This is a genomic window from Aquimarina intermedia (assembly GCF_008124785.1).
Taxonomy (GTDB): domain Bacteria; phylum Bacteroidota; class Bacteroidia; order Flavobacteriales; family Flavobacteriaceae; genus Aquimarina; species Aquimarina intermedia.
Map to the genome: position 1 here is coordinate 57,672 of NZ_VNHU01000003.1, position 230,686 is coordinate 288,357.

Genomic DNA, 230,686 nt, shown 5'->3' on the forward strand with positions numbered 1-230,686 from the left:
CAAAGTATTGAATAATATGGATAGCGCGTATTCTGATCTTAAAGCCTATCAGAAATATAAAGATCAATTATATACAAAGGAACAGCTTAAACAGATAGAAACGGCAAAGGTTGGCTTTGAAGTCGAGGAGTACGAACGAGAATTGGAGCAGACCAAAAAAGAGAAAGATTATCAAACACGTATTGCTAATAACAATAGAATGATCAACATAGTATCGGGGATATCACTGGTATTTTTATTGGGAGCAGTCTTCTTTTTTTACCGAGGCTATCACTCCAAGAAAAAGTTAAGTGACGTACTTAGTACTAAGAATAAAGAATTAATTGCCGCCAAAACGGAAGCAGAAGAACTTACTCGTGTTAAATCTCAATTTATATCAACTGTTAGCCATGAACTACGCACACCTTTATACGGAGTAGTCGGTATTACGTCACTGCTTTTAGAAGAAGAGGATATACATGAAAAACACAAAAAGTTGTTGAGTTCATTAAAATTTTCAGGAGATTATCTCCTTAACTTAATTAATAATGTGCTTCAAATTAGCAAAATAGAAGCAAAAAACATCAAGCTTACTAATACCCCGACAAATCTGTTTAAGCTTTCACAGAACCTTCTCAACTCTTTTGAATATCAGGCTAAAAGTAAGAATACCGAACTTATTTTGGATACCCCCAATGATCTTCCGGAAACCGTAGATGTTGATTCTTTACGCTTATCAGAGATTTTAATTAATTTAATAGGTAACGCTGCCAAATTTACTGAGAATGGTAAAATTTGGTTGAGAATTAGAATTATAGGTCAGAAGGATGATATAATTCATCTTCGCTTTGAGGTAGAAGATAACGGACCGGGAATACCAGAAGATAAGCAGGATTATGTTTTTGAAAAATTTTCTCAGGTCAATCGGGAATCAAATAAATTAGAAGGTACAGGTTTGGGGCTTTCAATAGTAAAAAACTTAGTCCAAATGATGGGGAGTACTATTCATTTGAATAGTAAGGAGAACAGAGGGACTCGCTTTTATTTTGATCTAAAACTACAGGTCATTCACGAAGATGCTCAAAAAAATCATTTCAATAATGATAATGGGGCGACAGAGGTGTATCGCCGAATTTTAATAGCAGAGGACAATAAGATTAATCAGATTGTGACAAAAAATTTATTAAATCTTATAGGATATGATTGTACTATAGTTGAAAATGGATTTAACGCGTTACAAATGGTCAAAAAAGAAGATTTTGATCTCGTATTAATGGATTTAAATATGCCATATTTAAATGGGATTGAAGCGTCCAAGCGGATACGGGAGTTTGATCAAACTACTCCCATCGTGGCACTCACAGCCTCAGAACTCGAAGAGGTACGACAAGAATGCATGGATGCCGGGATGAACGATATCATCAATAAACCCCTTAATAAAAACGATTTAAAAAATATTATCACCAAGAACTTACTTCCTTAAGAAGCTTTAACTCATTGTAAGTTAGCTATAAATTCACTCACTTTTTCTAGTACAAGATTCGGACATTCTTTATGTGGAGAGTGACCAATATTCGGAAGTATATACGCTTCGGCATGCTTACTAGAACTGTAGTCTATAATGGTCTCTACTTGTTTATTGGTGCCATATTCATCCTGATCACCCTGTATGATTAATGATGGACATTGGATATGTTTTAATTCTTTAGTTATGTCCCAGTCCTGAAACTCTTTGGATAACCAGGTTTCTGTCCACAGCGTAAAGACAGCTTCAGTTTTTGTACCATGATACCTTTCTAATTTTTGCTTCAAATTTGTTGTTTTATAGGCTTCCTTAGCTGTGAGGATACCTTGAAGCGTTTCATTCTCTACAAAAACGTGAGCCCCTTCAGTAATAATCGCCTTAAAAGTAGTTGAATAGAAAGAGGCTGCTAGTAAAGCAATGCTTCCGCCATCACTATGACCAAATAATATGCAGGATGTAAGTTTTAATGCTTTAAGTATTGTGTTCAAAATATGCGCTTCTTTAGCTAAATAATCACGGTCTCGATGCGCATTTGTAAACGGATCTGATTTGCCATATCCCTGTCGGTCATATATTACTACGTTACAGTTCGTTCTTTGAGCTAGTTGTATAGGAAAATCTCTCCAGAGTTCAACGCAGCCTAAAGAGTCATGCAAGAATACTAACGTTTGCTTATGACTGTCCAGAGGTAACGGTATGGCCACATTATAGGTGACCGAATCAAGGAGTAGTTTTTGCATAGATTCTAATATCGAATCCCAAAATTATATTAAAAATTAAACTAATCGATATTTTTCTCATCAAACCTGTAACACTCTTGGTAAAGCTTCGTCCAATATAATACAAGCATAACGCTAACCAACAATACAATTTTTTTTAAAATAAAAATTTCTTATTAAGACAGAATTCATGAAAAAAACATTGGCTACCGCGTCTCTGGCAATCTTATTGTATGGATGTGGAACAACTAAGCAAAATAACGATTTAGCAATTAATACACCTATTCAAACTTCAATTGATTTGGTGGATATACAAGAGGATAAAGCACCGGTTCAAATAAACCCCGGGCGTTTTACACAAGATACTGTAATGTACCGATTACCAAAAGTCGTCCAGGGGACGTATGCGGTAAGTGATTTTGGATCATTTATAGAGAACTTCAAAGCTTTTGACTATGCTGGTAAGGAAATTACTGCGGTAAAAGTTGATACAAATTCATGGCAAATTCCCAATGCACGTCAGTTAGATGTGATCCGGTACGAGGTGAATGATACGTATGATATTGAGCAAACTTCTAAAAAGACCCCTTTTTCGCCTTCAGGAACTAATATAGAGCCTGATAATTATGTCTTAAACTTACATGGTTTTATTGGGTATTTTGACAATTTGAAGTCGAATCAATATGCTTTAAGCGTGCATACGCCGTCTAATATGAAGAGAACTTCAGCATTATCGTTGGTCAGTTCGATAGCTAAGGATGATGCCACGGTGGTTGATAACTACATGGCTACCCGATATTTTGAAATCACGGATAATCCAATGATGTATGGAATGCTCGATGTAGAGGAATTCGAAGTTGGGGATATCAAGATTGTTTTGAGCGTTTATTCTCCAAACAAAACGCATACGGCTAAGGGTATAAAAGAAACTGTTTTCAAAATGATGAAGGCTCAAAAAGCATATTTGGGAGCTATCAACAGTACGCCACGGTATGATATTTACCTTTATTTGTCACCGGGCACAGAAACCGCTCCTACTGGTTTTGGTGCTTTAGAACATCACACTTCTACCGTAGTGGTTTTGCCTGAGCAAATGCCCGAGGATGCGTTAGCAAGTGCTATGATAGATGTGGTATCTCATGAATTTTTTCATATCGTGACTCCATTAAGTGTGCATTCAGAAGATGTACATTATTTTGATTATAATGCACCTACTTTTTCTAAGCATCTTTGGATGTATGAGGGAGTAACTGAATATTTTGCCACCTTATTTCAAGCAAATCAAGGATTGGTTGAAGAAAACGAGTTTTATGACAAAATTTTAGATAAAATAGTTGCCTCAAAAGGTTTTGATGATGAGATGAGTTTTACTGTAATGAGTGAAAACATTCTTGACGCTCCATATGCTGCAAATTATATTAATGTATATCAAAAAGGCGCACTAATAGGTATGTGTATCGATATTTTGATGCGTGAAGAGAGTAATGGAGAAAGAGGGATTTTGTCATTAATGAAAGAACTTTCCAATAAATATGGAAAGGAAAAACCATTTAAGGATGATAATCTGATAGCCGAAATTACAAAAATGACATATCCTTCAATTGGCGAATTCCTGAAAAATCATGTAGAGGGGACAACACCAATAGATTACGAAGACTTTTTTAATAAAGTCGGTTTAAAAATCACGTCAAGCAAAGTAGAAACAAATTATATTCAAAATGCAGGAGCTCTTATCGTAGCTGGAGACAAAGATAAAGGCGGTATTTATTTTAATGAATTGGTACTGGATAATAGTTTCTGGGCTGATAACGGCGTGTTACCTAAGGATTTTATAGTTTCTGTAAATGGGGAAGCACTTACTTTACAAAACGCTAATACGGTCTTGCGAGGTTCATTACAGTGGAAAGAAGGAGATCCTCTTAAAGTTGTACTAGATAGAGCAGGGGAAGAGGTTATCCTTGAAACGACCCTTAAGAAATCATACACGCAAGGCAAAACTATTTTGCCAGTAGAGAACGCAACAGAGCAACAGTTAGCATTGCGAAATGCGTGGGTAAAAGGGTAGTAGTATTCTTTTGCAAACAGTCCTAAAGGAGGATTGGCATTCAATTTAAAACAACAAGCTCGGGCAAATTTGCCCGAGCTTGTTGTTTTATACTATGTTTACTACCGTTTTACAGCGGGTCAGCAGTAACCTGATATTTCATTGCCGCGTTTATTTTAACCGTATTTGTCAGGGTTTCTTTTGTAACTACCTCTGTTCTCAAATTGTAAGAGGCACCTTTTACATAGACATCCAAAGCAGCATTCGTAGTTTCTAAATCCAATGTTTTTACGCCTTCCGGAATGGTATCAAGCGAAGCTAGTTCTATTTCATTCTCATCATTAGTATCGGATATAAAAATTCGAATGGATTTTAGAAAATTATAAGTTTGTCCTTCGGGAGAGGTGATGTTAAGTTTAAGAGATTTAAGCTTTATCTCTTTTACAAGGTCTACACGACTGTCATTTTGCTCAAACTCACTTTGTGAATTACTCTTTACCGGTGGTGTAGCGATATCAAAAGGAGTAGCAACCGGAATACCCGAGCCTATTTCAATGTCAGTATCATCAGAAATAGTAAACGTTAATAAATCATCAACTACATCACAAGCAACCACACTAAGTGCTACAGTGAAGAGCATCAGAAAAGATTTGGGAAATTTCTTCATCTTCATATATTTTTAAAATTAGTTTGTAAAGATATAAAAACAAATCTTATGCCATATGTTCGGCATAGGAGGACACCTTACCGATGTATAGCAAAATAATTTTTGTATGAATTGAAATAAGATGATCGTAAGATGAGTTATAAGGATAATAAACTGGTAATCAATTAATCAACAATATCAAATTTATATTTGTTAATTACTTTGTAATTGGCTAGTTTTAAATTTGTAGGTGAAGTCTTATCTTAGCGAGCATTCTACCCAAAATTTATGAGCAACGAAACGAAGTATACAGAAGATAACATACGATCTCTTGATTGGAAAGAACACATCCGTATGCGGCCGGGGATGTATATTGGTAAATTAGGTGATGGTTCTTCTGCCGATGACGGTATTTATATTTTATTAAAAGAAGTTTTAGACAACTCTATTGATGAATATGTGATGGGAGTTGGTAAAACCATTGACATCTCAATTCAGGGCGAAAAAGTTATTGTACGTGATTATGGCCGTGGCATCCCTTTAGGTAAAGTTGTGGATGTAGTTTCCAAAATGAATACCGGAGGTAAATACGACAGTAAAGCGTTTAAAAAATCGGTTGGATTAAATGGAGTAGGAACCAAGGCGGTTAATGCACTATCGTCATTTTTTAGAGTAGAGTCGACCCGAGATGGTAAATCAGCGTCTGCAGAGTTCGAAAAAGGAAATCTTACCAATCAGGATGGGCTGGAGGAGACCTCAAGACGACGCGGAACCAAAGTTTCCTTCATTCCTGATGATTCTATCTTTAAAAATTATAAGTACCGGACTGAATATGTAGCAAAAATGCTTAAGAACTATGTTTACTTAAACCCTGGTTTGACCATAGTTTTCAACGGTGAAAAATACTTTTCTGAAAATGGACTTAAAGATTTGTTATCAGAAAGTATAGGAGAAGAAGATCGATTATATGATATCATACACCTCAAAGGAGATGATATAGAAGTTGCGATCACACATAGCAAAACTCAATACAGTGAAGAATATCATTCTTTTGTGAATGGTCAAAATACCACACAGGGAGGAACGCACCAGGCAGCGTTTAGAGAGGCTGTAGTAAAAACGATACGGGAGTTTTATGGCAAAAATTATGAGGCAAGTGATATTCGAAAATCAATCGTTTCTGCAATTAGTATCAAGGTAACTGAACCGGTTTTTGAGAGTCAGACAAAAACGAAGCTAGGGTCTACTGATATGGGAGACGGGATGCCTACTGTAAGAACATATATTAACGATTTTCTTAAAACAAAACTAGATAATTACCTACACAAAAACTCTAATACAGCAGAACAGCTACAACGTAAGATCTTACAAGCCGAACGAGAACGCAAAGATCTTTCAGGTATCCGTAAGTTGGCTAAAGAACGTGCTAAAAAGGCCAGTTTACATAATAAGAAGTTGAGAGATTGCAGAGTGCATTTGACTGATAGTAAAAAGGATCGTAATTTAGAAAGTACCTTATTTATAACCGAGGGAGATTCGGCGAGCGGATCTATTACCAAGTCTAGAGATGTAAATACACAGGCAGTATTTAGCTTGAGAGGAAAGCCTCTTAACTGCTATAACATGAGCAAGAAAATTGTGTATGAAAATGAAGAATTCAATTTACTTCAGGCAGCGCTCAATATTGAGGAATCTATGGAGGATTTACGATATAATAATATTGTAATCGCTACCGATGCCGATGTTGATGGGATGCATATTAGACTACTATTGATCACATTTTTTTTGCAGTTCTTTCCTGAATTAATAAAAGAAGGTCATCTGTATATACTACAAACTCCATTATTTAGAGTTCGTAACAAAAAAGAGACAATATACTGTTACTCTGAACAAGAGAAACGTGATGCAATTCAAAAGTTATCCGGCAAACACGAGATTACTCGATTTAAGGGATTAGGTGAAATATCACCTGATGAGTTTGTTCATTTTATCGGAGAAGACATTCGACTAGACCCGGTAATGTTAGACAAAGAACAAACAATTGAAGAATTACTGTCCTTTTATATGGGTAAAAACACTCCTGATCGCCAGGAATTTATCATTGATAATCTCAAGGTAGAATTGGATACAGTTGAAGAGCAATAATTTTAAGAGAACCCCTAAATTTATATGAATACAGACAAGGAAAACGAATCTGATCCGTTAGAAAATATTCCGGCAGAAAACCAAGAACCGCAGCATGAGCCCCAGGAAGTTATCACCAAGGTCTCTGGTATGTACAAAGATTGGTTTCTGGATTATGCCTCCTATGTGATTTTAGAACGTGCCGTACCGGCAATTGAGGATGGTCTCAAACCTGTACAGCGACGTATATTGCATTCTATGAAGGATTTGGATGATGGACGCTATAATAAGGTGGCTAACATTGTCGGACATACGATGCAGTATCACCCGCATGGAGACGCAAGTATCTCGGATGCGATGGTACAAATTGGTCAAAAAGATCTGTTGATCGATATGCAGGGTAACTGGGGAAATATTCTGACAGGAGATCGTGCTGCAGCTGCAAGATATATTGAAGCGCGTTTATCCAAGTTTGCATTGGATGTAGTGTATAACGCCAAAATAACGGATTGGCAATTATCTTATGACGGACGTAAAAAGGAGCCTATAAATTTACCTATTAAGTTTCCTTTACTATTAGCTCAGGGAGCCGAGGGTATTGCGGTGGGGCTAAGCACCAAAGTACTTCCTCATAATTTTATTGAACTTATAGACGCTTCAATTAAACATCTACAAGGAAAAAAGTTTACAATTTTACCGGATTTTCCTACAGCGGGGATAGCAGATTTCACTAATTACAACGATGGACAGCGAGGTGGTAAAGTACGCGTGCGTGCTAAAATATCACAACTGGATAAGAACACGCTGGTAATAAACGAAATTCCATTTTCGACAACTACGAGTTCCTTAATCGATTCTATTTTAAAGGCGAATGAAAAAGGAAAGATTAAGGTTAAAAAAATAGAGGATAACACAGCAGCAACTGTAGAGATCCTTGTACACTTGCCCGGTGGGATATCTCCGGATAAGACCATTGATGCACTCTATGCATTTACTAATTGCGAAGTTTCTATTTCGCCCCTAGGCTGTATTATCGAAGATAATCGCCCTAATTTTATAGGAGTTTCAGAAATGTTACGTAGGTCTACAGATCATACTGTAGAATTATTAAAAAGTGAGTTGGAAATTCAACTCAACGAATTACAAGAACAATGGCATTTTGCGTCTTTAGAACGTATTTTTATTGAAAATAGAATCTATCGTGAAATCGAGGAGGAAGAAACCTGGGAAGGGGTAATTAGTGCCATAGACAAAGGACTACAACCACATATTAAACACCTAAAGCGAGCTGTTACCGAAGAGGATATTGTGCGATTAACCGAAATTCGTATTAAAAGAATATCAAAGTTTGATATCGATAAAGCACAACAGAAAATTGAAGCCCTTGAGGCAGATATCGCTCAAATTAAGCACCATCTTGATAATTTGGTAGCCTACGCGATAGATCACTTTAAACGCTTAAAAACAACCTATGGTAAGGACCGTAGTAGATTAACGGAAATCAAGATTTTTGATGACATTGAGGCTACCAAAGTTGTGATACGAAACACCAAACTTTACGTGAATCGGGCAGAAGGGTTTGTTGGTACCTCCTTACGTAAAGATGATTATGTAACCGACTGTTCTGATATTGATGATGTAATTTGTTTTACCGCTGAGGGTAAAATGATAGTAACACGAGTAGATGCCAAAACCTTTATTGGGAAGGATATTATTCATGTAGCGATCTTCAAGAAAAAGGATAAACGTACGATTTACAATGTAATTTACCAGGATGGGAAAGGAGGAGCGTCCTATGTTAAACGCTTTGCCGTAACCAGTGTTACACGAGATAAAGAGTATGATCTGACACAAGGAAAAAAGAACTCAAAGATCTCATATTTTTCGGCAAACCCGAATGGAGAAGCCGAAATCGTGACGATACATCTAAGACAGGCCGGGAGTATCAAGAAACTTAAATTTGATCTTGACTTTGCAGATCTTTTAATCAAAGGGCGTGGGGTCAAAGGAAATATTGTGACAAAGTACAATATCAAGAGAATCGAATTAAAGGAACAGGGTGTTTCTACTTTAAAACCTCGCAAAATATGGTTTGATGAAACTGTACAACGTCTTAATGTGGATGGGAGAGGGGAGCTTTTAGGAGAATTTAGAGGCGATGATCGTTTATTGATCATTAACCAACGGGGTGTTGCAAAAACAATTGTTCCTGAAATTACAGCGCATTTTGATTCCGATATGATTGTATTGGAGAAGTGGAAGCCAAAAAAACCAATATCTGCAATCTACTGGGACGGAGAAAAAGAACGCTATTTTGTCAAGCGTTTTTTAATCGAAAACCCTGAGAAAGAAGAGATTTTTGTCACCGAACACCCCAAAACGCAACTGGAAATTCTTTCCACAGATTATAAACCTCAGGTTGAAATAGTGTATAATAAAATAAGAGGTAAGGAGCAAAAACCAAGTGATCAAATTGAATTGGAAGAATTTATTTCAATAAAAGGAATCAAAGCGTTAGGGAATCAATTAACCACAGAAAAGGTGAAACAACTCAATATGTTAGATCCAATTCCGTTTGAAGAACCCGAGCCAATGAAACCTGAAGATATGGAGGTTAAAGATGAAGAGTCCGTAACGTCCGAAGCAAATAAAAAAGCTGTAGATTCCTCAAATAACGATGATGAGGATGCTGATGATAAAACACAAACCACATTGTTTTAAATTTAATGGAAAAGTTTTTACAAAAATATATCGATGTATCTACTGTAGAGGGAACGATTCTTTACAGTTTGGCAGTGCTCTTAATTTGTTGGGGGGTGTCATGGATACTAGGATTTATTTTAGGTAAATTTCTTTATTACAGACAAAACAGAGCTTTGCGAGGCGTCACGCAAATAAAATTCTTTAAGAATGCGCTTCGTTTGATGTTATTTCTTTTAGGTCTCTTCATTATAATTCTTACGGTGCCCGGATTACGAGAAAAAGCAGCGTATATTTTTTCGGGTGCAGGAATTTTAGCTGCGGTGATAGCCTTTGCCGCTCAAGCAGCGGTAGCCAATATTATCGCGGGTATATTTATCGTTATTTTTAAACCTTTTAGAGTTGGAGATTACATAAAATTGGACGAGGAGCGTTTGGGAATCGTTGAGGATATCAATCTTAGACAAACTGTGATTCGTACGTTTGAAAATAAATTGCTAATCATCCCTAACTCTGTAATCAGTAATGAATCGGTACTTAATCACAACATTCGAAACTCTAAAATTTTAAGTTTTAATAACTTTAAAATTGGATTATTCGCTGATATTGATAAAATAAGAGGCATTATACAAGAAGAAGCAAGAAAACTACCGCTTTATTTTGATAATAGAACCAATTATGAAAAAGAAAACGAGCTGCTTAGCGACGTCGAGGTTCGCGTAATTGATGTTTTTGATACCTACATTCATATTCGTGCTTATGTATGGATATCTGATCCTTTTATGGAGTTTAAAATGAAATGCGACCTCAAAGAAGCTGTTCAAAAACGTTTTATTATAGAAGGGGTGGAGATGCCGATACCATTGCGTAAGATTATTCAGTAGCCCCAACTTGTGATCAGTGGCTAGAACGCATAAGAAGCAAATTGAGACAAGCATCAAATAATAGAATCTATAAAGGGCTAGTACAGTTCACTATTTTGTTTTAGACCATTACAGTATCCATAAAGTTAGTTAAATACGTAGTGTCTACTAAGAGTAAATATCTTCAAATAATGAATATTTAAGTTGGGACTTCTATGCTTTATTTTATTGTTATAAGATACAGAAAAGAAATAGAGGTAAAATATCTCAATACCACCGCTGTTTTATCTATTTAAACTAGTAAATAACGGTAAAAACACTGTGTCACATCAACATGTTGTAAATCACATATTTTGCCAAACCCTTGCTATCACTGCTTGGAAAGTTGCCGCCCGAGTCCTGAAGATTTCCCGGAGGTGGGAAAACGTCCCGCCCGTGTCCCGAAGGTTTCCCGATGGTGGGAAAGTTGCCGCCCGAGTTCTGGAGCTTTCCCGGAGGTGGGAAATGTTGTCGCCCGTGTCCTGAAGGTTTCCCGGAGGTGGGAAAACATCCCGCGCTTGTCCTGAAGCTTTCCCGATGGTGGGAAAAGGATGAATTTTGAATACTGAATATAAAATATCGAATACTGAAGGACTAAATAATAAATGTAACATCATAAAGGCTACATGTGAAAGTATTTGCTTTAATGCTAGACTTTTACCGCCCGCCTTAAAGACTTGTCAGGCGGCTTGATTTATGTCATCCCGAGCGGAGCCGAGGGGTTGAGCGATGCAAAAAAGAATACATAGTAGTTGAATAACGAATATTTAAATAAAATCTGTAGTTTAGTCACAGTAAAATACAAATTCACACTCCACTTGGTAACTTTTTAAGTTGCCTTTTCATAATTAATGATATAAGGAATGTAGAGGGCATATGTTGTTTACGCAATTGTTAGCAGTAATGCTGAAAAACGAAACCAAAATTAAAATGATAGATAGATTTTTAAAAGCAAAACATTGGCAACTTTTCTCTCTAATGTTTGGAATTCCAATCATATTTCAAATAGTAATGATGGGAACAATGTTTTGGAATATTAATTCCGAAACAAATCCTGACCCAACAGAAATGTTTAATATGTTTAAATTTTTTCCAATAATAATGATACTCTATATGGGAGTTTTCTTTAGTTGGTTTTGGTCCATTGCAATTGGATTACAAAACAAAGTCCCAGAAAACGTAACAATGAAAACGAAGAAATTTAAAATATTCTTCTTTATTCCATTAGTTTATATACTCTGTATTTCTCTTTTTATTGTTGGAATATTCAGCGGAATAATGCAAAACGGAACTGAATCAAGTGGCGGACTTGTAGGCGTAATGGTTGGAATAATTCTACCACTTCATTTACTATCTATGTTTGGAATGTTTTATTCTATGTATTTTGTTGCAAAGACATTTAAGACCGTAGAGTTACAAAAAGAAGTGAGTTTTGGAGATTTTGCTGGAGAATTTTTTATGTTATGGTTTTATTTTATTGGCATTTGGATATTACAACCAAAAATTAATAAAATGTCCGCAAAACAAAAACCCGACTTATAATGCTTCCTGGTTCATTAATTGATAGAGCAAACGAAACGGAAAAAGCTATCGGAATTATGAAAAATGCTGGGTTATTATAGAAAATGAAAGTTTCAAAACTAATATATAACCCAAAATGGGCTGCGATTCTGATTATTGGAATTTGTTTGGCTGGAATGTTGATTGGAAACTATGTAGAAAGATATCGAATTTCCAATTATCGCTGGATTTATGAATATGGTAAACTAATTAACTTCATAATGGTTTTTGGTTCATTGGGTTGGTCATTTTTTCATCCTTTAGTAGTTTGGTCAAATAATAAGCACAAATGGAAAAAGCTTCTGATTTGGATTTTAATTGGTTCAATTCCGCTAATTTATTTTATAACAATGATGATAGTAGTTGAAATTTAATTTGGAAATAAATTAACGTTGTCTAACAAAAGTAACCGTTGCACAAGTCCTTAAAAAAGATAGAATCGGTATAACATCTAGGGTCTAAGCGCTGGTTTTTATTAAACGATATATTAATAACTACTGCAATACAAATTGCTCTAAACGCTTTATTTAAGGCTTTAAAAGGCATTCTAATCGAAAAATATGGATTAAAACACTCCCGCTTTGTCCGTTTCCCGATATATTTAGTAAGTAACCTAAAAACTGCTCCTTTCCCTAGATAGGGAAAGGTGGCCAAGCAACGCGCGGTCGGAAAGGGTAGAAAGCGAATAAAGAATTTTGACTGTAAAATTCTAATCATAATAGTTTCCTGTTTCCATCTATCCTGTTTCTTGTCTCCCTTCAATAAACTTTTGCCTTAAAGACTTGTCGGGCGGGTTGGTTTATGTCATCCCGAGCGGAGCCGAGGGGTTGGGCGATGCAAAAAAGAATAAATAGTATTTAAATATCGAATATCGAATGCATAATATCGAATACTGAAGGACTAAATAATAAATGTAAAATCGTAAAGGCTAAATGTAAAAGTGCCCTGTTTCTTGTCTCCCTTCTATCAACTTTTGCCTCGTGCCTCGTGCCTAAGATTAGCTTATCTAAAGTAAAATCTGTAGTTTAGTACAACTTAAAACCCACTACCAACCCCACTTCGTATCTTAAGGGTAGTGATTGTAAAAGAGAAATGTAGTTACGTTTGGTAATCATATAACATTGTTGAGGGTAATTAAAAAAACAAAAGAAATTGATAAAAAACATCCAGAAACCATTCATTATTGTATTCTTAATTATTTCAGCATTAAGTTGCAATCAAAATAAATCAGTCGAAAAGAAAAAAACTTCCGAAATCGTTGAGCGATATGCTAAGGAGTTTTTGGAGAATGATAAAATTCATTCAGTGTCAATAGCACTTTTTCAAAATAAACAAGAGTATACTTTTCACTTTGGAGAACAAAATCCAAACAAGAACAATCCACCAACGGATTCAACATTATACGAAATAGCTTCTGTAACAAAAACATTTTTGGGTACAATGGTTGCCAAGGCAGTAATCAATGAAAAAATATCGCTTGAAGATAATATTCGAGATTATTTACCACAGGAATATCCTAATTTCGAATACCAAGGAGAAGCAATCACTATAAAAGATATTATTACACATACAGGTGGTTTCCCAAATTTCCCACCTTCAATGGATACCAAAGAGGCCTTTTGGAATGGACTGCATCAGATAAAAATTAGTTCAAATCCAGGATCAGAATTTAGCTACTCGAATACTGCACCTGAAATAACTGCATATATTCTTGAAAAAGCTTATGACATTCCTTATCAGCAACTCGTTCAGAAATTTATCTTTGAACCTAACGGAATGACGCATACCAAATTTGAAATTAACCAAAAGGATAAAGCTTTATTGATACAGGGTTACAACGGAGATAGAGAACCACAAGAACATTTTCAAAACAACTTATGGGGCGGAATTGCAGGAATTCATTCAAACACAGCGGATTTAATAAAATACATAAAATATCACTTAAACGAATCAATACCTGAGGTCAAGGAATCTCATAAGAACTTTTTCAGTACTCAATATGACTTTGACATTGGATATCACTGGAATATCATTGAAACCAATAATGAAATTTGTTACCGACATCATGGCGGTATCTGGGGAATGCAGAATTGGATTATGATTTTTCCAGAAACTAACATAGGAATTGCTGTCTTGACAAACACAAGTTTTGAAGGTGGAGTTTTATCAGAAGGTATAGATGATATGCTTGAGAAGTTAGCTCTGAACATTAAAAAAGATATTGAATAACTGCATACAACAACAGTAACCGTTGCACAAGCCCTCGAAAAGATAAAATCGGTATAAAATCTTGGTCTAAGCGCTGGTTTTTTAAAACAATATACTAATAACTACTGCAATACAAATTGCTCTAGACGCTTTATTTCAGGTCTTAGGTGGCATTCTAATCGAAAAAGAAGTGTTAAAAACACTCCCGCTTTGTCGTTTCCCGATATATTTAGTGAGCAACCTAAAAAAAGCTGCTCCATTCCCTAGATAGGGAAAGGTGGCCAAGCAACGCGCGGTCGGAAAGGGTAGTGAATACCTAATACTTAAGGACTAAATAATAAATGTAAAATTGTAAAGGCTAAAAGTAACAGTATCTATTTTAAGACTAGACTTTTACCGCCCGCCTTAAAGACTTGTCAGGCGGCTTGATTTATGTCATCCCGAGCGGAGTCGAGGGGTTGGGCGATGCAAAAAAGATAGGTTCATACTGAATCCTAAATATCTAATGCATAATATTGAATACTGAAGGACTAAATAATAAATGTAAAATTGTAAAGGTTACATGTAAAAGTGTCCTGTTTTCTATCCTCCTGTTTCTTGCCTCCCTTCTATCAACTTTTGCCTTCTACCTCATGCCTTTAGTATGGTAATAGTTTATTTAAAATAAAATCTGTAGCTTAGTGACATTAAAACCCACTACGTATCTTGAGAGTAGTGATTATATAAAAGAAAGTAGTTACTAAAAGTAACTGTATAACATTGTTGCCTAACATTTGATAGAAAAGTACGAACTAAATAACAAACTATTAAAAGGACTGCTAAAAGATAATTTTTGGATGGTTATCTTTATGATAGTAGTAGGTCCTATATATTGGAAACTGAGGAACGGAACTGAATTTATTCTTGACGAACAATTATTATGGATTTTTATAGGAGTTATAGCAGTAATGAATATTCCATCGATTTTAATTTATCTTAATTATTATCTTCAAAATAGAAAAACAAAATTTACTTTAGATACAGAATTAAAAAGAATATCCATCACGCATAATGGAATCACAAAGCAGTATGGAAATGACGAAATTGAAAAGTCTACCTATCATCTAGCTATATATTATAAAAATGCAATAGACCGCGCAGGAAGAATGCCTATGATGATTTCAGATTTTGGGTACTGGGATTTACAGTTTAAGAATGGGGACAGATATTATATGACAAATATCTTGCACAATTTTATTCACGATACTCCCAAAGTTTACAATACTAAATATAGATTTCGATTCTTTCCATTCATTATTAAAGCTGACCCTAAAGAGGCTTTAAAATTAAAAGAACAAAGAGAGAAGACACAAACAGAAAAGTTTGTTAAACAGTTTAAAAATAAAACGGATACTCAACTAAATGAAATTTTAAAAAATGAAAGGAAATATCAAAGAGAAGCTGTTGAAGCGGCTCGAATATTGTTAGGCAAAAAAAACGTTGGGTAACATTAGTAACCGTTGCACAAGCCCTTTAAAAAGATAAAGTCGATATAAAATCTTGAGTCTTAACGCTAGTTTTCTAAAACAGTATACTAAATAACTACTGCAATACAAATTGCTTTAAACGCATTATTTCAGGCCTTAGAAGGTATTCTAATAGAAAATATAGATTAAAACACTCCCGCTTTGTCGTTTCCCGATATATTTAGTGAGCAACCTAAAAGCTGCTCCTTTCCCTAGACAGGGAAAGGTGGCCAAGCAACGCGCGGTCGGAAAGGGTAGAAAGCGAATAAAGAATTTTGACTGTTAAATTCTAAACATAATAGTTTCCTGTTTCCATCTATCCTGTTTCTTGTCTCCCTTCAATAAACTTTTGCCTCGTGCCTCGTGCCTAAGATTAGCTTATCTAAAATAAAATCTGTAGCTTAGTACCACTTAAAACCCACTACCAACCCCACTTCGTATCTTAAGGGTAGTGATTGTAAAAGAGAAATATAGTTGCCTTTGGTAATCATATAACATTGTTGTAGCAAATTAAATTAATCTCCTAAATGAGAAAATGGTTAATCAAACAAATGGAAAAGTTTGGTTTGGATGGTTCCAACCTGAAAACTAAAGCGGAATTAAATGGTCGAATTTTAGAATATGGAGAATCTGAGAAAATCCAATTTCCTATTAAATTGAACGAAGATCAAATGTGGACGGTAAAAAAATGGAATTTCAATACTGGACAAATAGTAGAACCTGGAGACATTATCGGAATTATTGAAAGTGAAAAACAGCGGTGGGAATTTGAAAGCTATTTGGGTGGAAAACTGGAATATACTTATCCAATTGGAAAAGAAATCATAAACGGAACTGTTTTAGCGGAGATAAAATGTGTGGAAAATAAATAAAAAACTTGCTACAAAAACTAAGCATTCATGTGGTTGGTACGATCGAGCACGAATACCTTGTTGACTCAACCGTTTGCTAGCCTTTCATATGGGACTTGGAAAGTTCTTTTTTAACAATGTATTTTTAGTTTTTTTTATGAGAGACATCTCAGAAATAAACAACAATCGACAAGGTTAGAAACTAATTTAGTGTAAACCCTATTATTTAACTTGTGTAAAGGATGTCCCTTAACGAACATTATATGAAATTAATAATTGATGTGAATGATGAGCCAAATGCTCCTGAATTGGAACTGGAATAAATTGTTAACTTTGATTAAACCAAAACAAATGCAACATGGGACTTGAACTCGACATCGAACGGATAGAGGGCATTGGGGAAGTATATGCTCAAGCCTTAAAAGAAAACTTCATTCATACGATAAGAGACTTGCTCTTCTATCAGCCTGCGGCAATCCAACGTATGGTTGGAAACAACGCGACCATAGATGAAGCGTCATCATGGCGCGCTATGGCAGTTCTGATCCAAGTGAATGAGCTTACTCCTCAGTACGCTGAAGCATTGGTAAGAAGGAACGTTTCTACAATTGAGAACGTATCAAATAAAAAATTGGGGGAGTTAGAAACACTTTTCAGCGAAGCAGAAAGCGAACGTCTCATTCCTGCCGTGCCAACCTCAGCTGAGATAACAGAGATGATAAGCGATGCTGTCAAGTTAGAACATACCGGGTCCTATTTTGGAATTCTATCAAATAGTGACCTTGAGCCTATTGAGAATGCTACCCTCCGACTTGGAAATCGATCGGCGATGACCGATAAGTACGGTCGGTTCATGATCAACAAAATTCCTTTAGGACATAACTCTTCTATTTACACGTTTCACGATGATTATGACAACTATGTGATTCAGAACCCTAGTTTGAAGCTAGATCAGGAAGTTTTCGCTGTTCATCAAGTAACGGTAGATGACTTGGAAGTCGCAAGAGAGCTGGACGAATACTATGGAGATGTGTTACCATATCAATCGCGCCCAGCTTTTACAACAAAACACCATACTCAAGAACAAATCAGAGCGTATGACATATTTTTTATTCAAGACTTTTACGATGACGGAGAGACTGTCAAGCTAGGGTCTGTTAATAAGGCCTTTATAGATGGAAAAATTGTAGTACGGACCTATAGAGTGGCTTTATCGGAAATTCCTGATGGCGTTGAACGGCTAGACTACCTGACTAGAAACAGCTCTACTTTTGCAGTTGCCCCGAAGGACTATTATGGATTATTGTCTGCTTGGAGATCGTTGATGAAGCAAGAAAAGGACGGTTTATCTCCTAGTTCGCCTGAAGAAGCAAAAGCCCAGTTCCTGAAACTCATCTCATAAAAACACTGCACTATGAAAAAATATAAATATGTAAGTACTGGTTCAGATGAACTATGCAACGGCATGGCCGGAACGTATGATTACGAACCACCTCGACCACATGGCAATTGTCATTGCACTATTGCTATGGTTGATAGTGATGATAACAAAAACGACCATCGCGATGGCGAATCCAATGATGAAGACTGCTTTTCAATTACTACTTCTCCCCCCTCCGAACCGAGCAGAGAGGAAGGTTATGATAGCGCATACAATATGGACTATCAGATAGATTGCTATGACCACAATGGCAATGTCGTCAATGGCACAAGTGGAACTAAGAGTTTTTCTTACAACTCTGAACCAGGAGGTGACGCTGTCGCTGAATTCTATGCTTGGAAGCAGGACATGTTAGATGAAATCAGACAAGAAGCAGAAGACCTTTGTGATGACTGCAATCCTCCAGAGGAGCAGCCACCGCGGGTTAGCTAAAAAAAATAGCTTCTATTTTCTAATAGCTCACCGAACTATTAATTAATGGATTCGCAGGAACATTTCATCTTTTACATTTATGATGATACAATTGAGTTTGTGGCAAGTAAATTTTTAATTGGGCTTAAATAAAAAATAAATAAAAACGGTACGCAATAACTTAAGTATATGGCGTGTCGACAGGCTAGCACTATATAATTTGTTGACTGATCCGGGGTTTGGTAATAAGAGTGAATTCGAGAGGTTTACTATATCCTTTATAAGCAAGAAAACTGTTATTATACCACTTGAGCACTTCTTTATGTCGTAAGCATACACTTCAAAAGAGGCCTTATAAAAACGTTTTCTGGAAAAAAGGGGTTAAGATACCAATATCGTTACGTAAGAGTATTTGGTAGAATTATTGTCTTATTATAGAATTGTTTCCGGGAAGACTAATTTTTGCAAAGTCTTATCATCGCTTAACATTTAGTTATATCATATTCTTGATAATTTTAGTTTTCTAAAAAATGATCACGAAATGGCAAAACCAGAAAAATTTCCGACACAATCTCAGACATTACCGGGACAGGAATCTAAGATGAAACCGCAACCTGAGATTATACGATCCAATTATAAAGGGAGTAACAAACTTGAGGATAAGGTAGCACTCATAACAGGAGGAGATAGTGGTATTGGACGAAGTATCGCAGTGCATTATGCAAGAGAAGGTGCCGATGTAGCTATTGTATACTTAGCTGAAGATAAAGATGCCTTGCAAACTAAGCAATTGGTTGAAAAAGAGGGTAGAAGATGCCTTATTATTTCCGGTGACCTGAAACAAGCATCTTTTTGCAAGGAAGTTATTGACAACTCTATCGCTACATTTGGTAAACTTAATATTATCGTAAATAATGCAGCTGTTCAGTTTCCTAAAGGTAAAGTTGAAGCTATAGAGTTTACGGATTTTAAGAAAACTTTTGAAACTAACATCTATCCTTACTTTAATATAGTTCAGGCAGGTTTACCTCATTTAAGCAAAGGAGATGTGATTATTAATACCAGTTCGGTTACCGCGTATAGAGGTAGTGAACATTTGTTAGATTATTCGTCCACAAAAGGTGCAATAGTAACTTTTACCAGATCATTGAGTAAAATGCTAGCAGAAAAAGATATACGAGTAAATGGGGTCGCTCCGGGACCTATTTGGACACCTTTAATACCCGCAACCTTTGATGATATTGAGGATTTTGGTCAGGATACTCCGTTAGGAAGAGCTGGACAGCCAAGTGAGGTAGGACCGGCGTACGTTTTCTTGGCAAGTGAGGACAGTAGCTATATTACAGGACAATTTATTCATGTCAATGGAGGTGAAGTAGTAGGAGCTTAAAATGCTCGTGTCAATGTTAATTGATACAAGTATTCTTTAAAAAACTAAAATAAGGAATGGAATTTTTAGATACTGATACACTTTTATTTGGAACCAAGGTTATTGTAGCCCTTTTTGCAGGTCTTTTAATTGGACTGGAGCGAGAGTATAAAGGAAAGAGTGCGGGATTAAAAACGAATATGTTGGTTGCTATAGGAGCAGCGGTCTTTGTAAGCACTTCGTTACAATTCAGATATGAGGATGGCGTGGACGTAACACGTGTTTTGGGTCAGGTAGTCGTAGGTATCGGTTTTTTGGGAGCTGGTGTAATTGTACAGAAAGGAGATAAAATAAAAGGTTTAACGACCGCAGCTACGATATGGTGTAGTGCAGCTGCAGGCTGTTTGGCTGGAACGGAAATGTATAGTGAGCTTCTTTTGTTAACGCTGCTGGTTGTTTTTATAAATATTGTTTTTGGTTATGTGGATGCTAGAATTGGTAAGGGGTAGGGCTAAAAGCTAAGATTGATGAGTAGGGACATTATTTATTTTAAGCTGATTGGTGTGAATAAAGGTGATTAATTCGCGTACATACTCATCCATTTCGAGTGTTGAAACTTTGAAAAATGCAGCAAATCGTTTCACGTCTTTTTCGACAAGATGCTCTTTTTCAAGAATATTAAGAAGTCCTATACAAGAGGTTAATGGCCCCCTTATTTTATGAGATAAACTAAATAACATGTCCTTAAGTGTTTTTAAATACAAAGTGCGTTCGAATTCGGCACGCTTCTTAGTTGTAATATCCTGACCGGTTCCATAAACTCTGATTACTTTTCCCGTATCATCTATATCAGATGCTCCTTGTCCCAACATCCAAAGATCCGTACCATCCTGCTTTATAATTCTGTATTCTACTGTATGATGTGATTTCTTTTGAAGCAAGTTTATCAAAAACTCATGCACCTTATTTAAATCTTCGGGATGTACATAGGATTGCCATTTATCCATTGATATTTTATTTGACGTAGGACTTTTCATTTCAAATAACCTGAATAACTGCGGAGACCAATACAATTGATCGTCCTGCAGATTCCAATCCCAACTTCCAATTTTTGCCGTTTCCTGAGCTTCAAGCAGTCTTGAAAGCGTAGTTTCAAAGCGTTCGTTTGCAAATTTGAGGGCTTTATGTTGCTTTACATTCTCCTTTCTTAACTCTAATAATTTCATGACCTTACTCGCCAAAATTTTTAGCATACGTTTTTTTTCATCACTAAACGTTCTAGGAACAGTGTCGATAACACATAGCGTTCCCAAAGCACATTTATTAGAAGTTATTAAAGGAGCACCGGCATAAAAACGCATGTTGGGGTCGTCTGTAACTAGCGGATTAGAAACAAACCGAGGATCTAACAAGGTATCGTTTACAACCATCACATCATCAGGATTCTGAATGGCATAATGGCAAAATGCATATTCTCGTTTTGTTTGATCCTTTGGGAGTCCATGTTTCGCTTTAAACCACTGTCGTTCAGAATCGAGCAGTGTAATTAATGAAATTTGGGTGTCAAATAATGCAGAGGCAAGCTCTACGATATCGTCATATTCCTGTTCAGGTAAGGTATCCAATATTTGATATTCCTCTAATGCTAAAAGTCTATCGTACTCAATCATATCTAATTAAATTTAAGAGTAGCATGCGTCGAGATTTTGTTATTTCTTCCATCTCGTAAGGGGTAACAAAAGGTAAGTCAATATTTCTTAAAATAATAAATTTTTCTGCGAAACTTTAAAAAATTAAGATTCTAACCGTCTCTAAAATAAGCTTTAATGTAAAAAGGAGCTAAAAAATCAGCTCCTCAAAAGATATACTATTGTTCAAATTTGTCAGTTCTCGGATTGTACTGTGTCCGTGTCTTTTCTATATTTCAGCAATCCAATTCCGGAGAAAAAGAAAATAATTCCAAGAATTAGTAATGCCCAAGGGCTTAAGCCCAAACTGATACTTCCAAACGCACCCAGAATGCCAATCACTAATGCAATCGCACCTCCTATAGTAAGAATAAAGCCTAGGATCTTAATCATAATATTGGTTTTTTAGTTATTTTGTTAAAATTACATTTTAAGCTAAACTAAATGATCCCTATTAACAGTATATTGATATAAATTTTAGAAATAATTATTGATATGCTACTTTTTAAGGTCGCTTAATTATTCTTTTTAACGAATTTTGTCAAGATAACTATGTGCTGACCACTCACGCGACCTTCTATCTGCTCAGCATTATCGTGAACCAGGGATATGTTGCGTACGGCCGTTCCTCTTTTAGCAGTAAAATTAGCTCCTTTAACATTTAAATCTTTGATCAAAACGACCGTATCTCCGGCGGTTAACACAGCACCATTTGCATCCAGATGTACGAGAGAATTATCATCATCATTGCCAATACCGGTTGCTTTGGCCCAAGTCAAAGTTTCTTCGTCTAGATAGAGCATATCTAGCAAATCCTGGGGCCATCCCTCGGCACGCAGTAAGGTTAGCATTCTCCAAGCCATCACTTGTACAGCAGGTACCTCGCTCCACATACTATCATTAAGACAACGCCAGTGGTTTGGATTGATGAGGGCTGGATCTTCAATTTGCGAACTACAGGTTGCGCAAATTAGAATGGTTTCATCTAAATTATCTCCGTTGGTAGGTTGTACCGGATATGCAGCTAAATTTTCCTTTTCCGCACAAAGTTCGCATTGAGAATTACTTCGCTTGTCTAATTCTTTCAGAATATTCATACTATTTGATGTGTCAACTATAGTTTGTTATTGAAAAATCACGACACAGGACTCGTAAGATTTCTAAATGAATAAAATTAATTTATTTGGATACCCGTTCTGCCTTATTTTTTTTACGGAGTTTAAAATTTAGAAACTCAATAAATAAAGAGAATGCGATTGTAAAATATAAATATCCCTTAGGTATAGTGCCTACAGTAGATTCAAAAATTTCCAAATGTGCAAGGTGGGCTGCTTCGGCAATCAACATAAAACCTATCAAGATCAAAAAGGATAATCCAAGGATTTGAACGGATGGATGCTTGTTAACAAAACGTCCTACTGGGGTAGCAAATATCATCATAATTAAAACAGAAATCACGACGGCTATTACCATTATTATTAAAGCATCATTGGGATTATCACTCAAACCATTTGTCATTCCCACTGCTGTAAGAATAGAATCAAATGAAAAGACTACATTGATCAAAGTAATTTGAACAATAGCATTTGATAAGGTGGAAGAGCTTTTGGCCTGAATATCCTTTTCTTCTTCACCCTTCTCATCAACTTTTTGGTGAATCTCATGAACACTTTTATAGAGCAAGAAAATTCCACCGCCAAATAAAATTATGGATTGTCCACTAATACCTGCTTCAACCCATGGGAGATTAATATGCCAGAATGGTGCCTCCATTGCAACTAATAATGAAATTCCAAACAGCAAAACTATTCTCATTAACATTGCCAGAAACAAACCAATATTGGTTGCTTTTTTTTGTTGTGCTTCCGGAAGCTTACTTGAAGCTAAAGAAATAAAAATTATATTGTCAATTCCTAAAACGATTTCTAAAAAAGTTAAAGTTAGTAACGCAACCCATGCGTCTGCAGAATAGAAGATTTCAAACATTAGTTAATTTTTTTGGCGGTTCCTTTTTGTTTTTCACTTGAGCCTACAAGTCCATATTCAAAAGTATAGGTATTGGAGGTAGTGGTTAATATTTTCATATGAATAGCTTTTTCTTCGGCTCTGTTTTTTGGGTGGATTTTTTTAACAATGTATTCGCACGCATTAATCCAACGAATCGAAGAAGTGTCTTGTTTTCCAAGAAAAGAATCTATTTCAATTGAATCATTACGAACAAATGTAGTTTTTGCCAATTCGCCATTGAGATAGGTTTCAAATTCAAATGTTCCAACATGAAAATTTTCGCAATCACGTTTTTGTTCAAAACACCCTGTTGCGATCAGTAATGCCAACCAAATAAAATAAACAGGTTTCATAAATAAAGACAGCTAATATATGCCAACGAAAATAATTGTATTTGGAGAAATAATATAACTTAAGCGCTAAAAGTTTTTTTTAATTTTCATAGGCGCTAAAAGAACCATCGCTATAAAAAATCACAATTCGTTCTATTTGTTTTTTATCTGATGTTTTAAAATTAGGTGATGCTGTGGTCGCTATTGGAGGTATCTTATCATTTTGTTCAATGGTTTCTTTTTGATTGAGGGCTGTTTCATTTTGAGTAAATAAATCAGTCTCATTTTCTACGTGCTGCTTCTCTTCAGGAATTGGCTTTTCTATCTTATTATTAGAAGAGGGAGCAGGAGCTAATTCTTCTTTTTTAGAATTTGGAAAACTACCTTCTCCATATAATAACCACCGTAATTGAGCTTCAGGATATGCCTCAGTGATTTTCATTACAAAATCTAAACTCGGTTTATTTCTTCCCGAGAGAATATGAGATATGGATGATCGACCAACACCCATAGCATCTGCAAAGGCAGAAGCAGAAACCTGGTAATGATCCATAATTCGTTGTATTCTTTTTCCAAACTTTTCACTGTTTACCATTGTAAAATCTATAGAGGATTATTTGATTATACAAATGTAAACATTCTATGCAACATATGCAATTTACAATTGTAACAAGAACTAAATACTATTTAATAACAGCTTTAGGTAAAGTCAACTAAAATACTGATAATTAATGAATTATTATTAATTATTTGAATGTTTCTGTTAATTTATTAAACTGTAAAAGCATATGTTTACTCCGGTAAACATTAACCTGCTAATATTCTGTACACATTTGTAAAACATCATCTGTTCCAAATGTAAACACGGTTCATTTTTACAGTTGTAAACCTTATAATAAATTGCTTTATTAGGAATCTATTTGTAACAATAGTAGTTTTGCATTTTAACTTTTATGAATATAACTGAGCTTAAAAATCTTTGGATACAATATCAAAACCAAACTGTATTTGGTAGATATTTACCTTCTCAAACCGTAGCGGAACAATTGCAGTTCTTAAAAATTCCTCACGATGTTGTTGGGTATTCTGAGTCCGAAACGCCTATTCACTTACTTAAATTCGGAGTTGGAAAACGTAAAATTTTGATGTGGTCTCAAATGCATGGAAATGAAAGTACGACCACTAAGGCCGTATTTGATTTAGTTACTATGTTGATGGATGCGTCATGTGAAGTCACGCAATCTATTTTAAGTAATTGTACGCTTTATATCATTCCAATGCTTAATCCGGATGGCGCTGATGCTTATACTAGAGTTAATGCAAATCAAGTAGATCTTAACAGAGATGCGCAGGAACGTACACAAAAAGAAAGCTTAGTTTTACGTTCGATTATTGACACAGTTAAGCCTGATTTTGCATTTAACCTTCATGATCAGCGTACAATTTTTAGTGCTGGACCTAATAATCATTCCGCAGTAGTCTCTTTCCTATCTCCCGCCGGCGATGCAGAACGATCCATAACCAAGAGTAGGGTTCAGTCAATGCAAGTGATTTCGGCTATGAATGAGTTATTACAACAACTCATTCCGAACCAAATAGGTCGTTATGATGATAGTTTTAATATAAATTGCATCGGGGATACCCTGGAGCATGAAGGTATTCCGACTATTCTCTTTGAAGCGGGACATTATAAGGAGGATTATGATAGAGAAAAGACGCGTAGTTTTATCTTTTATGCCTTAGTTAAAGGGTTAACAGCTATTTCCTCAAACACCTTTACTGCTAATGATCATAAGGAGTATCTGGCTATTCCTGAAAACGAGAAGCGCTTTTACGATATTATAATTCGCGAAGTCTCTTTAAAGGGACAAATTAAAGATATCGCGTTGCAGTTTACCGAAAAACTATCGGATACTACTATAATATTTGTTCCAAAGATTGCCGCAGTGGGAGATCTAAGTAATTTTTATGGACATCGAGAGATTAAAGGAGCAAAACGAGCAATACGTCACTATAACGATGTAGTAGAGGTAGTTCCAGAGGTTGAGATGTTAAAATTTTATCTAAACACTGAATTATTCTCAGTATAATCGGTAAAAATGTAAATTTATATACTTTTATACGGTATTTTTCTGTTATTTTTGCAATGTAAATAACCGGGAAATTATTAAATATACTATGGCAAAGTTTAAATTAGATGAAGTAGATCATCAAATACTGGATATGTTAATTGAAAATACACGTACTCCTTTTACAGATATCGCAAAAAAATTGTTGATTTCTGCAGGTACAGTGCATGTACGAGTAAAAAAAATGGAAGAGGCTGGAATCATAGAGGGTTCTTCTTTGACATTGGATTATACTAAATTAGGGTATGCTTTTATCGCATATGTTGGAATATATTTACAAAATACTTCACAAACCAAGTTTGTGTTAGAACGTATTGCTGAGATTCCTTATGTGACCGTTGCGCATATCACTACAGGTAAATTTAACATCTTCTGTAAGGTGAGAGCAAAAGACACAAACCATGCTAAGGAAATCATCTTTAAACTTGATGATATTGATGGAGTGTATCGTACAGAGACCATGATTTCATTAGAGGAAAGTATTAATGATAAGAAAAGGCTTATGCATTCAATCTTTCAGGATATGTAACTTATTCAAGAATACTATAAAACCCTCTGTACTTTTATTAGTATAGAGGGTTTTTGCTTTTTTGTATATATGATAAAGCTGTGTTAAACGTTATTTATAATATATTAGATGTATTAAATTTCTCATCTTATTAAAATAAACCTATGATTACCGAACTAGCCCAGAATGAATATAATCCTTATTACCTAAACTATATAAAGAAAGCGAAGCACGATGATATTGTTTTAGGTTTGCAACATAGTAAGGAAGAGTTTGCGTCTTTTGTAACTAATTTGCCAGAGGACAAATGGTTGTTTTCCTATGCTGATAGTAAATGGACTATAGCGGAGGTGATGCAGCATCTCATCGATACTGAACGCATATTTAGCTACCGTGCCCTTTGTTTTGCTCGCAATGATAAAAGCGCATTACCCGGATTTAATCAGGATGAATATGTACCGTATGCTAATGCAAATAAAACAACAAAGAAAGAAATGTTAGCGGACTTTTTAGCGGTTAGAGAAAGTACGATCTCACTCTTCAAACGATTAACGCCGGATATGAGTGCTCGTATCGGAGAGGCGAGTCAGAGTCCAATGAGTGCTAGAGCAGTTGGATATATTGTACCAGGACATCAACAGCATCATTTTGAAGTAATAAATGAAAGATATTTATGATTAAACTCCTTAGACATATAGGACGTTTATTAAAATACACCTATCTCAGTTGGGATAAAAATCAACCCTTTGCCAGAAGTGCTATAATCGCGTATTATACACTTTTTTCCCTTCCGTCTTTATTAATGATAGTTGTAAGTATCGCGGGATATTTCTTTGGTAAAGAGGCGGTGCAAGGCAGAATAACAAATCAAATAGCCGGTTTTATTGGTGAAGGAAGTGCTAAAGCGGTGGAGGGGATGGTTAAAAGTGCCGCGCTCAATGAGAGTAGTACCTTTACTGTTATATTTGGTTTTGGCGCCTTATTATTTGGTGCTACGGGAGCTTTTTTTCAACTAAAACATGCTATGAATACCATCTGGGGTGTGAAAGCAAAACAGCAAACTTTTCTAAGAACTATAAAAGATCGTGCAATATCATTCGGAATGGTATTGGTCATAGGAATGATGCTGCTGACCTCACTGACCATATCTGCCATGCTGAGTGCGTTTAGTGAATATGTTGAACGCTATTATCCCGATATGACCGCTATAGCTGTAGATCTTTTGGACTTTGTCTTCTCATTTGTGTTTATAACTTTATTGTTTGCGTCTATCTTTAGACTATTACCCGATATTGTAATACGATGGAAGATAACTTTCCTGGGAGCCGGTATAACAACGTTTTTGTTTTTAATAGGAGAGTATCTTATAGGTCTTTATTTTGGGAATGCAAACCCTGCCTCTGTATACGGAGGAGCCTCCTCGGTTGTTTTGATTTTACTTTGGGTATATTATACCTGTCTAATTTTATTCTTTGGAGCTGAGTTAACGGTTCAGTATGCAAAGTCCTACGGAGAAAATATACAGCCCAATAAACATGCCGATTTTATTGATAATAAAGAGTAAGAATTGGCATCCAGCCCAATTAACACAAGAGTGCTGTTTTTAAAGAATTTATAACAATTTTCAGTTCAAGTTTATTATTCCTTTATTACAGTTACGGGATTGATCTTTTTAATTTTATATCAAATAAAATGTATAATTAAAAAAGAAAATATTATGGCAAAGAGAATTGCAATTCTAGCAACAAACGGATTTGAAGAAGTTGAATTAACAAGTCCTAAAAGTGCATTAGAGAAGGAAGGATGGCAAGCCGATATTGTAAGCTTGGAAAGTGGAAAAATCAAAAGTTGGAAAGATGGTAACTGGGGAGGAGAATTTGATGTGAACTATACATTAGATGAGGTTTCTGCATCAGATTACAATGCTTTGGTTGTACCTGGAGGTGTTATTAATCCGGATAAATTAAGAAGAGAAGAAAAAGCGGTTAATTTCGTAAAAGATTTTTTTAAACAAGAAAAACCTGTTGCATCTATCTGCCACGGACCACAAGTGTTAATTGAAGCCGAAGTTGTTAAAGGAAGAAAAATGACCTCCTTTCCGTCAGTGAAGAAAGATCTAATAAATGCGGGAGCAAATTGGGTAGATGAAGAAGTGGTAGTAGATCACGGATTTGTAACAAGCCGCTCACCAGAGGATCTTGATGCTTTCAATCGCAAGCTGGTAGAAGAAGTACATGAAGGAAAGCATGATGAACAACATGCATAAGATACCATGCCGATAATATAGAATAAAAAAAATCATCTCCAACGAGATGATTTTTTTTATAATTAATCCGCTAGGGAGTTACATGCATTTCTAACAGAATCGAGATCTAATTCATGCCCTCCGGAATGCGTGTAAAAATTGATTTGTGGTAATATGTCAACAACTCTTTCCTTCTCGGCAATAACATTGTCTTTTTCAAAATATGGATCGTTCTCACCAACGATATGGCTGATTTTGGTTGATTCAGGCAAAAACTCAAAATCTTTATTGCTAAGCTCTTTTGGAAAAGCACCTGAGATTAGAATCAAATGATCACATTTGAATTTACGACGGGCAATATATCTACTTGCAATACTTACACCTTGAGAATATCCAAGCATAATGAGCTGAACATCGTTGGGTAAATTTTCAGACAGTATCACTGCGTCAATATAACGTAATACATTTTCGATTTCTGTCTCAGTATTTTCTTTAGTCAACCAACTGGAGCCTACGCGACGGTACCCGTCATCTTTATAATATTTTGATGGAGCTTGCGGAGCAATAATATAGTTCTCATTTTTATCCAGATCCTCAAAAAAGCGAATAAAATACTTACTCAAATATCCAATCCCATGAAAAACGATCCAGATATTTTTTGTAGTGGTGGATATTGTATTTAAGGTGTCGTAGGTATTAATAGAAGTATAGTCGACTTGTTTTTTACTCATAAGGTTATATTTATTCACCAATAAGGGTCACAATATATTTGGATTTTATTGGATTTGAAACTCATTTAAGATTTTCTTTTTACTTTCTGTGAATTATTAGATATGCGCAAATAGATTTATATGGATAGTATCAAAATATTATTATAGAATTCAGGATTATTTAGAGCCCTCGCTACTAAATCACTTCATAATCCATATTTTTGTTAAAAATAGAGAGAATGCTGGATAAAGATAACATACTTACACAATGCAATACGATGTGTAAAGATACGCTGATGGAAACTTTGGATATCACATTTTGCGATGTGAGTGAAAGTTTTTTAATAGCAAAAATGCCCGTTACTCCAAAAGTTCATCAGCCTGATGGTGTTTTGCACGGAGGAGCTATGGTAGCTTTAGCTGAGAGTGTGGGTAGTGCGGCTACCTATATTTTTTTAAATTCAAAAGACTTTTACATTCGCGGTATTGAAATTTCAGCAAATCACGTCAAAAGTATACGAGAAGGTTTTGTGTATGCAAAAGCTGTAATTGTGCACAAGGGTAGAACAACGCAGCTTTGGGACATCAAAATTACTGACGAAGAGAATCAACTAATATCTGTAGTTAAATTAACTACCATAGCCTTACCAAAAAAGAAATAAATTGAAGTCTCCTTCCTTATATAGTCGAGCTCACAAACAAATCAACGAGGTCAAACCTTTCGTTTTATTTCGAAGACCTGATAGTGAAATTCTGGAGAGTTATTATCAAACTGATAATAGCTTAAACTATACAGAGGATCTAACCGATCAGGGTTTTGTAATGGCTCCTTTTGATACCCAACAAAAATCTATACTTTTTCCACTATCAAAATCTATCAAGGAATCCGAGCGAATTATCTCGAGGGATACTGAGGGATATGATCAGATTAAAAGTAAATCAATAGACCCTACTTCAGATAAACATATCGCACTTGTTGCTCAAGGTATTCAAAAAATAAAAGAAGGTCTTTTTGATAAGGTAGTGCTTTCAAGAGAAGAATGCCTGACTGTGGACAAAAAAGATTGGATCAAGGTTTTTGATAAATTATTACATTTTTATCCTACTGCCTTTGTTTATATATGGTTTCATCCCAAAGTGGGTCTGTGGATGGGAGCTACTCCGGAAACCTTACTGTCAATTAATAAAAATAAGCTTTCGACAATGGCCTTGGCTGCGACTCAGCTGTATACGAAAACAAAGCGAGTAGATTGGGATCCAAAGGAAAAAAAAGAACAACAACTAGTTACTGACTATATTCGCGAAGCTTTGGAGCCTTTGGGAGATCATTTAAAAATCTCTGAACCCTATACACATCGCGCCGGAAATCTAGTCCATTTGAGATCTGATATAAACGCCGAAATAGATTTTAAGCTCATCACCTTACAAGAGATTGTGCAAAAACTACATCCCACGCCGGCAGTTTGTGGTTTGCCCAAGGCAACAGCTTTGCAGTTTATAAAAAAACATGAAAGTTATAATCGCGCTTTTTATACTGGTTATTTGGGTGAGATTGTAAAAGATGATACATCAAAGATTGATGCAGATCTGTACGTGAATTTAAGATGTATGCAAATTTTTGATGAAGAAGTGAAAATCTATGTAGGAGGAGGAATCACAAAAGATTCAGTTCCCGAAAAAGAATGGGAAGAAACGGTAAGAAAAACACAAACAATGAAAAAAGTTTTGTGGTAAATATTCCTTTATTTTCTAGGATAGCATGGACTGAATATTGTAATTTTACAGGAAGTAAGAGTAAATAAAAAAATGGGTCTCATTTCAAAACTTAGTTGGGTGTGGGTCGATAATACTAAAATTTTAAACGTGTGAATGAACGTTTATATTCCAAAATTCCCTTATCGCAAACGATCGTACATCTTTGTGATATAAAAGGGATTCATCATATAGTCATATCACCAGGATCACGTAACGCTCCGTTAACAATCGGTTTTAGTGAACATCCCGGATTACAATGTTATAGTATAGTTGATGAGCGTTGTGCGGCTTTCTTTGCGTTAGGATTAGCGCAACAACTTCAGCAACCTGTAGCGCTTGTTTGCACTTCAGGCAGTGCATTACTTAATTATTATCCTGCGATTGCAGAGGCATATTATAGCGATATTCCGTTAGTTGTTTTAAGTGCAGATCGCCCTATAGAACGTATAGACATAGGTGATGGTCAAACCATTCGTCAAAGAAATGTCTTTGAAAATCATATTTTATATTCAGCCAATTTATATTCAGAGCTTATTGCAGCCGAACAAATTACTGACAAACGAATTCTACAGAAACAAAAAGAGGCTCAAAAGCATAATGAGCGTGAGATTAATTTAGCCCTTAATACTTCAATTGAACAACAGGGTCCGGTGCATATCAATGTTCCATTTTATGAACCGCTGTACGATAAAATTAAGGCCTCTACGGTGAATCCTCAGGTTTTACCTATAGAGAATCATACGTATTCCTTACAAGATTTTGCTCAGGATGATATTATTGAGCAATGGAACAACGCTGAAAAAAAGCTTATTTTGATCGGAACAAATACGCCGGATTCCATTGACAGTAAATATTTTGATTTGTTGGCAAAGGACCCTTCTGTACTTGTGTTGACAGAAACTACTTCTAATATTTACCATCATACGCATATAGATAGCATCGATCAATTAATAACCTCACTTAATCCAGAGGAATTTTTGGACTTACAACCTGATATTCTCGTGACTATCGGAGGTATGGTGGTGTCTAAAAGGATTAAAGCGTTCTTACGTAATTTTTCGCCGGGTACTCACTGGCACATCGATGTGAAGAAGGCTTTTGATACGTATTTTTGTTTGGATTATCACGTTAAAATGAATCCAGAGGCATTTTTATCAGAAGTATTGTCTTTAACAAAAATGGTAACTTCGAAGTATAAAGAGCAATGGCTCGCCGTTCGTGATCTTCGCAGAGAACAGCATAAAAAATACCTGCTAGATATTCCGTTTAGCGATTTAAGAGTGTTTGAAGTTTTGATAAGTAACATGCCAAAAATTCAACAGTTACAACTAAGTAATAGTTCTACCATTCGCTATGCACAACTTTTTACACTCTCTCCCGGGTTACAAGTATTTTGTAACCGAGGAACCAGTGGTATTGATGGGAGTACATCAACGGCTATCGGAGCAGCAATAGCATCTGAGCTTCCGACGACGCTTATTACAGGAGATTTGAGTTTTTTTTATGATAGTAATGCACTTTGGAATGATTATTTGCCAAATAGTTTCAGGATTATCGTGATTAATAACGCAGGAGGAGGTATTTTTAGAATTTTACCCGGTAAGTCAGATGATTATAATTTTAATACCTATTTTGAAACGACTCATAGTTTAAGTGCTGATCATTTGTGCAAGATGTATGGTATTGAGTACCATCAGGCAAAATCATTATCCGATACGAACAAGGTTTTGAATTCTTTCTATAAATCATCTGATCAACCTAAGTTATTGGAGGTTTTTACGCCTAGATTAGTTAATGATGAGGTTTTAATCGATTATTTTAAGCATTTGGTCTAATTTTTTGTAGTAAATGTTTTGACTTTTTGTTCAATTCGTAGAGATTTATACTATATTTGGTAGTATAATCAATTAACTAATTATAAAGTAATTACCCTTATGAGCAAAAGAGACGAATTAATTACAAAATACGCGGCAGATATTAAAGAGAAAATTGGCGAGAATCCTGATATGGATCTTCTTACCAAAGTTACTATCGGTTGTGGACCTTCAATTTACAACAGTGATGCTGCTACAGTATCAGGAAGTGATGCAAAGGAATTAGAAACTGTTAAGAAAAATTTCTTAATGAAGAAATTAGGTTTATCTGATGGGCCAAAGTTAGATGAAGCTATTAATGCAGTTATTGAAAAATACGGTAAATCAAACAGAAATAAGTATAGAGCCGTGATCTACTATATGCTTACAAAGCATTTTGGTAAAGAAGCGATCTACAAATAAAAGTATATCATTTATAGATGTTAAAAAGGTGGCTCAAACGGGTCACCTTTTTTTATTAAATATATTTCATAGCAGCTATAAAGAAGTATCTTTGCACAAACTTTTTATAGCATGTTAAATTTAGGAACATATAATACTTTAGAGATATTAAGAGAACGAAGCCCGGGAATATACTTAGGTGATGATGAGGGGAATGAAGTCTTAGTACCAAATAAATATGTGCCCGAAAATTTTGAGATTGGTGATAAGTTACGTGTTTTTGTATACTTAGATAATGAAGAGCGCGTAATAGCAACAACTCAAGAGCCTTTTATTACCTTAAATTCCTTTGCCTATCTAAAATGTACCAGTGTATCTGATATTGGAGCTTTTATAGATTGGGGCCCGGATAAAGAGTTATTCGTGCCTTTCAAAGAACAGGCTACACAGATGAGAGCAGGTAGTTGGTACCTGATTTATTTGTATCTCGATAAAGAATCAAATCGATTGACCGGTTCTAGTAAAACCAATCGATTCCTTGATAATAGTCTGGTGTTGCTTTCGCCATTTGAAGAAGTAGACCTTATTGCGAGCCATCCTTCCCCTATTGGCTGGAACATGATTGTTAATCAAAAACATTTAGGCTTAGTGTATACCGACGAAATTTTTCAAAAAATAACCGTGGGAGATGTGCTTAAAGGATTCGTTAAGAAAGTAAGACCGGATGGTAAAATAGATTTAGTGCTTCAAAAACATGGCTATCGGGGTATTGAGCCAAATGCTCAACAAATTCTGGAAGAACTTGAGCGAAGCGGAGGATTTATTGATTTGAATGATAAATCAAATCCTGACGCTATCCAGCAAGTTTTTCAAATGAGTAAAAAGAGTTTCAAAAAAGCCATTGGCAGCTTATATAAAGCTAGAGAAATTAGTATTGAAAAGGACGGTATCCGACTCCTCGAAAAAGAATAATTTATACAGGAAGTTTTTATTGCTAATTTAGTCTAAAGCATTTATTGTCTGTAATAGAAAACATTAGGCCGTGCGTAATAGATACGACTGTATCTGGACATGTCCTGATAAGCAGAATTTTTGATGTTAGCAGAATTCACATCATTAAGAGTTGATCCACTACCTGTAACTTTGAGAGAAGATGGTTTAGGTTTTGTAGCGATCGAAAAATTATATTTTCTCACGGGTGCGGGTCGTTTTTCAACTAAAAGGATCGACCTGCCTTTTTGTAATTCTTGTCTTCTAAGATCCTCATCAAGATTAACCTCAAGTAATTCAAATATCGAGGATTCAATAGCAGAGTTTAGTATCGAAAGAGAAGGTGTCTCTATTTCCCATTCTATACTATAATTAATAGTTTCCTGAGCATATGACAGGGAACTTATAATACATAGAATAACTAAACTTACTAGTTTCATGAGGCTAAGATAAGATAATGGTATCGAGATAAAAAATGTAGACCCTACTACTACATAATTTCATAGCTATAGATCTTAAAAATCATTGAGATTACTCCGATTTAAAAGCTTATTTTTGAATATAAAATGAATTATAATGAATACTATAGATTGGAAAACAGTTAAAGAATATCAAGATATAACGTATAAAAAATTTGAAGGGGTAGCTAGGATAGCTTTCAATCGCCCCGATGTGAGAAATGCCTTTAGACCAAAAACAGTTGGGGAGCTTTTTGAAGCCTTGTTAAATGCAAGGGAAGATACCTCGATTGGGGTAGTTCTGCTATCAGCCGAAGGGCCTTCCTCAAAAGATGGGGTATATTCATTCTGTAGTGGCGGAGATCAAAACGCTCGCGGTCACCAAGGATATGTAGATGACGATGGTATGCCGCGTCTTAATATTTTAGAAGTTCAACGTTTAATTCGGTTTATGCCAAAAGTTGTGATCGCTGTTGTGCCTGGTTGGGCAGTAGGGGGTGGTCATAGTTTACATACGGTCTGTGACCTTACGTTGGCTAGTAAAGAGCATGCAATATTTAAGCAAACAGATGCGGATGTTACAAGTTTTGATGGCGGGTATGGATCAGCATATTTGGCAAAAATGGTTGGACAGAAACGTGCAAGAGAGATTTTCTTTTTAGGAAGAAATTATTCTGCTCAAGAGGCTTTTGAAATGGGAATGGTAAACGCAGCAATTCCTCATGATGAATTGGAACATACTGCGTTTGAATGGGCTCAGGAAATTTTAGCTAAATCTCCAACATCCATCAAAATGCTAAAATTTGCTTTCAACGCTACAGATGATGGTATGGTAGGTCAGCAAGTTTTTGCCGGTGAAGCGACACGTCTTGCTTACATGACAGACGAAGCGAAAGAAGGAAGAAATGCTTTCTTAGAGAAGCGTAAACCAGACTTTAGGAATATTAAATGGATACCATAACATACTAAAAACAGATCATTAGTGTCAATAGATATCGCTAATGGTCTGTTTTAACTATAAGCTAGTGAAGAATTTGAATAGTGTATCTCTTATTTAACGCAGTATTCGATGGAAAAGAAAGAAGAGGAATTATTAGGAATCAATTATAGGCTTGAGAAGGCTACTGTCAAACTTCAAAATTTTGAAAGAGAATTCTCATCGATTGCTAAAAACCTTAAAAAAGCTAGACGGCACCGTTTTTTTCTTACCGTGTTTTTTATTTTACTGTTGTTATCAGCGGTCACCTATCTTTTTGTAAGTGAAACTCTTTTTTTGGAAAGCGATAAAAGTGATGATTTACAGGTCTTACAATGGCAAAATGATTCGCTGAAAGAAGTGGTTGAAAAGCTAAAAGATAAAGTTTCGGAAAAGGAGCAAAATACTAGTATTCCAAATACCAACGAGAATAACACCACTTATAGCAGTGATGACTCTATTCTAACGGAAGAAGAAAACGTTGCGATTCTCGACTTAATCGAGGAAGACATAAGATACGATCGAAAGTATGCTTATGTCAAAAATGTGAGACAAAGAAATAATGTGAATTTTATAGAAGTTGATTTTATTGAATTTTATGAAGGAAAGAAGGCGGTTTTAAAAGCAACTGAAATGGAGGAGGCAGAGTATGAAATTGATAAAAATAACGATACATTGTTCTTTTTATTTAAAAATTACTATATTCATAATCCTGAATTGAACACTGTTATTTTAGAATTATCTGAAAATGTGCGAGTTAACATGATGAATCAGAGTAAAAATGGTTTTTCTATAAGAGCCTTTCAGGAGATTATAAAAGATAATCCGGTGATGATCCTAACGGTCAGTAACGGTATTGTATATGCTATTAAAAAACAAGATATGCCGTAAAAATTAAACGTAAAACCTAAACCCCAACATTCTTATGCCTATTATTAAAGAAGAAGACTTGCTCTCTCTTCACGATCAAATTGAGCAAGCAGAAAAAAAACAAAAAACCTTAGAACAGCTTTTAGATAAAAAAACAGAGACGTTACAAAAAACTTCGGTTTCTAAACGGAAATGGAAAATGGCGAGCTCTACGTTATTAATGACCACCTTACTTTTGTTTGGTTATTATCTATATGTTGATGTCACCAATTCACGCATCGATTTCATTTCAGATGGTTCTTCAGTAAAAATGAAAGATTCGACGAATATCACTAGCATTGATAAGTCAACTTTATACCAAAAGGTAAATTTAAAGAATTCATCGTATGAATCTGATCTTTATGAGAGTAGAGAGCTAATTAGTAAAGGTGTGGTGTACTCTGTTCAAATTGCAGCGTTTATACCTGAAGATCATACAGAGTTTTCAGCAGATCATATTAACGGATTAAGTTATAAAGATCCCTCTTACAATAAATTGAGTCTGGGGATTTTTCCTAGTTTGGAAGCGGCACAGGATTTTAGAAAGATATTAATAGCCTCCGGTTTTAGTAAGAATATTTTTGTAATTTCTTACCAAAACGGAGAACGATTAGCTATTGAGGATTATAAATAAATTTATAATCTGATTTTATCTTAATTGTGGATATTGTGATGGATTTACTTCATGCATGATATCATATACCTTTTCAAAAATGTCTTCTGCTGATGGTTTACTAAAATAGTCACCATCTGTACCAAACGCAGGTCGGTGTGGTTTAGCGCTTAATGTTTGTGGCTTACTATCTAAGTTTTTATAAATATTTTGGTCATCAATAAGCTTGTGCAATATGTAACCAGAAGCACCACCTGGTACATCTTCATCTATAATTAAAAGGCGATTTGTCTTAGCAATACTTTTTGCAATATCATGTGTTAAATCAAAAGGTAACAGGGATTGAATGTCAATAATTTCAGCATTGATTCCTGTACTTAATAGTTCTTTTGCTGCTTGTTCTACAAGTCGCAATGTTGATCCATACGAAACCAGTGTGATATCAGTACCTTGCTTAATGGTTTCAACAACTCCGATCGGTGTTCTGATATCAGATAGGTTGGCAGGCATCTTTTCTTTTAGACGATAACCATTAAGACATTCTACCACAATTGCTGGTTCGTCGCTTGCTAACAAGGTGTTATAAAACCCTGCAGCTTTAGTCATATTACGGGGAACTAATAAGTGGATTCCTCTCAGTAAATGTATCATGCCTCCCATTTGTGAACCAGAGTGCCAGATCCCTTCTAGGCGATGTCCTCGTGTTCTAACAATTAAAGGAGCCTTTTGGGTTCCAAACGTACGATAACGTAAGGTAGCAAGATCATCACTCAACCCTTGTATACAGTATAAAATATAGTCTAAGTATTGGATCTCAGCTATGGGCCTTAATCCTCTCATCGCCATACCAATTCCTTGTCCTAAGATAGTGGCTTCTCGTATACCTGCATCAGAAACGCGCGTTTCACCAAATTTATCTTGAAGTCCCTCTAAACCTTGATTCACATCACCGATTTTCCCACTGTCTTCTCCAAAAATTAAAGCTTCTGGGATCGTGTCAAAAATATTATCAAAATTATCTCTCAGTATAACCCTTGCATCTACCTCCTTCGAATTTTCGTCATATACCGGTGCAACTTCTTCTATTTGCGTAACTCCGGTTTCAGTTTCGTTATAAAGATGCTTACTATACTTTGGTTGAATTTTTTCAATGTAATTTGTGACCCATTGTTGTAGTGTAGCTTTTTCGGTAAAATTCTCTTTCGTCAAGTAACGAAGGGTTTTACGGGTAGCTTCTAAGATATCTTTACGGATCGGCTCATCTTTTTCTGCTAATTTATTTACCAGAGGCGTGATAAAATTTTTATTCTCGCTTTTAGCTTCTACAGTTCTTAGAAGTGCAATAGCTTCTTGCTGCTCGTCAACAATCTCAGTCAAATATTCTTTCCAAGCGTTCGTTTTGCTTTGACGTACTTGCTTTTTCGCATCTTTATCGATGGCAATCAATTCCTCATCTGTAGCGATGTTGTGATCGATTATCCATTCCTTAAATTTTTTAAGACAATCATGCTCACGTTCCCATTCCAATCGCGCTTCATCTTTGTAACGCTCATGAGAGCCGGATGTTGAATGTCCTTGTGGCTGTGTTAATTCTTTAACGTGAATTAAAACAGGAATGTGCTTCTCACGAGCTAAGCGGTCAGCAGTTTCATAGGCATCGATTAAAGAAGGGTAATCCCATCCTTTTACCTTTATAATTTCGTAACCGTCATGTTTTTCGTCTCTTTTGAAACCTTCTAGTAAAAGAGAAATATTTTCTTTAGTAGTTTGGTGTTTTGCATGCACAGAAATTCCATACTCATCATCCCACACACTAATTACCATTGGGACCTGTAATACGCCTCCCGCATTAATGGTTTCCCAAAACAGTCCTTCACTTGTACTTGCGTTTCCTATAGTTCCCCAAGCTACCTCATTTCCTTTAATCGAAAAATCAGTATGGTCGTGCAAGTCTTTCTCTGTTCGATAAACTTTTGATGCTTGTGCTAAACCAAGCAGTCTAGGCATTTGCCCAGCTGTAGGAGAAATATCTGAACTCGAATTTTTTTGTGCAGTTAATTTTTTCCAGCTGCCGTCTTCGTTAAGACTGTGTGTGGAAAAGTGTCCACCCATTTGTCTTCCTGCAGCAAATGGCTCTCTTTTAATATCTGTATGCGCATACAATCCAGAAAAAAATTGCTCTGGCGATAACGCATCAATAGCCATCATAAAAGTTTGATCACGGTAATATCCAGATCTAAAATCTCCGTTCTTAAAAACTTTGGCCATGGCGAGTTGTGGTAATTCTTTACCGTCACCAAAAATTCCAAATTTTGACTTACCTGTAAGTACCTCTCTACGACCTAAAAGACTACATTCTCTACTTAATAAAGCAGTTTTATAATCATTAAGTATTTGATTTCTATATTCTTCAAATGAAATATTAGATGTAGAAAGTGTTTCAGGCTGCATGTGAACGAGTTTTAATGTTTGCAAATGTAGCTAAAATTAGAGGTATCTGCAAGTGTAAAATTCTTAAATGTTTTGTCATATCTTTATCGATACAAGCTTTTTATTGAAAGATAAACTTAAAATGGATGTTTTTTGAAGATTTGTTAACAAATCTTCAAAAATTTCACAAATGATAGAACGCTGATTTCAACGGTTAGTACCATTCGCGAGTAAAGAGTTTTATAAGCGTTTGAGGACTTAAGGTAACAATAAAACGTATTTTCTCTGAATAATTTGGTTGAGAAATTTCCCATCCGTTATTAGAAACTATGGGAAAGAAAAGTTCAAAATAGTCTGCCACGAGACTTAATCGTACCCCGGCATCATAAACAAATTTTGGCGAGACATTTTTACTTTTTACAAAACCTGCATCTCCATAAACAAAAATCCAATTCCATATATTCGTATCAGCATTTATGGTGGTCATCCATTGGTTGGCAAATTGATATGCTAGTTTGGATTTAAATCCGCCTTCTGCCAAAATGATTTGTTGGCTTACCAACCCAGTTTCTTCACTACGTCCCAAATAGCTATAATCAAATAAGTAATCCGTAGGACGATCTAAGGCAAAACTGAAAAAATTCCCATCTTTTTCTGTATCATTGAATAAAAAAGCGCCGGCAAACAATCTTACATTTATCTGTCGATTGTTTAAAAACATCTTTCGATAGTTGAACGTACCTGATATCTTACTAAAGTTTTGAGCTAATTGATAATCAAAGGAATAGTTAGTTAGATGTAATAGATTAGGGTTTGAATAGGTGTAACGTGCATTGAAAACGCTATAGTTAGGAGTCTCAACCGGGTTATTCTTATCTAAGTCTCTATAGACATTAACGCTTCGTAAAGCAAGGCGTTGTCTCTCATTTGATCTTCTATTCTTAGTCCTATAGTAAAAACTGACTGATGGAGATAGTCGATAATACAATAGATCTTCGGCGTAACTAAATACATTCCCACTAAGCCCATATTGTATTACGTATAGCCCATCTTCGGCTACGTTATCACGGTAGGAAAAGCCTGCGGAACCTAATAATGTTTTAGATTCTGTGCCAAAAGTCGGAGTTATTTTATATTCGAAAGGTTTTCGTATAAAAGTTTTGTTGTAAAATTTTGAGCCAATCGTGAGACCATCATATACATTAAAATCAAACTCTGGCATAAAAAAGATTTGATTGTATTTTGGATCTTCAAAGTCCTGCAGTAATCGAAACTGAATTGGTTTGTTAAATATCCATTTTAGATTACGATAATTATTACGTTGATTAATTTCCGGTATTTTCTGATCATAATCCAATACGAGCTTGGTAATATCATCATTATTTATTTTGACTTTCTTTTTACCTTGAATATCTTCTATCCACGTTTTTGAAACAAAATCTTTGCCTCTCAGTGCTATGAGAGAAACCGGCATTCCGCTGTTCCTCTTATCAACAACTGTTACGGTTAACGAATCCTTGCCTCTTCTTACACCTTTTATTTTAAAATCTATTTTTGTATCAGTAGCTACAAATTTGTCAAAAAACCAGTCAATGTTTTTTTGTGAATGGCGTGTTAGTATATTTTTGAATGATTCTGGAGTAGTAGGTTGTAAAACATTCTCTGAATAAAACTCCTTTATGCTTTTGGCTACAATATTATCGTCTTCCAGGTAATCTTCTAAATATTTTAAGCCAATACCGGCTTTATAGGCATTCGCTATATTTTGATTAAATTTTATCAGACTGTCCTGAGGTGTGTTTAATGATTGATCTAAAAAAAGACGAATCATATTTTTGTAACCTATAAAATATTGATCGTTAAAATCCAAATCAGCGGCGTGAAACCAACGCAAGCCAATGACCTTGCTCAGATTACCAATCAACTTCATTTCAGGGTAATATTGATCCGTATACCCCATCATCAAATAAATATGAAAGGCGTCCTTGATCCAGGCATCATGTCTGGGATCAATAACAAGGGTACGCTCGAGATAATCCTCTGTAATTGTTTTTAGCTGTTTTATTTCATATTGAAATCCATCTGGAAAGGGGCGTAAAATATCGGGAAGTTGATTAAGACCGTATACAGGATTGCTTTTATAATCACTCTCAGAAACCACAATTTTATTAAATGGATAGGGGCCTAGTTTATTTTTTAAGTAAGAAAATATTTTATTGATAGCAACCGATTTCATCTCGGGCATCAAATCATTATCTTCAATATTACTTACAAATTGAACACCATTGGAAGCAAATGTATAGAAGGAACTTTGGGTTTCAATAAACAAATTTACTTTGTTTCTGTTTTGTCCTTCCAATAGTACTGTTTTGGAATTCTGCGCTTCGTTAAATGATATGTTATTTTCATTTAGCGAAGTAGTTAGTTGATATGCTTGTGGTAGTGTAAAATTTATGGTGTAATCAATCAAAGGTGCGTATAAATCATCAATATCCTTATTACTATATACTTGCCAGTCAGAAGTGTACATAGCAGGAATGATATGCCAATAACGAATGCTAAAGTTCTGATTATCATGATAGCCGAAACGGGTAAATTTATCACTGGGAATTTTTACTTTATAATGAAAAATTACAGTATACGATGTTCCGGGCGCTATGGGCGCGCTCGGTGTTAATTCGATAATATCCGCTATATTTTTATACCGCCGCCATACCAGAGGTTTATTTGTGTGCTCCACAACACTTTCAATAGTCGTATGTCCTCTTTCTTCGTCTTTAGCGTAATAAAATCGTTTCAAATACTCCTCTGAGAAACGCTTACCTAAAGGAGTAGTTTTACTTGAAAAACTATTTGCCCAGTCATGAAATAATAATTGATACAATGTATCATTAGAAGTATTTTGATAGGTTATTTCTTGTTTTATCGAAAGTGTTTTTTGATCTGTATCCAATCCAACATCCATGGTGATTAGGTGCTGACTCTGGATTTGACAGGACAGAGCAAACAGGAATATACAAGAAATGAGTTTTAAGCTTTTCAATGTTTTATGGATTAGGTACTTGTCTCGATACTATTGATTTTAAATCTTTTAACGAATTAAGTAGCGTAAGGTAATTAAGAGGGTAGAATTTAAAATAAAGGGAACCATAATCTGAACTAGGATGATTCCCTTTATCTTTTAGATCTTTAAAAATTAGGACTTAAATTGTATTCCCCATAGAATTTATTGAGGATATCCAATACTTCATCAGGAGTGTCAACCACGTGCACTAGATCAAGATCTCCCGGACTTATATTTGTAAAACGATCCAGCAAGGTGCTTTGTACCCAATCCATCAAACCACCCCAAAATTCAGTGCTCACCAATATAATCGGAAATTTAGCAATTTTCTTTGTTTGAATTAGGGTGATAGCTTCGAATAGTTCATCCAGGGTTCCAAAACCACCCGGCATTACGACAAACCCTTGAGAGTACTTGACAAACATTACTTTTCTGACAAAAAAGTAATCAAAGTCAAGGCTTTTATCGCTATCAATATATGGATTATCATGTTGCTCAAATGGTAGCTCTATATTTAGTCCAACAGAGGTACCTCCTCCCAAATGTGCTCCTTTGTTTCCTGCCTCCATGATTCCCGGGCCACCACCGGTAATTACGCCATAACCATGGTCTACAATTTTTTTTGCGACATCTACGGCTAATTTATAATATTTGTCATCTGTTTTGGTTCTGGCAGAACCGAAAATGGAAACGCAGGGTCCGATTTTACTCATCTTTTCAAAACCATTAACAAATTCTCCCATGATTTTAAAAATAGCCCATGAATCATTTGTTTTTATCTCGTTCCATCCTTTATGACGTTGTTCTTTTCTCATATTTGATATGCTTGATTATTTGATTAGTTGGTTGATAGTGTTTTAATCTCAAATTCCTTTTTCAAAAATTTTGCGGTATAGCTTTTTTTGTCTTTTATAATTTGTTCAGGTGTACCTTTGGCAACAACTTCGCCGCCATTTTTACCTCCTTCATATCCGATATCAATGATGTAATCTGCTGTTTTTACTACATCAAGATTATGTTCTATAATTAGTACTGTGTTCCCCTTGTCTACCAGTTTATTAAGTACGTCCATGAGGACACGGATATCCTCAAAATGTAGTCCGGTTGTAGGCTCATCAAGAATATAAAAAGTATTACCTGTATCACGTTTTGAAAGCTCTGAAGCTAATTTAATTCGCTGTGCCTCTCCACCGGATAGTGTGGTTGATTGCTGCCCCAAGGTAATATATCCTAAGCCAACATTCTGTATAGTTTTTAGTTTTCTGAATATTTTTGGAATATGTTCGAAGAAATGACAAGCTTCGTTGATAGTCATTCCCAACACATCTGCTATTGATTTACCCTTATAACGAATCTCTAAAGTTTCTCTGTTAAAGCGTTTACCCTGACAGGTTTCACATTCTACATAAACATCTGGCAGAAAATTCATTTCAATGACCCGTAAGCCACCTCCTTTACACGTTTCGCATCTTCCGCCCGTAACATTGAAGCTAAACCTACCGGGTTTGTACCCTCGAATCATTGCTTCGGGGGTTTTTGCAAATAAGGAACGTATTTCTGAAAAGACGCCTGTATACGTTGCAGGGTTGGAGCGCGGTGTTCTTCCAATTGGGGATTGGTTGATATCAATGACCTTATCCAGATTTTTTAATCCTGTGATGCTTTTATACGGCATAGGTTCCTTAACACCGTTAAAATAGTAAGCATTAAGAATAGGATAGAGGGTTTCATTAATTAGTGTGGACTTACCACTTCCTGAAACACCTGTCACTGCAATCATTTTACCCAGAGGTATTTCGATAGAAACATTCTTCAAATTATTGCCCGTAGCTCCTTTCAGGGAGATTTTCTTACCATTTCCTTTTCTTCGTTTCTGCGGAATGGCGATTTCCTTTTTACCGCTTAGGTAATCAGCGGTAAGGGTGTCATGTGTTAGCAACTCCGCAGGAGTACCTTCACTTATGATTTCTCCTCCATGTTTACCTGCTCTTGGGCCGATATCAATCACGTGATCTGCGCGCTCGATCATATCCTTATCGTGTTCGACAACGATCACCGAATTTCCAATATCTCTTAATTGTATTAATGAGTTTATCAGCTTTTCGTTATCTCTTTGATGCAATCCAATACTTGGCTCATCAAGAATGTAAAGTACACCGACAAGCTGTGATCCTATTTGTGTTGCTAATCTTATACGTTGTGCTTCACCACCAGATAATGACTTACTACTTCTATTAAGAGAAAGGTAGGTAAGTCCAACATCAATTAAGAATTGTAATCTCGCGTTTATTTCTTTTAAGATTTCTTCAGCAATGGTAGCTTGCTTATTACTTAGATGTTTTGGAAGCGAGCTAAACCAATCAGCAAGCTCAATGATGTCCATATGTGCAAGCTGCGCGATGTTTTTTTTATTAACTTTAAAATATAATGATTCTTTGCGTAGGCGTGTGCCTTCACATTCAGGACATTTTATATTGTCCATATACTCCTTTGCCCAGCGCTTTAACGATGTTGAATCATTAGCGTTATAGGTGTTTTCAATAAATGTTGCAACACCTTCAAAATCTATTTTATAAGCTCTCGATACTCCCAGGGTACTGCTGTCTACTGTGAATGAATCTTTACCTCCATAAAGAATCATTTGCAAAGCATCGTCGGGAATATTAGCTATTGGATCTGAAAGTTTAAAATCAAATCGCTTAGCTATTAAATCCAATTGCTTAAATATCCAATTATTTTTTTGTGGTCCATGAGGACTTAGTCCACCACTTTTAATTGATTTTGAGTTATCGGGAATAATTTTTTTAATATTCACTTCGTATAAGCTACCGATACCGTTACATTTTGGACAAGCGCCTTTTGGTGAATTAAATGAAAAGTTGTTAGGCTCAGGATTTGGATATGATATTCCAGATGTGGGACACATTAAACTACGACTAAAATAACGAGCTTCATCAGATCCTTCTTCTATCACCATGAGCACATCATCTCCATGATACATGGCTGTATTGATGGTTTCCATTAAACGTTTAGAATTGTCCTGTTGGTCAGTAATTTTTAAACGATCTATGACAATCTCTATATCATGAACTTTGTAGCGATCAAGTTTTAACCCTTTTGTAATATCAACAATCTCACCATCCGTTCTCACTTTTACAAAACCCTGCTTACCTATTTGTTCAAATAGTTCGCGATAATGCCCTTTACGAGATCGTATGACCGGGGCCAAAATGTTTATTTTTTTTCCTTCAAAATCCTGTATGATCAAATCTCGTATCTGCTCATCGCTGTAGCTTACCATTTTTTCGCCCGTGTTGTAACTGTAAGCATCGCTTGCACGAGAGAATAACAATCGTAAAAAATCGTAGATTTCGGTAATGGTTCCCACAGTACTACGCGGACTTTTACTAGTCGTTTTTTGCTCAATGGCGATAACAGGTGAGAGGCCATCGATTTTGTCTACATCAGGACGCTCCAAACCGCCAAGAAACTGACGGGCATAGGCCGAGAAAGTCTCGATATAGCGTCTTTGACCCTCGGCATAAATTGTGTCAAAAGCTAATGAAGATTTACCGGATCCCGATAACCCCGTGATCACTACTAGCTTTTCTCGAGGTATTGATACGTCGATATTTTTTAAATTATGCACACGAGCACCAAGTACTTCTATATTATCTTCTGAAACCACCATAAATTTTAAACCAAGATTGCAAATGTAGGTATTTGTTGTGTTATTGTAAAATACCCGAAGTTTGTGTTGTGTTAAAGCGGTGTTATAATTAGTTTTAGCATGGTTAAGCGTATTTTAAATTTTTATAATACTCAAAAGCTTCTTTAAGTAACGCTTCATCCACCGTGCAGTTAAAAGCTGCTTTTCCAATAGCTTCTAAAAGCACGAAATATACGGTATCGTTTTCATTTTTTTTATCATGAATTAATAAAGAAAGGATAGCATCATGATGAGATGAATCTATGGATATTTTAGGGAAGGTTGTAAGTATAATTTTAGAAATCTCTTCCAGAGCAGTGGAGGATAAAGTTAAACATTTTGTAGATAAATATGCCTCCATAATCATGCCTATGGCAATAGCTTCTCCATGTAACAGCGTTTCTTTTTGAGGATGTGTAAGATAAAAGGATTCAATCGCATGGCCTAAGGTGTGCCCGTAGTTTAGATATTTACGAATACCTTGTTCGGTAGGATCTTGGATTACGATGTTATTTTTAATCACGACAGACTCGTATATTAGATTCTCTAGATCATTAGACGAGAGTTGCGATAAATCCGACAGCTTTTGCCAATAGCCTAGATCCTGTATAAGACCATGCTTCAACATTTCTGCCAACCCGCTACGCATTTGATTTGCAGGAAGTGTTTGTAAATAGTTGCTATCTATCACTACCATTTCTGACTCACTAATAACACCTACCATATTCTTTAGATTGCCTAAATCCACACCGGTTTTGCCACCTACAGAGGCATCCACCATAGCGAGTAGTGTGGTAGGTACATTAATGAAAGAGATTCCCCTTTTGTACGTGCAGGCAACAAAACCGCCCAGATCTGTAACAACCCCACCTCCAAGATTTATTAGTAAACTCTTTCGGTCAGCCCCCAATTCGGACAAAGCGTTCCAAACGCCCGTGCAGGTATCAATCGTTTTATTGATTTCACCAGCTTCAATTTCGATAACCTCAATTGATAGTTCTGTTTGTAGAAAAGTTAAAAAGGTTGCCAAGCAGAATTCCTGCGAATTGGTATCAACTAATATAAAAATTTTGGAAGGCTTGTTTTTGTTTAGATATTGATTTATTGCATCGTATCCTGAGGTGTTAAAATAGACGACGGAATCTTTGGAAACTATGGGTGTCATAAAAAGAATTATTTATGTAACGAAATTAAGGAGAAATAATAATAATTATTTTGATTTAGAATATATTTGCACGAATTGTAATAACCATTTATAAAAAGTGTTTTAATTTGGTTATTCATAAAAAATTACTATTTATTTTTAGAATTTTCTATTGTAATGAAGAATATCACTACACTTTTTGAGAATACCAAAGTTGCTTTTGCACTAAAAAGTGATTCAGAACTTGAGCGAGCTTACTTTTTATTCAAGATGATCGCTAACGAACCTTTGGTGCGTATTGGAACAGCCATGACAAATTTTGCGTTGAAGGCACACTTGCCCGTAAAAAAGTTGATTAGAGCAACTGTTTTTGATCATTTTTGCGGAGGCGTTAATGAAGAAGATTGTGTGAACGTTATCGATAGTATGTATGAAAAAGGAGTGGCATCGGTATTGGATTATTCTGTGGAGGGAAAAGAAGAAGAAAAGCATTTTGATGCTACCTTAGATAAGATTCTCAAAATCATTGATTTTGCTGATGAGAAAGATGCCGTTCCCTTTGCTGTATTTAAACCTACTGGATTTGGAAGATTTTTGATTTGGCAAAAAAAGACAGAAGGTACGGCATTAACCGAAAAGGAAGAGCAGGAGTGGGAGAGGATCGTTGCTCGATTTGAAAAAGTTTGTCAGAAGGCATACGATTGCGATATCGCACTGCTGATTGATGGAGAGGAAAGTTGGATGCAAGATGCTGCAGATGAGCTTGTAGGGGTGATGATGCGAAAATTTAATAAAGAAAAAGCTATTGTATATAACACCTTACAATTATATCGCCATGATCGTTTTGAATACTTATTAAAGTTACATGAAGAGTCAAAAGCTTACGGATTTAAAATAGGGATGAAGATCGTGCGCGGGGCATATATGGAAAAAGAAATTGAACGTGCCGAAGAAAAAGGATATTCATCGCCAATTTGCGAGAGTAAAGAAGCGACAGATACAAACTTCAACTTAGCGTTGCAATACATATTGGAACACAATGAGGACATAGCGGTTTTCATAGGAACACACAATGAAAGAAGTAGTTACCTGGCTTTGAGTATTATGGAAAATTTGGGAATAGATAAAAATGATCCAAAAGTGTGGTTAGGACAACTTTATGGGATGAGTGATCATATTAGCTTTAATTTGGCTAACGAAGGTTATAACGTGGCAAAGTACCTTCCATTTGGACCAGTGCGTGATGTAATGCCATATTTAATACGTAGAGCAGAAGAGAATACATCGGTTGCAGGTCAAACCAGTAGAGAACTAAACTTGCTGTCTCAAGAAAGGAAAAGAAGAAAATTGTAAAAAGAAGGTATTTTGATTATAGATCAATTATTTGAAAATAAAGATTATTCTGCTTCAAAATTAGAAAGCAAAGAATACGATTCCTGTGTCTTCAAGAATTGTAATTTTACTGAAGTCGATTTTGCCGGAGTTTCTTTTTTGAGCTGTGAATTTGTGACTTGTAATTTTACTTCAGTTCAGCTAAAACAAACCTCGTTTCAAGAAGCTTCTTTTAACGAATGTAAGATGTTGGGATTTTCATTTGATAAATGCAATTCGTTTTTATTCTCAGCAACTTTTGAGTCCTGTCAGTTGGATTATTCTAATTTTTCAAATTATAGCATCAAAACTACAATTTTTAAGGACTGTAGCTTACTCGGGAGTGTTTTTACAAATGCCAATATCTCTCAAGTAGTTTTTGATGCTTGTGATTTGAAAAATGCAATTTTTGAGAATACCGTTGCAAAAAAAACTGATTTTACAACAGCTCGCAATTATATTATTGACCCAGAAAATAATGTGTTGACTAAAGCAAAGTTTATAACAGATGGATTACCGGGATTACTTGTAAAGTATAACTTGGATCTTAAAAGATAAAAACAAGTAAGCTAGTTTATTTAGATACGTTCTGTATCGTAGCAATGCTATCGCAATTTTTTACTTTTATTACGATTTCTTGTGCTTTTGTTTCTCCTTGTATGTTATAAATATTACAGGAATCAAGTTTTGTAGTACTTGACGAAAAATCCACATTTCCCTCGACCAAAATGGTCGAAATATCTGAAGTATCAAGGCGCATCACCTGCATTTGTTTTATAGCTTCTTGAGAAAAAACACGATCTTTGATTCTTATATTTTTGAGCACTCGGGCATTTGGACTATAATCACAAGAAGTACGTTTACCTCCCAAAAAAAAGGCTAACAAAATCAAACCAATAGTAAAACCCCCTAAATAATACCCAATCCGATGGACTAACTTCATTTTTCAAAATAAATAATTGAGGTCAAAAGTAGGGAAAGTTTTTAAGGTGCTAAAGAATTAACAAGACGATCTTTTATTGAAATTTAGTATTGGATCTAATTACAATATTAGTAAATTAATGTCTCTGTAAGAGAGATCAAACCATTCGGCAACGGGTTTGCTGGTTAAAATTCCATGATAAAAATATAGTCCATTTTTGAGTCCCCTGTCAAATCTTACTGCGTTTTCGATGCCTCCTGCATCACCGATTTGTAGTAAATACGGGGTGAATATGTTACTAATGGAGAGCGAAGATGTTTTAGCAAACCGCGAAGGAATGTTTGGTACACAATAGTGGGTTACACCATGTTTTTCAAAGGTTGGATGATCATGAGAAGTAACCTCGCTGGTTTCAAAACACCCGCCCATGTCTATACTCACATCAATCACAACTGCGCCGGTTTTCATGCGTTCTACCATTTCTTCGGTAACAATTATTGGAGAGCGGTTTTTACCTCGCACGGCACCAATTACGACATCACAACGACGTAAAGCTTTCATTAAATTTTTTGGTTGAATAGTCGAGGTGTATAAAGGACGGCCTATATGTGTTTGCAGACACCGTAATTTTGTAATGGAGTTATCAAAAACCTTAACATTGGCTCCAAGACCAATAGCAGAACGCGCTGCAAATTCTCCAACGGTACCTGCTCCAATGATCACAACCTCTACAGGAGGAACACCACTAATATTGCCCATCATGAGTCCACTTCCCTTTATGGCACTACTCATTAATTCTGACGCGATGAGTACGGCAGATGTTCCTGCAATTTCGCTAAGCGCTCTCACGGCCGGATATGCTCCGTCAGCATCTCTAATAAACTCAAATCCTATTGCGGTTATTCTCTTTTTTGCCAGTTCTTGAAAATATTCTTTGCACTGTGTTTTAAGTTGTAAGGCCGATATAAGTACGGTTTGAGGATTAAAATGTTTAAGTTCTTCAGAGGATGGTGGTTCTACCTTCAATACGATAGGGCATCCAAAAACTTTACTTTTATCATTAGTTATTTCGGCACCGGCTTCACTGTATTCCTTATCTGTAAAGCTGGCACTTAATCCTGCGTTTGCTTCGATAAGTACACGATGACCATGTGCTGTTAATGCGGCGACTGCATCTGGAGTAAGACAGACTCTTTTCTCTTGATAGTGTGTTTCCTTGGGAATTCCGATAAATAATTTACCTTGTTTTCGCTCTACCTCGATCATTTCTTCCTGTGGAATCAACTGTTCTCGAGTGAAAGGGGATGTGGGTCTGCTCATTTGTGTGATGTTGTATGCTTCAAATTAAGAATAAAAAAGGAAATAAAGCAAATATCATTGCAGAGATTATTGGTAGATAGGCAGTAAAACTTTTTTACAAAATTTATTTATCTGAATTTATTCCACCAGCGCTTCCGGTCACGAGGCAATAAGGAATCCATTTCACTAATGTCAATATTATGGATTTTGTCGAAGACTTTAACTCGAATAGCATATAGCAATGCTAATATTATAATGATAAAGGGAGCAATATAAAATATTTCAACCTCATCAACATTTGATATATCGTCCCTAATTACAGAAATAAGTTGTAAAATGTACATGCTAAGGGGAATGAGGATTACAAGATACCACCAGTGTCTGCATGTAAAAAACCAGATAAGTAAAAGGATTATGGGTATAAACTTACCCATAATCATCCAGCCAAAAACGCCTACATTTTGATAGTATGGACTTTTGTAAGTAAATAAAAACGTTTCCCATACATCTCCATCCGGCAAACTTTGGTACAGATAGAAAATGTATGGAGTAAACGAGATGAGAATGACCGCGATACTACCCGTTAGTAGGTATCTTGATTTTTGATTTCTCAACTGATTGGATGGTTCTTTGCTGGTTGGAATCATTTTGTGTGGGGTTGGGATTGTCAATACGATCACCTATAGTATAAAATGTATAGGCGCTAGCAGCAAAAAATAAACTAAAAATAATTGTTGTAATCTTCATCTCTTAGGTTTTAAAAATTATTACACAAACGTATAAGAAATGATATTATCAAGCTTTGAGAATTTTTAAGTATCTTTGCGCCCGTTTTAAAAGTATATTTTTCTACTAAAAAACGTTAATTTTAACAGGAAGTTCTGTTAAAACAATGTTTTATTTCGTTAAAATACAAGTAAAAAGGGTTTTTAAAGATATAAGTTTTATCACGTAGGAAAAAACATATATTAGTTAAATTTTGATATCACTATATTTTTAACTTTATCTTAACTAATTTTTAATACTCTAAGTCCGTTTTTTTGTATTTCTACCCTCAAATTGTGGTAATTATTTGGTAAAAACTCTTGCATTTTTTCCGGCCACTCGATAAAAACAAAAGCATCCTCATATAGGTAGTCATCTAAGCCAGAATCTAAAATTTCATTTGTATTCTCAAGACGATATAAATCAAAATGATAAATTTTGCCCTGCGTTCCCTGATATTCATTTACGAGAGAATAGGTTGGGCTAGAGATGGTATCTTTGACACCAAGTTGTTTACATAATTCCTTAATTAATGTTGTTTTACCCGCGCCCATAGGCGCATCGAACAAGAAAATTTTTGAAGAAGCATTGTTCAAAATTTGATGTGCTACTTCGTCAATAGTGTCTAAGGTATATTCAAAGGTCATAAACGATCACATTAACTAGTTACTTATCTCGGCTTAAGAACTACAAAAGGAATAATCATTTCTTCCAGTGAAACTCCCCCATGTTGATAGGTGTTCCTGTAGTAACCTACATAGTGATTATAGTTGTTTGGATATGCGAAAAAATAATCTCCTTTTGCAAAAATAAATGAGCTACTCATATTAATTGCAGGTAAATGTATTTTTTTTGGGTCCGTAGCTGCTAGCACTTCTTTATCTTCATAGGTTAGGCTTTTTCCTGTTTTGTATCGTAGGTTTAAGCTAGTATTTTTATCTCCGATCACTTTGGAGGGGTTCTTTACATTAATTGTTCCGTGATCAGTGGTTATCAATAATTTAAATCCAAGTTGCTGAGCTTGTTGAATCATTTCCAAAAGCGGAGAGTTTTTGAACCAGCTTTGAGTTAGGGACCTATATGATTTATCGTTAGAAGCTAGTTCTTTGATCACCTCAAGTTCGGTTTTACTGTGCGAGAGCATATCCACAAAGTTGTAAACAACTACAGTAAGATCGTTGTCCTTTAATCCTTTAAAATTTTCGGCTAGCGTCCTTCCAGATTTCTCGTTTGTAATTTTATAATACTCGTGTTTGATAGTGAGGCCTAATCTTTTTAGTTGACGTTCTAAAAATTCATTCTCATTCATATTTTTCCCTCCCTCATCCGTATCATTGAGCCATAAGTCAGGGTGTAGCTTTTCCATATCTGATGGCATAAGTCCTGAGAATATAGCGTTTCGAGCATATTGAGTGGCTGTAGGTAATATGCTATAGTAAGAGCTTTCTTGCTCTTTTTTATAATAGTTGTTTACTATAGGCTCAAAGGATTTCCATTGATCAAACCGTAAATTATCAATTACTATCAATAAAGTAGGTTGCTCCTTGCTAAGCTCAGGGACTACTTTTTCTTTGAAAAGCGTATGAGACATTATAGGAGCTTGGTTACTACCATCAAACCATTCTGGATAATTTTTATCTACAAATTTGCAGAATTGAGAATTGGCTTCCGTCTTTTGAGACTCTAAGATTTCAAACATGCCGGTGTCCTCAATGTTTTCTAGTTGCAACTCCCAATAGAGTAGTCGTTGATATAATTCTGCCCATCCTTCATAGCTATTGACCATAGCCATATCCATTGCAATTTTTCTAAATTCCTGTTGGTAATTGGAAGTGGTTTTTTCTGAAATTAGCCGGGAATGGTCCAAGTTCTTTTTGAGACTTAACAGAATTTGATTAGGGTTAACAGGCTTAATAAGATAATCTGCAATTTTGCTTCCGATCGCCTCTTCCATAATGTATTCTTCCTCACTTTTGGTAATCATTACCACAGGCAAGCTATCGTTTTTTTCTTTAATCTCGGCGAGGGTTTCTATACCTGAAAGACCAGGCATGTTCTCGTCCAAAAAGACAATGTCAAACTGACTGTCATCTAAGATTTCGAGTGCTTCGGTTCCACTTTGACATTTGGTAACTTCATAGTTCTTTTTCTCCAAAAAAAGGATATGTGGTTTTAACAAGTCAATTTCATCATCTACCCAAAGTATTTTAATTGTATTCATTGTGTGTCTTTTTTTTATTTAAATAGCTCTCATTCTTCTTTTCTCAATCCTAAAATACAAACCTCATGTATAGCTCGTTACTTTGAAGCTAATCAGTATATTTGTCATCCACAAAAGATATGGAATTTGAAGAAGAGAAATAAGCTTAAAATATTAAACGATCCAATTTACGGATTTATTACGCTCCCAAATGAACTAATTTTTGATTTAATAGAGCATAAGTTTTTTCAAAGATTACGAAGGATTTCACAAATGGGACTATCCTATCTTGTGTATCCCGGGGCACATCATACAAGATTGCATCATGCCCTAGGGTGCATGTTTCTAATGCAAAAAGCAGTGCGAGTACTTCGTTTTAAAGGAGTTGCTATTTCTGACGAAGAGGAACAAGCATTGTATATCGCAATTTTATTACATGATATTGGACATGGTCCATTCTCTCATGCAATGGAGCATAGCATCGTAAATGGTATCAGTCATGAGGCTATTTCTCTTAAATTCATGGAAGAAATTAATTCAGAATTTAACGGGAGTTTAACGTTGGCAATCCGAATTTTTAAGGGAGAATATCATCGTAACTTTTTGCATCAGTTAATCTCGGGTCAATTAGATATGGATCGCCTGGATTATTTAAAGCGAGATAGTTTTTATACAGGTGTTTCGGAAGGGAATATTAATAGTGAACGCATAATCACCATGTTGACGGTTGTCGAGGATGAACTCGTGGTTGAGGAAAAAGGTATTTATTCTGTTGAAAAATTTCTACTTTCTCGAAGATTAATGTACTGGCAGGTATATTTGCATAAAACCAGTCTGGTAGCAGAAAATTTATTAATCAGGGTACTTAAGCGGGCCAACGAGTTAGTTGAAGAAGGTTGTACGTTGCCGGCTAGTAATGCACTAACTTTTTTCCTGCAACACACAATAAAAGAAGAAAATTTTACGAGTGAGGTGTTGAGCTTATTTGCAAAGTTAGACGATTATGATATCGTAGCAGCAATGAAAGCATGGACCACTTGCGATGATTTTGTGTTGTCAAAGTTATCGACTATGTTGCTAAATCGCGATCTATTAAAAATAAAAATTAAGAAAAAACCGTTTAAATTAGAGAAAATTGAAAAATTAACCACCAATATTGAACAAAAGTTTGGGATATCTGAAAAAGAAGCACAATATTTTGTCTTTACCGGAAAAATTTCTAATCAAGCGTATAATCAAAATAAACAGAATATTAATATTTTGTTAAAAACAGGTAAGATAGTTGATATAGTGAAGGCTACGGATCAATTTAATCTAAAGGCACTATCAAAACCGGTGGACAAATATTTTATATGTTACCCAAAAGGTCAGAATTAACACATTTTTTATACTTTTGCTAGAATGATTTTTACAGCAACACAAATTGCAGGAATTCTAAACGGTGAAATCGAAGGCGATGAAACTGTAGAGGTATCCAAACTTGCCAAAATTGAAGAAGGTACGAAGGGGTCGTTGACTTTTTTGTCCAATCCAAAATATACTCAATATATTTATTCTACAGATGCATCCATAACAATTGTAGATAAAAATTTTGAAGCAGAGTCTGAGATTTCTACAACTCTTATACGGGTAGAGGACGCTTATAAGGCTTTCTCGCAACTTTTGGAGTATTATAATATGGTAAAGATGAATAAGGTTGGTGTAGAACAACCGGTCTTTATTTCTGGAACTGCCAAGTATGGAGAGAATATTTATTTAGGTGCTTTTGCATATTTGGGAGAGAATGTTGTTATTGGTAAAAATGCTAAGATCTATCCAAATGTATACATTGGAGATAATGTTACTTTGGGAGATAATGTCGTTGTTTTTGCAGGAGCCAAAATATATTCAGAGACAAAAATAGGAACGAACTGTGTAATTCATAGTGGAGTTATTATTGGTGCTGATGGCTTTGGTTTTGTGCCCAATGAGAAGGGGGAGTATAGTAAAGTCCCTCAAACAGGAAATGTTATCATAGAAGATAACGTAGATGTTGGAGCAGGAACTTCGATTGATAGAGCAACATTAGGATCTACTATTATACGTAGAGGGGTTAAAATGGATAATCAAATTCAAATAGCGCATAATGTTGAAATTGGAGAGCATACCGCAATAGCTGCTCAAACCGGAATTGCTGGATCCACCAAAATTGGCAAATTTTGTCTTATTGGCGGACAAGTGGGAATTGCTGGTCATCTTACTATTGGAGATAATGTTAGAATACAAGCGCAATCAGGAATTGGTAGAAATATAAAAGAAGGTGAAGTAATACAAGGTTCACCGGCGTTGGCATATGGGGATTTTAATAAATCCTATGTACATTTTAAAAATTTGCCAAAGATTGTTGATAGAATTTACGAACTAGAGAAAAAGACAGATAGCAATGAGTAATGCCGTTGTAAGTAAACAAAGAACTATAGAAAAGGAAGTGGAGCTTACAGGAGTGGGTCTTCATACCGGTAAAGAAGTTAAACTAACCTTCAAACCAGCACCAGCTAATCACGGCTATGCTTTTTGTCGTGTCGACCTTGAGGGGAGCCCGATTATAGAAGCCGATGCCAATTATGTGGTGAACACGCAACGAGGGACTAACCTTGAAAAAAACGGAGTAAGTATACAAACCTCAGAGCATGTATTGGCAGCATGCGTAGGGCTTGAGATCGATAACTTGTTGATAGAGCTCAATGCATCTGAACCTCCAATAATGGATGGATCAAGTAAATATTTTATCGAAGCTCTCGAAAAAGCCGGTATTATAGAGCTTGAAGCACCCCGTGATGAATATATAGTAAAAGACGTTATTTCTTATACGGATGAGGAGTCTGGAAGCGAAATAATTGTAATGCCATCAGATGAGTATCAGATTACTACGATGGTGGATTTTGGAACAAAGGTACTTGGAACCCAAAATGCTTCGCTGAAACATCTGTCAGAATTTAAAACTGAGATAGCTGATGCAAGAACTTTCAGTTTTCTTCACGAATTGGAAATGTTATTAGAACATGGGTTAATTAAAGGTGGGGATCTTAACAATGCTATCGTGTATGTAGATAAAGAATTGAAACCGGATACGATGGAAAAGCTAAAAGTAGCTTTCGGCAAAGATTCTATAGCTATCAAACCAAATGGTATTCTTGATAACTTGACTTTACATTATCCTAACGAAGCAGCACGTCATAAATTACTCGATGTAATAGGTGATCTAGCATTGATAGGAACCCGTATTCGTGGAAAAATAATCGCAAACAAACCGGGTCATTATGTCAATACTCAGTTTGCAAAAAAAATGGCTAAAATTATTAAAATTGAAAAGCGTAATAAAGTTCCGCATTTCGATCTTACTAAAGAGCCTCTGATGAATATCAATAAAATTATGGAAATGCTTCCGCACAGACCTCCATTTTTATTGATAGACAGAATTCTTGAAATGTCAGATAAGCATGTCGTCGGACTAAAGAATGTTACAATGAACGAACCGTTTTTTGTAGGTCATTTTCCGGGAGCACCTGTGATGCCCGGAGTTCTGCAAGTAGAAGCGATGGCTCAAACAGGTGGTATATTAGCGTTGAGTACTGTACCTGATCCAGAAAATTATCTCACTTACTTTATGAAAATTGATAAGGTTAAGTTTAAACAACAAGTTTTACCAGGAGATACTTTAATATTTAAATTAGAATTGATTACGCCAATACGAAGAGGTATTTGTCATATGCAAGCATTTGCCTATGCAAATGATAAACTTGTAACCGAAGCAGAATTGATGGCGCAAATCGTAAAATCCAAATAATAAATAAATGAATCAACCTTTAGCATATGTTCATCCCGGAGCAAAAATAGCAAAGAATGTTGTTATCGAGCCATTTACAACTATTCATGGCAACGTAGTCATTGGAGAAGGAACTTGGATCGGCTCTAATGTAACCATTATGGAAGGTGCACGTATCGGGAAGAATTGTAGTATTTTTCCTGGAGCTGTAATTTCCGCTATTCCACAGGATAAAAAATTCAATGATGAAGATACAGTAACCGAAATTGGTGATAATACAACCATTAGAGAGTGTGTGACTATCAACAGAGGAACTACTGATAGGATGAAAACTAAAATCGGTAAGAATTGTTGGATTATGGCTTATTGTCATATTGCACACGATTGTATCATTGGAGATAACTGTATTTTCTCCAATAACAGTACCCTTGCCGGTCATATTAATGTAGGCAACGATGTGGTGTTAGCAGGCATGGCTGCTGTTCAGCAGTTTTGTAGTATAGGAAATCATGCATTTGTAACCGGTGGTTCTTTAGTTCGTAAAGATGTGCCACCATACGTAAAAGCAGGTAGGGAGCCCTTGTCGTATGTTGGAATCAACAGTATCGGTTTACGTCGCAGAGGATTTTCAACCGAAAAGATTAGAGAAATTCAGAACATATACCGAATTTTATATCAACGTAACTATAATAATACGCAAGCGGTAGCAATAATTGAAGCAGAGATGGAAGCTACACCAGAACGTGATGAGGTATTAGAATTTATTAAGAATTCTCAAAGAGGAATAATGAAAGGTTATTTTTCGAACTAAGTAATAGAAAAAATTATAATTTAGAAGACAAGCAGCATGGCAAGTACAAGTGATATAAGAAATGGATTATGTATCAAATATAATCATGATATTTATAAAGTAATAGAGTTTTTACATGTGAAGCCGGGAAAAGGTCCTGCGTTTGTAAGGACTAAGCTCAAAAGTGTTACGTCTGGAAAAGTAATAGATAATACATTTTCTGCTGGACACAAAATTGATGATGTACGAGTTGAAACTCACAAATTTCAATTTTTATATGCCGAGGGAGATACGTATCACTTTATGAATACAGAGGATTACAATCAAATTACTCTGCAAAAGTCTACGTTGGATGCTCCTGACCTTTTGAAAGAGGGAGAAGTAGTAACCGTGATTATCAATTCTGAAGATCAAATGCCTTTATCTGTAGATATGCCGGCAAGTGTAATTCTGGAAGTCGCAAGTACAGAGCCGGGAGTTAAAGGTAATACGGCTACCAACGCTACAAAACCAGCTGTAGTAGAGACTGGTGCAGAAGTTATGGTGCCACTTTTTATCAATGAAGGGGATAAGATTCGAGTAGAAACCGAAAAAGGCTCTTACAAAGAAAGAATTAAAGAATAATTCGCTCATATGAAATTCTCTCAGGCGCATACACTACAGCAAATCTCGATGCTACTATCTTGTGAATACGTAGGAGATGCCGATTTTCCTGTTTTAGGAATGAATGAAATTCACGTGGTGACCGAAGGTGACATAGTTTTCGTGGATCATCCTAAATATTATGATAAAGCTTTAGAGAGTGCGGCAACCATCATTCTGATTAATAAAAAGGTAACATGCCCCGTAGGCAAAGCACTATTAATTTCGGATGATCCATTTAGAGATTTTAATAAACTCACGCAATATTTTAAACCCTTTGAAAAGGCTTCGGCTTTAGTGGCAAAAAGCGCGATTATAGGAAAAAACACGATTGTACAACCTGGTGCTTTTGTTGGTAACAATGTGCGAATTGGTGCTAATTGCATGATTCATGCAAATGTGACCCTTTACGATAATGTACGTATTGGTGATCATGTAACTATTCATGCCGGCAGCGTCTTAGGATCAGATGCCTTTTATTACAAAAACAGACCTTCTGGCTTTGATAAACTCAAGTCAGGCGGGAGTATACTTGTGGATGATCATGTAGATATTGGTTCACTTTGTACAATAGACCGAGGTGTAAGTGGTGATACTACTATTGGAGCCGGTACCAAAATTGATAATCAGGTACACATTGGTCATGATACGGTTATAGGAAAAAAATGCTTAATAGCATCACAGGTGGGTATTGCAGGCTGTGTTATTATTGAAGATGAAGTGACAATCTGGGGTCAAGTTGGTGTTACTAGTGGTATTACCATTGGTCATAAAGCTATTATCTCAGCGCAGTCCGGGATCAGTAAGTCTCTAGAGGGACATAAGAGTTATTTTGGAACTCCGGCAGACGATTTTAGAAAAAAATATAAAGAGATTGCTGCTATTAGAATGATACCAGAAATTATGGAAAAATTGAAGAAAGATGAGTAAAACAGAGAAGGAAATCGTAAAATCATTTTACGAAACAGATTTGATTCGCAATTTTGACTCGTTATCAGAGTTTCTACATCCAGAAATTGAATTATACTGGAATAGTAGTTTTGGTTTTAATAAAAAGGATTTCAAAGGTATACAAACAATGTTCAAAGAAATGTCGGCATCGTTTGAGAATTTTAGATGTGAAATTAGCCATTTGCTTTCCGAAGGAAATTCTGTTACTATACGATATACGTATTTTGCGAATATAATTGAGCAACCTGATAAAGAAGAAGCGATAGCGCATTTTATAGCGATATGGGAACTTAAGGATATGAAATTGTATCGAGGATATCAAATAAGTCAACAAGGAGACAATACACCTGAAAGTATGCGGTCATTTCTTTCAAAATAATTAAATTTTCATTTTAACTATCGTTTTCAAAAGCTTACTTTTGGGAACTTCAAATAAAAACAAAAATCATAACGCAATGAGTGTTTTAGTAAATAAAGATTCAAAAATTATTGTTCAAGGATTTACGGGAAGCGAAGGTACGTTTCACGCCGGTCAAATGATTGAATACGGCACAAATGTAGTTGGAGGTGTAACCCCTGGAAAAGGTGGTCAAAAACATCTTGATCGTCCAGTGTTTAATACCGTTAAGGAAGCGGTAGAGGAAGCTGGGGCAGATACCACTATTATTTTTGTACCACCTGCTTTTGCCGCCGATGCAATTATGGAAGCAGCCGACGCAGGTATAAAAGTGATCATTACTATTACTGAAGGTATCCCTGTTGCGGATATGATTAAAGCAGCAGAATATATTAAGGATAAAGGTTGTCGTTTGATAGGACCAAACTGTCCGGGTGTTATTACTCCGGGTGAAGCGAAAGTGGGTATTATGCCAGGTTTTGTCTTTAAAAAGGGAAACGTTGGTATTGTTTCAAAATCAGGAACGCTTACGTATGAAGCAGCTGATCAGGTTGTGAAGCAGGGATTAGGTATTACTACAGCTATTGGTATTGGTGGTGATCCAATTATCGGAACAACAACTAAAGAAGCTGTAGAATTGCTTATCAACGATCCGGAGACTGAATGTGTTGTTATGATTGGAGAAATTGGGGGTCAGTTAGAAGCTGAAGCTGCACAATGGATCAAAGATAGCGGTACGAAGAAACCTGTTGTAGGATTTATCGCTGGTGAAACTGCACCTGCCGGAAGAACTATGGGGCATGCTGGTGCTATTGTAGGAGGTAGTGAAGATACTGCCGCTGCAAAAAAAGCTATTATGCGAGAATGTGGGATCCATGTAGTTGATTCTCCAGCAGAAATTGGTAAAAAAGTAGCAGAGGTATTAGGATAATACTTTCTAAGATTTAAAATACATAAACCCTGTGAGAAATCACAGGGTTTATTATTGGTAGAGAACTGGTAATTCTTATATTTGATAAACATAAATTAACAACGCCAAAACATAGAGCACATGAATCTCTTACAAGGTAAAACAGCTATAATCACAGGTGCAAGCCGTGGGATAGGTAAAGGAATAGCAAGAATTTTTGCACAAAATGGTGCAAACGTAGTATTTACATATAGCTCCTCTGTAGAAGCTGCAAATGAGTTAGAAAAGGAACTTACTGATTTAGGAGTAAAAGCTAAAGGCTATCAGAGCAATGCAGCTAATTTTGAAGAAGCTCAAGAATTAATTAAAAATGTTCTGGAAAACTTCGACAGTATCGATATTCTAATCAATAATGCGGGAATTACTAAGGATAATCTTTTGATGCGTATGAGCGAAGAGGATTTTGATAAAGTAATCGAAGTAAATTTAAAGAGTGTTTTTAACATGACTAAAGCTGTTCAAAAAACCATGTTGAAGCAGCGTAAGGGGAGTATAATTAACATGAGTTCTGTAGTGGGAGTAAAAGGAAATGCCGGTCAGGCAAACTACGCAGCCTCAAAAGCGGGAATTATAGGGTTTTCAAAATCGGTGGCCTTAGAACTTGGATCACGTAACATTAGAAGTAATGTGGTCGCTCCAGGATTTATTGAAACTGAAATGACAGGAAAGCTCGATGAGAAAGTTGTCGAAGGATGGAGAAATGCCATTCCATTAAAAAGAGGAGGAACTCCAGAAGATATCGCAAATGCCTGTTTATTTTTGGCCAGTGATTTGAGCACATATGTTACAGGGCAAGTTCTTAATGTCGACGGAGGAATGCTCACCTAAGGTATTAACTAACTAATTATAATATGTAGCGAAGCGTGTAACAAAGATTTTTTTTATGTACTGCTTCTTGATATGCAAACAGAAACTATATTATTAATTGTAGTCGCATTCATAATTGCAATTGTTGTTGCGATGTTTCAGTATATCTATAAGTCAAAGCAAAGAACACGATTAACCGTGTTCTTTGCTTTTTTGCGCTTTATAACTATTTTTTCTATTCTAATTCTTTTAATAAATCCCAGTATAAAAAGTCGTACTTTCTACACTGTGCGTCCTACGTTGTTAGTTGTTGCAGACAACTCTTCGTCCATAGAGAATTTGGGATATCAGGAGCTGGCAAAAGAAACCTTACAACGATTCGAAGAAAGTTCGGCGTTACGTCAACGTTTTGAAATATCTCATTTTAACTTTTCAAACAGTGTTCATGATAGTTTACTTCTGAATTTCTCAGGTAACCAATCTAATATAGATCATGCGCTTACCGAACTTAATCAAGTATATCGTAATAGCAGGGCACCCATAATACTTTTGACCGATGGTAACCAAACCTTTGGGAATGCGTATCATTATCCCAACGCGAATTATAAACAGCAAGTATTTCCCATAGTATTAGGTGATTCCTCAAAGATTAAAGACGTTCGTATTAAGCAGCTCAATGTTAATCGATATGCTTATCTCAAGAATGATTTTCCGATAGAAGTTTTGGTAACATACAATGGGGATGCTCCCGTGAGTACAACTTTAGAAATCAGATCTAAGGATCGTGTTTTAAAAAGTAAGAAAGTCAACTTTAGCAAACAAAACAAGTCGATACGAATTCCCTTTAATCTTTCTGCAAATACGGTGGGGGTCACTACTTATTCTGCTACCATACTTCCGTTAAATAAGGAAAAAAATACAATTAATAATCAAAAGATTTTTGCAGTAGAAGTTATAGATCAAAAGACAAATATCTTAGTGGTAAGCGATATTATTCATCCTGATCTGGGAGCAATTAAAAAAAGTGTCGAAAGTAATGAGCGAAGTAGTATCACGATAAAAAAACCTGGTCAAGTAAGCAATTTGGATGGTTATGCAATGGTGATTCTGTATCAACCTACTTCTCAGTTTAAAAAAGTTTTACGGTTACTCGATGATACAAAAATTAATCGATTTACCATCGCTGGACGTCATACCGACTGGAATTTTTTGAATGCTGTTCAATCACGTTACAAGCATGACTATTCGAGACAAACGGAGTATTTTATACCTGAGTTTAATAGTGACTACAGAACTTTTTTAAGTGAAGACATAGGATTTGATAACTACCCTCCTTTATTAGGTAGATTTGGAGAATTGAAGATAAATGCGAAGTATGATGCATTATTGTACAAGGTAATTGGTTCAGTTCTTACATCTTCGCCATTATTAGCAACCATTGAAGAGCAAAATTCTCGAGAAACTATCCTTTTAGGAGAAGGACTTTGGAAATGGAGAATGTATTCGTTCAAAAATGATAAAAGCTTTGAAACGTTTGATGATTTCTTCAGCAATCTGATACAATACCTTTCTTCTTCTCAAAAAAGAAGTCGTTTAATGATTTTTGCAGAATCATTTTACTATAGCAATGCTCAGATAGTTATTAATGCAGAATATTTTACGAAAAATTACGAATTTGATGATAGAGCTAGTTTAGCTATTAATCTCAAAAAGGAAGAAACAGGTCAAGAGCTTACGTTCCCGATGATTCTTTCTAAAAATGCGTATCAAGTAGATCTGAGTAGTCTGAGTCCGGGTACCTACCAGTACACAGTAACTGTGAAGGGAGAAAGTTTACGTAAATCAGGAATTTTTAAGATTTTAGAATACGATGTTGAAAAGCAGTTTTTAAATGCTGATTTTTCAAAGCTACAAGCCTTGGCCGAGAATACAGATGGAAAACTATACACTGCCACAGCGTTTGATAGCTTACAGAACGACCTTTTAACAGATCCTCGATATCAGCCGATACAAAAGAGCAAAGAAAATATCGTATCTTTAATCGATTGGAAATATTTGTTACTTATCATGCTTTTCAGTCTCTCGATAGAATGGTTTCTAAGAAAATATTACGGAAAAATTTAAATCAAATTTATATATAGTGTTATGGAAAAATTACCCAAAATAGGAATTCCTATTCTAATATTAATAGTTGTACTCATCATTTTTATCTCCAAATCTACCGAGACTATAGGTTCTGGAGAAGCTGGGGTTTTATATAAAACCTTTGGTGGGGGAGTGGTAACTGATCAACCTCCACTGGGAGAAGGTTTTCATATTGTAGCTCCATGGAATAAAGTAATTACTTATGAAGTTAGACAACAAGAAGTATTTGAAAAGATGCAGGTACTATCTTCAAACGGTCTGGAGATTAAACTAGATGCTTCGGCATGGTTTCAGCCTAAATACGAGAAGCTTGGTTTGTTGCACCAGCAAAAAGGAGAAAATTATGTGGCAAGAGTTTTATTACCTACTATTAGATCCGCAGCAAGGAGTGTCGTAGGTAGATATACTCCAGAGCAATTATACTCAAGTAAGCGTGATGCAATTCAAAAAGAAATTTTTGAAGAAACTAAAAAAATTGTTGATGATCAGTTTATTCAACTTAATGAGATTTTAGTACGTGATGTTACGTTACCACCAACTATTAAAGATGCAATTGAACGTAAATTAAAGCAAGAGCAAGAATCTCTTGAATATGAATTTAGATTGACTAAGGCGGCAAAAGAAGCAGAGCGTCAAAAAATTGATGCCGAAGGTAAAGCTGAAGCCAACAGAATATTAAGTGCTTCTTTAACTGATAAGATTCTGCAAGAAAAAGGAATTCAGGCTACCGTAGAACTAGCCAAATCAAGTAATAGTAAAGTAGTAGTTATTGGTTCGGGTAAAGATGGAATGCCATTAATTCTAGGGAATCAATAAAAATTAAAGAAATTTATCTTGTTAATAAAAACACCCTGCTAGCGTCACGTTAGCAGGGTTTGTTTTATACTAGTTTTTTAAATCAATAGCTTGTTGTTTCCAATTGTCCCTTTCAATCCGTCCCGGAAAAAATTGAATCAATTGAGTGACTGCGTCAATATCCTCCTTGCTAAATTTGCTAATCTGATCGAAGGTGTAAATTCCGATACTATTGAGTTTTCCTTCTATAAACGGACCCACTCCACTTATGAGTTTCAGGTTGTCTTTTTGTGAAGGATCTGCCTTGCCAAAATTGTCAAAGTTTAAGGTTGGTTTTTTCGCCTCTGCCGGCACACCATTTCTATCTCGGGTTTTTACAGCTTTAATGTTAGAGGCAGGAGCCTCTGAGTTTACGGGACTTTTAGAAGTGAAGGTTGTATTTGCGATAGGTGTCTGCACACGCAGTACCTCCTTTTGGCGTTCGGTTCTTTTATATTCGCTGTTATTAACCCATTTTGAAAGGAACCAGCCCAAAACAAAAGCAAATAATAAGAGTGCAAAAAGACACCACCAATTGGACTCATTTGAAAAATCAAGCATAGTTGTAAAGTTTAGTTGATAATGATTTCTATTCTTCTATTTTTAGCTCTATTAGCTTCGGTATCATTTGGGACGATGGGGTTTGTTTCTCCTTTACTTTGAATTATAATTTTTTCTTCGGGTACGCCTTGGGAGATCAAATAATTCCTTACATTTTTTGCACGCTGTTTACCAAACCATACATTGTCTTCGTTGTTTCCTGCTGCATCGGTATGGCCTATAACTGTTATACTCTTAGTTGAATATTTCTTGAGATATATTAAAAGCTCTTTGGTGTACGCTATAAGTGCAGTGTCTGGTTTAAAATTATGAGCTCTAAATTTTGAATAGAGTATTTTTGTACGGATACTGTTTTCGTAAACTTTTAAACGAGCAGTGTCCATTTTTACTAACCTAATATCCAACAACTGGTTTTGATTAAGAGGATTAGTAGTGATAAAGATACGCTTATCGTTGATTTGATTTTCTACGAAGTACTTTTTTAAGCGCATTCCGCGTTTATTTTTCAAAATTGAATCCTTAGTAGATTCCGCAGCAGCACTATTAGATGCTATTTGAATCGTGGTGGCTGGATTTTTTTTAAGATATGCCTTTAAATCTTTCACCACAGTATTGAACGCAAGTGGTAGCACAATACTATCCGTATGAGGAATGATTTTGATGCCTGCGGGATAGGTTAAAATAGTGTCAGATGCATGGTTGAGAACTATTAATTTGTTAGAAAATTTACCAGTTGGGGGAATGAAACTGTCAGTGGCTTTGTCAAAGTATACAGTTTCGGAGGTTTCCTGATTAGTAGTGTAGCACCAATTGCAATTGTAATATGCCCACAAGGCAACAACCGAATATAGCAGAAAAACTAGGCAAGCGAATAAAGTCTTCATAATATAGTAGATAAATGGCACTTAAATGTAGGAATTTTTTTTCAATTTATCAATTGTAAAAATTTAGATATCATAAGGTTATGAGTGGTGTTTGATGTTTTTGCAAAAAAAACAAGAAGAATATTCTGTTTATATTTCTAATTTTTTATACTTTCGCAGAGTATTACAATAATAATGATAAAGAACAACGTACATCATCATCATCTTAACTATCTCGCTCCTGCGTGTTAGCTATGATTTTGTGTATGTAACAATCATATTTTATAACCCGTTTGAGCTAATCAAACGGGTTTTATTTTTTTAATTCGTTTTGTGTTTGCTCAACTAAACAAAGAAAAATGTCAAAAATTAAGATTGCTATTCAAAAAAGTGGACGCCTCAATGAAGATTCTGTCCAAATTCTCAAGGATTGTGGTATTTCTATAGATAACGGAAAGGATCAATTAAAAGCAGATACACGTAATTTTCCGATGGAGGTAATGTTTCTGCGTAATGGAGATATACCGCAGTACTTAAGAGATGGAGTAGTTGATATCGCGATTATCGGTGAAAATGTTCTAATTGAGAAAGGACAGGATATTACTGTAGCCGAGCGTCTTAACTTCTCAAAATGTAAAGTATCTCTGGCAGTTCCCAAAGATTTTGATTATAAAACTATCAAGGACCTTCAAGGCAAACGAATTGCCACTTCTTACCCCAATACGGTTAACACATATTTGAAGGAAAAGGGAATAACTGCCGATTTACACCAAATTTCAGGATCTGTTGAAATCGCTCCTAATATTGGCTTGGCAGATGCTATTTGCGATATAGTCTCCAGTGGTAGTACGCTATTTAAAAACAACCTGAAAGAGGTAGAAGTGATGTTGACTTCTGAAGCTGTTCTTGCAGTTTCACCAACTATCTCGGATGCTAATAAAGAACTTTTAAAGAAACTTCAGTTTAGAATACAAGCAGTGCTTAAAGCAAGAGCTTCAAAATATGTTTTGCTAAATGCGCCGAATGAAAAAATTGAAAAGATTGTAGCCATATTGCCTGGTATGCGCAGTCCAACAGTATTACCACTAGCCGAAGAAGGTTGGAGCTCTATTCATACGGTTGTGGATAAACACAAGTTTTGGGATATTCTCGACGAATTAAAAAATGAAGGTGCAGAAGGAATACTGGTGTGTCCAATTGAAAAAATGGTTTTATAAATACAAAAACATGAAGACAATTTATAATCCATCCAAAGACACATGGTCAGAAATTTTAGAGCGGCCTACGCAAACTTTTGAAGCGATTGAAGATACTGTAAAAAATGTTTTCAAAGCCATTAAAAGTGAGGGCGATGTTGCGATAAAGAAGTATACCAAGCAATTTGACAGGGTTGAGCTTGACAAATTACAGCTTACAGATAATGAGATTAGTGAGGCTCAACATTTGGTCAGTGAAGAACTAAAAGAAGCGATACAGTTAGCCAAGGCTAACATCGAAAAATTTCACGCTGCTCAAAAGACCGATCCGGTACAGGTAGAAACCACTGCAGGAGTAGTGTGTTGGCAAGAGAAAAAACCAATTCAAAAAGTAGGGTTGTATATTCCGGGAGGTACAGCACCACTTTTTTCAACGATATTAATGTTGGCTATCCCTGCTAACATAGCAGGCTGCAAAGAAATAGTACTTTGCTCCCCTCCAAATACTGAAGGAAAGATACACCCGGCAATAGTGTATACAGGCAACTTATGCGGAGTAACCAAGATTTTTAAAGTCGGCGGAATTCAAGCAATAGCAGGAATGACTTTTGGCACAGAAAGTATACCGCAAGTGTATAAAATATTTGGTCCCGGTAATCAATTTGTAACAGTGGCTAAGCAAGTAGCAACGCAATACAATGTCGCTATCGATATGCCTGCAGGTCCCAGTGAACTTTTGGTCGTTGCAGATGATAGTGCTGATGCTGCTTTTGTTGCTTCAGATTTGTTAAGTCAGGCAGAGCACGGTAAGGATAGTCAGGTTATTCTGGTGACCACATCCAAAAAACTAGCAACGGATGTAGCAAAAGAAATTGAATCACAACTAGCGGTGTTGCCAAGACGGGACATAGCTAAAGAAGCCATAAAAAATTCAAAGTTAATTTATGTGGATAGTGATACAGAAGCATTGGCATTAATCAACGAATATGGACCTGAACACTTTATTGTGTGTGTCGAAGACGAAGATTTCTATGTATCAAATATTGAAAACGCAGGTTCGGTTTTTATTGGTAATTATACGCCGGAGAGTGCAGGAGATTATGCCTCGGGGACGAATCATACCCTACCAACTAATGGCTATGCAAAGCAATATAGCGGAGTACACTTGGATAGTTTTTACAAAGCAATGACCTTTCAAAAAATATCAAAATCCGGTATTCAGGCTATAGGAAATGCAATTGAATTGATGGCAGCGGCAGAAGGCTTAGAAGCACATAAAAATGCTGTTACCTTACGACTCAAAAGTTTAAAAAATAATTGATATGGCGAATTTTAAACTAGATAAGATTCTACGGGAAAATATAAAAGGGTTAAAGGCATACGCTTCGGCCAGAGATGAATATGTAAGTGATGGTTCGACGATGGTTTTTCTTGACGCTAATGAGAATCCTTATGAAAACGGAGTAAATCGGTATCCTGATCCGCAGCAACGGGGAGTGAAATCGATTTTATCGAGTCAGAAAAATGTACCGGCTACCAGTATTCTTTTAGGAAATGGTAGTGATGAAGTATTAGATTTAATATTTCGTGCCTTCTGTGAGCCTACTCAGGATAATATCATTACGTTGCCTCCTACGTATGGAATGTATAAGGTATTAGCTGATATCAATGCGATCGAAAATCGCGAAGTACTTCTCGATCAGAGTTTTGAACCGGATGTTAATGAAATATTAAAAATCGTTGATAAGCACACCAAGATTATATTTTTGTGTTCTCCCAACAATCCAACCGGCAATACTTTTTCTGAAGAACGAATGCTAAAAATTCTGAAGGAATTTAATGGAATTGTCGTTATGGATGAGGCTTATATTGATTTTGCATCAAGAGCAAGTTGGATGCAAAGGATAGAGGATTTTCCGAACTTAGTAGTTACACAAACCTTATCAAAAGCTTACGGAATGGCGGGTATTCGATTGGGTATCTGTTATGCATCTCCAGAGATCATAACTGTGCTTAATAAAATAAAACCTCCGTATAATGTAAATGAACTGACACAACAACGCGCGATATCCAGATTGTCTTCCAGAGACGAAGTGTCTTTGGAAATTGAAAATATTTTGCAGGAAAGAACAAAACTAGAAACCTCATTGGCGGCTATCGATTTTGTGAAAGAAGTCTATCCCAGTGAAGCTAATTTTATTTTAGCAAAGGTAGATGATGCAAATATACGATATGATCAATTACTAAAGAGAGGAATCGTAGTACGTAACCGTTCCTCGCAACCTCTGTGTAACAATACGCTGCGGTTTTCTGTTGGGACACCAGATGAAAATAGCGTATTAATAAAAGCGTTGGAAAATCTTATGCTAACACCTGTAAAATAAAATGCCAACAAAGAACTCAACAAGTATAATGAAAAAGAAAGTATTATTTATAGATCGTGACGGAACGATAATAAAGGAAACGGTTGATGAACAAATCGATGCCTTTGAGAAAATGATATTTTATCCTAAAGCCTTCACTTATTTAGGTAAAATAGCGCAAGAATTGGATTACGAATTGGTTATGATAACCAACCAAGATGGATTAGGTACTGATTCCTTTCCCGAAGACACTTTTTGGCCGGTTCATAATTTTGTTTTGAAAGCCTTTGAAAACGAAGGTGTTGTGTTCGATAAAATATTTTTGGATCGTACTTTTCCGCATGAAAATGCACCTACCCGAAAACCGGGTACAGCTTTACTGACCGAATATTTTACAGAAGCATATGATTTAGAAAACTCCTATGTGATCGGAGATCGATTGACGGATATCGAATTGGCAAAAAACTTAGGGGCCAAAGGAATTTTTATAAACGACAATACAAATTTGGGTACAGCTGAGATTAATGTTTCTCAAAAAGAGCTGGATTCGGTTATAGCAATAGAAACGAACGATTGGCAGAAAATTTATGAATTTTTGAAACTTAAGGAACGTTCTGCCGAGATTATTCGTGAAACTAATGAAACAGACATTGAAATTCAGTTAAATTTAGACGGAACCGGAAAAAGTGAAATTAGTACCGGGTTAGCCTTTTTTGACCATATGCTGGATCAGATAGCTCGACATGGGCAAATGGATTTAAAGATCAATGTAAAAGGAGACTTAGAGGTTGATGAGCACCACACTATAGAGGATACGGCAATCGCACTAGGCGAAGTTTTTGCAAAGGCATTGGGTAATAAACTGGGTATTGAACGCTATGGTTTTTGTTTACCTATGGATGATTGTCTGGCGCAAGCTGCTATTGATTTTGGAGGTCGTAATTGGCTGGTATGGGAAGCAGAGTTTACTAGAGAAATGATTGGTAAGATGCCTACCGAAATGTTTTATCACTTTTTTAAATCCTTTACCGACGGCGCCAAGGCAAACTTAAATATAAAAGCCGAAGGAAATAATGAGCACCATAAAATTGAAGCTATTTTTAAAGCTTTCGCGAAAGCAATAAAAGTAGCCGTAAAACGTGATCCCGAAAAGATGATTTTACCTAGTACTAAAGGAATGCTTTAGAAGTACAATTTAGGTTTTGAACAGTTTACAAATAATCAGCTAACATATTATCAAAGTAAAAAAATGAAGATTGTTATAATCGATTATGGCGCAGGGAATATCCAATCCATAAAATTTGCTATTCAGCGGTTGGGGTATCAAGCAGTGCTAAGTAAAGATCCAGAGAAGATAAAAGCGGCTGACAAAGTTATATTTCCAGGTGTAGGCGAAGCTGGCAGCGCCATGCGTAAACTCAAAGAGTCTGGTTTGGATAAAATTATTCCGCAATTGAAACAACCCGTACTTGGTATATGTCTGGGCATGCAACTAATGTGTGCGCATACTGAAGAAGGAGATACCACAGGTCTGGGTGTTTTTGATATTAATATTGTGAAGTTTACAACACCAGTTAAAGTTCCGCAGATTGGATGGAACCAGATAACCGATTTAAAATCTTCCTTGTTCTCCTCTGTAGCCGAAAATGAGCATGTGTATTTAGTACATAGTTATTATGCACCTGTAACGTCGCAAACAATTTCTAAAACAAATTATGGAGGTGAGTATAGTACGGCAGTACAAAAAGATAATTTTTATGGCGTACAATTTCACCCCGAAAAAAGTAGTGTGCTCGGAGAACAGATTTTGAGAAATTTCCTTAGTCTCTAACTAAAAACGTACTTTTTAAAGTTAACTTTAATTAAAAAATATACAATGAGAATCATTCCGGCAATTGATATCATAGATGGTAAATGTGTTCGCCTGTCTAAGGGAGACTATGCGACACAAAAAATATATAATGAACATCCTTTAGAGGTAGCTAAAATGTTCGAAGCACATGGCATAGAATATTTACATTTGGTTGACCTTGATGGTGCAAAATCCAAACATATTGTAAATCATAAAGTGCTTGAGAGTATTGCTTCTAATACACGTTTGAAAATCGATTTCGGTGGCGGACTTAAAACTGAGCAAGATTTAAAAATAGCCTTTAATAGTGGAGCTGCACAGATAACAGGAGGTAGTATCGCTGTCAAGGACCCCGAGGTTTTTACAAGCTGGATAGAACGGTTCGGAGCTGAAAAAATAATCTTAGGTGCTGATGCTACTAATGAAAAAATAGCTGTCGCCGGTTGGTTAGAAGAAAGTGATCAGGAAGTGATGCCGTTTATAAAAGCATATCAAGATAAGGGTATATCCTACGTAATCTGTACAGATATTAGTAAGGATGGAATGTTACAAGGTCCTTCTTTTGATCTTTACCGAAAAATTTTAGAAAATAATACTGAAATTAAATTAATAGCCTCTGGCGGTATTTCTAACTTTGATGAACTCCCTCAATTAGAAGCTTTGGGTTGCGAAGGAACGATCATAGGAAAAGCTATCTATGAAAATAGAATCAGCCTCAAACAATTGGAAAATTATATTTTAGGAAAGTAAAGCGCTATGTTAACAAAAAGAATTATCCCTTGTCTGGATATCAAAAATGGTCGCACCGTTAAAGGAGTCAATTTTGTGGATTTACGTGATGCAGGAGATCCTGTAGAATTGGCAAAATTATATTCTGAGGCAGGCGCTGATGAGTTAGTTTTTCTTGATATTTCTGCAACCGAAGAGCGACGTAAAACGCTTGCTGATTTAGTATTGAGAGTTGCAGAGCATGTTAATATTCCATTTACGGTGGGTGGCGGAATTTCATCAATAGCCGATGTAGATATTTTATTAAAAAATGGCGCCGATAAAGTTTCGATTAACTCCTCGGCGGTTAAGAATCCGGATTTAATTAATGAATTAGCAGGAAAATTTGGCAGTCAGTGTATCACCGTCGCTATTGACGCAAAGCAGATTAATGGCGAATGGATTGTTCATTTGGTAGGAGGTAAGGTACCTACTACGCTCAATTTGTTTGATTGGGCAAAAGAAGTAGAGCAAAGAGGTGCTGGCGAAATACTATTTACTTCTATGGATAATGATGGTACCAAGGATGGATTCGCTAACGACGCTTTGGCTAAGTTATCCGAAAATTTGAACATACCTATTATCGCATCTGGAGGTGCCGGGTGTATACAAGATTTTACAGATACGTTTAAAATAGGAAAATCTGATGCTGCCTTAGCGGCCAGCGTATTTCATTTTAAACAAATCGATATACAAGAATTGAAATCAGCCCTTGATGCCGAGGATATTCCCGTTAGGAGATAATTTTAAGCAGCAAAAGCTGTAAATAATATATAAAGACACAAAAAACACAACAATGAAAATAGATTTCACAAAAAGTAGTGATGGATTAATTCCTGCAATCATACAAGATTCGATTACTAAACATGTTCTGATGTTGGGATACATGAATGAAGAAGCTTTACAGGAAACCAATAAATCGAAGAAGGTTACTTTTTTTAGCAGAAGTAAACAACGCTTATGGACAAAAGGAGAAGAAAGTGGGAATTATTTGGAAGTAGTGTCCATCAAAAATGATTGTGATCAAGATACACTTTTGATTCAGGTACAACCGGTTGGTCCCACATGTCATACAGGCGCTGATACTTGTTGGGATGAGAAAAATGAGGAAACCTTCGGTTTTATTTCTACATTGGAAAATATTATTGAGGAGCGCAAGAATGATTTGGATAATCAAGAATCATATGTGGCTTCACTGTTTACTAAAGGAATCAATAAAATTGCTCAAAAGGTAGGAGAAGAAGCAGTTGAGGTGGTAATTGAAGCTAAAGACAGCGATGATAATTTATTCTTAAATGAAAGCGCAGATCTGTTATTTCACTATCTCATTCTCTTGCAGGCTAAAGGATTTACGATGAAAGATATTACTAAAACGTTACGCCAACGTCACCAATGAAAGGTAAAACCTTAACATTTAATACGTTCTTACCTTTTTTTTAAGCTTTTTTTATACTTTAGCAGCATAAACCTAACCACCTGTGAAACAACTTTACTATCTGCTAATCAGCAGCTTTCTCTTATTATCCTTTTCAAAACTTCAAGCTCAGTGTAACCAACCACTTCGTACCTTAGAATTCTGTGCTATGCAATCTATAGATTACGATGGTGATATGATAGCTGATGGTATTATAAATCTATATGATGAGATGGGGTTTGTCCCCGCTGATGGAACATGGAAAATTCATCCAAAATATGCTACAGCATTAGACGAGGCTACCGGTAATCTTTCATTATGGAATTTACCGAATTCTACACTTGGTAATACGCTGGATGAATACAGTTTTCAATTAATTAGTCCAAGCTGCGGAACTGATCCGGTTATAGAAGGCCGCATCGTCTTAGGACCTTTTTCGGGCGTTGCCTTACCGCGATCGCCAGAATTTAATGTGAATGCTCAAGCATGTGATTCTGGAGGTTTTGATTTGTTCTCAGCATTCGTATATGACAATAGAAACCCTCCTCCACATCTTAATGGAACTTGGGTGTACAATGGTTCAAGCTCTAGTTTTGTAAGTCTTGACGGATCCATTTTTAAAGCAGAAATTCCGTATCAAAAGGGAGATCCCATTCCAGATCAGGAAGTATTTGAGTTCACCTATACTGTATCAGGGATAGGGCCTTGTGCTCCGACAATGGAAACGACGATCCGTATAGCTATGGTTAGACAAGTTGATCCAGGTATTGCTAAGCCTACAGCTATTTGTGAAGATGACATGATTGCCGGTCTCTATGATGCAGATATCAACCTGAGAGATGATATCTATCTTGAGGATGAAGATAGTGATAACAGTATTTGGCTAGCAGGGACTGATACAACAGGGCAAATTGAAAATGAACAGGATTCAATTATCAATTTGAGAACGATATATAATGATTTTGTTGTTCAAAATGGAGCTGATGTTCGTTTTGGATGTAAAACATTTGATTTTACATACTTTGTGAATCAACGCTCAGGGGTATGTAGCGATAAATCTAGTGTCATTTCGTTTACCTTTTATGAGCAATTACGACCCTTTTCACAGCAAGTTCCTATTCCGCAGATCTGTGCAAATGAATCTCCGGGAAATTTGGATTTGTTTGACTTCCTGATATTTACTCAGGCAGATGGTCATGACTTCACCTATGCTTCAAATAATGCAACTAATTGGAGGATGATTTCTGGGGCTTCTAATTTGGGAATTAAAAATTTTTATGATTCGGATTATACCTATAGAGGTACGGTGAATACATTGAATGCGACACCTGGTACTTATATATTTGAGTATGGTGTAAGTCCCGCAATTAATTGTGGTGGTGGATGCGATCCTTTTTCATCTGAATCATGTAATAGCCCTTGTGATGCGTTAACTGCAACAGTAACTATTGAAATCTTACCTTTTGAGTATCCTGGTGAAAACACAACTGATGTATATATCTGTGAGTCTCTTGGTCAGGTGGATTTAAGGAGCTTACTTGCTACCAATGGTGTTGATACCGTTTCACCTACAGGAATTTGGACAAATAGTGCAGGAACAAGTATTCCAAACACCTTTATTTTTCCGGAAATCACGACGAATCAAATATTTACGTTTACACATAATACTGCAAGCGCTGAAGGGTGCTTGGATAGCGCAGAACTTACTTTTACCATTTTTAAAGAAGCAAATGCGGGTATAGATGGATCCGTTCAGTTATGTACAAATGATCTTACGGTAACTTTATTTGATCAATTAGGTGGAACTCCGGACACGACAGGAATTTGGAATGGACCGTTTGGTTACGAATCAACAAATCATTTGGGAGTTTTTGATACAGCTGATGTAATGTTGCCGATTCTTGGTCCCGGGACTTATATTTATACAGTGCCTGGCAACGATGGTTGTCCCGATATTGATCAGGCGTCAGTCACGATAACGATAGTTGAACCTATAGCTATCGGAAATGATCGGAGTGATACCTTTTGTAAATTAGATGGAAGTGTAAATCTTTACTCGTTATTAGTTCGGGATACGCCAAGAATTGGTGTTTTTACAGATACGGATAATACCAAGGCTCTAAGTGCAGAGGGAGTTTTAGATTTTGAAACGCTTACCAATCAGATCTATAATTTTGAATACAACATACCCAATACAGCGCCTTGTGATAACTCCACGTTAATGGTTTCCGTTCAGATTGTGGATTTGCCGATACCTGTAGTACCAGAGCAGGAATTTTGTATTCTTGATGCAAAGCGATTGGATGATGTTGAGGTAGATGTTCTCAATTATAATTAGTATGCAACACTAGATAGTGATACGCCGATTGTTGACAATCCGCTGCTATACGATAATCAGGTGTTTTATATCGCAAATGTTGACACTGATAATTGTGAGTCAGGACGATTAGCGGTTCCAATTGTTATTCATAATACAGGAGAGCGTTTTTCTAATGGAGAATTATGCACCTTAGAGTTTCAAGATGGTGTTTCTCCTAATGGAGATATTCAAAATGACAGTTTTGCTTTATTTATCGAAGAGGTTTATAACATTCCTATTGCATTCCCGGATTTTGATCTTAAAATTTACAACCGTTATGGAAGCCTTGTTTTTGATGGAAATCGCAATACCGAAGAGTTTCGTGGAGAAAGTAACGTGTCTATCCGACTAGGAGATGACTTGCCTTCAGGAACTTATTTCTACATCTTCAATCCTAACTTTGATAATAACTTGCCGATACAAGGTAGTTTTTACTTAAGCAGATAATTCACACATGAAAAAATATATACTTTTAAGTATAACATGGGCATGTTATACGATTGTTTTTGCACAGCAAGACCCTCAATATTCTCAATATATGTACAATATGAGTACCGTGAATCCGGGGTATGTAACAAATATGTCAGGAGTGATTTCTACAGGTTTGTTGTTTCGAAAGCAATGGACAGGCGTAGAGGGTTCTCCACAAACAGGAAATCTCTTTGCTCATGTTCCTATTCGTGAAAATATAGAGCTTAGTGTAAATTACGTTAATGATAGAATTGGAGATGCTATCCCGGTTGAAACTCATTTATTTAATATCGATTTTGCATATATAACGAGCATTTCTGATGATTTTAAGTTGTCTTATGGACTTAAGACTGGACTCAGTAGTTTCAAAATTGATCCCTCTGGTTCCAATGTAGCAGATGATCCTGCTTTTGCCAATACCAGTGCTCAATTAGAACTAACCATAGGAGCAGGATTGTTTCTGTTTTCCAGTAATTTTTATGTGGGAATTTCGTCACCAAATCTTTTACCTAATAATGTAGAATTAGGAGACGTAAGTGTTTCAGAAAGCAAAACTCATTTATATGGTATTGCCGGTTACGTTTTTGATTTTGTAGACGATGTCAAACTAAAACCTTCTGTAGTTATCAAACAAGTGGTAGATTCTCCACTAACTTTTGATATCTCGTTAAACTCGTTAATTTATGATCGTTTTGAACTCGGAGTTTCTTATCGATATCAAGATGCGTTAGTCGCTTTGGCAGGATTTCAGATTACTCCCAATTTAAAAGTGGGATATGCCTATGATTTTAGTATCAGCGAATTGAGTGGGTACAATAATGGAAGCCATGAGGTAATTTTGTTATATAATTTTGATTTATTAAAATTCACAAAAAAATACGCTTCCCCAAGATTTTTCTAATAATTATCAGAAGATTCCCGGTAAAATGTGCTGTTTATAAAATATACAAGAACTGACTGCCAGGAATAAAATAAACGTATATCGATGAAAAAAATAGTAGTTTTTATAGTCTTGCTTTTTGGAATTTTTACAGTAAGCGGACAGAAAAAAAGCAGAGCTGATCGTTTTTTTGAAAAAGGTGATTTCCTTAATGCAGCAGTTGAGTATGAAGAAATTCTAAATGAAAATGGATACTCAAAACCTGTTCTCTTACATATATCAGAGTCCTATTATAATACATTTCAGTTTAAACAGGCTTATCGATATTTGAGAATTCTTACCGAAGGAAAATTTTATGCAAGGGATAAAACATATGATAACAAATTTAATTTTATGATGTACCAAGTCCTTTCAGCACTTGGCGATTATGATAAAGCTGTCACGTACTTGACAGAATATAATAAAAATAACAATGCGTCAAATTTTAGCGTTCAAGATGCCATCAGTACCATAGAAGCTTTTAAACTTAAAGAAGATGATTACCAGATTAAAGAAGGAGCGTTCAATTCGGATGCTTCAGAATTTGGAGCGGTAAGGATGGATAGTTTAATTTATTTTGCATCTGATAAATATCCAAATGGATTGACCGATAAGCAATATCGATGGACCCATCGTCCATTTTTAGATATTAGGAAGATAAAGGTGGATGACAAGAATGTGCCAATAGGGGATAGTGAAGAAATTGAAGGAAAGATTAACGGAAAGCTGCATGAAGGTAATTTCTGTTTTAGTAAAGACGGTAACACGCTATATCTCTCTAGAAGTAATTATGATAAAGGGAAAAAGAAGTTTGATAGTTTGCAGCAAAATGCGATTCAGTTATATAAATCAGAGAAAATTAAAGGGGAGTGGTCGATTCCGCAGAAGTTGGCTTTTAATGATGTTTCGTTTAGCATAGAGCATCCGACATTAAATGCTGATGGCTCCAAATTATTTTTCTCATCTAATATGCCGGGAGGGTATGGTGATTTTGATCTGTATTATGTTGAAATTGATGCGGCAGGCATATTTGGTGATCCTGTTAATTTGGGAGCAATGATTAATACTGTCAATAGAGAGCAATTTCCATTTGTATCGGATGATAATCATTTGTTTTTTGCGTCTAACGGACATTTAGGATTGGGCATGTTGGATCTTTTTGTTTCAGAATATACTGATAAGGGATTCAAAGCTCCTGTTAATTTAGGAGCACCCATCAATTCTCGATATGATGATTTTTCGATAAGTTATTATAGCGATACGGATGACTTCTTTGCATCAAACCGTAAAAAAGAGGGTGATGATATTTATGAGTTCAACCAAATAGGAGAGATTTTTACCCGCGAATATGTAACCCAATTCGAAGTACGTGATTTTGCGACCGAAAGATATATTGAAAATGCAGAAGTTAGTATTAAAGATGGACAAATGAATCAATTGTATAGTAACACATTTGATTCGATCGCATCTTTTAGTTTGACTACGCTTCCCGGAAACTTTGAGTTTACAGCAAAAGCATCGGGATATAATGAACGGTCAAAACCTATAAAAATATTAGAAAAAGAAGATCAGCTAATTGTGTTGTATCTGGAGAAAAGTTTGGTGACTGATTCCTTAACCAGAACTAAAAAGAATGAAGACACTTTAGCGCTTGAAGATTCAGATACAAACACCAATCCACCTAAAGTAACATCTGCACAACTCAAGGAACAGTTATTAAGAGATACAGAAGGCCCTCCAGTGGTTGAGAAGAATGGAAAATTATTTTTTGAACTTCCCCCAATCTATTTTGATTATGATAAATGGAATATTCGAGCAGATTCAAAAAAAGTATTGGACGAGTTTGCAAAAAAGTTGGAAAAATATAAATCTGTATATATAAAGATCAGTTCACACACAGATAGTAGAGGGACCGATACATATAACCAAGTCTTGTCTGAGAAGCGAGCCGAATCAACGAGAAATTATTTGGCACTTGTAGGTTATGTGAATGCAAGACGTATGAAATTTCAAGGATTCGGAGAGTCGCAACCTTTAATTAATTGTAAGGACAAAATTTGCAATGAAGAGGAACACCAAACGAATCGACGTAGTGAATTTGAAATAATTAAATATTAATGCAAGGTATTATGTGCAATTGCTTGTGAAATAATATTTTATAATGTAATTTTGCACTCCTTTTTAACGAGTGAGAGAATAAAAAAGGGTTCATTTATTTCAACTAACGCTTCTGTAAACGTTTTCGTTTTGATTCTCAAATAGATACAGAATACAAATTTTATCTTCAATGTCTGAAGAAACAAAAAAAACAGATGTTCAGGAAGTAGAAGCTCCTAAAGCAGCTAAGACTACTTCTCCACAACAAGAGAATCCTGAGCAATTTTTACAAGAATTTAACTGGCACAACTACGAAGAAGGAATTGATCCTATTGAGGATTCAAAACTGGAAGAGTTTGAAAAGCTGGTTGCAGACAACTTCGTTGATACATTAAATGATGAAGTAGTAATGGGAACTGTAATTAACCTTACAGATCGTGATGCTATCATCGATATTAATGCAAAAAGTGAAGGTGTAATCTCATTAAACGAATTTCGTTACAATCCTGACCTTAAAGAAGGTGATAAGGTTGAGGTTTTAATTGATGTTAGAGAAGATGCTACAGGTCAATTAATTCTATCTCACCGTAAAGCTAGAGTAATCAAGGCTTGGGATCGCGTTAATAATGCACACGATACAGGTGAGATCGTTAATGGTTTTGTTAAATGCAGAACTAAAGGAGGAATGATCGTTGATGTTTTTGGTATTGAAGCTTTCTTACCAGGATCTCAAATTGATGTGAAGCCAATCCGTGATTACGATGCATACGTTGGTAAAACGATGGAATTTAAAGTTGTGAAAATTAATCACGAATTTAAGAACGTTGTAGTATCGCATAAAGCACTTATCGAAGCTGATATTGAAGAGCAGAAGAAAGAAATTATCGGTCAATTAGAAAAAGGTCAAGTATTAGAAGGTACTGTTAAGAATGTTACTTCTTATGGTGTATTTGTTGATCTTGGTGGAGTTGACGGACTTATTCACATTACAGACCTTTCTTGGTCAAGAATTAATCACCCGAATGAGATGGTGGATCTTGATCAGAAATTGAATGTTGTAATTTTAGACTTTGATGAGGCTAAAACACGTATTCAATTAGGTCTTAAGCAATTAAAACCACATCCGTGGGAAGCGCTTGATAAAGAAGTTAAGGTTGGAGACAAAGTTAAAGGTAAGGTTGTTGTAATCGCTGATTACGGTGCATTTATCGAAGTTGAAGAAGGTGTTGAAGGTTTAATTCACGTTTCTGAAATGTCTTGGTCTACACACTTACGATCTGCACAGGATTTTGTTAAAGTTGGTGACGAAGTAGAAGCGGTAATCCTTACACTTGATAGAGAAGAAAGAAAAATGTCTCTTGGTATTAAGCAATTAACGCCAGATCCATGGACTGATATTACTACCAAATACCCAGTAGGTTCTAAACACACAGGTATTGTACGTAACTTTACTAACTTCGGTGTGTTTGTTGAATTAGAAGAAGGTATCGACGGTTTAATTTATATCTCTGATCTTTCATGGACTAAGAAAATCAAACATCCTTCTGACTTTACAAACGTTGGAGATAAGCTTGATGTTGTAGTACTTGAATTAGATGTTGAAGGCCGTAAACTTAGTTTAGGTCATAAACAAACTGAAGATAATCCTTGGGATAAGTATGAAGGTGATTTTGCTGTAGGTACAAAACATACTGCAACTATTGCTGATATTGTTGACAAGGGTGCTACTATCGAATTTAACGAAGATATCGTTGCTTTTGTTCCTTCTCGTCATTTAGAGAAAGAAGATGGAAGTAAACTACAAAAAGGTGAGGAAGCACAATTCCAAATCATTGAGTTCAATAAAGAATTCAAAAGAGTAGTTGCCTCTCATACTGCAATGTTTAGAGAAGAAGAAGCTAAGATTGTGAAGCAAGCAGCTAAGAAAGCAGCTTCTACAGGATCTGCAGAAAAGACTACCCTTGGTGATCTTGATGCCTTAGCTGATCTTAAAGCTAAAATGGAAAAAGGGAAATAATTCTTATTTTCTATAAATATTAAAAATCCTCCTGTTTATCAGGGGGATTTTTTGTTTTAGGTTGTTATATAACTGTAGAATATACCTTTTGTCCTAAAAAACATACGTTTTAACTGTTCTTGGCATGCTTTTAGCACATTATAAAGTGTTTTATGTCTTTTAATTTTGTAAAGACAGAAATAATTTTTAAGTTAAATAAAAATAACTATATGAGAGAATGTAAATGGAGTATTGTTTTAATGTTAGTAACGGTTTTAAGCCTTAAGGTCGGACATAGTCAGACTGCACTTCCAATAACTATAGAAGAAGAGGTTAAGCCAATTGACGATTTGTATGACGATAACTTACAATATTTACTGGAGGCAGAAGTGCTCAATAATAAAAAATGGAAAAGATTAGTTGACAGCAAAAAAATGTCTATTGGTATTGTAGATTTGAGCGATGCTGATCATATTCGCTATGCCGGCCTTAATGATAATAATATGATGTACGCGGCTAGTTTACCAAAGATTGCAATTTTGCTGGCTGCTATGGATGCACTCGAAAAAGGAGAGTTAGAAGAAACCCCCGAGATTACAAAGGATTTGCGCTTAATGATAAGTAAATCTAATAATCAGGCTTCTACGCGTATGATAGATCGTCTGGGATACGAAAAAATTGAAGCGGTACTAAGAGGGCCAAAACATAAGTTTTATGATGAAGAAGTTGGGGGAGGACTCTGGGTTGGTAAACGCTATGCAGCCGGCGGGCGTCGCCATCCTGAACCTTTAAAGGGGCTTAGTCATGCTGCTACAACACGTCAGGTATGTAGTTTTTATTATCAATTGGCTATGGGTAATTTGATTAGCACAGAACGTTCTGAGCAAATGTTGGATATCATGAAAGATCCTGCCTTACATCATAAATTTGTAAATACGTTAGATCGTATTGCTCCTAAAGCTGACCTTTTTAGAAAATCAGGCTCTTGGAGAAATTATCACTCAGATTCAATTTTAGTTTGGGGTCCTAATCGTAAATATATTCTGGTTGCTTTATTAGAAGACTCATTAGGGGAGCAAATTATTAGAAGTTTAGTAGTTCCTTTAGAAAAAGTTTTAAAAAAATCCCGTTCTTTAGCTAGTAAGTAATACGAACTAGATAGCGTAAAATGATTCGGTCTGCATTTAAGAAGATTTTTGATATAAGAGATGGTGAAATATACATCTCTTTTTTAATGCAGTTTTATATCTTCCTGGTAATTACAGTACTATTAATCGTGAAGCCAACGATTAATGCACTATTTTTATCAACGTTGGGAGCTGACCAACTTCCATATGGATATATATTAGTAGCAGTTACAGCTATAGTAAGTTCCTATTTCTACAATCGTGCGATTCAACTTTTTTCCATAAAACGAATTGTTATAAGCACCTTATTAGTTTTTAGTACATTTTTTTTAGTACTAAGTTTTTTACTTCATCTGGCAATTCTCAATATCTGGATATTATATTTTTATTATTTGAGCGTGTCCTTATTTGCGGTTCTTGTAACTTCACAATTTTGGATTTTAGCCAATATGGTTTTTAATGCTCGCGAAGCGAAACGGCTGTTTGGTTTTATTGGATCGGGCGCAATCGCCGGCGGAATTTTTGGCGGATACCTTACCACAATTATCGCCTCAACGTATGGGAATAAAATCGCCATAGCTGTGGCGGGAATCCTCATATTATGTTGTATTCCCATTCTTAATTCAGTTTGGAGATTTAGAATTAAGCGACTTAATTTTTATCAACGTAAACAGCGTAAAACAAGGGAGTACGAGAACTATACTTCTTCTTTCCGAATAATTCTGAGTTCAGACCATTTAAAATACCTAGCTTTAATTACAGGAGTTGGGGTTATCGTTGCAAAACTGGTAGATTTTCAGTTTAGTGATTTTGCAAATAGTGCAATTCCTGATTCTGATGACCTGGCATCTTTTTTTGGATTTTGGTTTTCAACTTTTAACGTAATTGCCTTATTAATCCAATTGTTTTTAACTAATCGACTGTTGTCTTTCTTTGGTGTCACCTCTACCTTGTTAATTTTGCCACTTGGTATAGCATTAGGATGCTTGCTATTTTTAACATTTCCTGAGTTGTGGGTACTTATAATAATTAAGGGGATGGATGGAAGTTTCAAACAATCAATAAACAAAGCTTCTTTAGAACTTTCGATTTTGCCGATACCGTATCAGATAAAAAATCAAGCTAAATCCTATATTGATGTGGTAGTGGATAGCTTAGCTACCGGTATTTCAGGATTTCTATTAATTTTTCTAATTCGCAGACTAAATCTGCCAACAAGTTACATAACCATTATTATTTTACTTTTTTTGTTTGTGTGGATCCTTTTGATTTACAAATTGAGAGAGGCATATTTCAATTCTTTTAGATCTAATATTCAGAATTCCCTATCTGGAGATGACACTAAAAAAAGAGAATTAAAGAAAGAATCTACAGTAAGCACGGCTATACGGATTTTGAGAAGCGAAAACGAAAAAGATATTCTCAATCTATTGGACCGTATTAATGATATTCGTTTAAAATCATTGAAGATTCATATTATTCAATTGCTAAAGCATCCGTCAGAAGCTGTAGTATCTGCAGCTATATCACAGTTGTATTCTTATGATCGAGGTACAGCGGTGGCACAAGTGCGTAGTTTAATTACTAGTAAGAATGACGAAATTGTTTTTGCTGCAATGCAATATCTTTTACTGCATACAGATTTAACCGGTGATAAGATTTTTCATAGTTATTTGGATCATCCAAGCGATTACATTGCTAATGCAGCTTTGTTATGTTTAGCAAAGGAGGCAGTGGACAATCCGAAAATAGCAGAAAAGTACCAATTGACACATAGGGTAGAGGTAAAGGTAAATGAATTGAGTTTACCTGAAAGTGATCATAGAAAACAAGAGATTGCAGAGATCTTGATAACCATTGGATATACAGGTCTACCCAAATATTATTCTTTTATTTCTGCACATCTCTATAATGTAGACCCCTACATAACCAGACATGCAATTAGAGCAGCTGGCTTAACTCAAGATGAACGATTTGTTACTAGTTTGATGGATTTTCTGTCAGAAGATGACTTTAATGAAGTCGCCATCGAAGCATTAAAAAATTATGGAGGTGAAATTACCAAAACTATTTTAAGATTAGATCAGAGTGAAGGGCTCAAGGATAATGTTCGCCAATACATCCCAAAGGTAGTGCAATCTTTTAAAACCAGATCTTCAATAAAGGTTTTACTGCGACTGTTAGGAAGCAAGGATATTTTGATTCGTTTAGAAGCTACTAAATCTTTGAACCGACTGCAACAGGATCCAAATCGTTTGCGACTTGATCAAAAGAAAATTACGCGTTTTATTTTAAAAGAAAGTAAGTATTACAAAAATACAATACGGGCGATTGCGACGCTTCAAAATGCTATAGGTAAGGAGGACACCTCTAGAGATTATGACAGCCTAACAGAGTTAAATATTGCAAGAGAAAATTTGGTAGAGATTCTTCAAGTTCAATTAGATCAAGGGTTACAATGTATTTTTAAATTGCTAAGCTTAAAATATGATCATTCTGATATCGAAGTGGCGTATTACGGATTAATAAGTGATCACAAAGAAGCAAAGGTAAACGCGGTTGAATTTTTAGATAATTTACTCCATGCTAAACTCAAAAATGCAATGCTCTCATTAATCGAATACCACGTGATTGAGAGTGACCAATACCTTCATACGAGCAGCGGGACTCATATTATTTCAGAATCTACCTGCATAAGTAATCTCATGAAAAATCGGGGTAAAAAAGTGAAATTAGCTGTATTGTATTTGATAAGGCAATTACAAGAGCCACGCTATATTACCTATCTGAAACCCTATCGAAAACAAAAAAACAGAGAGGTGCAAAAGGCGCTGGACGCTACTATTGCATACCTCTCAACTTTATAATTCTTACTCATCTTCGTTGATTACTTTATCTATCTTACTCGCCAAATACATATGGGCTCCTGCCGAATTTTTATTAAGCACATTAGTCATTAGACACACCATATATTTTTTATTATTGGGCTGCTCAACAATGATCACGGAATTCATATAATTAAAAACATTGCCTGCATAATCTCCACAATTTGGATCTTTTTCACGATCACATTTATAGAAACTGCCTGATTTAAAATACACCGCAGCGCTATCAAGTCGGGAGGAATGTGCATATCTGATTCTTCGATCAGTTAAGTAGAGTAGACGTTTCATTTCTAAACTTGATTCTTCATCTACAACCTTACCTTGTTCAAGTTGAACAAGAAATTTCATTAGGCCAACCGGTGTCCCGATACTACCTCCCTTACGACCAATGTACTTGCCGGCTGGTCGGGTAAATAAACTTCCTAATCTCCACTCATCTTCGGTGATCCCCAGGTCTCGTAAGGGATCGTTTACTAAATTTATGGCCATGGTAGTTAATGAATCTCTAGGTATTTCTTTAAAGTAATTTTCGGCTTCGTCATCTTGCAGCGTTGCATATTTATCACCAAAAGCAGACATCAATAAAGCTTCTCTCCAAACAATACTTGCTGCGCCGTTATTACTTACTGATATCATATGGTCAATCCACTCATATAGTGAGAATTCATCACTTGAACGAACAGTTCTTCTTGTAAGCTTATCATTTTCTATGTCATAAACAGGAATGGTATGGTGATCACCTGTACCCCAATATCTCGCGGTAACTCTTTTATTTTTTAATAATGCTGTTCGTGCGTCCCAAGAATCCGGGCAGAGCTTTCCCAACTCAGTAAATAGTGCGTTTAGCACTGCCAGTTTTCCAACACTTCCTGGTTGATAGCCAATATTTTCTCGATAGGCAGCATATTTTAAGCTATCCGGATTTGACATGTCTAAAACCGTTGCAGAATATCCACTACCCGGAAATAGGCGATTGATATTTTTTTCAAACTCAGCATCCGGGTATAATAAGGCTTGTGTACTATCGGTTTTACGACTCAAAAGATTGAGTTTGATATCCGCTAGGTTTTTATAAGCACCAACAGGAATTCTCCTATTTTCGACGCTATCAAGTAGTTGCTTATGTAAGCGGTAGAGTCTTGCTATCCCGGTATTTTTATATCCATCTATCGGATAGTGTCTGGAGAAGCTTAAAGAAATTAAGATTCCTGAAAGTATCAAGAGTTGAAATAAACGTGTCATTTGATTATATTTTGGTGGTTAACGCTAGTTTGCGAGAATAATCTATTTCCGGTGTGATAGATTGTAAATATGCTGAGCTAAGTGCTCGTTTGTTTTCTACGAAAGGTCGGATTTGAAACAGCCATAATTTATCATCCTTAAATCCAAGTTCTACATCATATGCACCCTTATAATCTGAAGCTGTTTCCTCAGGAATAGTTTTTTTAATAATGGATGCTATTTTTCTAAGTTCTTCAATATTCTTTGTGTTTAATATAGGCGTTTCAAAGGTCGTATGATATTTCTTAGTGCCTCCTGATGATGGTAATCTGATATAGTGAGTTTCTCTGGAGGGAGCAAGTAATTTATCATCAGACTTTGTGATTAAACGTGTTTCTGCCGCTTGTCCATCAACTGCGCCTCCTGCACCTTTGCTAAATGCCACGGTTAGATCATTGTGATTACCCGAGTTAATCCCTTTGGTAATCATAACACCGGAGTACTCTACATCTACACTGGGGATAATTAGGATAGAAGGATAAACATTCTCCGGATTGGATAAATACTTCTGTCGCCATTTAAAACTCCTTTCGGTGTATGGTGAAGCCCACACTTTTTTAATTCCTTCAATAATATTATTTTCGGATATAATGTTGAATAAGGTGAGATTAAGACCTGCTCCGGTAAACTCTTTTAGATCTTCCATGTTGGTATCACTTCGTAAAAAGACCGGAACGGAACCCATGGAACCTCCAAATATTGTCGTAAATTGATTTTTTAGTTGATCGGTAAACTCTTTACTAAGAGGCATTTTTATGATCGCTTCTCTTAGTGTTTTCAATTGTTGAAGTTGATATTCTTCTATCAATTTTTCATCTTTAGCATTGCTACGCATTGTGGATGCCTCTGCGAACATAGTGTTCAGAAATTCCCAAAAAGATCCTTCGGTATTTGGCATCTTTTGATCCATATGAGTTCTAAAAATACCAAAAGGTATAACCAGTCCTTCGACTACATGATCAGGAAACATCTGCTTTAATTGACCTAAGTTGGCTGCTTTAGGACCGCAGAGCTTCCCCGAATCCTTTGCATTTACATTCCTCATACTAAGTACAGAAGTATTTTTCAACTGAATTTGATCTACAGGAACTTCAATCAAGTCCGTATTTCTTTGCTCTTTCTCAAAAAGTGCCAATTCTTGCGGACTCATATTTTTTTCCAATTTTAAAATGACATTTCCTTTATTTGAAACAGCATAAAATACCTTTTGACCACTGTAGGCTTCTAATTCCTGTAAGTTAATGTCAGATAATGCTGCATTAGGTATACCTAAGTTTCTTGCCAGTAATTGTACATGTGATACCAGATTTCCTTCGGCGACCGTCATAATACCTGCCACAGGTTTGAGATCTGAAGGAGGCTTCTGAAAGACGTAAATTTTATCTGAGTTTACCTCAACCTCTTCGGTACCCTCAACCACTACTAACTCCCCATAAGCATAACCCGGATTAAGCCCCCTAAAACTACTCTGATTTGATAGGGTAAGAACGGCATTTGTCAATGATGTCTTTTCTGCTAATAAGATACCAAGTCTACTTATGCTCTCTCCCATACTTAAGGCAATAGAGGATCGAATTCTATCGTCTATAAAACCATACGCTTTAGGTTCAAAGCTTCCATATGTGTTTACGTCATGCTCATATTTGGATTTAACCATAGCGGTACTCCACTCCAGAATACTCCTTGAAGTTTCCAGAAAATCAGTAAGATCACCAATAGATAATTTGTTTTGAGAGGTGTAATTTTCTAGTAAGGAATTTATAGAGGTGCACTCCCATAGCTCTACGAGTCCGGTTCCCGCTGCTGCATAGGTGAGTGCTTGTATTTTATCAAGAAGCCCTTGTAATTCATCGGGTTTCCACTCCTGAGATTTACGTAACAAAATATTTTCCAGTTCATTCGAAAAATCCAGAAGAATCAATCGATTTGCACCGCCTTTAAAATCTATGCTGTGTTCTCTAATAGCATACAGAAGATCAGCGATTACCGGAACCATATTTTCTGGTCTTTCTTCGTTTTTATATTCCTCAAGAAACGTTAGAATTTTTTGCTTTGTTGGAGTATCTGTAGTAATCTTGTTGATCTGTCTTTTTAAGCGATCAAAATCAACCGGTGCATAAAAATCCAGTAAAGTTTTTTCCAGTTTTTCAAATTCTTGGTTTAGCTCCGGAGTTAATTTGGTTGCGTATTGTTGTCTAAAATTTTGTACCAGAGCTATATCTTCTCTACCCGGTTGGCCATGAATTTTTACTCTTAGATCCATAAAATCGGGAAACTCATCAGCGATAACTTTTGATTCACTACGCATCTGTTGTGCCAGATTGTTGTCTCCGTCATGCGGAATATCTCGAAGCGATTGACGTATAACATAGTAGTTGTTGATTATACGTTCGTTATCAGTCAATAACCATTTGTAAAAATCGATACCCCAGGCTTCTTCATCTTCTGATTGTACGGAACCTCTGTAGTATCTTCCTTTGCGTAAAATCCAACCATCATCTACACTTGATAAGTACCTTGCTAACTGATATTGTTTTAATCTGCTATGGGCATTTTTCTCATCCCAAAAACTAGAGGGATCGGTAAAGGCTAAAATATCACCAAAAAATAGATGATGTTCTTTGGCGTTTTTTTCTATAATATCCTTATAACTTGCGTGTTGTATACCACCACCAATACTATCGGGACAAGGATCTCTAGGTTCTCTTATGGAACCGTCCTTACAAAACCATTTTATTCTATGGTACGGACCTCTACGGTCTTTTTTTAAATCTTCAACGAGCTGACTTATTTTATTAGTCGGTAGATCCTGAGATTGAAGTAGTGATGGAAAATAGATAAGAAGTACAGATAGCGTAATTAAAATCTGTTTATTGATCATTATAATCGTTTTAAAATATTGTATATTATGGTTATAAGTAATAAGGTAAGCGACAGGAAAATAAAAAACCTGAAAAGATATTCGAATTCACCTGCAAAACCAGTAAAAGCTAGAGCAGAAAATACTATGGCTAACAATCCAAACGCAAAACAACGCATGCGATACGATGTAAATTTGAAATTAAAAAGTGACATTCTCTTTGTCATAGAATTCAAACAATACGCTTAGGTTAAAATGATACTTTATGAAGAAAAATTTGATCTTTTTTCCCGTTTTAGGTGTTTTAAAATGCTGTTTAACTTTATAAGAAACTTATTGAAGTTAAAAGTATCAAATGTTAAAACTCAGCGGCTTTTGATTAACTAATTTTAACGATACAGCGTTAAACTTCTGTTACAGCAGAAATGGCTTGATAATAATTTATAATATTTATACAAGCAATCTTTAACAACCACATAAAAATGAAACTAAATACCTATACCACCAGGGCACTTGTAGGCGGAGTTTTTGCAACTTTTGTTACCGGTTTCGGTTCTTTTCTCTTAGGTAATCTGAGTGGCTACGAAGCAAAATCTCTTATTGAATCATCTTTGCCGGGAATAAACACGCTTTTTAATACCGTAATATTAGCATCTGCTACTATTTTAGCTTTGATGTTAACTTTGCTAAGTGTCAGCGTAGGCTCCAATTCTAAACTTAAGAATGCACATTATTCCTATGTCTTACAAATTGCTAAACTGGACACGGCTGTTTTTATTAGCTCCATGATTTCTTTTTTGCTTTTAAATCTGCCAATTACTGAGTCAGATAATGTTCCTTCAAATTGGTTTAACATCATCTATTATATATCTTTGGGAGTGGCATCAATCCATTGTGGTGCAATCATTTCGGTAGTATTAATGTTATATAATACGATAAGTAATATTATTAATATAATCGGTTTAGGAAACAGCGAACATCCATTGGTTATGTCTGATGATGATGAGGATAATGAGGATGATGAAAATGAGGTGTGATAACTAAAAGTAGTACCTTGAATAATTAATTTTTAATTTTGAATTTTAGCACATAAAAAGTATGGGATAGCCGAAGCAAAATCCATTTTTTGCTTACTTTTGTTAACCAAATCCATAGTTGGAAAGCTTATGAGTCAGAAATTACTACTTGGTGCTAAAGAAATTGAAATTATATTGCATCGTTTGACTTGTCAATTAATCGAGAATCATGATGATTTTAAAAATACAGTGCTCGTTGGGATACAGCCAAGAGGGATTTTTGTAGCCAATCGTATAGCTAAACTCTTAGAGGATGCCTATGCCATTCCGAACGTATCGGTAGGACAATTGGATATAACATTTTATAGAGATGATTTTAGAAGAGGTCAAAAACCGTTAGAAGCGAATAAAACAAATATTAATTTTATAGTTGAAGATAGACAAGTAGTTTTTATTGATGACGTACTGTATACAGGGAGAAGTATCAGAGCTGCTTTAACAGCTATTCAATCCTTTGGACGCCCATCGAATATCGAGCTTTTGACATTAATAGATCGAAGATTTAGTCGTCACTTGCCCATACAACCAAATTATAGAGGTCGTCAGGTGGATGCAATAAATCAGGAGAAGGTGAAGGTGTACTGGAAAGAGAATGAAGGAGAAGACGCAATTTATTTGATCAGCGAGTAACAATTCATAATATAACGACATAGTCAAGGAGTACCATAGTTTTAAACATAAAAAGAAAGCGAATGCGCGAACTGAGTGTAAATCACTTGTTGGGGATTAAATATCTAAATCAAGGAGATATCGATTTGATTTTTGAAACAGCGGATCATTTTAAAGAAGTAATCAATCGTCCTATAAAGAAGGTGCCTTCATTACGTGATATTACCATCGCAAATTTGTTTTTCGAAAATAGTACGCGAACTCGACTATCTTTTGAATTAGCAGAAAAAAGGTTGTCAGCAGATGTTATCAATTTTTCTGCAGCTTCCTCCAGTGTTAAAAAGGGGGAAACTCTCATTGATACCGTGAATAATATTTTGTCAATGAAGGTTGATATGGTAGTCATGCGACATCCTAATCCCGGAGCTGGTATTTTCTTGTCAAATCATGTAAAAGCAAGTATTGTAAATGCGGGTGATGGTGCTCATGAACATCCTACACAAGCTTTATTGGATACGTACTCGATCAGAGAGCGATTAGGAGAAGTAGCCGGCAAGAATGTAGTGATAGTAGGAGATATATTGCACTCCCGTGTGGCGCTGTCAAATATATTTGCTTTAAAACTTCAAGGAGCCAATGTAAAGGTATGTGGCCCAAAAACCTTGCTGCCCAAATATATTGAGCGTTTAGGAGTTTCGGTAGAAACTGATTTGCGAAAAGCGTTGCAATGGTGTGATGTAGCAAATATGCTACGCGTTCAAAATGAACGTATGGAGATTAGTTACTTTCCTTCAACCAGAGAGTATACACAGCAGTACGGTTTAAATAAAGAAATTTTAGATAGTTTAGATAAAGAGATTGTAGTAATGCATCCCGGACCAATTAATCGAGGCGTAGAAATTACCAGTGATATTGCCGATTCAGATCAAGCCATTATCTTGGATCAGGTTCAAAACGGGGTAGCAGTGAGAATGGCTGTAATATATCTTTTAGCATCCAAAATAAAACAGTAGAATATGATATTTGACACAAATGGAACAACGACCATCATAACGCAAGAAAAGGCAACGATTACAGAATTTGTAAAAGGAGTAGAGGAAGCTTATGAAAATTTAAAGAATAACAATTTGATAGTTAATCTTTTTTCGATGAAGGGGATTACAGCTTCAGATATCAACGAATTCTTACGCGTTTCTAAAAAGCATAAAGCCGCAAAACATTCTTTTGTAATAGTTACTGATAGTATCTCCTATACAGATGTGCCTAACGAACTTACACTGGTGCCATCTTTGAGAGAAGCTCATGATCTTATTGAAATGGAAGAAATTGAACGTGATCTGGATTTACAAGAATAGATGGGAATCAGTAATTATACCTATTGCTTTAATTTTCGTTTTATTTAGCTTTTTGCCAAGGAAATTTTCCTTCCAATTCAACTTGTAACGAAAAACTTAATAGGGTTCTTATGAGAATAATTATACCAAGTGTCAGCACTTTATCCATTGAGGGTTCTGTGATAACAGTGGCAATAATATCGGCGCCTACAAGGATCTCTAAACCAAGGAGAATTGATTTTCCAATATCCTGACGTAGCGTATCAAAATTACGAGTTTTTTGATCTTTCAATTTGAAGATATATTTTAATAAAGCATAACATATGCCGACGGTAATAAGCAAAACACCTAAAAATTCAAGAATACGAGCTATAAGGTCTATGTAAGAATGCATTTGATCTTTATTTTATTTGGATTAAGTTACAAAAGTTTTTTTGCTTGATAACAGGCGTACTTTGTATCTATAAATTAAATTTTAATCCATGGATCATGTCTTTTTTATAAAAAGCTGAAAATTCTAAAATTCTTCGGTAAGAATTTTTATTTTACAGCGTCCTTAAAGAATAAACAATTTTGAAGCTTACAATACTTGGCTGCTATGCGGCTACTCCCAGAACGCTAACCAACCCCACTTCTCAAGTACTCGAGATCAACTCTCATGTTTTTCTGATTGATTGCGGAGAGGGTACGCAAGTTGAATTACGACGTAAAAAAATAAAGTTTTCACGCATTCGACATATTTTTATATCCCATCTTCACGGAGATCACGTTTTTGGACTTATTGGGTTAGTTTCTACCTTTAAAATGTTGGGTCGCGAAGCACCCTTAAATATATATGGGCCTAAAGGAATTAAAGAGTTTATAACACTCCAGTTAAAACTCTCTAACTCATGGACAGATTATCCACTTCATTTCCACGAGTTAACATCTAAAAATTCTGAGATGGTCTTTGAAGATGAAAAGATATCTGTTCGTACCATCCCTTTACAACATCGGGTATACTGCAACGGTTACTTATTTGAAGAAAAGCCGGGTGAAAGAAAGCTTATTCTTAGCAAGGTAATGAATTATAATATTGATGTAGCGTATTATCGCTCAATTAAAAAGGGCAAAGATGTACTGCTAGATGATGGAACACTTATTAAGAATGAAACAATAACCGCCCCCCCAAAACCTACCAAAAGCTATGCGTTTTGTAGCGATACCAGATATGACGAGGCAAAAATAAGTTTACTACAAAACGTAACGGTGTTGTATCATGAGGCTACTTTTCTCGAAAGCCACAAACATCTAGCGGCGACGACGGGACATAGTACCGCTATTGAAGCAGGTATGATTGCTAAAAAAAGTAATGTAGACACACTCATTTTAGGTCATTTTTCTACCCGATACAAAGATATTAGTTTATTTAAAGAAGAAGCTGAAACCGTATTTGATGCTGTAATGGTGGCTGATGATGGTAAAGTTTTTGACTTCTAAAAATAGTTTATTTTTATAGTAAATTAGAACTGGCAGTAGTAAATTGCATTAAAATCACTAGTTATGAATCGAGACCTCACAGATTATCGAAAATCTTATAATAAAGGCTATTTAAATGAAGACGAGATTTCAGACGCTCCTTTGTCTATATTTTCAGATTGGTTTAAGGTGGCAGAAGAAGATGAAGCTATTGATGAGGCAAATGCTATGACCTTGGGAACTATTGGGTTGGATGGCTTTCCTAAAACAAGAATTGTATTATTAAAGCATTATGATGACAAGGGATTCGTTTTCTACACAAACTATACATCTGAAAAAGGAGAAGCTATTTCACATAACGGTAGAGTTTGTATATCGTTCTTTTGGCCAAGTTTGGAACGACAGGTTATCATACAAGGAATAGCTGAAAAAATATCCGATGAACAAAGTACAGCATATTACAAATTACGTCCAAGAGGTAGTCAGTTAGGTGCTTGGGTATCCGATCAAAGTGCGGTGATTGACTCACGAGCGGTATTAGAAGAAAAACTACAAATTTTAGAAACGAGATATCAAGGCAAATCAATTCCTAAACCGGATTTTTGGGGAGGATTTAGAGTTAAGCCTGTGTCGTTTGAATTTTGGCAAGGTCGCGAGAATCGTTTACATGATAGAATACGTTATACGCCGACTTCAGATTCGTCTTGGAAAATAGATCGATTATCTCCTTAAGTTTTGGGAAGTAGCAGTTGTAGTTGTTAGTGGCGGCATAATTATAAAGTTTGATCTTCTATTGATCTTATACTCATCCTCAGAGCAATCCTTACCATCACCACAGTTGTTTAATGGTTTGCTTTCGCCAAATCCTGTATATGAAAGAATGCGATTTGCAGTAATTTGGTTGCTTATCAAATAGTTGTATATTGATTCAGCCCTTTTCTTTGATAGGTTTAAGTTATATTTATAATCGCCTCTGCTATCAGAATGTGTTTCTATTTTGATAACCATGTTGGGATAACTGTTGATCATCAGATCAACAATTTTATTTAATTCTTCTTCTGCACGCGTTGTTATATTCCATTTATCAAACTCAAAATAAATCTCATCAAGAGCAATTAAATCACGAAGTGTTTTAGATAACTCTGTTGTAGATTGTATCGAGGCGATGGGAGCAGGGATTGATGGTTTTATGTCAATAGGGTTAAGACCCGTTGCCTGTGTTTGCTCAGATCCCTTATCATCACGTAAATCTTTCGGTGTAAAGGCTATATTTTTCATGGCTTGTTGCGAAGCTTTAAACACTAAACTTTCTGTGTTGGGGCATTTTAGATCCGTAATATCCAAGGCCAATTTAAAAGAATAAAAGTCAGGTAGCTTACATTGATTTATATAATTGTAGCCTTGTGATAACTTAATATCTTCATTCAGCGAGCCGGTAAATTCGGCAATTACAGGCTGATCTTCTATGAATAAATCTTCAATTTCATTAATTGTGGTACAGGATGCGTTAACCTTAACTTTGTACCTTATGGTAAAAGGCTCACTTTCCATGGTGACAAGTTTATCCGGAACCTTGAAATTTAGAGTATTGGTTGCAGGATCAAAAGATTTTTTAATTTTTCTCGGAGCTTCAATTGAATTTTCCACCAGAGAAACATTACTTGGAAGTTGATCTTTTATAAGTGTATGTTGAGCATCGTCATTACCATCATTAAAAATGGTTAAACTATAGGCAATTTCCTGATCGGGAGATACGGCATCATTAGGATAAACAAATGAATTATCAGCATAGCGGGACCGTTTGATCATGTGGATAGCAGGTTCATATATTTCAACACTAAAAGCTACGGCGGTAACCGAATAACCATCACTCTCTGTTAAGAGCCTGAAATTTGCTTGGGTCTGATTATTTCCGATAAAACTATTGCGTGTATTTTTAATGTCAAAAACATCAGCATCATATCCCAATGTATTGGAACTGGCAGGCTTACGTGTTCTTACATTCTTTCCATTTTCAGTAATATTAGCGTTAAAGAAGTTGTTCATCGGATTGCTACCATCAGTAATTCCTTTGAAACTATGGGACTCATTCGATTGCATTTGCAAACGATCTCCTTTTATTCCTTTATCTCCTTCAAAAGCTATGATACCTAATTTTCCATGAACAGCACCTTTTGGAATAGTTTGGAAATTATCAAAAGTAAATTCAACGGGAGCTGCCTTCGTGTCAATATTTACAAAACCATCGTAGACATAAAAACGTTTTCGGGTAGCTTTATCATCTTCATAAATCACAATCATCGTCCATCCACCAGCTAAACCATTACCTAAATTCTCATCGCTGTTAGATGCGGTAGTAGAAGCAGGTATATTGGCGACTGTATAGGTTCCTTGAGGGTTTGAAAGAGAAGTTACATAAGTCGTAATATCTTTGTAACACGAATATTGTTTGAATTCTGACCTTTCATTGGTATAATAATCATGTATTACCGTAGCGTTATCTAAAGATGTATAGGTTTGTGCATTTGGAAATTTTATTTTTACTGCGGTGATATCATTTTCACGAGTAGCATCAGCATAGGCAGCAGTCCAGTAGAGTCCAACATGTTTTATCGTAGCGCAAGGGTTTAGCAAGGTAAGATCTGCACTGCTAGAGTTGAATGTATCGGGATCATTATCAATATCGATAAATCCCATTTGGAATTGGTTATTTAACCCACCATCGTTATAATCCATCGTAGGATCAAAGGGTTGGGTGCCATCGTCATGATTGACCTTTCCAAGTATAGTATTAGAAACAAATTTAAAATCTCCTTTTAGCGTGAACTCAGAACGTTTACTTAATGGTACTTCAACTTGTCCAAAATGAAAGGTATAACAAACTATAGACACCAAAAGTGTTAAGTAAAAGTTTTTATTAGTATGTATCAGAGTTCTGGAGTTCATACCTATAGTATAGTATTCATATTCTAAGTATTGTTGTTTTAATATCTAACCAACAGTAACAACCTTTTTTATTATTGAATATTGTAAGTTAGCTGAGAGTAAAATTAGATTTTAACAATTAATTTTATAAGAAAAAAATCGCTTTTTCGACATAAAAGCGATTTTTATCGTTTAACGGTTTGTTAGTAGTCACTTCATTGTCAGATATTTAATAGGTATTAACAGGAATGTTTTATAAGTAGGTGTAAAGCCATCCGAATGTTATTTATTTGCCTAAATAATTATTTTTATTGCTTATTATTTAGAAGTGTGCTATCGAATTCTTAAACTTGTGTATCCAAAGTACAGTAGATTAAATTAGAAGCTGTTTTATGAAAAAACTCATCCTTATTCGTCATGCTAAGTCGTCATGGAAGTTTGATGTAACTGATCATCAAAGACCCTTAAAAAAGCGAGGTAAAAATGACGCTAAGCTTATTGGTAAACGTTTGCGTAAGCTTGGTATAACGGCGGATAAGATTATTTGTAGTGATGCAAAGCGAACGCAAATGACTGCATCGATCATTCTAGATGAATTAGAGATGAAGAATACGGATTTTTCATTAGATCATGCTTTATATGATTTTGAAGGCACTCATGTATTCGAGTCTATAAGAGCAACAAATGTTGAAATTGATACCTTGATGGTTTTTGGTCATAATTACGCATTAACTGCTTTGGCTAATACCTTAGGAGATCAGGTAATTGACAATATTCCTACAGCCGGGGTTGTAATAATTGAATTTGCAAATAAACGATGGTCTAGTATTTCTGTAGGAAAAACCTCACTAACACTTTTTCCTAAAGAGTTAAGATAATGCCAAAAAACTATAAAAACAAGTACATAAATAGGGAGTTAAGTTGGTTGCAGTTCAATGCAAGAGTGCTTCAGGAAGCTTCAGATGAAACTGTTCCTCTCTTAGAACGTCTGCGATTTATTGGTATTTTTTCGAATAATCTGGATGAGTTCTTTAAAGTACGTTATGCGACAATAAAGCGAATTGATTTAGCGGGTAAGGATGGGAAAAATGTTTTAAAAGGGCGGACAGCAAGTGATCTATTAGAGCAAATAACCAAGATTGTAATTAAACAACAATCTGAGAGCTTAAAAATTATTAATACCATTAAAAATAGATTGACGGATCACGGGATATTTATAATTAATGAGAAAGAGGTGTCTGCTGATCAGGATGCTTTTATTCGTAATTATTTTATCACCAAAGTCAGTCCGGCACTGGTAACTTATATTTTAAATGATTTAGAAGAGTTTCCTCATTTAAAGGATAGTGTAGCCTACCTTGCGGTACGATTAATTCTCAAAAATAAGTCCATAACTTCCGGTATTAGTGATAGTGCGATGGATATTGATCGCCGTGAGCGTATTTATGCTTTGATCGAGATACCTAAAAACACAGAACGCTTTGTAGTACTTCCCGAAAAAGACGGAAATAAGTACATCATCATGTTAGATGATCTTATCAGGTACTGTATGCACATCAACTTCAGTATTTTTGATTACGATACTGCAAAGGCGAACATGATTAAAATTACCAGAGATGCCCAATTAGATTTTGATAATGATCTTAGTAAAAGTTTTATTGAGAAAATATCCAGTAGTGTGAAATCACGTCGGGACGGAGAACCTGTACGTTTTGTATACGATAAGAATATTGATCAAAAAACTTTAGATTACCTAATGAATAAAATGGGAATTGACTATACAGATAGTATTATTCCCGGGGGACGCTATCATAATCGCAGAGATTATATGAACTTTCCTGATTTGAAAAATCCGGAATTGGTGTATCAAAATCTAGTTCCTTTACCAATTCCGGGATTAAGTCTTCAAGGGAGTTTATTAGACAAAATTGCGGAGAAGGATTTTTTACAATATACACCATATCACACCTTTTCATATACGGTTAAGTTTTTGAGAGAAGCTGCAATCGATCCGAAGGTGAAAACAATTAAAATTACTATTTATCGCCTTGCTTCAATTTCGCACATTGCAAGCTCCTTAATTAATGCTGTAAAAAACGGAAAAACCGTAACGGTTCAAATTGAATTACAAGCCCGGTTTGATGAAGAAGCAAATATTAAGTATGCCGAACAAATGCAACGAGAAGGTGTTAAACTTATCTTCGGAGTACCGGGACTCAAAGTGCATTGCAAAACTTGTGTTATAGAAAGAGAAGAAGAGGGAAAGTTGAAACGTTATGGGTTTATTAGTACAGGTAATTTCAACGAGTCAACAGCCAGAATTTACACAGACTATACCTTATTCACGACAAACGAAGAAATTTTAAAAGAAGCGAATAAGGTTTTTAAATTTTTTGAGATTAATTATAAAGTAACTCGGTATAAGCATTTATTGGTATCTCCACATTATACGCGCTCTTCGTTGATGAATATGATTAATGTAGAAATAGCTAATAGTAAAGCAGGAAAGCCTAACGGAATCAAACTGAAGCTGAATAGTTTGAGTGATTATGACATGATTGACAAACTTTACGAAGCCAGTTGTGCCGGAGTAAAAATTGACTTAATTGTACGAGGAATATGCAGTCTCATACCGGGTATTCCAAATATGAGTGAAAATATTAGAGCGATCAGTGTGATTGATAAATTTTTGGAACATCCAAGACTGTATGTTTTTGAAAATGGTGGAAATAAGAAAGTGTATATATCATCTGCCGATTGGATGACTAGAAATTTGGATCGTAGGGTTGAAATTTCCTGTCCAATCTATGATGAGGATATCAAACAAGAGCTTTTGGAAACTTTTCAAATTTGTTGGAATGATAATGTAAAAGCAAGGAAGCTGTCAGACGATCAAAACAATCAATATGTACGTAATAATAAAACAAAAATAAGATCTCAGGTAGCTACCTATGATTACTATGTTGAAAAATTAAGAAACTAATTACTTTGTTGACAATAGAAAAATATGGAGCCATTGATATTGGTTCAAACGCAATTCGGTTACTAATCAGCAGTGTTCATGAAGAGAACGGCAAGGAAACTCGATTTAAAAAAACGAGTCTTGTGCGAGTACCTATTCGTTTAGGAACAGATGTATTTATTTCAAAAAGAGTGTCTGATGAGAATATTGCCAGAATGATCGATACCATGCAAGCTTATCAACTGCTTATGCGAACACATAAAGTAACAAGATATAAAGCTTGTGCAACTTCGGCGATGAGGGAGGCAGAAAACGGAGTGGATATCGTTAATTTAATTGAGGAGAAAACCGGGATTTCGATTAATATCATTGATGGTAATGATGAAGCAGCAATGATTGCTATGACTGATTTACATCAGCTCATTAATACCGATGAAACCTATTTATATGTGGATGTTGGTGGGGGTAGTACAGAGTTTACGGTATATCATCATGGACATACCGTGACCTCAAAATCGTTTAAATTAGGTACCGTTAGGTTGTTAAACGATATGGAATCACCAGAAATATGGGAAGAAGTACGTGTATGGATCAAACAAAACCTTTCTCAATATCCCCGAGTGTATCTTATAGGTTCTGGGGGGAATATTAATAACATTTTTAAGAATAGTGGTAAAGCATTAGGAAAACCTTTATCTTATCTTTATCTAAGTTCTTATTATCAATTACTTAATTCTCTTACATACGACGAGAGGATCTGGGAACTCAATCTGAATCAGGATAGGGCAGATGTTATCATTCCTGCGACAAAAATTTATCTTTCGGCGATGAAATGGAGCGGAGCCAGGAAGATTTTTGTTCCTAAAATTGGTTTATCCGACGGAATCATAAAATCTTTATATCAGGATAAACTAAATAATCGTTAATTACAGAAGACTTGGTTTATATTCTTGTTAATATTGAATAATGTAAAAAATAAAAATGTCACCAGAAATAAGAACTAACGGTGTATATGATATAATTAAAACTAACACAAATGAAGCATAATTTACTTTTTCTTTTTATAACAATAGCATGTTTTACCTATTCTTCATACGCTCAAATGAATAGCTATGGGATGAGAATAGGAGCAAATTACAGCACGCTAAGTGCTGATAATATTCCGGAAGAATTTGACGAGAGCCGTATTGGGGTAGCCGTTGGTTTCTTTGCTGAAATTCCGCTAAACGAAAATTTGAGCCTACAACCGGAACTGCAATATTCAGCTCAGGGGAATAAACAAGAAAATTTTCGTATTAACTACCTTCAGGCACCCATCGTATTTAAATATGAGTTAAATCGTTTACTCAACATCCAATTAGGACCTCAAGTGGGTGTAAAGATTTGGGAATGGGAGGATAGAAATAATTATAAAACTTTTGATTTTGCAGCGGTAGCTGGAATAGGGGTCAATATTACTAAAAACATTTTTGTGGATCTGCGTTATGCACATGGTCTTAGCAATGTCATCGAAGAAGAGAATTTTGCTTCTATTAAAGATGGGAACAACAGAAATATTCAACTTTCTATAGGATATAAAATATAGCATCAATGTCTAAACATTTGTATAAAAAGAGACATTCTATCCATGAATTGTCTCTTTTTTGCTTAATGATTGCATAATTTCGGCTTCATAAATGAGTAAGTCCTGCCATTTTTGATCAACTTCTGTACGGTCGCCATAGGTTCGAGCGAAGTTCAAAAACATTGTATAGTGATTAGCTTCACTAACCATCAAGCTACGATAAAATTCTGCCAATTCCTGATCTTCTAATTCTTCTGAGAGTAATTTGAATCGCTCACAACTTCTAGCTTCAATAAGTGCAGCATATAAAAGTCGGTGTACCAATTGTGTGGTTCGGCTACCTCCTTTAGGAAAAAATTTCAATAATTGTAATACGTACTCATCCTTTCGATCCCTGCCTAAAACAAAACCTCTGGCAATAATCTTATCATGAACCATTTTAAAATGGCTGATTTCTTCTTTTACCAATTTTGTCATTTCTTGTACAAGTTCGGTGTATTCAGGAAAACTTACAATTAAAGAAATAGCGGTAGATGTTGCTTTTTGCTCACAATAGGCGTGATCGGTCAAAATCTCTTCAATATTTTTTTCTACGATATTGACCCATCTTGGATCTGTGGGAAGTTTTAAACCTAACATATATGATAATTTTAAAGCTGCTTTATAATTTGAATTTTCTACAAAGCAAAGATATTGAAATAAATGTTCTGCTGAACCTACAGGTCCAAATCAAAGGAAGAACGTAGCTTGTCTATTAATGGATTTTTTTCTCTTAACTTTTCATATTTATCCTGAGGCGTAAACGCATACTTTTTAGATAACTCCTCGTTGACATGAATATGGAGTGTTATGCCGTAATTCTCTAACTTTTTAAAAAGAAACTGCAGTAGTCCGGATTGTGCGTTTTCTAAATCAATCTTCATCGACTGATTGGGTAACGTAAGATGAATTTCATCTTCTTTGCTGGTTGGAATATTCATTGCGAACATAGAACCTAAAATACGTTCTCCCTTTTTATCTTGTAATTTGCCGTACTCCATCCATCGAGCTTGCATTTCGGCTTCAGTAAAAGGCTGATATGGCAAGTTTTTAGGATCAATAACTTTTTCAGCTTTCTTTTCCTGATGCTCCTTTTTCTTACGAATGCTGGTTAACGATAGCCCCGAAGTTCTTCGTTCTCTGGTAGGTTGCATAAAAGGAGGCGTTGTGTTAGTTTTGCTCTCCTGGGGTTTTGAAGGCCTTGAATCTTCTGAAGTCAAAGCAGATGCTTCCGGTTGAGATATTTCGGTCTTTTTAATCTGAGCAACAGTCTCTGTAGGTGCAACAGCTTCAGTTTTTCGTGGTGGTGTTACTTTTATGGGAGCAATTGCTTTATTGCGAAAATAGGAAGGAGGAATTATGTAGGGTTTGTCATTTTTTTTTTCTCCATTCTGAGTAAGAATAGAGGCAAGTTGCATGAGACATAATTCGACGAGAAGCCGTTGATTGCGACTCGTTTTGTATTTAAGATCGCAGTCGTTAGCTAGATCAATCCCTCGAATCAAAAATTCGGAAGAAACTTTTTGAGATTGTTCGTGATACTTTTGTTTTGTCTGATCTCCGACTTCTAATAATTGTATTGTTTCAGGACTTTTACAAACAAGAAGATCTCTAAAATGAGAAGCTAAGCCTGCAATAAAATGATGGCCGTCAAATCCTTGTGCAAGAATTTCATTAAATGAAATCAATAAGGCAGGAATATTATTCTCACTAATTAGATCAGTGGCTTTAAAGTATGTTTCGTAATCAAGTACATTTAAATTTTCTGTAACAGCTTGACGGGTTAGTTCTTTACCACTAAAACTAACTACACGATCAAATATTGATAAAGCATCACGCATAGCACCATCCGCTTTTTGTGCGATTATTTGCAATGCATCTTCTTCTGCGTTGATTCCTTCACTTTTGGCAACCTCCATCAAATGAAGTTTGGCATCTGTTACAGTGATTCTTTTAAAATCAAAAATTTGACAACGCGATAATATCGTGGGAATAATCTTATGCTTCTCTGTGGTAGCAAGAATAAAAATCGCATGCTTAGGTGGCTCTTCCAGAGTTTTAAGAAAAGCATTAAAAGCTGCTTGAGATAACATATGTACCTCATCAATGATATATACTTTGTACTTACCGACTTGTGGTGGTATACGAACTTGATCTATTAAGTTACGTATATCATCTACCGAGTTATTAGAAGCAGCATCAAGCTCAAAAATATTAAAAGCAAAATCTTCATCTGCATGATCACCACCATCCTGATTGATGGTCTTGGCTAAAATTCGAGCACAAGAAGTCTTACCAACGCCTCGCGGACCTGTAAATAATAATGCTTGTGCAAGGTGGTTATGATCAATGGCGTTAAGAAGCGTATTGGTAATCGCCTGTTGCCCAACAACATCTTTAAACGTCTGCGGGCGGTATTTTCTAGCTGATACAATAAACTGTTCCATCACCACAAAGGTAAAAATTGTACAGTCAATTCAAATTTTTATCTTTTGTTTTTCGGTATAATTATCAACAGTATAAATTAAGGTGGAGTTTATTTGACATTGCATAGTCAATTGGTTTACTTTTGCAGAAAGTAGACCACCTTATCGCTGTGTGCAGAACTTATTTCTGCAGCTGCTTCTTTTTGCTGCGAAGCTCAAGAGAAAAGGCTTTCAAATTAAGTTTGAAGCAAAGAGGAAAGTCCGGACACCGTAGCGCAGCATAGCGGGTAACGCCCGTCCGTTGCAAAACGAGGACAAGTGCAACAGAAAGTATGTACAGGTAATGCTGTAGTGAAACCAGGTAAACTCTATGCGGTGCAACGCCATGTAAACCAGCGCTCGAGGGTTGCGCGCCTGATGTTGGAGGGTAGGCGGTTTGATCCAATGAGTAATTATTGGACTAGATAAATGATAAGGAATTGTGCATTAGTACTCTACAGAATCCGGCTTATGGTCTACTTTTTTTATTATCTCACTTTACAGGTTTTTAATTTTCCCGTACCTTGTCGCAACTATAGTTTGTCGAATATTTTGTCAGTTTTCTGAGCAATAAACGACATCTAGGGAGATGATATTACCGAAGCACAAAATAGATGTTTATCGGTAAGGAGAAATTCTGAAATTTATAATCTTAAAAAATAAGTACGTGAAAATAGCTATTGTATGTTATCCAACTTTTGGAGGAAGTGGAGTTGTAGCAACCGAATTAGGAATCGCCTTAGCAAAGCTAAATCATGAAGTTCATTTCATTACGTATAAACAACCTGTCCGATTAGAATTATTGGGTAAAAACGTGCATTTTCACGAGGTGAATGTCCCTGAATATCCTTTGTTTCATTATCAGCCTTACGAACTTGCATTATCTAGTAAACTGGTGGACACTATAAAAAAGCATGATATCGATCTTTTACATGTACACTACGCTATACCGCATGCATACGCAGGATATATGGCAAAAAAAATGTTAGAAGAAGAAGGGATATGTGTACCGATGGTGACTACCTTGCACGGTACAGATATCACATTGGTAGGGAACCATCCTTTTTATAAACCGGCGGTGACCTTTAGTATTAACAATAGTGATGTTGTAACCTCTGTTTCACAAAGTCTGAAAGATGACACCCTACGCTTATTTAATATTAAAAAGGAGATCAAAGTTGTTCCTAATTTTATAGAAGCAGATGATCGTAAAACAAGTTTTACTGATTGTCAACGAGATATAATGGCCGAACCTCACGAGCGAATTATAACACATATCAGTAATTTTAGACCTGTAAAAAGAATAAGTGATATTATTGATATTTTTAATAATATACAGCAGGCTGTTCCAGCAAAATTGTTAATGGTAGGAGATGGACCTGAGCGATTACCAGCAGAGCAGAAGTGTAAAGATCTAGGAATCGAGGATCGTGTTGTTTTCTTGGGAAATAGTAATGAGATCGATAAGATACTTTGTTTCTCAGATCTGTTTTTGTTACCCTCAGAGCGTGAAAGTTTCGGATTGGCTGCGCTGGAGGCAATGGTCAATAAGGTACCTGTGATCTCAAGTAATGCCGGCGGAATTCCAGAAGTTAATTTGGAAGGTGTTTCGGGATATCTCAGTGAGGTAGGAGATGTAGAAGATATGTCAGAAAAAGCACTATTGATATTAAAGGACGATCAGACGTTGGATCGATTTAAAGAAGGAGCTTTTCAACAAGCTATGAAATTTGATATTTCCAATATCGTCCCATTATACACAGACTTGTACGAAGAGGCTTTGGCCACCTTCGAAAAGTGTAAATCTTAAACAATAAAATACATTTAAATAAAATGGCTGCTTCACAAAGTAGAAAGCAGCCATTTTTTATGTATTAGAAATGTTGTAAGCGTTCTTAAAACTGATATCGAGCACTTAAACCTATGTTGAAATTTACATCATCGTTGTTGTAATCGTCAAAATACACTTCAGGTCTAAAATCCAGCGATATCAATAGCGGAAAATCAAAATTATACTCAATTCCCACGGTACCGGTCACAAAGCCAAAGGAGTCGGTGTCATCTCTTCTCAGATCATCATCATAATCGATAATACCACCACCAATACCAGGTCCTACGTACCAGTTAAGTCCGCCCTCTATTGGGAATACCCACTCGTATAAACCGGTTAGCTTTACGGCGTTATAAAAACTCTCACCTTGAGCACCTAAATTCAGTTCGATTCGGTTATCAGGACTTGTTGCAGCTTGGTATGATGCCTCAGCCCAAAAACCATTACTGTCACTTAAGCGTAGTCCAAGCGCATGTTTTGAAACTTCTTGAGATTGCATGGTTGTGAAACCTCCCAAGGTTAATGCGAAGATTAATAAAACTTTTTTCATCATTATGTTTGATTTTTTAATATTCAAATATAACGTCACAAATCGGGTTTTAGTAAGTCAGCGATATAAGTTTTTGTTAATTTGTTAGGGTATTATTTTTGCAGATTCATATCTGTACTTTCAAAAATCTTATCAGCGGAGTTAGCTATAAATCCGGTAAAGAGCTCTCCGTTGTTTTTTTTATATCGAAACGCAAACTCATAATAGCAAGATGTTATATTATAAGTTCCTTCAGCGAATTGAACGGGAATAATATCAGCTAAAATACTGGACTGTTCTAAAAACTGCTTTGCATTTCCTTTAATTTCGCCCCCAGAAGTGTTCATTTTAAAACCATGCTGTTTTAAAAACTCATTAACTTCAGATAAGGTTGTAAAGGTATTAAGCTTGTTGACATCTACTGTAAAGTGATTGGAGCAAAAACCATTGACATACATCCACGCTGCGTATTCAGATTCCTCTTGTAGAGCTGTATAAGTTTTATATGATGGCGTGTCCCAAACTCTACCTTTTAGAATCAATTCGTTATCCGTAAAAACTGACGGACTAACACTGTCTAAAGTTTCTTTAATATGTCGTTGTAAATCTTCAGAAAACTGATCTAATAACAATTCACTTATAAAGATCTTGGGTGCATTGCTGTCCGTTGGATGCTCAAAATGTTTTGCATACAATTTTTTAGCTTCAAAATGATACTCACCTTTCGTTTCATAGCCCATAGCCAAGAAGGGTTTGGCAATAACTGTGATATTGGTGCGAGGATCATCAAAAGTTCTGATAGCGATATGATCATTATACACCATATTTCCTTCTTTTTGCAAGAGTGTTTTTACTTTTTGAGCTGATGGTGTTTTTTCACTATAGGCATCCCAAAGTTTTTCAAAGAATGAGGCAGTATTCATAGGTTTCTATTTTTTGTTTCTTACAAATTTATTAGTTTTGATATTTTAAAACATTAAAAAATACTTAATTAATTGTTTAAAGTTATTTTTTGTGTCAATTTGATGATGTTTATTCCTTAAAATCGTAATTTTGATTTTATTAAAATATTTTTTCAGAAGTGTATGGATCATTTTGATTACATCGATCAACAAATTTTATTGCAAATAAGAAAAGATGCACGTAAGCCCTTTTCGCAAATAGCAGAAGAGCTTAAGGTTTCAAACTCTTTGGTGCATCAACGTATTAAAAAACTGAAGCAGCAAGGAGTTATAAAGAATGCTGAATTTATCGTAAATGAAAAGCAAATTGGTTACAGAACCAAATCTTATGTCGGAATACGGTTAAGAGAAGCCCGGTATGCTGAAGAAGTTGTTCAGGGATTAGAAAAAATAGAGGAAATAGTAGAATGTAACTATGTGTCCGGATATTACGCTATATTTATATTGATTTATGCTTTCGATAATCAGCATTTAAGGAAAATTCTTTATGAACAAGTGCATAAAATCGATGGGGTTGCAGGAACAGATAGCTTTATTTGTTTTGACACCAATTTTAAAAAACCTATTTCACTAGATGCTATAGTTAGCAAACATGCTCATGATTGATCGACCGTTATTAGATACCCTAAAATCCAGCCTCGAAGGTGATTTCAAATTCGATAAACTCTCTAAGGCTTTATACGCGACAGACGCTTCGGTATATCGCAAAATTCCGTTGGGCGTAGCATTTCCAAAACATAAAAAAGATCTACAAACTTTGCTGGCGTTTGCCAGAGAGCATACCATAGGATTGATTCCGCGAACTGCGGGTACTTCCTTGGCGGGACAATGTGTTGGCGATGGTATTGTTGTAGATGTTTCCAAACACTTTACCAGCATACTGGCGTTAGATGAGAAGAGCAAAACGGTTACGGTGGAGCCGGGTGTGATACGCGATGATCTTAATAGGTATTTAAAACCCTTTGGATTATTTTTCGGACCCAATACGTCCACCTCTAACCGATGTATGATCGGAGGAATGGTTGGTAATAATAGTAGTGGAACTACGTCCATTCAATACGGAGTTACACGGGATAAGGTGGTTGCTCTAAAAACGCTACTATCTGATGGAACCGAGGTCCGATTTTCGGATGTGAGTATTACAGAATTTCAAGATAAATTGAAGCTGCAAACGCTGGAAGGAGAAGTGTATCGTACAATTTATAACGAATTGTCGCCTACAGTCGTACAACAGAGAATTAAAGAGTTATTTCCCAAACCTGAAATTCATCGTCGCAATACAGGATATGCGATTGATGAACTGTTAGCTACAAATGTTTTCATTGACAGTGATGTGCCTTTTAATATGAGTACCTTATTAACGGGAAGTGAAGGGACCTTAGCATTCACCACAGAGATAACCTTGCAATTGGATTCGCTTCCACCAGCCGAAGGGCTTATGATAGCAGCGCATTTTAATAGTATAGAAAGCTGTCTGCAAGCAGTAGCGCCTGTGATGCGTCATACTTTATACACTTGTGAGATGATGGATAAAACCATTCTTGACTGCACAAAAAATAATATCGAGCAGCTTAAAAATCGGTTTTTTATACAAGAGGATCCGGAAGCAATCCTAATGATCGAAATCAGAGATGACTCATTAGTAGCTTTAGAAGAGAAAAAAGAAGCTATTTTGACAACATTGGCTCTGGAAACTCAAAATTATGCACAACCTGTGCTTACCGGGAGTCAAATTGATCAGGCTCTGGAGCTTCGCAAGGCGGGTTTGGGGTTATTAGGTAATCTAGTGGGAGATAAAAAAGCCGTAGCTTGTATAGAAGATACTGCAGTTGCAGTGTCAGATTTAGCAGATTATATCAACGAGTTTACCGCGCTGATGAAACGTTATGGTCAAAAGGCTGTGTATTATGCTCATGCTGGCGCCGGAGAATTGCATTTGCGTCCAATATTGGATCTCAAAAAAAGCGAAGATGTAAGGTTGTTTAAGCAAATAACAGATGATGTTGCAGAGCTGGTCAAAAAATATAAAGGATCCATGAGCGGAGAACATGGAGACGGAATCGTTCGGGCAGGATATATTCCGTTTATGATTGGTGCCGAAAACTACGAACTGATTAAACGGATCAAACATAGTTTTGATGCGCAAAACATTTTTAATCCCGGAAAGATTGTAGATGCCTATCCGATGGATAAAAATTTAAGATACGAGGTTGATAGAGAAGAACCGATAATTGAAACCTTTATGGATTTTTCGGATTCTCAAGGAATCCTGCGTGCTGCCGAAAAGTGTAACGGGAGTGGGGATTGTCGTAAATCGGTTGAATCAGGAGGTACTATGTGCCCCAGTTATCGTGCTACCAAAGATGAAAAAGATACGACTCGTGGTAGAGCTAATACATTGCGAGAATTTTTGACAAATTCTGAGGAGGTTAATAGATTTAACCACAAAGAGTTGAAAGAAGTATTTGATTTATGTATCAGTTGTAAAGGTTGTGCCAGTGAATGTCCTTCAAATGTTGATGTGGGCTCTCTGAAAGCTGAATTTGAGTATCAATATCAGAAAGTAAATGGCACTTCTTGGCGAACTAAACTTTTTGCTTACTCAAATGCTTTAAACAGTTTGGGTAGAACAACCACAGGGGTTACAAATTTTATGTTTAACAATTCGGTTACCTCCGGGCTAATCAAATTCATGTTTGGTATTGCCAAAGAACGCAGCTTACCCTTACTAAGCAAACAATCCTTACGTAGTTGGTGTGCTAAAAACTTGGATGTGCTTCAACCCAAAAGACCGCTCAAAACTGTATGCTTGTTTGTTGATGAATTTACCAATCATTTAGATACTTCTATAGGAATTGATGCGATTCTCTTACTAACTACTTTAGGCTATAAGGTGCAGATCGTAAAGCATAAAGAGAGTGGGAGAACTTTTATTTCTAAGGGTTTATTAGAACAAGCCAAAAAGATCGCCAATGCTAATGTAAAGATTTTTCATCCTTTAATTTCGTCAACTACACCCTTACTGGGAATCGAACCTTCAGCAATTTTGACTTTCAGAGATGAGTATTTACGTCTGGCTGATGATAAAGAAAAGGCTAAATCAGTTGCAGATAATAGTTTTGTGATTGATGAGTTTTTATTCAGCGAAATAGAAAAAGGCATTATTACTTCAGCTCAGTTTACCCAAGAAGCACGAACTATAAAAATTCACGGACATTGTCACCAAAAAGCATTATCCACTATTCAGACTACCTTTACAGCACTAAATTTACCGGAGAATTTTAATGTTACTATCATCCCTTCAGGATGTTGTGGTATGGCAGGTTCTTTTGGGTATGAAAAAGAGCATTATGATATCAGTATGAAGATTGGCGAACAGACCTTGTTCCCTGTAGTGCGCAAAGCACCTGCAGATACAATTATTGTAGCCTTAGGAACCAGTTGTCGACATCAAATTGAAGATGGTACACAGCGAATTGCGGTACATCCGGTAACAGTTCTTAAAAATGCACTTCTATAAACCTTAGTGTAATGACGCAAGGTTATAAATCAACTAATGAAAATGATGTATGATATATACTGTAATTCAACTTTCAAATTTCCGCTAGACTTTACAGAAAAATATACTTTGATCTAAAGATTACTTGCTACATTTGTTACAAACTTTTAGATTATGGCGGGTAATACGTATGGAACTGTTTTTAGAATTACAACTTTCGGAGAATCACATGGTGTAGCAATTGGAGGTGTTATTGATGGTTGTCCTGCCGGAATCACTTTAGATTTTGAAGCAATACAGCAGGAACTAAATCGTCGTAAGCCTGGACAATCTGCTATAGTTACGCAACGTAAAGAACCGGATACAGTAGCGTTTTATTCCGGTATTTTTGAAGGAAAAACTACCGGAACTCCGATAGGTTTTGCCATAAAAAATGCAAACCAAAAGTCAAAGGATTATTCGCATATCAAAAATTCCTTTAGACCATCGCACGCAGATTATACCTATACACAAAAATACGGTGTTCGAGATTATCGCGGGGGCGGAAGATCGTCGGCTCGAGAAACAGCCAGTAGAGTAGTGGCCGGAGCAATCGCTAAACAAGTGCTAAAAGACATTACATTTAACGCTTATGTAAGCGCTGTGGGACCTCTAAAAATTGAAAAACCGTACGATCAACTTGATTTTGCAGAAATAGAAAAGAATGACGTGCGTTGTCCGGATCCGGTGATGGCTCAGGATATGGAAACCTTTATCAAGCAAATTCGAAAGGATGGAGATACTGTTGGAGGTGTGGTAAGTTGCGTGATTTCGGGAGTACCCGTAGGATTAGGGGAACCTGTTTTTGATAAACTCCATGCCGAATTGGGTAAAGCGATGTTATCTATCAACGCAGTAAAAGGTTTTGAATATGGTAGCGGCTTTGACGGAGCACAGTTACGAGGTAGTGAACACAATGATTTGTTCAATACTGACGGAACCACAAAGACAAATTTATCTGGTGGTATACAAGGCGGAATCTCTAACGGAATGGATATTTACTTTAACGTAGCGTTTAAGCCTGTAGCTACCATTATGCAGGATCAGGATACGATTAATGATAAAGGAGAAGAGGTGGTGATGCAGGGTAAGGGCCGTCATGATCCATGTGTGGTACCAAGAGCTGTGCCCATTGTTGAAGCTATGGCAGCCTTAGTTCTAGTGGATTTTTACTTACTCAATAAAACAATTAAGTACTCATAATATCAGATCTTATTCATATCGTAAGGATTCGATAGGATCTTGTTTAGCAGCCTTTAAGGCAGGATACAATCCGGAAAGTACGGCGATTAAAAATGAGATCGTCGTTGCCGAGATGATTGCCAACCAAGGGGTGCTGAATTGAAAATCGGCAGCCATGGATATTCCGCCACCAATTAAAATACCAAAAATAATACCTATAAAACCACCAATCTGTCCGATAATTATGGTTTCCATAAAGAATTGACCGGCAATGGTGTTCTTTTTTGCTCCCAAAGCTTTGCGTACCCCAATTTCGCGTGTGCGCTCCGTCACCGATACCAACATGATATTCATAAGAGCAATCGACGATCCGAAGATGGTGATAATACTTATTATCCAAGCGGCAATGTAGAGATATGTGGTGATATCAGCAATACGATTAAGAAGATCATCACTACGTTCAATTCCAAAATTATTATCTTCAACAGGATTAAGGCGTCTTATCTGTCTAAAAGTAAGCGTTGCGGCATCCTGAGCTCCTTCCATATACTGCTTATCATCAACTTTGACACTGATAGTATAATCAATATTGGCTAATGTAAAAATGGACCGAGCTAGTTGCAAGGGTAAGAGTACTCGTAGGTCTTGATTATTTCTAAACGTAGCCCCTTTACTTTCGAGCACCCCAATCACTTTGAACTTGACACCTCGAATACTGATTGTTTTTTGTAATGCACTTTCGTTCTTAAAAAGATTCTTTTTAAAATCAGAACCAATTAAACACACCCGATTGTTATTTTGTATATCAAAGAGATTAAAGTTTCTTCCGGCTTCAATTGCTGTACCTGTATTATCTAAATAATTTTCATTGACACCCAACACCTGGACTTCCGGATCTGTCTTTTCGTTTTCATATTTAACTTCCGCGGTACGCGTACCTATAAAAGAAATTGAGGTTTGAGAAAATGGATATTCGAACCGATCGTTGAACTCACGTACATTTTTATAATCTATGATGGGATTTATTTTTTCGCGTTGTCCATTTCTCACTGTTTGAAACTCGTAACGTTGAATATTAAAGGTATTTGCACCCATTGAAGCAAAATCTCCTGAAATAGTATTCTCAAGTGCACCTACCAAAGTAAGAATTCCTACCAGGGCTGTGATGCCGATTGCGATAATCAAAATGGTTAATATCGTACGTAAAACCTGCCCTTTGATAGAATCGATAGCAATGCGAATATTTTCTCTAAATAGTGAGAACATAGTAAAAATGATGTTTAGTTACTTCATAAGACTATAAATGTACCTTAAAGTTACCATAATTTTGATTTTTCTGTGGTAATGTTAAAGTCTTTACCTATAGCATACGGGATTTTTCTTTGGTTTTTCTGATATTTGCAGCCTTAAACACGATTATGGCACAAAAACCATCTATACCAAAAGGAACACGAGATTTTTCACCCTTAGAGGTCGAAAAGCGAACATATATTATAGAAATAATAAAGCAACAATTCAAATTATTTGGTTTTCAACCTATTGAAACGCCGAGTTTTGAAAATAGTGATACCCTAATGGGAAAGTACGGAGAAGAAGGCGATCGTCTTATCTTTAAAATACTAAACAGCGGAGATTATTTATCCAAAATTGATGATGCGTTATATACTGCTAAAGACAGTTTGAAAATGACATCAAAAATTAGTGAAAAAGCATTACGATACGACTTGACCGTTCCTTTTGCTCGGTATGTGGTACAACATCAAAACGAAATAGATTTTCCGTTTAAGCGCTATCAGATACAGCCGGTGTGGCGAGCAGATCGACCTCAAAAAGGTCGTTTTAGAGAATTTTATCAGTGCGATGCAGATGTTGTAGGGAGTAATTCACTGTTACAAGAGGTAGAATTTATTCAACTGTACGACCGCATTTTTACGCAGTTGGGATTAGATGGAGTGACTATTAAAATGAATAACCGTAAAATTCTATCCGGAATTGCTGAGGTTATTGGCGCTAGTGACAAGCTTATTGATTTTACAGTAGCGTTGGATAAATTGGATAAGATAGGTGAAGCAGGTGTGAAGAAGGAAATGATGGAAAAAGGTATTTCTGAAACCACTATCCAAAAAGTACAGCCGCTCTTTAATTTTGAAGGAACCAATGATGAAAAAATTGCACAGCTTAAGAAACTTTTACAGGACTCGGAAGAAGGTAGTGCCGGGGTAGAAGAGTTAGCATATATCACTTCTTTTATAAAAACGATGCCTTTAACCACAGCCACGCTCACCTTGGATGTAACCTTGGCACGCGGACTTAATTATTATACGGGTGCTATTTTTGAAGTGGCAGCACCCGATACCGTAAAAATGGGATCTGTTGGTGGCGGTGGTCGCTATGATGATCTGACCGGTATTTTCGGACTCAAAAATATTAGTGGCGTAGGAGTTTCTTTTGGTTTGGATCGCATCTATTTGGTACTTGAAGAACTCGGACTCTTTCCGCAGACAGTTACAGCCACCTCAAAAGCCTTGTTTATTAATTTTGGAGACAAAGAATCGCTGTATGCATTACAAACGATTGAGCGATTAAGAGTGGAAGGTATTACCGTAGAATTGTATCCGGATAGTGCCAAAATGAAAAAACAAATGGGATACGCAGATAAGCGTAGTATTCCTTTTGTAATCTTAGCCGGGACTAAAGAGATTGAGGGTGAAAACTTTACTGTTAAAAACATGCAATCAGGGGTGCAGGAGACGTTAAATTTTTCTGAATTAAAAGCAATATTAACGCAATAAAGATGTTACATTGCTAGAATTATTTAATTTTATTATCATTATATCCCAAATTTAAGACTATGAAAAACTTTTTAAAAATCACATGTTGTTTGCTTGCTACTACTGCAATTGTTTCTTGTAAACAAGATCCAAAAACCGATAAAATGGAGCTACAGGAACAGGTAGAAGATACCCTGCCGGCTGTTGTAGAACCGGTAGTGGAAGAAAAGCCTGTGGTAAAAAAGAAAAAAGTTGTTAAAAAGAAAAAAACAAAAGCACAGATCAAAGCTGAATCTATTAAAAAACTGACACTTGAGTTGAAATCAAAAGGGTTGCCTACATTTAATGAAACGCCCGCTATGATTTATATCAAAAACTATGAAAAGTACGTGGCGGATTACAGAAAGGCAGTTGAGGCCAATGATATGGACTCATTTTTAAAACTTAGTGACGCCAGTAGTGCTTTAACAAGACAATATAGAACTTTACTTAATTCACTCGAAGGAGAAGAGGTAGCAAAGATGAGCAGATACATGCAAGAAAAATCTAAGCAAATCGATGCCTTGTCTGCAAATATGTAAGGCTTTTTAATAATTTGATAAGAAACCATCTCGTAATTGAGGTGGTTTTTTTAGTACGTAGAATTTACAATTTAAAATAAGATAACAAGGGTGAGAAAAATAATTCAAGAGTTTAAAGACTTTGCAGTTAAAGGAAATATGATTGATATTGCCATCGGGGTAATCATAGGTGCTGCATTTAATAAAGTGGTTGATGTGTTGGTCAAGGAAATATTCTTACCGCCTTTATCTTTTCTAACCGATGGTGTTAATTGGGAAAATAAACGTTGGGTGCTACGAAGTGCAGTGACCGAAGAAGGGGTTACAAAGCCAGAAGAAATTGCAATTGGTTATGGAAAGCTTATTGAAGCTACAGTTGATTTTTTAATTATTGGTTTGACCGTATTTCTTGTGGTAAAATTTATGAATGCGCTTAAACAAAAAGCTGATAATCCTAAAGATGTAACCGTCAAAACGCCCAAGGATATTGAACTTTTGGATACTATTGCAGGCTTGCTGAAAAAACAGAATGATTTATTGAAGAAATAGCAATTTTGTAGAGGTTAATAGTTTGCAAAGCCTATTCTCATTGCTTCGGGGAGGTATCTGAGATCTCCAGGGACTAGTTCGTAGCTTCCGGGGAGAGTACGAAGTCGTCCTGTGAGTAACTACACTGCTCCGGGGGCTAATATAGCGCTTCCGGGGAGGGTTTTTCTGCCTCCTGCGACGATTGAATAGAGTCCAGCGATTGCCCAGGCTGCTCCGGGGACATATTTAGGGCTTCCGGGGAGTTGTTTGGGTCCTCCGGGGTGGATACATAATGTTCCTGTAAAGTTTTATGCTGCTACAGGGAGTTTAAATACCCTTCCTGTGAAGCTGTATGGGGCTCCTGCGTATTTTATAACGCTCCGGGAAGTTAGTATATGCGTCCATGGTTGCAGGACGGTTGACTAAGTGCCATGAAGTGGTAGATGTCCCAGCTTGAGGCTCTAATTGGTCTCCTGTGAAGCAGTATACTATCATTGAACACTATTGGGCGTTACCTGGATGTATATGTATATACCTCGAAAGGGTATAAAAAGGACTTCGTATCCGCTTTAGCATCTTAAAGCTGTCAAAATGATTCAATCTTATAAATTAAAGCGAAATCTAAAAAAAGGTGATAATCGACTTCTAGACCCTTTATAATAACAGAAGAATTTAACTGAAGAATAAAGATAAAAAATATCGTTGTGAATATCCTAACATCAATTAGGAATTGTTTAACTGGTTGAATTATTTCAGACTTAACTAATGGATTAATTTTATATAAAAAATAATCGTGTAATCAAAACGTACTTATTTTGAACTCGTATGTGCATAAAAAAAGAATACCATCATAGTTGTACAGAAAATCTAAGCAACATCTATTTTCATTAAATATTGTAAAATATGATATGCCGACCGTCTTTGATACTTTTATAGATGTGTCTAGAGATACTACTGGAAAGCTGAAAGTATTAGTTCCATCATTAAGAGCAAACGATTTTAATACATCTCAAGCTCAGATGGATCTTAGGGTTAGATAGAATTTCTTGTTCAACTGAGGATTTGAATGGAGGGTATTTTGTTCCCATTCATTATACTTTTATAGATAAGAGTTGTTTTAAATAGATTTTAACGATTATTTAAAAAACAGACTGTTCCTTGTACGTGCTTTGTTAATTGATTCAGTTTTTTATAATCCAACAGAAAAATAACTTATGAAGATATTTGTCTTTTTGCTTGCTTGGTTTATGTCGGTGGTTGCCATGTCGTCATTTAGTACGTTAATGGGGCATATTTTTGATTCTGAATTTCGGGAAGAAATTATTCTATCAAAACTCATTAGTGGTAATAGTTTTAATCAGAAAGATCACTCTGTGTATAGTATATTGGGTTGGTTTATACATTTTTTAGTAGGAGGTTTGTTCTTGTACGTTTATGCTATAATTTGGGAATGGAACCTTGCGAATCTTCCACTTTGGGAAACCATCGTGTTTGGATCAGTAATAGGATTCTTGGGTATTATTGGTTGGAGCATCACTTTTAAAATATATCATGATCCCCCAAAAATAAATTTTAAGGGCTACTATATCCAACTTTTTTTTGCTCACATTGTATTTAGTCTGGTTGCTATGATTGTGTTTCAATGGTTGAGGTAACGGTACTTAAATAAGTACGTTCATTGTTCAATTCATGGCTTTTTTCCAATTGAAGAATTTATTGAAACTAACTTACTACCCTCAACGCAGAGTTATAAAGGATTTATATAATTGATATGTTTGGCAAAATATCCGACACAAAACTTACACTTAAAGAAAACACATGTATTCAAAGATACATTGAAGGAAAACGATAGCCACTAGCATTATACCAATAAATTTTTGGGATATCGACCTAAACTATAAACTTAGAAAAAATCACTTGTTATGCATACTTTAACTGGTTGCGAGATTCAAGAAGGTCATACTGTCAAGAATCGATTTTATGAAGGTACTATTGACAAATGTACACTCAATAATAAAGTTAAAATATATGAATGTCGTCTGCACTGTAAAACTGAGTTCAGCTTGAGTTTTGATATTGGAGATGAAGCTTGTGTGTGTGTTAATATGGAGGATAAATCCTCACTATCTTTAATTTATTTTAAAGGTTTGAATTTGGTCTCCCCTTTTTCAAGTGTCTTACTTCTTGGTAAAAAAAACTTAGGTTTATCATTTATTTTTGAGCCCAATAAAGACTATGATTTTGTTTTGATCAAGATAGCTCATTCCAATTTCGAATTTAGGGGAATCCATTTATCAACGCTGTTAGATAAATTGAAAGTAAATGGTGATAACAATTGTTTAAAAAATAATACGCCCAATCTCGCACTATGGGGTATTACGAAGAATTTAATTGCTCTAAATAAAATAGAAATAGAAAATAAATTGATCGCTTCAGGATATTGCAATATTATTCTGGGTCTAAAATTAAAAGAACAAGCTGCGGATGAAAAGGAAGTCATGAAATCAAATGTTTTCCGAAGTTATGAAATAAAGCAATTAGAATTAATTACTAAAATAATTGAGGAAAATCCTGAACGCCAATTTTGTATCAAAGATTTATGTAAACAATCGGGATTATCCGTTGCAAAACTCCAACGCGGATTTAAAGATATGCATAATTGTACAGTCGCCATTTTTATTAGAAATGTTCGACTTGAAAAAGCAATAGAAATGTTGAAAACGACTAATTTGAATATTTCAGAAATTGTTTATTCTGTTGGTCTTAATAGCCGAAGCTACTTTTGCCGTATTTTTAAGAAGCGTTTTAGATGTTCTCCAAAACATTATCAACAAATGTTGCGCGAAAATCATTTATCGGCCTCTTGATTTCTTCTTTTCCTGTTGATTCTGTGGTTCTCGAGATTTTTGTCTATGAAATAACGGATTGCAATATATTCTTTATTTAAAACAATATTTTTTTGGCGTTTCAAAAAATTATATGTGTTGTGATCATCTTCACGTGAGTGTGTTAAACACCCTGTATGTTCCATTCTAACAACATAGCAGATTTTTAACCGCATAGTTTACATAATTTTTTAAATTCACTTCAAACAAATCTCTAAGGTCTATACATACATTTTTTAAGGGTAAGGCATGAACCTGAGAATTTCATGAATCTAGTACTACTGACGATACTCTAAATATCAATAATAACTTTGATTATAAGGAAGATGAGGTACATTTATTGGATAATTTTTATCCTTATAAACCAGTTTCGAAATCGGATTTGATATTAATTCGTCTCTATTTATTTCTAATTCGTGGTTTATCAGTTGATTGAATAAAAATTTCTTTTTCAAAAACTGGATATATAGATTTTGTTTAATAATAATTGGCTGTGGTGTCTCAATAATATCTTTTGAACCAACAGTTGAATGGCTTAAAATAGTAAACGTAATAAAGCCATCTGCCAATACGTTATAAATACCTGCAAAACAGAAAATATTTTGATTTTTAACTGAATGATAAGTAGGATACATAAAATGATCTTTTACATTGAAAGTGTAAAAACCTGTAGCGATTATTAAGCACCTTCTATACAACAAAGCATCAAATAACCAATTAGAATCTTGTATATTTTTAATGTTTGTTTCCAGTGTATTGTTAGATGATTGAAATGGTTTCCAGGAATCCTCATAGTTGTCGGGTAAAATTCCCCAGATACCATATTGAATTCTTTTTGGAGCATTAGCCGTAATAAGAGCAACCGAAGTTTCTTTTAAGCCATTAATGACTGTTTTAGGCGAATATAAAAATTCATAGTCGAATTTGGCACTAAGCATCCTTTCCATGTCGTTAACAGATGCAGTATTTGAGATTCTTGTCAACATATCTCTAATATAATATGATCAATTTTATAGAGGTATTTCATAAAGATAAATTAGTACCCTTTGACTCCATAAGTACTTAAAGAACCCAACAAAGTTGGGTTCTTTAAGGAAATTTCAATTACTTTAATTAACTGCTTCTTTATTTAAACGTTGCTCAGCCATTTTGTTTAGTTTGGAATCAGCAGCATATTCTTCATCCAAGGTCTTCTTTAATTTGGTTGCTATGGTTTTATGGCCTAATTCTTTTGCATACCTTACTGCGGTACCGTAACCTGAAATTTCATAATGCTCCACCCGTTGGGCTTCTGCTATAAGTCCTGCATTGGTTACCTCATCATCTTTTTTTTCTTTTATAAAACTTTCACTTTCTTTAATAAGCCCCTCCATGGCTTTACAAGTTTCGCCATCAGGGCTGATGTCTAGTTTTTCACAGATTTCCTCAAGGCGTTTTTTATGGATTTTGGTTTCTTCAAGATGGTCTTCAAAGGCTTTTTTTAATTTTGAGTCTTTAGCATTCTTGACCATTTTTGGCAATGCTTTTATTAATTGTTTTTCAGCACTATACAGGTCTTTTAATTGGTGCTCGAATAAATCTTCTAAGTTTTTCATATCTACGGTTTTAATTTAAAATTAAGTTGAATGATTAAATTTAGATTTTAAATCTCACTCTTGTGTATCCTAAAAGCGATTAAAATTGTCCCAAAAAATAATACCTATAAAAATCGGTAAGGATGATTTTTAAATCAAATTTTTATAATAACAAAGCTTCTATGTTTCTCATTTTGTTTTTCGAAGAAAATGAATTGTAACTTAAAAAAATGGCAGATAAATTTTATAATTAGAAACAGTCTCAACCGGGCAAACGAAATTAAATGAATCAAGCCCGTGTAATCTTCAAAAAACTGTTGGAATCAGAGAAATTGGTAGACAATTGACACTTGTAAGATCACTTCTTGAAGAGACCGAATGCTGATTACAAGAGGACAGGCATAGTGATATAGCGAAGTCGTCGTCACAAGTTTTAGAGTATCGTGAATAGAATTTTATTATTATCATCTTACTCGGCCACAACAAGTGAATTTTAACAGGAGATCCAAGGTCTGAAATATTGGGTTGAATTGATTGTTTAGAATTCCCTTTTAGCGAGCATTGTCCAGTTTATTCTTGGTCATATCAAGGTGTTAAAAGAATCTTGATATTGCCGAGAGCATAAAAAATGGAGTATTGCAATTGGAGTGTTACCTTTAAAAAGATATGAAGGTAGGATTATGTCAGTGAGCCAAAGTGATTAAATTTTTCTTTTGTGTTATATAAAAATTCTAACTTTTTGTATCTTCACTATATGAGTATACATGTTCAACGAAAGGCATTAAAATTTTTACCAGATTCAAAACGTGTTGTAGCACGTTTTTTTAATAATGGCGATGAGCGTACCACACTACTCATACACCGTATACTTCAATTTTCGGAAGAGAAAGTTAATGAAGAACTATCAAAAACGTTCAGTCAATTCCGAGGACGTCATCGTGATCTAAAACGTATTTTAAAACAGCATTGTGCTAATTTTAAAGGATTGTTTTCTCATATTGGGATTGATTACCATCAACTTACGGAAAACCAAAAAATGCTAATAGGGTCGTATAGTACAATGGAGTATGCTATTGAATCAGCAGCCTTGTTTAACCCTTCAATGATCGAGGATTTAGATCAAACATTTTTAAAAGAAGGGGAGAAGCGCGTCATTATTTCCTTCAGAGCTGTAGGAGAAGGGCATTTATCCTCCATTGTATTTAGAAAAGGTGTTATTGATAAAAATAATGAGTTGCACATTCTAAACGTTAAGAGACATATAGATTTACCAGAAATAGGAATTAAGAAGTCCTATGACAAGTATCGTTTTGTAAAGAAAATGGAAGAAATGCATATTTCTGAATCTTATATTCGCGAAATTATGAGCCCCCTCCCGGACAAATTTGATTATGACGAGTTAAAACGTTCAGTAAATACGCTTTTACATCAGAATAAATTGGATGAAAATAAAAGAGAAGCATTGAATGAAATGACATGGCTTGTGGATTCGTATTACAATTTAAAGTTTACAGATCATTCGGACATTTCAGAACGTGTTATTTTCCCTAATTCACCTTCTGAAATTAGAGGTATCGAAGACGCACGATTTGTAAGGTTCACTGAGGATGATGGATCTGACAATATTTATGCTACGTACACCGCCTATAATGGGCATACCGTAATCCCTAAATTATTGAGTACCTGTGATTTCAAAAACTTTAAAATTAGGCCGATGCATGGAAATAGTGCCCAGAATAAAAACTTTGCTCTTTTTCCAAAAAAAATCAATGGAAAATATGCTATGTTAGCTAGAGTGGATGGCATGAATAATTATATAATGTTTTCAGACAGGATCACTTTATGGAACGATGCCATCAAACTTCAAGAACCCAAATTTGCTTGGGATTTGACACAAATTGGTAATTGCGGATCACCGATTTACACAGATGAGGGATGGTTAATCTTAACGCACGGGGTGGGATCCATGCGAAGATATTGCATAGGAGCCTCTCTGCTTGATCTCGATGATCCGACAAAACAAATTGGTCGGTTGGCACAACCTCTCTTATCTCCAATTGAAGAGGAAAGAGAAGGATATGTGCCCAATGTAGTTTATTCATGCGGTGGGCTCATCCATAATAAACATTTAATTTTACCGTATGCCGTATCTGATTATTCTTCGTCCTATGCGACCGTAGAGTTATCTGAATTAATTTCTGAATTGAAAAAGTAGCTATATCCGCTCTGTTTAACGCATTGGTGCTTCAAATGCCATGCGAGCTAATAAATAGCTAATTGTTGATTCAGCCCCTTGGTTTAAATTAATATTTATGGTTTCAATTCCATCATGACATCCTTTTGTTAGGTGATTATAAACGGTCTGGTTTAAATAATTGTTACCCAAAAACCAACTAAAACTAAGTTCCATTTTTTTATCATAATCTTTTTCCGGAAAATGTCTGTGAAATGTTTTTAATGCTAAAAGAGTATAAGCTACATCCACGGGTTGCTGCCCTCCAAGAGGTAAATCATGCACGGAATCACCATATTTAAACCAAGTTTTGTTCGAAATAATATTAAATTTCCCTTTACGGAAGAGATGACCCAATAAAAAATTGAACGAGTTTAATGCAATATTTTTAAATTCTTGAATATCTGTCATTTCATATGCCAATAACATCGATTGAGGTAAAACACTGTTTCCATAAGTGAAATAGCTTTCATACCACTGCCAATTGTCATCACTCTCATGCTTATACATGTTAGCTAGTTTTTGTGCGATCGAGGTGACCTCATTTGAGATGTTGCACTCATTTGATGATTTTTTATATAAGCCTTTAATTATAAAGGCCAGAGCACGAGGGGAATTATAATGCGGAATATGTTCTGAAAACTCGTTAAAACTTTCTTCAGCTCGTTCCAAGAGATAGCGAAATTTTTTTGGTAAAATTTTCTTTAGGTTAATAAAACAACCTAAGGACCACAGCGCTCTGCCATTGGCATCTTCTAAGTTAACGGTATCATTTTGAGGAGTAAATTTCCCGTTTTCATCCACATAATTAAGAAAAGAGCCATCATGGCGTTGACAGTGAAGAATAAAAGACACATAAATCTCGATACTATCTAAAACCGTTTTTTCATTGGTTAATTCATAATACTTGCACGCTGCTATAAGTGCTCTTGCATTATCATCAAGCGTGTAACCGGACTTTAATTCGGGTTCATTTAAATTTGAGAACTGGATAACCCCCATAGATGTTGTTAACCTCTCTAAATGGTCTAGTTCTATTGGGGGTTTCATAAAATTCAGTTTTGACTTTTTTGAAAATTTTTCAAAAAGTTTCCCATGAATCAATGCAATGTTCTCCCATGAACTGGAAGCAGATGCATGCAGGCAATTTAAGCCTAAAGCCTTTCGGTATTCTGGATCTTTTAGCAACACTTCAATATATTCCGCCAACTTTTCGCTATCACCAAACTCAAATATTTTGCCTTTATTTTCAGATAAAAACTCCAGAGCATGGGGAATTGGAGTCGAAATTATTGGGCAACCACAGCTCATAGCATATGAAAAAGTACCACTAACCGCTTGGCTTGGATCTTTTGAGGTAAAAAGATATACATCTGTTAATTGTAAATATTCTAACAACTCGTTTAAAGGAAGAAATTTGTTGATAAATTTGACATTATTTGTAATGTTTAAATCATTCACCTTTTTTATCAAAAATTCACGATATTTTTCTCCTTCTCCCTCAATTAAAGAAGGATGCGTTTTTCCAAGAATTAAAAATATTAGGTCGGGGTACTTTTTTGTGAGCGATGGCAGGGCATCTAATGTTGTTTCTATACTCTTACCAGGTCCTAATAAACCAAAGGTTGAAAGTACAGTTTTATCTACCAGGTTATATTTTTTTTTGAGTTGAATTTTATCGTTATGGGGAATTAAATGGGTGCCGTGGTTGATAATAGAAATGTGGTCCGGTTTGGCATGGTATTCATTTGTCAAAAGATTTTTAGATGAATCTGTCATGACTACAACATGATCAACCTGAGCGATGATTCGTTGCACGTAGCTGCAAAAATCATTTTCAGGCTGGGGCAGTACCGTGTGAAATTGTAAAATTTTAGTTTTTTTTAGTAAAGAGAGAAATTCTAGGAAAGTTGTTTTGTTTTTAGAAAACAGACCAAATTCATGTTGGATCATAACAATATCAATAGTATCATCATGGTTTATTTGCTGGGCAAGTTGCTTAAAACTGGAAGCAGAAGCTGTATTTAAGAAATAGTGGATATCCTTGGGATATTCCTGAGTACCTTCAAAATTGGTAAGAGGACAAATTTCTAAGTGCATGGAATGTCCATACATACGTTTTAAGCCTTCTGCTAAATCTTTGGAGTATGTAGCTATACCACATTCACGCGGAGGAAATGTGGTAATCAACATAACTGATAAATTAGCTTTTTTATTAGAGGGAAATAATGGTGAGCTAATCTTTTTCTTTATTTTAAATCTTTTTTTTAGTTTATCTTTTGAGGTCATAATACTTTTGTCCATAGAAATTTCTTTTTCTTAAATTTATTTCAAATATCCCAAGTAGCTGTGCTCAAAAAAAATTAATAAGAACTTTATAAGTATAATGAAAACGTATTGTCTAAACGTTCTTTACCATCTCCTTTTAAAAACTAATTATTTCAGACGAGTTTGTAAAAAAAGTTCTTCCAATTAAAATTTTTAACAATTTTGATTCTCTTTGTGGGATTTAAAATTTACAGATTTTTGTTACAAAACATCCAATTAAATCACACGGCTTTTTCATGAAGATAGATCATCTATATCTCCATAAAAATATTCTTTTCTATTATATGTTATCAGAAGCTAATCAATACCATAAGCAGTAAAAAGTCGCGTTTTCACTTATCTTCAATATCAACATATTAATAAGTCAGGGTTTGACATATCATCTTACATTATACTGGCAAATCGAACAAGAATCAGGCTGTTACTATACAGGATAAAACTTTAAATTTTTTCAATTTCAATATCCTACTTAAATTAAGTGAACCTATTGGCAGTTGTGCCTCATAAATAAATGAGAGGAAGGGGGAGCGTTCCATGGAGTGGTAGATGCCCCAGCAGGAGGCTCTGATGGGTCTCATGTGATGCAGTTTGCTATTACTGGATAGGGTGAGGGTTAGCAGGATGGATAATTACATATGCTTTAAAATTTCAGGAGTGATATTATTATGTTTTAGTCAACCGAAATTGTTAATTTTTTTTAAAAGAATAAGTTAAAACAAAATCTAGATAAAATAACAGTAAAATTACTATTAGTGCGTAGATGCATTTTAAAAGAACTAACCGATAGAATAGAAGGATTATATTATCATTATGAATAAAATAACAATTATTAAGAATTGTTTAACCAGTTGTGTTCTATCCTCTTTTATGAATAAATTAATTTTATAAAATAACTTAAAAAACCTAATTATGAAATTACAACCAGCTTATTTAATATTATTATTGACAGCATTTGTAGCCTGTCAAAAAACAGATATTTCAGAGAAAACAAAACAAGAAGCTTTGGTAGATGAGAGTACTATCGTACACTTACGATCAACAACTCCTTGTACGATAGATCTCGAAACTATTCCTGCAAATTCCTCTTACGTCGTAGATTGTCTGTTGGACCTAGGAGGTCAAACTGCCCATTTAGCACAAAATGTAAATTTAGATTTCGGTGGAGGGGATATTATTAATGGTACCGTTATTTATAATGGAGGAACAATTGATGGTAAACTGCTTAATCTATCCTTATCTATTGAGGGCACCGTTTCACTTAAATCACCTGGATTTGATTTGGTTGCTTCCAGATGGGATATTTTAGAAGGCACAGTTACTTCCAATCAAGCTTTAGCAAATAGAGATAATACAGAACATGTTTTAAAATTAGTTAAACAATTACAAGGTGACACATTAAAAATCAATCAATTGGATGCTTTTTTTGAAATAAGTAAACATACAGAAGGACCTAATTTTTATGCCTCTGTAGAGGCCATAAACATTCCATCGGGATTAACATTGTCAATGACGGATCAAGTACATTTGCGTGTTTTTCCTAATGATAGAGAACGATGTTCATTGTTAGCAATACGCGATGCTTCTCAAGTTTCTATACTTGGAGGAAATCTTCACGGTGATCGTGACACACACGATTATTCATCAGGGGGTACACATGAATGGGGTCATTTACTTGAACTTCATGCAGCGGTCGATGTCTTAGTATCAGGTTTAAAAATGTATGATGCTACCGGTGACGGAATGGATATTCATAGCTTAAATTTTACTTTTTCTCCTGATTACAAACCCTCCAGAAATATTACTGTTACTAATTGTTTATTCGATAATAGCCGACGAAACAACCTTTCTATCACTGATGGTTACGATATGCTAATCGATGGAAACACATTTCTTAATGCAGGAAAAAACACTTCTTTATCACAAGGAACTAAGCCAAAATACGCTATTGATGTTGAGGCATATAGAGAAAGAAGTGAAACCACAGGAGAATTAATATTTTATGAGAAGGCGTACAATATTACAATATCCAATAATATTGAGAAGGGTAGTGCCGGGAGAAGTTTTGCAGTAGTTATAGGAGACTATGTAACTATTGATAATAATTTAGTTGAAAATGGTATAGACTATAGATACTCAATAGGATCTAAAATTATTAATAATACGATTACAGCTACTCCTGAAAGTAGTGGAAGTACTGGAATAGGAGGAGGCAAGCCGGGAAATATAGTAACATCTTACAATAATGAAATTTCTCGAAATACGGTTTCAGGATTTGCAACAGGTATTACATTATATGGTAGACAAAACAGGGTATTTCTAAATCAAATATTGGATTTTGTAGATAATGGTATTTTTATACCTGACGAGACTAAAGATTCAAATATTTATGCAAATACAATTCGTAGTACAGTAGCAGGTAGCGTTGGAGTTTTTATTCATACCGCATCACTAAAAGATGTAGGGATATATAATAGTACCATTGAGACATCTTCTAGTGCCTTCATAGTGGTACAAGTGAATAGTGCTGTAGGTGAGGAGAACAACACTTTTCACATTACAAATAATAATACAAATTCTTCAAACAAATCTGAAATATCGAATAGCTCTGGCGTTATCATAGATAGAAATACAATGCAATCACGGATACGAAGTATTAATTTAAATAAGTCGAAGTTTTTGGACAATTCAATTACTTTAAGCGATACTCAGGCTGGTCTTGATTTTGAAGGTGCAAGTACTGCTATAACTGTTTACAGAAACACCATTTACTCAAGTAACCTGAATTGTATTCAAATTGACAGTACTAATGATCCTAACGAATTTGATTTGATAGGTAATTCTTGTCTTAATTAATAACACGACTTATTTGTTCTTACAATCTGCGAATCAATTTTTATATATTTAAGTATTTAATTGTCTATATGAAAAGTCGAGCTATGAGGCTCGACTTTTTATTTAAAACTGACTATGAGGATGGAGATCAAAAATCAACCTTGGTAATTGTGCTTTCGCCGATAACGATTCCCTTGTTTAGCTCCGGACTGCCAGCATACGTTATTGTTGCCTCTCCATACGAGGTGATTTTAAGCTTTTTTGATACATTGAGTTGAAAAGAGCCATCTCCATAGGCGGTTAATGTGGTTTCTGAACTAACTACGTTTGATGCATTGATCTTACTTTCACCATAAGCGGTAAATTTTTGACGCTCAATAGTACCTTTTTGTATATCCAGATAGCTTTCACCGTAAATAGACACAAACAAACTTTCTAGATCCACCTCTTTGATATACACCTGAGATTCACCATATATATTTAAAACTAACTTTTCTGTGTCCAGAGTGTTTGCGAAAACAAACTTTTCTTCGCCTCTTAAATCCAACGCATTAATATTTTTATAGGTAACAACTGCTTTTACAATCGTTCCTTTATAGATAGATTCACTTTTTCTGTAGTTATACTTGTTCTGTTTCTTTTTATCTGCGGTTATTTTTGCTCCGTCCAGGTATATTTTCAGCGTATTATTTTTAACCTCTATATTTAGTTTTTCCCTAGGCACAGTTATAGACTCAACGCTAACAGATTCTTTGTCTCCTTCTTTAAACGTAACTTCTATATGCGGACTGACCACAACTTTATCAAAAGACTGCACCTTAATCACTTTAGATTGAGCAGTAGTATACTTTGCGCAAAGCAATAAAGCGATACATAGAATAAGGGATATACTCGTTTTTTGAGTTAATCCTATTGATCGAAAATTAAGTTGATTTTGAAACGTGTTGTTGGATCTTATAAGTTATATCTAATATAAGGATGCCTCGATTTTTAAATTGTTACACTTTTAGTTTTTTAATTTAAAAAAAATTATGCAAAATAGAACTTACTGTAAGCCATAGATCATGGTGCTAAACTAAAAAGCATGTATGTTGGTTGTTTCTATTAGTTATTTTTCGCTTTTCATACTAACTTCTTCTGAGGATAATCCAAACAAAGGAGGCGTTTTGATTTCCAGTAGTGACAGATACATATATAGTTGTGCTCTATGATGAACTTCATGTTCTACCATTGCTCTAAGCCATTTCCAGATGGTTATGTCTATGTTCGCGGGGGTGGTACATTTCTTAAATAAATCTTCGTTACTAAGTGTTTTAAAAATCTGTAAAGATTCTATATGCTTTTTATTATAATACTCAATTACATTTTCCAAACCGGCAGCATAGGTAATTCCGCAGCCCGCATATTTGCTCTTTTTGCGTTGTACAGTTTCTGCATACATGAATCGTTCAATATTGGCAAGATGTCTAATCTGATCTCCTATGGTAAATGCACCTTTTCTATACCTCCATTCCAGTTTGTCTTCGGGAATGTAGTCAAACAGGCGTTGGGTCCTCTTCTTTATCTTAGAATAGTATTCAATAAATTCATGGATATCATCAATTTTCATGGCTCGAGATTTTAGTTGCGGTAAAGATTAAGCTACGTACAGAAGGAGTGAACAAGTAAGTATATAAGTGCGTGGTAAGATGTACGGGACACTTACTAAAAATACAAAAATATTTTGATACTAATATAAGCATGTATTCTGTTGTAAGGTTTATAAGAATACAATTTTAGAACTTTAGTTACTATAGTCTCAGTTGGTCTTTACAAGCTCAAAATCATAGTTCTATTTACAATAACTAATGACCACAATACTAGATCGTATTTTTAAGGTACATATAGCCTGAAATCTGGCCGAAGTCGCAGGATATATAACATGAAAGGTTTGAGATAACGTCCAGTTATGCCATCATTTTAGAATTGGATAGCTTTTATTTTTATATTGTAAGGAGATAAAATCATCGGCCGAATACAATTATTCAATTATAAAGACTGTTATTTTACTAATCGCTAATTATAATTCAATAACTTAGAAACCGAATATAAATACAACAAAAAAAGTCGAGAACTAAGTCTCGACTTTTACTTAAATTATGTAGCGAGAGGGGGGCACGATCCCCCGACCTCCGGGTTATGAATCCGACGCTCTAACCAACTGAGCTACCTCGCCAAACTAAAACATCTGAGTAATGCCTCAAATGCGGGTGCAAATATAGAAACAAATTAGATTGCTGCAAATAAAATAAGAGATTTAATTTTTTTTTCATTGTCCTTTTAAAGTCCGTAATTAATCTATATATTGGCTTGCTAACAACTATTAGAATGTCAGAAAAAATAAAATACGAACTCGAATTTGTGGTTCAATCTTCTCCGCAATTACTATATCAATATATATCAACACCTTCCGGACTCTCAGAGTGGTTTGCAGATAATGTAAATTCAAGAGGTGAAGCTTTTACTTTTATTTGGGATGACTCTGAAGAGGAAGCTAAATTATTAAGTAAAAAGAGCGGAGAACGAATAAAATTTAGATGGCTGGCAGATGAGGAAGAAGGAGATGATTATTTTTTCGAAATTAGAATTCAGGTTGATGAAATCACAAAGGATGTTTCTTTAATGATTACTGACTTTTCTGAGGAAGATGAAATTGAAGAAGGCAAAATGTTATGGGATAATATGATTAGTAATCTAAAACAGGTTTTAGGTTCGGCATAATTCCTGATAGAATATCTTATATTTGCCCTTTTTAAATAAATTTTGAAAAGGGCTTTTTTTATGATTAATAGTAACGGAGTTCACGTGAGTGAAGATCAAGCAGTACTAAAAGTTGATAATAGAGGGTATGCGTATGGGGATGCCATTTTTGAAACTGTTCGTATTAATCAAGGAACCCTTTTATTTTGGGAAGATCATTATTTCAGGATGATGGCCAGTATGCGAATGCTGCGTATGCAGATTCCGATGAATTTTACTCAGGAGTTTTTAGAGCAGGAAATTCAATCCCTTATTAAAGTAAATAAGCTGAAGGATCAGGTAGTGCGTGCTAAAATTATTGTACATCGCGTGAGCGGAGGCCTGTATACACCGGATTCTAGAGAAGTAGGATATACAATTTCCGTTAAATCACTTGAAAAGTCACCGTTTTATACCATTAGCGAAGCTCCATACGAAGTAACATTGTTCAAAGATTATTACATCGCAAATGATCTGTTGTCAACCTTAAAATCAAATAGTAAATTACCTAATATTCTGGGCGGAATTTTTGCGCAAGAAAATGGTTTTGATAACTGTATTTTGTTGAATACTAATAAGATGGTACTCGAAGCTACAAACGGGAATTTGTTTTTGGTCAAGGATAACAAGATAAAAACACCACCTTTATCAGACGGTTGTCTACAGGGGGTTTTGCGTACACAGTTACTAAGGATTTTAGAGAAATTTCCTGAGTATGAAGTGGAAGAAAGTTCTGTTTCACCTTTTGAGCTACAAAAGGCGGACGAGTTATTTTTTACGAACGTTATTGTAGGAATTCAGCCAATTACTAAGTTTAAGAAAAAGAAATATAAAAATCAGGTAAGCAAAAGGCTTTTGGGAATTTTAAATGCCCAGATTAGATTAGGTAATTAATTGTACGCTGGATTCTCGGGGGCATTTGACCATAACATATAATCACCGCCAAGTTCGATCATTTTTTCTTTCCAGAAAGTATCATACGCTTTGCTAATGATATTTTTTTCGTAAGTATTCTTAACTATAACCCAAGAATTAGCCTTTAATTCCTCATCCAGTTGTTGAGAATCCCAACCTGAATACCCCAGAAAAAAACGAATTTCGCTGGGAGTAATTTTTTGCTGAAGAATAAGCTCCGGTACGCTGCTGAAATCTCCTCCCCAGTAGATACCATTGGAGATTTCTACACTATTAGGGATTAACTCAGGTACTTTATGGATAAAATATAAGTTATCCTGTTCTACAGGACCACCATTGTAAATAGTAAATTCTTTTTCAATTTCTGGAACTAAATCAGATAGAAGATACTCTAATGGCTTATTCATAATAAAACCAATAGAGCCTTGCTCTGTATGATCTGCAAGCAATACTACAGACCTATTAAATGACATATCTCCTATGATAGAAGGCTCGGCAATGAGTAAATGTCCTTTTGAGGGTTGTAGTGATATCATGTATAAGTTTTGTTTATACTAAAGCTAAATAATAATTTTAAATAATCAAAGTAGTTAATCAATTTTGTTGTATTACCTCACTTCGTCTTTTTATATATTGAATTAATGAGGAATCGTATCAAATAGCATTCTAATAATTCATAATAGGTTTTGATAATAAAAAAAGCTCTCATTGTTGAGAGCTTTTACTATAGAAAACTAATTAGTTTTAGTTTACTGAATTTTGCAAATCTGCACCAGCTTTAAACTTCACAACGTTTTTAGCAGCGATTTTGATAGTTTTACCAGTTTGTGGGTTTCTACCTTCTCTTGCAGCTCTTTTAGAAACTGACCAAGAACCAAATCCTACCAATGAAACACGATTCCCTTTTTTAAGAGATCCTTCTACATTACCTAAGAAAGACTCTAGGGCTTTTTTTGCTGCTGCTTTAGTGATTCCAGCATCAGCTGCCATTGCATCGATTAATTCTGTTTTGTTCATAATTCTGTTTTTAAATTAATTGTTGGTTAAACCAATTTTATGTTAAACGCTCTACAAATTTATACGGATTTATGATTCGTGCAAGGATTAGCCCAGTAAATACGGGCTTTTGTTAATAACTATAAAGGATTGTTAATAAACATCACTGTTTTTTTTGGAATTTCTTGATTTTCATGAATCCTTCAAGCTTAACTCAGTCGCGCATCGCTATCAAATTTATAACCATTAAGAAGCGAAACCGTGTCCATAGCTCGCTTACCGGGTAATTGTATTCTCAACAGTTTAATAAAACCATCAGATACAGCTACCTTTAAAGTAGATTCTTCGACAATCAAAATTCCGTTTTCAAGGGTATGAGTTTCCTCAATAAATTCTGTATCATATATTTTAATCATTTGTAACTGTCCTTTATTATATAAATTACTCCAGGCAGTGGGATATGGATTGAGACCACGTACTAAGTTGTAAATTGTCTTTCCTTTGGCATTCCAATCGATCTTGGTGTTTTCTTTATTTAACTTATAGGCAGTCTTAACTTCCGGATCGTTAGGTTGGTAGGTCAGATCTACCTTTTCCTTTGCGATAAGTTGTAAGGTGTCAATCACTAAACCAGCTCCGATCACCATCAGTTTATCATGAAGCATTCCTGCATTGTCATTTTTATCTATAAGCACCTCTTTTTGTAGAATTATCGCTCCTGTATCTATCTTTTCATCAATAAAGAAGGTCGTTACTCCGGTTTTTTCTTCTCCATTTATTAATGCCCAATTAATAGGTGCAGCACCACGATATGCGGGAAGTAAAGATGCATGCAAATTAAAAGTTCCGTGCTTAGGCATGTTCCATATTACTTTTGGCAACATTCTAAACGCCACAACGATGTTAAGGTTAGCACTAAGTGCTTTTACTTCAGCTACAAAGGCTTCGTCCTTTAGATTTGTAGGCTGTAGTATAGGTAGATTTTGAGTAAGCGCATACGTTTTAACGGTAGACATTTGCAACTTACGACCTCTACCTGCCGGTTTATCAGGTGCGGTAATAACCCCAACGACTTCGTACTTGTTCTGTAGAATCATCTTAAGGGTTTCGACAGCAAAGTCGGGGGTACCCATAAATAAAATTTTTAATGCGTTCATATAGTTGTAAGTTGATAGGTGTTATCGGGATTGATTTTGATCACACCGTGAATGTTCATTTCTTTAATAATTTCTAGAACCACCGTTTCAGGATACGCTAATTGCTCAACCAGCGTTCTTGATGATTGATTTTTATTCTTTAGTAACACCACAATTTGATGCTGAATTGCTTTAGTATCAAACGATGTTTTATTTTGTTGATTTGTGTAACAATAACTGCAAATTTCGCACTCATCTGGTTTTTTTTCTCCAAAATACTCCAGTAATTGTTGACTGCGACATTGCGATGTATTCTTTATAAAAGACACCATAGCGGCTACCTTTTCGACTTTTGATTGCGTATACTCTTTAATATGATGTCTGATACGATTTATAGTCAGCTCATCTTCTCTGGGAACTAAAAATATAATTTCTGCATCCGATTGTGCGTAGGTAAAGGTAAGAAGGCCTTCATCTTGCAAGGTAGTAAGTGTGTTGATTATGAGCGTTTCATCCATGGCTAGCTTTGAAGCTAACAGAGGAATATTAATCGGAGTTTCATCATCAAAAATACCCCCATAAGTTCGTAAGATACCTTTTATAATTAAAGAGGTAACTTTTTGGTCCGCACTGTAATTTAGTAATTGGTTTTGGGTAGAGGTGATGTGTATTGCGCTCTTTTTGGAAAAGCGTTGCACAAAACTTATAACACTGCATCGGTCTAGCAGTAATAAGGCATTATACGTTATAGTCGTATTGAGATTATAGGTTTTACAAAATGTATTAAAATTAAAATCATGTATAGACTGTTCACCTTCACCATAGGATATCTGAAAATAATTGGATAATTTTCTATATACAAACTGCACATATGCACTGTCAGGAAGTACTTTTATGAATTGATTGTCCAGTCGAATACTATCATTTTCATTATGTAATAAAAATGCAAGCGCTTGTTTATCATCACGACCCCCTCGTCCTGCTTCCTGAAAATAACTTTCTATACTTTCTGGAATATGGTAGTGAATGACAGTCCTTACATCTGGTTTGTCTATTCCCATTCCAAAAGCATTGGTAGCGACCATCACACGTGTCTTATCTTGCATCCAGCTGTTAAAACGTTCGGTTTTCAATTTGCTGTCAACTCCGCCGTGATAGTACTCGGCTTTTATATGAGATGCTTTTAAAAATTCGGTAAGTTCAACTGCAGTCTTTCGATTACGGACATATAGGATAGAGCTTCCTTCATACTTCTTTAAAATACGCAAGAGTTGATAGCGCTTATCTGTAGCTTTAATCGTCCAATATCCTAAATTATTGCGATAAAAGGAAGCTTTATAAATATTTGGCTGAAAAAGCTCCAGTTCCATTTTAATATCCTCAATAACTTTTGGCGTTGCCGAAGCAGTTAAGGCGATGATAGGAACGGTAGGATGTATTTGTCTTAGAATTTTAATTTTCTTGTAAGAGGGTCTAAAATCATTACCCCATTGTGAGATACAATGCGCTTCATCTACCGCGACATAATTGACTTTCATTCTTTTGATACGTTCTTGAACAAGGTCTTGCAATAGTCTTTCTGGGGACAGATATAAAAAACGATAATTGCCATAGATACAGTTATCGAGTAAAGTATCCAAATCTTTATATGAAATACCACTAGGTAACGCAAGTGCTTTAATACCACGATCATTTAGATTTCTAACCTGATCCTGCATAAGTGCTATTAGTGGTGAAATCACAATACAAATACCTTCCTGCATAAGTGCAGGAACCTGAAAACAGATAGATTTTCCACCACCGGTAGGAAGTAGTGCCAAGGTGTCGTTTCCATCGGCGAGAGAGGTGATGACCTGCTCCTGACTTGGTTTGAAACTCTCGTGTTTCCAGTATTTATGTAATATTTGTAGTGCGCTACTCATTATATAGTTTAGTCGAGTTGTTCAAGAATAAAAGTTGAACGTTCCTCAATAGTACCAAACGGCACCTCAATACAAGCATATCCAAGTTCTGTATAGGTTTTCTCTAAGCACTCATGAATTTTTTGTGCTTGTTCAAAATCTTCATAACGTTCATTATCCGTCACATGAATCTCTTTCCACGGGGGTAGTAAGAAAACATAATCATACCGATGTGTGGCACACGCTTCAAGAAAGTTATCCGGATTATTAGTGTTACTGTAATTCATATACGCAATCACATCAGGAATACCTCTATCCAAAAAGATTCTGGAGTGCTTTATATCAGTCGCTTCATGAAATTGCTTGATGCGGCCATCTAATAATAGTTGACTAAATAAAGTGGGATTCTCAAGAAATAATTGAGTGATTCCTTCTTCCTGCGCCTTTAAGGTAACAGCACGTGATATCTCATGAAGACATACTTCTCCAATACTGTCCAAATAATCGATAACGGTAGTTTTTCCGGTAGAAGGTCCTCCGGTAATAACAATTTTTTGTTTTGTCAATGGGAAAATTTTAATGCAAATTTCGTAATATTTGACAGAATATGAAAATATTGCGTAAATCTATAGGATTAAGTAATTTAATTTTTTTTAATAGTGCTGGATACCATGTATCTTTGACAAAAATTTGCATAGATGAGTAATCCTGACGGAAGTGAAGAGTTTTATAAGAAATTAAAGAAGCAGTTAGCCGAAACAGCCCTTTGGCCAAGTGCATACCTTTACAAATTTATAGTACCTACAGAAGCAGAAAAAATAAATAAAATTGAAGGTATTTTTGATAATATGGGAGCTGTTATAAATAAGAAAGTATCTAAAAACGGCAAGTACACCAGTGTGTCAATAAATTTGAGAATGAAAAATCCGGATCATGTTATAGCAAAGTATCAAGAAGTGGCTAAAAATGTAGAAGGTGTAATATCATTATAGACTTTAGGTTCTTTTTATTATTTATTTTTTAATATGGGCTAAATACTTGCTATAAACTACGTACACTTATATTATTTTAGTATTTTGCGACAAAATAAGCACAACAATATATCCATCACATCGCTTATAGATTAAATTACACTAATTACCACGTATATTTAATTTCTTCAAAAGAGAGTACGTTTGAGAGTGCAATGTGATACATACATAAACTATTTATGGAAATCAACAATTTAGAATACAATACTGAGCGAGAAAAGCTCATCATTCCCGAGTATGGTCGTCATTTACAAAAAATGGTAAATCATGCTATGACTATAGAAGATAAAGAGGAACGAAATAAGGTTGCCAAATCCATCATCGATGTTATGGGTAATTTACAACCTCACTTAAGAGACGTGCCTGATTTTCAGCATAAACTTTGGGATCAACTTTTTATTATGAGTGATTTCAATTTGGATGTAGATTCACCATATCCACCATTGACCAAAGAAAAACTTGAAGAACGTCCTGAACCTCTTGAGTATCCGCAAAATTTTCCTAAATATCGTTTCTACGGAAATAATATTAAAAGAATGATCGATGTGGCAAATAGTTGGGAAGACGGTGATCTTAAAGATGGCTTGATCCTTACGATAGCGAATCACATGAAAAAATGTTATCTCAATTGGAATAGAGATACAGTAGAGGACAAAGCAATTTTTTCACACCTGTATGAATTAAGTGGTGGAAAAATTAATTTAAAAGGAAGTAACGAGGATTTAAGTACACCTTCTGATTTATTAAGAGGAAAGAAAAAATACACGAATAAAAAGACAAATAATTTTCGCGGACGCAAAAAACGCTACTAATACTTACCCCATTTATAGAATATGAGCACATTTCAAATAGAAGGAGGACATAAACTTAAAGGTGAAATTACACCACAAGGAGCAAAGAACGAAGCACTACAAATTCTTTGTGCAGTACTGCTAACCCCCGATAAGGTTACCATTTCTAATATACCAGATATACGAGACGTCAATAAATTGATTGAGATTCTTGGTAATCTTGGCGTAAAAATTCAAAAATTAGGTAAGGGTAAGTTCTCGTTTATAAGTGATGAACTTAACTTAGACTATCTTGAGAGCGAACAGTTCAAAAAAGAGGGGAGTGGCCTTAGGGGATCTATTATGATCGTTGGTCCTTTGTTAGGACGATTTGGTAAAGGGTATATACCAAGACCCGGTGGTGATAAAATTGGACGTCGGAGACTAGATACACATTTTGAAGGTTTTATAAAGCTAGGAGCCAAATTTAGATACAACCGCGAAGAACGTTTTTATGGAGTAGAAGCTCCAAAAGGTTTAAAAGGTAGCTATATGCTGCTTGATGAAGCTTCGGTAACCGGTACAGCTAATATTGTTATGGCTGCGTCCCTTGCCGAAGGTACAACAACTATCTATAACGCCGCTTGTGAGCCTTATCTTCAGCAATTGTGTAAGATGCTGAATGCTATGGGAGCTAAAATTTCCGGTATTGGATCAAATATGCTTACAATTGAAGGTGTAACAACATTAAATGGCTGTGAACATAGGGTACTGCCTGATATGATCGAAATTGGATCATGGATAGGTTTAGCCGCTATGACGCGTAGTGAGATTACTATTAAAAATGTAAGCTGGGAAAACTTAGGTCAAATTCCGGATACATTCAGAAAACTTGGAATTACGCTTAATAAAGTTAATGATGATATTCATATTCCAGCACATACTGAGGGTTACCAAATTGAAAGCTTTATTGATGGATCGTTTATGACCATCTCTGATGCGCCTTGGCCCGGGTTTACTCCTGATCTGTTGAGTATCGTATTAGTGGTTGCAACGCAAGCAAAAGGAGAAGTAATGGTACACCAAAAAATGTTTGAAAGCAGACTGTTCTTTGTAGATAAACTTATCGACATGGGTGCCAAAATAATTTTGTGTGATCCACATAGAGCTACTATTATAGGACATAATTTTGAATCAATTCTTAAAGCGACTACCATGGTGTCTCCTGATATCAGAGCGGGAATTTCTTTGTTGATCGCTGCATTGGGTGCAAAAGGAACTTCAGTTATTCACAATATTGAACAGATTGACAGGGGTTATGAAAATATTGATGAACGCCTGAGAGCTATAGGAGCTAAAATTATTCGAACTGAATAAGGTATCATGACCTGCGATTTATGACCGATTAGTATTATTATACTAATCGGTTTTTTTATCTATAAACCTGTATGAAATTATAGTTTCTTTGAAACCTTCAAATTTTATGAGGTAAGGTAGATCCATCTATTATTTCTTAAATCCTCTTAAGCTCATATTAATAGTTGGTTAAACCCTGATTTATATTTGATTTCATGCTAAAAGCGAAGTATCTTTTTAAAAAAGAAAAAATTATGGAAAAGATATTAATTGCAGGAGCGAATGGAACTACGGGAAAACAAATTGTGGAGTTCTTAAAAAATAATTCAAACTATGAGCCGGTAGCGATGGTTCGTAAAGAAGAACAAAAGAAGGACTTTGAAGCACAAGGCGTGCAAACGATTCTAGGTGATTTAGAGAAAGATGTATCTCATACAACCAAAGGTATAGATAAAGTTATTTTTGCCGCCGGATCCGGGGGTAAAAAGGTAGTAGAAGTTGATCAAGAGGGAGCTAAGCGATTAATAGATGCATCAAAAAAATCTGACATTAAAAAATTTGTAATGCTGAGCTCAATGGGAGCAGATGCACCAGAGAAATCTGAAGATTTACAGGAATACCTTAAGGCTAAACATAATGCTGATGTGCATTTAAGAGAAAGCGGACTAAATTATACAATTGTTCGACCAGGATCTCTTAATAATGAAGGAGGAAATGACGCTATTATATTGGATGCACACCTGGACAAGATGGGCGAAATTCCTCGTTCTGATGTCGCAAAAACATTGATTAATGCGTTGGAAAATGATCGTGCTAATAATATGACATTTGAGATTTTGGAAGGAGATACACCAATTGCTGAAGCGGTTGCCTACGCCAACTCTTAGTTTGATTATTTATAAAAATATAAAACCTCTTAAATGTTAATTTAAGGGGTTTGTTTTTTAGGTCTAGTTTACATTCTATTAGCATATACTTAATGCTGCCTTAATGAATGAATGTCATGACTAGGCGCATCTTTGTCCAAAAAAAAATGAACTTATTTTTGATAACATTCGGTGCGCTTATTACAATTATGAATCCCTTAGGTACCGTACCTGTTTTTATTGGTTTAACTGATGATAATACTAAAAAAGAAAATGCCAAAATTGCACTAGCAACTTGTTTCAATGTTTTACTAATTCTGATAGTATCATTTTTTGCGGGAAGTTATATTTTGGTATTATTCGGGATAACACTTGAATCTTTAAAAATTGCAGGAGGCTTAATAATTGCCTCTTCTGGGTTTGCGCTCTTAACCGGTAAGTTTAGTGAACATAAGGGAATGAAAAAGTCCGGAGTGAAGAAAGATTTGAAAACCAGAGATGAAATATCGCTTACACCCCTCGCAATTCCTATGTTAGCAGGACCCGGAACCATATCGTTACTGATATCTTATAGACAGGAGTATGATGCTATGACTGATATCATTTGGATTTTATGCGCTATTGTCGTCACAACAATTAGTATTTACGGAGTTCTACGAAGTTCTCAATTCATAGTACGGATGTTAGGTGCATCCGGAATTAATGCATTGTCCAGAATTATTGGTTTTATAGTAATAGCAATCGGAATTGAGTATATGACTTCTGCAATTCTGACCGTAGCAGAACGAATCAACTTTTAATTATTGAACTATGAAATTACGCTTTCTCTGACTGGGATATAATAAAATATGCCAATTGTGAAACCAGCTTCGCAGTACGATTATCAATATCAAAGAGGGGATTAAATTCTACAATATCTGCACTTATAAGCTTTTTGGATACACAAATATCTTTTAGAACCCTCAATACAATATCGACACTAAATCCTATTGCTGATGGGGCACTTACGCCTGGAGCATACGCAGCTGAGAAGCCATCCATATCAATAGTTACATATACGTAATCGACCGAATTTATAAAGCGATCAAGCATTCTTTTAATTGCCTCATAGTTATAAATTGTAAACTCGTAATCTTCAATATATTGTACTTCTAATTCAGTAGCTATTTGAAATAGCTGCGGAATATTAGCTGCACGATTGATCCCTAAACAGAGATAATCTATAGTCTTAAAGCGCTTTGCTATTTGATTGAACGGCGTTCCTGAATTTCCTACGGTTTGCAGGTTTCTCAGATCAAAATGTGCGTCAAAATTGATGATTCCAATTTTTTTATCAGGATAGCATTCCTTAATGCCCCGAAAATGCGCAAAACTCAGATCATGACCTCCACCAATGATTATGGGAAAGATGTTGTGTTTATGCAGCTGAAAGATAAGGGTAGCCATTTCATCCTGAGCCTGCTCCAAGTTCTGATTAGTACATCGTATACTTCCTATATCCAGGAGGTGTGTGTTTTCCTGCAAATGATTGGCCATAGACCCAAATACCTTTCTGACAACCTGTGATCCATTAGCTGCTCCAACCCGTCCTAAATTTCGACGCACTCCCTCATCACAAAGATATCCTGCCAAAGCATACTTTTTTATCTCCTTAGGAGTTTCCAATACTATATCTTTTCTCAAATCCAGACAATGAATTTTTTCATGTAGATACTGTTGCTCCCTAGACCGTCTACCACTGTAAATGCTTGCGTCCGATTGTAGGTAGTTAGAAAAAGAAGTTGCTATTTTTTCTGTCATTAGGAGATTGTTTTTAAAATTTCGTCAGATACAAGATTAGGTAATGTTACTTTCAAATTAGGTGTTCTTTCCATTTCGCGACGTATAGCGAACAAGGCTTCTTCATTTCTTGCCCAACTTCTTCGAGCGATACCATTGTTTACATCATAAAAAAGCATGTTCTTTAATTTTTTAGAAGCTTCAACAGAACCATCTAATAATAAACCAAATCCACCATTGATCACTTCGCCCCAGCCAACACCGCCACCATTATGAATAGATACCCATGTAGCACCTCTAAAGCTATCTCCGATAACATTGTGAATCGCCATATCTGCGGTAAATTTACTGCCATCATAAATATTGCTGGTTTCACGATAAGGAGAATCCGTACCACTCACGTCATGGTGGTCTCTTCCTAATACAATAGGCCCTGACAATTTTCCTGATGCGATGGCATCGTTGAAAGCGTCAGCAATTTTGGCGCGTCCCTCTGCATCTGCATATAAAATTCTAGCTTGAGAGCCTACCACTAATTTATTAGCTTTGGCTTCTTTGATCCAGGTGATATTATCTTGTAGTTGCTGCTGTATTTCAGGAGGAGCAGTGGTTTTTATATCTTGTAACACCTTCATCGCAATTTGATCGGTATTATCGAGATCTTTTACATCTCCAGAGGTACATACCCAGCGAAAGGGACCAAATCCATAATCAAAACACATCGGACCTAAGATATCCTGCACATAGGATGAGTATTTGAAATCAATTCCATTCTCATGCATTACATCGGCCCCTGCACGTGATGCTTCTAACAAAAAAGCATTTCCATAATCAAAGAAATAGGTTCCTTTAGCTGTGTGTTTATTAATGGCTTCAGCATGTCTTTGCAGGGAGGTCTTTACCAGCTCTTTGAATCGTTCGGGTTCCTTACTTATAAGTTCATTTGCTTCCTCATAGCTAATACCAACAGGATAATAACCACCAGACCACGGATTGTGAAGCGATGTTTGGTCTGATCCCAAGGTTACCGGAATGGCTTCTCTACCAAAAATTTCCCAAACATCCACAACATTCCCTTGAAACGCAATAGACACGGTTTCTTTTTGTTGTATTGCCAGTTGTACCCGAACGACCAGTTCATTAAGATCACTTAAAATTTCGTCAACCCATCCTTGATCATATCGTTTTTGAGCAGCTTCGGGATTCACTTCCGCGCAGACGGTGATACAACCGGCAATATTTCCAGCTTTGGGTTGTGCACCACTCATTCCGCCCAACCCAGCGGTCAAAAATAGTTTACCCGCTGCCGATTCGTTGGCGGGTAATGTTTTTCTAAAAGCATTCATCACGGTGATTGTAGTTCCATGAACAATTCCTTGCGGACCTATGTACATATAGCTACCTGCGGTCATTTGACCGTATTGTGTAACACCTAATGCATTATATTTTTCCCAATCATCAGGTTGAGAATAGTTGGGAATCATCATACCATTAGTAACAACTACTCTGGGAGCTTCCTTAGAGGATGGAAACAGTCCCATAGGATGACCCGAATAAATATGTAAGGTTTGTTCATCACTCATGGTCGCCAGATACTGCATGGTCAATATATATTGCGCCCAGTTCTGAAAAACTGCTCCGTTACCGCCGTATGTAATCAATTCGAGTGGATGTTGAGCTACTGCAGGGTCCAGATTGTTTTGTATCATAAGCATAATACCGGCTGCTTGTAATGATTTTGCCGGATACTCTTGTATGGGTCTCGCATACATTTCATAGTTTGGCATGAATCGATACATATAAATGCGTCCCAGCGCATCGAGCTCTACCTTAAATTCCTGAGCTAATTCGCTATGCCATTCTTTAGGAAAGTATCGCAAAGCATTGCGTAACGCAAGTGTTTTTTCATCTATGGACAAAATTTGTTTGCGTTTGGGAGCGCGGCTTATAGCAGGATCAAGAGACCGCTTAGCGGGTAAGGTCTCCGGAATTCCTTGTAGTATTTGATCTTTAAAAGTCATAAATATATTCTTAGCTACTAATTTTATAAATGTGTTTTTAACGAATCGTTCTGTATCAGTTCTCCGTTTTTGAAAACAAATGAGGGCTTTAGTTTACCTTGTTGGTAAAAAATCTCATTAAAATGATCTGTCTGAAAAAGATTAAAATCAGCTAAATTGTCAGGTGCCAGAGTACCCCTATCCTCAAGATTTAATACTGCCGCCGCACGATACGTAATTCCGGCAAGTAGTTCTGCATTGGTTAGTTTTTCAAATGTGCCTAATACACATGCCTGGAGTAAAAGATCACCCATGGGAGCAGATCCCGGATTCCAGTCACTGGCTATTGCCAATGCTCCTCCTTTGTCAAGCAGTTTGCGCGCAGGAGTAAAGTCACAACCTAAACCTAGTGAAGCGCCTGGTAAGGCTACAGCTATAACATTACTCGCTGCTAGCAATTTTATTTCTACATCAGAACTAGCTTCGAGATGATCTGCACTCAGTGCCTTAAACTCAACCGCAACTTTACTACCTCCTGTTGTAAACTGATCTGCATGAACTGTAATATCAAAACCCATTGCTTTGGCTTTTTCAAAATACGACCTGATCGTTGTTTCAGAAAAAGCACTTTCTTCAATAAAAGCATCAATACGGTGGGTTAACTCTTCTTTTATAAGTATTGGAAATAGTTCGGCACTGATTTCGCCAAGATAGGCTTCTGCAGTTCCTTCGTAATCTTTGGGAAGCATATGAGCTGCCAAACAGGTACTTATCAAATCAGCCAATGTATTTTGATTAGCTTGGTTAATAGCCCTTAACATTTTCAATTCTTCTTTTATTGATAACCCGTAACCACTTTTGACTTCGACCGTTGTTATGCCGGATTGTAAAAGTGTATTCGCACGTACTGCAGTAAGTTCCACTAACTCTTTTAGTGAAGCTTTTCTGGTCTGTGTAACGGTATCCCAAATACCGCCACCGGCTTTGGCAATTTCAAGGTACGTTTTACCCGCATTTCTCAAAGCATAATCGCGAGCTCTTGAACCTGCAAAACATATATGTGTATGTGCATCGATAAAACCGGGCGTGCAAACATAATCACCTTCCAGAACTATAAATCTTGCATTGCGTGTTAATGCTTCTGATTTTAACTCTTCATATTCTGCTATTTTTTTAATTTTATTGTCTTGACATAAAATTCCAGCATTTGAGATTATCGGTAGGTCCTCATCCTTCAATGCTCCTTTAACGTTCAAAGATGTCATAGGTAAACATTGCGTTAAGGGGCCAATAAATAGATACGGTGAGTGCGATTGTGTATCATTCTTCATAAAATCAGATTTAATAGGTTTCAAAGAGTTCAGAAAACTCTGTTTCTAATGAATGTTTACTCTTTGTAATCATTTCATCCACTGTTTTTATAATGGCACGGGATTTAATCAACTCAATTCCGATCTCGATATCATCAGAAAAAACTCTGTCCTTTGCAGCAAAGCTTACATGAGATCTTACCATTTTATGAACTTCGTCCAGAAGAACACCCGACTTGAGTGGTTTTCTAAAATCGAATGCTTGTGAGGCAGTTAGCAATTCGATCGCTAATATTTTTTCAACATTTTCTAATACTTGTAATGCTTTGCGTCCACTAATTGATCCCATACTTACATGATCCTCCTGTCCCAACGATGTTGGGATACTATCTGCACTGGAGGGAAAACACAGCCCTTTATTCTCACTGGCGAGGGCAGCGGTGGTATATTGCAGAATCATATAACCTGAATTAATACCCGTATCATGCATCAGTAATTTAGGAACTCCGGGGGAGTTACCTTCTAAAGATAAATAAATTCTACGATCTGAAATATTACCAACCTCAGAAGCCGCAAGGCATGCATAATCCAACGCCATAGCTAGGGGTTGACCATGAAAACTACCTCCGCTAATAGTTAGATCTTCGTCAATTATTATAGGATTATCCGTAACTGAATTCAATTCTACTTCCAAAAGTTCTTTTAAATGAAGCCAGGCATTGCGAGAAGCTCCATGAACTTGAGGGATGCATCGCAGCGAGTAAGGATCTTGTACCCGATCACACTGACTATGGGCCTCCATAATCTCAGAACCTTCTAATAATGCCTTTATTCGTTTGGCCACGTGTTTGTTTCCCTTAAACGGACGAAGTTGATGTAGCTCTTCAAAAAATGGTTTTACCGATCCCTGTAACCCTTCGATCATCATAGCGCCAATAATGTCAGCTTGGGAGAGACAACTTTGCAATTTATCAACGACTTTTACAGCATGCGCAGCTATAAACTGAGTTCCATTGATCAATGCCAAACCTTCTTTAGGCCCCAAGTCTAAACTTTCTAAATGATGAAGTGTGAAAAGTTCACGAGTCGTAATAATCTCATCTTTGTGTATAACCTTACCCAGACCAATCAAGGGCAAAAATAAATGGGAGAGCGGAGCTAAATCTCCCGATGCACCTACAGAACCCTGTGAGGGTACGATAGGTGTCACATCATTATCAATATGCCATAAGATTCGATCTAATGTGGCTTCAGCAATACCGGAGTATCCTTTTGATAAGGAGTGTAATTTTAAAATGAGCATTAACTTAGCTATCTCCGTTTCTATTACGTTTCCTACACCTACACTATGGCTTTGTAGAATATTAGTTTGTAATACTTTAGTTTCATCTTTCGATATTTTGGTTGTACATAAGGGACCAAAGCCGGTATTTATACCGTATACCGCATCGCCTTTTTCGACAATATTTTTTACTACTTGAGCACTAGCTCTAATTTTTTGGCGTGTTGTATCTGTGAGCCTTCCTTTACATTCTCCACGAGCAAGTCTAAGTGCCAAACTTGCTGTTAAAAAATCTTCTCCGTAATTAAAGTATTCTATTGATCTCGACATAGTTGTAATTTTCTATAGCTATGGTCTAAAATACTATCTATATTTAATACTTATAAATACTATTTTTGTCATTAATTAATACCTATGAAGCATCAATTAGAGTTACGTCATTTTAAGTATTTTATTGCAGTTGCAGAAGAATTACACTTTCGCAAAGCTGCAGAACGTTTATTCATCTCTCAGCCGGGTTTAAGCCGACAGATCAAACAGATGGAAGGTATCATTGGAGCTAAGCTTTTTATCCGTGATAAGAGAAATGTAGTATTAACCACTGCTGGTGAATACTTGAAAAAAGAAATCAATTATATCTTGAATCATCTCGATGTTACGCTTAAACAAACTGAGTTAATAGATAAGGGAGACCTGGGAGAAATTAGAATAGGTTTTTTAGGATCGGCCATGCAAAAAGTTATTCCGGATGTACTAGTCCAAGCCAATGCACGATTTCCGAAAATTAAATTTTCTCTCGAAGAAATGAGCAACTATGATCAGGTGGAGGCCATATTGGACGATAAACTCGACGTAGGTTTTGTGCGCCTGGATTATGTCCCGGATACCATTGATAAAAAAGAAATGTATACAGAAACATTCTCTATAGTACTACCCAAAAATCACCCTTTAAAGAAGGAAAACTTCCATTCGGTCTCACAACTATCACAGGAAAATTTTATCCTATTTTCTTCAGATTACAGTTCGCTATATTTTGCTCAGATTATGAGTATTTGCAAAGATGCAGGTTTTTCGCCAAAAGTTTCACACAAATCGGTGCATGCCCAAACCATTTTTAAACTTGTAGAAAACGGATTAGGTGTTGCTATAGTTCCGACATCACTTCAATACGGATTTGACCTTGCTATTAAATGTTTAGAAATCCCAAACATAAAACAGCGAGCGGTGCTTTCAATTATTTGGAAAAAGGAGAATCGCAATCCCGCCTTGCCTCAGATCAAATCTTTGTTGTAGGCATCATGCGGTTACCGGCATTGCATAATAAAATTGTTCCTCTACAATTTTTCCATTATTCACGGTAAATACGCCTAACTCCTCCATTTGCATGCGACCTTGACCTTTAAAGGTACAATCAAAGCTCATCTTACAGCTAAAATGATTTTCTGCAACGAGAGGGTCAGAGATATCACCTCCATGATATTCTTCTACATTATCGTACCAATCTTCACTTTTTTTGGTAACAGCATCCTTTCCTTTAATCACCTCATTGGGCAACCCAGGCATTTCTCTACTTACGATATTTTGATCGTACAGCTCTTTAATAGCCTGCATATTTTCTCCTTTCCGGCAGAGTTCAACGAGCCGGTGTGCTACTTGATTTGTGTTCATCGTGTTGTATTTTAAAAGGTTGTTTTCGAAATATTCTTGCTTTATTTCATGCCTTTAAAATACAAAAAAAACGATTGAAAATCAATAGATTATATCAAGTTAGTTATTGCAAAGCTTTTTTATAGGTGGTCAAACAACGTTCTCTTGCCTCTTTATGATCTACTATCTTGTCCGGATAATCCTTAGTACCAAATTCTTCAATCCAGTTTTTGATGTACTGCTGTTCTTTGTCAAATTTATCGATTTGAGTAGTAGGATTAAAAATTCTAAAATAAGGAGCGGCATCTACGCCACTGCCCGCTGCCCATTGCCAATTACCGACATTACTAGACATTTCATAATCTAAGAGTTTTTCAGCAAAATATGCTTCGCCCCAACGCCAATCGATAAGTAAATGCTTACATAGAAAACTCGCTGTCAACATGCGCACACGATTATGCATATAACCGCTTTGATTTAATTGCCTCATGCCTGCATCAACCAATGGATATCCTGTTTGTCCCTTTTTCCATTTGTCAAATTCTTTTTCGTTATTTCGCCACTCAATGCGGTCATATTTCTTCTTAAAAGCTTCATTTTGAGTCCTTGGGAAATGCCAAAGAATTTGCATAAAAAATTCTCTCCAGATTAGCTCTGACCAGAATATTTCATTTTTTTCTGCAATTGCCTTTTTCATCATTTTCCTTATACTTACCGTCCCAAAGCGTAGATGAGGTCCTAATCGAGAAGTGCCTTGATTCTTGGCAGGATAATCACGAGTGTCCTCATAATTTTGGATAAGTGTGGGAGTGACCGTATACTCAGGTATTTCAATTGATGATGGCGTAAAACCTATATCAGAAAGACTTAAATTTGATAACCTTGAGTTTTTATATAGATTGGACAAATGCTGACTTGTGTAATGAATAGTTAGCGCATCAGGGTTGAAGTGTTCTTTCCATTTGTTTTTATATGGGGTATAAACGACATATGGATTGCCATCAGCTTTTACAATTTCATCCTTCTCAAAAATTACTTGATCTTTAAAAGTATAAAAGGGTATATTCTTTTTATCAAGCAATTCTTTTAATTCCTTATCTCGTTGTAAAGCGTAGGGTTCATAATCGTGATTGGTGTAGACTTCTTTAATCTCGTAAGTTTCTAGTAATTCCTTAAAAATGTCATTGGGTGTACCATAATAAATGCCAATAGAGCTTTGGTGAGCATCCTGAAGCTCTTGTCTCATTTTTTGCAGTGTATCAAAAATAAACGTAACTCTGGGATCATCTTCAACCAATTCCTGAAGTATGTTTTTATCAAAAATGAATAAAGGTACTACTGGGTAGTCACTTTTTAGAGCATTTAGAAAACCAATATTATCATCCAAACGGAGATCTCTGCGAAACCAAAATACAGCTACTTGTTTTGACATCTTAGTTGATGTTAAGAGTTGATAAACCTCCGTCGACGCCTAGTACCTGACCCGTAATCCAACTACTTTTATCGTTCAATAAGAAAGAAGCTATATTGGCTATATCCTGGACGTTGCCTACACGTTTTAGGGGATGACGTTCCTCCATTTTTTCACGTTTTTTTTCGTTGCCCAATAAACGCTCGGCTAGCGGTGTATCTGTGAGAGATGGAGCAATAACATTGACTCGCATGGACGGAGCGTACTCAGCAGCAAGCGCCTTAGCGAAGCCTTCAATAGCCCCTTTGGCCGCAGCTACACTTGTGTGAAAGGGCATGCCAACTTTTACCGCCACCGTGCTAAAGAATAATAAACTTGCGTGATCAGATTTTTTAAGATGAGGTAAAACGGTATGTAATGTTTTAACAAGTGATAGAAAATTGAGATTCATATCATTCTCAAAAGTATCAGGGCTCAGCATATGAAAAGGTTTCAGGTTGATATTGCCGGGACAGTATACAAAACCATCAAAGGTATCAGGAAGTTGCTCCAAACTTAGTTGATCTGTAGTACTATCAAACGGAATGTAAGTAACTTCGAGCGAGCCTAAGTTTTCAGAAGTTCTAGAAGCAACAAAAACCCGGTGTTCTTTTATGAGTTGACTTGCAAGTTCAAAACCGATTCCGTGACTTCCGCCTATTAAAAGTATATTCTTCATTGTAGTTAATTTAAGATATCTTGTTTAAGTGTGGGATCAACAACAGTTTTGGGAACTTCTTCATACGTTCCGAAAAGTTCGATTAATTTTTTCTCTCTGTAATCAAAGATTTCCTTTAATTTGGGTTGCACCAGAAACGGATGTACAAGACGACCTAAAAATCCAAAGGGCACTTTGTAGTCAATTATATCTTCCATTAAAACACCTCCCGGAATCTCTTTTATAAAATGCTTGTGATGCCAAAGTGCATAAGGACCAAATCGCTGTTCGTCAACAAAATACTCATTTTTTAGAACATGCGTTATTTCTGTGACCCACTTAGTTTTGATTCCGGCTACGGGAGTAACTAAGTACTGTATAATTTGCCCCGGGAACATGGCACGATCTGCACCACTAAGTATTTCAAATCCCATATAATCAGGGGTGATAATTTTTAGATTGGCAGGGTCCGATAAAAAAGCCCAGGCTTGCTCAACTGATATAGGCAGCTTTTGCTTACTCTTTAAGGTATAAATTTTCATGATTGTACACTTGAATGTAAATGTACCAACATTTTGTTTAACTTTAACATCATTCTTGTTAAACAAAAATTAAAGTTACATTGCGACTCTTTCATAATCTTCACAGCAATAATCTGACTTGATAAGTTTGTAAGTGATCACAGCTTGAAGCGATTCAACGATCTGATTTGGAAAATAGAACTACTGATGTACCTAATTTTAATAGAGAAACATAAAAAAATAGAGTAGTAAAAGTTCTATTAAACTCTGCGTTTTTATGTGTTTTTTATCACTTATAAAGCATCTGAAAAGCCAGGATTTTTATTTTAAGTTTTTGTTAACCTTTTTCGGGAGATTGATGAGTATTTTCGTTAGACCATAAATAATTAACAAAATCTAAACATAATGAAAAAGATCATTTTACTATTAACAGCAACACTTCTTAGTACAGGTGTTTTTGCTCAGGTAAAAACTCCGCAACCAAGTCCAACCTCAAAAATTGAGCAAGTAATTGGTTTGACAGATGTAACCGTATCATATTCCAGACCCAGTATGCGCGAGCGGACTGTTTTCGGATCTCTGGTTCCATTTGGAAAATTATGGAGAACAGGTGCTAATGAAAACACGAAAATTACTTTTAGCGACGATGTTAAAATCAATGGATCAGACCTAAAAAAAGGAACCTATGCTATTTTTACAAAACCAACTAAAGAGAATTGGGAAGTAATTTTTTATAGCGATGTTAATAACTGGGGAACTCCGCAAAAATGGGATGATGCTAAAGTAGCGTTAAAAACTACAGCTAAAGTAGGAACCTTACCGATGAAGGTGGAAACATTTACAATTATGTTCAGCGATTTTAAAATGGACAGTGCTAAATTAAATTTTATTTGGGAATCTACTGAAGCTATGTTAGATATCGAAGTACCTTCTAAAAAAATAGCTGAGGAAAGTATTCAAAAAACACTTGCTGGTCCAACGGCTAATGATTACTACCAGGCGGCAGTATTTTATAAAGAAACCGGAAAGATCGATATGGCCAAAGAATATATTGATAAGGCTGTAACTATGCGTAAAGAACCGGCATTTTGGTATCACAGACAACAGTCGTTAATTTATGCTGAAATGGGTAATAAGGAAAAAGCAATTGAGGCAGCCAAAAAATCTTTAGAATTAGCAGAAAAAGCAGGAAATGCTGACTATGTAAAAATGAATAAAGATTCTCTGAAAGAATGGGGAAGCTAAGATTTTGGTAACGATAAGAAAAAAAATGCGGCTATTAGGTCGCATTTTTTATATCAATATTCGAGATTAATTCTTTTCCGGATTGTATCCAACGTAGCTATTAACTCCAAACTTTTACTCAAAGGCATAATATCACTTTCTTTGTTTCCTTGTTGCAACATTTTGTTTACATGCTCAATTTCAAAATTATACCCAAAAGTTTCTACAGGAAAATTAAATGTTTCGTACTTATTTCCTTCGGTTACAGTAACACTTGAAGGTTCATGAAAGCGTCCGTTTATCACTATTTCTGCACGCTCTAATTTAATGATTGCCTCAGTTGTAGTTTTCTTTTTAATAGAAGAGAATAATTTAGAAGCAACCTTATTATTATGCTTTAATTCGACTTCACAATCTTCATCAATTACTGTTTTACCTATAGTTGCTTTAGCACTAATTTCTTTGGGAACACCTAATAAGTCCAGTGCTAAAAATATGGGATAAATACCAATATCTAATAAAGATCCTCCTCCCAGTTCCTTGTTATAAAGTCTGTTTTCTGTATCAAAAGCCACGTTTATCCCAAAATCTGCTTTAATTTCAAGAATCTCCCCGTATTTTTTGGAAACAATAAGTTCTTTTACAAACTGATAATGTGGTAAAAAAGCCGTCCATAACGCCTCCATAAGAAACACTTCATTTTGCTCAGCAAGGTGTATCATTTGTTGAACCTGTGCAATAGAAATACCCATTGGTTTTTCACAAAGGACTGCTTTTTTATGCTTAAGACACAAGAGGGTATGTTCAAAATGAAAGGTATGAGGCGTAGCAATGTAAATCACGTCGATTTCCGGATTTGACACAAGCGCTTGATAATTATCATAACATGTTGTCGCATTATAAGTCTCGCTAAAAGTATTGGCCCTATTTTCATCTTTGCTCGCTACAGCTTGCAAAACTGCGCTATCTACAGTTCTCAGATCACTTGCAAATTTGTGGGCTATTCTTCCACATCCTAAAATTCCCCACCGTATCTTCTTACTTTTCATGAGACTATTTTTATTTTATTTGGTCGTTTTGTTATGGATTGGATAATCAATGCGATGGACATAACTAATAAACAACCTAAAACGTTGAGCCATAAAAAAGGCATTACATCAAATAGCCAAACGATAATTATAAGCATCTGGGTGATTATCGCAGCGATAAAAGTTGCATTGGACTTTACGTATTTTAGAAAGAATGCCAAAAGAAAGATACCAAGAACATTACCATAAAATATCGAACCGATAATATTTACTAATTGAATTAAATTATCAAATAAATCTGCCACACAAGCTACAGATATTGCAATAATTCCCCAGAGCAGTGTAAATAATTTAGAAGCTCTCACATAATGAGTTTCACTCTTTTCGCCACTGACATTTCGCTTGTATAAGTCAATTACTGTTGTAGAGGCGAGAGCATTGAGTTCTGAAGCTGTCGAAGACATTGCAGCAGATAGAATTACTGCTAATAACAGCCCTATAATTCCGCGAGGAAGATTATTTAAGATAAAGTGAATAAAAACATAATCCTTATCATTGGTTTCGATTATTGGGTCGGCTTGGTTTATTAACACTTTAGCCTTTTCTCTATTTTGTTGTTCTTGAATATTTAAAAGTTTAAGATTGTTTTTTAGCGCTTGTTGTTGACCACTACCTACATACTCAGTAATAAGGACTTTTTTTTGTAGATGAATTTCAGCCTGATCTCGTTCCAGTTCCTGGTATTCTTCAGAATAAGAGGAGTTGGTTACAGCAGCTTGTGCAGCAGGATTAAAGTTGAGCGGAGAGGTATTGAATTGGTAGAAAACAAAAACCATCACACCAACCAGAAGAATAAAGAATTGCATGGGCACCTTCAAAATTCCGTTGAAAATTAGGCCTAGCTGACTTTCTCTAATTGATTTTCCGGTTAAGTATCGTTGAACCTGACTCTGATCGGTACCAAAGTATGAGAGCGCTAAAAAGGTTCCTCCAATAATACCACTCCAAAAAGTATAGCGATTTTCAAAATCAAAGGAAAAATCCAGGATTTCCATTTTTCCGCTAGCTCCTGCAATATCAAGCGCATCTGTAAATGTTATACCTGCAGGCAGGTAAGATAGAATAATATAAAAAGCTATAAACATACCTAAAAATATAATACCCATTTGTTGTTTTTGAGTAACACTTACCGCTTTGGTTCCCCCGGAGACTGTATAGATAATAACGAGAATACCTATTATAACAGTTAACAAAGTCAAATTCCATCCTAAAATAGCTGATAATATGATCGCGGGAGCAAAAATTGTAATTCCTGCCGCCAGCCCTCGTTGCACCAAAAATAGAACAGCCGTTAAGGTTCTGGTCTTTTGGTCAAACCTACCTTCTAGAAACTCATAAGCGGTATATACATTCATCTTATGATATAGTGGAATAAATATCATACAAATGATGATCATTGCAATAGGTAATCCAAAATAAAATTGAACAAACCCCATGCCGCTGTCAAAAGCCTGACCCGGAGTAGATAAAAATGTAATAGCACTTGCCTGGGTAGCCATAACTGATAATCCTATCGTCCACCATCGGGAAGTATTATCACCCTTTAAATATTGTTTTACGGTTGTACTTCCTTTAGTTTTCCATACTCCATAAAGTACGATAAAAGCCAAAGTTCCCAGAAGGATTATCCAATCTATTAGTTGCATAGCTTAAATTAAAATTGATAGTCTTTTGACATGAAGAACTTACGCTCCATAATGTGAGGAAATTAGATAAAATGCCAAAATATAGATAGTATTTAGGACGAGGACCAGTGTATATTCTTTTTTCCAAACAAATTTCTTTTCCATAGCAGGATAGTTTTTAAGTATTCTATTTATTTCCCCAATGATATTAAGTTTGCAAATAATCTGTACGCTCCGGAAACGCCTGCAGGAAATTCTCTAAAAAAGCTTAAGCCCGTATAGATGTAATTACCTTTTCCATAGGGGGTAACCAACAAACTTCCCTTTTTGGAAGATTCTCCTTTATCATTAATTGCTAAAATGGGACTATATTCTTTGGACCACTCATCTGGAAAATATAGGCCTCTTTCTTGAACCCAACCTTCGAAATCATCGGGTGTTATTTTATTGGGGTAATTAAGTACGGGATGTTTCGGATCGATAAAGGTAACTTTTGCATTCTCATCAGTTACACGATCACGGGAAACATTGATAGGGTAGGGCCCCAGATTTCCATTGACTTTCAATCCTCTATTAGTGTTATACTGGACGATTAGATTCCCTCCATTCTTCACATAATCGAGCAAGACATCTTGTTTGAATTTCAATTCTTCAACGATATTATAAGCGCGAATTCCCATGACGATGGCGTCAAATTTTGATAAATTATTCGCGGAAATGTCATTGGGTGCGATAGTAGTTACCGTATATCCTACTTGGGCTAAGCTTTGAGGAACCACATCACCAGCACCTTCAATATATCCGATATTCTGACCTTTTCTCTGTATATCTAAACGAACAACCTTGGTTTTTGCCGGCAGTATTACAGTTTGATTAGGTATATGATCGTATGTTATGGATATAAGCTCCTTGTCATATTTTTTTTCATTTACCGTTGCTACCGGTTGAATTAAACCCTCACTTTGATTAGCGGGTGGTGACAATTTAAAAGAAAACTCTTGTACTTGTCCTTTTTGAGTATTGTTAAAAGAATAATTATTGGGTTCCACGGTCCAATCCTGTGGAGTCTCAAGCTGAAGAGTTCCCGATAGATTGTCTTGTTGTGGAAGAAGGTTTACCCGGATCTCTTGTGAATTGTTGTTGTTGTAAATGACAACTTTTTCATTTAATGAAACTGCAACCTTTGGTACTACCTCTAAGGGTTGATATACTTCGCCTTGTACAGGATCATTTTTTTTAAATACAATCTCTCTTGCAATTACTAAGCTGTGCTCTCCAATTTTGACAGAAAAGTTAGCTCGTAGATTCTTTAAAGTTTCCGGTTGGCCTATTAACTGTCTGTCTTCAACATTATACATACCCAAGGTTCCCTGTTTGTTAAGCCAATAAGGATTAGTACTTAAGCTGTTTTTGGGGAGGGTTATTTCCGATGTAAATGTATTCGATTTATTATTTTCTAAATTTATACCATCAGTAATTTTTAGAGTTGTCGGTGCTAGCGTTACTTTTTCCAGATAAATAGGTTGTTTGCTTCTATTAATAGCTTCAATCTCAATTTTTAAGGAAGACCCAGGAGTAACAAAATGATTATCAGTAACTGCCTCGAGATAAAGTCCACTGGCAGCCACTATAATTTCTGTAATTTCATCCAGTTTGATAGTTCGCCAATGCTCATCTTCCAATTTTTTAATTAAGTCAAATGCTTCAAGTAATTTAGGAACTGATTTTTCAGGATGATTAAAATCAAATTCCTGCTGTACAGTCGTTAAAAGTTGGTAGAGTGGTTTACCACCTTTAATGCGATTCCATGTGGTATCAATACCTTCAAAAATAGATTCTTTTTTGGTTGGCATAGTACCGTTAATTAGTTCTATATATTCTAAAGTTTCACCCCGGGTTCCTGTACTGCCAAAACCCTGAGATTTATGCTGGCTTCTACTCAAAGCAGCAATTTCTGTATTAGAAAGACCAGTTTCGGGGTAGTAGGTCCCCGTATCCAAACTCATAAGTCCTTTTTTATCAGCTTTATCAAATTTTTCCCGACTGCCATAAAACCACCATGAGGTATTAAAGAACTGTCTTGCAGGCTGCCAGGTCTTTGTATATTTTAATTGATCAGAAAACGCTTTAGAATCAGCTGCTAACTCATATGCTTCTACGCTAAGCATTGCAGAGGAGGTGTGATGACCATGTGTTGAACCAGGGCTTCTATGATCAAATCTGTTAATTATTACATCGGGCTTAAATTTTCTAATAGCCCATACAACATCGCTAAGTACGTCTTCCTTATTCCAAATTTCTAATGTTTCATCAGGATGCTTAGAATACCCAAAATCATTGGCTCTGGTGAAGAGCTGTTCACCGCCATCAATCCGTCTTGCTGCGAGTAGTTCTTGTGTTCTTATTACTCCTAAAAGTTCCCGTATCTCAGGACCAATTAAATTCTGTCCACCATCTCCACGAGTTAGAGATAAATAGGCCGTTCGAGCGTTTTGTTGGTTTGCCAAATACGAAATTAGACGCGTATTTTCATCATCCGGATGCGCTGCGATATATAAAACAGAACCTAGAAAATTTAGCTTTTCAAGTGCATTATAAATTTCAACGGAATTTAACTTTTTGGGTTGCTGAGCGTTACTATCTGTAATTCCAAGTGATAAGAGGATACAAATCGTAAGAAAAAATCGCATAATAGTAGTGTTTAGGATGTCTTCAAATATATAAAGATATTGAAGGAGCCTTAATGCTTTAAGGATTCTTTAACAATTAAGAAATCGGTAACGCCATTGTGATGTCACTTCTTACGCTCCACAAATTCCAGCTGATCCAACGTAACATTGGTGGTGAAGATACCATAATTTACTATGGCCTTGTTCTTTTCTATAGTGTCGATAGACCCCACAGATTTTCCATCGATCATACGAACTCGGTCTCCAACCTTAAGCGTAACTTTTGGTTTTTTTATCTCTTCCTTCAGCTCCTTTTTCTTTTCTTCTTTCTTCTTTACACGAATAACCTCTACCTTCTTTTCGACTTCTTTTTCAATCTTTTTTGCAGCTGCTTTTTCTGCATTCTTTTGCTTTAGAGATTGTCTTTTTCGCTTTGAATTTTCTACTTCAACAAGCTTCATGAATTCGTTGATTAAATCACGTTTCTTTTTGTTGTTAAAATATTTTTCACTCAAGTCATTGATTTTCTGCCCTAGATAGATCATTCGTTGATTACTATCATAAAGTTCCTGATAACTTTCGAGCTTTTGTTGAATACGCTGGTTTGTTTTATCCAGTTTTTCCTTTTCTTCCAAAGCTTTTAGTTCTTTACTTTTGAGAGAAGAGGTAGTTTTTTCTAGCTTAGATCGTTCTTTTTGCAGATCGGCAATACTTTTGTCAAAACGAATTTTACCACGTTCAACTTTTTTCTTAGCCTTATTGATGAGACTGTAAGGTATTCCGTTTTTTTGTGCTACTTCAAAAGTAAAAGAACTCCCTGCTTCACCTAAATGTAATTTGAATCTTGGTTCCAATGTTTTTGCATCAAATAGCATATTGGCATTTGACATATAAGGAAGCTCATTAGCTAACATTTTTAGATTAGCATAGTGGGTGGTTATAATTCCGAAGGATTCACGTTCATAGAAAACTTCTAGAAATGCTTCTGCCAGGGCGCCTCCAAGTTCAGGATCACTACCTGTACCAAATTCGTCAATTAGAAATAGGGTTTTATCACCACATTTTCTTAAAAAATATTTCATGTTTTTAAGACGGTAGCTATAGGTGCTCAAGTGGTTCTCAATGGATTGGTTATCACCGATATCAGTAAGAATCGTATCAAAAAGACATACTCGGCTATACTCATGTACAGGGATGAGCATACCACTTTGTAACATGAGCTGTAATAGTCCTATAGTTTTAAGTGTGATACTTTTACCACCCGCATTGGGACCAGAAATTACTATGATACGGTTGTTTTCATCTAAGGTTATACTTTGCGGAAAAGTTTTTTCACCTTTGGCTTTATTATTAAGGTATAATAAAGGATGATATGCATCTTTTAATTGAAGTTCTCTATTTTTGGAAATCTGCGGTAATATCGCATCCAGTTTTTTGGCAAATTTAGTCTTTGCTGCAACGATGTCGATGTGACTCAAATATTCCTGATAATCAACCAACAATTCACTATGTGGTCTTAGTTGATCGGTAAGTGCTTTCAAAATCTTTACGACTTCTTCGCGTTCTTCATATTCGAGGTTAGTGAGCTCTCTACTATATTGTAGCGTGGCTTCAGGTTCGATGTATACGATACTTCCTGTTTTGGAGTTTCCCATGATAGCGCCCTTAACCTTACGTCGGTACATGGCTTTAACAGCAAGTACTCTTCGGTTGTCAACTACACTTTCCTTGATTTCATCAAGGTACCCCAAATTATTATATCTCCCTAAATCCCTTCCAAAACTTCCATTTAATTTGCCTTGAACAGCGTTGATGTCCTTTCTTAAATTTGCTAAAACCGGGGATGCATCATCCTTTATTTCGCCAAACTTATCCAACACCGATGTTATTAATTTATGAATGATATCGGTAAAGGATACTAGTGACGAGCGGTCAAATAGATTAGGATACAGTTCGTGACGTTTTTTAAAAAAGGCTAGTAATACGTTGGCTGTATCACTTAAAGCAACTAATTTCTTAAGATTGAAAGCTTCAAGAAAAGCGTTTTCGATTTTTAAAAGTTTTAATTCCCCATCGATGGTGTCAAATCCGTGATTAGGGATACGACTCTCTTGAAGGTAGGAACTTTTATATTCATTTACTTGATATAAAGCAGCTCTAAATTCTAAAGAAGTTTTAAAAGGTTTAATATGTTGAGCCTTGAGTTTACCTTGATCTGTGGTACATAATTGGGTAATATGCTCCAAAATCGTGTCAAATTCAAGATCTTGTAATGTTTTATCAGAAATGCGAATCATATAGTTGTAGCGCCCCTTTTTTTAAATTATCTTCAGGCTTGGAAATTAACAGATACAAAAATAAACAAATCCCATTATTATACAGCTGATATATGGACGTAAAAATTGAAAAGAGTTGGAAGCAAATTTTGCAAAAAGAGTTTTCAAAACCCTACTTTGGAATTTTGAGTGATTTTGTTAAAACTGAATATTCAAATTTTACCTGTTACCCAAAAGGGAGCGATGTTTTTTCTGCTTTTGAACATTGTCCATTTGATGATGTGAAAGTGGTTATTATTGGACAGGACCCATATCATGGGGTTGATCAGGCTAATGGGCTTTGCTTCTCTGTACACGACCATATCGCAAAACCGCCTTCTTTGATAAACATTTTTAAAGAAATAGAGGAGGATCTCCAAATTAAATCACCGGAGACAGGTAATTTGGAACGTTGGGCTAAGCAGGGAGTCCTTTTATTAAATGCAACCCTAACAGTTCGCGCGCATGAAGCGGGTTCTCACCAGAAAAAAGGTTGGGAACAATTTACAGATGCTGTTATTGAAGAAGTATCCCAAAAAAAAGAAAACGTAGTGTTTCTTCTTTGGGGAGGCTATGCTCAAAAGAAGGGAAAAAAAATAGATGTGTCCAAGCATAAGGTTTTAAAAAGCGGACATCCCTCACCATTAAGTGCGAATCGCGGATATTGGTTTGGTAATAAGCATTTTAGTCAGGTAAACGAATATCTCGAAACTATAGGTAAAACGCCTATCGAGTGGTAGTTAAGCTGCTTTAGCGATTTCTATATCCTTCGCTACTGTAGGAGCTACTTTTGTGGTGCGCATTTTTTTCTGAGGTTTTTTATTGTCCCCTTCTACAGATTGAATACTAAACTTCAATAAGATAAAATTGATCAATAAAAGACCACCAAGAATGCATAAAAACGTTGCCATAATATTTTGTTTATTATTAATTAGATACTTAAACTACAATATGGTTGCGTGTACGTTAGTAAAATATTTTTGGGGTAATGGTGTGCAAATTTAGTATTAAAATTTATTTATTAAAGAATTACAACAATTAATTTTAATAGCGTAGTATTTTAAGTTCGTCTAAGGTTCAGTTGAACTTGTTAGATATCTAAAACTATACCATTATAGTAAACCAACAAAAATTATCCCTAATAAATGAACTTTACAATATGAAAAATTAATAAAAAGTTTTGAGTTTAATCTACTGAATTACAATTGGTTGTGTATTTTGTTTTTAGAATTGAAATCCTATCTATTTGACAATATGTACTATATCAGATGCAGGTAACGTATTTTTTATAATATCAAGGTGTACTAATTTTTTCTGTACCCTTTCTAAAATATGTGGAGAAAGTGTGGATTGACTCCACGTAGTTAGGTCTAACCATTTTTGAATATCGGATAATTTTTGATTGTACCGTGTTGCTAAGAGTTTATCAATGTCCTTACGATTTTTGAAATTTTGTGTTTCGTTATTAATAACTCTTAAAATTGTTTTAACCTCTTGTGCATTGCTCATAAGAACTTCTTCCCGTACAGCTATAACAAAACAAGGCCAAGGAGTAGGGCAGTCCCCAATATGACGAAAAGTACCATCATCAACTAAGGGTTTTGTAGTAAAATGTTCCCACATAAAATAATCCGAAGTTTTATTTGCTAAGGAATTTACGGCACCATCTAAATTTTTGACTACTTCAAATTTTAAATTATCTGTTTTCCAATTATTATTTTCGGCATTCACATACGCCATCAAATGAGAACCGGATCCATACCGACTTATGGCTGCAGTTTTATTTTCTAAATCTGCAATATTGGTATAAGGAGCATTAGCATCAACATGGATTCCCCAAATTAATGGAGATTCAATGTAGGTTTGTACAATTTTGGAAGGGTTTCCCTCTATGCGATCTTTGATTATACCTTCGGTTAAGATGATCGCCATATCAATCTTTTTCTCCCGTAGTGCCTGGCACATAGCACCTGTACCACCTGAAAAATCTTTCCAATTCAGGTCGATACCTTGCTCGGTAAAACGACCTTCTTCAATCATAAGATGCCATGGTAAATTAAAATGTTCTGGTACGCCGCCTACGGTAATTTGTTTCATAATAGTGTACTTAATTAGCTGTATTTTTGTATTTAATCGATTTTAAGTGCTTAAAATCGATTAAATTAATAATTTTAAATTATATTTGGAGTATTTTTCTTATTCAAGAGGTTAGGTCCTCTTATCTTTTAAAACCAAAAGTATGATCAAAAATTACATTAAGAATACATCCATTATTTTCAAAGAATTTAAATTAAAGAATATTTCAATTGATATTGGTGTAATCATTATAGTAGCAATGCTTTTAATTACTAACTTACTGGTTAGCTTGCAGGTTTTGTTTGGTTAATCTACGATCTTAATCCGCATGTATTTCTGATAGATATTTTATAATTTCATATTGAGATCTAATAGCTTTTTCTCCTTCATTTCGCATCATGTACTCATTAGTCTCCTCTGCATCTTGATACCTGGCTTTTACATTATCATTAAGCTGAATGTTTAAGATAGTTTGTAATTCATTCTTTAATTTAGAACTCAGTATAGGAGTTAAAACTTCAATACGATTATCCAAATTTCTAGTCATCCAGTCGGCACTACCCATATATAGAATGGGGTCTTCAGCAGACTTAAATTCATAAATCCTACCATGTTCTAAAAAACGATCCAATATACTAGTAATGGTAATATTCTCGCTAATACCATCGAGACCCGGTACTAAACACGAAAACCCTCTGACTAATAAGTCTATTTGAACACCCGACTGACTAGCATCGTAGAGCTTGTTTATTATTTTTTGATCTTCTAAACTATTCAGTTTTGCTTTTATGCCCGATGGCTTTCCATTTTTTGCATTCTCAATTTCTACTTCAATGAGATTTTCAAACGTTGATCTTGTGTTGAAAGGAGAAATTAAAAGTTGTTTTGGTTTAGGAAAGATCATTTTACCCGAAAGTATTTTGAATACTTGGGATAGATCTTTTGTTATTCTTGAATTTGCAGTAAATAGCCCATGATCGCAGTATATTTTGGACGTTTTTGCATTAAAATTTCCAGTTCCTATATACCCATATTTTATAGTCTTATCGTTCTCTTTTCTTTTAACGAGTAAAATTTTTGAATGTACTTTTATCTTTGGATAACTATAAAATACATTTGCTCCCTTTTCTTCAAATTTTTTGCCCCATTTGAGATTGTTTTCTTCATCAAATCTTGCTTTAGCTTCCACAAAAACGGTTAGTTTTTTTCCATTGTCCAGCGCATTAAGAAGTGCTGTTGTTAGTGCAGACTCATCTGCAACCCGATATAATGAAATTTGAATTTGAGTTACATATGGGTCACTAGCTGCCTGGTTAATGAAATTTTGAACATAATCGAATGACATGTATGGAAAATGAACCATTTGATCTTCTTTACGAATGATATCGAAGTAATTTTTTCCTGATTCAAACGCGCTATGTTTTATCGTCTTTAATTCCGGATGGGATAAAGTAGGATTATTTTTTGGATTAGGAAAACTAAAGAAATCACTAAAATTATGATACTTACCTCCGGGCATCATATCCACCTTGCCCAATCCCAAAGCATATCTTAAGTCTTTCTTAACAGCTTTAGGCATTTTTGTATCGTAAAGTAACCTTGTAGCTTGGCCATCTTTGCGGCGGTCCAGAGATTTTTTTATTTTCTCGGCAAGAACCCCTTCAAACTCATCTTCTATATATAATTCGGCATCTCTAGACAATTTGATCTCGTAGCAATCGCTAATTTCCTCTTCGTCAAAAAGTTGACCGATATTCGCTTTTATAATATCATCTATAAAAGTGATATAAACTTTTTCGTTTTCTGAGGGAAAACAGACAAAACGCCCTATTTCTTCGGTGGGCAAATTTACTATTCCCAAAGTTTTAGATTCCTTGAAGGTCACCACAAAGTAAAGAGAGTTGTTATCCAAAAAAACAGATTCTTCCTGAGAGGGTAAAAAAGTTTTTGCTTCAATATGCGGTAATACCTTTCGTATAAAAAATTCGGTTGCATACGCTGACTGATTAAAATCGAATTTTTTTTCCGAAACTAAATAAATCTTATTCGTTGCTAATTCAGGAATAAGCTCCCGATAAAAAATGTGGCCAAAACGTTCTTGCTGGTCCTTAACTCTGTTAAGTATTTCTTTAACTTGTTTGTTTGGCTTTAATGCGAGCCTTTTTCGAATTTTCTTATCAATTTTTTTAATTTGACGTAATCGTGATACCCTTACTCTAAAATATTCATCTAAATTGGAGGAAAATATTGCCAAAAACTTTAAACGTTCATATAACGGATTTTTCTCATCTTCGGCCTCCTGTAATACACGCTCATTAAAACTCAACCAATTAAGATCTCTATGTTTGTAAGGATATTTGTCTATCATATATTTAATTCAAATTGCAACAGCCTGTAAATCATCAATAATGTATCGCATTTAATGTCTCAATAGAGACGTCAAAATACTAACTTGCAAATTACAAGTTCAGAAATGTTTTCCTTATAAGGTTACGTTAAATTGTAACTAGAGTAGTGCAATTTTATCTAAAGCATAACGAATTAAACGATCGATAGTTTTTGTCGAATCCTTGCTAAAATCTCCGGTTGCTCTATTAGCAACAATCGCATTAAGTGATATTGCTTTGTGACCTAACAATTTTGATAATCCATAAATACCGGCAGTCTCCATTTCTAGATTGGTAATTTTTAAATTATTATCAGTAAAACTAGTTATTTTATCATTTAGTGATGCATCCTGCAGAGGTAAGCGTAAGACTCTGCCTTGCGGACCATAAAATCCAACATTGGTTATAGTAACACCTTGTTGTATGGTGTCATCGATAAAATGAGACAATAGCTCCTGGTCAGCTGCTACTGCGTAGGGTGAGGATTTATCCTGAGCCCAATCCAAATGAGTTTGTAATGCTTGAGAAAGCGATTGATTTTGCACGTGTTTACTATCATAAAAATGAAGCAAACTATCAAAACCAATTCCGTAACCGGATGCAATAAAACTATCCACGGGAATGCTTGGTTGAATAGCCCCAGAGGTCCCTATCCTTATAATAGTTAAGGGTTCAACAGTTGCTTTTTTAGTCCTGGTATTTAGGTCCAAATTCACCAAGGCGTCTAGTTCGTTTAAAACGATGTCAATATTGTCAGTCCCTATCCCGGTAGAGATAACTGATATCTTTTTGCCTTTGTATGATCCGGTTTGCGTATGAAATTCTCTTTTTCGTACTATACAATCAATAGTGTCAAAGTATTTAGTAACCTCTTCTACACGATCCGGATCACCAACAGTAATAATCGTCGGTGCTAGTTGTTCAGGTAATAAATTGAGATGATATATACTCCCATCGGAGTTGAGTATTAATTCTGATTCTGCTATTTTCATTTTATAATTTCATCAAATTACGTGTATCAGTATTATATAAATAATGATATTTGTTAACGCCACCGTAGTACCAATCGGCAGCTGTGGTATTGTAAAAATTCTTTTTTTCTTGTAGGACTAATTTTCCTCTTTCAGATAAGATTAATTGTTCTCCGGTTTGATCTAGAAATTGAAAAAGTTTGGCGATAATCCTTTTCATTTGCATATCACCATATCCATAAAACCCCTGATACTCTAAAGCATATCCCATAAGTTGTTTCATGTTTTTGATTTGATAGGTGTCAATCATTTTCAAAATATTAGTTTCTAAGGTATTTAATCCGGTTTTGGCATTCGGAAAACGCTCTAAATGTGCTTTCAGACATATTGATAAATACTCAAAAGAAGACGAAGCTTTAATTTGTCCAGCAATCTTATTCGGATTTTCCTCACAGTATAAGGTCCATATGTGCGAGGCTAATTGTAAATCATCAACGGTAAGTTGCTTTTTATTTTTCAAGTGGGTGATTAGCTGGGAATCGCTCAATTCATTAAGCCCAAAACATTTAGATTCACCCTCTATACGACCACTGCAGACTAGGAATATTGGAACTTTTTCAAATCCTTTACGCAATAAAAGACTTATGGCTGCTACCATATTCATATGACAAAACAAATCATATTCGAACCATAAAATTATCTCCTTATAGCGTTTGCGATCGTCTAATTTTGACAGTTGCGAAACAAATTTTTGTTCATAATCATTGGGCGTTATTCTATAATATTTTTCTAAAAATTCTTTTCTATTTTGAAGTGACTCTAACGATTCAGTACGAATAAGGGTAGGACCTTCACATAGCATTTCTCTCCAAACAAAACAATCTCCATCAATTAATGCAAGTTGATGGAGACGATCTGTTAAGCTATCACCATTGGTAATATGTAATATGTCCTTTGTCAAAGTATTTACTTTCTTAAACTGTTATATACAACACCTTCGCTATTATAGTTATCCACCAACGCGTTTTACATTGAATCCTTTTTCTTTCAAAATTTCCATGATCTGACTTCGATAATCACCTTGGATGATGATTTGGTCATTTTTGAAACTTCCTCCAACACCCAAAGTAGTTTTAAGTTCTTTGGCAAGCTTCTTAAAATCACTATCTGCTCCGGTATACCCTTCTAATATAGTAATAGGCTTACCTTTGCGTTTTTCATACTTACAAAGAATAGGGTCGTCTTGTAACCAAAGTTTATTTTCTTTAGCTATTGCCTTCTCCTCATCTTCAGACGCTTCATGATCCGGAAAAAGATTTTTTAATTGATCTTTTAAATCCATATGCGTACAAATTATTTTTTGATAAGTCCGATTTCGACAAGACGTTGGTGCAAAAATTCACCTGCAGTAATATCTTCGTATTGTTTGGGGTTATCTTCTGAAATACATTCTTCCAAACAATTTAATTTCATCTCACTGCGAGGATGCATAAAAAACGGAATAGAATATCTTGGATTGGACCATTCTTCCTTAGGAGGGTTCACAACTCTATGAATCGTAGATCGCAGTTTATTATTAGTCAGTCGTTCTAACATATCTCCTACATTAATTACTAATTCATCTTCTTCTGGGACAGCATCAATCCACTCACCATCTTTGCGTTGTACCTGCAATCCACCTGTAGAGGCTCCCATAAGAAGCGTTATTAAATTAATATCCCCGTGGGCTCCTGCTCTCACAGCACCTTTAGGTTCTTCGGTAATTGGAGGATAATGGATAGGACGCAGTATACTGTTACCGTTACTAGCCCAGTGGTCAAAGTAAAACTCATCTAACCCAATATAAATCGCTAAGGCTCTTAAAACGTAAATTCCTGTTTTTTCTAGCATACGATATGCTTCCATACCGGTATGATTGAAGTCCATCAATTCTTCCACCTTAACATTTTCAGGATACTCTTCAATTAGGTTAGCATCTTCTGAAGGTTCTTGACCAAAATGCCAAAACTCTTTTAAATCCCCTTCTTTTTTTCCTTTAGCATGCTCTTTTCCAAAGGAGATATAACCACGTTGACCACCCAGGCCTTCAATTTCATATTTCTTTTTTGTTTCTACAGGAAGTGCAAAAAAGGAGGTAACTTCTTTATATAATTCGTCGACCAGGGCATCGCTTAAAAAATGATTTTTTAAAGCAACAAAACCAATTTCCTCATATGCCTTACCTATTTCATTGACAAACTTCTCTTTACGGCTCTTATCTTCTGAAAGAAAGTCCGCAAGATCTACACTTGGTATATTATTCATGCTATTATAATTATAATTTGAAACGAAAATAACTGTATTTTGATAAAACCACACCATGTTCACATAAAATTATAGACTAGCTTAGTACAGTATTATGTACGGGTGTTCACAGTATAGATTTGTTGGGATTATAAATTTACTTAATTAAGATTGTCTAACGATGGTATTTAACATGTAGTTAATACTAACGAATTTGTATATATTAGTAGGTATAAACAATTAATAGTTTTTAATTTATTTTTTTTACGCAATATCTATCTTATTGTGTAAACACTGCAACCGTCAATCATACTTTATGAAGCTACAAAATAATCAAGTTAAAACATCGTATCCGTTGATACCATATGAATTGGACACTTCTATATTTACAAATGATCTATTGCTGAGTTTATATGAGAAAATGCTGCTTTCCAGAAGTATTGAAGAAAAAATGCTCATTTTGCTACGTCAGGGTAAAGTTTCTAAATGGTTTAGTGGAATAGGACAAGAAGCGATTTCTGTAGGTATCACATTAGCGATGGACGCTGAAGAGTACATCCTGCCTATGCATCGTAATTTGGGTGTGTTTACATCCAGAGATATACCATTACACCGACTTTTTAGTCAGTGGCAAGGTAAAGCAAGCGGATTTACAAAGGGAAGAGATCGATCCTTTCATTTTGGCACTCAGGATTATAAAATAATAGGAATGATTTCTCACTTAGGACCTCAACTCGGAGTCGCCTGCGGGATTGCTTTAAGTGATAAAATCAATAATATTGAACGTGTAACAGCTGTTTTCACGGGGGACGGTGGGAGCAGTGAAGGAGATTTTCACGAAGCTTTAAATATAGCTTCTGTATGGAAACTTCCTGTGTTGTTCTGTATTGAAAATAACGGGTATGGCTTATCGACTCCGCTATCAGAACAATATAACTGCAAGGATCTGGCAGACCGCGGAGTTGGTTATGGGATGGAGTCTCATATTATCGATGGAAACAATATTCTGGAAGTTTATAAGAAAGTCAAGAAATTGGCAATAGACCTCCGTAAAAATCCCAGACCTGTATTGCTGGAATTTAAAACATTTAGGGTACGCGGGCATGAGGAAGCCAGTGGAACTAAGTATGTTCCTGAAGAAGAATTGTCATTTTGGAAAGCGAAGGATCCTTTGGTGAATTTTGAGCATTTCCTTCAAAAGGAAGGTGTTATAAATGAAGAAATTAAAAGTGGTTACAGCAACCAGATACAGTCCAAAATTGATGTAGATTGGAAGCTTGCAAACGATGAAGCGACGATTATTTCAACGGATGAAGCAGAATTAAAGGATGTTTTTAAAGATTTTTCATCGATTATTGAACCGCCAGATACAGTTATAAAAGAAAAACGATTCATTGATGCGGTATCTGAAGGGTTGTATCAATCGATGGAAAAATACCCTGAACTTATTATAATGGGTCAGGATATAGCAGCTTATGGGGGCGTATTTAAGATTACAGACAATTTTGTCGCTCGCTTTGGAAATGATAGAGTACGTAATACGCCAATTTGTGAATCGGCTATTATTGCGGCAGGATATGGTTATGGACTTAATAAAGGAAAGGCTGTGGTAGAAATGCAGTTTGCGGACTTCGTGACATCAGGTTTTAATCCAATCGTCAATTTACTCGCTAAATCACATTATCGTTGGGGTCAGACCGCAGATGTTGTAATACGATTGCCTTGCGGTGGTGGCGTAGGGGCCGGACCATTTCACAGTCAGACAAATGAAGCCTGGTTCACCAAAACGCCGGGACTAAAGGTAGTATATCCAGCTTTCCCGTTTGATGCCAAGGGCTTATTAAATCGAGCAATATCGGATCCAAATCCCGTTTTATTTTTTGAGCATAAGGGATTGTATCGTACCATAAAACAAGAGATACCGGAGGCGTATTATGAATTACCGATCGGAGAAGCAGCCCTACTTAAGGAGGGGACTCAGATAACCATAATTAGTTATGGAGCCGGAGTACATTGGGCGATCGAAGTATTAAATAGATATGAAGAAATAGCTGCTGATATTATTGATATAAGAACGCTACAGCCTTTGGATACTCAAACCATTTACAAATCGGTAAATAAAACGGGCAAAGTAATCATTTTACAAGAAGATAGTTTGTTTGGAGGCATTGCATCAGAAATTGCTGCAATGATCATGGAAAATTGCTTTGAGTCCTTAGATGCTCCCGTTAAACGTATTGGTAGTCTGGACACCCCAATTCCTTTTGATGCCGGATTAGAAGAAAATTATTTGGCAAAATCAAGATTTGAAAATGCTTTGATTGAACTAGTACAATTTTAATAAATATAATGATATAACAAGAATCGTTAAAGTTATCTAAAGAAGGATGTGTTATTTTCTTGTTAATTTAAGCTAAAAGTTGATTAAATACTACAAATTTGATTATTCAATAATTTGCTGATATTTAATTATTTATACAATACAGCTCGATAAAGGGTTATAAAATGATGCTGAGAGGCTAAAGTGAAAGTTTTGAGTATTTCTTTGTCTGATCCACTCAGTTGTCTAATCTATTGTGATATGTTAATTTCGCACCAAGCGTTTGTAAATCTACATGCGTTATTGGGAACTAAATTTTTAAAATGAATACTAAACAACTAGAAGTATTACGTGCGTCAAAAATACTTGTGACAGGTGCAGCGGGTTTTATAGGGTCTAATTTGTGCGAACACTTGTTAGAGTTAGGAAGCTCAGTTGTAGGTTTGGATAATTTTGCAACAGGTCATAAAAAAAATATAGCTCATTTAGAAAATGATGAAAACTTCAGTTTTATAGAAGGAGATATTAGAGATATCGAGGATTGTAAAAAAGCATGTACCAATGTTGATTATGTGCTTCATGAAGCGGCTTTAGGTTCTGTTCCAAGATCAATTAATGATCCAATTACCAGTAATGATGTGAATGTTAGTGGTTTTTTGAATATGTTGGTAGCAGCAAATAATGCCGGAGTAAAACGCTTTATATACGCAGCTAGTTCTTCAACATATGGTGATTCTAAAAATATGCCAAAAGTAGAAGATGTTATAGGGAAACCTTTGTCACCTTATGCGATAACAAAATATGTAAATGAGCTATATGCAGATAACTTTAAAAAAACATATGGCTTGGATACCGTAGGACTAAGATATTTTAATGTATTTGGCCGCAAGCAAGATCCTCAAGGGGCTTACGCCGCGGTGATACCGAAGTTTGTAATGCAGTTTATGAATCACGAGGCACCGACTATTAACGGAGATGGGTCATTTTCACGAGATTTTACATATATAGACAATGTAATACAAATGAATCTACTCGCTATAACTACGGAGAATAAAGAGGCACTCAATAATGTATATAATACTGCCTATGGAGAGCGAACATCTCTCAATGAATTAGTTGGTTTATTAAAAGAATATCTCGCTGAATTTGATCCGGAAATCGCTTCTATTGAGGTGGTGAATGGTCCTGAAAGAAGAGGAGATGTACCACACTCATTGGCTTCTGTCGATAAAGCTAAACGACTATTAGATTATGACCCTAAGTTCGATATAAAAACTGGGCTTAAAGAAGCTGTTTCCTGGTACTGGGAGAACCTCAAGTAATTGCATCACGAATAACCACAACCACCAATTTTAATAAATATTCATGGAAAACATAAAAATAGCTATCATTGGCTTAGGCTATGTAGGATTACCTTTAGCACGTCTTTTTGCAACCAAATATTCTGTAGTAGGATTTGATATCAACCAAGGAAGAATTGATGAATTAAATAGAGGAACAGATAGTACGCTCGAAGTAGAAGATAGTGTTTTAAAAGCTGTTCTTAAAAATTCAGCAGATAATGCTGTCGGATTGTTCTGTTCGGCAGAGCTTAAAGATATAGAAGATTGTAACTATTATATTGTAACGGTGCCTACTCCTGTAGATAAAAATAACCGTCCGGATCTAACGCCACTTTATAAGTCGAGTGAAACGGTAGCGAAGGTTTTAAAAAAGGGTGACATCGTCATTTATGAATCTACGGTATATCCAGGCGTAACCGAAGAAGAATGTATTCCTGTATTAGAGAAACACAGCGGATTGCGTTTTAACGAGGATTTTTATGCAGGATATTCTCCGGAAAGAATAAATCCGGGAGACAAGCTACATACAGTTGAAAAAATTCTGAAAGTAACTGCAGGTTCGACACCTGAAATAGGTAAAAAAGTAGATGCCTTGTACAATTCAGTTATTACAGCTGGGACACATTTAGCTCCTACAATCAAAGTAGCTGAAGCCGCAAAAGTGATCGAAAATTCTCAGCGCGATATAAATATTGCTTTTGTAAATGAACTGGCCAAAATATTCAATTTGATGGATATTAATACTAATGATGTGTTGGAAGCAGCGGGAACAAAATGGAACTTCCTACCCTTTAAACCAGGGCTTGTAGGCGGACACTGTATTGGAGTAGATCCGTATTATTTAGCACAACGTGCACAAGAATTTGGGTATCATCCGGAGATAATACTGGCTGGTAGAAGATTAAATGACAGTATGGGGCAATACGTAGCCTCGGAAATAATAAAGCTAATGGTTCGAAAGGATCATAAAATCAAAGGAAGTAAAGTGCTGGTACTTGGAATAACCTTTAAAGAGAACTGTCCGGATGTTCGTAATACGAAAGCAGTAGATGTTATTAGACAATTAAAAAGTTTTGGTACAGAGGTAACTATTTTTGATCCTTGGGCGAATCCAAGCGAAGTGATGCACGAGTACGGGTTAGAAACTACTCAGAATCTGCCAAATGAAAAATTTGATGCTGTTGCGCTTACAGTAGCTCATGATGAATATAAAAAGCTTGATTTACAGTCTTACCTAAATACTAATGGTATTATCTATGATGTGAAAGGTTGTATTAAAGAAAAAGTAGACGGGAGATTATAACCGATAATAATTACTAGAATTTTAACCTAAAACACACTGAAACTTTGAGTCAGATTAAAAAAGGAGCTTTATTAAACTATGTGACCATTATTATTACAAATGTGGTAGGCTTGCTATTAACTCCTTTTATTATTCAAAAACTTGGAGATGCAGAGTATGGAGTATATCTAGCTATTGGTGCTCTTGTAGGGTCTATTTCTGTTTTGGATTTCGGACTTAATAATACTATTGTCAGGTTTGTAGCTAAATATCAAGCCGAAAAAGATATTAAGGCCGAGGAGAACTTTCTAGGGACGGTAATGCTAATCTATGTCTTTATATCTGCCCTGATTGTTGCTTTTGGTACTGTTTTTTATTTTAATATTGATACGTATTTTACTAAGATGTCGACTGAGGAAATAGATATAGCCAAAACTATGTTTATAATTCTTCTTTTTAACTTGGCTATAAGATTACCAGGAGGATCGTTTACAGGTATATGCTCTGGTTATGAACGATTTGTGTACCCTAAAATGCTAAATATAATCAGATATATTGTACGGTCTATCATGGTTTTGGCAATTTTGTTTTTAGGAGGCAAGGCTATTTCTATAGTAATTATAGATACAATTATGAACCTGATCATGATACTTTTAACTGGTAAGTACGTTTTCTATAACTTACGAGTTAGGATAAAGCTACATACTCTCGATTATAGTTTTATTAAACAAATTTTGAGATATTCAATTTGGGTTTTTGTGTTTTCATTAGTAAGTATTTTTCAGTGGAAAGCTGGTCATATTATTCTTGGTAACATCGCAATCCCGGAAGTTTTGGCTATTTATGGTGTTGGCATCATGTTAGGAACATACTACGGTGCCTTTTCTACAGCAATTTCGAGTGTTTTCTTACCACGTGCAACACAAATGACCGCTTCAAATGCAACCAGTAAAGAATTGACAGATATGATGATTAAGATAGGTCGAGTGTCGTTTATACTTCTCATTTATATTCTTGGAGCTTTCATCTTATATGGTAAGCAATTTGTGTATTTGTGGGTAGGAGAAAATTATCACGATTCATGGTTAATTGCGCTTTTTATTATGATCGCGTATACTATTCCTTTGACTCAAGGTTTCACAGGGTCATTGATTGAGGCTCAGAACAAAGTGGCGTTTAAGTCCATTGTGTATCTTTTATTTTTATCGGTAGGTACGGGTCTGGGTTATTTTCTAGCCCGTGAACATGGGGCCATCGGAATGATCGTGGGCACTGTAATCGGTTGGCTCATTGCTCAAAATGTTATGAACTACTTTTATCATAGAACCTTGAAATTGAATATTTTTCGGTTTTTTAAGGAGTTGTTTTATAAAACTTTATTTATACAAGTCATTATAGTTGTAATTGGATTGGGGATTAATTTTATTCCTGGAAATGGTTGGGTTAATTTTTTTGTAAAATGTTTATTGTATACGCTTACTTTTTCAATTTTAATGTATTCATTTGGAATGATTTCTTATGAAAAACAAATTTTTAAAACTGCATTTGAAAAATTAAAAACAAGAAAATAGTATGATACAGAAGATAAGACATTTTTTATGGAGAATCTTAGGTATAGATTATAAGCATGCGCTACAAATCCATGACTATATTTTTTTGAAGAAGGACCGCTTTTGTAAGTTAGGCAATAGAACATACGATAATGGGGCTCTCGTATGGAGATGGACTAACGCTCCACTTATAATTGGTAATTATTGTAGTATCGCTAATAATGTTCGTTTTATAATGGATGAAGGCTTTCATAAAGCCTCAGAAATCACTTCTTTTCCTATTATTAATAATCATTATAAAGATGATTCTGTGTTACCCGGGAATATCAATAAAAAACTTTTTCTTGATACTATAAAACAAAGGCAGGGCATCACTATTGGCAATGATGTCTGGATAGGTATGAATAGTATCATTATGCCTGGAGTATCTATAGGAAATGGTGTAACAATTGCAGCAAATTCTATTGTTACTAAGAGTGTCGATGATTTTATGATTGTTGGAGGTAATCCGGCAAAACCAATTAAACAAAAACATAATGATTCAGTTATTAAGCAGCTTAATGCTATAGCTTGGTGGAATTGGAGTGATAAAACTGTTAAGGAACGTGCTATGGATTTTTATCAAAGTACCGAGAATTTTATAAAGATATATGGAAAGTAAAAAACATGTTCTTTTTGTCATTGACTCCTTAAATTCCGGAGGTGCAGAAAAAAGCTTGGTTACGGCGTTGAATCTCTTAAACCAAAATAAGTATACTATAGATTTATTGACTTTTAAAAGGGGAGGTCTATACGAAAACTTGGTTCCGGAATATGTTAATAGAATTGACCCTTCTGGTTACCCTTATTATGTAAACGGGAATAGAAATTTTAATAGTAAACAAAAATTTCTGTTTACCATACTGAGAATTTTGGCAAGTATTTCTTTACGACTTTTAAAAGTTGTAAAAATATTATTTCCAAAACTGAAAATTCATCCAGCACAAGTCAATTGGTACATCACAAGGATTGGTTTTTCAAATGCAAAAAAAAAATATGATAGTGCGATAGCGTATAGTCAAGGCTTACCTACGTATTTTGTAAGTTCAAAAGTAGAAGCCTCAACGAAAGGATGTTGGATTAATACCAACTATCATCTCGCAAGGTACGCTCCATCCTTCGATTACAAGTATTATAAAAACTTTGACAAAATAGTTTGTGTTTCTAAAATAGCAAAAGAAGTATATATTGAGATATTCTCTGAGTTTAAAGATCGAACTACTACCATTTATGATATTCTGTCAAGTCAAATGATAAACAAAATGGCGGAGGAAGATGTAAGTAATAATTACAATTTTGATGGCATCAAAATATTAACTATTGGTAGGCTGGTAGCTCTTAAAGGGTATGAGATTGCAATAAAGGCAGCAAGTCTATTAAAGGATAGAGGTATCAATTTTAAATGGTATGTAATTGGTGAAGGAGGTCTAGAGGAAGAATTGAAACAATTGGCAATAAAGATGCAGGTTGCTACTCATTTTGAGTTTTTAGGAACGTATCCCAATCCTTATCCATTTATGAAAAATTGTAATATTTATTGTCAAACTTCAAGATTTGAAGGTTTTGGTTTAGCTGTTGCTGAAGCACGAATTTTGGGTAAACCTATTGTAACAACAAATTTTGATATTATCTACGATCAACTGGTTGACGGTCATAATGGATTAATTTCAGATATGAATGCTATATCAGTAGCAAATAATATTGAACGCTTGCTTAAAGATGTTGCTTTAAAAGATCGACTTGTTGCAAATTTGAAAAAAGAAGAAATAAGTAATGAATCCGAAATATTGAAAATAGAAGCAATATTAGATTCTTAAATTCTAAAGAATGAAAATTAAAACGATAACTTGTCATGAAGTATATAATCACGGGGCTAGTCTTCAAGAATACGCGCTCCTTAAATATTTACAAGAATTAGGACATGATGTTGAGACGATTAGTTATAAACCAGATTATTTAGGAGGACACTTTGATTTTCTTAAGGTTTCAAATGATAAATATGCAAAAAATATCTTACTCAAGATAGCTTATCTAGCAGTAAAATTTCCTACTAGACTAAAAAATCTTAAGCGTAAACGTAGTTTTGATGCTTTTTCTATGAAGTATATTAAATCTACAGAAAAAACCTATTATTCAAATCAAGAATTACTGAATGATGTTCCTGTGGCGGATACATATATTTGTGGTAGTGATCAAATTTGGAACTCCTTTTTCCAAAATGGAAAGGATCCTGCTTTTTATTTAGATTTTGTACCGGACAGCAAACGTAAAATATCATATGCAGCAAGTTTTGCAATAGAGAAATTGGCTCCTGAGTTGACGGATTTTGTCAAAGAAAAAGTTTCTCGTTTAGATAGTATTTCTGTAAGAGAAAGTTCGGGGGTAGATATTTTGAAATCATTAGGTTTTCACGATGTTACTCAGGTATTAGATCCGGTTTTCTTATTAGATAAAAATGTGTGGAATGACTTAATGGAAACTCCAGAAAACAAGCGTAGCTATGTATTTATTTACGATTTTGATTCTAATCCATTGATTAAGGACATGGCATTTAATCTTAAGGATAAGTTTGGCTATGATATAATTACAGTTAATGAGAATATTACGTATGCAGATAAAAATTATTTTCTGGATGGTCCATCTAAATTTTTAACACTGGTCAAGAACGCAGAATTTGTCATTTCAAATTCTTTTCATGCGGTTGCTTTTTCAATACTATTTGAAAAGAAATTTGTGGTGTTCAATCGAATGTATAAAATCAACACTAGGATGAGAGATCTTTTAAAATCTATCGATCTACCTGAATTGTTAATAGAGAGTGAAGAGCAAATGAAGAAGTTTGATAATTCTTTGGTAGATTATACAAAGAGTAAAGTTAAGCTTAATGGCCTTATTGAGAAGTCCAAGCATTTTTTGACACATGCTTTAGCTGATAAGAATTAGAAGATGAAAGTAGTTTATTTAACCAATCAGATTTGTGGAGCAGGAGGACTGGAGCGTGTACTTTCGATCAAAGCGAATTATCTAACAGAGGCTTTAAACTACGAAATTCACATCATAACATTAAATCAAAAAAATGCGAATGTTTTCTATCACTTCAGCGATAGAATTAAGTTGCACGATCTAGAAGTTGAGGGAAATAGTATAAACTATATTCTTAACTATATAAAAAAATTGAACGTATGTATTTCCAAAATACAACCGGACTTAATTTCTGTTTGCGATGATGGCTTAAAAGGATTCTTTGTGCCTAAGGTGCTAAGATATAAGTGTCCTATGATATACGAAAGACACGCATCCAAGATGATCTTTAAAAATAAAAAAGATCCCTCTTTTTTTGACAAGATTAAAATATCTGCAGTTGAAAAACTAATGGATTTTGGAGCTAAAAGTTATGATGCATTTGTGGTACTTACACAGTATAATCTATCGGAGTGGTGCTTGAAAAATATTAAAGTCATACCCAACCCTTTGTCTTTTTATCCTGAGAAACAAAGCAGCCTAAAGAATCTTAAGGTAATAACTGTAGGTAATCATGGTTATCAAAAGGGTTATGACCTTTTATTGCAGATTTGGAAAAAAGTCATAGATCAGCACCCCAACTGGACCCTAGATATTTACGGTAAAGTGGATTCAAAAAAAAAGCATTACAGATTAGCAGAACAGTTAAATATATGCGAGTATGTAAATTTTTATGCACCTGTTAAAAATATTGAAGAGAAGTATCAGGAGGCTTCAATATATGCGATGACATCCCGATCAGAAGGCTTTGGGATGGTGCTTATTGAAGCTATGGCCTTGGGACTACCTTGTATCGCATTTGATTGTCCTTGTGGTCCCAGGGATATAATTGAGAATTTACATAACGGTTTTTTGATAAGGGAAGGAGATATAGAAGGATATGCTAAGCGATTAATAGAGCTTATTGAAGATGAAGAACTTAGAATTCGTTGTGGATCAAATGCTCGTAAGACTGCCAATAATTATGAGGTTGAAAAAATTGTGGCTCAGTGGGATTTGTTGTTTAAAAATTTAACAAAATAGTAAGATGAAGAGAATATTATTGCTAATGCCTTATGGAAGTGTTGGGGGTATGGAAAGGTTGGCCTACTCTTTTTATCGATTCTATAAAGATAATGGATATCAGGTAAAGGCTGTTAAGTTTATTAAATTAGAAAGTGATATTATTCATTTTGACCATGAGGGTAATGATGAGTTCTTTTTGAGTAATAAAGATTTTTCTGAAATGTCCAAATTAGAACGTATTCAGTTTTATTTCAAAGCTCCAATACGATTGGCTAAATTTATTAAAAAAGAAAGGATTACGCATTCTATTGCCTTCGGTGATATGGCTAATCTATTTAGTTCATTAACTTTTACTAATGAATTTAAAGTAGGGTCCATACACGCACTTAAGAGTGTAGAATTTGCGAATAAATCGTTTTTTAATACAATTTTTAAAAAAAGTTACCGAACATCATATAAAAATTTAGATAAAGTAGTTTGTATAAGTAAGGATATTAAAACAGATCTTATTGATAATTGCAATTTTAAGTTTGTTGAAAAACTAGAGGTTATATATAATCCTCACAATTTTGATGAAATTAATAGATTATCAGATTTACCAATAACTGACAAGAATGAGATAGATATTTTCAATAATCCAATAGTATTATTCATAGGTAGAATTTGTATTCAGAAATCTCCATGGCATTTAATTAAAGCGTTTTATTTGGTGTTGAAAGAATATCCCGAAACAAAACTTGTCTTTATTGGTGACGGTGATAAAAAAGTTGAGAATTATGTGAGGTCGTTACTTTCAAAATATGACATGGAAAATTCTGTAATTTTTTTGGGAAGAAAAAATAATCCTTATAACTACTTGAAGCAATCAAATGTATTGGCATTATCATCGCACTATGAGGGTACACCAAATGTTATTGTTGAGTCCATAGGAGTTGGAACCCCCGTTGTATCTTCCTTTTGCACACGAGGAATCACTGAACTTATGAGCCTGACAAATATTACAAAGGTTGATTCAAATATTGAGGTAGCATCGGGAATAGTTTCTCCCAATTTATTTAAGGGTGATTTAGGGATCCCTGAATCTGAGGAATTCTTAGAGGAAGAGAAGTATCTTTCTGAAGCTTTAAAATCAGTTTTAAAGACTTCAGATTTTAAACAGAATCTAAAAAAACATAGATTTGAATTAATCCAAAAATTTGATTTGGAAGTTGTGTCTAACAGGTATCTTCAACCCATTAAATAATTTTATTAATTATAATTTTACTCTAGTACTTATTTGATGATAGATTTTGTCCCTTTAGAATATTATTTTTCATTGTACATCAATTTGATGCTACTTGTGGTTGTCCTTACCTTATTGCATAGTGTTTTGATGAGAGTGGACGATACAGTTAATCTAAGATATACTCAAATAACAGGCTATATTTTACTGTTTTTTTCGATTTTTTATATAGGACTTCGCCCAGTTAGTGGGGCATACTTTATTGACATGATTACCTATGCCAGATATTTTGAATACTATGCGATTGGTGGCGAGGTTGTTGTTGAGAAGGATGCTTTCTTTCATTTTTTTATGAAATTTACTTCTGGTTTTTTACCAGTCCATGGCTTTTTTCTATTGTGTGCAGCTATGTATATTTATCCGATGTATCGAATATCCAAGGTACTTTTTAAAGAGTATTGGTACTATTCTTTTCTAATGCTTATAGTCTCGTTTTCATTTTGGCCGTACGGTGTTAATGGCATACGAAATGGTATCGCAACTTCAGTTTTTCTATTGGCTATTACATATCACGACAGAAAATTTATAATGTTCTCATTATTTGCGCTGTGTAGTCTTTTTCACCAAACTTTATTATTGCCGATTTTGGCTTATTCTCTTACCATATTTTATAATAAACCTAAATATTATATCGTAGGATGGCTTGTAGCTATCCCATTATCGCTTGCCTTTGGCGGTATGTGGGAAACGCTATTTACAAGTCTTGGTTTTGCGGACGATCGCTTAGAGAATTATCTAACTTCAACCGAACTGGAAGGTCAAACAAGCTTTAGATTTGACTTTTTATTCTATAGTGCATTTGCTGTTTTTACCGGATGGTATTTTATATTTAAAAAAGGGTTTAAGGATAGTCTGTATATCCAACTATTCAACACATATTTGGTAGCAAATGCATTTTGGATATTAGTTATTAGAGCTAATTTTTCTAATCGATTTGCGTACTTATCATGGTTTCTCATGGCCATTATTATAATTTACCCATTTCTCAAAAAACATTTTTTTATAAAGCATCATGTAATTATTGGAAGGGTAGTACTGTTCTATTTTGCCTTTACTTACTTAATGTATTTTGTCTACTACGCTGGAAAATAAAATTTTATGAAAACAATTTCAATTATTATACCGATGTATAATGTTTCACAATATCTACATAAATGTATAAATTCTGTAGTAAATCAGAATGTGGATAACGGAAGTGTCGAAGTCATTATGGTAAACGATGAGTCTCCTGATGACAGTCTTGAAGTAGCCAATTCCCTAGCTCAGAAATATAATTTTATCAAAATTATTTCTCAGAAAAATAAAGGTTTAGGTGGCGCCAGAAATACTGGGATCGATAATGCAACAGGTGATTATATTCTATTCTTAGATGCTGACGATTGGCTAATTGAGCATTCGTTACGGAATTTAATTTCTATAATTAATACAGAGGATCTTGATATCCTAGAGTTTGGTGCAAATTTGGTTTCTGAACAAGGCTATGTTGTAGGTGCAGTATCCAAACACTCTGAAGGAAATATAACAACTGGTATTGACTATTACAACAACATTAAATATTCTGGCTCTGCGTGCAATAAATTATACAATGTAGATTTTTTGAATCGTCATAAACTTCGTTTTTTAGAAAAAATTTACGGAGAAGACTTTGAGTTCAATACAAGAGCGTTCTATTACGCTAAGCAAGTTTTAGGCATAGAGAAAATTTGCACGGAATTTTTGCAAACTACAAACTCTATTACTAGAAATAATGATAGAAGTAAAAAGGATAAGTATTTAAGTGATTATATTAAAATATTAAAGAATATTAAAAACTTTTATGATGAAATAGAAAATCCTACGCAGGCTATTGAAGCTTTTTTTAAAGAGCGATTTACAATGATTAATATCAACGCGTTTTACATGATGTTCAAGCATCGATATGCTTTTTCAGAGGTATTGAATTATAGAGACAGATTAATAGCCGAAAATGTTTTTTACAATGATTTTCCCGTTGCGATTAAGAAAAAAGATTTCTTTAGGAAGCTGTTTTTGAAAAATTTTACATTATTTAGAATAGCCGGAGCAATAAGAAAAGTGGTGCCTATCTGAGAATGACCTGTGAATATTTTAACGCTTCTCTTGAAACCAATACACGATGAATACGAAGAAAAGAATTTATCAAATAGATTTGTTAAGGTTTATCGCAGCCTTAAGCGTGTTACTTTAGCATTATCTTTTCAGTGGTCCTTCTGCCAATTATATAACAGATATAAATTTTGAAAAAATTGACGAATATTTCAAATACGGTTATTTAGGAGTAGATGTTTTTTTCATCATAAGTGGTTTTGCGTTACCTGTACTTTTTTGGTTATGGTTTTAGCAGGTTCTTCTTTACAACATCAAGTTACCGTAAATGAGTATTTAGCGAATCTTACAATGTTTCAATATTTTATCAATATTGAAAATATAGATGAAGTGTATTGGACACTGCTGGTTGAGATCAAATTTTATATTTTGATTGCATTTTATTTAGTCTTGCTGAAGTTTCGAAAATTTAACATCACAGTATTTGCTTATCTCTGGCTAACTGCGAGTTTTGCCAATATTTTTTTGGTAGAGTTTTATTTTTTCAAAATTGCAAATTTCTTTTTAATATTTAAGTGGAGTTCATATTTCATTGCTGGCATATTTTTTCATGAGCTCTATAAAAGAGATAAAAAATACAAATATATATTTCCTTTAATTCTTTGTTTAATACTCTCAGTTTATTATAGAATTACCAGCATTCCAAGTTTAGAGACTTTATATAACACTTCTTTTTCTCCTTATATTATTAGTGTAATAATTAGTGTCTTTTTTATAATTATGTATTTGATTAGCAGTGAAAAGCTGAATTCTATAAACTCTCCTAAATTGTTGAAATTTGGAGTTTTGACGTATCCATTATATTTAATACATCAAAATATAGGTTTTATTCTTTTTAACCAATTAGATGAATACGTAAACAAGTATTTACTCTTCTTTTTGATCTCATCCATGATGTTATTTCTAGCTTTTTATATAAATAAACTGATAGAGATACCGGTTAGTAAGTTTTTAAAATTGCGTACAGACAAACTTATAGTATTATTACCGTCAAAAATAAACCGTAATTCTAGTTAATCTTTTTTGTTGCTTTTTTAGAACCCTTGTGTAAGGAAAAGCGTTAGTAGAAACACTACATCTGCTTGGGTTTTATGCTAATATTTTTAAAAGCCCTTTATTTGTAATGTGGAATAATGTATTGTTTTGTATGATATGTAGCATATTCCAACTCACAAATTATTTTTCTTAGGAGGTTACTTTAGGTTTTTTGTTAGAACATTTTAGTCCGAAATGAGCCTTAGTTTAGATAACTTTAATCTCGTGAAGTCATCATAATTACCCCATATCCGATTTTATGAATTCCATTGACCTTATGACGTATCAGTTTCTATTATAAAAAGGAATATAGTAGTGTTACTTTATAAGAAAATATTTTAGACGTCAGGAATTTAAATTCTTTTACAGAAAAACCTGTGAAACTTAAAAGTTTCACAGGTTTTATTATCATCATTCAAACAATGAGTATTGTTAGAACACGTTAGCTTATATTCTCAAAAAATGTTTTATTAATTACATGAGTTGTTCGTAAAAGCAACTGAAGAATTTAAGTTAACATCCTCTTTGATACATTGTATTCTACTATATTGACTACCATTAATTGTTATATCATTATCCTTGATCTTAGAGTTAGTCGTGGTCTTACTTATAAAACGAATACCATGTGTCTTTTCTGAATAAATTTTGTTGTTGATTATATCTAATTTATTTGAACCATTAATCTCAAAGCCACCGTTGATATTGTTTTGCTCAAGAACTATTCCATTTGAATTCGAGATATTATTCTTTTCGAAGCCATACACACTACCATTTCGTTTGCCTCTCAAAACATTATTTTTTACATATAATTTTTGATTTGATTGTCCTGCGTCAATGTTGATACCACTTAAGACTAAAGGACCAGATTCTGATTCTATTGTATTATTCGTAATGTATACTTTGTCCAATGACTTTCTAGCAGAAATACCATATTTAGTAACTTTTATAGTATTATTACTAATAGTAGTATTATGTAATCCAATTCCTCTACCGCTAGACAAAACGATTCCGTTGTATCCTTCAATATAGTTTTCGTATATTTTAGTATTTTGCCCTCCTGTATTTATACCGGTATGATAGCCGGTAATAGTATTACCGTAAACTTCATTGTCAAATACTAAAGGATGTTCAGTGGCATATGCAACACCAGCCGTAATTGCATTTCCATTAGCTGCTTCGGCATCACTAGCCTCAAACGTATTATTTGCTATTCTTACTCCATTGGCTACAGAGAAAGAAATAGTAGCCTCCATTTTATTACCCTCAATCACTATCGGACCATCACCATGCGAAGCATAAAAATCACCTCTTCCGATCTGAGTGTTATTTCGAATGTAGATGTGATGAACTTTTTGATATTCTCTTAAAGTACCTCCAACGATTCCGTTGTTCCACTCTCTGTGAGGTTCAAGGTTAATATTCGCTCTTGGTGCAGTTCCTTTGGAGTATCTTGTATCAATCCCTCCATCAACAAAAGTGTTATTTTCAATGGTAACATTATTACCAGATACGATAGTTAAGTTTATTCTTCTACTTCTTAAGAAAGAATTGTCTACAATACGAATATTACTACTCTCAATGTGTCTTGAATCAAAAGCGTGATAAAGTTCAGAAATATGCAAAGCATCTCCAGTAGCTTGTTCAAATCGGACACCTTTGATAAGTACGTCACTCGCACCTTTTATTCTGATGATATGTCCCCATTCGTGAGTGCCTCCACCACTATAGTTGTGCTTGTCTCTATCTCCATATAGATTCCCTCCCTCTATTGTAACATCAGTATTTCCATTAGTAATTGAAATCAAGGCAGTTTTTTTATAGTTATTGGGTTGCATACGGAGATGTGTGTTTTCCCCCATCTTAAGTTTAAAATTAGAAGGTAAAGTTATCGCCATATTCTCAGCTGTAATTCTACCAGAAGGATCATCTGTTTTAAAATATGCATCAATAGCATTTATGCTCACCACAGTAACATTTTCTCTGGCGGCCTTATCTATAAATTCTTGAAGAATTTTTTTGTTTTCGCGAGCTACAGCATCCGAAACGACACCTTGAATAATCCCTTCAGCATTTGGATCAAACACTCTTCCTTCATTGTTAGTAGAAGGTGTATCATCCACAACATCTTCCTGATGTGTAAGAGTGTAGGTACCTGTAAGACGTGCAGTAGAGGTCATTAAACGGCTGTCTATTTCTCCACCTGAGACATTAATCGTTCCATTAATGAAACTTCCTCCTAGATATTTAATTTTCACATTGGGAGGTAAGTTTAAGGTTTCATCCTTTAAATCTAGAATACAACTCAAACCAATCGAAGCATTTGGCTGGAGACCTGCTAGAGTGAACCTACAAACAGTAGTACTTCTAACTATAGAATTAGTTTCTGAAATATTTTCAAGAACGCTTTCATCAAAGCTATCTTCGATTTCTTCCTTTTGACAGGATATTAATAGAATTAAGAGTAAAAAATTTAAGGTAAATAATCTGGATAGTCTTTTCATTTTAGAAAAAATTTAAATTTTGAAAGATTTGTGTGATTATGTTAGATAAAAGAAGAATCAAAGTTTTCTTGAAAAATCCAACAACAAAGAATTAGCAAAGTTAATGCCACGTTAAAAATTATTTATCTGAGAAGATGAATCACTTTTTTTTGATCAAAAAAGTCACATACGGTGTAGTAATTTCAAATAATTTGTTAATTTTTTATAAAATCGATTGCTTAGGGGGTGATTTGCCATTCTTAGAATTTAAGAATTTTTAAGAATTGACGAAAATTTCCCCAGATTGTTCCACAGGATTCCCCACATTTGAAATAAAACGATAAAAAAAAACCCGATTCTAGTAAAGAATCGGATTTCAATATAAAATTTGATTTTTCTAATTACAGCTGTTGTTTGACATAACAACTGAACTATTAAGTGTTACATCTTTTTTAATACATTCAAAGTTATTACTCAAATTGAATTTATTGTCTGTAATTCTTGAGTTAGTGGTAGTAATTGTTAGAAATCTAACGCCATGCATGTTTTGGGAATTGAAAGTATTATTATTGATTAGTAGATTTTTTGATCCTACTACTTCCATACCTCCATTAACCTTATTTAATTTAAAATCAATTCCGTTAGAATTTCCAATTTTAGACTTCTTGGAAGGATATGTAGTATTACTTAATTTTCCTCTCAAGGTATTGTTAGTTACAATTAATTTAGCATTTTCCTGACCAGCATTTTTGTTTATATCAACTAGGTAAAGTGGAAGAGAGTTTGCATTCACAATGTTATCTTTAATGGTAACATCCTTTAATAATTTTCTAGCTCTGATACCATATTTATCGGCATTAATCGTATTGTTATTAATTACTGCCTTGATAAGTCCATCTCCACGACCATCTCCAATTACCATTCCGTTGCTCGCACTGATAACATTGTTATAGATCTTTACATCATGACCTCCGACATTGATTCCTGTCATGTACCCTGATATTTGATTTCCATAAACTTTATTTCCGAAAACAAGTGGATGTTCGGTCGTGTTTGCAACTCCGGCAGTGATCGCATTTCCATTCGCAGCGCTAGCCGGACTACCTTTAAATGTATTATTTTTTATTTCTACACCATTTGCATATTGAAAAGATATTGCACTTTCCATGTTGTTTCCTTCATAAATAATCGGACCATCACCATGATGTGTTAAGAATCTTCCTCTACCTTTCTGCGTATTATTTCTTACATACACATGGCTCACTTTTTCGTATTCTTTTAGCGTGCTTCCAACAACTCCGTGCTCCCATCTTCTGAAGGATTCAATATTAAAATTACATCTTGGAGCAGCACCCTTTGATTTATCGGTATGGATACCCCCATCAACAAATGTATTGTTTTCAACCGTAATATGATTTCCAGAAGTAATCGACATGTTAATTCTTCTACAATTATAAAATTTATTGTTTTTAACTAAAATTTGTTGAGAAGCAATATGTCTTTGATCGAAGTAATGATAAATTCCCGAGATGTTTAAGCCATCACCTGTAGCATTTCTAAAGGTAACACCCTTTATTGTAGAATTTGAAGTACCCTTAACTTGTAAAATATGTCCCCATTCATGAGTTCCGCCACTACTATAATCATGCTCATCTCTGTCTCCATAAAGATTTCCACCTTCTATAACTACATTGTCATTACCACCGGTAATTGATAATAAAGTGTGCTTTTTATAATTATTGGGCTGAACACGTAAATGTGTTTTACTGGTCATCTTCAAGGTAAAATTTGAAGGTAACTTAATTGCTGCATTCTCTGGAACAACGCGACCTGTAGGATCACCTATTTCGAAATATGCATCAAAACTATCTATTTCAAATCTTGTAGCACCGTATGATTTTGCATCGTCTATTAAATCTTGCAAAGTTTCTTTATTAGTTTTAGCTGTCGCTTTAGAAACTCTACCTTCAACAAAATTCCATTGAGACGGATGTAATATAAATTTGTTGTCTCTAAGCATGAAATTACCTTTGATAGTGAGATTCTTGTTCATCAGTCTACTATCGATAATTCCACCATCGAGGGTAAGTGTTCCATTGGTAATACTTCCACCACTATACCTCAATTCTACATTAGGTGGTAGTTTAAGATTATCACCATTTAAATCTATAACACAGGTAAGACCTATTCTAGCATTGGCTTGAACTCCATTTAAGTTAAATTTACAGAAAGATGAATTTCTCGCAGTGTAATTAAGTTCTGTAACATTGGCAGCAGTTGCCTCTTCATTGACATCTTCCTTTTCACAGGATATTAAAAAAATTGATAAGAATAAATTAAGATAAATTAAAAATGATAATTTCATTTGTTTTAAAAATTTGGGATTATAATTCGGTTTTATTTTTGAGTGTGCTATACACTGTATCAGCAATACAGTCAGAAAAAATTCTTCTAACTATAGAGAGCGATTTGTTGAGTTTGTGTTTGTAAATATTTTGCACAAAAGTCTTAAGCTCCTTAATTAGTTTCTTTCAAAACATTGTAAAAAAGCTTATTAGGTTTAGCTGTGTAGGATGATTAAATCAGCTACTTACGGGCATACTTTTTATAGATAGCTGTAGGATGAGTTTTTTTAGACATTACAACAGACTTTGATAGTATTAAATTCAATAGTATCTATATCTGTTGTAATGATAATCTGTTTAAAAAAGATGTTCTAGTTACATCTATTACTGCTGCTAATTTCTATTGTATTATTACGAGTGATCTCAAAATTAAAGCACTCGAAGTTAGAATTAAGATTAAAAGAGTTTTCCGAAAAATTGGAATGTGTTGTAGCTGTTTCTCGAAATCTAAAACCATCAGTACTTGTAGATTCAATTTCATTATCTATTGCGGTTATGTTTTTTGATCCCTCAATGCTAAAACCACCAGTTACAACATTTCGATTCAAATTAACTCCGTTAACGTTATTTAGGATTGAAAGTTTAGAGCTATACGTGTTGTTTTGATTAGCTCCACGCAAAATGTTATTAGAAAGCGTGAAGGTTGCTGAAGCCTCATCAGGGTTTTGATTAATATTGCTTATGTGCAAAGGGTTTGTTGCAGCAGTTACAGTATTTCCTGATATATCAACGTTTTTCAAAAGCTTTCTAGCTCTAATACCGTATTGATCTGTTTTGATAGTGTTGTTAGTTATAGAAGAATTAACCAACCCTTCACCATTTCCATAACCTATAGCAATACCACTAGTTCTCGCCTCGATGTGATTATCATATATCTTTACATCTTTTCCACCTGTATTTATTCCTGTATGGTAGCCGTAAATTTCGTTTCCATAAACTTCATTCCCAAACACTAAGGGGTGCGCTGTTGTATTAGCAACACCAGCGGTAATTGCGTTACCATTTTCGGCACTTTCAGCATTTGCATTGAATATGTTATTTTTTATTTGGACTCCGTTGGCATATTGAAAAGAGATCGCTGATTCCATTTCGTTCCCTTCATATATAACAGGACCGTCACTATGATGTGTTAGAAATCGACCTCTTCCTTTCTGAATGTTATTTCTAACATATACATGTGTTACTTTTTCGTATTCCTTTAGAGTACCTCCAAATTCTCCTTCCCATCTTCTAAAAGACTCTATGTTAAAATTACAACGTGGAGCGGCTCCTTTAGATTTATCAGTGTCAATACCACCATCAACAAACGTGTTGTTTTCCACAGTAATATTATTACCAGAGGTTATTGAAAGATTTATTCTTCTACAATTATAAAATTTATTGTTAGTAATCAAAATCTGTTGTGATGGGATATGTCTTTCGTCAAAGTAGTGGTATATACCAGAAACATTTAAACCATCACCAGTGGCATCCCTAAAAGTTACACCTGTAACGATGGTGTTTGAGGTTCCTTTAATTTGAAGAATATGACCCCATTCATGAGAACCTGCTATTGAGTAATCGTGCTCATCTCTGTCACCATGTAAATTACCACCATCGATTACCACATTATCATTACCTCCGGTAACAGACATAAGAGTATGCTTTTTGTAATTGTTTGGTTGTACACGTAAGTGGGTCTCGCTTGACATTTTAAGAGTGAAATTTGCCGGCAAACTGATGGCTGCATTTTCCGGAACAATTCGTCCGGTAGGATCACCAACTTTAAAATAGGCGTCCATCTTATTTATGATAAAGGTATTGGCCTGTAATTTACTAGCTTTATCTATAGAAGTTTGAATTATATTCTTATTCTCTGCTGCAATTTCATTAGATACCTCCCCTTGAATTATACCCCAACGTGAAGGGATAAAATAAAACATATCATCTTTTAATTTGTAATCGCCGGTAACTGCTAACTCATTGCTAAGTAATCTACTATCAATGGTTCCATTTAAAAATTCAATACTTCCATTTTTAATATCACCACCATCAAAATCTAAGGTTACATTGGACGGTAACGTAATGGTTTCTCCATTTAAGTCTAAAATACAGTTAATTGTTACCACCGTATTCTCGGAAACATCATTTAGGGAAAAGTCGCACGGAGCAGTAGCATCGTATGCCTCTTCACTTTCATCATTTTTAGGAATTTCTAAATCTTTTTCATTTTGTGCTATTACAACTTCATCGATACTTTCGTTACTGCATGATATAAAAATAAAAGAAAACACAAGTAGGTAATAAGGTACATTTCTCATCGGGCAAACATTTAAACTTGGGGTTAATAATTTGATTAAGACAATATTAAGTTAAAACTTTTATAATACGTGTTAAGAAAAAAGAAAATATTGTTAAAGTTATCGATCAAATACACGTTTTATACGTTAAAAGGTCAAACAAAGGTAATGCCATAACCCAAAAACTGGTTTACTCATGTTAATATTTTCTAAATTTTTCTGAATTTTTCCTTAACGAAGCACTAATTTTAAAGGAATTATGAATTTTATTGTCGGCGATGGTACGAAATATTTATTTTTTTAGGATTTTTTTTGGAAGCTATTCGTTGCTAATAGATTTATCTTTGTGTGGAATATTTCCACAGAGACATCTACATTTTCTACAAAATATTTTATGAAAAAAATTATAAGAGTTACTACCGTCCCTATTTCTTTAGGAGGCTTACTGAAGGGACAACTTAATTTTATGACCAACCATATGAAAGTGATTGGGATTTCGAGTAATGGAGATGGTAAATTAGCAGAAGTTTCACAAGAAGAAGGGATAGAAGTTATTCCTGTAGAAATGACCAGAAAGATAACACCTATTAAAGATTTAAAAGCGGTGTATCATTTGTATAAAATTTTTAAAGAGGAAAAACCTGATATAGTCCATAGTCATACGCCAAAAGCGGGTACATTATCGATGCTTGCAGCAAAATTAGCGGGCGTGCCTAATCGATTACATACAATAGCAGGAATGCCTTTATTGGAAGCTACAGGTGTAAAAAGAAGTGTTTTGGATTTTGTAGAACGCATAACCTATGCATGTGCGACAAAGATATATCCTAATTCATTCGGGTTGTATGATATCATTGTTGATAACAATTATACGACACGAGATAAATTGAAAGTAATTGGTAATGGAAGCTCAAATGGTATAGATACTTCACATTTTGACCCGGCATTATTTTCTTTACAAGATAAAGAGGAGTTAAAAAAATCTTTAGGAATTGATGAAACGGATTTCATATACATTTTTGTAGGCCGATGGGTAAGAGATAAAGGTATTAATGAGTTAATCACGGCTTTTAAAAGAATCAATAATGAAAATTCTGACACAAAACTTCTACTCTTAGGTAGATATGAAAAAGAACTTGATCCTGTATTGCCCGAAACCGAAAAAGAAATCGAAACCAATCCAAATATTATTAATGTCGGATGGCAAAATGACGTACGACCGTATTTCTCTATAGCAGACGTTTTAACTTTCCCCAGTTATCGAGAAGGCTTCCCTAATGTAGTAATGCAGGCAAGTGCGATGGGAATGTCAAGTATTGTAACAAATATAAATGGCTGTAACGAAATTATATCTGATAGAGAAAATGGACTGATAATTCCTGTCAAAGACGCCGATAGTCTATATAATGCGATGCGGGAATTGGCTCAGAATCAAAATTTAGCACAGCAACTTGCGATTGGAGCAAGACCCAGAATAATGGAACTGTACGAACGCAAAGCTGTGTGGAAATCTTTATTGAATGAGTATAAAACATTGTTAACATAACATTTTAATACGTGATGATTTGAATAATGATTCTCAAAAAATTTAATCAATATTATAAACGATTCGATGTAGTTCTGCGGGACACAGACAAGAAACCCTTTATTCAATTAGTTTTTGAAGCAATTCATTTTGGAATCAAGAAAAGAGAATTTCCCTTTTTTTATTTTGGAAAATATCTGTACCGCCGGGGGGTTAACAATTACAATAAATTCCTTTCCAGTAAAGAAGTTGATTCAATCACTTTATCAAAAGTGCTTCACAATCCTGTATATAAACCGTTATTGAGAAACAAACTTATATTTTATAACTATTTAAAACACTTTAATACTTCAATCGTAAAGATTATAGGTTACAATTTCAAAAGAAAATTCTATGCTTTCAGTAATAACTCAGCTCAAGTAGATCTAATACGGATAGATGTTAATTTTTTTTTGAACACACTGCTGTCAAGATCTAAAAAGCATTCTGTTTTCATGAAACCAATTGATGATATGGGAGGAAGTCACTGTTATATCCTTGATCAGAATTTTATTGAGAGCAATCTCTGTTTTTTAACGAACATATTACTTGAGGGGTGTTTTATTTTTCAAGAACGTATTATACAACATAAACGAATTAATGAATTATATTCTCAAAGTGTAAATTCTATTCGTTTTGATAGCTATTTAGATGACAATGATAGGATTCATATCCTATCCGCATTCATGCGGTTTGGTACTGGAGGTGCTTTTGTAGATAATAGTTCTGCAGGAGGGATTTATGTGCCAATTGACATTGAAAAAGGAATTTTGATGAAACATAGCTTTCAATTAATGCAATATGGAGGTGCATCTTTGAAATCTCATCCTGATTCTGGTAAAAAATTCGAAGGCTTTGAAATTCCTTTTTTTACACAAAGCTGCATCCTTATTAAGGAACTCGTAAGGCTAATTCCGGATAAATTAATAGGATGGGATATCGCTATTACTCCTGATGGTCCGGTAGCAATTGAAGGTAACGATAATAACTCTATGATTGGTCCTGATATAGCATACGGAGGTTATTTAGACCATCCTATGTTTTCTGAAATCTTAATGAAGATATAAGATGAGATTGTTAAGTTTATTTAACGGAGTAAGAAATAGTTCCTTTTGGACTTTGGATACATTAACAGGAGGAGTCAAAAGAAAATTCTTATCAGAAATTGAGTTTGTATTATCTAATCCAAATTCTGTGGATGCAGATAACTATAAATCTAAAAAGTTGAGTAATATCCTTCAACACGCGATTAAAACTACTAACTACTACAAAGATTTTGAAGATTATAACGATATCTTTGATTTTACAATCATAGACAAGAATACCCTTAGAGATAATTATGATGCGTTTGTTTCTAAGAGTGATTACAAACAGAAGAGAACTGTAACTACAAGCGGATCCACAGGAACACCATTAAAAATTGTTCAGGATGCCCTAAAAATACAACGTAACCAAATGGATACACTCTACTTCTCTTCACTAGCAGGATATCGTATGGGTATTGCTTTGTATTATTTCAGATTTTGGGAAGCGTTTAAACAACCCAAATGGAGTCAAAAATTAATGCATAATTTAATTCCAGTAGATGTTTTTTCATTGAGTAAGAAAGAAGATATAGTTGGATTGTTACATACAATTAAAACTAAACATAAAAGGGTCAGCTTTTTAGGATATGCTTCGGCTTTTGATACATTAGTGGAATTCTTACCCGATAACTTCTCTACTAAAGGCTTATCTATACAATCTGCAATAGCTATATCAGAAAGTTTAAATCCGTTAACCAAAAAGAAATTCACACAGAACTTTTCAGTAGAACTTCTGTCAAGATATTCTAATATAGAAAATGGAATTATCGCTCAGCAACCTTTAGGTAATCACGACCATTATATAATTAACGAAGCAAGTTATTTTGTGGAAATTCTGAAATTGAATTCTGATCACTCTGTTAGTATTGATGAAGTAGGAAGAATAGTGATTACTGATTTATTTAATTATGCAATGCCCTTAATTAGATATGATACTGGTGATTTGGGTGCATTTTCAATTCAAGAAGGACAAAAAGTGTTTTCTACCATTTATGGACGCCAAATCGACGTTTTGACTGACACTTCAGGAAGATTAATTACTCACAACTTAGTTCTCATAGTAAATAAGTATTTAGAAATTAAACAATGTCAACTAATACAGAAGAAAGAGGGCAAATATCAGTTCAAAATAAACATAAAAGGAACATTTTATCGTGAAAAAGAGTTCGTTGAAGAATTTAAGAAATATTTAGGAGCAGATGCGGACATCGCAGTAGTGTATGTTGATGAAATTCCCTTACTTGCATCAGGTAAAATGCGTATGATGGTGAATGAAATGCTGTCATCACAGTATAGAATAGGTAATATATATGAGAAAAAATAAGGAGATTTACAGACGATATTTCAAACGTTTTTTGGATTTGTTTTTCGCGTTATTATTGCTCATAATCCTTTCTCCATTATTATTTATAGTAACAATATTGTTATGGATAGTAACCTCATCGAATCCTTTTTTTACTCAGTCAAGACCTGGCAAAAATGAACGTATTTTCAGGATAATCAAATTTAAAACCATGAACGATCGCAAGGATGAAAGAGGTCGGTTGCTCCCGGATAAAGATCGACTTACAGGTATCGGTCGTGTTATTAGAAAAACTTCTATAGACGAATTACCGCAGTTGATCAATGTAGTGAGAGGAGAAATGAGTTTCATTGGTCCCAGACCATTACTGATACGCTATTTGCCATTTTATACGGAAAATGAAAAGAAACGCCACAGTGTATTACCCGGTATTACTGGGTTGGCACAAGTTACAGGACGTAATTTATTGAGCTGGGATGCAAGATTATCAGCAGATATAAAATACGTTGAATCGATCTCTCCCTCATTAGATTTTAAAATTTTGATAAAAACCATTGAGAACGTGATCACATCCAAAGACATAGCTGTAGACCCTAACACTGTAATAAAAGATTTAGATGAAGAACGTAAAAGCACATAATTGGGCAATTTTGACAACCGGATGGGGCAGAAATGCTTATGATTTAATCAAAGAGTTCAAGAATAATAAACTTAATAATCATACCATAGCTCTACTAATTTATGAAGCTGAGCCATGCGGGGCTGCAGAAATTGCTAAGGAAATAGGAATTAGAACGCTTCGCATTGAAAGAAAACGTTTTAAAGACTCAGAAGCTTACCAAATAGAAATTTGTGAAAAACTAAAAGAATTTGACATAGACTTTATCTTTTTATTAAATTATAAATACATAGTAAAAGAACCTCTATTGAGCACTTTTGAAAATAAAATTTTAAATATTCATCCTTCCTTATTGCCAAGCTTTAAAGGGACTAAAACTGCGATTCAGGATGCATTAGCATACGGAGTTAAAATTACCGGAATTACTACGCATTATGTCAGTGAAGAATTGGATGGAGGAACAATCATAGATCAAACAGCAATTAGCGTTTCTTTTGATGATACGTTTGAGAGTTTATACCCAAAATTTAGTGTCGAGGGATTAGCCTTAATAAAAAGATCAATTTATATCGTTGAAAATGAGTATAATCAATCGGAACGTACTTCTGCTTAAAATGAACTTCTACATAATTTTATGAGTGAAAATATTTCCATAAAAAAATTTACTAAAAAAGATATTATTCTAGCGGTAGTAGACGGTTCCTTTTTGCAAAACAATATTGACATACCGTTTACTCCAGCTAAAGCAGCATGGTTAGTACAAAATAGTAGGGCAGAGGAGGGGGATATTCTTGCCGTATTAGCTTACAGTGACCATAGACTGATATCATACGTAGCATTGGTACCCGATTACATACAAGATGCGAATGGTAATACCGCTAAAGTATCTTGGTGCAATCGCTGGTGGATTGCTCATGATTATAAGGATTCTATTTTAGCTACCTACACCATGACCGAGGCTCTTAAATCAGTTGGTAATCAGGTAGTCATAAAATTCTTGGGTAAAGAGGTAGAAGGCTATTATCAAAAACAACCATTTGCAACGTTTGCAGAGCGATATCGATATTATTTTATCTTTAGTTTGGATACCGATTTAGTCATAATGAAGTTTCCTATGCTCAAAAAGTTTCGAACGATGCTTTCTTGGGTAGATTCTTTCTCTAAATCAGTCACAGCATTTATTAATTCGAGAAAAATAAAGGAAACCATAGAGCCCCTCAAATATAATTACATATCCAGGCTTGATAATGAACTATGGTCAGCACTAGCACCTTATTTAACTAAGGATTTGGTTCCTAAAACAAAAGAATTAATTAATTGGCAAATAAGTAATAGTCAGTATCAGAGGACACCTGTTGCTAACAAATACCCTTATCACTGTTTAATTGCCAGCGCAGCCAATCAAATTTTTAATTTGAGCTTCACGGTTAAGAATAAAAACAGATTTCTGGGATTTATATCCGTTTTGGTAAGAAATAAAGAATATAACGTCAAGTATTTTATTCCGTTTGATGGATGCTTTGAAGAGTGTTTTGGAGCTTTAATAGAAAATTTTTATAGTGTAGGAACTTCAATGTTATATACTGAAAATGAAATGTTAGCTGCGGCTATTAAAGAACGTTTAACAACAACATTTATTGACGAGAGAAAGTTATATGCGCTAAAGCATAATCAAGTGGCTCTTGACTTAAGTCCTGTTGTTGTTCAGGATCATGATGGGCATTACTTATAGTTTAAATTTCTTATGAACATACTATCCAGATTTTTAGAAAGTTTGCAAAATAATGACGCAAGGAAATCTTTTTGTATTCGTGATCAGTACTATACATATCATCAATTTGCTCAGGTAATTTCGGGTGTTCGATATAGAATCAAAAGCGGATTGAACGAGACACGAAATAACGTTGCAATTGTAGCAAATGATGATATAGAGACCTACGCCTCGATTTTTGCACTGTGGTTAGAGGGCAAGGCATATATTCCAATAAGCGAACATACTCCGGCAGACCGTATTCGATATATTCTCAATGAGACTAATTGTACAACTATTTTAAATTCTGAAGTAGGATTTAATCTAGATACTTTTGAGACTATAGGCACATCTGGGGCTAGGAGAGAAATTTTAGATTTGGATCCCACATCTTTTGATGAGGAACGTTTGGCTTATGTTTTATTTACTTCTGGTTCGACCGGGATGCCAAAAGGGGTTCCCATTACATTTAAAAATTTGACTGCATTATTTACAGCAATGGATACCCAAAAAGAGCACCAAATTCAAACTAACGACAAGTGTCTGCAAATGTTTGAGCTTACTTTTGATTTTTCTGTGGTAACTACATTATATCCCTTGCTATATGGAGCTTGTTTATATACGATTCCAAAAGATCAAATCAAGTACTTTTATATTTATAAGCTAATTATTGAAAAAAAGTTGACTTACTTGGTTATGGTACCCTCAGTTATTCACTATCTCAAGCCTTATTTTTCAGAAATTAATGCTGTTGATGTACGATACTGCTGTTTTGGAGCAGCACCTCTGGATGAGACGATAGCTACCGACTGGGAGAGGTGTGTTCCCAATGCGACTCTCTATAACTCGTACGGACCCACAGAGTTTACGGTAACTACTTCCTATTATGCGTTCAATGATAATGCCGAACACAGAACAGTCAATGGCGTTATCTCTTTAGGCAAACCACTTGACGGAGTTGTAGCTATTATATGTAATGATCTAGAAGAAATAGTTCCTTTAGGTACTACTGGTGAGCTTTGCTTAGCAGGAGCACAATTAACTTCTGGCTATTGGAATAATCCAAACAAAAATGAACAATCTTTTTTTACAAAAGAACTGAATGGAAAAATGTTAACCTTTTACAAAACTGGAGACCTTTGTATACAGGATCAAGAAGGATATATTATGTTTGTTGGAAGAAAAGATTTTCAAGTAAAGATTAGAGGATATCGAGTTGAATTGTCAGAAATAGAATTTCATGCAAAAGAAATAACCAGTGGTTTAAATCTGATGGCTATAGATTTTTTGAATAATCTGAAAAACACAGAAATTGGATTGGTAATTGAAGGAAATCAATTTGATACAAAATTGATTACCAATGAATTAAAGAAGAGGTTGCCTGATTATATGATTCCGACCAAAATAATTTTTGCCGCAGCATTTCCACTAAATGCAAACGGTAAAGTTGATAGAAAAGTAGTAAGAGAATTTTTTGAATAGTTGAAAATGGAGAAAGATAAAATTTACGAAAACGTAACTCAGGCATTCCGTAAGGTATTGGAGCATGAGAATTTCAATTTGAAGGATACAACTTCTGCAGATGATGTAGAAGGTTGGGAGTCAATCACGCATATGATGATAATTACCGAAATTGAGAATCAATTAAATATTAAATTTAAACTAATGGATTTAATGAACATGCATAATGTCGGAGATTTAGTAAAATCTATTGATAAAGAACTACATTCTAATTAGACTTGTATGTATAAAAACTTTTTTAAACGATTATTTGATTTTGTCGCTGCGTTTCTGGGGTTATTACTAATTTCTCCTATTCTTTTAATTAGTATTATCATATTATTCTTTACTAACAACGGAAAACCATTCTTTTATCAAACGAGACCTGGTAAGAACGAAAAACTCTTTAAGATTATAAAACTGAAGAGCATGAATGATAAGAAGGATGAAAATGGTGAGCTACTTCCTTATAAAGAGCGAATAACAGCAATCGGAGCTTTTGTACGAAGGTATTCATTGGATGAGATTCCGCAGCTATTTAATGTTTTAAAAGGAGACATGAGCTTAATTGGGCCGCGTCCTTTGTTAGTCAAGTATCTGCCGCTTTACAACAGTAAACAAAAGCGGCGTCATGAAGTAAAACCAGGAATAACAGGATGGGCTCAGGTTAACGGAAGAAATGCGATTAGCTGGACTCAGAAATTTGATTATGATGTTTGGTATGTAGATAATATATCTTTTAAAACAGACTTAATCATTTTAATTAAAACAATTAAAAAAGTAGTGCTTAAAGAAGGCGTTAACAGTCAAGCAAACCTTAATATGCCGGTTTTTACAGGTAATGAAGAAAATATCAGTAAGATTTAATGGATAAAATTATAGTCATTGGGGCATCTGGGCATGCCAAAGTAATAGTTGAGGCAATAGAGCTGCAAAATGAATATGAAATTTGTGGATTCATAGATTCTTACAAAACGAAGGGTAAAAATGTTCTCAACTATGAAATCTTGGGAGCAGAAGAATGCATTCCGGAGTTAGTTGCCAAAGGTGTGACCAAAGGGGTTATCGCAATAGGAGATAATTATACCCGTTATGTGATGGAACAAAAAATCAGGAAGCTAAGTTCCGAATTTGAATTTATTACAGTAATTCATCCATCTGCCCGGGTAAGTAAATATGCCAAAATAGGACGTGGCACTGTAATTTTGACCTCTGCAAATATAAATGCCGATGCTACGATTGGTGATTTTTGTATTTTGAATACAAACTCAAATCTAGGACATGATGGTATAATGAAAGATTTTTCAAGCATCGCTCCGGCAGTAACCATAGGAGGTACTGTGGTGATAGGTGAATTTTCAGCGATTTCAATAGGAGCTACTGTTTTACAAAATTTAACAATAGGAGATCATGTTGTGATTGGAGCAGGAGCGCTTGTGACACGTAATGTGGATGCTTTTGTAACATCCTATGGAATACCGGCCAAGACTATAAAGAAACGAGAAATAGGAGAAGCGTATCTTAAGAGTGCTCCTAAGATTTCTTTTTCAGTACGCCATGTACGTGGAGAAAAAGATTTGGTAGGTTACAAAAAATTACTTCAAGATTTAAATAACTCGAATCCTTTTTATAAGGTCGAGTTATTAGATACTTCTAATATGAATAAGCATCCGTTATGCTACTTTGTATTAGAAGAAAATAGTATTCCAATAATAGCCATGCCCTTTTACGCAAGATCTATCAACACGGCATTAGGAGATTCTTATAAGGATGTAATATCCCCTTATGGTTATAGCGGACCGTTATTCAATACAGAGCTTATTAACCCTCAGCTGATCAAACGTTTTTGGAAGCATGTTGATACATGGTACAAAGAGAATAATATAGTCAGCGAGTTTATTCGCTTTAGTCTCAACGAAAATCACCTGCATTATTCTGGTAAGCTAATACCAAGTCTTAAAAATGTTAGAGGAAAGATTATAGAAAAAAGTCTACAATGGAAAGAGCATAAATCTAAAGTACGTAATAATTATAGAAAAGCACTACAAGAAGAGCTGACTCTAGAAGTATATGATAATGAAATTTCAGATGAAATTATTGAAGATTTTTATAGTATTTATATACAAACAATGCATCGTAACAATGCGCACGATCAATATTTTCATTACATAGATTATTTTAAGAATTTTATTAATAACAATCCGGAGAGTGTTGTGATAGCTATGGTTTACAAAGAAGGTAATCCGATCTCAACAGAATTAATATTAAAAGATGAAGACACGTTGTATTCTTATTTGGGAGGTACGTTGTCTGATTATTTCTATACCCGACCCAATGATTTTTTAAAAATTGAAGTTATTAAGTGGGCTAGAAATAATAATTATAAATTTTACGTGCTTGGTGGAGGTAGAGAAGATAATGATGGCTTATATAAATATAAAAAATACTTCTTTCCCAATGACGAAGATGTAGTCTATTATACAGGAAGGAAAATAGTCAATCAAGAAGTATATGATAAGATTTTATCAGAAAAACTTGAAGCCAACGAAATTCATCCCGAAAACTATGATAAGAAAGTATATTTTCCACAATATCGTAAGAAAGAGTAACTGACAAACACAAATTTTTAGATAGGGATAATCTCAATATGTTCTAAGATGAGAAACAATTTCTTTAGCAATCAATGTTCGTCCGTAATTATTCCAATGTCTGTCATAAATAAGATTTTTTGGTCTTGGACTTGCTTGAAAACGCTTATAAAAATCAATGTATTTAAATCCATTTTGATCTAGATACTTCAGGAAGATGTTACTAGTTTCCTTTGAATTCAATAATAAAACAAAACGCTGCTTATCATAACCATAGGTCGCAACTAATTGTTTAAAATTGTTTAAATACTCTTGCTCGGTATTCGTTTTATTCGAAGGGCTCTTTTTTGAACCTTTTCGATTTTGTGAATTAAAAATGGTGTTTTTCAATTTAGCAATAAATAATTTTGGGGGATCTAAGAGGCCAATGCTTTTTGCATATACTAGTAACTTACTTTTTTTCAAAGCTTTGTTTAAAGGAGATTCTAATGCTAAGCGTTCGCTTAATATGCTGTATTCTCCACGGGTCAGATCATTCGAAAACTTAATACCAAAAATAACATGATCAATTTTATCAAATTGATCTTTATAAGCATGTACCAGATGCAATTGATCAGCCATATCATAACCAGCATAGCCATACTCGTACACCTCTACATCTTCTAGCAAGTTTTCAATTTTTTTTCCGATGGAGTTATAATAATTTTGATGAAAACCTTCTATAAATGAATCTCCTACGAGTGCTATTTCTTTTTTATCATACGTGGGATTAAATTCTCGATACGAATTATAACCTGATTGATTAATATTGTATTCTGAAAAATTTTGCCTTCTATTTCCGGTAACGGCAAAACCATTTTGATTTGGCATCCATTTTTCAACATTATATTGGTCAACATAACGCGTAGGGGTATCTTTTCCCAGATGAAACACTCGAACAAGAAGCTCTAGCATGATAAGAATCAAGAATCCGTAAATTATTAAGTTTAAAAATAACTTTTTCATATCTAAAATTGAAAATATATAAACGACCTATCCACTTGATCATCATAAAATAATAGCATTGCGAGAATGATTATAGAATATAATAAAAATCTAACAATTTTTGATTTAAATTTGAATGGCGACCGTTCATCTCTTCTGATGCTAAACTCGTACACTGTAAAGATCGATAAGAGAATCAAATAATCAATCATACGATACCCTTGTGGATGTGAATAAGCCTCCCATGAAAAATGAGTACAGATCTGTTTCAAGTACAAATAGGCATCAGTTATGGATTCAGATCTAAAGAATACTCTCGAAAAAGTAATAAGGGTAAAAGTGAACACTATTTGTGCTACTTCCTTTAAACTAGGTAACCAACTGTTTTCTGCGACTACGGTATCCATATAGATTCGATTGCGACCCATTAAAAATACCGGAATATAGAAAAGAGCGTGTATACCACCCCAGACTATAAAAGTCCAATTCGCTCCATGCCAGAAACCACTCACCAAAAATATTATGCATATGTTTCGTACAGATTTCAGTTTGCTAACACGACTGCCTCCCAATGGGATATATAGATAATGCCGAAACCAAGTAGATAAGGATATATGCCAACGTTGCCAATATTCAGCAACATTACGTGAGAAGTTTGGAAACTTAAAATTAGACATCAACTCTATACCAAAGAGTTTTGCTGTACCAATGGCGATATCCGAATATCCGCTAAAATCACCATATACTTGAAAACTAAATAATGTCACTCCCATAAGTAGCGTTGACGCAGAATAATCACCATAATTAGCAAAAATATCATCTACGATAGGAGCAATCGAATCAGCGACTACTATCTTTTTAAACAGCCCCCATAAAATCAGTTTTAAACCTTGCTTGCATTGCTCATAATTAAAAATTCGCGAGTTGGTAATTTGTGAGAGTAAGTTGGACGCTCGTTCAATGGGGCCGGCAACTAGTTGCGGAAAAAAGCCTACAAAAGTTGCAAAATCAATCAAATTAGTCGTTGGTTTCAATCTACCATAATAAATATCCAACGAGTAGGACATGGTTTGAAAGGTGTAAAAAGAAATACCCACAGGTAGAATAAGTTGTAATGTATAGGTATTGTTAACGGTATAACCTGAAAGCTCCATCAAATCAACCCAGGAATCAATGAAAAAATTGTAATATTTAAAGAAACCTAATAAACCAAGATTGAAAAGAATACTTACACCAAGCCATATTTTTTTAATGTTGACTTTCTCAGTAGTATAAATTTTATTACCGGCTATAAAATCTACAAGTGTACTGCCAAGTATTAGAAAGAGAAACCGCCAATCCCATAATCCATAAAAAAAGTAACTGGCAAATAATAAGAATAGGTTCTGTGATGTAAGCTTATTTTTAAAAAGTACCCAATAGGTGAGAAATACTAGGGGCAAAAAAATAAAATAGTCCAAAGAATTAAATAACATAGGGCAACTTAAATAAATTTTATCATACTAGTATAATAAGATGAGTGAGTAAAAAAGGGGTAAAACACTCGATTAATGCCGCTAATATCCCTGTTAAAATTTAAGAATTATGTTATAGTATTGCTAAAACTTAACATAATGGGTTTGTTTAATATTTAACAGGAAAGTTGTCTTACAAATACTAAAGAATATTCTTACTAAAATATGTTAAATAAACTAAGGTATTCTTATTTTTTGTTAAAGAATTTAAGAATTACTACTGCTTTTAAGGAATTCTTAAGTTAAAATTGGATTTTATTTAAGCAAAAAGTATCGGTATAATTGGATGATTTGAAAGAGTTTAGTAGTTGAACCTCGATTTTAAGTATTGTATCTAAAAGTTGAATTTTTAGGATGTTATTTCGTGAATCTACTATACTTTAGCTACACCAAAACAAGGTAAACAAATAAAAAATCAGTGGTGCTACCCCTCTTTTCTTAGCTGATTTTACAGGACAACTGAGAGAAACTTTTTTAGGGAACACTTTTTATACGCTATGTAATTAGGAATTATATGAATGCAGTTGATTCAAAAAAAATTTGGCTATCCTCACCACATATGGGAGGGAAGGAGCAATATTATATCGAGAAAGCTTTCGAAAGCAATTGGATAGCACCTTTAGGACCAAATGTAAATGGATTTGAGACGGATCTTGAGCAGTACTTAAAGAACGATAGTAATGTAGCAGCTCTAAGTTCTGGAACCGCAGCTTTGCATCTTGGTCTAAAACTATTGGGAGTTACCAGGGGAGATGAGGTGCTGTGTCAGAGTATGACGTTTTCAGCCTCTGCGAACCCTATTGTTTATCTCGGTGCAGAACCAGTTTTTGTAGATAGTGAAAAGACTTCTTGGAATATGTGTCCCGAGCAATTAGAGATTGCTATAAAAGATAGAATATCAAAGGGTAAAAAACCTAAAGCGATTGTAGCGGTGCATCTTTATGGGATGCCTTATAATGTAGAAGCTATCCAAAAAATATCATTGCGGTACGATATTCCTGTATTAGAAGATAGTGCAGAGGCTTTAGGAAGTTCGTATTTCGGTGTAAATTGTGGAACTTTCGGTGATATAGCAATTCTATCGTTCAACGGAAATAAGATTATTACCACTTCTGGAGGAGGTGCGTTAGTAGCCAAAGCTAAAAAATTTAAAGAAAAAGCAATATTTCTTGCAACTCAAGCCAGAGATGAAGCCCCTCACTATCAGCATTCTGAGATAGGCTATAATTATCGCATGAGTAATATAACTGCCGGAATTGGTCGGGGTCAAATGGAAGTGCTAGATGCACATGTAGCTTTGAGAAGAAAAAACTTTGAAACCTATGTAAGTGAGTTGAATGATTTGGATGGTTTAAATTTTTTGAACGAACCAACCGGATATTATTCTAATCGTTGGTTATCATGTGTAGAGACTAATTCTTTTGAAATGAGAGAAGAGATTCGTTTGGGCCTTGCCCAAGAAAATATAGAATCAAGACCCTTATGGAAGCCAATGCATCAACAACCTGTTTTTGCTCATAATAAATCTTATCTAAACGGAATATCAGATACCTTATTCGAAAAAGGTCTTTGTTTGCCAAGCGGTTCAAATTTAGAATAAGAGGAGCTGTATAAAGTCATTTCAATAATTAAAAAAATATTAAGATGATAAAAAAATACATTCTAGAAAATTCACATAAACATGCATCCAAGTGGTTGGTACTGTCTATCGATATACTTTTGACATTATTCAACTTTTTTCTGGCATATGTCATTAGATTCGGGATCACACTTGACATAGACAGTGCAATTTTGGCGGTTCAGATACCGGTTATGGTTGTGTTTTCATTAATAAGTTTTCTTGTTATCGGATCGTATAAAGGAGTAGTCAGACATACCGGTATACGCGATGCATATAATCTCTTTTTGGCAGTAACTATCTTGTTATCGTTAAGTGGAGCACTTATGTTTTCTAGCAGATGGTCTTTGATGCCGGATCTTCTGAATATTCCTGTTTCTATCATATTTATACATTATCTATTAAATATTATTGTATTAACTACTAGTAGATTAGTGTTTAAGTATCTCTATAATTACATCAAATCAAATCTGGATGATACCACGCGTACCATGATTTATGGCGCGGGAGATTCTGGTTTAGTTACGCTCGCGGCAATTAGTAATGAGAGTTATAAATCCGTTCACGTTATTGGTTTTATAGATGATAATCCTCATAAAATAGATAAAACGATTGACGGGACAAAAGTTTTTGCTCCCTCGGCAATCACCGCAGAGTTCATAAAAAAATACAAAGTAAGTGAGATCATCGTATCCATTCCTCATATTGGTAAAAAGAGACTTTCAGAAATAACAGATCAGCTGTTGCCTTTTAATGTAAAGGTGAAGATAGTTCCTGCCGTAAACGACTGGATTGATGGCAAGCTTAATGCTTCTCAAATTAAGCAAATACAAATTGAAGATCTACTGGATCGAGCTCCTATTTCTTTAGAAAATCAAAATATTAAAAGAGAGCTTAAAGACAAAGTTATTATGATTACCGGAGCAGCTGGTTCCATTGGTAGTGAGATTGTAAGACAAGCGTCTTTTTATAATTATAAGCAGTTAATTCTAGTGGATCAGGCAGAATCAGCATTATATGATTTGCAACAAGAACTCTTGAGTAAGGAGGTGACAAATTTTGTTCCGCTCGTAGCTGACATTAGAGATCATCAACGGGTTGAAACAATATTCCAAAAATATAAGCCTAACATGGTTTTTCACGCTGCAGCATATAAACATGTTCCGTTGATGGAAGCTAATCCATGCGAGGCAATCAAGATAAATGTTCTGGGAACCCGAAAATTGGCTGATCTATCCTCAAAGTATGGAGTGGACAAATTTGTATTTGTTTCTACGGATAAAGCGGTGAATCCTACCAATGTAATGGGGGCGACAAAGCGCGTTGCTGAGATGTATATTAAATGTCTTCACAAAACCAGTAAAACAAAATTTATAACAACTCGTTTTGGTAATGTCTTAGGATCGAATGGTTCAGTGATTCCATTATTTAAAAAGCAAATAGAAAACGGCGGACCTCTTACGGTTACTCATAAGGATGTCACGCGTTTTTTTATGACCATTCCAGAGGCTTCACAACTCGTTATTGAAGCGGGTACGATGGGGAACGGTGGAGAAATTTTTATTTTTGACATGGGTGAATCTGTAAAAATATTTGATCTGGCCAAAAAGATGATTCGTCTATCAGGATTAAACTATCCTAATGATATTGATATTGAAATTTCTGGACTACGACCTGGTGAAAAATTATACGAAGAGTTGTTGGCTGATACAGAGAATACATTGCCAACCTATCACAAAAAGATTATGATAAGTAAATTCGACGATCAAGACCCGACGATAATCAAAGATAAAATTGATGATTTATGTATTATGAATCTTCTTAGTCAAGATTATTTAATTGTTGGTAAACTAAAAGAAATAGTTCCCGAGTACATTTCTAAAAACTCTATGTTTGAAACTATCGATCAAACGAATCACCATAAAGACACCACCAAAAGAGAAAAAGTTTTAATTTAATTATAACATTTCAAATCTCAATTCAGATCAATTAAGTGTTAAATTTGTTGATCATAACTCTTATATTTTAAGATTATATTTTATGAAATTCCAATCAATTCTGTTACTTTTAGTAGTAATTACGGCGTTATTTTCGTGTAAAGCTCCTACTGATGTTGTTTATTTTCAAGATACAAAAGACCTAGAACAAATTAAGTCGGATAATTCTTTTACTAGAGTTTTTAAAGTAGATGACATAATAAGTATACTAGTTTCGGCTACCAATATGGAGGCAGCCAGACCATTTAATTTAATGCAAGGTTCTTCACTTAATATAATGAGTGAAGCATCGGATACAACTCCGTCAAATGGCAGTGGCAGTACTGCAGAGCCTACATATTTAATAGATGAACAAGGAAATATTGATTTTCCTGTACTCGGTAAGTTAAAGGTTGCCGGAATGACACGAGTCGAAGTCAAAGAAATGTTACAAGAAAAATTAAAGATCTATATTAAAGATCCTATAGTCAATGTACGTCTCAAAAACTTTAAGATTACAATAATTGGTGAGATTAATCGCCCCGGTTCCTACACCATACCCAACGAACGAGTTACGATAATTGAGGCGCTTGGATTAGCGGGGGATATGACTATTACCGGTAAAAGGACTAATGTGATGGTCATTCGAGAAAATGATGGTGTGAACACGTATCACAGAGTGGATTTAACTTCAAAAAATATTTTTGATTCACCGGTATATTTTTTAGCACAGAACGACGTGTTGTATGTTGAACCGAATAATGCACAACAAAAAAGATCACGAACGAACAGTAATACCTTAGGGATAGTATTGAGTGTAGTTGGTGTAATTCTTACTTCCCTAAATTTAATTATTCGTTAGGCAAATTTTTATGAAATCAAATTCAAAACTGAAGAAGGTAAAGCCTTTATCTACTAATAAAAGTGTGGACTTTAATTTTAGAGAGCAAATCATGCATTATCTGAAAAGATGGTACTGGTTTGCAGTAGGGTTGCTGATATGTTTGGCTCTAGCATACATTTATATTCGCTATACTATTCCAAAATATAACGTATCAGCCAGTATCATGATCTCACAAGATGATAGCATGGGTGAATCTGAACTGGCTGCATTTCAAGATTTAGGACTGCTAGAAAATAAATCGAATAAGATCGAAAATGAAATTCAGATAATTAAGTCAAGAACTTTGATTACGAATGTAGTCAAACGTTTAAAATTAAATGTCCAGTATTTCTCTCAAGGACGCGTACTTGAAACTGAAAATTACCCTGAATCTATTATCGAAATTAGTCTGCTTGCCCCTGATTCAATAATCCAGTCGGCTTCTAAGGTTTTTAAAGTAAAAATAGTTTCCAATACTAAATTTTCTCTTTTAGGAGAAGGAGATGAAAAATTAAGTGATCATTCCTTTGGTAACACTATAAAGACTAGTATCGGTGACGTTGTGATTACTCCAAATTTTAAAGAAATTGGTAATAAAAAAGGGGAGACCATTAAGATTCAAATTAGTCCGATAAAATGGATAGCAGAGAGCTATAGAAATGGCCTTGGCATTTTTCCAGTCGGAAAGAATTCTTCTGTAGTTCAAATTTCATTAAATGATCCTGTCAAAGAAAAAGCGATGGATATCATCAATACCTTAATTGATGAGTACAACGAAGCCACAATTAATAATAAGAAACAAACTTCTGCCAGAACAGCTACCTTTATAAATGACAGATTGGACTTAATCTCTGGGGATCTTACTGAGGTAGATGATGAAGCCGCTGGCTACAAGGCTAAATTTGGCTTAACGAATGACATCTCGGCACAAACACAACGTGTGGCTGATAGTGATACGCGTAATTTACAAGAAATCACACAGTTGAGTACACAGTTAAGTTTAATTGAGTCGACTAGAAGTTTTATTTTGAGTCAAGAAGGAAGGTATGATCTGGTACCTGCAAACTTAGGTTTTGATGATCCTAATATTACTAATACAGCTACTCGATATAATACACTAATATCGCAGCGCAATCGATTATTAACTTCATCTAGTGAACAAAATCCGGCGGTTATTAATATTAACCAGCAGATAGATGGTTTACGTCAGGTGTTGATCGAAAGTTTAAATAGTTTAAAAGGAGCGATTAATATTAAGCTTAATAGTTTAAAAACGCAGGACAGGTATTTTAGTGGTAAATTGTATAATGCACCGATTCGTCAGAAAGATCTTAGGGTTATTGAGCGTGAACAAACAATTAAAGAACAGTTATATTTATATCTGTTGCAAAAACGTGAGGAAGCTGAAATAACCAGTCATGTAACTTTATCAAATGCTCAAATTATAGATAGAGCAACTACTATCGGATCGTATCCGGTTTCTCCTAATAAGAAAATGATCTATGTGGGTGCATTATTTATGGGTCTCATGATTCCATTTTTAATCATCTATGTATCAGAGTTATTAAATGTAAAAGTTCGCTCTCGTCAGGATCTCGAAAAGGTTTTAACGATGCCGATACTGGGCTCTATTCCTAGAACAAAAACCAAAGATAAGATTGTAGTTTCTCGTACGAATCGATCTGGAATTGCAGAAGCTTTTAGAATTTTGAGAACCAACCTTGACTTTTTGATGGCAGGTTCTAATAAAAAGAAAGGGAAAGTTATTTTTGTAACTTCTACGATTTCAGGCGAAGGAAAAACACTGGTTTCTTCTAATTTAGCTAAGACCTTAACCATCTCAGGTAAAAAAGTTGCTTTTATAGGTACGGATTTTAGGGATCCTAAATTTCATAACTTTTTAGATCTGCCGAAAGGAAAAGATACAGAAGGTTTTACAAACTTCATTATGAATAAGGACCTTAGCCCGCAAGATGTCATTTACGCTGAAAAGTCTGAAGATCCTATGGACATTTTGCCTCCTGGCGTTATTCCTCCTAATCCGGCAGAGTTACTAATGCAAGATCGCGTCGCAGAAATGTTTGTATATTTACAAAAACACTATGATTACATTATTGTAGATACAGCACCGGTAAGCTTAGTAACCGATACGTTATTGATAGGGCATTATTCTGATCTTAGTATTTTTATTGTCAGAGAAAATTACTCTGATAAAAGAGCATTACAGGTCCCGGAAAACTTCCACAGAGAGAAACGCTTACCGAATATGGCAGTATTGTTAAATGCATCTTTTAATCAGGGAGGGTATGGATATGGTTATGGTTACGGGTACGGTAACCAAGACGCTTAACCCCTAATTGTTTAAGTAAATACACAATTTTTTGATAAAATGGGTTCGATTAAAGCACTTAGCTTTGGTGAGAACCCTTTTTGTATGGTATGCAGATGTTGGTAATTGTGAATATCTGACCCTACAAAATCGATGTAGCCTTTCTTAAGTAGATGTACCGCTACCTTTTGAACTTTTTTGCCATAATGACCGCTCAAAGAAAGTAAGTTTAGCTGAAAGTCAAACCCGGACGTTTTAAGGTCTTCATATTTGGAGAAATCATCATGATAAAAAGCATAACGTTCCGGATGTGCAAGAATCGGTGAATAACCTGCTACTTTTATTTGAAATATCATTTCCGATAAATTAATGGGAGCGCTAAAAGTAGACATCTCGACCAATACGTAAGAGTCGTATAGAGGAAGAATATCTTTAACTTGAATTCTTTTCAAAAATGCATCATCCATCATGTACTCTGCACTAGCCAGTAACGGAATTTTATCTAACTTAAGACTAGCAAGTGCTTCTTGCATAGTCCTTAATTTATCTCGAATTATTGAACTTGTATTCGGCCATACATCCTGCATTACATGTGGAGTAGTAATTATTTTTTCAACTCCCATCTGCTCTAAAGACTCGATTATATATGCCGATTGAGATATGGTTTTTACGCCGTCATCAATACCGGGCAATAAATGAGAATGAATATCTACAAATCCTTCGGGGATTAAATCCTTAAATGGAATATTCTTTTTTTTTAGAAAAAACAATAGGTATGGGTATAAATTAAACATTAAACCTTTTCTGAGAAAATCTCAAAAATCATTATCGCGGTAAATGTAAGTAATATTGTTTTTAAACGAAATTGTCTGAAAGAGAAATCCCAATCAGACAATTCTAAAAAAAATGTTAAGTATTATTGTCGGGTTATATCTCCGGATCCAACCACTTTATTGTCTTCTTTAGAGGGATTCCCTTTGAAAAATATATCTCCCGATCCTGTCACTCGTGCACGAATCGAATTGGTTGCATGTGTTTCAATATCTCCAGATCCGGTCACATTTGCATGGACCTGTTTGGCAATCAATTGGTAAGCGGATATATCTCCAGACCCTGAGACATTTATGTCTAATTCATTCGTTTTACCTTTTAATTCCAAGTCACCACTTCCAGATACTTGCGCTGAAGTGTTGGTAGCATCAATAACTAATTGAATATCTCCAGATCCTGATATGGCGGTTTTAAAATTAGTCGCTTTTATTGGGTCTTCACTAATTATATCTCCAGAGCCTGAGAGCATAACTTGATTGAGTGTTGCAAAGGGAACGGTTATGGTAATCTCCTTATTTCTTCCGTAGTTTAATGAGTATCCTTTTTTTACATAAATTTTCAATGTATTTTGATTAACTTCTGTTTCAATATAAGGAAGTAGATTGCTTTCACCTTTAAGTTTAAGAGCACCTTCTTTTCCATTAATAAGTAGAACTTTTAAATGTCCACTAACCTTTACAACATCATAATCGGAAGTTGTTCTGCTGATAGTAGTCATGTCTCCATTACCACTTATTCTTTTTGAACTGCCCCACCATTGAGCATTTAGCGTGACTGTAGTGCAAAGACTAATCGTTAAAATTAAAATGATTTTTTTCATGATCGTGTCGATTATTAGTTATGTTACTTTTTAATAAGTTTTATACCCCCGTAGCTGGAATTAATGGTTATAGAATTCCCGCTATTTTTTTGTCTGTAATAGCCTTCATAGATTTTGTCAGAGTTATCACTATTTCTCTTCATCACATTTAAATCCTGATCATTTACCCCTATATTGCCATACGATGTTTTAAGACGGAAGTCAAAGGATGAGTTTTGATTATACCCTATAGTTATACCTACATAATCAGCTTTAATATAGACTGATTTCATCGTGTCTTCTAAAGAATCTATTGTTATAGAACCATAATCAGCATTGATATCTATGAGTTTAGTTATTGCTCCTACCTTAGTATTCAAATAATCCCCATTACCATTAATTATATGTGCCTTATCCACCTTGAGTCCTCCGTAATCGCAAGAATATTCTAAGGTGCCAACATTTCCAAATTTTGATTGCGTGTAATCTGCGTTCAAATTTACACTGTTGACAGTACCTATTTCAAAATCCGAATAATCAGCATTGATAGTTCCCTTCGTCATATATTTTATAGAACTATTCTTGGTGTAATCCATATGAATACTATTTTCTTTACCATGTAATTCCCCAATTATAATTTGCCCATAATCACAGTTAATTGTAGTATTTCCCTTTGTTTTATCTAGTGTAATACTACCATAATCATTGGTGAGATCTAAGGAGTTGGTAACAGGAACTTTGATTGTGTAATTAATTTTCATGTTCAAAGAAGAGGAGGAGCTCCAGGTGTTCGTGAATTTTGACCACCAGGAATTTTGTTCTTGATCAAAAATGGTTTTAGCCGTTACTTGCTTTGCGGTAGCGTTAAAGAGCACAGAAATATTTCTTAATTTTTCATCTACTCTTTCCCTATCGTTACCTGTTACAGTAATTTTTATTTCCATTACAATTCTATTTTCGTCCCATGTAGTTACATCCACATTGCCGTAGGCGTTATCTACTTCTAAAAGAGCATCTTTATCAACAGAAAATTCTTTGCGTAATGATTTTTCTTTGGAGTGCTTAGATTTTATATCCTCGGCCAGATTATTAAATGAGAGCAAAGGCAAAACAACCAGGAGCCATATTATTTTAAAGTATATTGTTTTCATTGGAGTAATTTTTATTTAATTTATTTTGTTGTAATGTTTCCAGAACATTTTCCAACAAAGTTGCTCTTTGTTGGAAATTTTCAATCATAGCACTAATTACACGTGTGTCATTGTTACTTATGACTAAATCTTGTTTTAATTTTTGATAATCAATATCTAATTTATCAAGTTGGTTCATCGCGTCGTTCACCAACTCCTTATCAGCGATAGTAGCTGTCTTTTTTATTTCTTTTAATTTGAATGCTATGGTACTTGCAAAAAAACTTTGTGTAGTATACATTTCATCAGACACACTGGCTAACTCTCTTTTTGATTCATCCCTGTTTTGAAATATAAATAAGGATGAGATTAAAAGTAATGCGATAGCTGCAGCAATAGATAAAGGTTTAAACCAATTAATAGTGTTGTTTTTATCCTGCTTTAAAGTAGCACCGGGGATAGCAGACAAACGTCTTGAAAAATTTTCAAAATGAGTGTCGGATGGTTCATAGATATCAACATTATCCCTTATCTTTTCAAAAAAATCTTCCAATTTATCTTGCTTCATAGTCCTAAGATGTTAATGAGTAATTAATATTTTTCTTTTCAAACTTTGTTTTGCTCTTGATACTAGTGTGCGACAATTAGAATATGAAATATTCATAATTTTGGCAATTTCATCATAGTCATACCCCTCAATCAGATATAAAGATAAAATAGTTGAGTAGCTTGTTTTGAGTTGCTTTAACGATTCTAATACGCTATTCACTTTAAGGTTTGACATTTCATCAGCAGACATCTCATAAGTATCATCTGAAACCTTATAGTCCACTGCTTCTAAAGCAACTTCTTCATATTTGTTATTTTTCTTTAGCGCTGTTAAACTAGCATTTACCACAATTCTTTTGAGCCAAGCGACAAACATACTATCGCTTTCTAAAGAAGATAATTTGGTGAAGGCTGTTAAAAACGCATCTTGCATGATATCTTCTGCCTCGGCCTGATTTTTTACAATTCGATACGAGGTATTAAACATCGCTTTATAGAATCGATTGTATATTTCTAGCTGCGCATTACGATCGTGATTGCGACATTTAGCAATCAACACCTCTGTATTTTCTTTGGTTAGTATCAATTAAATTGTTTTGTCTTTTATAAAGATACCTCAAAGCTAGATTTGTTACACTTTATCAAAGTTTTTTTTAAAAAAATGGCATAACAATTGACCTAGTATTTATAAAAAATATTGTGAAGCCTTATTATATAGGGTGTTTGACAAGTTTTGAGAAGATAATTAGAAACTATAAATAATGTCATTTTTACTTAGTGACAAAATGGCTTTGATATATACATATGACGAAAACCAAATTTACTACGCTTGACAGTTTGTCATTACAAGGAATAGATGAAGATGCAGAGTTGATCCCTTTAATGACTCCTGAAGACGAAGAAGAAATTAATAATGAAGAACTTCCTGAAGTTCTACCCATTTTACCTTTACGTAATACGGTACTTTTTCCTGGAGTTGTGATTCCTATCACAGCAGGAAGAGATAAATCAATTAAATTACTGGACGATGCTAATTTAGGTAATAAGACTATTGGAGTAGTGTCCCAAAAGGAAGAAGAAATAGAAAATCCGACTTCAAACGATATTAATCAAGTAGGAGTTGTTGCCCGAATTTTAAGAGTTTTAAAAATGCCTGACGGCAATACCACAGTAATTCTGCAAGGTAAAAAACGATTTGAAATTTCTGATATATTACAGGAAGAACCGTACATTAAAGCAAAGATTACAGCGGTTCCTGAAGCCCGACCCGCCAAAGAAAGTAAAGAGTTTGGAGCAATCATTGAGTCGATTAAAGAATTGGCTTTAGAAATTATTAAAGAAAGTCCTAACATCCCGTCAGAAGCTTCATTTGCTATCAAAAATATAGAGAGTAACTCGTTCTTAATCAATTTTGTATCTAGTAATCTTAATCTCCCGATCGGGGAAAAGCAGAAAATTTTAGAAATTAATGATCTGAAGGATCGAGCATTGTCTGCTCTAAAATATATGAATGTTGAATTCCAGAAGCTTGAATTACGTAATGATATTCAAAGCAAGGTTCAACATGACATGAGCAAGCAGCAAAGAGAATATTTCTTGCACCAGCAAATGAAAACTATTCAAGAAGAGCTTGGTGGGGTATCTCATGAAGATGAGATTGAAGAAATGAAGACGCGTAGTAAGGATAAAAAGTGGAGTAAAAAAGTTAAGGAGCACTTTGAGAAAGAACTTTCCAAAATGCGCAGGATGAACCCTCAGGTGGCCGAATATTCCATACAGCGTAATTACCTCGATCTCTTTTTGGATCTGCCATGGAACAAATTCTCTAAAGATAAGTTCGATCTCAAGCGTGCAATGAAAATTCTTGACAGAGATCATTACGGACTTGACGAGGTTAAAAAGCGAATTATAGAGTACTTAGCGGTACTTAAACTTCGTAATGATATGAAATCTCCCATTTTGTGTTTATATGGACCTCCGGGAGTTGGTAAAACCTCTTTGGGTAAATCTGTAGCAGAAGCTCTGGGTAGAGAATATGTTCGTATTTCATTAGGTGGTTTACGTGATGAAGCTGAGATCAGAGGGCATAGAAAGACGTATATCGGAGCAATGCCCGGACGAATCATTCAAAGTTTAAAAAAGGCTGGTACAAGTAATCCTGTTTTTGTTTTGGATGAGATTGATAAACTTTCTGCAGGGAATCAAGGGGATCCATCATCGGCATTACTTGAGGTATTAGATCCTGAACAAAATTCAGAATTTCATGATAACTTTTTGGAAATGGGATTTGATCTATCCAAAGTTATGTTCATAGCTACCTCTAATAGTCTAAACACTATTCAGCCTGCCTTGAGAGATCGTATGGAAATTATTAATGTAACCGGATATACGATTGAAGAAAAGGTTGAGATTGCCAAACAGCACTTGTTACCAAAACAATTAGTAGAACATGGTCTTGATAAAAGTCACCTCAAAATTGCTAAGGCGCAATTAGAAAAAATTGTCGAGGGTTACACGCGTGAGTCGGGGGTAAGAGGTCTCGAGAAACAAATTGCTAAAATGGTACGCTACGCTGCCAAGAATATTGCAATGGAAGAGGCATATAACATCAAAGTAACAAATGAGGATATTATTGAAATTTTAGGAGCTCCCAAACTAGAACGTGATAAATATGAAAATAATGATGTAGCTGGAGTCGTAACCGGGTTGGCATGGACAAGTGTTGGAGGGGATATTTTATTTATAGAATCTATTCTTTCTAAAGGTAAAGGAAACCTTACAATTACTGGAAATTTGGGGAAAGTAATGAAGGAATCCGCCACAATTGCGATGGAGTATATAAAAGCCAATGCAGATGAGCTAGGGATAGATCCTACTATTTTTGAAAAATATAATGTGCATATCCATGTACCCGAAGGTGCCACTCCGAAAGATGGCCCAAGTGCAGGTGTTACGATGCTTACATCCTTAGTGTCTTTATTTACGCAACGCAAAGTGAAGAAAAGTCTTGCTATGACTGGAGAGATTACCTTAAGAGGAAAGGTGTTGCCAGTAGGCGGAATTAAGGAAAAGATCCTGGCAGCAAAGCGCGCTAGAATCAAAGAGATTATGCTTTGTGAGGATAATCGACGTGACATCGATGAAATTAAACCTGAATATCTTAAAGGCTTGAAGTTTCATTATGTTAAAGAAATGAGCGAAGTTTTACAAACAGCGCTTACAAAAGAGAAAGTAAAAAATGCTAAGACATTATAATAATTAGCTTACTAGCATCAAAAAAACCGGTTTTAAGTAACCGGTTTTTTGATTCTACCTTTTTTTATTAGATATAATCTATGATTATGACAAAGATTCGACCAATACGGTGTTGTATTGCGTTATATTTTTTACAACCATATCACTACCTTTAACAACTGCTTCTAAGGGATGAATACCTGTACAAACCGGTAAATTTGTAGTTCTTGCCAAACGAGAATCCAGACCTCTAAGCATTGATCCACCACCTGTCAAATAAATTCCACTATCATAAATATCAGCAGATATTTCTGGCGGAATTGTGCTCAAGGTATCTATGATAGCATTCTCAATTTGTTGTATAGATTGATCAATACTTCTTGCAATATCACGATGAGATATTTCGATTTCTTTTGGTTTTCCGCTCAAAACATCCCGACCTCGAACTATTTTTTTTTCGGGAATGGTATCTAAAATCTCGGAAGCTGCACCCACGCTAATTTTGATTTCCTCTGCAGTGCTTTCTCCAATATGTAAATTGTGAAAATCCCGAATGTAGTTGGCTATATTTTCATTAAAGGTATTACCAGCTATTTTTACAGATTGACCACTAATAATTTTGCCCATACATATAACAGCAATTTCTGTGGTGCCACCGCCTATATCGATCACCATAGAACCTTTGGGTTGTAAGACATCAATACCACTACCTATCGCAGCAGCAACAGGTTCATGAATTAACAAAATTTTGTTTGCATTAAGTCTTTTGGCAGATTCCTTTACCGCTCTAATTTCTACATCGGTGCTTCCACATGGAATAGATATTATCATAGTGTAGGAAGAAGTGAAATAGGAGGAATGATGCGTTTTTACCAACTTAAAAAAAGAGGAAAGCATCATTTCAGCAGCTTCAAAATTAGCAATCATTCCATCCTTAAAGGGATAAAGCGTTTTTATGTTTTTATTAATTTTACCTCTCATCAAGCCTGCCTCTTTACCTGCTGCTCGAATTTTTCCGGTTAATTTATCAATTGCAAGTATCGAGGGGTGGGCAACGACTAATTTGCCATTGCATGTAATAAGTGTATTTGAGGTGCCAAGATCTATCGCAACTTTTTCATTTAAAAAATCAAAAAATCCCATACGTTCTAGTAGTTTTGTGGTTAAGTTTCCCTGAATTATTAAAGTTTAAAACTTTAATAATCCATTTCTATAACGTAAAGCGGTAGGGAGATATTGTTACGGGGTGTATAATGCTCTGTATATAAGGTTTTTGTGTATAAATTAGAGAACTGTTGATAAACAAGCTTAATCCTTATAATAATACATACATATTCTTTATATTTTTGTCATAAGATATAAGAGCGGTTAGCTGGGCATACTTACCTGACTAAGGTATACAAACAACAATTTAAGTTTGGAAAAAAAGATAATTATAGCGATTGACGGACACTCGTCCACTGGCAAAAGTACAGTAGCAAAGCAGCTGGCTAAGGCTTTAGGGTATATTTATGTAGACACAGGTGCTATGTATCGTGCGGTTACGCTGTATGCAATGAGAAAATGTTTTATAAACGATTCTCATTTTAATCAAGAAGCGATAGAACGTTATTTACCTTTTATCAATATAAAATTTAAGCTGAATAAAAAAACGGGAATTGCGGAAGTTCTTTTAAACAACGAAAATGTCGAAAATGAAATTCGAAAATTATCTGTTTCTAATAATGTAAGTCAAATTGCAGCTATTTCTCTAGTACGACAAAAATTAGTTCAACAACAAAAATTAATGGGGGCAGAGCGTGGCATTGTAATGGACGGCCGTGATATTGGAACCGTGGTTTTTCCGGACGCTGAATTAAAGATCTTTATGACCGCAACTGCTAAAGATCGTGCAGAACGTCGTTACAAAGAAATTACTGAGCGTGGTGAACAAGTGTCCTATGAGGATGTGCTTAAAAATGTGGTAAATCGTGATCACATAGATAGCACCCGCAAAGATTCTCCCTTACGTAAAGCAGATGATGCAATAACCATCGATAACTCTAATATGACTTTGGATGAGCAATTTCAGAAAATATTGGAACTTGCAAAACAAGCTGCTTCAACAAAAGAAGAGTAAAGCTAGAATTTATTAGCTATAACAGCGTCTTCTTTATAATCAGAACAGACGTAATAAGTTTGAGAAGGTCGTACCCATTCTATCAACCGTTTTGTTTTATCAAGTTCTTCGCTCCACAATATCAGCACTCGATTCAATCGTAGAACTAGATCACCAACCTCTTGATGTTGTGCTATAGATGGATCTGATATTTGGTAAAAATGTTTTTCCTCCACAACTTTGTAAGCTAAACCATCATTCAAAATTATTTGATCACGATATTCATAGATCACTTTAGTGTCGGACAAACACTGCGCAAATTGAATAGCAGGTAGTAAAAGTAAAAGTATAAGTAGTTTTTTCATCATAGAATCAGTATTTGAGCAAAATGCTAAATTACGGTTTTACCGCATGTGTACAAAATTTTATGTTAATTTTTTTATATAAGTTGTTGAAAGAAGGTTTTCTATCAATTATTTAAAATAAAAAAGTGGTTCGACAGTATTCTATCGAACCACTTTTAAAATTATCATTTTTTATTTAATTTTTGACTATCTGATGGTTTGAAACCTTCCCATTTATTGACAAGGTCAAAATGTACGAGCCTGATTCCAATTCTGATACAGCAATTACCTTTGATTCTAAGGCACCTTGACTAATAGTACGACCCAGTAAATCTCTTAAAATGAAATTACCATTGCGTCCATTAGTTGAGATATTCACTGTGTTCTCAAAACGTATAGGATTAGGATATAATCTAATTTTGAAAGCTTCAGTTGTTTCAAAATTATCTATAGATACTCCTCTGGAAGTCCCACCTATGGTAAATGTAGTGCTTTCTGATGCTCCAAAAGCTCCTCCCGAGGCGAGTGTAGTTGTGCCTGAGGTCAATGAATAGGAACCACTTCCGTAAGAACAACATATCCCGTCACCGTAAGAATCATTTATGGTAAACGTATAAGTTCCTGCATCTAAACATTCTGTTAGCGCGATAGTAGATCCATCTGGTTGACTGCCATACGTACCGCCGGATGCAACCACCTGACTTGAAGCATTGGTGATTTGCCAGCTAGTTTCTTCTGGATAATTATCAAGCGTAATACTGAGATTTACATCAGTACAAGATGGAGGATTCACGACATTAGAACTCAGACTAACAGCATCAATTGCTATATCACTTTGCCATGTTGTACCTGAAATACCTACAAAGCGCAGTTGTATAGAGGAACCTATATAGCTGCTTAAATTTACTGTAGCATCTAGCCAACTGTTACCTTGGTTTCCTGATTTGAACCATTCTTGTGACCATGTTGAACCATTATCGTTACTTACTTCAATTGCTAAACTTCCTAAGGAAGCTGCTCCGTACATATGATATTTAAAATTAAAATTGGCAACAGTTAATCCATTTAGATCAAAGCAGCCCGAAGTCAGAATTGCTTTTTTATTAGGATAGCCTGTACCGTTTCCAGAAGCTTCCAGATAAATATAGTACGTACCACTACTAGCAGAAGAAGGTCCTGTATTAGATGAAGGCGTACCATTTGCATCAATTGTCCAGTTGATATTATCTGCGGTTGATTGCGTCCAGGTACCTAAAGTATTTTCAAAACTTTCATTATAAGGATAACTTGTGATGCCTGCTGTACATCCACTTCCTCCTGTACCGGGTAGTGTGTTAAAAGTAGCTGTGTTACTATCTCCTGAAATATTACCAGCTGCATCTTTTGCTCGTACTTTAAAGGAGTAGGCAGTATTAGTGGTCAAACCAGTAACTACATAAGAATTTGTAGTACTTGACGCAAATAGGGAGGTTCCGTTATAAATATCATAGCCTGTCACACCAACATTATCTGTGGAAGCATTCCAATTTAATGTTGCACTTGTCTGAGTAATATTGCTCGCTGCTAAACTCGTAGGAGCGGTAGGTGCTTGTGTGTCACTGGAGCCACCAGTGATGGTAAAGTTAGCATTTGAAATATCAAAAAAGATGTTTCCGGACCCTCGTACCATAATTCTGTTTTGTGTACCTTGAATATTTGGAACCGTAATCGTTTGTGAACCATCATTGGCAACCGCAGTCGCAAGTGTTTGCGTATAGGTATCTCCTCCATCGGTTGACAATAAAATATCTACATTAGCCGTATTAACTCCGTTAGCAGTAGTTCCCGCCACATCCCAAGTAACTGTTTGCGTAGATCCAGCTGACCAACTAACTGCGGTATTTGGTGATGTAAGGAGGAATGGTCCTGCGTTAGCAGTAACATTTACTCTCATATCATCACTATTATTTCCTGCACCACCTACTTTATTATCACGAACTGTCAATCTAAAGTTTAGTGCTCGAGTAACATTTGGCACGGCTTCCCATTGCCAAGATGTAGCTCCAGTCTTAATTGTTGATAATCTAGGTAAATAACGTTGATTAGAGGTAGAGGGGTTATTAGATCTAAAGGAAACACCTGTAGTTCCGTTAACACTTGGATAAGTAGTAGCAGCATTATTTTCGTCAGCCTGCTCCCAGCAATACGTTAGGCTATCACCATTAGCATCAGATGCCTGACCGGTTAATACAAATGGAGTACCTCTTGGAATCGTATAATCAGCACCAGCGTTAACCACCGGAATTGCATTTCCGGTTGCAGTGTTTATTTGACAAGATGTACTTTTTACGTAATTGGTTACCTGTTGTATAGAAAAGAAATGGAAATATGGATCACTGTTTTGCTGCACGTCTGTAGCTCCTGTGATTCCTGCATATCCCATTATTGTTGAACCACTACCAGGCTCAAAATGAGCATTCGTGCTTTCGTTACGAAATGAAAAGGTATGGTTTGCTCCAAACTGATGACCAATCTCGTGAGCAACATAATCGATATCAAAAGCGTCTCCCTGAGGTGTACTTCTAGAAGTAAATCCACTTCCTTTACTTCCATTCACACAAACGCAACCGATACAGCCTGCATTACCATTATCACCTGCTTTTGCAAACAAATGTCCGATATCATAATTTGCCTCTCCGATCACACTTGTCAATGTGGATTGCAATTCACTATTAAAGTTACCTCCATAAGGATCGGTACTTGCATTTGTGTAAACAACATCATCGTTATTTGCGATAAGTACCATGGTTACGGCAAAATCATTTTCAAAAACTCCATTTACACGAGTCATAGTTGCATTGATTGCTGCCATAGCTCCGGCCTTTGTACCTCCGTGAAACTGTGTATATTCACCATTGGTAGAAACAGCCAATCGATAGGTACGTAAGGTACTATCATCAGCATTCCTCGTCATGTTAGAAGCACGTTGTGTAGATTCTTTTTCCTCTACCATACATCTAAGATTATTTAAAGTCGCTGGTTTGTCTTTTCTCTGATATACAGCGTACACACCATTAGCAGTAAACGGCTCTATAAATACGGCATCAGAATTTCCACCTAATCGCATACTTTGCAGACCGTTTGGAGAAATACTAAACCGTATTATTTTACTTTGATCATCCAGGCCCTGACCTGCATATGATTTAATGTTGGGATATTTTGCAGCCAAATCGGGATGCATTACCGGCGCTTCAACGACGCTATACGACTCTAACTCTCCTGTAGCATTAGGGAATTGAACGATTGCTGAAGGTCGATTCGAAGATTTGCCACGTATTGGTAGATCTTGTAACATGGTATTCATCTGTTCAATATCCAGACTGAACAATAAATTTCCTGGTACTTCTTGATTAACTACCTGAGCAGTATTTCTAGAGCTTTGAACTCTGTTCCACGGATTGACTTGGGAAAAACCAATACTTGTAAGGAACAAAATTGTTAAAAAAGATAATTTTGTTTTCATTATTTGTAGATGTTTGTGTTTGTAGACTACAAATATATAAATAAAGCAAGTTAATACTTAATTTATTAGAATATTGTAAGTTAAAATTGAATAATTATATGAAATTCTCAATTTAACTACGGTTTTACCATACTTACTTTAGTTTAGAGCAAAAAAAGACCGCAAATTTCGCGGTCCTTTCATTGTACATTTGTTCCTATATTATATATTAGGAATAATCAACTCTTGATCAGGGTGAATTACGTCCGGATTTTTGAGAATCGAACGATTTGCCTCAAAAATAGCCGTATATTTCATCGGATCCTTATAATAATGCTTTGCAATTTTACTTAAGGACTCTCCTTTTTTTACGGTATGTTTATGATAGATAGAGGAGTCAGCTACTTTTATGTCAGCTTGTATGTCTGATGGGTTTTCGCCTCCAATTTGTTTTATTTTATCCCAAAGTATATTTTTTTCGTACTGTGTTTGAGTGGTTCCGTTAATTTTTAGAACTCCATTTTCTTCTTGTACATCGCCATTTTGAACATTTAGTTGCTCTCCCAAGTCTAAAACTTCTTGATATTTAGATTTAACCATTTTTATAAATTTAGCGTTAATAGTAGTATTCATTCAAATATACTGTTATATATATATCGTGTATGTGAAAATTTATACAAAAAAAATTAAATTATCGATGAAATACAAAATTTATCTATATTCGGTTTAAAAATAAGAGCTACTTATGTTTCGTAAGCGATACTATTATATTATAGAATTACAATATTTGGGATTTAGATACCATGGGTGGCAAAAACAGCCTAAGGTAAATACATTACAACGCATGACCGAGAGAACAGTGGCTTATGTTTTAGGACATACGAATTTTAAAATTTTAGCTTCAGGAAGGACAGATGCCAAAGTCTCTGCTAACTGTACATTTGTAGAACTCTTTGTGGATAATGAAGACCTTCAGCCTGATTTTTTTGAGGAGTTTAATGCTAATCTTCCTCAGGACATTCGTGCATTATCTATAAAAGAGACGGATGCGAATTTTAATATCATTCAGCACCCAAAATTAAAAGAGTATATTTATTTTTTCTCCTTTGGTAAAAAGTTTCACCCTTTTTGCTCCCCTTTTATGCTTTACTATAAAAGCCAGTTGGATATCCAGAAAATGCAAGAAGCGGCTAAGTTATTTGAAGGAAACCACGATTTTAGAAGCTATTGCCATCGACCTACCAAGGATACGGTTACAAATGGATCTATTGAGGTATGCGAAATAGTAAAAAACGATATCTATACCGCCAATTTTTTCCCTGAAGATAGTTATATGCTTCGAGTCAAAGGATTGGGATTTAAAAGGAATCAAATTCGGTTGATGATGGGCGCTCTGTTAGATGTAGGCTCAGGAAAAATCGATATAGCGTTTATAAAAAGTACCCTCAATCCTGAAATGGATCGCATTCCGTTAGAACACATAGCACCGGGATCGGGTTTAATGCTTAATTCTGTTGAATTTTTAGATACTATATAATTATTGAATATCATCCTGTTTAAGGGCAGCAAGCGCAACTTTTATCACATTATAGGGGATAGCCTCATCAAAATACTCATAAAAAGCCTTCAACGTATCCGGATTATTTAGTTCAGTTTGTGCTTTTTTGACTGCTTCAAAATCAGCCGAATCAACTAAGCTTCGATAACGAATCGTTTCTCCTGCTTCAGAAAGCTTAAGGAGATGTGAAAGAATGGTACTTTCGGTTAATTTTCGTTCTTGAGCCATCTCGGGAATAGTTAAACCCTCACGATATGCGGCTAAGGTTTCTCCTAAAGTATTACTTTTTTTCTTTTTCTTTGGTTTCTTTTTTACAGTAAATGCTCTTATTTCTTTAATGAAATCGTAACCGTAATCCTGCATTTTCTGTCTTCCAACCCCATTAATTTGCATGAACTCTGCATCGGTTGTTGGACGTACCTGTTCCATCTCTTTTAAGGTAGCATCATTAAAAATTTGATATGCTGGAATAGCTGCCTTTTTTGCCAAAGATAAACGCAGTGACCGCAGTCGCTCAAACAGGCTCGTGGCATCTTTTAATTTAGTTGCCGATGTGTTATACTGCTCTTTTTCCTTTATGCTGGCCAGGTTTGCTAATTGTACCTGTTCTTTCTCAAAAAGTACTTTCTTGGATAATGCAGTAAGTTTGAGTCGGTTTTTTTGATGAAAAGCGATTTCAATATACCCCAGGTTCATTAATTGTATAAAGTAGTATTGCCAATCCAACCATGAAATTTCCTTGGCGATACCATAAACGGTAAGTTGCTGGTAGTTTCGATCCAAGACAACTGCATTTTTGGCACCTCGAATCACATCAATAACTGTACTTATGGGTTCACTTTCTTTAAGTCGAGCAACCGCCGATAAGGCTTTCTGTGCCAGTAGCGTACCATCTATAAAATCAGGGGGGTTCTTGCAAACATCACAGTTTCCGCAATCCTCTTCGATTAATTCTCCGAAATAACTAAGTAATATTTTACGTCGGCAGGTAAGTGCCTCGGCGTATTGTTTCATTCGTTCCAGCTTGGCTTCCTGTACTTCTTTATTACCCGATGTCGTATTAAATTTCTGGAGCTGGATAATATCGGCGTAACTATGAAACAGTAGTGTAGAGGAGGGGAGTCCGTCACGTCCTGCTCTCCCTATTTCTTGATAATAACTCTCCAGATTTTTAGGTAAATTGTAATGAATTACCCAACGTACATTCGATTTATCGATCCCCATACCGAAGGCAATGGTTGCACAGACAATGGGTAACGTATCATTAACAAAATCTTCCTGAACTTTTGATCGTTGTTCATGTGACATTCCCGCATGATAAGCTGCAGCCTTGAATCCATTCGCTTCAAGTTTCCCAGCCAATTCCTCGGTAGTTTTACGGCTCAAGCAATATACAATTCCGCTGCTATCAGAATGTAAATCGATAAATTCTACAATTTGATCAATTCGTTTATTTGCAGGCCGTACTTCTAAAGCCAAATTTTGTCTGTCAAATGAAGCCAAGTGTTGTGTTGCATGCGGTATATTAAGTTGATTACAGATATCTGCACGTGTGGCTTTGTCTGCTGTAGCTGTTAATGCGATTATGGGAACTCCAGCATATTTATTTTTCAAGTATCCCAATTGTTTATAGGCAGGACGAAAATCATGTCCCCAGGATGAAATACAATGCGCTTCATCAATGGCGATCAAACTGATAGGAATAGAAGATAATTCTTCCTGTAAAAAGGATAGACTTTCTGGTGCAACGTATAATAGTTTTAATGTTTTTTCCTTTAATTGTTTAAAAATTAAAGTTTGTTCAGATTCTGTTTGGCTGCTATTTAAATAGACTGCCGGTATACCATTTGCAACGAGTCCGTCGACCTGATCTTTCATCAAGGCTATCAAAGGAGAAATTACGATGGTAATGTTGGGAAGGAGTAAGGCAGGTAACTGAAAACAAATAGATTTACCTCCACCCGTAGGCATAATTACAAGGTTATCTTCTCCTTTAAAAACGGAAGAAATAATCTTTTCTTGTAGCGGTCTAAAACTTTCGTAACCGAAATATTCTTTTAAAGTTTCTTTGATTTTTTTTAATTCTGGCATAGGTGCGCAAAGGAACAAAATTTGAACACATTCTAAAGAAAGGAATTCGAAATTTATTTAAAATGACGAACTTGCAATCAGTATTATAAAATCATATAAATTCTTTGACTAAGTTTGCGCTATCCTTAGTTTAAACATAATATTTTGGATAAATGATGAGAAAGCCTAAGCATAAAAAAAGAAAGAAGAAAGTAACGCATCTTAATCAAATTCCCGGTGCTTTGGTGTATACCGGAGAGAAAGAATCGCAAGATGTGGTTGTTGAAGTTATAAACTATAATACAGATTTTTACGGAAGAAAAGATTCCAGAACCGTAGAAGATGCCTTTGATTTTAAAGGAACAGAACATATTACATGGATAAATGTTAATGGTCTGAGCGCGATAAATGAAATTGAAAAGCTTGGACAACATTACGATTTACATCCCTTAATTCTGGAAGACATTGTTTCTACTCAGCAACGGCCCAAAATTGACGAATACAGTAATTATCTTTTTATTGTTTTCAAAATGCTCTATTTCAACGAGGATAATGAATTTGTAGCTGAGCATATGAGTTTAGTCCTGGGAGAAGATTTTGTTCTTACCTTTCAAGAGGCCGATGGTGATGTTTTTAACTCTTTGAGAGATCGTATTGCGAATGCAAAAGGAAGAATTCGTTCTGCAGGTGCAGACTATTTGATGTTTGCAATACTCGATGCTGTGGTGGATAATTATTTTGTGATTATCGATACTATGGGAGATAAAATAGAAGTGTTGGAGGACACCCTATTTTCACAAAGAACAGACGACGGACTTACTCAGGAGATACAAGATCTGAAGAAGGAAATTTTGAAGATCAGAAGATCTGTTTTTCCATTACGCGAAGTAATTCATCGTATAGAGAGTTTGGATACGCCTTTGATTGAAGATAAAACTCAAAATTACTTAAGAGACCTGTATGACCATATCATACAAGTTTCAGAAAACATTGACATCTACCGAGAGATGATTTGGGGTCTTATGGATATGTATATGACCACTATTAGTAACCGTATGAATGAAGTCATGAAAGTATTGACCATTATGGCATCCATTTTTATACCGTTGACTTTTATGGCAGGGATTTATGGGATGAATTTTGACTATATACCGGAGTTAAAACTTAAGTATGGTTATTTTTATCTCTGGGGAGCTATGATACTTGTGTTTGTAGGATTGTTATATTATTTTAAAAGAAAAAAATGGTTGTAAGGTTAGCTATCGCTAGCAAATAAATCTGAGCTTAAATAGCGGTCACCACGATCGCAAATTATGGCTACAATAACTCCGCGATCTAACGTATTAGCTAATTTTAAAGCTGCTGTGACTGCACCACCACTACTCATACCTGAGAACACACCTTCTTCTTTGGCTAGTCGTCTTGCCATTTCGCCTGCTTCTTTTTCGCTAACCTCGATTACCTGATCAACTTTCTTTGGATTAAAAATTTTAGGTAAATATTCTTTGGGCCATTTGCGGATTCCCGGTATGCTTGAGTTGTCTGTGGGTTGCACACCTACAATTTGAACGTCTTTAGATTGTTCTTTGAGAAAAGTAGACGTTCCCATAATAGTTCCTGTAGTGCCCATTGAAGAAACGAAATGTGTGACAGTACCATCAGTATCTCGCCAAATTTCGGGTCCGGTAGTCTTGTAGTGTGATTTCCAGTTATCATCATTTCCAAATTGATTGAGCATAATATAACCTTCATTCTTGACTTTTGATTCAGCATAGTCACGTGCACCTTCAATCCCAATATCCTTTGATGTCAGGGTAACTTTGGCACCATAGGCTCGCATTGTTTGCACTCTTTCTTTTGTGGCATTTTCCGGCATAACTAATTCGATCGAAAGCTTAAAAATTCCGGCAATCATCGCAAGGGCAATACCCGTATTTCCACTGGTAGCTTCAATTAGATTAGAAGTCGAATCAATTTCGCCACGATCCAAAGCAGACTTAATCATATTGTATGCAGCTCGATCTTTTACGCTACCTCCCGGATTATGACCTTCCAGCTTTAGAAATAGAGAAATATTTGGATTAGAAATTAAGGAAGTAGCTTTAATCAGGGGAGTATTTCCGATCAAGTTTAAAATAGTATCAGCCATTATAACGCTTTTTTAATCTTTATTTCTGAGGTATTTGAAATAATTGAATTTTCCGGAACCGAACTTGTTATCCATGTATTTCCGCCAATGATACTATTAGTACCTATAACCGTGTCTCCACCTAGTATTGTAGCATTAGCATAAATAGTCACGTTGTTTTCAATCGTTGGGTGTCGTTTAGTATTTCGAAGTTTTCTATCCACATAGAGCCCACCCAGAGTCACTCCTTGATACATATTAACGTGATCTTTGATTATTACCGTCTCGCCGATTACTATCCCGGTAGCATGATCAATAAAAAATGAATCTCCAATCGTGGCTCCTGGATGAATATCCGTTCCACTCAATCGATGTGCATACTCTGTCATTAGCCTAGGGACTAACGGGAGGCCAAATTTAAGTAGCTGATGGCTCAATCTGTAGATGGCAATGGCATAAAAACCCGGATACGCCATATAAACTTCTTCAATAGAATTTGCAGCAGGATCATTTTTCATAAATGCCTGAGCATCCCGATTCAACTTTGTCAAAATTGTAGGTAAACACTCAAGATAGGATTGCCAAATTTTACTACAAGGTTTTTCAATTTCCCAACAAGCGAGGTCTACAAGTTCTTCAAAGGTATTTTCTAAAAGATTTACGTTTTTTGCAACTACTGTATCCGTATCAAAGAGTGTATAAAATAAAAGATTGGTGAAATACTCTGTCTTCTCTTTTAATTTTAACTTTAAATTCGGATTTTTCTTTTGTTCCTTTATCTTAGCTATTATTGCTGCTCTTTCTTCAGTCATATTAGACAAATCTTTAACAGTAAAGATATAGATAATCTTCACAATTCTGTTTGATTAATCCATAAAACCTTATGGGAAGCTATCATTACTTTAAAGTTTCGTTAATAGTGAATTTAAAAGCTATATTTTAGTATTTTTAGGTCAAAGATACCCTCTATGCAACAAGTACCCGAGTCAATTTTCTCGTTCCTAAATGATCTAAAAAAAAATAATGACAGGGACTGGATGTCCGAAAATAAGACGCGTTATAAAGAAGGGGAAACACACTTAAAAAGATTTTACGAAACAATTAAGGATAAACTCAATGAGAAGGATGAGATAGAAAAAGTTAAAATTTTTAGGATCAACAGAGATATACGCTTTAGTAAAGATAAAACACCTTATAATATTCATCGCAGTGCAAGTTTTAGCAGAGCTGGTTTGCAAAGACGTGGTGGGTATTATCTACGTATTGAAGCTGGTAACAGCCGAGTTGCAGGTGGATTTTTTAACCCTAATCCTCAAGATCTTTTAAGAATACGGAAAGAATTTTCCTTAGATGATAGTGAAATTCGTGAAATATTGGAACAAAAAGATTTTAAGAAGGCTTTTGATGGGTTTAGCACATTGAATCAGGTTAAAACTGCACCAAAAGGATTTAATAAGGACCATCCGGCTATTGATTTAATTCGTAATAAATCGTTTGTGGTTTCTCATGCTTTTACGGATCAGGAAGTTTTGGCTCCAGACTTTGCTGACAATGTTATATATCATTATGAATTATTACGACCTTTTTTTGATTATATGAGTGATGTTTTGACAACAGATTTAAATGGGGAACCCTTGGTTTAAGATATACATAATATAATTAAAATGATTACTATGAAAAGAATTGCGATAAATGGATTTGGAAGAATAGGAAGAGCTGCTCTCAAAATATTAATGGAGGATCCTGATTACGAGATTGTTGCTGTTAATGACCTTATGCCAATTGAATCTGCTAGCTACTTACTCAAATATGATAGCGTGTATGGTATTTATGATAAAGAGGTAAGTGTAGCCAACGATAAGCTGAAAGTCGGTGAGCATTTAATTCATTTTTTCAATGAAAAAGATCCAGCACAACTTCCTTGGAAAGAAAATGCCGTCGACATTGTGATTGAAAGTACCGGTTTTTTTACAAAAAGAGAGGACGCCGAAAAACACATATATGCCGGAGCCACAAATGTTATTATTTCTGGACCCACCAAGAGTAAAGATACTCCGATGGTTGTTCACGGTGTGAATACCAAAGAAGGAAAAACTGCGATTTTTTCCTGTGCCAGTTGCACCACCAATAATATAAGTCCCGTAGTTGAGATTTTAGGAAGAAGAATTGGAATTCAAAAAGCCATTTTGAATACAATCCACGCCTACACAGCGTCCCAATCATTGGTTGATGGTTCATCAAAGAAAAATCCACGTATGGGTAGAGCAGGAGCAATCAATCTAACACCGACTTCGACCGGTGCGGCAATTGCCACGACAAAAGTGTTGCCAGAGTTTGAAGGTAAGTTTGATGGGGTCGCTATACGAACACCTGTTCCTGTTGGATCTGTAAGTGATGTTACATTTATTGCAGCACGTAATACCAGTCCGGAAGAAATAAATAAAATTTTACAGGAAGAAGCTATCACTGATCGCTATGCAGAAGTGCTGGATATCACGTACGAACCTATAGTTTCTTCAGACATTAAACAAAACACGTACGCATCTGTTGT

At 35.2% G+C, this 230,686-nt stretch carries 197 protein-coding genes, 1 tRNA gene and 1 other RNA gene (2 of these 199 only partly in view); 121 read left to right on the forward strand and 78 right to left on the reverse strand.

The features are described from left to right. A protein-coding gene (locus BD809_RS05640) for a tetratricopeptide repeat-containing hybrid sensor histidine kinase/response regulator (RefSeq protein ID WP_148781993.1) crosses the window boundary here: on the forward strand, positions 1–1,462 show its 3' portion. 728 nt of this gene lie to the left of the window's left edge; the window shows 1,462 of its 2,190 coding nt (coding positions 729–2,190); the start codon falls outside the window, past its left edge; the stop codon is at positions 1,460–1,462. A gap of 11 nt (positions 1,463–1,473) precedes the next feature. Here BD809_RS05640 and BD809_RS05645 read toward each other — a convergent pair whose 3' ends face one another. Then, the gene (locus BD809_RS05645; protein WP_148781994.1) at positions 1,474–2,244 is read right to left on the reverse strand and encodes an alpha/beta fold hydrolase; all 771 of its coding nucleotides are present in this window, start codon (positions 2,242–2,244) and stop codon (positions 1,474–1,476) included. A 169-nt stretch (positions 2,245–2,413) separates the two neighbouring features. Between BD809_RS05645 and BD809_RS05650 the strand changes: the two genes are divergently transcribed. Beyond that, on the forward strand, positions 2,414–4,288 hold the full coding sequence (locus tag BD809_RS05650; RefSeq protein ID WP_148781995.1) for a M61 family metallopeptidase: 1,875 nt from the start codon (positions 2,414–2,416) through the stop codon (positions 4,286–4,288). Positions 4,289–4,397: 109 nt separating this feature from the next. Here BD809_RS05650 and BD809_RS05655 read toward each other — a convergent pair whose 3' ends face one another. Continuing rightward, positions 4,398–4,934, reverse strand: a complete 537-nt coding sequence (locus BD809_RS05655) for a hypothetical protein (protein WP_148781996.1) — start codon at positions 4,932–4,934, stop codon at positions 4,398–4,400. A 267-nt stretch (positions 4,935–5,201) separates the two neighbouring features. On the opposite strand from BD809_RS05655, the gene BD809_RS05660 reads away from it, so the two are divergent. The 12 genes from BD809_RS05660 (at position 5,202) to BD809_RS05715 (ending at position 20,493) form a co-directional block, all read left to right on the forward strand. Next, positions 5,202–7,058, forward strand: coding sequence for a DNA topoisomerase IV subunit B (locus tag BD809_RS05660; RefSeq protein ID WP_148781997.1), 1,857 nt, complete (start codon positions 5,202–5,204; stop codon positions 7,056–7,058). 24 nt (positions 7,059–7,082) lie between these two features. Then, complete coding sequence (locus tag BD809_RS05665) at positions 7,083–9,758, forward strand: DNA gyrase/topoisomerase IV subunit A (protein ID WP_148781998.1); 2,676 nt, start codon at positions 7,083–7,085, stop codon at positions 9,756–9,758. A gap of 5 nt (positions 9,759–9,763) precedes the next feature. Then, entirely contained in the window at positions 9,764–10,621 is an 858-nt protein-coding gene (locus BD809_RS05670; protein ID WP_148781999.1) for a mechanosensitive ion channel family protein, read from the forward strand. Between the two features lie 921 nt (positions 10,622–11,542). Further along, on the forward strand, positions 11,543–12,181 hold the full coding sequence (locus BD809_RS05675) for a hypothetical protein (RefSeq protein WP_148782000.1): 639 nt from the start codon (positions 11,543–11,545) through the stop codon (positions 12,179–12,181). 83 nt (positions 12,182–12,264) lie between these two features. Further along, positions 12,265–12,573 (forward strand): hypothetical protein, encoded by a 309-nt coding sequence (locus BD809_RS05680; protein ID WP_148782001.1) that lies wholly within the window; start codon positions 12,265–12,267, stop codon positions 12,571–12,573. A 778-nt stretch (positions 12,574–13,351) separates the two neighbouring features. Further along, complete coding sequence (locus BD809_RS05685; RefSeq protein ID WP_148782002.1) at positions 13,352–14,428, forward strand: serine hydrolase domain-containing protein; 1,077 nt, start codon at positions 13,352–13,354, stop codon at positions 14,426–14,428. 752 nt (positions 14,429–15,180) lie between these two features. Continuing rightward, complete coding sequence (locus BD809_RS05690) at positions 15,181–15,894, forward strand: hypothetical protein (protein ID WP_148782003.1); 714 nt, start codon at positions 15,181–15,183, stop codon at positions 15,892–15,894. A gap of 545 nt (positions 15,895–16,439) precedes the next feature. Beyond that, on the forward strand, positions 16,440–16,784 hold the full coding sequence (locus BD809_RS05695) for a hypothetical protein (protein WP_148782004.1): 345 nt from the start codon (positions 16,440–16,442) through the stop codon (positions 16,782–16,784). A 337-nt stretch (positions 16,785–17,121) separates the two neighbouring features. After that, positions 17,122–18,165 (forward strand): DUF4332 domain-containing protein, encoded by a 1,044-nt coding sequence (locus BD809_RS05700; RefSeq protein ID WP_148782005.1) that lies wholly within the window; start codon positions 17,122–17,124, stop codon positions 18,163–18,165. A 12-nt stretch (positions 18,166–18,177) separates the two neighbouring features. Next, positions 18,178–18,636: a hypothetical protein gene (locus BD809_RS05705; protein WP_148782006.1), complete on the forward strand. Its 459-nt coding sequence runs from the start codon at positions 18,178–18,180 to the stop codon at positions 18,634–18,636. Between the two features lie 520 nt (positions 18,637–19,156). After that, on the forward strand, positions 19,157–20,005 hold the full coding sequence (locus BD809_RS05710) for an SDR family oxidoreductase (protein ID WP_148782007.1): 849 nt from the start codon (positions 19,157–19,159) through the stop codon (positions 20,003–20,005). Between the two features lie 56 nt (positions 20,006–20,061). Beyond that, positions 20,062–20,493: an MgtC/SapB family protein gene (locus BD809_RS05715; protein ID WP_148782008.1), complete on the forward strand. Its 432-nt coding sequence runs from the start codon at positions 20,062–20,064 to the stop codon at positions 20,491–20,493. 9 nt (positions 20,494–20,502) lie between these two features. On the opposite strand, the gene BD809_RS05720 is transcribed toward BD809_RS05715, so the two are convergent. The 6 genes from BD809_RS05720 to BD809_RS05745 all read right to left on the reverse strand — a co-directional run bounded on the left by BD809_RS05720 (position 20,503) and on the right by BD809_RS05745 (position 24,606). Beyond that, positions 20,503–21,654: a PAS domain-containing protein gene (locus BD809_RS05720; RefSeq protein WP_148782009.1), complete on the reverse strand. Its 1,152-nt coding sequence runs from the start codon at positions 21,652–21,654 to the stop codon at positions 20,503–20,505. Positions 21,655–21,867: 213 nt separating this feature from the next. After that, complete coding sequence (locus BD809_RS05725; protein ID WP_148782010.1) at positions 21,868–22,065, reverse strand: hypothetical protein; 198 nt, start codon at positions 22,063–22,065, stop codon at positions 21,868–21,870. Between the two features lie 122 nt (positions 22,066–22,187). Then, the gene (locus BD809_RS05730; protein ID WP_148782011.1) at positions 22,188–22,769 is read right to left on the reverse strand and encodes a PhnA domain-containing protein; all 582 of its coding nucleotides are present in this window, start codon (positions 22,767–22,769) and stop codon (positions 22,188–22,190) included. 82 nt (positions 22,770–22,851) lie between these two features. Continuing rightward, complete coding sequence (locus tag BD809_RS05735; RefSeq protein ID WP_148782012.1) at positions 22,852–23,658, reverse strand: TerC family protein; 807 nt, start codon at positions 23,656–23,658, stop codon at positions 22,852–22,854. Next, the gene (locus BD809_RS05740; RefSeq protein ID WP_148782013.1) at positions 23,658–24,032 is read right to left on the reverse strand and encodes a DNA topoisomerase IV; all 375 of its coding nucleotides are present in this window, start codon (positions 24,030–24,032) and stop codon (positions 23,658–23,660) included. Before BD809_RS05740 ends, BD809_RS05735 begins: the two co-directional genes overlap by 1 nt. 79 nt (positions 24,033–24,111) lie before the next feature. Further along, on the reverse strand, positions 24,112–24,606 hold the full coding sequence (locus tag BD809_RS05745) for a helix-turn-helix domain-containing protein (protein ID WP_148782014.1): 495 nt from the start codon (positions 24,604–24,606) through the stop codon (positions 24,112–24,114). A 358-nt stretch (positions 24,607–24,964) separates the two neighbouring features. On the opposite strand from BD809_RS05745, the gene BD809_RS05750 reads away from it, so the two are divergent. From BD809_RS05750 to BD809_RS05770, 5 genes are all read left to right on the forward strand, one after another. After that, on the forward strand, positions 24,965–26,101 hold the full coding sequence (locus BD809_RS05750) for a M14 family zinc carboxypeptidase (RefSeq protein ID WP_148782015.1): 1,137 nt from the start codon (positions 24,965–24,967) through the stop codon (positions 26,099–26,101). A gap of 88 nt (positions 26,102–26,189) precedes the next feature. Continuing rightward, the gene (locus BD809_RS05755) at positions 26,190–26,669 is read left to right on the forward strand and encodes an Lrp/AsnC family transcriptional regulator (RefSeq protein ID WP_148782016.1); all 480 of its coding nucleotides are present in this window, start codon (positions 26,190–26,192) and stop codon (positions 26,667–26,669) included. Between the two features lie 143 nt (positions 26,670–26,812). Next, positions 26,813–27,325 carry a DinB family protein gene (locus tag BD809_RS05760; RefSeq protein WP_148782017.1) on the forward strand — a complete coding sequence of 171 codons (513 nt, stop codon included), beginning with the start codon at positions 26,813–26,815 and terminating at the stop codon, positions 27,323–27,325. Further along, complete coding sequence (locus BD809_RS05765) at positions 27,322–28,212, forward strand: YihY/virulence factor BrkB family protein (protein ID WP_148782018.1); 891 nt, start codon at positions 27,322–27,324, stop codon at positions 28,210–28,212. Before BD809_RS05760 ends, BD809_RS05765 begins: the two co-directional genes overlap by 4 nt. A gap of 153 nt (positions 28,213–28,365) precedes the next feature. Further along, positions 28,366–28,914 carry a type 1 glutamine amidotransferase domain-containing protein gene (locus tag BD809_RS05770; RefSeq protein WP_148782019.1) on the forward strand — a complete coding sequence of 183 codons (549 nt, stop codon included), beginning with the start codon at positions 28,366–28,368 and terminating at the stop codon, positions 28,912–28,914. A gap of 62 nt (positions 28,915–28,976) precedes the next feature. Here the strand turns inward: BD809_RS05770 and BD809_RS05775 are convergent, their stop codons facing one another. Continuing rightward, a complete protein-coding gene (locus BD809_RS05775; protein WP_148782020.1) occupies positions 28,977–29,624 on the reverse strand; it encodes an alpha/beta hydrolase in 648 nt (215 codons plus the stop codon). A 218-nt stretch (positions 29,625–29,842) separates the two neighbouring features. On the opposite strand from BD809_RS05775, the gene BD809_RS05780 reads away from it, so the two are divergent. The 5 genes from BD809_RS05780 to BD809_RS05800 all read left to right on the forward strand — a co-directional run bounded on the left by BD809_RS05780 (position 29,843) and on the right by BD809_RS05800 (position 34,585). Beyond that, positions 29,843–30,265, forward strand: coding sequence for a PaaI family thioesterase (locus BD809_RS05780; RefSeq protein WP_148782021.1), 423 nt, complete (start codon positions 29,843–29,845; stop codon positions 30,263–30,265). Position 30,266: 1 nt separating this feature from the next. Beyond that, positions 30,267–31,337 (forward strand): isochorismate synthase, encoded by a 1,071-nt coding sequence (locus BD809_RS05785; protein ID WP_148782022.1) that lies wholly within the window; start codon positions 30,267–30,269, stop codon positions 31,335–31,337. A 131-nt stretch (positions 31,338–31,468) separates the two neighbouring features. Continuing rightward, positions 31,469–33,193, forward strand: a complete 1,725-nt coding sequence (gene menD / locus BD809_RS05790; protein WP_148782023.1) for a 2-succinyl-5-enolpyruvyl-6-hydroxy-3-cyclohexene-1-carboxylic-acid synthase — start codon at positions 31,469–31,471, stop codon at positions 33,191–33,193. Positions 33,194–33,292: 99 nt separating this feature from the next. Then, positions 33,293–33,634: a DUF2853 family protein gene (locus BD809_RS05795; RefSeq protein ID WP_148782024.1), complete on the forward strand. Its 342-nt coding sequence runs from the start codon at positions 33,293–33,295 to the stop codon at positions 33,632–33,634. Positions 33,635–33,745: 111 nt separating this feature from the next. Then, positions 33,746–34,585: a CvfB family protein gene (locus tag BD809_RS05800; protein WP_148782025.1), complete on the forward strand. Its 840-nt coding sequence runs from the start codon at positions 33,746–33,748 to the stop codon at positions 34,583–34,585. Between the two features lie 41 nt (positions 34,586–34,626). Here BD809_RS05800 and BD809_RS05805 read toward each other — a convergent pair whose 3' ends face one another. Continuing rightward, complete coding sequence (locus tag BD809_RS05805; protein ID WP_148782026.1) at positions 34,627–35,043, reverse strand: hypothetical protein; 417 nt, start codon at positions 35,041–35,043, stop codon at positions 34,627–34,629. A 136-nt stretch (positions 35,044–35,179) separates the two neighbouring features. Between BD809_RS05805 and BD809_RS05810 the strand changes: the two genes are divergently transcribed. From BD809_RS05810 to BD809_RS05820, 3 genes are all read left to right on the forward strand, one after another. Continuing rightward, the gene (locus tag BD809_RS05810) at positions 35,180–36,022 is read left to right on the forward strand and encodes a 1,4-dihydroxy-2-naphthoyl-CoA synthase (protein WP_148782027.1); all 843 of its coding nucleotides are present in this window, start codon (positions 35,180–35,182) and stop codon (positions 36,020–36,022) included. Between the two features lie 108 nt (positions 36,023–36,130). Beyond that, positions 36,131–36,928, forward strand: coding sequence for a hypothetical protein (locus BD809_RS05815; protein WP_148782028.1), 798 nt, complete (start codon positions 36,131–36,133; stop codon positions 36,926–36,928). Positions 36,929–36,962: 34 nt separating this feature from the next. Next, positions 36,963–37,580: a hypothetical protein gene (locus tag BD809_RS05820; protein WP_148782029.1), complete on the forward strand. Its 618-nt coding sequence runs from the start codon at positions 36,963–36,965 to the stop codon at positions 37,578–37,580. Positions 37,581–37,595: 15 nt separating this feature from the next. Here the strand turns inward: BD809_RS05820 and BD809_RS05825 are convergent, their stop codons facing one another. From BD809_RS05825 to aroB, 5 genes are all read right to left on the reverse strand, one after another. Then, positions 37,596–40,010: an alpha-ketoacid dehydrogenase subunit alpha/beta gene (locus BD809_RS05825; RefSeq protein WP_148782030.1), complete on the reverse strand. Its 2,415-nt coding sequence runs from the start codon at positions 40,008–40,010 to the stop codon at positions 37,596–37,598. A gap of 193 nt (positions 40,011–40,203) precedes the next feature. After that, the gene (locus BD809_RS05830) at positions 40,204–43,032 is read right to left on the reverse strand and encodes a metalloprotease (RefSeq protein ID WP_246131442.1); all 2,829 of its coding nucleotides are present in this window, start codon (positions 43,030–43,032) and stop codon (positions 40,204–40,206) included. A gap of 146 nt (positions 43,033–43,178) precedes the next feature. Then, positions 43,179–43,868: an LOG family protein gene (locus BD809_RS05835; protein ID WP_148782031.1), complete on the reverse strand. Its 690-nt coding sequence runs from the start codon at positions 43,866–43,868 to the stop codon at positions 43,179–43,181. 23 nt (positions 43,869–43,891) lie between these two features. Then, positions 43,892–46,744, reverse strand: coding sequence for an excinuclease ABC subunit UvrA (gene uvrA, locus BD809_RS05840; RefSeq protein WP_148782032.1), 2,853 nt, complete (start codon positions 46,742–46,744; stop codon positions 43,892–43,894). 103 nt (positions 46,745–46,847) lie between these two features. Continuing rightward, on the reverse strand, positions 46,848–47,927 hold the full coding sequence (gene aroB, locus BD809_RS05845; RefSeq protein ID WP_148782033.1) for a 3-dehydroquinate synthase: 1,080 nt from the start codon (positions 47,925–47,927) through the stop codon (positions 46,848–46,850). Between the two features lie 156 nt (positions 47,928–48,083). Between aroB and BD809_RS05850 the strand changes: the two genes are divergently transcribed. Next, complete coding sequence (locus tag BD809_RS05850) at positions 48,084–49,259, forward strand: proline dehydrogenase family protein (protein WP_394348845.1); 1,176 nt, start codon at positions 48,084–48,086, stop codon at positions 49,257–49,259. Positions 49,260–49,271: 12 nt separating this feature from the next. Then, positions 49,272–49,835, forward strand: a complete 564-nt coding sequence (locus BD809_RS05855) for a pentapeptide repeat-containing protein (RefSeq protein ID WP_148782034.1) — start codon at positions 49,272–49,274, stop codon at positions 49,833–49,835. 16 nt (positions 49,836–49,851) lie between these two features. On the opposite strand, the gene BD809_RS05860 is transcribed toward BD809_RS05855, so the two are convergent. The 5 genes from BD809_RS05860 to porX all read right to left on the reverse strand — a co-directional run bounded on the left by BD809_RS05860 (position 49,852) and on the right by porX (position 54,484). Beyond that, positions 49,852–50,220: a DUF4258 domain-containing protein gene (locus tag BD809_RS05860; RefSeq protein WP_148782035.1), complete on the reverse strand. Its 369-nt coding sequence runs from the start codon at positions 50,218–50,220 to the stop codon at positions 49,852–49,854. Between the two features lie 99 nt (positions 50,221–50,319). Continuing rightward, positions 50,320–51,519, reverse strand: coding sequence for an alanine dehydrogenase (locus BD809_RS05865; RefSeq protein ID WP_148782036.1), 1,200 nt, complete (start codon positions 51,517–51,519; stop codon positions 50,320–50,322). 107 nt (positions 51,520–51,626) lie between these two features. Next, the gene (locus BD809_RS05870; protein WP_148782037.1) at positions 51,627–52,145 is read right to left on the reverse strand and encodes a hypothetical protein; all 519 of its coding nucleotides are present in this window, start codon (positions 52,143–52,145) and stop codon (positions 51,627–51,629) included. A gap of 360 nt (positions 52,146–52,505) precedes the next feature. Beyond that, a complete protein-coding gene (gene tsaE, locus BD809_RS05875; protein WP_148782038.1) occupies positions 52,506–52,910 on the reverse strand; it encodes a tRNA (adenosine(37)-N6)-threonylcarbamoyltransferase complex ATPase subunit type 1 TsaE in 405 nt (134 codons plus the stop codon). Between the two features lie 23 nt (positions 52,911–52,933). After that, positions 52,934–54,484 carry a T9SS response regulator signal transducer PorX gene (porX, locus tag BD809_RS05880; protein WP_148782039.1) on the reverse strand — a complete coding sequence of 517 codons (1,551 nt, stop codon included), beginning with the start codon at positions 54,482–54,484 and terminating at the stop codon, positions 52,934–52,936. Between the two features lie 126 nt (positions 54,485–54,610). Between porX and BD809_RS05885 the strand changes: the two genes are divergently transcribed. The 11 genes from BD809_RS05885 to BD809_RS05935 all read left to right on the forward strand — a co-directional run bounded on the left by BD809_RS05885 (position 54,611) and on the right by BD809_RS05935 (position 65,786). Next, complete coding sequence (locus BD809_RS05885) at positions 54,611–55,840, forward strand: HD domain-containing protein (RefSeq protein WP_148782040.1); 1,230 nt, start codon at positions 54,611–54,613, stop codon at positions 55,838–55,840. 24 nt (positions 55,841–55,864) lie between these two features. Then, on the forward strand, positions 55,865–56,893 hold the full coding sequence (lpxD, locus tag BD809_RS05890) for a UDP-3-O-(3-hydroxymyristoyl)glucosamine N-acyltransferase (RefSeq protein ID WP_148782041.1): 1,029 nt from the start codon (positions 55,865–55,867) through the stop codon (positions 56,891–56,893). Continuing rightward, positions 56,886–58,289 carry a bifunctional UDP-3-O-[3-hydroxymyristoyl] N-acetylglucosamine deacetylase/3-hydroxyacyl-ACP dehydratase gene (locus tag BD809_RS05895; RefSeq protein ID WP_148782042.1) on the forward strand — a complete coding sequence of 468 codons (1,404 nt, stop codon included), beginning with the start codon at positions 56,886–56,888 and terminating at the stop codon, positions 58,287–58,289. The genes lpxD and BD809_RS05895 overlap by 8 nt, the downstream gene beginning before the upstream one ends. Positions 58,290–58,296: 7 nt before the next feature. Beyond that, positions 58,297–59,079 (forward strand): acyl-ACP--UDP-N-acetylglucosamine O-acyltransferase, encoded by a 783-nt coding sequence (gene lpxA / locus BD809_RS05900; RefSeq protein WP_148782043.1) that lies wholly within the window; start codon positions 58,297–58,299, stop codon positions 59,077–59,079. 36 nt (positions 59,080–59,115) lie between these two features. Then, positions 59,116–59,682 carry an elongation factor P gene (gene efp / locus BD809_RS05905; protein ID WP_148782044.1) on the forward strand — a complete coding sequence of 189 codons (567 nt, stop codon included), beginning with the start codon at positions 59,116–59,118 and terminating at the stop codon, positions 59,680–59,682. A gap of 9 nt (positions 59,683–59,691) precedes the next feature. Continuing rightward, positions 59,692–60,630 carry a UDP-3-O-(3-hydroxymyristoyl)glucosamine N-acyltransferase gene (locus BD809_RS05910; RefSeq protein ID WP_148782045.1) on the forward strand — a complete coding sequence of 313 codons (939 nt, stop codon included), beginning with the start codon at positions 59,692–59,694 and terminating at the stop codon, positions 60,628–60,630. Next, the gene (locus BD809_RS05915; RefSeq protein WP_148782046.1) at positions 60,623–61,030 is read left to right on the forward strand and encodes a nuclear transport factor 2 family protein; all 408 of its coding nucleotides are present in this window, start codon (positions 60,623–60,625) and stop codon (positions 61,028–61,030) included. The genes BD809_RS05910 and BD809_RS05915 overlap by 8 nt, the downstream gene beginning before the upstream one ends. Before the next feature lie 76 nt (positions 61,031–61,106). Next, positions 61,107–61,979: a succinate--CoA ligase subunit alpha gene (gene sucD, locus BD809_RS05920; RefSeq protein ID WP_148782047.1), complete on the forward strand. Its 873-nt coding sequence runs from the start codon at positions 61,107–61,109 to the stop codon at positions 61,977–61,979. A gap of 120 nt (positions 61,980–62,099) precedes the next feature. Beyond that, positions 62,100–62,846, forward strand: coding sequence for a 3-oxoacyl-[acyl-carrier-protein] reductase (gene fabG, locus BD809_RS05925; protein ID WP_148782048.1), 747 nt, complete (start codon positions 62,100–62,102; stop codon positions 62,844–62,846). Positions 62,847–62,918: 72 nt separating this feature from the next. Next, positions 62,919–64,949 carry a VWA domain-containing protein gene (locus tag BD809_RS05930; RefSeq protein WP_148782049.1) on the forward strand — a complete coding sequence of 677 codons (2,031 nt, stop codon included), beginning with the start codon at positions 62,919–62,921 and terminating at the stop codon, positions 64,947–64,949. A 21-nt stretch (positions 64,950–64,970) separates the two neighbouring features. Continuing rightward, positions 64,971–65,786, forward strand: a complete 816-nt coding sequence (locus BD809_RS05935; protein WP_148782050.1) for an SPFH domain-containing protein — start codon at positions 64,971–64,973, stop codon at positions 65,784–65,786. 69 nt (positions 65,787–65,855) lie between these two features. Here the strand turns inward: BD809_RS05935 and BD809_RS05940 are convergent, their stop codons facing one another. Beyond that, on the reverse strand, positions 65,856–66,365 hold the full coding sequence (locus tag BD809_RS05940; protein WP_148782051.1) for a hypothetical protein: 510 nt from the start codon (positions 66,363–66,365) through the stop codon (positions 65,856–65,858). 11 nt (positions 66,366–66,376) lie between these two features. Further along, a complete protein-coding gene (locus BD809_RS05945) occupies positions 66,377–67,249 on the reverse strand; it encodes an OmpA family protein (RefSeq protein WP_148782052.1) in 873 nt (290 codons plus the stop codon). A gap of 338 nt (positions 67,250–67,587) precedes the next feature. On the opposite strand from BD809_RS05945, the gene hisG reads away from it, so the two are divergent. The 15 genes from hisG (at position 67,588) to BD809_RS06020 (ending at position 86,657) form a co-directional block, all read left to right on the forward strand. Next, a complete protein-coding gene (gene hisG, locus BD809_RS05950; RefSeq protein ID WP_148782053.1) occupies positions 67,588–68,445 on the forward strand; it encodes an ATP phosphoribosyltransferase in 858 nt (285 codons plus the stop codon). A 10-nt stretch (positions 68,446–68,455) separates the two neighbouring features. Beyond that, positions 68,456–69,745 (forward strand): histidinol dehydrogenase, encoded by a 1,290-nt coding sequence (gene hisD, locus BD809_RS05955; protein WP_148782054.1) that lies wholly within the window; start codon positions 68,456–68,458, stop codon positions 69,743–69,745. Between the two features lies 1 nt (position 69,746). Continuing rightward, entirely contained in the window at positions 69,747–70,808 is a 1,062-nt protein-coding gene (gene hisC, locus BD809_RS05960; RefSeq protein WP_148782055.1) for a histidinol-phosphate transaminase, read from the forward strand. A 28-nt stretch (positions 70,809–70,836) separates the two neighbouring features. Then, the gene (gene hisB / locus BD809_RS05965; protein ID WP_148782056.1) at positions 70,837–71,973 is read left to right on the forward strand and encodes a bifunctional histidinol-phosphatase/imidazoleglycerol-phosphate dehydratase HisB; all 1,137 of its coding nucleotides are present in this window, start codon (positions 70,837–70,839) and stop codon (positions 71,971–71,973) included. Between the two features lie 63 nt (positions 71,974–72,036). Continuing rightward, positions 72,037–72,618 (forward strand): imidazole glycerol phosphate synthase subunit HisH, encoded by a 582-nt coding sequence (gene hisH / locus BD809_RS05970; protein ID WP_148782057.1) that lies wholly within the window; start codon positions 72,037–72,039, stop codon positions 72,616–72,618. A gap of 45 nt (positions 72,619–72,663) precedes the next feature. Further along, positions 72,664–73,389, forward strand: coding sequence for a 1-(5-phosphoribosyl)-5-[(5-phosphoribosylamino)methylideneamino]imidazole-4-carboxamide isomerase (gene hisA / locus BD809_RS05975; RefSeq protein WP_148782058.1), 726 nt, complete (start codon positions 72,664–72,666; stop codon positions 73,387–73,389). A gap of 6 nt (positions 73,390–73,395) precedes the next feature. After that, entirely contained in the window at positions 73,396–74,151 is a 756-nt protein-coding gene (gene hisF / locus BD809_RS05980) for an imidazole glycerol phosphate synthase subunit HisF (RefSeq protein WP_148782059.1), read from the forward strand. A 25-nt stretch (positions 74,152–74,176) separates the two neighbouring features. After that, entirely contained in the window at positions 74,177–74,803 is a 627-nt protein-coding gene (gene hisIE / locus BD809_RS05985; protein WP_262712882.1) for a bifunctional phosphoribosyl-AMP cyclohydrolase/phosphoribosyl-ATP diphosphatase HisIE, read from the forward strand. A gap of 187 nt (positions 74,804–74,990) precedes the next feature. Next, the gene (locus BD809_RS05990; protein WP_148782061.1) at positions 74,991–77,159 is read left to right on the forward strand and encodes a hypothetical protein; all 2,169 of its coding nucleotides are present in this window, start codon (positions 74,991–74,993) and stop codon (positions 77,157–77,159) included. Between the two features lie 60 nt (positions 77,160–77,219). Beyond that, positions 77,220–77,627 carry a T9SS type B sorting domain-containing protein gene (locus BD809_RS05995; protein ID WP_170251769.1) on the forward strand — a complete coding sequence of 136 codons (408 nt, stop codon included), beginning with the start codon at positions 77,220–77,222 and terminating at the stop codon, positions 77,625–77,627. Between the two features lie 7 nt (positions 77,628–77,634). Continuing rightward, positions 77,635–78,552 (forward strand): PorP/SprF family type IX secretion system membrane protein, encoded by a 918-nt coding sequence (locus BD809_RS06000; protein ID WP_148782063.1) that lies wholly within the window; start codon positions 77,635–77,637, stop codon positions 78,550–78,552. An 84-nt stretch (positions 78,553–78,636) separates the two neighbouring features. Beyond that, entirely contained in the window at positions 78,637–80,688 is a 2,052-nt protein-coding gene (locus BD809_RS06005) for an OmpA family protein (RefSeq protein WP_148782064.1), read from the forward strand. A gap of 169 nt (positions 80,689–80,857) precedes the next feature. Continuing rightward, entirely contained in the window at positions 80,858–82,684 is a 1,827-nt protein-coding gene (gene rpsA / locus BD809_RS06010; RefSeq protein ID WP_148782065.1) for a 30S ribosomal protein S1, read from the forward strand. Between the two features lie 209 nt (positions 82,685–82,893). Beyond that, on the forward strand, positions 82,894–83,811 hold the full coding sequence (locus tag BD809_RS06015; RefSeq protein ID WP_148782066.1) for a serine hydrolase: 918 nt from the start codon (positions 82,894–82,896) through the stop codon (positions 83,809–83,811). Positions 83,812–83,831: 20 nt separating this feature from the next. Next, positions 83,832–86,657 (forward strand): Npt1/Npt2 family nucleotide transporter, encoded by a 2,826-nt coding sequence (locus tag BD809_RS06020; RefSeq protein WP_148782067.1) that lies wholly within the window; start codon positions 83,832–83,834, stop codon positions 86,655–86,657. Between the two features lie 3 nt (positions 86,658–86,660). Here BD809_RS06020 and BD809_RS06025 read toward each other — a convergent pair whose 3' ends face one another. Together BD809_RS06025 and BD809_RS06030 are read right to left on the reverse strand one after the other, a co-directional pair. Next, entirely contained in the window at positions 86,661–87,917 is a 1,257-nt protein-coding gene (locus BD809_RS06025) for a serine hydrolase (RefSeq protein ID WP_148782068.1), read from the reverse strand. Positions 87,918–87,921: 4 nt separating this feature from the next. After that, the gene (locus BD809_RS06030) at positions 87,922–90,837 is read right to left on the reverse strand and encodes a PEP/pyruvate-binding domain-containing protein (RefSeq protein ID WP_148782069.1); all 2,916 of its coding nucleotides are present in this window, start codon (positions 90,835–90,837) and stop codon (positions 87,922–87,924) included. Between the two features lie 27 nt (positions 90,838–90,864). On the opposite strand from BD809_RS06030, the gene BD809_RS06035 reads away from it, so the two are divergent. From BD809_RS06035 to BD809_RS06055, 5 genes are all read left to right on the forward strand, one after another. After that, positions 90,865–91,065 (forward strand): hypothetical protein, encoded by a 201-nt coding sequence (locus BD809_RS06035; RefSeq protein WP_148782070.1) that lies wholly within the window; start codon positions 90,865–90,867, stop codon positions 91,063–91,065. Positions 91,066–91,298: 233 nt separating this feature from the next. Next, a complete protein-coding gene (locus BD809_RS06040) occupies positions 91,299–91,853 on the forward strand; it encodes a hypothetical protein (protein WP_148782071.1) in 555 nt (184 codons plus the stop codon). A 129-nt stretch (positions 91,854–91,982) separates the two neighbouring features. Further along, on the forward strand, positions 91,983–92,522 hold the full coding sequence (gene pyrR / locus BD809_RS06045) for a bifunctional pyr operon transcriptional regulator/uracil phosphoribosyltransferase PyrR (RefSeq protein ID WP_148782072.1): 540 nt from the start codon (positions 91,983–91,985) through the stop codon (positions 92,520–92,522). A 62-nt stretch (positions 92,523–92,584) separates the two neighbouring features. Next, the gene (locus BD809_RS06050; RefSeq protein ID WP_148782073.1) at positions 92,585–93,514 is read left to right on the forward strand and encodes an aspartate carbamoyltransferase catalytic subunit; all 930 of its coding nucleotides are present in this window, start codon (positions 92,585–92,587) and stop codon (positions 93,512–93,514) included. Positions 93,515–93,517: 3 nt separating this feature from the next. Continuing rightward, positions 93,518–93,856: a ribonuclease Z gene (locus BD809_RS06055; RefSeq protein WP_148782074.1), complete on the forward strand. Its 339-nt coding sequence runs from the start codon at positions 93,518–93,520 to the stop codon at positions 93,854–93,856. A gap of 40 nt (positions 93,857–93,896) precedes the next feature. Here BD809_RS06055 and BD809_RS06060 read toward each other — a convergent pair whose 3' ends face one another. Beyond that, positions 93,897–94,229, reverse strand: a complete 333-nt coding sequence (locus tag BD809_RS06060) for a DUF1622 domain-containing protein (RefSeq protein WP_148782075.1) — start codon at positions 94,227–94,229, stop codon at positions 93,897–93,899. Between the two features lie 179 nt (positions 94,230–94,408). Between BD809_RS06060 and BD809_RS06065 the strand changes: the two genes are divergently transcribed. Together BD809_RS06065 and pdxH are read left to right on the forward strand one after the other, a co-directional pair. Next, positions 94,409–95,314, forward strand: coding sequence for a ribonuclease Z (locus tag BD809_RS06065; protein WP_148782076.1), 906 nt, complete (start codon positions 94,409–94,411; stop codon positions 95,312–95,314). Positions 95,315–95,377: 63 nt separating this feature from the next. Next, positions 95,378–96,025 carry a pyridoxamine 5'-phosphate oxidase gene (pdxH, locus tag BD809_RS06070; RefSeq protein ID WP_148782077.1) on the forward strand — a complete coding sequence of 216 codons (648 nt, stop codon included), beginning with the start codon at positions 95,378–95,380 and terminating at the stop codon, positions 96,023–96,025. Here the strand turns inward: pdxH and BD809_RS06075 are convergent. Then, complete coding sequence (locus tag BD809_RS06075; RefSeq protein ID WP_148782078.1) at positions 96,014–98,239, reverse strand: OmpA family protein; 2,226 nt, start codon at positions 98,237–98,239, stop codon at positions 96,014–96,016. The genes pdxH and BD809_RS06075 overlap by 12 nt on opposite strands. Positions 98,240–98,610: 371 nt before the next feature. On the opposite strand from BD809_RS06075, the gene BD809_RS06080 reads away from it, so the two are divergent. The 4 genes from BD809_RS06080 to BD809_RS06095 all read left to right on the forward strand — a co-directional run bounded on the left by BD809_RS06080 (position 98,611) and on the right by BD809_RS06095 (position 102,765). After that, a complete protein-coding gene (locus BD809_RS06080) occupies positions 98,611–99,096 on the forward strand; it encodes a SixA phosphatase family protein (RefSeq protein WP_148782079.1) in 486 nt (161 codons plus the stop codon). Beyond that, entirely contained in the window at positions 99,096–101,201 is a 2,106-nt protein-coding gene (gene ppk1 / locus BD809_RS06085) for a polyphosphate kinase 1 (protein ID WP_148782080.1), read from the forward strand. Before BD809_RS06080 ends, ppk1 (BD809_RS06085) begins: the two co-directional genes overlap by 1 nt. Positions 101,202–101,206: 5 nt before the next feature. Then, entirely contained in the window at positions 101,207–102,106 is a 900-nt protein-coding gene (locus BD809_RS06090) for a Ppx/GppA phosphatase family protein (RefSeq protein ID WP_148782081.1), read from the forward strand. 110 nt (positions 102,107–102,216) lie between these two features. Further along, on the forward strand, positions 102,217–102,765 hold the full coding sequence (locus BD809_RS06095; protein ID WP_148782082.1) for a porin family protein: 549 nt from the start codon (positions 102,217–102,219) through the stop codon (positions 102,763–102,765). Between the two features lie 36 nt (positions 102,766–102,801). On the opposite strand, the gene miaE is transcribed toward BD809_RS06095, so the two are convergent. Both miaE and BD809_RS06105 read right to left on the reverse strand, forming a co-directional pair. Next, entirely contained in the window at positions 102,802–103,383 is a 582-nt protein-coding gene (miaE, locus tag BD809_RS06100; RefSeq protein WP_148782083.1) for a tRNA-(ms[2]io[6]A)-hydroxylase, read from the reverse strand. A 77-nt stretch (positions 103,384–103,460) separates the two neighbouring features. Further along, positions 103,461–105,230 (reverse strand): DNA polymerase III subunit gamma/tau, encoded by a 1,770-nt coding sequence (locus tag BD809_RS06105; RefSeq protein ID WP_148782084.1) that lies wholly within the window; start codon positions 105,228–105,230, stop codon positions 103,461–103,463. Between the two features lie 196 nt (positions 105,231–105,426). Between BD809_RS06105 and rnpB the strand changes: the two genes are divergently transcribed. Next, an RNA gene (gene rnpB / locus BD809_RS06110) (RNase P RNA component class A) lies at positions 105,427–105,736 on the forward strand. Between the two features lie 179 nt (positions 105,737–105,915). Continuing rightward, positions 105,916–107,058 carry an N-acetyl-alpha-D-glucosaminyl L-malate synthase BshA gene (gene bshA, locus BD809_RS06115; protein ID WP_148782085.1) on the forward strand — a complete coding sequence of 381 codons (1,143 nt, stop codon included), beginning with the start codon at positions 105,916–105,918 and terminating at the stop codon, positions 107,056–107,058. Positions 107,059–107,143: 85 nt separating this feature from the next. On the opposite strand, the gene BD809_RS06120 is transcribed toward bshA, so the two are convergent. Further along, positions 107,144–107,632 (reverse strand): hypothetical protein, encoded by a 489-nt coding sequence (locus tag BD809_RS06120; protein WP_317130856.1) that lies wholly within the window; start codon positions 107,630–107,632, stop codon positions 107,144–107,146. Positions 107,633–107,721: 89 nt separating this feature from the next. Further along, positions 107,722–108,531: a DUF1338 domain-containing protein gene (locus BD809_RS06125; RefSeq protein ID WP_148782086.1), complete on the reverse strand. Its 810-nt coding sequence runs from the start codon at positions 108,529–108,531 to the stop codon at positions 107,722–107,724. A 162-nt stretch (positions 108,532–108,693) separates the two neighbouring features. Here BD809_RS06125 and BD809_RS06130 point away from each other — a divergent pair, with 162 nt between their 5' ends. The 3 genes from BD809_RS06130 (at position 108,694) to aroC (ending at position 113,311) form a co-directional block, all read left to right on the forward strand. Next, the gene (locus tag BD809_RS06130; RefSeq protein WP_148782087.1) at positions 108,694–109,176 is read left to right on the forward strand and encodes an Lrp/AsnC family transcriptional regulator; all 483 of its coding nucleotides are present in this window, start codon (positions 108,694–108,696) and stop codon (positions 109,174–109,176) included. Beyond that, on the forward strand, positions 109,169–112,090 hold the full coding sequence (locus tag BD809_RS06135) for an FAD-binding and (Fe-S)-binding domain-containing protein (RefSeq protein ID WP_148782088.1): 2,922 nt from the start codon (positions 109,169–109,171) through the stop codon (positions 112,088–112,090). Before BD809_RS06130 ends, BD809_RS06135 begins: the two co-directional genes overlap by 8 nt. Before the next feature lie 153 nt (positions 112,091–112,243). After that, positions 112,244–113,311: a chorismate synthase gene (aroC, locus tag BD809_RS06140; RefSeq protein ID WP_148782089.1), complete on the forward strand. Its 1,068-nt coding sequence runs from the start codon at positions 112,244–112,246 to the stop codon at positions 113,309–113,311. Between the two features lie 9 nt (positions 113,312–113,320). Here the strand turns inward: aroC and BD809_RS06145 are convergent, their stop codons facing one another. Then, a complete protein-coding gene (locus BD809_RS06145) occupies positions 113,321–114,556 on the reverse strand; it encodes an ABC transporter permease (protein WP_148782090.1) in 1,236 nt (411 codons plus the stop codon). A gap of 152 nt (positions 114,557–114,708) precedes the next feature. Between BD809_RS06145 and hisS the strand changes: the two genes are divergently transcribed. The 5 genes from hisS (at position 114,709) to BD809_RS06170 (ending at position 120,016) form a co-directional block, all read left to right on the forward strand. Continuing rightward, positions 114,709–116,082, forward strand: a complete 1,374-nt coding sequence (gene hisS, locus BD809_RS06150; protein ID WP_148782091.1) for a histidine--tRNA ligase — start codon at positions 114,709–114,711, stop codon at positions 116,080–116,082. 59 nt (positions 116,083–116,141) lie between these two features. Beyond that, positions 116,142–116,642, forward strand: a complete 501-nt coding sequence (locus BD809_RS06155; RefSeq protein ID WP_148782092.1) for a hypothetical protein — start codon at positions 116,142–116,144, stop codon at positions 116,640–116,642. A 90-nt stretch (positions 116,643–116,732) separates the two neighbouring features. Next, a complete protein-coding gene (mscL, locus tag BD809_RS06160) occupies positions 116,733–117,170 on the forward strand; it encodes a large conductance mechanosensitive channel protein MscL (protein ID WP_148782093.1) in 438 nt (145 codons plus the stop codon). 1,193 nt (positions 117,171–118,363) lie between these two features. Beyond that, a complete protein-coding gene (locus BD809_RS06165) occupies positions 118,364–118,804 on the forward strand; it encodes a hypothetical protein (RefSeq protein WP_148782094.1) in 441 nt (146 codons plus the stop codon). Positions 118,805–119,071: 267 nt separating this feature from the next. Further along, a complete protein-coding gene (locus BD809_RS06170; protein ID WP_148782095.1) occupies positions 119,072–120,016 on the forward strand; it encodes a helix-turn-helix domain-containing protein in 945 nt (314 codons plus the stop codon). A 317-nt stretch (positions 120,017–120,333) separates the two neighbouring features. On the opposite strand, the gene BD809_RS06175 is transcribed toward BD809_RS06170, so the two are convergent. Next, complete coding sequence (locus BD809_RS06175) at positions 120,334–121,020, reverse strand: SOS response-associated peptidase family protein (protein ID WP_148782096.1); 687 nt, start codon at positions 121,018–121,020, stop codon at positions 120,334–120,336. A gap of 123 nt (positions 121,021–121,143) precedes the next feature. Then, positions 121,144–121,629, reverse strand: a complete 486-nt coding sequence (locus BD809_RS06180; protein WP_148782097.1) for a YciE/YciF ferroxidase family protein — start codon at positions 121,627–121,629, stop codon at positions 121,144–121,146. Between the two features lie 733 nt (positions 121,630–122,362). Between BD809_RS06180 and BD809_RS06185 the strand changes: the two genes are divergently transcribed. Next, the gene (locus BD809_RS06185; RefSeq protein ID WP_148782098.1) at positions 122,363–123,823 is read left to right on the forward strand and encodes a glycoside hydrolase family 130 protein; all 1,461 of its coding nucleotides are present in this window, start codon (positions 122,363–122,365) and stop codon (positions 123,821–123,823) included. 15 nt (positions 123,824–123,838) lie between these two features. On the opposite strand, the gene BD809_RS06190 is transcribed toward BD809_RS06185, so the two are convergent. Continuing rightward, complete coding sequence (locus tag BD809_RS06190; RefSeq protein ID WP_148782099.1) at positions 123,839–126,145, reverse strand: glycosyltransferase; 2,307 nt, start codon at positions 126,143–126,145, stop codon at positions 123,839–123,841. A 933-nt stretch (positions 126,146–127,078) separates the two neighbouring features. On the opposite strand from BD809_RS06190, the gene BD809_RS06195 reads away from it, so the two are divergent. Beyond that, on the forward strand, positions 127,079–129,022 hold the full coding sequence (locus tag BD809_RS06195; protein WP_148782100.1) for a right-handed parallel beta-helix repeat-containing protein: 1,944 nt from the start codon (positions 127,079–127,081) through the stop codon (positions 129,020–129,022). 127 nt (positions 129,023–129,149) lie between these two features. Here BD809_RS06195 and BD809_RS06200 read toward each other — a convergent pair whose 3' ends face one another. From BD809_RS06200 to BD809_RS06210, 3 genes are all read right to left on the reverse strand, one after another. Continuing rightward, entirely contained in the window at positions 129,150–129,818 is a 669-nt protein-coding gene (locus BD809_RS06200) for a head GIN domain-containing protein (protein WP_246131444.1), read from the reverse strand. Positions 129,819–130,109: 291 nt separating this feature from the next. Next, complete coding sequence (locus BD809_RS06205) at positions 130,110–130,610, reverse strand: DinB family protein (RefSeq protein ID WP_148782102.1); 501 nt, start codon at positions 130,608–130,610, stop codon at positions 130,110–130,112. A 532-nt stretch (positions 130,611–131,142) separates the two neighbouring features. Continuing rightward, a tRNA-Met gene (locus BD809_RS06210) sits at positions 131,143–131,216 on the reverse strand. Between the two features lie 152 nt (positions 131,217–131,368). On the opposite strand from BD809_RS06210, the gene BD809_RS06215 reads away from it, so the two are divergent. Both BD809_RS06215 and BD809_RS06220 read left to right on the forward strand, forming a co-directional pair. After that, positions 131,369–131,761 carry an START-like domain-containing protein gene (locus tag BD809_RS06215; RefSeq protein WP_148782103.1) on the forward strand — a complete coding sequence of 131 codons (393 nt, stop codon included), beginning with the start codon at positions 131,369–131,371 and terminating at the stop codon, positions 131,759–131,761. A 60-nt stretch (positions 131,762–131,821) separates the two neighbouring features. Continuing rightward, the gene (locus BD809_RS06220; RefSeq protein WP_148782104.1) at positions 131,822–132,673 is read left to right on the forward strand and encodes an aminotransferase class IV; all 852 of its coding nucleotides are present in this window, start codon (positions 131,822–131,824) and stop codon (positions 132,671–132,673) included. On the opposite strand, the gene BD809_RS06225 is transcribed toward BD809_RS06220, so the two are convergent. From BD809_RS06225 to BD809_RS06245, 5 genes are all read right to left on the reverse strand, one after another. Then, on the reverse strand, positions 132,670–133,230 hold the full coding sequence (locus BD809_RS06225) for a YqgE/AlgH family protein (RefSeq protein ID WP_148782105.1): 561 nt from the start codon (positions 133,228–133,230) through the stop codon (positions 132,670–132,672). The genes BD809_RS06220 and BD809_RS06225 overlap by 4 nt on opposite strands. Before the next feature lie 208 nt (positions 133,231–133,438). After that, positions 133,439–133,711 carry an HU family DNA-binding protein gene (locus tag BD809_RS06230; RefSeq protein WP_148782106.1) on the reverse strand — a complete coding sequence of 91 codons (273 nt, stop codon included), beginning with the start codon at positions 133,709–133,711 and terminating at the stop codon, positions 133,439–133,441. Between the two features lie 188 nt (positions 133,712–133,899). Beyond that, positions 133,900–134,847, reverse strand: a complete 948-nt coding sequence (gene fmt, locus BD809_RS06235; protein ID WP_148782107.1) for a methionyl-tRNA formyltransferase — start codon at positions 134,845–134,847, stop codon at positions 133,900–133,902. Continuing rightward, positions 134,844–136,748, reverse strand: a complete 1,905-nt coding sequence (locus BD809_RS06240) for a RecQ family ATP-dependent DNA helicase (RefSeq protein WP_148782108.1) — start codon at positions 136,746–136,748, stop codon at positions 134,844–134,846. Before BD809_RS06240 ends, fmt begins: the two co-directional genes overlap by 4 nt. 8 nt (positions 136,749–136,756) lie before the next feature. After that, entirely contained in the window at positions 136,757–137,293 is a 537-nt protein-coding gene (locus tag BD809_RS06245; RefSeq protein ID WP_148782109.1) for an AAA family ATPase, read from the reverse strand. Between the two features lie 132 nt (positions 137,294–137,425). On the opposite strand from BD809_RS06245, the gene BD809_RS06250 reads away from it, so the two are divergent. The 5 genes from BD809_RS06250 to BD809_RS06270 all read left to right on the forward strand — a co-directional run bounded on the left by BD809_RS06250 (position 137,426) and on the right by BD809_RS06270 (position 141,550). Then, positions 137,426–137,719 carry a DUF493 family protein gene (locus tag BD809_RS06250; RefSeq protein ID WP_148782110.1) on the forward strand — a complete coding sequence of 98 codons (294 nt, stop codon included), beginning with the start codon at positions 137,426–137,428 and terminating at the stop codon, positions 137,717–137,719. Between the two features lie 218 nt (positions 137,720–137,937). Then, positions 137,938–138,570, forward strand: coding sequence for a DUF4290 domain-containing protein (locus tag BD809_RS06255; protein ID WP_148782111.1), 633 nt, complete (start codon positions 137,938–137,940; stop codon positions 138,568–138,570). Positions 138,571–138,591: 21 nt separating this feature from the next. After that, positions 138,592–139,905 (forward strand): UDP-N-acetylglucosamine 1-carboxyvinyltransferase, encoded by a 1,314-nt coding sequence (murA, locus tag BD809_RS06260; protein ID WP_148782112.1) that lies wholly within the window; start codon positions 138,592–138,594, stop codon positions 139,903–139,905. Positions 139,906–140,138: 233 nt separating this feature from the next. After that, the gene (locus BD809_RS06265; RefSeq protein ID WP_148782113.1) at positions 140,139–140,771 is read left to right on the forward strand and encodes an SDR family oxidoreductase; all 633 of its coding nucleotides are present in this window, start codon (positions 140,139–140,141) and stop codon (positions 140,769–140,771) included. 146 nt (positions 140,772–140,917) lie between these two features. Further along, positions 140,918–141,550: a MarC family NAAT transporter gene (locus BD809_RS06270; protein WP_148782114.1), complete on the forward strand. Its 633-nt coding sequence runs from the start codon at positions 140,918–140,920 to the stop codon at positions 141,548–141,550. Positions 141,551–141,566: 16 nt separating this feature from the next. Here BD809_RS06270 and hutG read toward each other — a convergent pair whose 3' ends face one another. From hutG to hutH, 4 genes are read right to left on the reverse strand one after another with little or no spacing between them, the layout of a single operon-like run. Next, positions 141,567–142,550: a formimidoylglutamase gene (hutG, locus tag BD809_RS06275; RefSeq protein ID WP_148782115.1), complete on the reverse strand. Its 984-nt coding sequence runs from the start codon at positions 142,548–142,550 to the stop codon at positions 141,567–141,569. Further along, positions 142,550–144,550, reverse strand: a complete 2,001-nt coding sequence (locus BD809_RS06280) for a urocanate hydratase (protein ID WP_148782116.1) — start codon at positions 144,548–144,550, stop codon at positions 142,550–142,552. The genes hutG and BD809_RS06280 overlap by 1 nt, the downstream gene beginning before the upstream one ends. Positions 144,551–144,573: 23 nt before the next feature. Then, positions 144,574–145,860: an imidazolonepropionase gene (gene hutI, locus BD809_RS06285; protein WP_148782117.1), complete on the reverse strand. Its 1,287-nt coding sequence runs from the start codon at positions 145,858–145,860 to the stop codon at positions 144,574–144,576. Between the two features lie 10 nt (positions 145,861–145,870). Next, positions 145,871–147,451: a histidine ammonia-lyase gene (hutH, locus tag BD809_RS06290; protein WP_148782118.1), complete on the reverse strand. Its 1,581-nt coding sequence runs from the start codon at positions 147,449–147,451 to the stop codon at positions 145,871–145,873. Positions 147,452–147,535: 84 nt separating this feature from the next. Here hutH and BD809_RS06295 point away from each other — a divergent pair, with 84 nt between their 5' ends. Then, on the forward strand, positions 147,536–148,414 hold the full coding sequence (locus tag BD809_RS06295; protein ID WP_148782119.1) for a LysR family transcriptional regulator: 879 nt from the start codon (positions 147,536–147,538) through the stop codon (positions 148,412–148,414). A gap of 3 nt (positions 148,415–148,417) precedes the next feature. On the opposite strand, the gene BD809_RS06300 is transcribed toward BD809_RS06295, so the two are convergent. From BD809_RS06300 to BD809_RS06315, 4 genes are all read right to left on the reverse strand, one after another. After that, entirely contained in the window at positions 148,418–148,789 is a 372-nt protein-coding gene (locus BD809_RS06300; RefSeq protein WP_148782120.1) for a nuclear transport factor 2 family protein, read from the reverse strand. A gap of 103 nt (positions 148,790–148,892) precedes the next feature. Continuing rightward, a complete protein-coding gene (locus BD809_RS06305) occupies positions 148,893–150,200 on the reverse strand; it encodes a cryptochrome/photolyase family protein (protein WP_148782121.1) in 1,308 nt (435 codons plus the stop codon). A gap of 1 nt (position 150,201) precedes the next feature. Further along, positions 150,202–150,897, reverse strand: a complete 696-nt coding sequence (locus BD809_RS06310) for an SDR family NAD(P)-dependent oxidoreductase (RefSeq protein ID WP_148782122.1) — start codon at positions 150,895–150,897, stop codon at positions 150,202–150,204. 5 nt (positions 150,898–150,902) lie between these two features. Further along, entirely contained in the window at positions 150,903–151,418 is a 516-nt protein-coding gene (locus BD809_RS06315; RefSeq protein ID WP_148782123.1) for an SRPBCC family protein, read from the reverse strand. A 384-nt stretch (positions 151,419–151,802) separates the two neighbouring features. Between BD809_RS06315 and BD809_RS06320 the strand changes: the two genes are divergently transcribed. Then, entirely contained in the window at positions 151,803–152,642 is an 840-nt protein-coding gene (locus tag BD809_RS06320; RefSeq protein WP_148782124.1) for a DUF2911 domain-containing protein, read from the forward strand. A gap of 53 nt (positions 152,643–152,695) precedes the next feature. Here BD809_RS06320 and BD809_RS06325 read toward each other — a convergent pair whose 3' ends face one another. From BD809_RS06325 to BD809_RS06340, 4 genes are all read right to left on the reverse strand, one after another. Beyond that, the gene (locus tag BD809_RS06325) at positions 152,696–153,670 is read right to left on the reverse strand and encodes a Gfo/Idh/MocA family oxidoreductase (RefSeq protein WP_148782125.1); all 975 of its coding nucleotides are present in this window, start codon (positions 153,668–153,670) and stop codon (positions 152,696–152,698) included. Continuing rightward, positions 153,667–155,355, reverse strand: coding sequence for a sodium:solute symporter (locus BD809_RS06330; RefSeq protein WP_148782126.1), 1,689 nt, complete (start codon positions 155,353–155,355; stop codon positions 153,667–153,669). Before BD809_RS06330 ends, BD809_RS06325 begins: the two co-directional genes overlap by 4 nt. A 170-nt stretch (positions 155,356–155,525) precedes the next feature. Next, positions 155,526–158,024, reverse strand: coding sequence for a PIG-L family deacetylase (locus tag BD809_RS06335; protein ID WP_148782127.1), 2,499 nt, complete (start codon positions 158,022–158,024; stop codon positions 155,526–155,528). A gap of 104 nt (positions 158,025–158,128) precedes the next feature. After that, on the reverse strand, positions 158,129–160,300 hold the full coding sequence (locus tag BD809_RS06340; protein ID WP_148782128.1) for an endonuclease MutS2: 2,172 nt from the start codon (positions 160,298–160,300) through the stop codon (positions 158,129–158,131). A 92-nt stretch (positions 160,301–160,392) separates the two neighbouring features. On the opposite strand from BD809_RS06340, the gene BD809_RS06345 reads away from it, so the two are divergent. Beyond that, positions 160,393–161,058: a uracil-DNA glycosylase gene (locus tag BD809_RS06345; protein WP_148782129.1), complete on the forward strand. Its 666-nt coding sequence runs from the start codon at positions 160,393–160,395 to the stop codon at positions 161,056–161,058. On the opposite strand, the gene BD809_RS15545 is transcribed toward BD809_RS06345, so the two are convergent. Together BD809_RS15545 and BD809_RS06350 are read right to left on the reverse strand one after the other, a co-directional pair. Next, positions 161,059–161,229 (reverse strand): hypothetical protein, encoded by a 171-nt coding sequence (locus BD809_RS15545; RefSeq protein WP_170251770.1) that lies wholly within the window; start codon positions 161,227–161,229, stop codon positions 161,059–161,061. It lies immediately after the preceding gene. Positions 161,230–161,560: 331 nt separating this feature from the next. Beyond that, positions 161,561–162,415: a substrate-binding domain-containing protein gene (locus BD809_RS06350; protein WP_148782130.1), complete on the reverse strand. Its 855-nt coding sequence runs from the start codon at positions 162,413–162,415 to the stop codon at positions 161,561–161,563. A gap of 142 nt (positions 162,416–162,557) precedes the next feature. Between BD809_RS06350 and BD809_RS15550 the strand changes: the two genes are divergently transcribed. Beyond that, positions 162,558–162,704: a hypothetical protein gene (locus tag BD809_RS15550; protein ID WP_170251772.1), complete on the forward strand. Its 147-nt coding sequence runs from the start codon at positions 162,558–162,560 to the stop codon at positions 162,702–162,704. 9 nt (positions 162,705–162,713) lie between these two features. Here the strand turns inward: BD809_RS15550 and ppk1 (BD809_RS06355) are convergent, their stop codons facing one another. From ppk1 (BD809_RS06355) to BD809_RS06375, 5 genes are all read right to left on the reverse strand, one after another. Next, on the reverse strand, positions 162,714–164,762 hold the full coding sequence (gene ppk1, locus BD809_RS06355) for a polyphosphate kinase 1 (protein ID WP_148782131.1): 2,049 nt from the start codon (positions 164,760–164,762) through the stop codon (positions 162,714–162,716). 138 nt (positions 164,763–164,900) lie between these two features. Further along, positions 164,901–165,773, reverse strand: a complete 873-nt coding sequence (locus BD809_RS06360) for a nucleoside phosphorylase (protein WP_148782132.1) — start codon at positions 165,771–165,773, stop codon at positions 164,901–164,903. Between the two features lies 1 nt (position 165,774). Continuing rightward, the gene (locus tag BD809_RS06365) at positions 165,775–166,713 is read right to left on the reverse strand and encodes a DUF1835 domain-containing protein (RefSeq protein ID WP_148782133.1); all 939 of its coding nucleotides are present in this window, start codon (positions 166,711–166,713) and stop codon (positions 165,775–165,777) included. 48 nt (positions 166,714–166,761) lie between these two features. Then, a complete protein-coding gene (locus BD809_RS06370) occupies positions 166,762–167,094 on the reverse strand; it encodes a translation initiation factor (RefSeq protein WP_148782134.1) in 333 nt (110 codons plus the stop codon). 11 nt (positions 167,095–167,105) lie between these two features. Beyond that, positions 167,106–168,056, reverse strand: a complete 951-nt coding sequence (locus BD809_RS06375) for an isopenicillin N synthase family dioxygenase (protein ID WP_148782135.1) — start codon at positions 168,054–168,056, stop codon at positions 167,106–167,108. Between the two features lie 295 nt (positions 168,057–168,351). Here BD809_RS06375 and BD809_RS06380 point away from each other — a divergent pair, with 295 nt between their 5' ends. The 12 genes from BD809_RS06380 (at position 168,352) to BD809_RS06435 (ending at position 183,018) form a co-directional block, all read left to right on the forward strand. Beyond that, positions 168,352–170,376 (forward strand): alpha-ketoacid dehydrogenase subunit alpha/beta, encoded by a 2,025-nt coding sequence (locus BD809_RS06380; RefSeq protein WP_148782136.1) that lies wholly within the window; start codon positions 168,352–168,354, stop codon positions 170,374–170,376. A gap of 302 nt (positions 170,377–170,678) precedes the next feature. Then, entirely contained in the window at positions 170,679–171,677 is a 999-nt protein-coding gene (locus BD809_RS06385) for an SDR family oxidoreductase (RefSeq protein WP_148782137.1), read from the forward strand. Positions 171,678–171,720: 43 nt separating this feature from the next. Beyond that, on the forward strand, positions 171,721–173,001 hold the full coding sequence (locus BD809_RS06390; RefSeq protein ID WP_148782138.1) for a nucleotide sugar dehydrogenase: 1,281 nt from the start codon (positions 171,721–171,723) through the stop codon (positions 172,999–173,001). A 44-nt stretch (positions 173,002–173,045) separates the two neighbouring features. Further along, entirely contained in the window at positions 173,046–174,551 is a 1,506-nt protein-coding gene (locus BD809_RS06395) for an oligosaccharide flippase family protein (protein ID WP_148782139.1), read from the forward strand. 1 nt (position 174,552) lies between these two features. After that, the gene (locus BD809_RS06400; protein WP_148782140.1) at positions 174,553–175,191 is read left to right on the forward strand and encodes a CatB-related O-acetyltransferase; all 639 of its coding nucleotides are present in this window, start codon (positions 174,553–174,555) and stop codon (positions 175,189–175,191) included. Next, positions 175,181–176,386: a glycosyltransferase gene (locus BD809_RS06405; RefSeq protein WP_148782141.1), complete on the forward strand. Its 1,206-nt coding sequence runs from the start codon at positions 175,181–175,183 to the stop codon at positions 176,384–176,386. Before BD809_RS06400 ends, BD809_RS06405 begins: the two co-directional genes overlap by 11 nt. 10 nt (positions 176,387–176,396) lie before the next feature. Then, positions 176,397–177,512, forward strand: coding sequence for a polysaccharide pyruvyl transferase family protein (locus tag BD809_RS06410; RefSeq protein WP_148782142.1), 1,116 nt, complete (start codon positions 176,397–176,399; stop codon positions 177,510–177,512). A 3-nt stretch (positions 177,513–177,515) separates the two neighbouring features. After that, positions 177,516–178,613 (forward strand): glycosyltransferase family 4 protein, encoded by a 1,098-nt coding sequence (locus BD809_RS06415; protein WP_148782143.1) that lies wholly within the window; start codon positions 177,516–177,518, stop codon positions 178,611–178,613. Positions 178,614–178,617: 4 nt separating this feature from the next. After that, a complete protein-coding gene (locus tag BD809_RS06420; RefSeq protein ID WP_148782144.1) occupies positions 178,618–179,838 on the forward strand; it encodes a glycosyltransferase in 1,221 nt (406 codons plus the stop codon). 36 nt (positions 179,839–179,874) lie between these two features. Next, complete coding sequence (locus BD809_RS06425) at positions 179,875–180,969, forward strand: EpsG family protein (RefSeq protein WP_148782145.1); 1,095 nt, start codon at positions 179,875–179,877, stop codon at positions 180,967–180,969. Positions 180,970–180,975: 6 nt separating this feature from the next. Beyond that, entirely contained in the window at positions 180,976–181,965 is a 990-nt protein-coding gene (locus BD809_RS06430; protein ID WP_148782146.1) for a glycosyltransferase family 2 protein, read from the forward strand. 261 nt (positions 181,966–182,226) lie between these two features. Further along, on the forward strand, positions 182,227–183,018 hold the full coding sequence (locus BD809_RS06435; RefSeq protein ID WP_148782147.1) for an acyltransferase family protein: 792 nt from the start codon (positions 182,227–182,229) through the stop codon (positions 183,016–183,018). 488 nt (positions 183,019–183,506) lie between these two features. On the opposite strand, the gene BD809_RS06440 is transcribed toward BD809_RS06435, so the two are convergent. From BD809_RS06440 to BD809_RS06450, 3 genes are all read right to left on the reverse strand, one after another. After that, entirely contained in the window at positions 183,507–185,537 is a 2,031-nt protein-coding gene (locus tag BD809_RS06440) for a right-handed parallel beta-helix repeat-containing protein (RefSeq protein WP_148782148.1), read from the reverse strand. 376 nt (positions 185,538–185,913) lie between these two features. Beyond that, complete coding sequence (locus BD809_RS06445) at positions 185,914–187,881, reverse strand: right-handed parallel beta-helix repeat-containing protein (protein WP_148782149.1); 1,968 nt, start codon at positions 187,879–187,881, stop codon at positions 185,914–185,916. Between the two features lie 351 nt (positions 187,882–188,232). After that, positions 188,233–190,221 carry a right-handed parallel beta-helix repeat-containing protein gene (locus BD809_RS06450; RefSeq protein ID WP_148782150.1) on the reverse strand — a complete coding sequence of 663 codons (1,989 nt, stop codon included), beginning with the start codon at positions 190,219–190,221 and terminating at the stop codon, positions 188,233–188,235. Positions 190,222–190,594: 373 nt separating this feature from the next. On the opposite strand from BD809_RS06450, the gene BD809_RS06455 reads away from it, so the two are divergent. From BD809_RS06455 to BD809_RS06500, 10 genes are read left to right on the forward strand one after another with little or no spacing between them, the layout of a single operon-like run. After that, entirely contained in the window at positions 190,595–191,746 is a 1,152-nt protein-coding gene (locus tag BD809_RS06455; RefSeq protein WP_148782151.1) for a glycosyltransferase family 4 protein, read from the forward strand. A gap of 26 nt (positions 191,747–191,772) precedes the next feature. Continuing rightward, entirely contained in the window at positions 191,773–192,831 is a 1,059-nt protein-coding gene (locus BD809_RS06460; RefSeq protein WP_148782152.1) for a sugar-transfer associated ATP-grasp domain-containing protein, read from the forward strand. 1 nt (position 192,832) lies between these two features. Beyond that, positions 192,833–194,173, forward strand: coding sequence for a CoF synthetase (locus BD809_RS06465; RefSeq protein WP_148782153.1), 1,341 nt, complete (start codon positions 192,833–192,835; stop codon positions 194,171–194,173). Next, on the forward strand, positions 194,160–194,792 hold the full coding sequence (locus BD809_RS06470) for a sugar transferase (RefSeq protein WP_148782154.1): 633 nt from the start codon (positions 194,160–194,162) through the stop codon (positions 194,790–194,792). The genes BD809_RS06465 and BD809_RS06470 overlap by 14 nt, the downstream gene beginning before the upstream one ends. Next, positions 194,770–195,384, forward strand: coding sequence for a formyltransferase family protein (locus tag BD809_RS06475; RefSeq protein ID WP_148782155.1), 615 nt, complete (start codon positions 194,770–194,772; stop codon positions 195,382–195,384). The genes BD809_RS06470 and BD809_RS06475 overlap by 23 nt, the downstream gene beginning before the upstream one ends. Before the next feature lie 21 nt (positions 195,385–195,405). After that, entirely contained in the window at positions 195,406–196,503 is a 1,098-nt protein-coding gene (locus tag BD809_RS06480) for a hypothetical protein (protein ID WP_148782156.1), read from the forward strand. 12 nt (positions 196,504–196,515) lie between these two features. Then, positions 196,516–198,003: an AMP-binding protein gene (locus tag BD809_RS06485; protein WP_148782157.1), complete on the forward strand. Its 1,488-nt coding sequence runs from the start codon at positions 196,516–196,518 to the stop codon at positions 198,001–198,003. Positions 198,004–198,009: 6 nt separating this feature from the next. After that, a complete protein-coding gene (locus BD809_RS06490; RefSeq protein ID WP_148782158.1) occupies positions 198,010–198,258 on the forward strand; it encodes an acyl carrier protein in 249 nt (82 codons plus the stop codon). Between the two features lie 6 nt (positions 198,259–198,264). Further along, on the forward strand, positions 198,265–198,888 hold the full coding sequence (locus BD809_RS06495; protein WP_148782159.1) for a sugar transferase: 624 nt from the start codon (positions 198,265–198,267) through the stop codon (positions 198,886–198,888). Then, positions 198,888–200,630, forward strand: a complete 1,743-nt coding sequence (locus BD809_RS06500; protein WP_148782160.1) for a NeuD/PglB/VioB family sugar acetyltransferase — start codon at positions 198,888–198,890, stop codon at positions 200,628–200,630. The genes BD809_RS06495 and BD809_RS06500 overlap by 1 nt, the downstream gene beginning before the upstream one ends. A gap of 33 nt (positions 200,631–200,663) precedes the next feature. On the opposite strand, the gene BD809_RS06505 is transcribed toward BD809_RS06500, so the two are convergent. Beyond that, positions 200,664–201,614: a hypothetical protein gene (locus BD809_RS06505; RefSeq protein WP_148782161.1), complete on the reverse strand. Its 951-nt coding sequence runs from the start codon at positions 201,612–201,614 to the stop codon at positions 200,664–200,666. Positions 201,615–201,616: 2 nt separating this feature from the next. Continuing rightward, on the reverse strand, positions 201,617–203,035 hold the full coding sequence (locus BD809_RS06510) for an MBOAT family O-acyltransferase (protein WP_317130857.1): 1,419 nt from the start codon (positions 203,033–203,035) through the stop codon (positions 201,617–201,619). 586 nt (positions 203,036–203,621) lie between these two features. On the opposite strand from BD809_RS06510, the gene BD809_RS06515 reads away from it, so the two are divergent. The 4 genes from BD809_RS06515 to BD809_RS06530 all read left to right on the forward strand — a co-directional run bounded on the left by BD809_RS06515 (position 203,622) and on the right by BD809_RS06530 (position 209,934). Next, positions 203,622–204,707, forward strand: coding sequence for a DegT/DnrJ/EryC1/StrS family aminotransferase (locus BD809_RS06515; RefSeq protein WP_148782163.1), 1,086 nt, complete (start codon positions 203,622–203,624; stop codon positions 204,705–204,707). Positions 204,708–204,751: 44 nt separating this feature from the next. Beyond that, positions 204,752–206,683 carry a polysaccharide biosynthesis protein gene (locus tag BD809_RS06520; protein WP_148782164.1) on the forward strand — a complete coding sequence of 644 codons (1,932 nt, stop codon included), beginning with the start codon at positions 204,752–204,754 and terminating at the stop codon, positions 206,681–206,683. Positions 206,684–206,765: 82 nt separating this feature from the next. Beyond that, positions 206,766–207,563 carry a polysaccharide biosynthesis/export family protein gene (locus BD809_RS06525; protein ID WP_148782165.1) on the forward strand — a complete coding sequence of 266 codons (798 nt, stop codon included), beginning with the start codon at positions 206,766–206,768 and terminating at the stop codon, positions 207,561–207,563. Positions 207,564–207,573: 10 nt separating this feature from the next. Next, a complete protein-coding gene (locus BD809_RS06530; protein WP_148782166.1) occupies positions 207,574–209,934 on the forward strand; it encodes a GumC family protein in 2,361 nt (786 codons plus the stop codon). 11 nt (positions 209,935–209,945) lie between these two features. Here the strand turns inward: BD809_RS06530 and BD809_RS06535 are convergent, their stop codons facing one another. From BD809_RS06535 to BD809_RS06555, 5 genes are all read right to left on the reverse strand, one after another. Further along, complete coding sequence (locus BD809_RS06535) at positions 209,946–210,707, reverse strand: tyrosine-protein phosphatase (protein WP_148782167.1); 762 nt, start codon at positions 210,705–210,707, stop codon at positions 209,946–209,948. Positions 210,708–210,829: 122 nt separating this feature from the next. After that, positions 210,830–211,564, reverse strand: coding sequence for a head GIN domain-containing protein (locus BD809_RS06540; protein WP_148782168.1), 735 nt, complete (start codon positions 211,562–211,564; stop codon positions 210,830–210,832). Positions 211,565–211,587: 23 nt separating this feature from the next. Further along, positions 211,588–212,694: a hypothetical protein gene (locus tag BD809_RS06545; protein WP_148782169.1), complete on the reverse strand. Its 1,107-nt coding sequence runs from the start codon at positions 212,692–212,694 to the stop codon at positions 211,588–211,590. Further along, on the reverse strand, positions 212,675–213,241 hold the full coding sequence (locus BD809_RS06550) for a hypothetical protein (protein ID WP_148782170.1): 567 nt from the start codon (positions 213,239–213,241) through the stop codon (positions 212,675–212,677). The genes BD809_RS06545 and BD809_RS06550 overlap by 20 nt, the downstream gene beginning before the upstream one ends. A 12-nt stretch (positions 213,242–213,253) precedes the next feature. Then, complete coding sequence (locus BD809_RS06555; protein ID WP_148782171.1) at positions 213,254–213,808, reverse strand: RNA polymerase sigma factor; 555 nt, start codon at positions 213,806–213,808, stop codon at positions 213,254–213,256. Between the two features lie 218 nt (positions 213,809–214,026). Between BD809_RS06555 and lon the strand changes: the two genes are divergently transcribed. After that, complete coding sequence (lon, locus tag BD809_RS06560; RefSeq protein WP_148782172.1) at positions 214,027–216,477, forward strand: endopeptidase La; 2,451 nt, start codon at positions 214,027–214,029, stop codon at positions 216,475–216,477. Between the two features lie 84 nt (positions 216,478–216,561). Here the strand turns inward: lon and mreB are convergent, their stop codons facing one another. Beyond that, entirely contained in the window at positions 216,562–217,599 is a 1,038-nt protein-coding gene (gene mreB / locus BD809_RS06565) for a rod shape-determining protein (protein ID WP_148782173.1), read from the reverse strand. Between the two features lie 274 nt (positions 217,600–217,873). On the opposite strand from mreB, the gene cmk reads away from it, so the two are divergent. Continuing rightward, positions 217,874–218,575: a (d)CMP kinase gene (gene cmk / locus BD809_RS06570; protein WP_148782174.1), complete on the forward strand. Its 702-nt coding sequence runs from the start codon at positions 217,874–217,876 to the stop codon at positions 218,573–218,575. A 2-nt stretch (positions 218,576–218,577) separates the two neighbouring features. Here the strand turns inward: cmk and BD809_RS06575 are convergent, their stop codons facing one another. From BD809_RS06575 to BD809_RS06585, 3 genes are all read right to left on the reverse strand, one after another. Continuing rightward, complete coding sequence (locus BD809_RS06575; RefSeq protein WP_148782175.1) at positions 218,578–218,922, reverse strand: hypothetical protein; 345 nt, start codon at positions 218,920–218,922, stop codon at positions 218,578–218,580. A gap of 172 nt (positions 218,923–219,094) precedes the next feature. Next, positions 219,095–222,400, reverse strand: a complete 3,306-nt coding sequence (locus tag BD809_RS06580) for a reprolysin-like metallopeptidase (RefSeq protein WP_148782176.1) — start codon at positions 222,398–222,400, stop codon at positions 219,095–219,097. A 201-nt stretch (positions 222,401–222,601) separates the two neighbouring features. Continuing rightward, a complete protein-coding gene (locus BD809_RS06585; protein ID WP_148782177.1) occupies positions 222,602–222,979 on the reverse strand; it encodes a LysM peptidoglycan-binding domain-containing protein in 378 nt (125 codons plus the stop codon). Positions 222,980–223,124: 145 nt separating this feature from the next. Between BD809_RS06585 and BD809_RS06590 the strand changes: the two genes are divergently transcribed. Next, complete coding sequence (locus BD809_RS06590; protein WP_148782178.1) at positions 223,125–223,916, forward strand: tRNA pseudouridine synthase A; 792 nt, start codon at positions 223,125–223,127, stop codon at positions 223,914–223,916. Here BD809_RS06590 and recQ read toward each other — a convergent pair whose 3' ends face one another. Next, the gene (recQ, locus tag BD809_RS06595) at positions 223,917–226,028 is read right to left on the reverse strand and encodes a DNA helicase RecQ (protein ID WP_148782179.1); all 2,112 of its coding nucleotides are present in this window, start codon (positions 226,026–226,028) and stop codon (positions 223,917–223,919) included. Between the two features lie 152 nt (positions 226,029–226,180). Here recQ and corA point away from each other — a divergent pair, with 152 nt between their 5' ends. After that, a complete protein-coding gene (corA, locus tag BD809_RS06600; RefSeq protein ID WP_246131446.1) occupies positions 226,181–227,260 on the forward strand; it encodes a magnesium/cobalt transporter CorA in 1,080 nt (359 codons plus the stop codon). Positions 227,261–227,262: 2 nt separating this feature from the next. Here corA and cysM read toward each other — a convergent pair whose 3' ends face one another. Beyond that, positions 227,263–228,156, reverse strand: coding sequence for a cysteine synthase CysM (cysM, locus tag BD809_RS06605; protein ID WP_148782180.1), 894 nt, complete (start codon positions 228,154–228,156; stop codon positions 227,263–227,265). Beyond that, complete coding sequence (gene epsC, locus BD809_RS06610; protein ID WP_148782181.1) at positions 228,156–228,947, reverse strand: serine O-acetyltransferase EpsC; 792 nt, start codon at positions 228,945–228,947, stop codon at positions 228,156–228,158. Before epsC ends, cysM begins: the two co-directional genes overlap by 1 nt. A 156-nt stretch (positions 228,948–229,103) precedes the next feature. Here epsC and BD809_RS06615 point away from each other — a divergent pair, with 156 nt between their 5' ends. Further along, positions 229,104–229,778: a DUF2461 domain-containing protein gene (locus BD809_RS06615; protein WP_148782182.1), complete on the forward strand. Its 675-nt coding sequence runs from the start codon at positions 229,104–229,106 to the stop codon at positions 229,776–229,778. Between the two features lie 30 nt (positions 229,779–229,808). Then, a protein-coding gene (locus BD809_RS06620; protein ID WP_148782183.1) for a type I glyceraldehyde-3-phosphate dehydrogenase crosses the window boundary here: on the forward strand, positions 229,809–230,686 show its 5' portion. Its footprint extends 112 nt past the window's final position; only the first 878 of its 990 coding nucleotides appear in the window; it begins with the start codon at positions 229,809–229,811; the stop codon falls past the right edge of the window.

Bases quoted from the DNA above. Each gene is read 5' to 3' on its own strand.
- BD809_RS06440 (WP_148782148.1), bottom strand. From the start codon at position 185,537: ATGAAAAGACTATCCAGATTATTTACCTTAAATTTTTTACTCTTAATT.
- corA (WP_246131446.1), top strand. From the start codon at position 226,181: ATGATGAGAAAGCCTAAGCATAAAAAAAGAAAGAAGAAAGTAACGCAT.
- aroC (WP_148782089.1), top strand. From the start codon at position 112,244: ATGGCGGGTAATACGTATGGAACTGTTTTTAGAATTACAACTTTCGGA.
- BD809_RS06185 (WP_148782098.1), top strand. From the start codon at position 122,363: ATGAGTATACATGTTCAACGAAAGGCATTAAAATTTTTACCAGATTCA.
- BD809_RS06225 (WP_148782105.1), bottom strand. From the start codon at position 133,230: ATGATATCACTACAACCCTCAAAAGGACATTTACTCATTGCCGAGCCT.
- BD809_RS05775 (WP_148782020.1), bottom strand. From the start codon at position 29,624: ATGAGTAAAAAACAAGTCGACTATACTTCTATTAATACCTACGACACC.
- BD809_RS05850 (WP_394348845.1), top strand. From the start codon at position 48,084: ATGAAGAATATCACTACACTTTTTGAGAATACCAAAGTTGCTTTTGCA.
- lpxD (WP_148782041.1), top strand. From the start codon at position 55,865: ATGATTTTTACAGCAACACAAATTGCAGGAATTCTAAACGGTGAAATC.
- BD809_RS05910 (WP_148782045.1), top strand. From the start codon at position 59,692: ATGAAATTCTCTCAGGCGCATACACTACAGCAAATCTCGATGCTACTA.
- BD809_RS06485 (WP_148782157.1), top strand. From the start codon at position 196,516: ATGAACATACTATCCAGATTTTTAGAAAGTTTGCAAAATAATGACGCA.
- BD809_RS05895 (WP_148782042.1), top strand. From the start codon at position 56,886: ATGAGTAATGCCGTTGTAAGTAAACAAAGAACTATAGAAAAGGAAGTG.
- BD809_RS06000 (WP_148782063.1), top strand. From the start codon at position 77,635: ATGAAAAAATATATACTTTTAAGTATAACATGGGCATGTTATACGATT.
- BD809_RS05915 (WP_148782046.1), top strand. From the start codon at position 60,623: ATGAGTAAAACAGAGAAGGAAATCGTAAAATCATTTTACGAAACAGAT.
- BD809_RS15550 (WP_170251772.1), top strand. From the start codon at position 162,558: ATGATCAAAAATTACATTAAGAATACATCCATTATTTTCAAAGAATTT.
- BD809_RS06345 (WP_148782129.1), top strand. From the start codon at position 160,393: ATGGACGTAAAAATTGAAAAGAGTTGGAAGCAAATTTTGCAAAAAGAG.
- BD809_RS06480 (WP_148782156.1), top strand. From the start codon at position 195,406: ATGAGTGAAAATATTTCCATAAAAAAATTTACTAAAAAAGATATTATT.
- BD809_RS06325 (WP_148782125.1), bottom strand. From the start codon at position 153,670: ATGAAAAGTAAGAAGATACGGTGGGGAATTTTAGGATGTGGAAGAATA.
- murA (WP_148782112.1), top strand. From the start codon at position 138,592: ATGAGCACATTTCAAATAGAAGGAGGACATAAACTTAAAGGTGAAATT.
- BD809_RS06025 (WP_148782068.1), bottom strand. From the start codon at position 87,917: ATGACACGTTTATTTCAACTCTTGATACTTTCAGGAATCTTAATTTCT.
- lon (WP_148782172.1), top strand. From the start codon at position 214,027: ATGACGAAAACCAAATTTACTACGCTTGACAGTTTGTCATTACAAGGA.
- BD809_RS06020 (WP_148782067.1), top strand. From the start codon at position 83,832: ATGATTCGGTCTGCATTTAAGAAGATTTTTGATATAAGAGATGGTGAA.
- BD809_RS06415 (WP_148782143.1), top strand. From the start codon at position 177,516: ATGAAAGTAGTTTATTTAACCAATCAGATTTGTGGAGCAGGAGGACTG.
- BD809_RS05705 (WP_148782006.1), top strand. From the start codon at position 18,178: ATGAAAAAATATAAATATGTAAGTACTGGTTCAGATGAACTATGCAAC.
- BD809_RS06105 (WP_148782084.1), bottom strand. From the start codon at position 105,230: ATGGAACAGTTTATTGTATCAGCTAGAAAATACCGCCCGCAGACGTTT.
- BD809_RS06390 (WP_148782138.1), top strand. From the start codon at position 171,721: ATGGAAAACATAAAAATAGCTATCATTGGCTTAGGCTATGTAGGATTA.
- BD809_RS06075 (WP_148782078.1), bottom strand. From the start codon at position 98,239: ATGAACTCCAGAACTCTGATACATACTAATAAAAACTTTTACTTAACA.
- sucD (WP_148782047.1), top strand. From the start codon at position 61,107: ATGAGTGTTTTAGTAAATAAAGATTCAAAAATTATTGTTCAAGGATTT.
- BD809_RS06505 (WP_148782161.1), bottom strand. From the start codon at position 201,614: ATGAAAAAGTTATTTTTAAACTTAATAATTTACGGATTCTTGATTCTT.
- BD809_RS06130 (WP_148782087.1), top strand. From the start codon at position 108,694: ATGGATCATTTTGATTACATCGATCAACAAATTTTATTGCAAATAAGA.
- BD809_RS06445 (WP_148782149.1), bottom strand. From the start codon at position 187,881: ATGAAATTATCATTTTTAATTTATCTTAATTTATTCTTATCAATTTTT.
- BD809_RS06450 (WP_148782150.1), bottom strand. From the start codon at position 190,221: ATGAGAAATGTACCTTATTACCTACTTGTGTTTTCTTTTATTTTTATA.
- BD809_RS06435 (WP_148782147.1), top strand. From the start codon at position 182,227: ATGGTTTTAGCAGGTTCTTCTTTACAACATCAAGTTACCGTAAATGAG.
- BD809_RS05835 (WP_148782031.1), bottom strand. From the start codon at position 43,868: ATGAGAAAAGAACAACGTCATAAAGGATGGAACGAGATAAAAACAAAT.
- BD809_RS06035 (WP_148782070.1), top strand. From the start codon at position 90,865: ATGGTTATAAGTAATAAGGTAAGCGACAGGAAAATAAAAAACCTGAAA.
- BD809_RS06135 (WP_148782088.1), top strand. From the start codon at position 109,169: ATGATTGATCGACCGTTATTAGATACCCTAAAATCCAGCCTCGAAGGT.
- BD809_RS06255 (WP_148782111.1), top strand. From the start codon at position 137,938: ATGGAAATCAACAATTTAGAATACAATACTGAGCGAGAAAAGCTCATC.
- BD809_RS06050 (WP_148782073.1), top strand. From the start codon at position 92,585: ATGCGCGAACTGAGTGTAAATCACTTGTTGGGGATTAAATATCTAAAT.
- hisG (WP_148782053.1), top strand. From the start codon at position 67,588: ATGTCAAAAATTAAGATTGCTATTCAAAAAAGTGGACGCCTCAATGAA.
- BD809_RS06145 (WP_148782090.1), bottom strand. From the start codon at position 114,556: ATGTTCTCACTATTTAGAGAAAATATTCGCATTGCTATCGATTCTATC.
- BD809_RS06585 (WP_148782177.1), bottom strand. From the start codon at position 222,979: ATGGTTAAATCTAAATATCAAGAAGTTTTAGACTTGGGAGAGCAACTA.
- BD809_RS06205 (WP_148782102.1), bottom strand. From the start codon at position 130,610: ATGAAAATTGATGATATCCATGAATTTATTGAATACTATTCTAAGATA.
- BD809_RS06055 (WP_148782074.1), top strand. From the start codon at position 93,518: ATGATATTTGACACAAATGGAACAACGACCATCATAACGCAAGAAAAG.
- BD809_RS15545 (WP_170251770.1), bottom strand. From the start codon at position 161,229: ATGGCAACGTTTTTATGCATTCTTGGTGGTCTTTTATTGATCAATTTT.
- BD809_RS06305 (WP_148782121.1), bottom strand. From the start codon at position 150,200: ATGTCAAAACAAGTAGCTGTATTTTGGTTTCGCAGAGATCTCCGTTTG.
- hisF (WP_148782059.1), top strand. From the start codon at position 73,396: ATGTTAACAAAAAGAATTATCCCTTGTCTGGATATCAAAAATGGTCGC.
- BD809_RS06550 (WP_148782170.1), bottom strand. From the start codon at position 213,241: ATGAAGCAAGATAAATTGGAAGATTTTTTTGAAAAGATAAGGGATAAT.
- BD809_RS06080 (WP_148782079.1), top strand. From the start codon at position 98,611: ATGAAAAAACTCATCCTTATTCGTCATGCTAAGTCGTCATGGAAGTTT.
- BD809_RS06455 (WP_148782151.1), top strand. From the start codon at position 190,595: ATGAAAAAAATTATAAGAGTTACTACCGTCCCTATTTCTTTAGGAGGC.
- BD809_RS05710 (WP_148782007.1), top strand. From the start codon at position 19,157: ATGGCAAAACCAGAAAAATTTCCGACACAATCTCAGACATTACCGGGA.
- BD809_RS06370 (WP_148782134.1), bottom strand. From the start codon at position 167,094: ATGGATTTAAAAGATCAATTAAAAAATCTTTTTCCGGATCATGAAGCG.
- BD809_RS05945 (WP_148782052.1), bottom strand. From the start codon at position 67,249: ATGAAGACTTTATTCGCTTGCCTAGTTTTTCTGCTATATTCGGTTGTT.
- cysM (WP_148782180.1), bottom strand. From the start codon at position 228,156: ATGGCTGATACTATTTTAAACTTGATCGGAAATACTCCCCTGATTAAA.
- BD809_RS05825 (WP_148782030.1), bottom strand. From the start codon at position 40,010: ATGCAGCCTGAAACACTTTCTACATCTAATATTTCATTTGAAGAATAT.
- BD809_RS06475 (WP_148782155.1), top strand. From the start codon at position 194,770: ATGAAGAACGTAAAAGCACATAATTGGGCAATTTTGACAACCGGATGG.
- BD809_RS06060 (WP_148782075.1), bottom strand. From the start codon at position 94,229: ATGCATTCTTACATAGACCTTATAGCTCGTATTCTTGAATTTTTAGGT.
- hisC (WP_148782055.1), top strand. From the start codon at position 69,747: ATGGCGAATTTTAAACTAGATAAGATTCTACGGGAAAATATAAAAGGG.
- BD809_RS05795 (WP_148782024.1), top strand. From the start codon at position 33,293: ATGAGCAAAAGAGACGAATTAATTACAAAATACGCGGCAGATATTAAA.
- BD809_RS05820 (WP_148782029.1), top strand. From the start codon at position 36,963: ATGCCTATTATTAAAGAAGAAGACTTGCTCTCTCTTCACGATCAAATT.
- hisS (WP_148782091.1), top strand. From the start codon at position 114,709: ATGGCACAAAAACCATCTATACCAAAAGGAACACGAGATTTTTCACCC.
- BD809_RS05870 (WP_148782037.1), bottom strand. From the start codon at position 52,145: ATGATTCCAACCAGCAAAGAACCATCCAATCAGTTGAGAAATCAAAAA.
- uvrA (WP_148782032.1), bottom strand. From the start codon at position 46,744: ATGGTGGTTTCAGAAGATAATATAGAAGTACTTGGTGCTCGTGTGCAT.
- BD809_RS05865 (WP_148782036.1), bottom strand. From the start codon at position 51,519: ATGAGCAGACCCACATCCCCTTTCACTCGAGAACAGTTGATTCCACAG.
- BD809_RS05930 (WP_148782049.1), top strand. From the start codon at position 62,919: ATGCAAACAGAAACTATATTATTAATTGTAGTCGCATTCATAATTGCA.
- BD809_RS06195 (WP_148782100.1), top strand. From the start codon at position 127,079: ATGAAATTACAACCAGCTTATTTAATATTATTATTGACAGCATTTGTA.
- BD809_RS05860 (WP_148782035.1), bottom strand. From the start codon at position 50,220: ATGAAGTTAGTCCATCGGATTGGGTATTATTTAGGGGGTTTTACTATT.
- BD809_RS05735 (WP_148782012.1), bottom strand. From the start codon at position 23,658: ATGTTTGAAATCTTCTATTCTGCAGACGCATGGGTTGCGTTACTAACT.
- BD809_RS06410 (WP_148782142.1), top strand. From the start codon at position 176,397: ATGAAAATTAAAACGATAACTTGTCATGAAGTATATAATCACGGGGCT.
- BD809_RS05770 (WP_148782019.1), top strand. From the start codon at position 28,366: ATGGCAAAGAGAATTGCAATTCTAGCAACAAACGGATTTGAAGAAGTT.
- BD809_RS05720 (WP_148782009.1), bottom strand. From the start codon at position 21,654: ATGATTGAGTACGATAGACTTTTAGCATTAGAGGAATATCAAATATTG.
- rpsA (WP_148782065.1), top strand. From the start codon at position 80,858: ATGTCTGAAGAAACAAAAAAAACAGATGTTCAGGAAGTAGAAGCTCCT.
- BD809_RS05725 (WP_148782010.1), bottom strand. From the start codon at position 22,065: ATGATTAAGATCCTAGGCTTTATTCTTACTATAGGAGGTGCGATTGCA.
- BD809_RS06465 (WP_148782153.1), top strand. From the start codon at position 192,833: ATGAGATTGTTAAGTTTATTTAACGGAGTAAGAAATAGTTCCTTTTGG.
- BD809_RS06125 (WP_148782086.1), bottom strand. From the start codon at position 108,531: ATGAATACTGCCTCATTCTTTGAAAAACTTTGGGATGCCTATAGTGAA.
- BD809_RS06270 (WP_148782114.1), top strand. From the start codon at position 140,918: ATGAACTTATTTTTGATAACATTCGGTGCGCTTATTACAATTATGAAT.
- BD809_RS06335 (WP_148782127.1), bottom strand. From the start codon at position 158,024: ATGCGATTTTTTCTTACGATTTGTATCCTCTTATCACTTGGAATTACA.
- hutG (WP_148782115.1), bottom strand. From the start codon at position 142,550: ATGACAGAAAAAATAGCAACTTCTTTTTCTAACTACCTACAATCGGAC.
- recQ (WP_148782179.1), bottom strand. From the start codon at position 226,028: ATGCCAGAATTAAAAAAAATCAAAGAAACTTTAAAAGAATATTTCGGT.
- fmt (WP_148782107.1), bottom strand. From the start codon at position 134,847: ATGAACGCATTAAAAATTTTATTTATGGGTACCCCCGACTTTGCTGTC.
- BD809_RS06295 (WP_148782119.1), top strand. From the start codon at position 147,536: ATGAAGCATCAATTAGAGTTACGTCATTTTAAGTATTTTATTGCAGTT.
- BD809_RS06490 (WP_148782158.1), top strand. From the start codon at position 198,010: ATGGAGAAAGATAAAATTTACGAAAACGTAACTCAGGCATTCCGTAAG.
- BD809_RS06005 (WP_148782064.1), top strand. From the start codon at position 78,637: ATGAAAAAAATAGTAGTTTTTATAGTCTTGCTTTTTGGAATTTTTACA.
- BD809_RS06515 (WP_148782163.1), top strand. From the start codon at position 203,622: ATGAATGCAGTTGATTCAAAAAAAATTTGGCTATCCTCACCACATATG.
- BD809_RS06015 (WP_148782066.1), top strand. From the start codon at position 82,894: ATGAGAGAATGTAAATGGAGTATTGTTTTAATGTTAGTAACGGTTTTA.
- BD809_RS05750 (WP_148782015.1), top strand. From the start codon at position 24,965: ATGAATATAACTGAGCTTAAAAATCTTTGGATACAATATCAAAACCAA.
- BD809_RS06385 (WP_148782137.1), top strand. From the start codon at position 170,679: ATGAATACTAAACAACTAGAAGTATTACGTGCGTCAAAAATACTTGTG.
- BD809_RS06575 (WP_148782175.1), bottom strand. From the start codon at position 218,922: ATGATGAAAAAACTACTTATACTTTTACTTTTACTACCTGCTATTCAA.
- pdxH (WP_148782077.1), top strand. From the start codon at position 95,378: ATGAATCGAGACCTCACAGATTATCGAAAATCTTATAATAAAGGCTAT.
- BD809_RS05805 (WP_148782026.1), bottom strand. From the start codon at position 35,043: ATGAAACTAGTAAGTTTAGTTATTCTATGTATTATAAGTTCCCTGTCA.
- BD809_RS05665 (WP_148781998.1), top strand. From the start codon at position 7,083: ATGAATACAGACAAGGAAAACGAATCTGATCCGTTAGAAAATATTCCG.
- BD809_RS06520 (WP_148782164.1), top strand. From the start codon at position 204,752: ATGATAAAAAAATACATTCTAGAAAATTCACATAAACATGCATCCAAG.
- BD809_RS06300 (WP_148782120.1), bottom strand. From the start codon at position 148,789: ATGAACACAAATCAAGTAGCACACCGGCTCGTTGAACTCTGCCGGAAA.
- BD809_RS05940 (WP_148782051.1), bottom strand. From the start codon at position 66,365: ATGCTTGATTTTTCAAATGAGTCCAATTGGTGGTGTCTTTTTGCACTC.
- ppk1 (WP_148782131.1), bottom strand. From the start codon at position 164,762: ATGATAGACAAATATCCTTACAAACATAGAGATCTTAATTGGTTGAGT.
- BD809_RS05700 (WP_148782005.1), top strand. From the start codon at position 17,122: ATGGGACTTGAACTCGACATCGAACGGATAGAGGGCATTGGGGAAGTA.
- BD809_RS06430 (WP_148782146.1), top strand. From the start codon at position 180,976: ATGAAAACAATTTCAATTATTATACCGATGTATAATGTTTCACAATAT.
- BD809_RS06615 (WP_148782182.1), top strand. From the start codon at position 229,104: ATGCAACAAGTACCCGAGTCAATTTTCTCGTTCCTAAATGATCTAAAA.
- BD809_RS06310 (WP_148782122.1), bottom strand. From the start codon at position 150,897: ATGAAGAATATACTTTTAATAGGCGGAAGTCACGGAATCGGTTTTGAA.
- BD809_RS06230 (WP_148782106.1), bottom strand. From the start codon at position 133,711: ATGAACAAAACAGAATTAATCGATGCAATGGCAGCTGATGCTGGAATC.
- BD809_RS05815 (WP_148782028.1), top strand. From the start codon at position 36,131: ATGGAAAAGAAAGAAGAGGAATTATTAGGAATCAATTATAGGCTTGAG.
- efp (WP_148782044.1), top strand. From the start codon at position 59,116: ATGGCAAGTACAAGTGATATAAGAAATGGATTATGTATCAAATATAAT.
- ppk1 (WP_148782080.1), top strand. From the start codon at position 99,096: ATGCCAAAAAACTATAAAAACAAGTACATAAATAGGGAGTTAAGTTGG.
- BD809_RS06240 (WP_148782108.1), bottom strand. From the start codon at position 136,748: ATGAGTAGCGCACTACAAATATTACATAAATACTGGAAACACGAGAGT.
- BD809_RS05680 (WP_148782001.1), top strand. From the start codon at position 12,265: ATGAAAGTTTCAAAACTAATATATAACCCAAAATGGGCTGCGATTCTG.
- BD809_RS06545 (WP_148782169.1), bottom strand. From the start codon at position 212,694: ATGAAAACAATATACTTTAAAATAATATGGCTCCTGGTTGTTTTGCCT.
- porX (WP_148782039.1), bottom strand. From the start codon at position 54,484: ATGAATACAATTAAAATACTTTGGGTAGATGATGAAATTGACTTGTTA.
- miaE (WP_148782083.1), bottom strand. From the start codon at position 103,383: ATGTTAGGTTTAAAACTTCCCACAGATCCAAGATGGGTCAATATCGTA.
- BD809_RS06580 (WP_148782176.1), bottom strand. From the start codon at position 222,400: ATGAAAACAAAATTATCTTTTTTAACAATTTTGTTCCTTACAAGTATT.
- hisH (WP_148782057.1), top strand. From the start codon at position 72,037: ATGAAGATTGTTATAATCGATTATGGCGCAGGGAATATCCAATCCATA.
- lpxA (WP_148782043.1), top strand. From the start codon at position 58,297: ATGAATCAACCTTTAGCATATGTTCATCCCGGAGCAAAAATAGCAAAG.
- BD809_RS05755 (WP_148782016.1), top strand. From the start codon at position 26,190: ATGGCAAAGTTTAAATTAGATGAAGTAGATCATCAAATACTGGATATG.
- BD809_RS06340 (WP_148782128.1), bottom strand. From the start codon at position 160,300: ATGATTCGCATTTCTGATAAAACATTACAAGATCTTGAATTTGACACG.
- BD809_RS06120 (WP_317130856.1), bottom strand. From the start codon at position 107,632: ATGATGAAAAAAGTTTTATTAATCTTCGCATTAACCTTGGGAGGTTTC.
- aroB (WP_148782033.1), bottom strand. From the start codon at position 47,927: ATGACACCCATAGTTTCCAAAGATTCCGTCGTCTATTTTAACACCTCA.
- BD809_RS05730 (WP_148782011.1), bottom strand. From the start codon at position 22,769: ATGAATATTCTGAAAGAATTAGACAAGCGAAGTAATTCTCAATGCGAA.
- BD809_RS06530 (WP_148782166.1), top strand. From the start codon at position 207,574: ATGAAATCAAATTCAAAACTGAAGAAGGTAAAGCCTTTATCTACTAAT.
- BD809_RS06535 (WP_148782167.1), bottom strand. From the start codon at position 210,707: ATGTTTAATTTATACCCATACCTATTGTTTTTTCTAAAAAAAAAGAAT.
- BD809_RS05810 (WP_148782027.1), top strand. From the start codon at position 35,180: ATGAATACTATAGATTGGAAAACAGTTAAAGAATATCAAGATATAACG.
- BD809_RS06400 (WP_148782140.1), top strand. From the start codon at position 174,553: ATGATACAGAAGATAAGACATTTTTTATGGAGAATCTTAGGTATAGAT.
- pyrR (WP_148782072.1), top strand. From the start codon at position 91,983: ATGAGTCAGAAATTACTACTTGGTGCTAAAGAAATTGAAATTATATTG.
- BD809_RS05650 (WP_148781995.1), top strand. From the start codon at position 2,414: ATGAAAAAAACATTGGCTACCGCGTCTCTGGCAATCTTATTGTATGGA.
- BD809_RS05670 (WP_148781999.1), top strand. From the start codon at position 9,764: ATGGAAAAGTTTTTACAAAAATATATCGATGTATCTACTGTAGAGGGA.
- BD809_RS05800 (WP_148782025.1), top strand. From the start codon at position 33,746: ATGTTAAATTTAGGAACATATAATACTTTAGAGATATTAAGAGAACGA.
- BD809_RS06380 (WP_148782136.1), top strand. From the start codon at position 168,352: ATGAAGCTACAAAATAATCAAGTTAAAACATCGTATCCGTTGATACCA.
- hutH (WP_148782118.1), bottom strand. From the start codon at position 147,451: ATGTCGAGATCAATAGAATACTTTAATTACGGAGAAGATTTTTTAACA.
- BD809_RS05740 (WP_148782013.1), bottom strand. From the start codon at position 24,032: ATGAAACCTGTTTATTTTATTTGGTTGGCATTACTGATCGCAACAGGG.
- fabG (WP_148782048.1), top strand. From the start codon at position 62,100: ATGAATCTCTTACAAGGTAAAACAGCTATAATCACAGGTGCAAGCCGT.
- BD809_RS05675 (WP_148782000.1), top strand. From the start codon at position 11,543: ATGCTGAAAAACGAAACCAAAATTAAAATGATAGATAGATTTTTAAAA.
- BD809_RS05655 (WP_148781996.1), bottom strand. From the start codon at position 4,934: ATGAAGAAATTTCCCAAATCTTTTCTGATGCTCTTCACTGTAGCACTT.
- BD809_RS05990 (WP_148782061.1), top strand. From the start codon at position 74,991: ATGCAATCTATAGATTACGATGGTGATATGATAGCTGATGGTATTATA.
- BD809_RS05745 (WP_148782014.1), bottom strand. From the start codon at position 24,606: ATGGTAAACAGTGAAAAGTTTGGAAAAAGAATACAACGAATTATGGAT.
- BD809_RS05645 (WP_148781994.1), bottom strand. From the start codon at position 2,244: ATGCAAAAACTACTCCTTGATTCGGTCACCTATAATGTGGCCATACCG.
- BD809_RS06330 (WP_148782126.1), bottom strand. From the start codon at position 155,355: ATGCAACTAATAGATTGGATAATCCTTCTGGGAACTTTGGCTTTTATC.
- BD809_RS06320 (WP_148782124.1), top strand. From the start codon at position 151,803: ATGAAAAAGATCATTTTACTATTAACAGCAACACTTCTTAGTACAGGT.
- BD809_RS06425 (WP_148782145.1), top strand. From the start codon at position 179,875: ATGATAGATTTTGTCCCTTTAGAATATTATTTTTCATTGTACATCAAT.
- BD809_RS06590 (WP_148782178.1), top strand. From the start codon at position 223,125: ATGTTTCGTAAGCGATACTATTATATTATAGAATTACAATATTTGGGA.
- BD809_RS06040 (WP_148782071.1), top strand. From the start codon at position 91,299: ATGAAACTAAATACCTATACCACCAGGGCACTTGTAGGCGGAGTTTTT.
- BD809_RS05660 (WP_148781997.1), top strand. From the start codon at position 5,202: ATGAGCAACGAAACGAAGTATACAGAAGATAACATACGATCTCTTGAT.
- BD809_RS06350 (WP_148782130.1), bottom strand. From the start codon at position 162,415: ATGAAACAAATTACCGTAGGCGGCGTACCAGAACATTTTAATTTACCA.
- mreB (WP_148782173.1), bottom strand. From the start codon at position 217,599: ATGGGATTTTTTGATTTTTTAAATGAAAAAGTTGCGATAGATCTTGGC.
- hisA (WP_148782058.1), top strand. From the start codon at position 72,664: ATGAGAATCATTCCGGCAATTGATATCATAGATGGTAAATGTGTTCGC.
- BD809_RS06315 (WP_148782123.1), bottom strand. From the start codon at position 151,418: ATGAAAATTTATACCTTAAAGAGTAAGCAAAAGCTGCCTATATCAGTT.
- BD809_RS06265 (WP_148782113.1), top strand. From the start codon at position 140,139: ATGGAAAAGATATTAATTGCAGGAGCGAATGGAACTACGGGAAAACAA.
- BD809_RS06360 (WP_148782132.1), bottom strand. From the start codon at position 165,773: ATGAAAATAGCAGAATCAGAATTAATACTCAACTCCGATGGGAGTATA.
- BD809_RS06180 (WP_148782097.1), bottom strand. From the start codon at position 121,629: ATGAAAAACTTAGAAGATTTATTCGAGCACCAATTAAAAGACCTGTAT.
- BD809_RS06175 (WP_148782096.1), bottom strand. From the start codon at position 121,020: ATGTTGACAAGAATCTCAAATACTGCATCTGTTAACGACATGGAAAGG.
- BD809_RS06095 (WP_148782082.1), top strand. From the start codon at position 102,217: ATGAAGCATAATTTACTTTTTCTTTTTATAACAATAGCATGTTTTACC.
- BD809_RS06215 (WP_148782103.1), top strand. From the start codon at position 131,369: ATGTCAGAAAAAATAAAATACGAACTCGAATTTGTGGTTCAATCTTCT.
- hisD (WP_148782054.1), top strand. From the start codon at position 68,456: ATGAAGACAATTTATAATCCATCCAAAGACACATGGTCAGAAATTTTA.
- BD809_RS06155 (WP_148782092.1), top strand. From the start codon at position 116,142: ATGAAAAACTTTTTAAAAATCACATGTTGTTTGCTTGCTACTACTGCA.
- BD809_RS06540 (WP_148782168.1), bottom strand. From the start codon at position 211,564: ATGAAAAAAATCATTTTAATTTTAACGATTAGTCTTTGCACTACAGTC.
- hisB (WP_148782056.1), top strand. From the start codon at position 70,837: ATGAAAAAGAAAGTATTATTTATAGATCGTGACGGAACGATAATAAAG.
- BD809_RS05935 (WP_148782050.1), top strand. From the start codon at position 64,971: ATGGAAAAATTACCCAAAATAGGAATTCCTATTCTAATATTAATAGTT.
- BD809_RS05780 (WP_148782021.1), top strand. From the start codon at position 29,843: ATGCTGGATAAAGATAACATACTTACACAATGCAATACGATGTGTAAA.
- BD809_RS05695 (WP_148782004.1), top strand. From the start codon at position 16,440: ATGAGAAAATGGTTAATCAAACAAATGGAAAAGTTTGGTTTGGATGGT.
- hutI (WP_148782117.1), bottom strand. From the start codon at position 145,860: ATGAAGAATGATACACAATCGCACTCACCGTATCTATTTATTGGCCCC.
- BD809_RS06420 (WP_148782144.1), top strand. From the start codon at position 178,618: ATGAAGAGAATATTATTGCTAATGCCTTATGGAAGTGTTGGGGGTATG.
- BD809_RS06170 (WP_148782095.1), top strand. From the start codon at position 119,072: ATGCATACTTTAACTGGTTGCGAGATTCAAGAAGGTCATACTGTCAAG.
- epsC (WP_148782181.1), bottom strand. From the start codon at position 228,947: ATGACTGAAGAAAGAGCAGCAATAATAGCTAAGATAAAGGAACAAAAG.
- BD809_RS06220 (WP_148782104.1), top strand. From the start codon at position 131,822: ATGATTAATAGTAACGGAGTTCACGTGAGTGAAGATCAAGCAGTACTA.
- tsaE (WP_148782038.1), bottom strand. From the start codon at position 52,910: ATGACCTTTGAATATACCTTAGACACTATTGACGAAGTAGCACATCAA.
- BD809_RS06500 (WP_148782160.1), top strand. From the start codon at position 198,888: ATGGATAAAATTATAGTCATTGGGGCATCTGGGCATGCCAAAGTAATA.
- BD809_RS06495 (WP_148782159.1), top strand. From the start codon at position 198,265: ATGTATAAAAACTTTTTTAAACGATTATTTGATTTTGTCGCTGCGTTT.
- BD809_RS06470 (WP_148782154.1), top strand. From the start codon at position 194,160: ATGAGAAAAAATAAGGAGATTTACAGACGATATTTCAAACGTTTTTTG.
- BD809_RS05715 (WP_148782008.1), top strand. From the start codon at position 20,062: ATGGAATTTTTAGATACTGATACACTTTTATTTGGAACCAAGGTTATT.
- BD809_RS06030 (WP_148782069.1), bottom strand. From the start codon at position 90,837: ATGATCAATAAACAGATTTTAATTACGCTATCTGTACTTCTTATCTAT.
- BD809_RS06250 (WP_148782110.1), top strand. From the start codon at position 137,426: ATGAGTAATCCTGACGGAAGTGAAGAGTTTTATAAGAAATTAAAGAAG.
- BD809_RS06460 (WP_148782152.1), top strand. From the start codon at position 191,773: ATGATTCTCAAAAAATTTAATCAATATTATAAACGATTCGATGTAGTT.
- BD809_RS06375 (WP_148782135.1), bottom strand. From the start codon at position 168,056: ATGAATAATATACCAAGTGTAGATCTTGCGGACTTTCTTTCAGAAGAT.
- BD809_RS06280 (WP_148782116.1), bottom strand. From the start codon at position 144,550: ATGACTTTTAAAGATCAAATACTACAAGGAATTCCGGAGACCTTACCC.
- BD809_RS06525 (WP_148782165.1), top strand. From the start codon at position 206,766: ATGAAATTCCAATCAATTCTGTTACTTTTAGTAGTAATTACGGCGTTA.
- BD809_RS05760 (WP_148782017.1), top strand. From the start codon at position 26,813: ATGATTACCGAACTAGCCCAGAATGAATATAATCCTTATTACCTAAAC.
- BD809_RS05765 (WP_148782018.1), top strand. From the start codon at position 27,322: ATGATTAAACTCCTTAGACATATAGGACGTTTATTAAAATACACCTAT.
- BD809_RS06405 (WP_148782141.1), top strand. From the start codon at position 175,181: ATGGAAAGTAAAAAACATGTTCTTTTTGTCATTGACTCCTTAAATTCC.
- BD809_RS06190 (WP_148782099.1), bottom strand. From the start codon at position 126,145: ATGGACAAAAGTATTATGACCTCAAAAGATAAACTAAAAAAAAGATTT.
- BD809_RS06165 (WP_148782094.1), top strand. From the start codon at position 118,364: ATGAAGATATTTGTCTTTTTGCTTGCTTGGTTTATGTCGGTGGTTGCC.